Consider the following 226,437-nt stretch of genomic DNA (forward strand, 5'->3'; position numbering starts at 1 on the left):
CTAACCCGCCAGAACAAGAGACACCGTCGCCAGCAGCGCCGCCGCCCTCGTTGATGAACCGGCTTATACGAGCCACCACACAAAGCGTCAATCCGCAATCGCAAAAAATCGGAAAGAAAATCACAACACACTGATTACAAAAGAAAATTCCAAAATCACCCCAAAACCAAACGCAAGCAGTCCCAAAATACCCAAAGCGCCAAGGGGAAAACGAGCGCATGCCGAGGAGCCGAGGTGGATGCGGAAGCCGCCGCTCACCCTGCCGCGACATTTCCACATTCCCTCTCTAGACGTCGTTGTTGATTGCCATGCAATCGGCCGTTTCGGGGAGCGGCGGGGGAAAGCTTGGCCCGCCGGGTTTGACTCCCGCGCGTGAATTCGGCACATCTTCGCGCTCAAGATCATGACGGCAAGGCAACAGGGGATGATACGACAGGAATGACGACGTCTCGCAGCATCTTGCCCTCCCTGGGGAACGAGGCGCCGATCCTGGCCGATGGGCGACGGGCGCCCGACCGGCGCGAGATTTCGCTGCGCTGGCTGTCAGGCACATTCCTCACCGGCATCACGTCGTCCGTCCTGATGGGTGTCGCCCTGTTTGCTGCACTCGACGGACGCCAGCAGCTGGCCATACCGGCCGAAGCCTATGCCACGCTTCCCGTACATAGTGACAGCGACAGCGTCTCGCGCGGTCGACGGCTGCTGCCCAGCAATGTGATCGCCATGCCCACCGACCGCAAAGTGCTGGAAGTGGCCACGATGGTGAAGGAGGGCGCCAAGGAAGTGCTGCGCCGCCAGCCTTTCTCGCATGTGAAGATGACGCTTGCGGCCAATCATGTGCCGCAGGAAAGCTATCCCCCCTTCGATCCGCTAACAGTGTTTTCCAGCGGCGACAATGACGGCGCGGCAGACAAGCCCAGCACCGGCATCATCTATGGCTCCGCGATCGAATCCGAGGTCAGCCTGCAGACGGGCGCTTTCCCCACCTCCGATGCCAAGTTGCCCTTTGCGCCCGGCATGACGCAGGACGAAGTCGAGGAAAACGTGCGCACCAACGGATCGGTGCTGACAGATGGCACCACGCAGATTTCCGCCCTCACCTATGTCGATCCTCAGCGGTTCGAGGGCAATGACGACGTGATGCCGATGATCGCGCCACCCTCTGCCCGAGTGGTGGAGGAAAACATGTCGGTGACCGCACCCGAACCGGTAACACCGAATACCCGCGACTATGCAGAGGATGTCATTCCAGTCCGCCAGCCGATGGAGATGGCGGCCTCGATGGTGGCCGTCGGCTATCCGAAGACACAGGCCGACGATATTGCCGGCGTTCTCGGACGCGAAACCGGCGGGACCGCCCTGCAGGAGGGCGACGTCGTACGCATCGGCCTGATCCAGGAAGGCGAGATGGTCTCGATCTTCCGCGCCAGTCTCTACCGGCGTGGCCAGCATGTCGGGACGATTGCGCTGGATGACAAGGGCCACTTCGTGCATGGCGCCGAACCGATCCATCTCGATGCTGTCGACAGCGCCTTTTCCGAGGACACGCCGGTCATGCTGTCGGGCCGCGAACTGCCGAGCGTCTACGACGGCATCTACCGCGCGGCCCTCTCCTACGGCATGACGAACGACATGACGGCAACCATGGTGAAGCTGCTCGCAAGCACCGTGGACCTGCAGGCGCAGCTGAAGCCGTCGGATACGATCGAGGCCTTCTTCTCTGCCGCCAACGAGCAGGGGCGCGCGGGGCCGAATTCCGAACTGCTCTACGTGAATGCCCGCTTCGGCGACACGATGATCCGCTTCTACAGGTTCCAGAATCCCGAAGACAATTCGGTCGATTATTTCGACCAGGACGGCAAGAGCGTGCGGCAGTTCCTGCTGCGTAATCCGGTTCCGAATGGGCGCCTCACCTCCGGCTTCGGCATGCGCCGACACCCGATCCTCGGCTATTCGCGCATGCATACGGGCACGGACTGGGCAGCGCCCCGCGGCACGCCGATCATCGCGACGGGCAACGGTATCGTGGAACGCACCGGCTGGGCCTCCGGCTACGGCAACCAGACGATCATCCGCCACGCCAATGGCTACGAAACCTCCTACAATCACCAGAGCGCGATCGCCAAGGGCATCCGCGACGGCGCGCGCATAACGCAGGGCCAGGTGATTGGCTATGTCGGCTCGACCGGTTCCTCCACCGGCACGCACCTGCATTACGAGCTGATCGTGAACGGCACCAAGGTGGATTCGATGAAGGTGCGCCTGCCGGGTGGCAAGTCGCTGACGGGCAATGCACTGGCGCGCTTCCAGGAGGAGCGCAAGCGGATCGATACGCTGCTGACCGCCAAGGACACCGACCAGGTGGCGAGCCGCTGACCGGCATCATCCCTCAGCCTTCGACGATCAGACTTCCTGCATCAGCATCGAGACGGGCCATGGCCCCAAGCCGTACGCTTTGTGCCCGCATTCCGTGCCCGAACGGCAAACCGCCCAGCACCGGCACGCCGAGACGATACAGATGGTCGCGGACAAGATCGACGATCTTTTCCGCCTTCTCCGGCGACTTCAGCGTAAACTGCCCGACAGCAATGCCTGCGACACCGGCGAGATGGCCGCCCTTGGCAAGCAGGGTAAGCATGCGGTCGGTAAGGCCCGGCATGCAATCGACCGCCTCCAGCAGCAGGATCGCGCCGCGTAGATCCGGCAGCGCCCAGCCGGCCGTGGTGGCCAGTGTTTCGAGATTGCCGCCGATCAGCGGGCCGGATGCCGTTCCCGTCGTGGTCAGCCGGAAGGTCGGCTCCTCCGGTCTTGCGGCATAGGAAATCGCCTCGTTGCCGAACAGGATCTGGTGCAGGATGTCTGCATTGTCAGGCTCGAGAGCACCCGCACTGTCGCCATAGAGCGCACCATGAACGCCGCCCAGGCCGGTTTCACGCAGGATGGCCATGTGCAGAGCGGTGATATCGCTGAAGCCGATCAAAGGTTTTGGATCGCGGCGGATCGCCTCGAAATCCAGCCGATCGGCAATACGGTAGGAGCCGCGACCGCCACGGGTGGCAAAGACGGCGCGGATCTCGGGGTCGCGCAGCGCATCGTCGAGATCGGCCAGCCGCTGGTCATCGGTTCCGGCAAACCAGCCGTGCTCGACAAAAGCGTGCGGGCCATACTCGACGTCAAGCCCCCAGGCCTCAAGACTGGCTGCCCGCGCCAGAACCGCATCGCGATCGGGCGTGCTGGCCGGCGAGACGAACCGGACGCGATCTCCTGACCTCAATCGGGCAAAGCGCGTCCGGTAATCCGTCTCCATCATGCGGTCGCCCCCGTTGAATGAAACAGAAAGGGCCGCCGATGTGGCGGCCCCTCCGGGAAACATCAGGCAGCTTCGGCGACCGCCTTCCTGACGTAGAAGAGCAGTCGGTCCGAGCCCGCCGACACCTTGACGGTGGAAGCGTCAGGCACCTGCCCGCCCAGGATCTGTTCGGCGAGAGGATCCTGCACGAATTTCTGGATGACACGCTTCAGCGGGCGTGCCCCATAGACCGGATCGTAGCCCTTGTCGGCCAGCCATTCCCGTGCATCCGCTTCCAGTTCCAGCGTGATCTTGCGATCAGCCAGAAGCTGCAACAGGCGTACCATCTGGATATCGACAATGGCCCCCATCTCGCTGCGGGCAAGACGATGGAACAGGATGATCTCGTCGACGCGGTTCAGGAATTCCGGACGGAACGAGGCCTTCACCACATCCATCACCTGCTCGCGCACCTGGTCCACATCCTGGCCTTCACCGAGATTGGTCAGATATTCGGCCCCGAGATTCGAGGTCATGATGATGATGGTGTTCTTGAAGTCCACCGTACGACCCTGACCGTCCGTCAGGCGGCCGTCATCCAGCACCTGCAGCAGAACGTTGAACACGTCCGGATGCGCCTTCTCGATCTCGTCGAACAACACGACCTGATAGGGCTTGCGACGGATCGCCTCCGTCAGAGCACCACCTTCGTCATAACCGACATAGCCGGGAGGCGCGCCGATCAGACGCGAGACCGAGTGCTTCTCCATGTATTCCGACATGTCGAGCCGCACCATGGCCGTTTCGTCGTCAAAGAGGAAGCGGGCCAGCGACTTCGTCAGCTCCGTCTTGCCGACGCCGGTCGGACCGAGGAAGATGAACGAGCCGATCGGCCGGTTCGGATCCTGCAAGCCGGCGCGCGAACGGCGCACGGCGCGCGAGACGGCCTGCACCGCATCGCCCTGCCCGACGACCGACTTCGCCAGTTCGTCTTCCATACGCAGCAGCTTGTCGCGTTCGCCTTCCAGCATCTTGTCGACCGGAATGCCGGTCCAGCGGGAGACGACATGCGCAATCGCATCCGGCGTGACCACCTCCTGCACCATGGACGAGGCGGAATTATCCCGCTCTTCGGCTTCCTTCAGCGCCTTTTCGAGGTTCGGAATGACGCCATAGGTCAGTTCGCCGGCACGCTGATATTCCCCCTTGCGCTGGGCAATCGCCAGATCGTTTCGGGCTTCGTCCAGCTGGCGCTTGAGGTCTGCGGCAAGGCCGAGCTTCTGCTTTTCCGCCTGCCAGCGAGCCGTCAGGGCATCGGCCTGTTCTTCCAGCGAGGTCAGTTCGCCTTCAAGACGGGCCAGCCGGTCGGCGGAGGCCGTGTCGGTTTCCTTCTTCAGCGCTTCGCGCTCGATCTTCAGCTGGATGATGCGACGGTCGAGTTCGTCCAGTTCCTCGGGCTTGGAATCCACCTGCATGCGCAGCCGCGATGCCGCTTCGTCCATCAGGTCGATGGCCTTGTCCGGCAGGAAGCGGTCGGTGATGTAGCGGTTGGACAGCGTCGCGGCCGCCACCAGCGCGGAATCGGAGATCCGCACCTTGTGGTGCTGCTCGTACTTCTCCTTGAGCCCGCGCAGGATGGAGATCGTATCCTCGACGGTCGGCTCCTCCACCATCACCGGCTGGAAGCGACGGGCGAGCGCCGGATCCTTTTCCACATGCTTGCGATATTCATCAAGCGTGGTCGCCCCGACGCAGTGGAGTTCGCCGCGGGCAAGCGCCGGTTTCAGCAGGTTGGAGGCATCCATGGCGCCATCGGCCTTGCCGGCACCGACCAGCGTGTGCATCTCGTCGATGAACAGGATGATCTCGCCATTTTCCGACTGTACTTCGGAAAGAACGCTCTTCAGGCGCTCTTCGAACTCGCCGCGATATTTCGCGCCGGCAATCAGCGCGCCCATGTCGAGCGCCATCAGCCGCTTGTCCTTCAGGCTCTCCGGTACGTCACCATTGACAATGCGCAGCGCAAGGCCTTCGGCGATCGCCGTCTTGCCGACACCGGGCTCGCCGATCAGCACGGGGTTGTTCTTGGTGCGACGCGACAGAACCTGGATCGTTCGGCGGATCTCGTCGTCGCGGCCGATCACCGGGTCGAGCCTGCCCTCGCGGGCTTCCGCTGTCAGATCACGGGCGAATTTCTTCAGCGCGTCAAAGCCCTGTTCGGCATTGGCGCTGTCGGCCGTGCGACCCTTGCGGATGTCGTTGATGACCTGGTTGAGGCCCTGCGCCGAGACGCCGGCCTTCTTCAGGCTGGCGGATGTCGAGGCGGAGCTTTCGATGGCAAGCGCCAGAAGCAGCCGTTCGACGGTAACAAAACTGTCGCCGGCCTTCTTGGCAGCCTCTTCCGCCGTCGAAAACACCTTGGCCAGCGGCTGCGCCAGGTAGACCTGCCCATTGCCACCGGACACTTTCGGCAGCTTGGCAAGGGCGGCATCATTGGCAAGCCGCGCTTCCTTGGCATTGCCGCCGGCCCGCTCGATCAGCGAAGCGGCCATACCCTGGTCGTCATCCAGCAGAACCTTCAGCACATGCTCGGGCGTGAACTGCTGGTGCCCTTCGGAGAGCGCATAGGTCTGAGCCGATTGCAGGAAACCGCGAACCCGCTCCGAATATTTCTCGATGTTCATCCGTAACCTCCTTGGATCGCCCTGCCCTCATAAGGCACAGGCCGACAATTGGGATTGAGCTCCCTCAAAGGCGAGCCCCGATCTCCGGCCGAAACCGGAGATGCATTCTGACCGAGATATGGGAGGCGCATTTTTGGGTTTAAAGACCGGACAGAGAAAAACCCCGGCCGCTGGGACCGGGGCTTGATGCGTGTCAATTGGTGAGCCGGAAAGGCTTATTCCGAGGTGGCTTCGGCCATGGCAGGCGCTGCATCGGAAGCGCCGGCTTCGCCTTCGCCGGCCGTTTCGCCACGGCGCGGGCGGCGCGGGCGGGTGCCGGCATTGCGACGGCGCGGCTGCCGCTCGCGCGGGGCCGCCCCTTCCTCTTCCATGGCAACCTCGGCAGGCGTGCCTTCAATCACCGGCTGGGGGCCGGTTCCATCGATGACGGGCGCGTCTTCCGCCACCACTTCGGGCACCGGCTGCGGAGCCGGACGCTCGCGGCGCTGATGCTGCTGGGGCTGGTGTTGCGGCTGATGCTGAACCGGCTGCGGCTGTGCGGCAACGGTTTCATCGGCATCGCCCATCTCCATCTCGTCGCCATCCCGATCGTTGTAATCCTGACGATCGTCGCGCTGGAAGCGCTCCTGCATCTGTGCCTGGGCGGCGGCGATGATGCGATTGTAATGCTCGGCGTGCTGGAGATAGTTTTCCGCCATCACACGGTCACCGGCGCTTTGCGCATCACGGGCCAGGGCGGAATATTTTTCGGCAATATGCTGGGCAGTGCCGCGGATCTTCACATCGGGGCCGGAACTGTCGTAGGTCCGGGTCAGTGGGTTGGAACCCTTTCGGTTGAAATTGTTACCGCCACCATTGTTATTGTTGTTGTTATTATTGCCGCGCCCCCGACCACGCTTGTTCTGCTGTCCTGGCCTCATCGATTTTTCACCTGAATTCTCTGTGCTTTGCTGATTAAGGGCCACGCGGCCATGCGGCTACCCGCCGAAACAAGGCTTCACGTGCCGCGGACAGGTGAGATCCATCCATCCCTGCCGCATGTGAAAGTCAGTTTTCTGATGCACGCACTGGGTAAATTTCAACCCTGGAAGCCTTCCTGGAAAGGCTGCTGTCCGGTTGAGCTTAACCTGAACGAATCTCCGTTCATTCTCAGCCGCCCATTGCGTGCCCGCAACCTATCCCGCTTCATTGCCGAATCCAAGCCTTTTCTTTCGCTGTTGCAAAAAGGGCGTAAGCTTCGGGCGAGTCACGGATTTTTCCGCGTGAACACCAGCACGCGGTCCTGTCCTCCATAGTCGCGGAAGGCGTCTGTCAAAGTATAACCGGCATCGGAAAAGAGAGCGGTCACCGTCTGCTTCTGATCGAAGCCGATCTCCAGACCGATCCATCCGTCCTCTTCGAGAAAGTTGTCGATACCGCCGGCAATCGCCCTGTAGGCATCAAGACCGTCCGGTCCGCCGTCCAGGGCCAGCATCGGATCGTAGCGGCGGACATCCGGATCGAGTTCTGCAATCACGTCCCGAGTGATATAGGGCGGATTTGACACGATTATGTCGAAACGCCCCACGAGCCGATCAAACCAGCGACTTTCTACCGTGGAAAATCGCTCTGCGACATCATTGAGGTCAGCATTGCGGCGGGCCGTTTCAAGGGCACCCGACGAAAGATCGACGCCAACGGCCTGCAATTCCGGAATCTCCTTGAGCAGGGCAAGCGCAATCGCGCCAGTCCCCGTGCCAAGGTCAAGAAGGCGGGCGCTGCCCTTGCGCGCGATGAGCTGCCGCGCGGGCAAAAGCATGGCCTCCACCAGGATTTCGGTATCGGGCCTCGGTTCCAGCGTTTCCGGCGACAAGGTGAGGCGCACGCCGTAGAAATCACGCGCGCCGAGAATGCGGTGCACCGGCTCCCGCGCGATGCGCCGGGCAAGGGCGGCCTCGATGCGCACCCGGTCCGCGGCGTCGACGACACGGTCGCCGCGCAGCAAAAGCTCGGTCGGCGACAGATCGAGAAGTCCGGCGACCAGCACGCGGGCATCGGTGGCGGCATCGGCAAGCCCGGCTTCGGCCAGCCGCGCGCGGCAGAGCGCCAGAACGGCCGACAGCGTTTCGTTCACGCCTGCTCTCCCAGCTGCGCCAGCTGCCCGGCCTGGAAATCGGCGATCAACGCGTCGACCACCTCGTCGATCTCGCCCTCCATCATCCGGTCCAGCTTGTAAAGGGTGAGGTTGATGCGGTGGTCGGTCACGCGACCCTGCGGAAAATTATAGGTGCGGATGCGCTCGGAGCGGTCGCCAGAGCCGACCTGGCTCTTGCGGTCGGCGGAGCGTTCGCTGTCGGCCTTCTGTCGCTCGATGTCATAGAGGCGTGAGCGCAGCACCTGAAGGGCCTTGGCTCGGTTCTGGTGCTGCGACTTTTCCGAGCTGGTGACGATGAGACCGGTCGGCAGATGAGTGATGCGCACCGCCGAATCCGTGGTGTTGACGTGCTGTCCGCCGGCGCCGGACGAGCGCATCGTATCGATGCGGATGTCTTCCGGGCGAATCTCGATGTCGATCTCCTCGGCTTCTGGCAGCACGGCGACGGTGGCGGCAGAGGTGTGGATGCGTCCACCCGCTTCCGTTTCCGGCACGCGCTGCACGCGGTGCACGCCGGATTCGAACTTCAGCTTGGAGAATACGCCGCGGCCAGTGATCGTCGCGATGATTTCCTTGTAGCCGCCCGCCTCGCCTTCGCTGGCCGACAGCACCTCCACCTTCCAGCCCTTGGTGGAGGAATAGCGCTCGTACATGCGAAACAGGTCGCCGGCGAACAGCGCGGCCTCGTTGCCGCCTGTGCCGGCGCGAATTTCCAGGATGGCGCTCTTCTCGTCGGCCGCATCCTTCGGCAGGAGCAGGACCTGCATGTCCTTTTCCAGCGCCTCGATCCGCTCCTCCGCCTCCGGCAGCTCCAGTTCGGCGAGATCGCGCATCTCGCGGTCGGTGGTTCGATCGTCCAGCAGGGTCCGCAGGTCTGAAACCTCGGAGAGTGCCTTCTCGTAGTCCCGGATCTTGCGCACCAGCGGCTGAAGCTCGGAATATTCGGAGGCGAGCTTCACATAGACATCCGCCGACGGGCCTTCGGACATGCGCGCCTCAATCTCGCCGAAGCGGCGCTCCAGTTCACGCATCTTGTCGACAGGAAGCTTCGCCACCCTTGTTTACTCCAGTACTCGTCTTGTTAGGCCGCTGCCGGCACGAGGCCGGCGCGTGGGCGCCATCTTCTGTTTCTTGGCCCGACTTTGAGGACGCGCGGTGTACCGCGCTAGATCGGGATGTTGTGGCCTGCGGCAAACGACACCAGCATCTCACGCACCGATGCGTTGGAGCGGGTATCGTCCAGCATCGCATTCAGCTCCGCAGCGAGCTGGCCGGCATCGAGACCGAGCAACATGGCCTTGACCGGACCGATCGCCGTCGGGGTCATCGAAACCGACCGGAAGCCGAGCGCGATCAACGCCATCGCGGACAAGGGCTTACCAGCCATTTCGCCGCACAGTGTCAGCGGTGTCCTGTTGCGCTCGGCGGCCCGCACGATGTCGCGCAGGATTCGCAGGAACGGCTTGCCCAGAATGTCGAAGCGGTCGGACACGCGGGCATTGCCACGATCCACCGCCATCGAGAACTGGAACAGGTCGTTCGAGCCGACGGAGACGAAATCGACCTCCGTCATGAGTTCGTCCAGCTGCCACAGCAGGGCCGGCACTTCCAGCATCGCGCCGAACTGCAGCTTGCGCGGCAGCGAATGGCCGAACTTCGACAGATGCTGAACTTCCTTCTGCATCAGGTCGCGCACCGCATGGATTTCAGCAACCTCTGTCACCATCGGCAGCATCATCTTCAATTCGGAACCCGCGGAGGCGCGCAGCAGCGCACGCAACTGCGTGCGCAACAGGCCCGGCCGGTCGAGCGCCAGGCGGATCGCCCGCCAGCCAAGCGCCGGGTTTTCTTCTTCCTGCGCCCGGAAATAGGAGACCACCTTGTCGCCACCGATATCAAGCGTGCGGAAAGTCACCGGCCGGCCGGCAGTCTGGCGCAGCACATTGCGATAGAACGCCTCCTGCTCCTCGAGTTTCGGCATCGTGGAGGCGATCATGAACTGCAGTTCGGTGCGGAACAGGCCGATGCCATCGGCCCCCGATTCCACCAGCTGCGGCAGGTCCACCATCAGGCCGGCATTCATCATCAGGCTAATGCGCTGGCCGTCCTTCGTCACCGAATCGACATCGCGCAGGGCGCGGAACTGTTCCTGACGGCGGGCGCGCAGGCGCACCTTTTCTTCATAAGCCTTCACCATGTCGGCCACGGGCCGCAGGTGCACCTGGCCGTCGTCGCCATCGATGATGACAGGATCGCGGTTTTCGGCGAGCGCCACGATGCCCGCCGCCTGGCCGATGACCGGAATGCCCATGGCGCGCGCCACGATCACCACATGGCTGGTGACGGCACCGTCTTCCAGAACGAGACCGCGAATATTGGCACGCGGATAGTCGAGAAGCTCGGCGGCCCCCATCGCGCGGGCAAAGATCACCGCATCGGTCGGAAAACCCTCGTCGAAGGCACGGCCGGAAAAGCCGGTCAACTGACGCAGCAGCCGGTTGGCAAGATCGTCGAAATCATGCATCCGCTCGCGCAGATAGGGATCGGTCAGGCGCATCATGCGCGCCTTGGTGTCGCTCTGCACCTTCTCGACCGCCGCTTCCGCCGTCAGGCCATTGCGGATCGCCTCTTCCATGCGCCGCACCCAGCCCTGGTCGTGGGCGAACATGCGGTAGGTTTCCAGCACCTCGCGATGCTCGCCTTCCTGGGCAACCTCGCGGCGCGACAGCATGTCGTCGATCGACAGGCGCAGCGAGCCGATCGCTTCGGCAAGACGGATGATTTCCTTTTCGGCATCATCGTTCAGCAGGTTGGTGACGACGATGCGCGGCTCGTGCAGCACCACATGGCCGAGCCCGATGCCTTCATTGTAGCCGTCCGCCTCGATGGTGATCGAGCGCGTCAGGTCGAGTTCCAGTCCCGGCTGGGTGATCTTCTTGAGTTCCCCGGTCGCGATCATTTCGGCGATCACCATGGCGGTGGTTTCCATCGCCTCTACCTCGTCTTCGCGGTAGTTGCGCTGCGCCTTGTTCTGAACGACGAGAACGCCCAAAGTGCGACCGGCCCGGAGGATCGGCACACCGAGGAAGGAATGATAGATCTCCTCGCCCGTCTCCGGCAGGTAGCGGAAGGCGGGATGCGCCTGGGCATCGGAGAGATTGAGCGGCTGGGCGGAAGCGGCGATCGTGCCGACGAGACCCTGGCCCATCTTGAGCTGCGCAAGGTGCACGGCGCCCTTGTTCAGACCTTCGGTGGCATACAGTTCCAGCACGCCATCGGATCGCAGCACGTAGACCGAGCAGACCTCGGCCACCATGTTGCTGGCAATCTGGCTCACGATCCGGTCGAGCCGCTCCTGCGGCTCCAGCGGCTCGGCCATCAATTCCCGCAGTCGCTTCAGCAAGACACGCGGGCCCGCCGACAGGTCTCTCATCGGCATGTTCGCTCCCGAATTCAACTCTGCCCATCCGGAAGACGGTGCGTCGCCCCAAAACGAAGCGACGCAGCGAACCGGTTTAAACTCAACTCTTATCGAGACCGTAGGCAGAATGCAAAGTCCGAACTGCAAGTTCGGAATAAGCACCGTCAATCAGCACGGAAATCTTGATTTCCGACGTGGTGATGGCCTTGATGTTGATGCCTTTTTCGGCAAGTGCCTTGAAAGCGGTCGCAGCCACGCCCGCATGGCTGCGCATGCCGATGCCGACGACGGAGACCTTGCAGAGGCCCGTCTCGTTCTGGGCCACATCGAAACCGATCTTGTCCTTGTTGTCGGCGAGAACCTTCATGGCCTTTTCGACATCGCCAAACGGCACGGTGAAGGTCATGTCGGTCTTGGAACCATCCTCCGAGATGTTCTGGACGATCATGTCGACATTGATGTGGGATTCGGCCAGCGGTCCGAAGATGGCGGCGGAAACGCCCGGCCGGTCGGAAACGCGACGCAGCGAGATTTGCGCTTCATCCTTGGCATAGGCGATACCGGTGACGACTTCCTGTTCCACGATTTCTTCCTCGTCGCAAATCAACGTGCCGGGCGGGTTGATGAGGTCACCCATGCCCGGCGCATCGGGATCCTCGAAACTGGAGCGGACGAAGGTGCGCACCTTGTGCACCATGGCAAGTTCCACGGAACGGACCTGCAGCACCTTGGCGCCGAGGGATGCCATTTCCAGCATTTCCTCGAACGAAATCTTCTTCATGCGGCGTGCCTTGGGCACGATGCGCGGATCGGTCGTGTAGACGCCATCCACATCGGTATAGATGTCGCAGCGATCAGCCTTGACGGCGGCAGCAATCGCGACCGCCGAGGTGTCGGAGCCGCCACGGCCAAGCGTCGCGATGCGGTTGTCGGGTCCAAGCCCCTGGAAACCGGCAACGACGGCCACCTGGCCTTCGCCCATGCGGCGGATGATTTCCGTGCCGTCGATGTCGAGGATACGGGCCGCGCCATGCGCGTTGTCGGTGCGGATCGGGATCTGCCAGCCCTGCCAGGAGCGGGCATTGATGCCCATGGACTGCAGGGCGATCGCCAGGAGACCGGAGGTTACCTGTTCGCCGGAGGCGACGACGGCATCGTATTCGCGCGCATCGTAGAAGGGCGAGCTTGCGCTGGCAGCCTTCGGCGTATCCTGCACCCAGCCCACGAGTTCGTTGGTCTTGCCGGACATGGCGGAGACGACCACGGCCACTTCATGGCCGGCATCCACCTCACGTTTCACATGGCGCGCAACATTATGAATACGTTCAAGATTGGCGACCGAAGTGCCGCCGAACTTCATGACAATGCGAGCCATATCCGACCAAAACCACCCTATCGCGCGCCCGAACCCGTGGCGGGCGCCGCTCTGAAAACAGCAAGCCCCTGCCCGCCGGGCAGATCTTGCGGCGTCCTCTTATCGAAAAGGGGGGGCGGGTGCAATGGAAAAGCCGGTGACCGGAACAGACGGGCCGGGGCGATGAACCCCGGCCCTCAAGGCGTCAAGAGTGGGAGCCGATCACTGCCCCGGCAGCGGGCATGGGTTATCCTGCGTGCAGCGATAAGCAGGAACCGGACCTTCCAGGTAACGGGGCTGCGGGCGGCGATCATCATAGCGATAGCGATCGTCATAGCGGCCGCTGTCCGGCTGGCGTGGCCGCTCGTCGTAGCGATAGCGATTGTCCATGCCGTAACGGTCTTCATAGCGATAACGACCGTCGTCGCGGTAACGGTTCGGATCGTTGATCGGGTCGTCACGACGGCTGTCATAGCGCGGCGGCGGCGGCGGGGGCGGTGGAGCCGCATCGCGACGGTAATCCCAGTCCCGCCAGCGATCACGCTCGCGATAGAAGTCGCGGTGGCTGTAGTAGCGACGCCAGTAGGTGTCGACATCGAAGGTGATCGTGGGAATGCCGAGCGGGCGGTAATACTGGCGATCCACATAAACCCGGTTCTGGCGGTAGGTCGCCTGAATATACGTGCCCGAGACCCAACCGCGGCCGCGCGAAAAGGTGACGTCGCACCAGTTCACGCTGTCGAGGCAGCCATTGATGACGATCGGCGCGCCACGCGGAACGACCACGACCGCCGGATAGCGCGTGCTGGGGCCGGAGCGCATGTTCACATCGGCGGTGGCGTAACCATTGGCGGCCGCCGCCGCAATGGAGGGTGACAGAAGCAACAATCCGGTTGCCAATGCCTTCAATACTTGACGTTTCACAGGTTCCTCCTGGAAATGCTTTCCTTGACGCAATGTCCCTTCAAGAAACAGAGACCGTGCGGAATTTGGTTTTTTTAAGTCCCGCAGGCAGCCGACCACGTGATCTGCCACCGTCTTCTGCTGCGTAGCAACACAATCATGAACACAAGCTGACAAAGCGCGAGGCCGGCCGTGTTTGTGCCGCCGCGACATGATGGCAGACTTGACAAGTCGCGCCCATGAGCCGACTTCACGACAACGAAGACAGGGAGCCCGATCATGACCAACGCGTCCCCCACGACGATTGACCAGAGCGAAGTGGATCGCTTTTCCGCGATGGCTGCGGAATGGTGGAGCCCGACCGGCAAGTTCCGTCCCCTGCACAAGTTCAACCCGGTGCGCCTGTCCTATATCCGTGACCGCGTCTGCGCAAATTTCGGCCGCGATCCGAAGAGCCACCGTCCGTTCGAAGGTCTTCGCTTCCTCGATATCGGCTGCGGGGGCGGCCTGCTCTCCGAACCGATGGCCCGCATGGGGGCAGAGGTCGTTGGCGCCGACCCATCGGAGAAGAACATCGGCATCGCCCAGACACATGCCCGCGAAAGCGGCGTCAGCGTCGATTACCGGGCCGTGAGCGCCGAGCAGCTGGCAGAGGCCGGTGAAACCTTCGACGTGATCCTCAACATGGAGGTGGTCGAGCATGTGGCGGACGTGAACCTGTTCATCTCCACCTGCACGCAGATGGTGCGCCCCGGCGGCCTGATGTTCGTCGCCACCATCAACCGCACCTTCAAGGCCAATGCGCTTGCGATCTTTGCGGCGGAAAACATCCTGCGCTGGCTGCCGAAGGGCACACACAGCTATGACAAGCTGGTGCGCCCGGACGAGCTTGAGCGGCCGCTGTCAGCTGGCGGTCTCGAGATCATCGATCGCACCGGCGTCTTCTACAATGTCCTGCAGGATCGCTGGAACCTGTCGCGCGACATGGACGTGAACTACATGATGCTGGCCAAGCGGCCAGCCTGACGTTCGATCCCGGCCGGACAGGAGCTTAATTGGCATCGTCCGGCAGCACCGGCAGCGGCGCCACCTCGATGCCCTCATCGATCAGGTCGCGCACCTCGGAGAGGCTGGCCTGGCCGATGATGCCGCGCTGATCCGCTTCTCCGTAATGGATCTTGCGGGCTTCTTCCGGAAAGCGTTCGCCCACATCCTCGGCATTGGCCTTGATGCTGGCGACCATTTCCTTCAGCTTGCTCATCATCTCCTGTCGGGCGAGATCCATTGCCACCTGCTGGCGGGCTTCCTGTTTGCGCGCAGTGGAAACCGATGGAGCCATCAGCCCCTTGCTGATGGAAGCGGAATGGCAGACGGGGCAGGTGAGAAATCCCATCTCCACCTGCCGGTCGAAATCCGCGCTGCCGGAAAACCAGCCTTCGAACTCGTGCGCGTTGTCGCAGATGAGCGAATACCGGATCACGCCTCAGCCCTTCCGGTGGAGGTGACACAGTCCAGCGTGAAATCGCGGCTGTTCTTCAGATTCGGGATCTTGGCGCGGGCGGCCTGAACGTCGGCGATGTCAATATCGGCCAGCAGAACCGCCTCCCCGGCACCGCCCGCCTCGGCCAGAATGCGGCCCCAGGGATCGATGATCATCGAGTGACCGTAGGTTTCGCGCCCATCCTCATGCACGCCGCCCTGGGCGGCAGCGATCAGGAAGGCGCCGTTTTCGATGGCACGTGCCCTCAGCAGGATTTCCCAATGCGCCTCGCCCGTCTGGCGGGTGAAGGCGGCCGGCACCGTCAGGATCTCGGCCCCCGCCATGGCTTCCGTGCGAAAGATCTGCGGGAAGCGCACGTCATAGCAGATGGCAAAGCCCAGCCGACCGAAGGGCAGATCGGCCACGCGGGCGCAGGAGCCCGGCTCGTAGGCCGCGCTTTCGCGCCAGCTCTCGCCATTGTCGAGATCGACGTCGAACATGTGGATCTTGTCATAGACGCAGATGCGCTGGCCGTCTGGTCCAAACAGGAAGCCGCGATTGGCCATCTTCTCGTCGCCGCGCGCAATCGCCGTCGAACCGACATGCACGAAGATGCCAAGCTCGCGCGCAAGCGCTGCGGCCCGGGCGACGATCACATCGCTGGCCTCATCGGCCAGCACGGCCTTGAGCGCGGGGCGGTTGCGCTGCAGAGCCCCCGTCATTTCCGGCGTCTGGACATAGGTGGCGCCGGCAGCGGCGGCCTTACGCACCAGCCCCTCCATGGCATCCGCATTCTTCTGCGGATCGACGCCCGAACACATCTGGACCGCGGCAACCTTCACCATCGTCTCTGCCTCTCAGGCCGCCAGAAGCGGATCCAGCTTGCCGTCGCGATCCAGTGCGTGGATGTCGTCGCAGCCGCCGACATGCTCCCCGTTGATGAAGATCTGCGGGAAGGTGGTGCGACCATTCGCCTTGTCGATCATCTCCTGGCGCAACGGCTGCGAGAAGGTTGCATCATGCTCCGTGAACGTGACGCCCTTGGCGGTGAGAAGCGCCTTGGCGCGGGCGCAGTAACCGCACATCTGGCGGGTATAGATGACGACTTCAGCCATGAAAATCTCCGTGACGGACCGCACGAAAGGGTCTTGCAGGCGGCCCTGATACGCCTTGTCATATAGGCTCGGCAAGAGCCATTGCAAAGGTCAAAACCGTGACATCCGCGGCGCCCGCCCGCTTCAGGGCGCGGGCGGCGGCCGAGACCGTGGCGCCGGTGGTGAACACGTCATCCACGAGCACAAGACGGCGACCGAACACGCGGTCCTCCTGCCCCTTCGCCACGCGAAAGGCGGCGCGCACATTCTCCTCCCGCCCGCGCGCCGTCAGCCCCACCTGACGGCTGGTGCGCTTCCTGCGCACAAGCGTACCGGAGAGCATGGGCTTGCCGGACTGGTGCGCGAGATGCCGGCCGAGCTCGGCTGCCTGGTTGAAGCGGCGCGCCATCATGCGCGTCCAATGCAGCGGCACAGGCAGGATCGCATCACAGGCCTCGAGTTCGGCGCGCCCGGCGCGCCACATCCAGGCCGCCATCATCAACGCAAGGTCGGTGCGGTCGCGATATTTCAGGCCATGCACCAGATGGCGTGCCGGCCCCTCATGCAGGGCGACCGCCCGCAGGCGGTCGAAGACCGGCGGCTCGGCAATGGCCAGTGCAGACACCATGCCCTCACCCGGATCTTTCGCAAAGGGTATGCCAAGGATGTCGCAATAGGGCCGTTCAATGAAGCGCATGCGGCTCCAGCAGGTGCCGCACAACGCCCGATGGGCTGCCATCCTAACCCCGCAGGCAGCGCAGCAGGGCGGGTAGAGCACGTCGAGAACAGGTCGCAGCAGAACCGCCGGCGAAAACCGCGCGCGCCTCACCTCGAATTTGTCGCTTGCATCCCCCATGTCTTGACTTTAGCCGCAGGCAAGCGCCCATGCGACCCGCAAATCTGATGGAATCGACGCGATGGATCTCCTTTTCGACCTGCCTCTTGTCACCGCACGGCGGGAACGGGCCATGGCCCGGGCCGTGCCCGGCACAGACTTCCTGCTCGATGTGGCGGCCCGCGAACTTGCCGAACGGCTGGCAGTGGTCGAGCGACAGTTCGACGAGGCCGTCGAACTGCATGGTGGCGGCGGCAATGCCGCGCGCCTCGCGATGGCGACGGGCAAGATCGGGCACCTCACCCGTTACGAGACCTCTGCGGTTTTCGGAGAAGCAGTATCGCTGGCCGCGCTGGAAGACGTGCCGCTGGCCGAGCAATCGGCCAACCTGATTTTGTCGCCACTCTCGCTGCATCTCACCAATGATACGCCGGGCATGCTGATCCGCATCCGCCGGGCGCTGAAGCCGGACGGCCTGCTGCTGGCAGCCATTCCCGGCGCAGGCACGCTCGCCGAACTGCGCGATGTTCTGCTGGCGGCCGAGGCGGACATCCTCGGCGGCGCAAGCCCGCGCGTCATCCCCTTTGCGGACGTGCGCGATATCGGTGGCCTGCTGCAGCGCGCGGGCTTCGCACTGCCTGTCATCGACCAGGAAAACTATACCGTCCGCTATGACACGCTGTTTCACCTGATGCGGGATCTCAAGGCCATGGGCATGGCCAATCCGCTGATCGGGCGCAACAACAGGCCGCTCACCCGCGCCTTCTTCGTGCGTGCGGCGGAACTGTATGCGGAGCGCTATTCCGATCCCGATGGCAGGATCCGCGCTACCTTTTCGATTGTCTACGCCTCCGGCTGGGCGCCGCACGAAAGCCAGCAGAAACCCCTGAAGCCGGGCTCGGCCAGGATGCGGCTGGCGGACGCCCTCAAGCTGGACGGGACGGGCGAGGCGAAGTAGACCTCGCGCATCCCTGCCAGAGATTACTGGCCGGGCACTGCGTCCGACAGGATGGCGAATGTCGATTGCAATGCATCGGTAAACGTGCCGAGGCCGGCAATCAGCGCCACCGACACAAGAGCGACGATCAGGCCATATTCCATGGCCGTAGCGCCAGAACGGTCGCGAAGAAAGCGGATGAACTCTGACATGACGTTTCCTTCGCGCCGACAGTGGCGGGTCGCTGCCAATCTCAGCAGGGATTGCCGGACTCGAAGCCCTGGATGACACAAACGGCGCCCGGTGTCGGCTGCAGCACGCTCCGGCGGATCGTATAGTGCTTGCTGCCCTGTTCCTCGGACTTGATCGAACCGGTGGTGATCAAATCGAACTCTTCCTGGACATGCGCCATGTGCTGGCTGTCCTGTCGCTTGGCGAGCATGGGGGTGACGATCAACGAAAGGGCGATCGCGGCCGTGCCGAACAGCAGGGCGACATTCAGCGCGCCGGTCCTGCCGGTTTTGCCGAGCGTCTGCTGCTGGGTACGGACAGTCTTCCAGAATTCCTCATCCATGGGAGCCTCGTTACGCAATACATGATCGATGCCGCATATTGTCCCAATCGGTTAAAGGATCTGTTAACGTCGTTTGGAGAGGCACACCGATTTTGCAGAAGCTGTGGATAAATGGCCACGCCCGGCGGGCGCGACTAAAGAAGATCCTGCAGGAAGGGGATCAGCGGCTCGTCGGCCGGCGGCATCGGATAGTCGCGCAGGTTTGCGGGACGCACCCATTTCAGCGCCTGCCCTTCCCGCCCTGCCGGAATGCCCTCGAACCGGCGGCAGACATAAAGCGGCATCAGCAGGTGGAAGGTCTCGTAGGTGTGGCTGGCGAAGGTGAGCGGTGCAAGGCACGGCACGCGCGTGGCGATGCCAAGCTCCTCCTCCAGTTCGCGCACCAGGGTTTCCTCGGGCGTCTCGCCCGGCTCCACCTTGCCGCCCGGAAACTCCCAGAGCCCCGCAAGGCTTTTGCCTTCAGGACGCTGGGCGAGGAGGATGCGACCATCGGCATCGACCAGCGCGCAGGCTGCCACCAGAACGATCTTGCGCTCCCCCCCGCTCATGCCCGCGTCTCCTGGCGCCAGTAGTGATACCGGTAGACCTCGCGGAAGCCGAAACGGTGGTAGAGCGAAAGCGCCGATGCGTTCGATGCATCCACCTGCAGCCAGGCCGTGCGGGCGCCGCTGATGCGAGCCCAGCGCAGCGCAGCCGTCAGCATCTCGGTGCCGAGCCCCTGCCGGCGGCGATCAGGCGCCACGGCAAAGGATAGAATTCCGGCAAGATCATTGTCCTGAACGCACAGCATGGCCGCCAGCGGCCCATTGCCCGGATCTTCCGCGATGAAGAGGCCAGTCGGCGGCTTGATGGCGGAGAGAATTTCCGCAAGCGCCGGCTTGATGGCCGGATCTTCCTCGTGCACGGCAAGCGAGGCATCGATATAGCGGCCGATATCGTGGCTCGGCAGATGGCTGATCGTATCGGGCAGTTCCAGTCCGGCGAGATCCGCCGTCATGACGTTGACCGTTTCGAACGGTGCCCAGCCATCGGCGCGCAGGGCCTCCAGCAGTGGCTGCGGCGCAAGCGGTGTCTCGCGCACCAGAAGCGGACGTCCGTAATGTTCGAACCGCTTGCGCGCCTTCTCGATGCGGATCGCGGCGTCCCGGTAATCCGAGGGATCGAGCGGCACCACGCAGTTCAGCCGCTTGGAGGGATGGCCGCCGGTCAACCGCACCTGCCAGCTGCCGTCATAGACGACGGAAGCCGCCGGCCAGGCGCGGAACCCCACGGCTTCCAGGCGCCGGACAAGCGGAAGATTGCCGTGGGGAGAAATTGCCTGCATCAAACGGTCAGCTCCGATAGTCACCATTGATGGCGACATATTCCTTCGTCAGGTCGCATGTCCAGACCGTTGCCGTGCCATGGCCCAGACCAATGTCAGCACGGATGACGATATCCTGCTTTTCCATGACGGCAGTGGTCGCCTCTTCAGAGTAATCCGGATCCCGTTCGCCGTTGACGGCAACCCGCACATCCCCAAACCAGATCGCCAGGCGGTCACGGTCGGCCATTTCGCCGGACTTGCCGACAGCCATGACGACGCGACCCCAGTTGGCATCTTCGCCGGCAACGGCGGTCTTCACCAGCGGCGAATTGGCGACCGACAGCGCGATGCGCTTGGCGGCCGCGTCGCTTTCGGCGCCGGTCACGGTGACCTCCACCATCTTGCGGGCGCCTTCGCCATCGCGCACCACCTGCAGGGCGAGATCCTTCAGAAGGTCATTCAACGCAGCACGGAAGCCGGAAAGCTGCGGATCATCAGCACTTTCCACCTTCACCTGACCATCGGCGGCGGCCTTGCCGGTCGCAAACAGCAGCAGCGTGTCGGAGGTCGAGGTGTCGCTGTCGACGGTAACGGAGTTGAAGCTCGGGCCGACCCCTTCAGACAGCAGCGCCTGCAGGGCGGCCGGCGCAATGTCGGCATCGGTCGCCACGAAGGAAAGCATCGTCGCCATGTCCGGCGCGATCATGCCGGCACCCTTGGCAATGCCATTGATCGTCACCGTCACGCCGCCGATCTCGGCGGTGCGGGTCGCGACCTTCGGATAGGTATCCGTGGTCATGATCGCCTTGGCCGCCTCCAGCCAGAAATCGCCAGTGGCGGAACCGTGCATGTCGCCCAGCACGCCGGCGAATTTCGTCGCATCGAGCGGTTCGCCGATGACGCCGGTCGAGGCGAGATAAACCTCGTCCATGCCGCAGCCGACGGCGTCCGACGCGGAGCGCGCCGTCAGGTCCGTCGCGGCCTTGCCTTTCACGCCCGTGAAGGCGTTCGCATTGCCCGAATTGACGACGACCGCGCGGGCGCGGCCGGTGGGCAGGTTGGCGCGGCAGAAGTCCACCGGCGCAGACGGGCACTTCGAGCGGGTGAACACGCCGGCCACCGCGGCCGGTTCATCGAACACCATCAACAGCACGTCGGTGCGGTTCTTGTACTTGATGCCGGCGGCTGCCGTTGCCATGCGCACGCCGCGCAGCACGGGCATGTCGGGATAGGATTTCGGAGCAAGAGGAGAGACGGTGGCGGACATATGCTTCAGACCCGGATAAAGAAAGGCCCGCAGACGCGGGCCCGGTTGCCGATGTGACGAGCGGATTATTCGCCCTTGGTCAGCGCTTCGTAGCCCTTGCTGAGCGCAGGGTCGACGATCTCGACCTTCTGGTCCTTCTTCGCGTCGTCAATGATCTGAGAATACTTCTCCTGCATGACGATCTGGCGAACCTGCGGCTCGACCTGGTCGAAGGCCGGCGGCTGGGCGTCGCGCTTGTCTTCCACCTTGATCACGTGCCAGCCGAACTGCGACTTGACCGGGGTCTTGGTGTACTGGCCCTTCTGCAGGGCAAAGGCTGCTTCCTCGAATTCAGGAACCATGCGGCCCTTGGTGAAGTAACCGAGATCGCCACCATCGGACTTGCTGGTGTCTTCCGACTTTTCCTTGGCCAGCTCCACGAAGTCCTTGCCGGCGTCGAGCTGCTTGATGATGTCCTTGGCCTCTTCCTCGGTCTTCACCAGGATGTGGCGGGCATGCACTTCCTCTTCCTTCGGCATGGCTGCGACTTCCTTGTCGTAGCGAGCCTTGACTTCTTCCGGCTTCAGCTTGTCGAACTGGTCGCGCAGGTAGGCGTTGTGCAGTTCGCGCTCCTGAAGATAGGCCATGCGCTTCTTGAAATCGTCGCTGTTCTGCAGGCCGGCGGCCTCGGCCTTCTTGGAGACGAGCTTGATGTCGATGATCTGCGAGAGGGCTGCGACCTTCTTCTGTTCGTCGGGAAGCTGCTGATACTGCTGGCTGAGATTGGCCATCGCGGTATCCAGGTCGGACTGGTGGATTTCCACGCCGCCAACCTTGGCGACGACAGCGTCGTCGGCGGCAAAGGCCGGCACCTGCAGGAACACAACCGCGGCCACGGCGGCAGTCACGAGGAACTTATGACGAAACATCAGGAACTACCTTTCGAAATGGGCGCCGGCCTCGGCCTCCGAGACCGGCTGGAACACGTCCACAAACACCGGATTATGGCCATTCTGTAACGGCGGCAACCGTTGACATCATTCGACCCCCCTCTTATCTGTCACGCTACTTCGCGTCCAGAAGAGTTTCCGGGCGGGTCTTCACTTTTGCCTGTGTAAAACCGGAGCGGAAGGAACCCACCGGAAGCCGATCAAAAGTGATGCCACTTCAGTTTGGAAAGGACCATTTGCATGGTCAGCTTCGGTGGGATAGCCCGCAAGTTTTTCGGCTCGGCGAATGACCGCCGTGTCCGCTCGTATCGCAGCCGCGTTGCCGCCATTGCCGCGCTGGAAGAGAGCATCAAGGCTCTGAGCGACGAGCAGCTTGCCGCCAAGACCCAGGAATTCAAGCAGCAGCTTGCCGAAGGCAAGACACTGGACGACATTCTGGCGCCAGCCTTTGCCGTGGTGCGCGAAGCCTCGCGCCGCGTGCTCGGCATGCGCCCCTTCGACGTGCAGCTGACGGGCGGCATGATCCTGCATGACGGCGACATCGCCGAAATGAAGACGGGCGAAGGCAAGACGCTGGTCGCGACCCTTCCGGTCTATCTCAATGCGCTGTCCGGCAAGGGTGTGCATGTGGTGACCGTCAACGACTATCTGGCGAGCCGCGACGCCGGCATCATGGGCCGTCTCTACGGCTTCCTTGGCCTGACCACCGGCGTCATCGTGCACGGCCTCGATGACGAGCAGCGCCGCGCGGCCTATGCCTGCGACATCACCTACGCCACGAACAACGAGCTTGGCTTCGACTATCTGCGCGACAACATGAAATATGACCGCGGCCAGATGGTGCAGCGCGGCCACAATTTCGCGATCGTCGACGAAGTGGACTCGATCCTGATCGACGAGGCGCGCACGCCGCTGATCATCTCGGGCCCGCTGGACGACCGCTCGGATCTCTACAACACGATCGATGCCTTCATTCCGGCGCTGACGGCCGACGATTACGAAATCGACGAGAAGCAGCGCTCGGCGATCTTTTCGGAAGTCGGCACGGAGAAGTTGGAAAATCTTCTGCGGCAGGCCGGCCTGTTGAAGGGCGAAAGCCTCTACGACGTGGAAAACGTCGCGATCGTCCACCACATCAACAACGCGCTGAAGGCGCACAAGCTGTTCCAGCGCGACAAGGACTATATTGTCCGCAACGACGAAATCGTCATCATCGACGAATTTACCGGCCGCATGATGCCGGGACGCCGCTATTCCGAAGGCCAGCACCAGGCGCTCGAAGCCAAGGAAAAGGTGACGATCCAGCCGGAAAACCAGACGCTGGCCTCCATCACCTTCCAGAACTATTTCCGCATGTATGCGAAGCTGGCCGGCATGACCGGCACGGCCGCCACCGAAGCGGAAGAATTTTCCAACATCTACGGTCTCGAAGTGGTCGAGGTGCCGACCAACCTGCCGATCCAGCGTATCGACGAGGACGACGAGGTCTACCGGACCTTCGAGGAAAAGTTCAAGGCGATCATCGTCGAGATCCGCGAGGCGCACCAGCGCAACCAGCCGGTGCTCGTCGGCACGACCTCCATCGAGAAGTCCGAGCTTCTGGCCGCTATGCTGAAGAAGGAAGGCTTTACCCAGTTCAACGTGCTGAACGCCCGTTATCACGAACAGGAAGCCTATATCGTCAGCCAGGCCGGCGTACCGGGCGCCGTCACCATCGCCACCAACATGGCCGGCCGCGGCACCGACATCCAGCTCGGCGGCAATATCGACATGCGCCTCGAGCGCGATCTGGAAGGCATGGAACCCGGCCCGGAGCGTGACGCGAAGGAAGCGGCGATCCGCGCCGAGGTGAAGCAGCTCAAGGAGAAGGCGCTCGCCGCCGGCGGTCTCTACGTGATCGCCACGGAGCGCCACGAAAGCCGCCGCATCGACAACCAGCTGCGCGGCCGTTCGGGCCGTCAGGGCGACCCGGGTCGGTCGAAATTCTACCTCTCGCTTCAGGACGACCTGATGCGCATCTTCGGCTCCGACCGCATGGACGGGATGCTGCAGAAGCTGGGTCTCAAGGAAGGCGAAGCGATCGTCCATCCCTGGATCAACAAGGCGCTCGAGCGGGCCCAGAAGAAGGTCGAGGCGCGCAACTTCGACACCCGCAAGAACCTGTTGAAGTATGACGACGTCACCAACGACCAGCGCAAGGTGATCTTCGAGCAGCGCATCGAATTGATGGATGCGACCGACCTCACCGAGACGGTCGCCGACATGCGCCATGAAGTGGTCGACATGCTCGTCACCAAGCACATCCCGGAACGCGCCTATGCGGAGCAGTGGGATGCCAAGGGCCTCAAGGAAGAGGTGCAGCGCCTGCTGAACCTCGATCTGCCGGTCGAGGACTGGGTGCAGGAAGAAGGCATTGCCGAGGACGATATTCGCGAACGCCTGATGACTGCGGCGGATGCGGCGGCCCATGATCGCGCCGAGCGTTTCGGCCCCGAGATCATGACCTATGTCGAGCGGTCGATCCTGCTGCAGACGCTGGATCACCTCTGGCGCGAGCACATCGTCAACCTCGATCATCTGCGCTCCGTTGTCGGCTTCCGCGGTTATGCCCAGCGCGATCCGCTGCAGGAATACAAGGCCGAGGCCTTCGAACTCTTCCAGGCGCTGCTGGCCAATCTGCGCGAAGTCGTCACCGCCCAGTTGATGCGGGTGGAGCTGGTGCGCGAGGCACCGCAGGCGCCCGAGCCGCCGCCGGTGATGCAGGCGCATCATTTCGACCCGACAACGGGCGAGGACGAATTTGCCCAGCCGGCCATTTTTGCCGCCGACGAGGCGATCGACCGCGACCCGTCCAACCCCGCCACCTGGGGCAAGGTCGGCCGCAACGAGCTTTGCCCCTGCGGTTCCGGTAAGAAGTTCAAGCACTGCCACGGCGTGCTGACGGCCTGACGCAAAAGGCCATCGCTCATCCGTCCCATGTAAAACGGGGCCGCTCTTCGGGCGGCCCCGTTTTACATGGCGGCGCATGGGCTTCCTGCAGGGGCAAGGAAAGCGTTTCTTAACGGGGACACCGGCATAGTGCCCGCTGCCCCGGGTTCCTGGAAGTAATGCGTGCCAGCCATGACGGTGATCGAGAAAGCGGAGAGATGTCTTCCGCTCGGCCTGAAGATTCGGCTGACGCCGCTCCTCGGCCGGCTTGACCTCTGGCTGTCCGGCGACAGCGACGCGGCCGTCGCCCAGCGCATGGCGCTGACGGCTTTCGCGATCCGCATCCTCAGCGCCGCCATTGCCTTTCTCGCCCAGATCATCCAGGCCCGCCTGCTCGGCGAGTTCGATTATGGCATCTTCGCCTTCGTCTGGGTGCTGGTGGTGGTCTTCGGCAACCTCTCCTGCCTCGGCTTCCATACCGCCGTCATCCGGTTCCTGCCGATCCACACCGCCGGCGGTGAAACGGACCTGGTGCGCGGCCTCAACTGGACGGCGCGTGTGCTGGCACTGCTGTCGGCAAGCCTGCTCGCGGGGCTCGGCCTGCTCGTTCTCCACATCTTCGACCATCTGATTGCCGACTACTGGATGGTTCCGGTCTTTCTTGGCCTTTTCACCCTGCCGATGATCGCACTCGGCGACGTGCTGGACGGAACCGCAAGGGCCAATGGCTGGGCAGTCACGGCACTTGGGCCCACCTTCATCCTGCGACCGCTGCTGATCCTCGCACTGATGAGCCTTGCGGTGCTGACGGGTGCGCCGCGCACCGCGACGACTGCAATGACGGCCGCACTTGCCGGCACCTACCTCACAACCCTCTTCCAGTTCGTGCGGCTGACGCTGCGGCTGAGACGACAGCTCGGACCGGGCGGTCTCGCCTTCCGCGTCCTCCCCTGGACGCGCTTTGCCCTGCCGCTCTTCCTCGTCGACGGGATCGGCTTCCTGCTCACCAATTCCGATGTCGTGGTGGTCGGGCTCTATCTGCCACCGGACCAGGTGGCGATCTATTATGCCGCGGCCAAGACCATTGCACTCGTCCAGTTCGTCAATTTTTCGGTCAAGGCCGCAGCCGCACCGCGCATCGCCTCGATCCTGACAACGGGTGGAAGGGACGAAATCGCTGCCTTTGCGACAGATGCTGCGCGCTGGACCTTCTGGCCCTCGCTGGCGGTCGGGCTGTCGGTTCTGCTGGCTGGCCCGCTGCTTCTGTCGCTGTTCGGCCCCGCCTTCACCGCCGGCTATCCGCTGATGCTCATTCTGTTTGCCGGCATTCTTGCCAAGGCCAGCATCGGTCCGGGCGAGGTGCTGCTCAACATGGCCGGACACCAGCCACTCTGCGTGATGCTCTATGCCGGCCTGCTCGTGACCAATGTGACGCTGAACATGCTGCTCATTCCGCATTTAGGCCTGATGGGTGCCGCCGGCGCCACGGCGATGGCCATGGGCTTCGAGGCGCTGCTTCTGCATCTCGCCGCACGGCGCGTGCTTGAGATCCGTCTGTTCGCCTTTGCCCGCTCCGTCCCTCCCCTCCGCAAGGAAGAAGGCTCATGACAGAGACCTCTGCCTCACACCTCCCCGATACGGCGCGTCAGGCGGTTTCGCCGGCACATGCGCACGCTCCCTCAGATCTTCCCGAGCCCTCGCTGTCGATCGCCATCGGCCGGCCGGGACGCACACTTGCCATCTATGCGGCAAGGATGGGCTATGACCTGCAGGACGAACTGGATTTCCTCTCCAACCGGGTGCTCGAACCGAACATCTTCTTTGCCGCCCGCCTGCTGGCGCCGGCGATGCCACGCATCGAGGATCGCGCGGTGCGGCTTGCCATCCTGCGCGACCGGAAGGAAAACGGCGGGCGAATGCGCCTGCTGATGCCGTTTTCGGTTGAAAAGCCGGGCTTCGCACTGGGCGCGCCGATCCTGCGCGTCTGGGCCAACCCGTTCGGCCCGCTCGGCACGCCACTGGTGGATGCCGAGGATGCCGCCGAAACGCTGGACAATCTTCTGGAAGGGCTTGGACGACGCGATGCCGGGCTGCCCGGCGTGCTTGTGATGCCGGACCTCAGGCTCGACGGGCGCTTCGCCCGGATGATCCGGGCCGTGGCCCTGTCGCGCAACCTGCCGGTCACCGTCACTGGCCGCCACCATCGCCCGATGCTGCACAGCTATCTTGATCCGGAAACCTACCTCAGGCAGTCGGTCTCGGCCCATCATCTGCGCGAGATGCGCCGCCAGTGGCGCAAGCTGGCGGAAACAGGTGCCCTGACCCACGGGGTGGCGCGCCAGCCGCAGGAGATCCGCCAGCGCACCGAAGAGTTTCTGGCGCTCGAGGCGAAGGGCTGGAAAGGCCGCAAGCGCTCCGCGCTGATCAACGATCGCTACCGCTCCGCCTTCGCCCGCGAGGCGATCGGCAATCTGGCCGAGATCGATGCCGTGCGTATCCACACGCTGGACCTCGACGGCAAGGCGATTGCCTCCCTCATCGTCTTTCTGATGGCTGGCGAGGCCTATACGTGGAAAACCGCCTATGACGAGGCCCTTGCGGCCTTCTCGCCGGGCAAGCTGCTGATGATGAAGCTGACCGAATGGCACCTGGAAGACGCCAACATCACCCGCTCCGACAGCTGCGCCGTGCCTGATCATCCGGTCATGAGCCGCTTCTGGAGCGAACGGGAGGCCATGGGCACGCTGATCATCGGCCTTGCCGACAGCGCCGACCGCGACACGCGGCAGGTGGCGACACAACTGCATCTGTACCAGAACACCCGCAGCATGGCACGGCGCCTGCGCGAGAAGATCCTGGGCTTCCGCAACCGGGACGAGGGATGACACCGTCTCATCCGCATGGCCTGCGGTTAACCGGATTTTTGGCGACCGCTTGCTAAGAGAAGACCGCCCGGCCTTCCGCCGGGCTGTCGCCGGAGAGACATTCACCTCTCTCCGCATGCCCGCAACCCGCCACCACGGCACCGCGTGCCGTGATCCGCAAGAGCAGACCGATGGACCTCATCAGCTTCAAGAACACGCACGACCAGCAGATCTACGTCAACCCGCAGCAGGTCGCCTATGTTACCCGCTACGAGGACGCCGTCACCGTGATCGCGCTCGCCATTCCCCACAATGGCGGCCACCTGCAGCTTTACGTGCGCGGCGGGGTCGAGGAAGTGCGCCAGCGGCTGCTCGGCCATTATCACCGCAACGGGTGACGATCACTCCGGTCGCGGTTCCAGCGTTGCAAGAATATCGTTTCGGGTGACCGTGGTGCCCCGTGCCGGAATCGAACCAGCACTCCTTTCGGAACCTGATTTTGAGTCAGGCGCGTCTACCAATTCCGCCAACGGGGCATCGAAAGTGGTCGACGGGGTCTAGCACAGGAAAAAGCAGGCGCGCAAGCACCGGCTGGGCTGGAGCCCTTGTTGTTTCTCACGAAAATGTGGCGCGACATAATCGTCCCTGGCTCGCCCGATGCATTTACAGCCCTCTTCCCGTTCACTAGAGCAGGAGACACGTGACAGACGCCGCAGGAGACAGTTTGATGGCCACCGCAACCGATCCCCGCTCCACCCTGATGGGCTATTCGGGTCTGCTGGCTGTTGGCATGGTCGCCACCGTCGGATCGGCGCTCGGCTTCCAGCATATCGGCGGCTATATCCCCTGCGCGCTCTGCCTGCTGCAGCGCGAGCCCTATTACTGGGGTGTGCCGATTGCGCTCGGCGCCTTTGCAACCGCAGCCTTTCGCCTGCCGCCGGCGCTGACCCGCCTGCTGATCGGCGTGGTCGGCGTGATGATGCTGATTGCCGCCGGCATGGGCGTCTATCATTCCGGCGTCGAATGGGGCTTCTGGCCAGGTCCGACCACGTGCTCAACCTCTGCCGCCACGGCCACCACCAGCGCACAGAACCTGCTGGAAGACTTGAACACCGTGCACGGCCCCTCCTGCACGGTCGCGGCCCTGCGCATCCTCGGTCTGTCGCTTGCCGGCTGGAATGTCGTCGCGGCCCTCATCCTCGCCGCCATCGCCTTTCGCGGCGTATTCGCAAAGCGCAGATGAGCGATAAGGCCACGTCCTATCCGGCCGGTGTGTGAGAACGGCGGGGCCTTTCCGCGCGCGAGGACCGGTGCGGATGGCTCCGGGACGCGAGACAGAGGCAGCCGCACGTCACGACGACAGCTCTGCAAATTGATGGCGGCACTGGAAGGGCATCAGGGCTGAAGCTCGGTATCCCAGTAGAGATAGTCCATCCAGCTTTCATGCAGATAGTTCGGGGGGAAAAGCCGCCCGTTGTTGTGCAGGTCCTGCACCGTGGGCTGGTAGGGCGTCTGGGCGGGGTGCATGCCGGCCTGCTTGGGAAGCTTGCTGCCTTTTCTGAGATTGCAGGGGGAGCAGGCGGCCACCACGTTTTCCCAGGTCGTCTGGCCGCCATGGGCGCGGGGGATCACGTGGTCGAAGGTCAGATCCTCGTGCGAACCGCAGTACTGGCACTCGAACTTGTCGCGGAGGAAGACGTTGAAGCGGGTGAAGGCGGGGTTTCTCGTGGGCTGTACGTAGGTCTTTAAACTGACGACGCTCGGTAATCGCATCGAGAAGGTGGGAGACGATACCGACTGGTCATACTCGGCAATGATATTCACACGGTCGAGGAAGACTGCCTTGATCGCGTCCTGCCAGGACCAGAGCGACAAGGGGTAATAACTCAGCGGCCGGTAGTCAGCGTTCAACACGAGCGCCGGCAGGGCCTGCGGGGAGACTGCAATCGTCAACGGACGCTCCTCACCGATTCGGCTTCTGTCTTTCTATATTAGGACCGTTGTTACAGGAATGTGAAGCCCCCCTGACGACGCAGCGTGCGCCGCAGGCCATCACGTCATCGGGATGGCGTCGCGCCGCAACACGCGGGCATAATAGGCCCAGAACAAACGGGCCGCCACGGAGCGCCAGGGCTGCCAGGAGAGGGAAAGCTCGGAAACCTCCGTCACCGATGGCCGCACTTCCATTGAAAGCGCATGGCCGACCGCGGCCCTCAGCGCCACGTCACCGGCCGGAAACACATCCGCCGCGCCAAGGCAGAACATCAGATAGACCTCCGCCGTCCAGGGGCCGATGCCGGGCAGCGCCACGAGCCGGGCCCTCGCCTCCTCCGGCGCAAGCGAGGACAGCCCGTCGAGATCGAACCGGCGTTCAACGAGCGCCGCCGCCAGCCCCTCGATCGCCCTCGCCTTCGCCCGCGACAGCCCGAAACCCGCCACGACCTCCGGGGAATGGCCGAGGTAGACGGCAGGCGTCATCGCGCCGGCCGCCTGGATGCGGCTCCAGATCGCCGAGGCGGCCGCCTTCGACACCATCTGTGATACAATGATTTCGCAAAGACCCGCAAAGCCCGGCGGCGACAGGCGCAGCGGTATCGGCCCTGCCGCCGCAATCACCGTCGACAGACGGTCATCCAGCCGGGCGAGCGCGGCAAGCCCTTCCTCGATCTCCGCCATGCCGCGTATCTGAACCATCGCCAATCCTTCCGATTCGTGGCACAAGAGACCATGCACGCCGTCGACCGTCAAAAGCCCGTCTTCCGTTTCGCGCCAAGCCCGAACGGGTTCCTGCATCTGGGCCATGCGCTGTCCGCCCTGATCAACCAGGATATGGCCGAGCGCGCCGGGGGGCGCCTGCTGCTGCGCATCGAGGATATCGACCAGACCCGCTGCAGGCCCGAATTCGTCCACGAGATCTTTCGCGATCTCGCCTGGCTTGGTCTCGAATGGGAGGAGCCGGTGCGCCACCAGTCGAACCATATCGAGGCGTATCAGGCAGCGCTCAGCAAGCTGGAGGCGCTGGACCTGCTCTACCCGGCCTTCCTGACGCGCGGCGAGGTGAAGGCGCGCGTGGCGGCGTCCGAAGCTGCCGGCAGGCCATGGCCGCGCGATCCGGACGGTGCGCCGCTCTACCCGCCGGATGACCGCAACCGCAGCCCGGCCGAGCGCACGCAGCTTCTGGGCGGCGGCCTGCGGCATGCCATCCGCCTCGACATGGCAAAGGCGCTTGCGCTGGTCGGCCAATCGCTCGAATCGCCCCTCACATGGCAGGAGGATGGCGACGGAGAGACCGGCACCATCCCTGCCGATCCGGCGGCCTGGGGCGATGTCATTCTCTCGCGCTCGGATGCCCCCTCCAGCTATCATCTCTCGGTGGTGGTGGACGATGCCGCGCAGGGGGTGACGCATGTGGTGCGCGGGCTGGACCTGTTCCACGCCACCGCCGTCCACCGCCTGCTGCAGGTGCTGCTCGGTCTGCCGCAACCGCTCTATCACCACCACCGGCTGGTGCCGGGTCACGACGGCCGCAAACTTTCGAAAAGCGAGGGTGCGACGGGGCTGGCGACGCTGCGCGCCGCCGGTGCCTCACCGGCGGATATTCGCGCGATGCTGGGGTTCTGAAACCGTTTTCTGCTTTGCCTGCTCCGCCCGGCCATGCTTCGCCAGCGCGTGGGAGACTTTTGGCAGAACGCGGTACTTCATCAGCGCCGTGTTCACCTCGGCGCCGAGAATGAAGATCACGCCGACCATGTAGAGAAAGACCAGCACGATCATCACCGAGGCAAGCCCGGCATAGGTGGCGGCATAATTGGCGAAGGTTGCGAGGTAGGAGGCGAAGGCGAACGCAAAACCGCCCCAGCACAGCAGCGTCAGCACGATGCCCGGCAGCACATCCACCACCCGGCGGCGGCCGGCCGGCAACCATTTGTGGCAGATGATGAGGCCGAGAAACAGCACGATGATCGTACCGACCACGCCGAAATTGGCGATGCTGCTGAGTTCGTCGCTGAGCCAGGGCAGGCGGGAGCCTGCAAAGCGGATGGCAATCGGCAACGCCACCAGCACGATGCTGATCGCCGCGAAGATCGCGACCGCCGCGATCACATAGCCGAGGCTCGCCAGGCGCGTCACATACCAGGCACGGTCTTCCGCCACCCGGTAGGCGCGGTTCAGCGAAATGCGCAGTGCCTCCACCCCGTTCGAGGCGAAATAGGCCGCCGCCAGCACGGAAATCGTCAAAAGCCCACCGCGCGGAATTTCGAGCACGCGCCGCACTTCGTTGGCCAGCGGCTGGGCAATGTCGGAGGGCCAGGTGTCGAACAGCAGATGGACGGCGGTATCGGAAAAACTGTTGGCGCCGAGAAAGCCCGCCAGCGCCGTGCCGAAGATCAGGAAGGGAAACAGGGCGAGTAGCCCCGACAGCGCCACGTGGCTTGCCAGCGCCCAGCCGTCATCCTCGTTGAAATGACAATAGGCGTCGTAAAACACCTTGAAGGCCATCCGGAACGGGCGGTGCGGCGGTGTGCTCTCTGCCAAGGGGAACTCCGTTGTCACTCGGGCTCAAATATGGGAAAGGCAAAGTCATTGTACAGGAGGGGGGACATGACGGATCGCAAAACGATCATCATCACCGGCTGCTCGTCGGGCATCGGCGCCCACTGCGCACGGGCCCTCTCGCGCGATGGCTGGCGCGTCTTCGCCACCGTGCGCAAGCCGGAGGACCTGGCAAGCCTTGAGGCTGACGGCATCGAAGCCCTGCTGATGGATTATACCCGGCAGGACACGATCGACGCGCTGGTGACCGAGGTGAGTGCCCGCACCGGCGGGCGCATCGATGCGCTGTTCAACAATGGCGCCTATGGCCAGCCGGGCGCAGTCGAAGACCTGTCGACCGACGTGCTGCGCCACCAGTTCGAGACCAACGTGTTCGGCTGGCATGAACTGACACGGCAGGTGATTCCGCTGATGCGGGCAAGAGGACAAGGCCGCATCGTGCAGTGCTCGTCCATTCTGGGCCTCGTGCCCTATCGCTATCGCGGCGCCTACAACGCCTCCAAGCACGCGATCGAAGGCCTGAGCGTCACGCTGCGGATGGAACTCGACGGCTCCGGCATCTTCGTCAGCCTGATCGAGCCGGGGCCGATCGCGACGCGCTTCACCGCCAATGCACTGGCGGCGATCCGCGGCCATATCGATCTGGAAGGCTCGGCCCATGCGGAGGAATATCGCCGCCAGCTGGCCCGGCTGGAGGGCACGGGGCCGGTCAACAAGCACAAGCTCGGGCCAGAAGCGGTCTATGTGGTGCTGACGCATGCCTTGACCGCACCGCGCCCAAGGCCACATTATCTCGTCACCAAGCCTGCCAAACAGGGGGTTCTGCTGAAACGGCTGCTGCCGGCCGATCTGTTCTACCGGCTGCTGCGTAAGCTGGACTGAAAATCAGAAAAAGGCGCTTCCATGTCCAGCTTCACCACCCTTCTGGCCCTGATCGTGATGGGTCTCGTGGTCCTTGTCCTGATCCGCGGCCTGTTCAACATGCTGCAGGGCAAGGATGCCAACAAATCCAACAAGCTGATGCAACTGCGCGTGATGCTGCAGGCAATCGCCATCGCGCTCATCATGCTGACGCTCTGGCTGACGGGCGGAGGTCGCTGAGATGGTGAAGCTCAACAAGATCTATACCCGGACAGGCGATGACGGCACGACGGGTCTGGTCACCGGCCCGCGGCGCCTGAAGCACGATCTGCGCGTCGATGCCTATGGCACGGTGGACGAAACCAATTCCGCCATCGGCATTGCCCGGCTGCATACCGGCACAATGCCGGACCTCGACGCCATGCTGTTTCGCATCCAGAACGATCTCTTCGATCTCGGCGCCGACCTTGCCACGCCGGAGACAGGCGAAAAGGTCAGCTGGGAGCCGCTGCGCATCGTGCAGTCCCAAGTCGACCGGCTGGAAGGCGAGATCGACACGCTGAACGCCGGCCTCGATCCGCTGACCTCCTTCGTCCTGCCCGGTGGCTCGGCGGCCGCCGCCTATCTGCATCTCGCCCGCACCGTCTCGCGCCGGGCAGAACGCCTGATGGTGGAACTGTCGAAGATCGAGGGCGAAATCGTCGGGGCCCCGGCGCTCAAATACATCAACCGTCTCTCGGATTTCCTCTTCGTCGCCTCCCGTTACGTCAATGAGGGCGGCAAGGCCGACATTCTCTGGGTGCCGGGCAAGAACCGTTAGGCGCACGGCCCGGATCCCGTTGTTGAGGAGAGGCTGATGTTCATTCCGCTTTACGACGTCAACCGGCTGAAGCGGATCCGACTGCAATACGTGACCATCGCGCTGATGGCGATCAACATCGCCATCTGGCTCCTTCTGTCCCGCCTGCCGGCGGGGATCGGTGACGTCATCGTGATCACCGGCGGCTTCATTCCAGCAGTCCTGTTCGAGCATGCGCTGCTGCCGCCGACGCTCGATTTCCTGCCAAAGGAAGCGAGCATTGTCACCTATGCCTTCCTGCACCTGGATGTATGGCACCTCGGCAGCAATCTCCTGTTCCTGTGGGTGTTCGGCGACAATGTGGAAGATGCGCTCGGCCATGGCCGCTTCGCACTGTTCTATCTCCTGTGCGCAGCCGCCGGCGCGCTGTTCCACGGCTTCGTCCATCCGCTCTCCGAGGGGCCGCTGATCGGGGCCTCCGGCGCCATTTCGGGCGTGGTCGCCGCCTATCTTCTGCTGCATCCGCGGGTCCGGTTGTGGACGCTGGTCTTCTTCCGTATCCCGCTGCCGCTGCCCGCATTCGTGCCGCTTCTTCTGTGGATCGGCCAGCAGGTGGCGATGCTGCTCGTTGACCGGCAAGGCATGGTCTCCTGGGGTGCGCATGTCGGCGGCATCCTGGCGGGTCTCGTGCTGGTGGTCATCCTGCGCCAGCCGGGGGTGCCGCTGCTGGACCGCGAGATCGTGGCGCCGCGGGCGCTGGAGCGTCGGGACGACTGATTCGCCACCGCTCGCCTGCGGCCGTCCTGCGCTTTGTCAGGAATGGGGGCATGACCAAATGACACCGGTGCGACGCCGAAAACCTTTTGTATTCGGTTCAAAAATGCGTATCCATGTCGCCCATTGACAATCAGCGGCGCGGGAGAGGCCGCATTTTCCCAATTGGTTCGATCTGAGGAAGGAAGTCATGAAAATCCTGGTGCCTGTAAAGCGGGTGGTTGATTACAACGTGAAGATCCGCGTCAAGGCGGACGGCACGGGCGTTGAACTCGCCAACGTGAAGATGTCGATGAACCCGTTCGACGAAATCTCCGTTGAAGAGGCGCTTCGGCTGAAGGAAGCCGGCAAGGCAACGGAAATCGTCGTGGTCTCCATCGGCCCTGCCAAGGCGGAGGAAACCATCCGCACCGCGCTTGCCATGGGCGCAGACCGTGGCATCCTGATCGAGACCGACGAGACGGTCGAGCCACTGGCCGTCGCCAAGCTCCTGAAGGGCGTGGTCGAGGCGGAAAATCCGGGCCTCGTCATCCTCGGCAAGCAGGCAATCGACGACGACTCGAACCAGACCGGCCAGATGCTGGCAGCCCTGCTGAAATGGGGTCAGGCCACCTTCGCGTCCAAGCTCGAGATCGGCGAAGGCGCCGCCAAGGTAACCCGCGAAGTGGACGGTGGCCTGCAGACCATAGCGGTCAAGCTTCCGGCAATCGTCACCACGGACCTGCGCCTCAACGAGCCGCGCTATGCCTCTCTGCCCAACATCATGAAGGCCAAGAAGAAGCCCCTCGACAAAAAGTCGCCGGCCGATTTCGGCGTCGATCTTTCGCCGCGCCTCAAGGTGCTGAAGACCGAAGAGCCGGGCGGTCGCAAGGCCGGGGTGAAGGTCGGCTCCGTGGCCGAACTGGTCGAAAAGCTGAAGACCGAAGCAGGCGTCCTCTAAGGGAACGACAGGGAGAACACGACAATGGCCATTCTTCTTCTCGCAGAACATGACGGCGCAAGCGTTTCCGACCAGACCGGCAAGGCCCTGACGGCCGCGACCCAGATCGGCGGCGAGGTGCATGTGCTGGTCGCCGGTTCCGGCGCCCAGGGCGCGGCCGATGCGGCCGCAAAACTTTCGGGCGTCTCCAAGGTGCTGCTCGCCGACGACGCCGCTTATGCCAACAGTCTGGCGGAACCGCTGGCGGACCTGATCGTCTCGCTCTCCGGCGCCTATGACGTCATCATCGCGGCGGCAACCGCCACCGCCAAGAACGTGATGCCGCGCGTCGCCGCCCTGCTCGACGTGATGCAGGTCTCGGAAATCATCGAGGTCGTCTCGGCCGACACTTATCGGCGTCCGATCTATGCCGGCAACGCGATCCAGACGGTACAGTCCACCGACGCCAAGAAGGTGATCACCGTGCGCACCGCCGCCTTCCAGGGCGCCGGCGAAGGCGGTTCGGCTGCCGTCGAAACCGTTTCGGCGGCCGGCAATGCCGGTCTTTCCAGCTTCGTGGAAGATGCGCTCTCCTCGTCCGACCGTCCGGAACTGACCTCGGCGAAGATCATCGTCTCCGGCGGCCGCGCGCTCGGCTCCTCGGAAAAATTCCGCGAAGTGATTCTGCCGCTCGCCGACAAGCTCGGCGCGGCCGTCGGCGCCTCGCGCGCAGCCGTCGATGCGGGCTACGCGCCCAATGACTGGCAGGTCGGCCAGACCGGCAAGGTGGTCGCCCCCGCTCTCTACATCGCCTGCGGCATTTCCGGCGCCATCCAGCACCTCGCCGGCATGAAGGATTCCAAGGTGATCGTCGCGATCAACAAGGACGAGGAAGCGCCGATCTTCCAGGTGGCCGATTACGGCCTGGTGGGCGATCTCTTCCAGATCATCCCGGAGCTGGAAAAGGCGCTCTGAGCCTTCGTCCGACTGGCGTCACACAAACACAAAGGCCGCGCCCCTGCCGGGAACGCGGCCTTTGTCATCTTATCTGCCTTTCGCCACGGACGAGGCGATCAGAATTCTTCCCAGCTCTGGCTGGATGAGCCCGCGGATGGCGGCGCGGCGGAAGATTTCGAGAAGCCCGCGGCCACCTTGCCGAGCAGCGCACGGGCGGGAGAGGCCACCTGACGGCTGGTGTCGCTGGCGGGCTTCACCGGGGCAAAGCGACCACTGGCGGCAGGGGCACGCTGCGGCGGCACCGAAACCGGCAGCGGTTCGTCGCGTCCGAACGACGCGAAACCCTGCGATGGCGGCTGCCCTTCGGCAAAGCGGAAACGCGCCACGAGGCCGGAGAGATCCTGCGCATTGCGCGTCAGCTTCTCCATGTCGTGGTTGGTGCGCTCAGCCATCTGCGAGTTCTGCTGGGTGGTGTTCTCCATCTGGCGGATGGCGGTGGAGATTTCCCGGACGCTTTCCGACTGCTCGCCGGCAGCCTCGGCAATCAAGGCGATCTGTTCGTTGATCTGCGTGACCTGCCCGGCAATCTCGCCGAGCGCCGAACCGGTGTTCTGCACGAGATCGACACCCGTTTTCACCGCGTCGCTGGACTTGCCGATCAGTTCCTTGATCTCGCGCGCCGCCGTCGCCGAACGCTGGGCGAGTTCGCGCACTTCCTGCGCAACGACGGCAAAGCCCTTGCCGGCCTCCCCCGCACGTGCCGCCTCGACGCCGGCATTCAGCGCCAGAAGGTTGGTCTGGAATGCGATCTCGTCGATCACATTGATGATCTGGCTGATTTCCTGCGAGGCATGCTCGATGCGGCTCATCGCCTCGACCGCGGAACTGACGATCGCGCCCGACCGGTCGGTCGACGTCTTCGTCTCCGCTGCCATGGAGCGGGCATTGGTGGCGCGTTCGGTCGACACGCGAATCGCCTCCATGATCTGGCTGATGACGGCGGAGGTCTCCTCGATGGCCGCCGCCTGCTGCTCGGAGCGGCGCGACAGGTCATTGGTCGCCGCCGTCATGCCGCTGGCCGTGTCATTGATAGAGGCGGTACTGCCGGAAACCTGCTGCATGGTGCTGGCAAGGTTGCGGATCGAATCGTTGAAATCGGTGCGCAGCCGATCGAGCCCTTCCATGAAAGGCGTGTCGATGGTGGTGCCAAGATCGCCGGCCGCAAGCCGCCGCAGACCCGCGCCCAGCACCTCGACCGTATGCTGCAGCCGCTGTGTCTCTTCGGCACGCGCCGTCTCACGCGCCAGACGCTCGCTTTCGGACAGCTGCCGGTCGCGTTCCGCCTCGCTCTGCAGGCGCATCTTTTCGAGCGCCGCATCGCGGAACACCGCAACGGAGCGCACCATGTCGCCGATTTCATCCTTGCGCTGCTCGCCGGTCAGCGCGATGCCGGTATCGCCACCGGCAAGGCGCGTCATCGCCTGCACCAGATCATGGATCGGACGGGTGATGCCGCGGGAAACGAGAACGGCAGCGATGACGGCCAGCACCAGAATGCCGATGGCAAGACCGATGATCGTGTTGCGCAGGCCGACAAGGCTGGCCAGCGCCTCGTCCTCCGCCATGACGGCGGCAACGGCCCAGTTGTGACCTCCGAACGAGAGTGGTGAGGCGGCGAGATAGTTGATGGTGTTGCGATAGCCCTTCTGCACGCCGCTGGCCTCTGAACCGCCAAGCGCGCTCTTGATGGCCGGCGCCTCGATCCGCTGGAGAAGCGCATCCTTCTCGGATGTCAGCGGCGAGTCCGTGATCACCATGCCGGCGGCGTTGACCAGCAGCGTCTCGCCTGTCTGACCGAGCCCGGTACGGTTGGCGAACATCGAATTCAGCCGGCCGGCGGGCACGGCCACTACGATGACACCCACCTTCACGTCTCCCATGAAAAGCGGCTGAGCCAGGAAGATGGTGGCCTGCTTCTGCGGGCCGTAGAGCACGTAATCGGACATGGCGAAGAGATCGCGGTCCTCGCTTTCGGCCACCTTGCGGAAGACCTCTGCCAGCGCGCTATCCTTGAGGTCCGGGTCGGCGAGGTTCGCACCGAATTCGCCGTTCTTCTGGACGGTGTACAGGATCGTGCCCTTGGCCTCGATCAGGAAGATGTCGGAATAGCCGTAGCGCTTCAGCGAGGCGCGCAGCACCGGATGGTAGAGATTGTGATTGCTGTCATAGGTATCGACGCGGGCGCTGTCGTAATCGGCGCGCTGTCCCGGCGGGCTCGGATTGTTGGTGATATAGCGCTCGGTCAGCGTCGCCTTCGGATTGTCGCCCAGATAGCGCCAGTCGCGCCGGAATTTCTGCAGGGCCTCGCCCGTGGTTGCCACACCCGCCAGCGCCCGCAGATTGGTCAGCATGTTCTCGAAATAGAGCTTGGCCTCGTTACGACGACCATCGGCGGTCGCCTCCAGCTTTTCCATGGCCTGCTCACGCAACACGCGGCCGCTTTCCATCAGACCGGCAAAACTTGCGGCACCGATGGAGAGAAGGGTCACGATCGTCACGAAAACCGGCAGTTTTCTTGCAATGCGCATCGATTCCGGGCTCCAGGCAATTGGCATCCGCGGCAAATGCCAGGCACGGTTTCTCCGCGCCGCGGCTTGCCGTGAGGCAGATGCTGCCGACACACGCTTAAGATAACGCTAAAATGAAAGGGCTATATGTCCCAAACTCTTGCCTCAGCCGCGACAGAATGGATTAAGGACTGGAAAAATAGACTGGCGGGCATTATCACTCTTGAGGGAAGTGCGAGCCCTTGACGGGCGGTTTTCTTCGCACCGCACACAGAAGCACGCAACGTGCCGGTGTGGCTCCAGAGTTCCAGCGGAAACAGGGCGCTATGATCACACATCTCGGAATTGTCGGGGCAGGTCAGATGGGCTGCGGTATCGCGCATGTCAGCGCGCAGGCCGGCTATCGGGTCACCCTTTACGATCTCTCCAGCGAACGCATCGAGGCAGGGCTTGCCACCATCAACGGCAATCTCGCCCGGCAGGTCAGCAATGGCAAGCTGACGGACGAGGAGCGGCGCGAAGCGCTGTCGCGCATTTCCGGCAGCACCGACATCAACGACCTCGCCCCGGCCGACCTGGTGATCGAGGCGGCCACCGAAGACGAAAGCGTCAAGCGCAAGATCTTCAGCAAGCTGTGCCCGGTTCTGAAGCCGGAAGCGATCCTTGCCACCAACACCTCCTCGCTGTCGATCACCCGTCTTGCCGCCGCGACCGACCGGCCGGAGCAGTTCATGGGCATTCACTTCATGAATCCCGTGCCGGTGATGAAGCTGGTGGAACTGGTGCGCGGCATCGCCACCGACGACACCACCTTCCGCGCCGCCAAGGACTTCGTGGGCAAACTCGACAAGACCGTGACGGTTGCCGAGGATTTCCCGGCCTTCATCGTCAACCGCATCCTGCTGCCGATGATCAACGAAGCGATCTACACGCTCTATGAGGGCGTCGGCTCCGTCGAGGCGATCGACACCGCCATGAAGCTCGGCGCCAACCACCCGATGGGCCCGCTGCAACTCGCCGACTTCATCGGCCTCGATACCTGTCTGTCGATCATGCAGGTACTGCATGACGGTCTGGCCGACAGCAAGTATCGCCCCTGTCCGCTGCTGGTGAAGTATGTCGAGGCCGGCTGGCTGGGCCGCAAGTCGGGCCGCGGCTTCTATGATTACCGCGGCGACGTGCCGGTTCCGACCCGCTGACACCGAAGCCTGAAGGACGGTTTCGGCGCCTCAGAGTGCCGAAACCCTGTCGATCAGGCTCTTCGCCTGCTCGCTGTCCCAGGCGGCGGGACCGTTCATCGACCCGATCAGGCAGCCTTGCCGGTTGATGACCAGGGTCACCGGCAGGCCGAAGGCAAGCCCTTCCTTCTTCAGCGCATTGAAGACGCCCATCGAACTGTCGCGGTAATAGGCGAGATGGTGCACGCCGGTCTCATCAAGGAAGGCCTTCGGCTTCTCGTCGCCGCCGGTATCGATATTGATGGCCACCACCTCGAAACGGTCGCCGCCCTTCTGTTCCTGCAGGCGGTTCAGCGCCGGCATTTCCTCGCGGCAGGGGCCGCACCAGGTGGCCCAGAGGTTGAGAAGCACCGTCTTGCCCTCGAAGCTCGCAAGCTTGAGCGCGCCACCGTCCGGGCCCTTGAAGGTAAGAGCCTGCAAGCGGCGGGGCTCCGCCGTGGCCGTCAGCGCGGCAATCTCGCCCTTCGCCAGCTCCGAAACGGTCTTTGCCTGCTGCACGGCGCCTGCACACGCCGTATCGGCCGTTGCGGCGGCATTGCCAGACAGGGCCGGCATCACGTATACCGCCACGGCGCCGGCCAGAAGTCCGGCAAAGGCAGCAATCAGGATCAGGCGGACGGACGGCAGACCCAGCGGTCTCTTGTTCGGCATATCAAACTCCAGGACGGGCACTCATGGCAGACGGCACGAAGGATCAGGCTTCCTCCAACCAGATGTGGGGCGGGCGCTTTGCCTCGGGACCGGACGCCATCATGGAGGAGATAAATGCCTCCATCGGTTTCGACAAGAAGCTCTATGCCCAGGATATCCGCGGCTCGATCGCGCATGCCACAATGCTCGCCAAGCAAGGCATCATTTCGGTCGAAGATAAAGACAAGATCGTCGAAGGGCTGAACACAATCCTGTCAGAGATCCGCGACGGCAGATTCGAGTTCTCCCGCAAGCTCGAAGACATCCACATGAACATCGAGGCGAGGCTCGCAACGCTGATCGGCCCCGCTGCCGGCCGCCTGCACACCGCCCGCTCGCGCAACGACCAGGTCGCGCTCGATTTCCGCCTCTGGGTGAAGGAAGAGCTGGCCAAGACCGAAGCCATGCTGACAGACCTGATCGCCGCTTTGCTGGACAAGGCCGAACAGCATGCGGACAGCGTGATGCCGGGCTTCACTCACCTGCAGACTGCCCAGCCGGTCACTTTCGGCCATCATTGCATGGCCTATGTCGAGATGTTCGGCCGCGACCGGGCGCGCGTGCGCCACGCCATCGACCATCTGGACGAAAGCCCGATCGGCGCAGCGGCACTTGCCGGCACCGGCTTTGGCATCGACCGCCACATGACGGCGACCGCGCTCGGCTTCCGCGAACCGACCCGCAACTCGATCGACACCGTCTCCGACCGCGATTTCGCGCTGGAATTCCTTTCGGTTGCCGCGATCTGCGCCGTGCACCTGTCGCGCTTTGCCGAAGAGATCGTCATCTGGTCGACGCCGCAGTTCGGTTTCATCCGCCTGTCGGATGCGTTTTCCACCGGCTCCTCGATCATGCCGCAGAAGAAGAACCCGGATGCCGCCGAACTGGTGCGCGCCAAGACCGGCCGCATCAACGGTTCGCTGGTGGCGCTGCTGACGGTCATGAAGGGCCTGCCGCTCGCCTATTCCAAGGACATGCAGGAAGACAAGGAACAGGTCTTCGATGCAGCGGAGAACCTTGAACTGGCGCTTGCCGCCATGGCCGGCATGGTGCGCGACATGACGGTGCGCACCGACCGCATGCGGGCTGCCGCCGGTTCCGGCTATTCCACGGCCACCGACCTTGCCGACTGGCTGGTGCGCGAGGCGGGGCTTCCCTTCCGCGATGCCCATCACGTCACCGGCCGCGCCGTGGCGATGGCGGAAGGCAAGGGCTGCGAGCTTGCCGATCTCTCGCTTGCCGACCTGCAATCGATCCATGCCGCGATCACCGACAAGGTGTTCGACGTGCTGTCCGTCGATGCCTCGGTTGCCAGCCGCGTGAGCTTCGGCGGCACCGCTCCCTCGGAAGTGCGCAAACAGATCGCCTGGTGGCGCGGCCGCAACTGATCCATCACGAGAATTGACTGCACAAGCGGGCGGAACTTCGCTATGAACGGGCTCCGCCCGCCTGCGCCACAGGCCGTTGACAAAGGAACAGGAATGTCGAACCAGCGCCATCTCGCCCGTATCGCGATCGTGCTCTGCATGGCAGGCGTCGCCGTCACCGGCTGCGGCCGCAAGGGGAATCTGGACAAGCCGAGCACGCCCGTCGAGCAGCAGAACATCCGCAAGAGCGGCGAGCAGAAAAAGCAGCCGGTTGCGGAAAAGCCTTTCCTTCTCGACCCGCTTCTCTGATCGCGAGCCTTCGCCGTGAACCACTTCCATTATATCGACGGCGTGCTGCACGCCGAAAACGTTGCCATTCCTGAGATTGCAAAGGCGGTCGGCACGCCCTTCTACTGCTATTCCACCGCAACACTGGAGCGGCATTACCGCGTCTTCTCCGAGGCCTTCGGGGATGTGGACGCCATGGTCTGCTACGCGATGAAGGCGAATTCCAATCAGGCGGTGCTGAAGACGCTCGGCCGGCTGGGAGCCGGCGTGGATGTGGTGTCCGGCGGCGAACTGCGGCGGGCGCTGGCCGCCGGCATTCCCGCCAACCGCATCATGTTCTCCGGCGTCGGCAAGACACCGGCCGAAATGGATCTGGCGCTGGAAGCGGGCATCTACTGCTTCAACGTCGAGTCCGAACCGGAGCTGGAAATCCTGAACTTGCGCGCCCTCAAGCTCGGCCGCAAGGCGCATGTCTCCTTCCGCATCAATCCGGACGTGGACGCGCGCACGCATGCCAAGATCTCGACGGGCAAGAAGGAAAACAAGTTCGGCATTTCCTACGAGCGCGCCCGGGCCGTCTATGCCCATGCCGCGACGCTTGACGGCATCACGGTCAGCGGCATCGACATGCATATCGGCAGCCAGATCACCGAGCTGCAGCCCTTCGAGGATGCCTTCCGGCTGCTGCGCGAACTGGTGGAAACGCTGCGCGGCGATGGCCACCGCATCGATCACGTCGATATCGGCGGCGGCCTTGGCATTCCCTACAAGGACGACAACAATCCGCCGCCGCTGCCGGATGCCTATGCCGGCATCGTCAAGGCGCAGTTGAAGAGCCTGAACTGCAGGATCGTCACCGAACCCGGCCGCCTGATCGTCGGCAATGCGGGCATTCTGGTGACCGAAGTGCTCTACGTGAAAGATGCCGCCAACAAGACCTTCGTGATCGTCGACGGCGCGATGAACGATCTCATCCGCCCGACGCTTTACGAAGCCTATCACGGCATCCGCCCGGTCATCATGCCGTCCGACGAAACGCCCCGTATCAAGGCCGATGTGGTGGGTCCCGTCTGTGAAACCGGCGATTACCTGGCGCTTGACCGTGACCTGGCGCGCCCGAAGGCCGGCGATCTCTTCGCCGTCGGCTCGGCTGGTGCCTATGGCGCGGTGCAGGCCGGCACCTACAATTCGCGCCTGCTGGTGCCGGAAGTGCTGGTGCGCGGCAGCGAGTTCCACGTGGTGCGTCCGCGCGGCAGCTACGAGGACCTGATCGGCCTCGATTCCGTGCCGGCATGGCTCGGCTAGAACGCGCATCGCGTTCACATTTCAGCGAAACGGCAAGAAAGCGGGGGCATTTCTCCGCAGCACCCTCGTCTTCGCCACAAACGCTGGTATCCTCTCACCAGCGGGTTCGCGCTTTGCGGTGCCCGACGTCGGTTGACGCCGCCACGCACAGGAGACGGACCGCATGAGCCGCAACAGGATGAGCTTCACCCGGAAAGGCGCCTTCGAAGCGCACCCGGATCTCGCGCGCCGCGTTGCTGCCAAGCGCACGGTGGCACGTTTCGTTCTGTTCTGCGAACGGCTGGCACCGCTCCTTCTGGCTCCGCTCAGTGTGGTCGCCCTGTTTCTCGCCACCGGCTGGTTCGGGCTGTTCCGGCACATGCCGGAAATCCTGCGCTGGGTCGTCTTCGGCCTGTTCATCTTTGCCTTCCTGAGCGCGCTTCTGCCGTTCGGGCGCCTGCGCTGGCCGGCCGCCAGCGACGCCGATCGGTTGCTGGAGGCGCGCAACCACCTGCCGCACCAGCCGGTGGCCGTGCAAGAGGACGAACCCGCCTTCGAGACGCCCTTTGCCCGGGCGCTGTGGAAAGAACACCAGCTTCGAATGGCGCGGCGCATCGCGGCGCTTGATGCCGGTTTGCCGCAACCCGATATCGCCCGCCACGACCGCCACGGCCTGCGTGCCCTGCCGGCCCTGTTGCTTGTTGCGGCCTTTGCCTATTCCTTTTCCAATGGCGGCGGCAGCCCGATGGATGTGTTTGCACCGTCGCTGCCGGCCGCAAAGGTCAATCCGGACCTGCGCGTCGATGCCTGGCTGACACCGCCCGCCTATACCGGTCGCGCGCCGATTTTCCTGACCGGGCGCGAGGCGCCGGTGACCGGCAGCGTCCGCCTGCCCCAATATTCCGAGCTGACGGTGCGCGTCACCGGCGGCGAAGGTGACGAACGGGTGCAGTTTTCGCCGCTGGAAGGTGCTTCGGGCAAGCGGCTGGCACCGGAAGGTGACGCCGCAACCGCCCCGGCCTCTGCCGCTCAGCAACCTGCCGGCGCCACCGGACAGCCGCTCGGCCCGCGTACCTACAAGATGAAGGTCGCGGAAAGCGGCGACCTGACCGTCAACGGCCAGCAATGGCTGTTCGACGTGATTGCCGACCGTGCGCCGGAAATCGCCTTCGACCGGCAGCCACGCCGCGCCGTCAACGGCGCGCTGGAAATCGGCTTCACGGGCAAGGACGATTACGGCATCCAGAAGGCCTTCGCCTTGATCGAACCGGTCGAGCCGCAGGATGACGGGGCCAAGCCTCTCTACCCGCTGCCGGAGTTCAAGCTGGATCTGCCGCGGCAGAATTCGCGTGACATCAAGGGCCTGACCAGCCGCAACCTCACCGAACATCCGCTCGCCGGCAAACGGGTGCGCATCACGCTGGTGGCCGTGGACGGCGCCGGTCAGGAGGGTCGCAGCCCGTCCGTCGAAATGGTGCTGCCCGCCCGCCGCTTCAACGAACCGCTGGCGGCGGCAGTGGCCGAGCAGAGACAGGTCTTCGCGCTCGATACCCGCAAGATGCCGCGCGCCATCGCGCTCAACGAGGCGCTGGCGCTGCGCGCCGACGAAACCATTCCCAACCTCTCGCACTTCCTGCTGATCCGCTCGGCACTGGAGCGCATGAAGCTTGCCCGCAGCGATCAGCAGCTGAAGGACACCGCCGATTATCTCTGGGAAATCGCGCTCGGCATCGAGGACGGCAATCTTTCGCAGGCGGAACGGCGGCTGCGCGATGCCCAGCAGGCCCTTTCCGACGCGCTCCAGAACAATGCCTCGCAGGAAGAGATCGCCCGCCTGATGAAGGAACTGCGCGAGGCGATGCAGAATTTCATGTCGGAACTCGCCCAGCGCATGCAGAACATGCCGCAGTCTGAGCAGAACATGCAGGCGCAGAACGTCATCCGCCAGCGCGACCTGCAGAACATGATGGACCAGATCGAGAATCTCGCCCGTTCCGGCAATCGCGATGCGGCCCAGCAGATGCTCTCCGAACTGCAGCGCATGATGAACAACCTGCAGGCGGGTCGCCCGCAGCGCCCCCAGCAGGGCCAGCAGCAGCAGACGAGCCGCATGCGCCAGCAGATCGACAAGCTCGGCGAGATCATGCAGGAGCAGCAGCGCCTGATGGACCAGACGTTCCAGATGGATCAGGCCCTGCGCGACCGCATGCAGCGCGGCGATCCGGACCAGCAGCCTTACGAGCAGGGCCAGAACCCGCAAGGCCAGCAGCAGCCAGGCCAACAGCAGGGGCAGCAGGGCCAGCAGCCGCTCGACCAGATGACAGCGGAGCAGCTGCGCGAGGCACTGAAGAACCTGCGCGCCCAGCAGGAAGGGCTCGGCAAGAAGCTGCAGGAACTGCAGCAGGGCCTGAAGGATCTCGGCATGCAGCCGGGCGACGGCTTCGGCGAGGCGCAGCGGGAAATGGGCAATGCCGGCGAAGCCCTCGGCAAGGGTCGTGGCGATCAGGCCGTCGAAGGTCAGGGCAATGCGTTGAATGCGCTTCGCCAGGGCGCACAGAGCATGATGCAGCAGATGATGCAGGCCATGCAGCAGGGCCGTGGCCAGCAGGGACAGGGGCCGGGCGAAGGCCAGGCCTCGCAGGGCGGCCAGAACGGCCGCGACCCGCTGGGACGCCCGCGCGCCACTGCCGGGCCGGAATTTGGCGACCAGGTCAAGGTGCCGGACGAAATCGACGTGCAGCGCGCCCGCGAAATTCTCGACGCGATCCGCGAGCGGCTCGGCAACATGATGTCGGGCGAGGAAGAGCGGCGCTATCTCGAACGGCTGCTGGACATTCGCTGACGTCCCCTATGCGCCGTCATCCGGAGGCGGGCGGTGCAAACGGCATGTGCGGATCCCGGCCGATCGGCCGGAGGCGATGCCGGCTCACTCTTCGATGGTCATGCCGGCCCCGGGAGCGGGGCCGCGCAGGTGTCGCGGCCTGTCAGGCGGCCTTGGGGGCGACGGCCAGCGCCTGCGCCACGGCGCGGCGGATATCCGGCAAGGCAAAGGGCTTGTCGACGACATCGACCACCTTGGCCATCAGGTCGTCGGCGCGCTCGCGCTGCTCGGCATAGCCCGTCATCAGCAAAATCTTCAGCGCCGGATACTGCGCCGCAGCCCGATGCGCCAGTTCGATGCCGTCCATGACCGGCATGCGGATATCCGACAGAAGCAGGTCATAGCTGCATTCCTCCAGGCGCTGGAGGCCTTCCGCGCCATCAGCCGCCTCATGCGTCTCATGGCCATCCAGGCGCAGGGCGCGTGCCACGAAGGAACGCAGCGAATCCTCGTCTTCGGTGATCAGGATCTTGGCCATGGCAGATTTCTCCCGTGCATCATGCATCAAATCGGGATCCAGATGACCCGGATTTCCTTTGCGAGGAGTAAACGGCCAGAGGCCCTGAAACCGAATGGTTAACACGCGGTATCGGGCGTTCTGCCTCAGCCTTCGGCCGGTGCATCTCCGGTAACCACCCCGACGAAGGGCAGCTCGCGGAAGGCATAGGCGACGTCCATTCCGTAACCGACGACGAAGTGATCGGGGCAATCAAAGCCCACATATTCGGCCTCCAGCGCCTCCTTGCGCTTCATCCGCTTGTCGAGCAGAACGGCAACGGTGACGTTGCGCGCGCCGCGTTCGAAAAGCAGTTCCTTGGCGAATTTCAGGGTGCGGCCGGATTCCAGAATGTCGTCGATCAGGAGTACGTCACGGTCCTTCACGTCCGAATCGATATCCTTCACGATCCGCACGCCCTGAGACACCGTGCCCGTGCCGTAGCTGGAAAGCGTGATGAATTCCACTTCCGGCGCAAGGCCGGTCTCGTGCAGAGCCCGCAGCAGATCGGCAGCAAAGATGAAGGAACCCTTCAGGATCGCGATGACGAGAAGGTCCTTCGTCGGTCCTTCGGCGATCTCGCGGGCGAGAATCTGGTTGCGGTGAGCAATCTGCTCTGCGGTGTAAAGCGGCTCGATAACTTTGCCGCGCACGATGGGCATGGGGCGTCTCCCGGACTTGTCAAACCCCGCCGATACCACGTTTCAGGTGCGGGAGGCACCCTGCCCGTCGAAGGAAAGGCGCAGTTGAAGGTTTTTTTCACCGGGGTGCGGCATGGTCAGCGAGAAGCCGCGGCTATGACCGCCATCCATGACGGCGACCGGCGCTGCGATGACCGTGGACGAGACGACCGCAGCCCCCTCCACCAGATCGACGCGGATCGGCGACACCGCGTGCGGCCGGTTCGCGCGGTTCTCCACCACACCGTTGACCGTCAGAACCGGCTGACCGGCGGAAAAGCCGGGCGTCAGCGTCACATGGGTGATGTCGAGGCTTGCGCCTTCATGCGCGTCGGCCTTCTCGCCCGAGATCAGCGAGAAGCCGCCGCAGAGCGCAAAGACCACGATGAACACGAAAGCAACAAGCGCCGAAAAGAAATCCGCGGAGAGCTGCATCAACATGGCCTCGAACCGCTCCGTCAGCCGTGCAAGGCGCGAGGCCGGCTCGCCGATCAGCGGACCGGAGCGCCGGAGAATGCGGCGGACCGTCTCATTGTCAGCCTGCGGCACCCGCCGGGCGCCGGCGGCACGCGGTGCCGGCTCGCGCACCGTTTCAAAGACGGCATCCACCACATCCGCCCTGGGTCGCGGACGCGCCGGGCGGGATGCGGCGGAGGCATTCTGCGGCGGCAGGATGTCATAGGCGACGGTGTTGCGACGGTGCGAGCGGAAGGTCGCCATGGGTCTCTCCCCGCCTCGTCCACATGCGCGTGGACGTCAGGCATTGAAACGAATCCCGCTCAGTCGTAAATTCGAATGGTTAATGCTTCGCAAAATCGCCCCGGAAACGCCCAATTTTCCGGGAGAGATTCAGGATCCATAAACCCTTGCCATTTACCAAGGGCCCCCTCACGCAATACCCAATGGACTGGACGACGCGTTGATCCATTTCGAAAATGTCGGTCTGCGGTACGGAATGGGCCCGGAAATCCTCCGGGATCTGACCTTCGATATCCCGAGACGTTCCTTTCAATTTCTGACCGGCCCGTCCGGTGCGGGCAAAACCACGCTGCTGCGCCTGCTGTTTCTCTCACTGCAGCCGACGCGCGGCCTGATCCGCATGTTCGATCGCGATCTGTCCCAGATCCCGCGCGCGGAGCTTCCGATGCTGCGCCGGCGCGTCGGTATCGTTTTCCAGGATTTTCGCCTGCTCGATCACCTGACGACCTACGAGAACGTGGCTCTGCCTCTGAGGGTGCGCGGCAAGGAGGAAGCGAGCTATCGCAACGATGTCATCGAACTCCTGAAATGGGTCGGACTCGGCGAGCGCATCAATGTGCTGCCGCCGGTTCTGTCCGGCGGGGAAAAACAGCGCGTGGCGATTGCGCGCGCGCTGATGGACAGGCCCGAGATTCTGCTGGCCGACGAGCCGACCGGCAACGTCGATCCGCCGATGGCGCGCCGGCTGCTGAACCTTTTCCTGGAACTCAACCGGCTGGGGACGGCCGTGGTGATCGCCACCCATGATCTGGCATTGATGGACCAGCTCGATGCCCGCCGGATGATCCTTACCGAGGGGCGGCTCGATATCTATGAATGAGATCAGTCGCACCCGCACCGGCCGACAGCCGGAGCAGAAGACGAACGCTGCCGAGTCAGCCGCAGCGCCGCAGCGGCGGCCGGAAATGCGCGTGCGTCCTACTGGCCCCATCCTGCCGCCCTCCAACATCCAGGGCAATGCCCTGATGGTGGTGATTGCCATCATGTCCTTTCTGGCCTGCCTGACACTTGGCGCCGTCAGCATGGTACGTTCCACAGCCTCCAGCTGGGAAAGCCAGATTTCTCGCGAGATCACCATCCAGATCAAGCCGGATGACGGGCTCGACATGGACAAGGCACTGAAGAAAGCCAAGGATCTGGCCCTCACCTTCGTCGGCACCAAGTCCGGCACGGTGATGGACGATGCCGCAACCGCCCGCCTGCTGGAGCCGTGGCTCGGCGCCGGCCTCGATCTCAAGGAACTGCCGGTTCCGCGTCTCATCATCATCACCATCGATGAGCGTCACCCGCCGGATTTTGCCGCCATGCGCGATCTGCTGCGCTCAGAAGTGCCGCAGGCCTTTCTCGATGACCACCGGACATGGGTGGATCGGCTCGTCTCGATGGCGCATACCACGGTGCTGATCGGCACCGGCGTGCTGATCCTGGTCTTTACCGCAATGATCCTGACGGTCGTCTTCGCCACCCGTGGCGCCCTGTCCGGCAACCGGCATATCGTGGAGGTACTGCATTTCGTCGGCGCCGAAAGCGCCTTCGTGGCGACCGAATTCCAGAAGCATTTCCTCAAGATCAGCCTGAAGGGGTCCGCCGCGGGCGGGGCGCTGGCGGCACTGCTGTTTGCGACCGCCGGCTTCCTGCAGAGCCAGACGCGCGCCACGCCGCAGACCGACCAGGCGACCGCGCTTTTCGGCACCTTCACCATCGACTTCATGGGCTATCTCGGGATTCTTGCCACAATCATCGTTATTGCCTTGCTCACCACGCTGACGGCACGCATCACCGTCATGCGCACAATTGACGAAATCGACCTCATCCGCTCGGATCCGGCCCGCTCCGAGGGGCTGGCCGGCGGCTGAACCGCGGGAGGGGTCTGTTCTTGCGGCGAAACTCGGGCTAAGGACGAGGCCATGATCCTTGGCCAGACCATGTGGAAATCAGGGCTGCCCCGTCCTCCGGGCAAGGAGGGCGGACCGGGCTGGTGGAGCAGGCGCAGCCTGATCCGGCGCTGCCTGCGTTACGCCGGCATGACCGTTCTGCTGGCGGGTGCACTGCTGGTCGGCGGCTTTCTCTGGTTTGCCGATTCCGTTACCTCGCTGCAACCGCCGGAAGGCATCAAGGCCGATGCCATCGTTGTGCTGACGGGCGGGTACCAGCGAATCGACCAGGCACTCGGCCTGTTGCGGGACGGTGCGGGCAAGCGCCTGCTGATTTCCGGCGCCCATCCCTCTGCCTCTCCGGCCCAGATCCGCCGCTCCACCCAGGGCTCGGCGGATCTTTTCCGCTGCTGCGTCGATGTCGGCTACAGCGCGATCGACACCATCGGCAATGCCAACGAGATCACCCGCTGGATTCGCGACCATGACTATCGCTCGGTGCTGGTGGTGACCAACAACTACCACATGCCGCGCAGCCTGCTCGAACTCAGGGTCCTCGACCACGAGACGAAGTTCATTCCCTATCCCGTCATCAATGCGGACCTGAAGCGGAAGGCCTGGTTCACCGAGCCGGATGTGCTGCGCATCATGCTGGCGGAATATGCCAAGATGGCGGCTGCCACACTGCGCTCCTATTTCGGCATCAGCCAGGGCACGGGGTTGCGTACCCAGGAAGAGATCCGCGAGGAAAGCACGAAGCCACCACCGCATCGATAGGCTGCTTCCGTCCGGCCTCCGGATGGTGTAGGCACAGCCTGCCCATGCCTTTCCGGAAGTCCATCATGCTGGTCCTGCGTTCAGTCCTGTTCAATACCCTTTTCTATGCCAACCTGATCCTGCGCATGATCGTGCTGACGCCGATCTATTTCCTCCTGCCGCGCAAGAAGGCTTTCGCCATTCCGAAGGCCTGGGCGCGCTCCAACCACTGGCTGATGGAAAAGATCGTCGGAACGCGTTTTACCATCGAAGGGCTGGAGAATATTCCGAAGACCGGCTGCATCTTCGCGCCCAAGCACCAGTCTTTCTGGGACACCTATGCGCTGCTGCCCTGGATCGACGATCCCGTCTTCATCCTCAAGCGCGAACTGACCTGGATCCCGCTGTTCGGATGGTATCTGATGAAGCAGCGGATGATCCCCGTTGATCGCGGTGCCCGCGGCAAGGTGATGGTGGAGGTGATGCGCCGCACGAAGATCGAGATGGACAATGGCCGGCAGCTGATTATCTATCCGGAAGGCACACGCCGTCCGCCGGGCGCCGAGCCCGCCTATCGCTACGGCATTGCCCGCATCTATCGCGACACGCAGGTGCCCGTGGTGCCGATCGTGCTGCATCCCGGCCTGTTCTGGCCGCGCCGCAGCACCCTGCGCTATCCCGGCCATTTCCGCGTCCGCATCCTGCCCGCCATCGAGCCCGGACTCGACCCGGATGCCTTCTTTGCGCGGCTGGTGGAGACGCTGGAGACGGCGAGCGATCAGTTGCTGCTGGACGAGGTGGCGGCCAATCCGCACCTGCCGCTGCCGCCGACAGCCGCCAAGCGTGTGGCGGAGCTGAAGGATCAGGCAACCGCTACCGTGCGCGCCTGAAGGTCGGCAACACGCGCCGCAACCCCTTCCAGCCAGTGATCGCGAATGCCCATCTCCTTGAGATGGGCAACGGTATTGGCAACATAGGCATCGTTCGGGCCGGACTGGCCGTGGGAGACCTGCACGATCCGCGCTGCCTCCTCCACAGTGAGCGCGCCGCCATATTGCGAATGGCTGCGGTCCACCACATAGCCCACGGCCCGGACCGGACGCCCATCCTCCAGCAGCACGGACAGTTGTCGCTCGAGATAAACATGGGTAACGAGTTCGCGCGCGCGCAGGTAATCCAGCACCGCCTCGCGCTTCCCGTCGGCCACCCGGAAGGCCACGCCGCGGCAGGAGCCGCCACGGTCGAGCCCCAGCACCAGACCCGGACGTTCGGGCGTACCGCGATGGACGAAGGAACGGACACAGAGAGATCGGCGATAGCCCCTGGCCAGTGCTCCCACCCGCATTTCATAGTCAAAGCCCGGATTCCACATCAGGGAGCCGTAGCCAAACACCCAAAATTCGTCCATATCCCACGCCAAACCGCACGCACTCGAACGAGCACCATTGGAGAACATCATGGCAGCGTCAAGCCGAAGCGGCGTTTCTGCAAAAATTTTGGCCCTGGCGGCGCTGATCGTCCTGGTCATCGCGGTCTATACCGCCGGCTGGTTCTATGCGGCAGCCACTCTCAAGACCAATACGCTGACCGCACTCGGCAAGCAGCAGGACCATGGCGTGACCGCCGACTGCGCCGACGCGACCTATCGCGGCTATCCCTTCCGGATCGGCCTGTTCTGCTCCAAGGTTACGGTGGACGACAGCGCCAAGGGCATTTCCGCGAGCTTCGGGGCGCTGCGTTCGGCAGCCCAGGTCTATGTGCCAAACCATATTGTCTGGGAACTGGATGGTCCCTCGGAACTGCGCACCGGCAACGGCCTCTCCGTCACCGCGCAATGGGCCGACCTGCAGGCCAGCCTGCAAACCAAGGCTGGCGGCGTGGAGCGCAGCTCGACAGTCATCAAAGGCCTTGCCTCGGCCATCACCTCCTCGCAGACAGGCCAGGCCTTCGACCTCAAGGTCGAACAGACGGAGGTGCATGCCCGCCAGAACGGTGCGGATCTCGATGCTGCGGTGACGCTGCGCAACACGGATCTTGCCGCCCGAGGCCTGCCGCTGCAGATCCCGCGCTTCACCGCCGTGGCCGATGTGACGGTCGCCGGCAAGGCGGGACTGCTGGAAGGGCATGACGAGACCGGTACGGGCCTTTACGGCTCGAAGGGAGAGATCCGCCAGCTCGGTGTCGATCTCGGCGACGGCCAGATCCTGAGTATCAGCGGCCCGATCGCCATTGACGAGCAGGGCCGGCTGTCCGGCAAGCTGAAGCTGGAGGTGCAGAAAATCGGAGCCTGGCGCGAACGTCTCTCGGGCAATTTCCCGCAGCTTGCCAAGACCATCGACACCGCTTCGAAGATGCTGTCGGCACTGACCGGCGGCGGCGACAGCGCCCGCCTCGACGTAACGCTCAACCGCGGCAAGATCCTCGTCGGCGGCTTCATCGCGGTGGGCGAGATTCCGCCGCTCTGAGGCCTCGTCCCCGCCGGGCGGGGACGATCAGCCGGACGGTCAGCTCTTGGGGTCCAGCGCGTGGCGACCGAAGTCCGGTGCATCCACGTCCTGGCCCGCCTCGACGATCGAGCGACGGATGGTGCGGGTGCGCGAGAATAGCTCGAACAGCTTGTCGCCCTCGCCCCAGCGGATCGCCCGCTGCAGGGAGGAGAGATCCTCCGAAAAGCGCGCCAGCATTTCCAGGATGGCATCCTTGTTGTGCATGCAGATATCCCGCCACATGGTGGGATCGGAGGCCGCCAGACGGGTGAAATCGCGGAAACCGGAGGCGGAATACTTGATGACTTCCGATTCCGTCACCGTCTCCAGGTCGTCGGCCGTGCCGACGATGTTATAGGCAATGATGTGCGGCAGGTGCGAGACGATCGCCAGCACCTTGTCGTGATGCAGCGGGTCCATCTCGTCGATCCGGGAGCCTAGGGCCGCCCAGAAATCGCGAAGTCGTGAGAGCGCCTCCGGATCGGTGTCCGGCAGCGGCGTGAAGATGCACCAGCGCCCCTTGAACAGGCCGGAAAAGCCGGCATCCGGACCGGATTTTTCCGTGCCCGCCAGGGGATGGCCGGGGATGAAATGCACGCCTTCCGGCACATGCGGCTGCATCTGCGCGATGACGGAGGCTTTGGTGGAGCCGACATCGGTGAGGATGGCGCCCGGCTTCAGGTGCGGCGCGATCTGCTCGGCGACCATGCCGGACGAACCGACCGGCACCGAGACGATCACCAGATCCGCCCCCTTCACCGCCTCGGCGGCGGAGGTTAGATAGCGATCGCCAAGCCCCAGCTCCTCGGCGCGCTTCAGCGTCGTTTCGCTGCGGGTGGAGATCACCACCTCGCCAGCCAGGCCCTTGTCCCGGATGTCGCGCGCGATGGAGGATCCGATCAGGCCGATGCCGATCAGCGTGATACGGTCGAACAGAATGCCACTCATGCCTTGCTCATAAACTCGCCGAGAGCCTCGATCACGCCGCGATTGGCCTCTTCCGAGCCCACCGTCATGCGCAGCGCATTCGGGAAGCCATAGCCCTTGACGGCGCGCAGGATGAAGCCGCGGCTGGTCAGGAAATCATCGGCCTCCGGCGCCCGCTTGCCATCCACATCGGGGAAATGGATCAGCAGGAAGTTGGTGACCGACGGCGTGACCTTGAGGCCGAAGGATTCGAAGGCCTGCGTCAGCTTGGCCAGCCAAAGCTGGTTATGCGCCACGGCCTTGCCGATGAAATCCTGGTCGCGGATCGCGGCGGCACCGGCGGAAATGGCCGGCGCGTTGAGGTTGAAGGGGCCGCGCACGCGGTTCAGCGCGTCCAGAATGTCGACCGGGCCATACATCCAGCCGATGCGCAGCGCCGCAAGCCCGTAGACCTTGGAGAAGGTGCGCGTCATCACGACATTCTGCGCCGAAGACACAAGCTCGATGCCGGATTCGTAATCGTTTTCACGCACATATTCGGCATAGGCCGCGTCGAGCACGAGGATGACGTTCTTTGGCAGGCCGGCATGCAGGCGGCGCACCTCGGCGGCCGGCACATAGGTGCCGGTCGGGTTGCCGGGATTGGCGATGAACACCATCTTCGTCTTCGGCGTCACGGCCGCCAGAATGGCATCCACATCGACCCGGCACTCCTGTTCCTTCACCGTCACCGGGGTCGCACCGGCGCCCATGATCTGGATCTTGTAGACGAGGAAGCCATGCTCGGTGATGATCGCCTCGTCACCAGCGCCGAGATAGACATGGCAGAGCAGGCCGAGCAGTTCATCGGAACCGTTGCCGCAGAGAATGTTGGCGATGTTCAGCCGGTGGGTTTCGGCAATCGCGGTGCGCAGTTCGATCGCCTGACCGTCGGGATAGATTTCGAGATGGCCGGCCGCCTGGCGGAAGGCATCGAGCGCCTTCGGGCTTGCGCCGAGCGGGGTCTCGTTGGAGGAGAGCTTGAAGACGCGCGCGACACCCGGCGCATGTTCCTTGCCCGGCACATAAGCGGCGATATCCAGGATTCCGGGGCGGGGAACGGGCTTCAGCTGGGCGCTATCCATCGGGCAAGACCTTCGAAAAAGATGATCCATCGCCCTTAATCCTGTCGGCCGCTTTTGTCGAGGCCGCAAGGCCTCAACTGCGGCTTCTGGTCGTCGGAACCCCTTGCGCGCCAAGCACCGGCACGAAAACACGCCGCGAGGCGCGCGCCGCCACCGGCAGGCCCTGATAGAGCCGCTTCTGCGCCTCCAGCACCAGTACGCCGGAAAAGGCCGGCCAGAGCCTGCGGCCGATCCGCTCGAAACCATGGCGAAGCTTCAGCACCGCTCGCAGCTTGGAGGGGGGGAAGAACAGTGCCTCGGCGGCGGCAGACGGCGTGAAATTCGTCTCTCGCATCAGATTGGTCAGCTGACGGCGCGAATAGGGACGACCCGAGCCGAACGGCGTATGCTCCATGCGCGCCCACACCCCGCGACGGTTCGGCACCACGATGACAAGCCGGCCGCCGGGCGCCAGGATGCGCCACAGCTCCTTCAGCGTCTCGCGCGGGTTCTCGGCAAATTCCAGCGAATGCACCATCAGCACGCGGTCGATGCAGGCATCCGGCAGCGGCAGTTCTTCATCGAAGACAAGCGCGGTTGAGGACAATTCCCCGACCGGCCAGTTCACCGCCCCCTGCCCCGCCGGCATGAAGGCGAAGGTGCGCTCGGTATCGGCGCGAAAGCGGTCGAGATAAGGCACCGCATAGCCGAGCCCCACCAGCCGCTCCTCCGGCAGGCGCGGCCAAAGCGAGGACAGCGCCATGGTGATCGAATGCTCGGCAAAGCGGCCGAGCGGCGACTGGTAGAACTCACGGAGGTCGACGATATCGGCGTGCATGGCGAAAAGCTATCAGAGGGTGGTTGGACTTCAAGTCGGTGGCCTCTACATTGGGGCAACACGGTTCACACGCAATGGGCAGCACTGATGAAAACTCTGGCGATTGAAGTCTTTATGTGTCGCAGCGACAATTACGGCGTGCTGCTGCACGATCCGGAAAGCGGGCTGACGGCCTCCATCGATGCGCCGGAAGAAGGTCCGATCGTGGCGGCGGCGGAGGCACGCGGCTGGAAGATCACGCATATCTTCACCACGCATCACCATACCGATCATGTCGAGGCAAACCTGGCGCTGAAGGAGCGCTATGGCTGCGAGATCATCGGCCCGGTCAACGAGGCGGTGGCGATCCCGGGGTTGGACCGTTCGGTGGCCGATGGCGACGAATTCCTGTTCGGCGAACATCCGGTGCGCGTTTTCGAGACCCCGGGCCACACCGCCGGCCATGTCTGCTACAGCTTCCCCGAAGACAAGCTGCTGTTTGCCGCCGACACGCTGTTTGCGCTGGGCTGCGGCCGCCTGTTCGAGCGCAGCGCCGCCGACATGTGGCATTCCCTGCAGAAACTCTGCGTGCTGCCGGATGAGACCGCCATCTATTTCGGCCACGAATACACGCAGTCCAATGCCCGCTTTGCCATCAGCATCGACCCCGACAACGAGGTCCTGCAGCGGCGGGTGCGCCAGATCGATGCACTGCGCGCCGAGGGGCGCTTCACGATTCCCACCATGATGGGGCTGGAGAAGGAAACCAATCCCTTCCTGCGCGTGGCCGACCCCGCGATCCGCCGTCATCTGGTGATGGAAGGCGCGACCAATGAGGAGGTGTTTGCCGAAATCCGCAAGCGCAAGGACAACTTCAAGTGACGGCTGACGAGATCATCGAGAGGCTCGCCATGCAGCCGCATCCCGAAGGCGGCTGGTACACGGAAACCTTTCGCGATGCGGGCGGGGGACCCCGTGGCCATTCCACGGCGATCTATTACCTGCTCAAAGCCGGCGAGCGCTCGCACTGGCACCGGGTGAAGGACGCCGCCGAAGTCTGGCACTTCTACGCGGGCGAACCGCTGAAGCTCCGGCTGGCGAAGGACGGCGAAGCGGCGCGCGCCGAAATCCTCGGGCTCGATCTTGAAAAGGGCGAGCGGCCGCAGATCGTGGTTGTGGCCGGCGAATGGCAATGTGCCGAACCGCTCGGTGCCTTCACGCTTGTCGGATGCACGGTTGCGCCCGGATTCGAGTTTGCGACATTCGAGATGGCGCCGCCCGGCTGGGATCCCGGCGCCTGACACGCCCTATTCCGCGGGCGCCTCGGCGACCGGCCGGCGGCGGATCATGTCCTTGGCGGCCAGGGCCGCACCGCCGGTGATCAGCAGGCAGGCAAGCGCGATCCGAAGACTGGGCTCCGCAAAACCGAAGAGAACCAGGATCAGCGTGGAGAGCAGCGGCGCCGCATAGCTGGCGGCGCCGAGGATCTGGATGTCGCCGGCCTTCACCCCGAAATCCCAAGCATAGAAAGCCGCCCCCACCGGCATCAGGCCAAGACCGAGGATGGCGATCCATTCCGCTGCGCCAGCGGGCCAGACCGTCTGCTCGAGTGCCAGATGGCAGAGCAGCGACAGGATGGAGGTCGCCAGACAAAAACCCGTCACCACATCAGTGGACACGGCCTCGAACCGCCGGGTCAGCAGCGAATAGCCGGACCAGGTGAAGGCGCAGAGGAAGGCTGCGCCATAGCCGACGAGATAGGCGCCATCGAAGGAAAGACCGGTGCGGGAGACGATAGCGACCGTGCCCGCAAGACCCGCCAGCGCGCCGGCGAGATGATGCCAGCGCAACCGCTCGCCCGGCAGCAGAGCCGAGCCCACGACGATCAGCAGCGGCCAGAGGTAGGCGATCAGCCCCGCCTCCACCGCCGGTGCATTGCGCAGCGCCGTGAAATACAGAAAATGATAGCCGAACAGCCCGCCAATCCCCGTGAGCCAGACTTTTGCCGGCTGGCGCAGCAGCTTCAGACGCCCGGGACGTGCGGCAAGCAAAACAAGGCCCGGCAGGCTGCCGATCGCAAAGGTGATGGCTGACAGCTGGAAGGGCGGCATGGTGCCGGAGGCGGCGGTCATCAGGGCGAGCAGCGACCACATCAGGATCGCCGTAAAGCCGATCAACGTCCCCTTGATCTTCACATCTGCCCCCTGCAGCACCATGCGGGCCGACAGGTTCGGCCCCGATTATCCGCCGTATTTCACCGCCGTCACATAGACGTCCCCGACCTTGGTCGGGATGCGGGCGTAGACGGGAGCATATACATTGACCTTATCTGCCTTGGCAAACCAGACCTCCATGCTGACGCTCTTCAGATATTCGATATCGCTGCGGCCCTGCTTGTAACCGGACCTCGGTACATAGCGCACCTCGCAGACAATCGCGTCCCCGCTGAAGCCCTTGGTGGAGAAGGGCTTGCTGCCCTTGGGCGACAGGATGAGGTCGAGCCTGGATTCGCCGTCATAGATCGGCAGCCGGCTGGGGCAGATCTTCGCCCCCTCCGGGAAGATCAGGCCGGAGAGAGGATCGAGCACCGAACGAAGGTCGCCATTGCTGACCGGGATCCAGTTGGAAGGTCGCGCCTTCGGTTCCGGATCGACAGAGGTCGAGACGACATCGCCGTTGCGGTAGCGGATCTCGTAGCGCCGCGTTTTCCTGTCCTGCCGATAAATCAGCGAATAGGCCCGTGCCTGCAACCGCTGGCCGCGAATGGCGCCGTTGACGCTGGTATCGGCCGAGATTTCGGAAAACAGACTGACGAGCCCGGAGGACTTGAAGGATCCGTTGATCCGGTAATCGTCGCGATCGAATTCGCTGGAAAACGATGCCCGCGCGATCGGCAGCACACCCAGCGAAATGTCGTATTCGCTGAGATGACGGATGCCGGCCGTGGTCGCCGGGGTGGCGAACAGTCCGAGACAGGCGGTCAACAAAAGAAGGGAACGGCTCCGGCGGAGCATGGTCTGGCCTTGGGTGTGAAGTGACGCTTGCTCACTATAACCTGCGCAGTGTGGCAAGAAAATAGCGGGAGAAAAGACGGCGCGCGGCGGAATCTGCCCGGTTGCACCATGTTTGGCTTGACGGGCGCGGCCCCACTGACTATAGAACCGCAACTTTCCAATCAGGACCAGTTGGATCGGCAGGCCGGGCGTTGCCCGAATCCCCGTTCAATTGCTAAGAAGAACAAAGGTGTACCCATGTCCCGTGTGTGCGAATTGACCGGCAAGGGCGTCCAGTCGGGCAACAATGTCAGCCATGCCAACAATAAGACGAAGCGTCGGTTCCTGCCGAACCTCTGCCACGTCACGCTGATTTCCGATGCTCTCGGCCAGCGTTACCGTCTGCGCGTTTCCGCCCATGCCCTGCGCTCCGTCGAGCATCGCGGTGGCCTGGATGCCTTCCTGCTGAAGGCTGACGAGACCGAACTGTCGATGCGCGCTCGTCTGCTGCGCCGCCAGATCGTCAAGAAGACCGCAGAAGCTGCAGCCGCCTAAGGCTAAAGCCTCCATCACCCGCTTCGAAAAGGCTTGACGGTTCGCCGATCAGGCCTTTTCTGTTGCCGTTCGTTTCCTCTTGCTGGTGGCATCACCCAGGGTAAAAAAATGCAATATCTCCGCGCGACCATCATCTATGTGCTGCTGATGACGCTTGTCGTCGTCGCCTCGAATTTCCTTGTCCAGTTCCCGGTTCTCGGCACCCTGTTCGGCATCAAGCTGAGCGATCTGCTCACCTGGGGCGCTTTCATCTATCCCGCCGCCTTCCTGGTCACAGATCTCACCAATCGTCAGTTCGGACCGACGGTCGCCCGCCGCGTGGTGCTGGCCGGCTTCGTGGTGGGCGTGACGATCTCCTTCTACACCTCGCTGCCGCGCATCGCGATGGCCTCGGGCACCGCCTATCTGGTCGGCCAGCTGCTCGATATCTCCGTCTTCAACCGCCTGCGCCGGCAGACCTGGTGGCAGGCGCCGCTGGCCGGCTCGCTGTTCGGCTCGATGCTGGATACGGTCCTGTTCTTCTCGCTGTCCTTCGCGCCGGCCTTCGCCTTCCTGGGCGCCAATGACGATTTCGCCATCAGCCAGGCTCCGGTCCTTGGCATCCTTGCCACGGAAGCCCCGCGCTGGATTTCCTGGGCTATCGGCGATTTCACCGTCAAACTACTGGTCGGCCTCGTCATGCTGCTGCCCTATGGCGCGCTGATGAGCATTCTGAAGCCGATGCCGCCTGCAAAGGCGGCCTGATCTTCCGTCTTACGATGCCTGCCCGATGACGGGATGGCGGAGCACGACCTCCGCCAGTTCCTCTGCGGGAAGCATCGAATCGAGACGCAGCACGGGGGTCTCGCGGCCGGCAAGCCAGGCCTCGTGGGCGGCAAGGCTGCGCTGCTCCGGCCCGGCCGTATCGTAACTCGCCGCCCATTCAAGAAAGGCGCGACTCGTCTCGGCCATATCGCCGCCGGGCAGGATTCGGTCGCCATAGCGCTCGCTCTCGCGCCGACGGATGCGGGCCATCCGCACCTCCGGATCAAGTCGCAGGAAGACGATCAGATCATAAAGCGGCTCCAGCGGCGTGCCCCATTTCAGCGCGGAACCGGACAGCACCCAGCTGGGCACGCCGGCGATCGCATGCTCGATCAGCTGAAGGCGTTCCGGCACCGGACGCGGCGTCGTGAAGGGCGGCTCGGTCGGCATCCAGAAGAAGCTGTCGGTATCGAGATGCGGGATCCGCAACCGCTCGCCAAGCATGCGCCCGAGCGTCGTCGTGCCGGAGCCGGAGGCTCCCATGATGTGAATACGCGCCATGCCTTGTCTCCGATCGGCCTACTGCAGCAGACGGAATTCCAGCATCAGGCTGCGCTGGAAGACCGACTGGTTGTCATCCGATACGAGAATGACATGCGGATGACCATCCGCGCCGGCGATGACGTCGATGCCTTCCATGTTGTCGATCTCGAACCCCATGTCCGCCTCCAGCAGCACCGGACCATCGATCAGCGCGCCGGGGCGCAGGGCGTTGCCTGCAATGCGGCGAATGCGCATGCCGACGCCCCCGATCACGCTGAAGCGACGCTCGAGCAGCAGAAGATCCCCGCCCGGCAGGAACGCGCCGTCCGTCACGCTCCAGGGATCGTTGCGTACTACCCGAAACGCCCCCTTCAGCGGTCCGTCGAGAATGGCCGCATAAAGATGGCCGTCGCGATCCGTGCTGTCTTCGGCAATTGTCAGAAGCGCGCCCTTCAGAGGCCCATCCACCGGTGCCGCCACCAGCGTCTCAAGCCCACCATTGCGGCTGAGGCTTTGCTTGGGGATCGGGAGATCGAGGCTGCGCTGGGGTCTTGCCTCCTCGTAGCCCGGATCGGGATAGAGATCGACGCGATGGCGGCGCTCGAAACTGACGGCCGCTTGGCCGGCACGCAGAGCCAGCCCTTCCGCATCGATATCGGCCTTGTTGCGCGGCTCGCGGCCGCGCTGATCGCGCATGCCGGTGATCCGCACATCCGAAACCCCGGAGAGATGTCCCTTGGCGTCGCGCTCGATCCGGCCTGTCAGCCAGTAGCCTGTATCGAGCACCGAGACGAAACGCTGCCCGTCCGCCCTGAACCGGATGGCCGAGAGCGAGCCGAACAGCGGCTGGCGGGAAGTGAGTTCGAGGCCGCCAACGAATTCGAAGGCGCCGAAGCGACGCTCCTCGGACTTCGCGCGGAAATGTTCGATCCGGCGGGCTGTGACCGACACTGGCACTGTCTCCGCCGCGGTCATGGTGACGGAGACGATAATCAGGGCGAGAATGCAGACAGCACGGCGCAACATCATGCGCGGCGCGATCAGCCGGCCCGGCGCAGACGCCCACGCGGGCTGCCGCCGGTCTTCTCATCAAACAGCGACGCGAGCTGCTCGGTCATGGCACCGGCCAGTTCGTCCGCGTCCACGATGGTAACGGCGCGGCGATAGTAGCGCGTGACATCGTGACCGATGCCGATCGCCAAAAGTTCAACCGGCGAACGATTCTCGATCTGGTCGATGACGGCGCGAAGATGGCGCTCCAGGTAATTGCCCGGATTGACCGACAGAGTGGAATCATCAACCGGCGCGCCGTCCGAGATCATCATCAGGATCTTGCGCTGCTCGGGGCGACCGATCAGACGGTTATGCGCCCACATCAGCGCCTCGCCATCGATGTTTTCCTTGAGCAGGCCCTCGCGCATCATCAGGCCGAGATTGCGGCGCGAGCGGCGCCAGGGCGCATCCGCCGCCTTGTAGACGATGTGGCGCAGGTCGTTCAGGCGGCCGGGCGTCGGCGGCTTGCCGCTGGCCAGCCACTGCTCGCGGCTCTGGCCGCCCTTCCAGGCCTTGGTGGTGAAGCCGAGGATTTCCACCTTCACGCCGCAGCGTTCCAGCGTGCGGGCAAGAATGTCGGCGCAGGTGGCCGCAACCGTGATCGGCCGGCCGCGCATCGAACCGGAATTGTCGATGACGAGCGACACGACGGTGTCGCGGAACTGCGTATCGCGCTCGCGCTTGAAGGACAGCGGCTGCATGGGATCGATGACGAGGCGCACGAGGCGGGCCGGATCAAGATAGCCCTCCTCCAGGTCGAAATCCCAGGAGCGGTTCTGCTGCGCCATCAAGCGGCGCTGCAGGCGGTTCGCCAGACGCCCGACTGCGCCCTGCAGATGCGACAGCTGCTTGTCGAGGAAGGCGCGCAGACGGTCGAGTTCGGCCTCGTCGCAGAGTTCTTCCGCCGTGATCTCCTCGTCGAATTCCTGCGTGAAGATGTGGTAATCCACCTTCTCGTTGAAATCGTCGAAGGGCAGGTTCGGGCGACGGGTCTCGCCGGGCGTCTCGGACTGGTCGTCCTCGTCGTCGCTCATGTCGTCGTCGGAAATTTCCGCGCCGTCCATCTCGCCGTCGTCGAGCTGTTCCTCGGCGGCCTGGCTCTCCTCGGCGGGTGCCGCATCGGAGCCCGCATCTTCCTCGACCTCGTCATTCTCGGTCTCGTTGCTGCGCGGCTGCTCCTCGTCGTTCTCGTTCTCCATCTCCTCCGGCTGGTTGTCCTCGTCGCCATAGTCCTCGGCCATCTGCATGGAGGAGAGCATGTGGCGAACGAGCTTGCCAAAGGCCTGCTGGTCCTCGATCACGCCCTTCAGATTGTCGAGATCGGCGCCCACCTTGTCTTCGAAGAACGGCCGCCAGAGATCGAGAACCTTGCCGGCGCTGGCCGGCGGCGCGGTGCCCGTCAGTTTTTCGCGCACCAGCATGGCCATGGCCTCGCCGATCGGCGCGTCCTCCTGGCGCTCGACGCCGGAAAAATTCGCCTTGGAATATTTCTCGGCATTCATGCTGTTGAGGTTGGCGGCAACGCCCGCCATGCGCAGAGAACCGAGCGATTCGACGCGCGCCTGCTCGACCGCGTCGAACACGGCGCGCGCATCCGTGCCCTGCGGCGACATCGTCGCATGCACATCGGTATCGTGGCAGGCAAGCCGAAGCGCCATGGAATCACCGAGACCGCGGGTCACGGCCACTTCCTGCGCCGTCGGCCGCTTGGTGATTTCCGGCAGGCGAATGCGCTCGCCCGCCATGCCCGGCCGCTCGTTGGCGAAGGAAACCTCCACCTCGTTGCTGCCGGCGATCGAACGGACGCAGCCGGTGATGGCCCGGCGCAGCGGCTCGGTATCCACCGGTCCGCCGCTCTTTGCCTTCGAATTGTCACCCCGGCCTGCCATTTTCGATCTACCTTGCTTGCCTGCTCATTCGCCTCAGGCGCCGAGAACGATGTTCACGGCGCTTTCCTTCAGTTCGACGCCGAAGGCGCGCTGGTACTGTTCGGCCACCAGCGTGCGCTCCAGTTCATCGCACTTGTTGAGGAAGGTGATGCGGAAGGCAAAGGCGACATCGCCGAAGATTTCCGCATTTTCCGCCCAGGTGATGACGGTGCGCGGGCTCATCACGGTGGAGAGATCGCCGTTGATGAAGGCCGAGCGCGTCATGTCGGCAACGCGGACCATCTTGGAGACGGTTTCACGGCCCTGCGCGGTGGCGCCGAAACTCTTCACCTTGGCGGCGACGATATCGACTTCCTTCTCGTGCGGCAGGTAGTTCAGCGTGGTCACGATCGACCAGCGGTCCATCTGCGCCTGGTTGATCTGCTGGGTGCCGTGATAGAGGCCGGTCGTGTCGCCAAGACCGACCGTGTTGGCGGTCGCAAACAGGCGGAAGGCCGGGTGAGGACGGATCACGCGGCTCTGGTCGAGCAGCGTCAGGCGACCGGACGATTCCAGCACGCGCTGGATCACGAACATCACGTCCGGACGGCCGGCATCGTATTCGTCGAAGACGAGCGCGACATTGTGCTGGTAGGCCCAGGGCAGGATGCCGTCTTTGAACTCGGTGATCTGCTTGCCGTCCTTCAGAACGATCGCGTCCTTGCCGACGAGATCGATACGGCTGACATGGCTGTCGAGGTTGACGCGCACGCAGGGCCAGTTGAGGCGGGCAGCGACCTGCTCGATATGGGTGGACTTGCCGGTGCCGTGGAAGCCGGACACCATCACGCGACGGTTGTGCGCGAAGCCGGCCAGAATGGCGAGCGTCGTATCGCGGTCAAACAGGTAATCGGGGTCGAGGTCGGGAACGTAAGGGTCGCCATTGCTGTAGGCGGGCACCTTCAGGTCCGTGTCAATGCCGAAGACGTCCCGGACAGACACCGTCGTATCCGGGAGGTTGGAAATATCAAGATCGATTTTGCTCATCACCACTCCACGCCGCACCCGGGACGGTGCGGCCGCAATCCTTGCTGCCATGCATCAGAACGGCTTAACAGAAACCGGACTGCTTTAACAATTGGTAGGCCTGTACGACAGCGCGAAAACGTTCCTCCGACCCGCGATCGCCGCCATTCGCGTCCGGATGATGTTTTTTGACGAGTTCCTTGTAGCGGCCCTTGATTTCAGCCGCCGTGGCGCCTGCGGTCAAGCCCATTATGTCGAAAGCTTTCGCTTCCAGCGTCTTTAATCGCCGAACCGCCGGCTGGCTGGGACGGCTGCCTGCCTGGCTGTCACGCACGAAGCCGAACGGGTCCTTCACACGGTTGAAGCTCGCCGCCGAACCGGAACGCTGGCTGGCATGCAACGGCGCCTCGCGCGCCGACTTGTTGACGCCGACCGTCCAGGTGGGGCGATGGCCGGTGATCGCTTCCTTCTGGTAGCGGGCAATCTCGTTGTCCGACAGGCCGGAGAAATAGTTGTAGCCCTTGTTGTATTCCTTCACGTGCTCGAAGCAGAACAGGAAGAACTGACCCTCCGCATTGCGGCCCACGGGGGCGCGGTGGGCGCCCGGCTTGTCACAGCCGTCCCATTGGCAGGTCGGCGCCTGCGGCGCCGCGTCCTGCTCCCGTTTGCGGCGCGTGCGGATACGGTCGAAATATTTGGAATCCAGTCTCATGCGAGCAGATTATGGGGTGCCGCGGCAGGGACAACAAGAATTGACAAAGCGGTTTGTTGCTGCTTTCTGGGACCCCCTTTTCGCAAGTCCGGAGCCAGCCCATGAGCAAGTCGATCAGCCCGACCCCATCCGTGCGCGCCCGCATCGAAACGACGCTCTTCGAGGCGCTCAAACCGGCGCGGCTGGAGGTGATCGACGAAAGCCATCACCACGCCGGACACCAGCCGAACATCACCGGCACCGGCGAGACACACATGCGGGTCCGGGTGGTGTCCGAGCGTTTCGCGGGCGTCGGTCGCGTCGAGCGCCACCGCCTCGTGAATGCGCTTCTGAAGCCGGAACTGGATGCGGGCCTGCATGCACTGGCCATCGAAGCGGCAGCACCGGGCGAGACGACGCGCTGGTAGCGGCAGAAGGCCGCGGCCCCCAGTGTCGGCCACTCAAGCCTTCAACGGGATGTCTTCGGCCGGGCGGATGCGCAGCCGCGTGATGCGGTTCTTTTCCCGCTTCATCACCGTGAAGCGCTTGCCGTGGAAGGTGAAGCTCTGCCGCTCCTCGGGAATCAGCTTGGATTCGTGGATGACGAGACCGGCAATGGTGGTGGCCTCCTCGTCCGGCAGATTCCAGTCGAGCGCGCGGTTGAGGTCGCGGATCGGCACGGCGCCATCGACCACGATCGAACCGTCGGCCTCCTGGCGCACGCCCTGGATCTCCAGATCGTGCTCGTCGGCGATATCGCCGACGATCTCTTCCAGAATATCCTCCAGCGTCACGATGCCCTGCACCTCGCCATACTCGTCCACCACGACAGCAAAATGCATCTTGCGGCGCAGGAAAGCGTTCAGCTGATCCTTCAGACTGGTGGTATCGGGCACGAACCAGGGCTTCTGGGCAATCTTCACGATATCCAGATCGCGCGGCTCCATGTCCGGCTCGGCAAGCGCCCGCAGCAGGTCCTTGGCGTGCACAACACCGATGATGTTTTCGGTGGAGTTGCGCCACAGCGGCATGCGGGTGAAGGGGCTTTCCAGCACGGCGCGCACCACCACGTCGGGCGGGTCGTCCGCATTGATCGCCCGCATCACCGTGCGGTGCTTCATCACGTCGGAGACTTCCAGTTCTTCCAGGTCCAGGAGGCCGCCCAGCCGGTCGCGGTCCGCCTTGATGAAGGAGCCTTCCTTGTGCAGCAGGTCCAGCGCGCCGCGCAGCTCCTCATGCGCGGTCAGCATGGAAATGCCACGCGACAGGTTGACCCCGAACAGGGAGAGAATGAAGCGGACGATCGCATTCACACCACTCGAGAGCGGACCGGCAAGACCAACGAAAACGCGTACCGCAGGCGCCACGGCGATGGCGAAGCGATCCGGTGTCGAGATGGCCCAGCTCTTCGGCAGCACTTCGGAAAAGACGACGAGAAGCACCGTCATCAGTACAGTGGCGGCCGCCACGCCCGTCTGGCCGAACAGGCCGAGGAACAGGCTTGTGGTGAGCGAGGAAGCGAGGATGTTGACGAGATTGTTGCCGATCAGCAGCGCACCGATCAACCGGTCGCGCCGCTCGATCAACCGATTGACCAGCCCGGCCTGGAGATCGCCGTTGCTTTCCAGCGTGTGCATGCGCGCACGCGACACGGCCGTCAGCGCCGTTTCCGAACCCGAGAAGAAGGCCGAGGCGGCAATCAGCAGCAGAACGGATACGAGTGTCAGCCAGTACTCGGCCAGGAAGGCAAGGATCTCCTGCAGCATCACCCCTTTTGCGTCTCCTCCAGGAAGGACTGGACTTCGGATGCCGGCACATCGTCGGCGATGAAGGACTGGCCGATGCCGCGGGTCAGGATGAAGGTCAGCTGGCCGCCCTTCACCTTCTTGTCCTGGGCAATGGCGTTCATCAGCACCTCGGTCGACAGCGCCTCGCCCGGAATGTCGGCGATCTGCGTGGGTAGGCCCACCGCCTTCAGATGCGCCTCGACGCGGGCTGCATCATCAGGGCTTGCGAGATTCATGCGGGCCGAGAAGCGATGCGCCAGCACCATGCCGATCGCAACGCCTTCGCCGTGGACCAGCCGGCGGCTGTCATATTGCGTGGCAGCTTCCAGCGCATGGCCAAAGGTATGGCCGAGATTGAGAAGGGCGCGACGGCCCGTTTCGCGCTCGTCCTCGACCACGACGTCGGCCTTGGCCTGACAGCTGATCGCAATCGCCTCGGCGCGGGCAGCCCCCCCGGCAAACACGGCCCGCCAGTTCTTCTCCAGCCATGCGAAGAAATCCGGCTTGTCGATCAGGCCATATTTCGCGACCTCGGCATAGCCGGCGCGGAACTCGCGTTCGCTCAGCGTATCGAGCGCGCCGGTGTCGGAGAGCACCAGATCCGGCTGGTGGAACACGCCGAGCAGGTTCTTGCCGTGACGGGTATTGATGCCGGTCTTGCCGCCCACGGAGGAATCGACCTGCGACAGCAGCGTCGTCGGAATCTGCACGAAGCGCACGCCGCGCCTGACGATGCCGGCGGCAAAGCCGGCGAGATCGCCGATCACGCCGCCGCCGAGCGCGATGATGCAGTCGTTACGCTCGATGCGGGCCGACAATGCCATGTCGCAGACGGCGACCAGCGGCTCCACGCTCTTGGTCTTTTCACCGGCCGGCAGCGTCAGAGAGACCGCCTCGATGCCGTCGGTCTGCAGGCTGTCCATCAGCGCTTCCAGGTAGAGCGGCGCGACATTCTCGTCTGTGACGATCGCCGCCTTGCGACCCTTGAGGCGCGCGGTGATCTCGCCGCCCGCATGGGCAATCAGGTCCGGCCCGATCAGGATGTCGTAGGCGCGCTCGCCGAGCGGCACATGGACAAGACGTTCCGGACTATTGTCAGCTGCACTGTTCATCGCGCTTTGCCTTCCTCGGCCAATGCAGCAAGGACCGCCAGAACCTCGTGGGCCATGGCATCCTTGCGAATGTCGCGGGATTCGACCGTCACGTCGGCCTCCGCGTAGATGGGGTAGCGCTGGTGCATCAGGTTTTCCAGCGTCTGCTTCGGGTTCTCGGTCTTCAAAAGCGGGCGGTTGTCGCGCTTGTTGACGCGATCCCACAACACGTCGAGGTCCGCCCGCAGCCAGAGCGACAGGCCGCCGGAGCGGATCACCGCGCGAGTGCGCTCGTTGATAAAGGCACCGCCGCCGGTGGAGACCACGCGCGGTCCGCTTTTCAGCAGGCGCTCGATGACGCGGGTTTCCAGCGCCCGGAACTCTGCCTCGCCATAGGCGGCAAACAGTTCCGGGATCGTCATGCGCGATACGCGCTCGATCTCGGCATCGGTATCGACGAAGGGCATGGCGAGCTGTTGGGCAACGATCCGGCCGATGGCGGACTTGCCCGCACCCATCAGGCCGACGAAAATCAGATTGCGCCCCCGCAGGGCCGCGCGCGCCCGCTCGCTCAGCGTCAGGGGCTCTGTCGGTGGTGTGACGAGATCGGGCATCGCGGTCTTAAATGTGTCCTCTCGCGGTCCTTTGTCGGCAACCCTATCGACAAATGGATGTGCAGCGTCAAGCCACAGGCGGGCGGAAAGGTGGTCGTGGCACTTGTTCTTGCGCTCGCAGCCGGCTTTCCCCATAAGGGAAGCGCCTCGATGAACGGAGCAGCGCATGCCGACCCTCTTTCGTTTCCTGTCCATCATCGCCGTGCTGTGCGGCCTGGTCTATGGAAGCATGATGGCGCTGGCCGTGCTGGTCGAGCCGCGCGCGCGCGACGTAACGGTGCGCGTGCCTTCCGAGCGTCTCAACCCGCCCCAACCGTGAGAGCTGCCGTGGCCGATCTGTCCCGCGCCCATGCGGAAGCCTTTCTGGAAATGATGAGCGCCGAACGCGGTGCCGCCGCCAACACGCTTGCCTCCTACGAGCGCGACCTGGAGGATCTCGCGAGCTTTCTGTCGACGCGCAAGATCGGCCTTACCGCCGCCAGCAGCACCGATCTCACAGATTATCTCGCCCATCTGGCGGGCCAGGGTTTTGCCGCCTCCTCGCAGGCGCGCCGGCTCTCGGCGATGCGGCAGTTCTATCGCTTTCTCTATACCGAGGGACTGCGCGGCGACGACCCGACCGGCATTCTCGATGCGCCGAAGAAGGAGCGGGGACTGCCGAAGATCCTCAGCGAGGCCGAAGTCGGCCGGCTTCTCGCGCGTGCAGCCGAAGAAGCGGCCGCGCCGGAAGGCTCTGTCGGCGAGCGCATCGGCCGGTTGCGCATGCTGGCGCTGCTGGAACTGCTCTATGCGACGGGCATGCGCGTCAGCGAACTCGTTTCGCTGCCAGCCAAGGTGATGGATCAGGAAGGCCGCTTCCTGATGATCCGCGGCAAGGGGAACAAGGAGCGGCTGGTGCCGCTGTCGCGTTCGGCGATCGCCGCCATGACCGCCTATGGCAAGGCCCGAAACGAAGCGATCGCCGCCGGGCGCGAGACGGAAAGCTCCTGGCTCTTCCCGTCTGCCGGCAAGCAGGGCTATCTGCCACGGCAGGTCTTTGCCCGCGATCTCAAGGGTCTGGCCGCGCGCGCCGGCATCCGCACCAGCGCCATTTCCCCGCATGTGCTGCGCCATGCCTTTGCCAGCCACCTGTTGCAGAACGGGGCAGACCTGCGCGTGGTTCAGGAACTGCTCGGCCATTCGGACATTTCCACCACACAAATCTATACCCACGTGCTGGAAGAACGGCTGAGAGAAGTGGTGGAAATGCACCACCCTCTTGCAAAAGCCACCAAAAACCCTGATTAGAGCGCGGGCGGGGGGCGGCACGGCCGCCAACACGATCGGAACACGGAGCTCATGCAGACCTATCTCGACTTCGAAAAGCCCATCTCCGACCTGGAAGGCAAGATCCACGAGCTGAAGAAGCTGGCGGCGGAAGATGAGAGCATAGACACATCCGACGAGATCCAGCGTCTGGAAGTGCGCGTGCGCGAGGCGATGCAGGAGATCTACTCCAAGCTCAACGCCTGGCAGAAGACGCAGGTCGCCCGCCATCCGCAGCGCCCGCACTTCATCGATTATCAGAAGCACCTGTTCACCGAATTCACGCCGCTGGCCGGCGACCGCACCTTCGGCGAGGACGCCGCGATCCAGGCAGGCCTTGCGCGTTTCCGCGGCCAGCCCGTGGCGATCATCGGCCAGGAAAAGGGCAACGACACCAAGTCGCGCATCAAGCACAATTTCGGCAGCCCGCGTCCGGAAGGCTATCGCAAGGCGATCCGCGTGATGGAAATGGCCGACCGCTTCGGCCTGCCGGTGATTTCGCTGGTGGATACGGCAGGCGCCTATCCCGGCGTCGGCGCCGAGGAACGCGGCCAGGCCGAAGCGATTGCCCGCTCCACCGAAATGTGTCTGGCACTGAAGGTGCCGATGATCTCGATCATCATCGGCGAAGGCGGTTCGGGCGGTGCGATCGCCATTGCCACCGGCAACAAGGTGTTCATGCTGGAGCATGCGATCTATTCGGTCATTTCACCGGAAGGGGCGGCCTCCATCCTGTGGCGTGATTCGACGCGCGCCCGCGAAGCCGCCACCAACATGAAGATCACCGCAGAGGATCTGAAGGCGCTCGGTGTCATCGACGACATCATCCCGGAACCGCTTGGCGGCGCACATCGCGAACCGGAGACGGTGATCGAAACCGCCGGTGCGCTGATCGAAGCCTCCCTGAAGGAACTCGGACAGCTGTCGCCGGAGGACCTGCGCAAGCACCGACGCCAGAAATTTCTGGAAATCGGCCGCAATCTCTGATCAACTCTTAGATCGTGAGGAGCAGATTCTTCCGCTCTTCACGATTTTGTGCCAGGCCTGCGGCACGACGCGGTAAGATTATGTAAAGCTTACCGCTTTATTACGAATGGCAGAATGGGTATGTGCTTTGTCATATGCCTTGTTGATCGTCACACGTGATTTGTCCGATGCGCTTGAAACTGATCGCCTCCATTTTCCTGATGGCAACCGCGCTCGCCGGGTGCAACGACGCGCTTGATACGACGTCGATCGATCTCTCCAAGGTGAAGAACAAGGTCGAGCAGCCTCTGCCGGACCGCATCGTTGCGGAAATGCAGAAGAAGAACATGCCGCGCAATTCGCCGATCATGATTCGTGTCTTCAAGGAAGAAGGCAAGATGGAGATCTGGAAGGCGAAGGCGGACAACCGCTTCGACAAGATCGCCGAATACGACATCTGCGCCTGGTCGGGCAAGCTTGGCCCCAAGGTGAAGGAAGGCGACCGGCAGGCGCCGGAAGGCTTCTACAACCTGACGCCCGCGCATCTCAATCCCAATTCCAAATATTACCTCGCCATCAACACCGGGTTCCCGAACCGTTATGATGCGGCCAACGGCCGCAGCGGCTCCAACCTGATGATCCATGGCGCCTGCTCCTCGTCCGGCTGCTATTCGATGACGGACCAGCAGATCCTGGAAATCTACGCCTTTGCCCGGGATGCCTTCCGTGGCGGCCAGACCTCGGTTCAGCTGGAGGCTTTCCCATTCCGCATGACGGCGGAAAACATGGCCCGCCATCGCAACAGCGAAAACCTCGAATTCTGGAAGATGCTGAAGGTGGGCTACGACCACTTCGAAGTGACGAAGCGGCCGCCGGAGGTGAATGTCTGCGAGAAGAAATACGTCTTCAACCAGCAGGTCCAGGGCTCCGGAGGGTTTTCGCCCACCGCTGCCTGCCCGCCGATGTCGACGCCGCCGGCGCTGACAGCCGCCCTCTCGACCTACGAGAAGGAATACCAGCTTGCCTATACCAAGGCGATGGACAAGCTGGACGGCAAGGTGTGGTACGAACCGACCGAGGCCGAGCGCAAGGCCGTCGTCGCCGACAAGCGCAAGGGCCGCGATCTCGCCTATGCGCCGACCGGCACCTCGCTGGCCGCCGGCAAGCTGGTGGAACCCGCCGAATTCGACAAGCTGATGGCCGCCCGCCTTGCCAAGACCCAGCCGCCCGGCACCATGCTGGCTTCCGCACAGCCGTCCGGCGCCGCTGCCAAGCAGTCCCGCCTGCTGGCCACGACAGCTCCGGCCGGCGACCGCTCCACCATGTCGGTCGCGACGGCCATGAACAGTGGGAACCGCCCTGCCGCCGCTCCGCTCACCGCCAGCGTTCAGCCGGCCAGCACCGCCACAGGCGCCATTCCGGTGCCGGCACCCAATCCGCTCGCCTATGCCGCTGTTCAGCCGGTGAGCGACGATCAGAAGAAGCCCTTCTGGAAGTTCTGGTAAGCCGCCGGTGGCGGAGCCGATCCTCTATGACCTGAAGGGGCTGAGATGCCCCCTCCCCGTGCTGAAGACCCGCAGGAAGCTGGCCGGCCTGCCGATCGGCGCAGAACTCTCGGTCGAAACGACGGACGGACTGGCGGCCATCGACATTCCGCATGCGTGCCGCGAAGACGGCCAGACCCTGCTGGCAAGCGAGGCGACCGCCTTCGGCCATCGTTTCCTGATCCGCAAGGAGTGCGACCCGCCACCCCGCAGCGACGAGGATTTCTGAGCCGCAGCCAGCACAGGCCGGCGCTGCGCAGTCTGTCAGAGGCGCAGGCCGGGCACTGCAAGCGGGTTGTCCTCCAACGCGGCACGATCCGGCCGGTCGATGCGCGGCTGACCGGTAAAAGCCGCGAAAAGATCCGTCACGAACTCTTCCGACAGCCCTTGCGTGATCAGCACCATGCGTGTGCGCCGGTCGCTGCCTGCCGGCCAGCGTGGCAAACGCTCCGGCGGATGGAAGATGCTCTGCACCCCGTGCAGCACCAGCGGCCGCTCCACGTTGTCGGCGAGCTGGACGATCGCCTTCATGCGCAACAGTTTTTCGCCATGCGCCGAGCGCAGCAGGTCCACGAACATCTCCACCGCCATCGGCTCGATCGGCCGGTCGTGGACGATGGCGAAGGAGCGGATGTCATCCCCGTGACGGTTGACGTCGTGATGGTGATGATGGTGGCCACGTGGCGCATGATCGTGGCCATGATGGTCGTGATCGTGATGGCCGTGATGATGGTGATCGTGGTGATGGTGATCGTGGTGATGGTGATGGTGATCGTGGTGATGATCATCATGATCATGCTGGTGATCGTCCTCGTGGTCTTCCTGCAGCCAGCGGGAAACATCGGCGATCTTGCTGTCCGGATCGTAGAGGCCGTTGACGAGCAGGGCCGCGGTGCCCGCCTCCCCGGCATCGCCATCGCTCACCCTGGCGCGCGGGTTGAGTTCCTGGAGGCGCTCCAGAAGGGGTGAGAGCGCATCGGGTGCCAGAAGCGTCTTCTTGGTGAGAACCAGACGGTCGGCCACCGCTACCTGACGCAGGGCTTCCGGATGGCGTGCCAGCGTCGAAAGACCATGCACCGCATCCACCACGGTGATGACGCCATCCAGCGAGAAGCTCTGGGCAATGACCGGATTGCCCATCACCGCCTGCATCACCGGCGCAGGATCGGCAAGGCCGGTCGTCTCGATCACCACGCGGCGGATCGGCTTCAGGCGGCCGGTCTGGATCTGGTCGACCAGCGAGGCCAGCGTTTCCACCAGTTCGCCGCGCACGGTGCAGCACAGGCAGCCGTTGGAGAGTTCCAGCAGCGTATCGCCCGAGGTCTCGACCAGGAAATTGTCGATGCCGACCTCGCCGAATTCGTTGATGATGACGGCGGTGTCATGCGCCTGCGGGTCCTTGAGGATGCGGTTGAGCAGGGTCGATTTGCCCGCCCCGAGGAAGCCGGTCAGGATCGAGACCGGAATGCGTTCGCTTGCCAGGGCCATGTGGATCGTCCCATGCTGGAGTTGGCGCATCCGGACGAAAGCGTGACACGCGGGATCCGTGACGGATGCGGAAGAACGAGAATACGACGCCCCCAGGCGGGGACGCGCAATTTAAAGCGCGGTCGGCCGCGGGATAGGCACCGGCACGGAGGCGCCGGAGCGCACATCACCCGCCTTGGCCGGACGGCCGGGGGCGGTGCCTGCATCGGCTGCCGGTTTGGCAGGCTCGGGGGGAGAAACGATCTCGGCCATGCTGAAGGCCGGCGGCGCCTCGCGTTCGGCAATATAGGGCGAATGGATCATCATGCGCCCCTGCTCGTCGCGGCCTTCGCTGCGCACCTTCGCGGCCTTCGGATTGCAGATATCGGCGCTGATATCCACCACCTCGTCACGGTCCGGGCCGTAGGGCGCAAGGCTCGACAGCGGCACACCCTTGCCCGGATCCTCCGTCAGCGCTGCCTGCAACAGGGCCGCCGATTCCTCCGCACGCCCCGCAAGACTGTCGGAGCCGAGCACCACGGAGACAACAGTCCGGCCGTTGCGGGTAGCAGAGGATACCTGGTTGAAGCCGGAGGCACAGATGAAGCCGGTCTTCATGCCATCGGCACCGTTGAAGCGGCCAATCAGCATGTTGTAGTTCGGATAATCCTTGGCGCCGGTGGTGATGCCTTCCAGCGCGAAATAGCTGGCATATTGCGGAAAATTGCGGCGCAGCGTCAGCGCCAGCACCGCGAGGTCACGCGCGGTTGTATACTGCCCCTTGCCGGGCAGGCCGTGCGGATTGATGAAATGCGACGACGTCATGCCGAGACGCTGGGCGGCATCGTTCATCATGGCGACGAACTGGTCGGCACTGCCGCCGCCCACGGTTTCCGCAAGCCCCATGGCCACGTCATTGGCCGACTTCACCACCAGGATCTTCAGCGCGGCATCGATCGTGAGCGTGGCGCCGGGCTTCACAAACATCTTGCTCGGCGGCTGGTCGACGGCCTTGCGGCTCATCACCACCGGCGTCTCCAGCGTCACCTTGCCGGCCTTCAGCGCCTCGAAGGTAACGTAGATGGTCATCAGCTTGGTGAGCGAGGCCGGGTACCACTTGCGGAACGCTTCCTGATGCGCGATCACCCGTCCGCTCGCAACATCCACCACCATTTTCGGATTGGCGGCGGCCAGTTGCGGAAGCCCGGCGCACAGAAGTGCTGTGGAGAGGGCAAGGGCAAGCCTGCGGAACGCGGCTGACGGTCGGTTCGGGCTGTGGGGCAAGGAGCGGCCTCGTGATGGAACGCCAGATCTCGGTGGCGGGTAGACCGCCTCTATGGCCAAGGAATGGCAAAGATCATTGATTCCGTCAATTCCGCGGCGCAATATCGCGGCCAATGCGGGCACTTCGCCCGAGCACGTGCAATAAACAGGACATGCGATGCCGATCTTGAACAGAGCCGCCGACATGCAGGCCGAAATCAGCGCCTGGCGGCGCCATATCCATGAAAATCCGGGCCTGCTTTACGACGTGGAAGAGACCGCCGCCTTCGTGGAAGACAAGCTGAAGAGCTTCGGCGTGGACGAGATCGTCACCGGCCTCGGTCGCACCGGCGTCGTGGCCCTCATTCGCGGTCGCGGCGAGGGTGACCGGGTCATCGGGCTGCGCGCCGACATGGATGCCCTGCCGCTGACCGAGATCACGGGGAAACCCTGGGCCTCCCGCAAGGACGGCAAGATGCATGCCTGCGGCCATGACGGGCACACCGCCATGCTGCTGGGCGCGGCACAGTATCTGGCCGAGACCCGCAATTTCAACGGCACCGTCGCCCTCATCTTCCAGCCGGCGGAGGAAGGCGGTCGCGGCGCGCTCGCCATGGTCGAGGACGGCATGATGGACCGCTTCGGCATCCAGGAGGTTTATGGCATGCACAACATGCCGGGCATGGCGCTCGGCACCTTCGCCATCCGCAAGGGCGGCATCATGGCGGCCCCAGACAAGTTCACCATCCAGATCAAGGGCCGTGGCGGCCATGCGGCCGAACCGCACCGTACCGCCGATCCGATCGTCATCGGCGCCCAGATCGTCAACGGACTGCAACTGATCGCGGCGCGCAACGCCAATCCGCTGCGCTCGGTCGTCGTCTCCATCACCCAGTTCCATGCCGGCACCACGCACAACATCATCCCCGAAGAAGCAATGATCGCCGGTACGGTGCGCAGCCTGGACGAGGCGGTGCGCGACATGGCCGAAGCCCGCATCCGCCAGATCGCCGAAGGCATTGCCGCCGCCAATGACTGCGTGGCGGAGGTGGACTATGAGCGCGCCTGCCCGGTAACCGTCAACCATCCCGAAGAGACCATCCATGCGGCCAAGGCGGCCATGGCGATCGTGGGCGAGAAGAACGTGGATACCGAGGTCGATCCCAGCATGGCCGGCGAGGATTTCGCCTTCATGCTGCAGGCCCGCCCCGGCGCCTACATCATGATCGGCAACGGCGACACGGCGGCGCTGCACAACCCGGCCTATGATTTCAACGACGAGGCGATCGCCTACGGCGTCTCCTACTGGGTGAAACTCGTCGAGCAGCGCCTCGCCGACTGAGGCACCAACAAAGCCAACCACTGCCGGCCTGCCGACTTGTCGGCAGCGCCGGCCTGCGGTATGTAGCCAGTCATCTGCTATCGGTCCACGTAGCTCAGCAGGATAGAGCACAGGATTCCTAATCCTGGGGTCGGAGGTTCGAATCCTCTCGTGGACACCACTTCCCCCTCACCTGCTTGACCTTGCTGGCTAATCCCTAGCCGGCTCCAGTTCCGCCAAGCCCCAGCCAATCGCTGATCAGCCACCAGCCCCCGAGCAGGATGAAGGCGGTGAAGGCGAGTGAGGCAAGCGCGAACACCAGTCCACCCACCACAGCGGCGCCATCTCTCTGGGCAAGTCCCAAGGCCACGAAAAAGATCGAAAGCCCCGGCAGCACATTGCCGAACGGGATGGGCAAAGCAATCAGGACGGCCATCACGAAAACGACAAGTCCCAATGGACGCAGGGCGGCGCGACCGGCCAGCCCCGTCAGCCGCGGCCTCAGCCAGGTTTCCAGCCAGGCAAGCTTGGGCCCAAGCCGCACCGCCATGGCCTTCAGCAGCGCCTGCGGCACCTCGACGCGCGCCAGCCGCTGCGGCAGGATAAACCGGTCCGCACCGATCACCAGTTGCGCGGCCAGCAACGCGAGTGCGGTGCCAAACACCATTCCGGCCGGGATGCCAGGCGTTGGAATGATCGCCGGAATGGAAAAGACCAGCAGCACCAGCGCGGTCGCATGTTCACCGAGGATCGCCAGCAGGCGGCCAAGCGTCGCACGACCAGGCCCAAGCCGCTCCGGCAGAGCCTCCAGCAGACGCGCCAGACCGTCTCGGCTCGTTTCGGATGCCATGTCAGCCATGACCGCATCCTTCCGCCATCATCCCTCGAGATATTTCGCGGGGGACAGCATTCCTCCGCCCGGTGCAGATCCCTGTTCGTCTCACGCCACTCCTTGTCCGGCCGGTCTCGTTGCATCAGGCCGGCACCGGCAGGATATGGGAAGGGAGATGCCGGATGCGAAGAGGAGGTCGCGCAAAAAGCCGGTAACGCACGTCACGGAGGCATCCGAAAACGCCGTGCTCCGCCACGTTAGCGCTATCATCGCCGCACTAGCGATGGGCGGCGGCAGAGATTGTATCCATGAACACGACGCTTTGCTGGCAGAGCCTGGCCTCGTCGATGAAGGTATCCAGGCATTCGAGCAGCCGGTTGCGACGACTGGTGACTTCCGGTTCCGGCAAGGGGGACAGGTTGAAGGCACCGATGGCGGTGAGGAAGGCCTGCATGGCTGTACTTAGCGACGGCAGCAGATCAACGAGGTAGACACTCGGCTGACGCGCATCCAGCATATCGGTCACGTAGGCGGACAGGCTTTTCGGGATGGAGAGCGCATCCTGGCGGTCGCAGGTCGCCACCAGATTCCGCAGCCCGATTGCATCCATACTGTCGATCGTCATGGTCGTTTCCTGGCAGGACGTTGGAGGTCTTCGGTTTCCGGCCGGGGCGACGGTTGGTAAGCGGCGAGCCGCTTGCGCCATGCTTGAACACCGCTGCCGGAACTCAAAAACAAAAGTTAAAATTGTCGGAAATGATGAGTAGCCTCAGAAATGATCGTGTCAACGCTAGCGCACAAAGATTGAGCGAGGCTGTGGATGACGGTCCCGCCAAGGCACAGGACCCGACCGGTCAAGGGCCGGCATGAACGGTTCCGGCACAGGTGACGCTGATCCTGTGTCGGGCCGAAGGACTGGCGGGCGGCGTGCAGGATCAACGCAGGCGCACATGTTCCATGCGAAAGCCGAGCCCCATCAGCCGGCCGGCGAGATGGGCAAGCAGCGGAAAGCGCGCGATGCCGCGGATGAAGGCGGGCGGCCCCTTGCGGCGCTCGTCGTCCGCCTGATCCTTGCGCCGGCTGGAGCGCATCATCAGTTGCAGCCTCTGCGTCGCCCTGGTCGGAAACAGCCGGCGTTTTTCGACGGCAGCAAGATGCTGATCCGTCAGCCTTCCCTCCTTCAACGGCCGGGCGAGAAGATTGCCGGCCGCCACCGCATCCTGAATGGCGAGATTGACGCCGACGCCACCGATCGGCGACATGGCATGCGCCGCATCCCCGATCGCCAGCAGGCCGGGCTTCCACCACTGCTTCAGCCGGTCGATACGCACCTGCAACAGGCTGACATCCTCCCAGCCAGCGATTTCCGCCATGCGCGAGGCGGGAAGCGGCGAGACGGCGCGCACCATGTCGCGAAAAGCCTCCAGGTCGCCGGCACGAATCTCGGCAAAGGTGCCGCGGCGCACGATGAAACCGCACTGCCAGTAATCGCCGCGATCAATCAGCACGAAACCCTGGCGTGGCCCGGCATGGCCCATGGTCTCAGCAGGATCGCCCGTCTGCTTGGAGAGCTTCATCCAGACGACTTCGCTGGGCGTGCCGAAGCTTTCGACCGCAAGCCCCGCCTTTTCGCGCACCACCGAATGGCGGCCATCGGCAGCCACCACCAGCGTTGCGGCAAGATCGAAACGAACACCGTCCCGCTCCAGCCGAAGTCCTGAAACACGGCCGTTCCGAAAGATCACGTCCACCACCTTCGTTGCCATCATCAGATGGAAATTCGGATAGCGTGCCGCCTCCTTCGACAGGAAGTCGAGAAAATCCCATTGCGGCATGAAGGCGATGAAGCGATTGCGCACCGGCAGGCGGGAGAAATCCGCCATGGTGATCGTCTGTCCGCCGATCTCCGCCGACAGCTTTGGCGCCCGCGTGTGCGGAAGTTTCAGGAAGGCCTCTTCCAGGCCGAGTTCGTGAATGACCTCCAGCGTGGAGGGATGGATGGTGTCGCCGCGAAAATCGCGCAGGAAATCGCCATGCTTCTCGATGACGGTGACATCGACGCCGGCCCGCGCCAGAAGCAGGCCCAGCATCAGGCCCGCCGGGCCGCCGCCGGCAATGGCGCAGGTCGTTGTCCGTGCTTCGTCACCCATGATCCTGTCTCCACCCATCCGTCATCATTGCCGCGTCCCGCAGTCTATCGCATCTGGCATCGGCGGGGACGAAATTCAATGCGGCGCATCCGCCCTTGTGAGGGACCTTCGCCAGCTGTAAACGAACCGGGACCAACGCGGATCTCATGCATGACAGCCTCCACGCGCAGCATTTCCATTCTCGGCTCCACCGGCTCGATCGGCACCAATACACTGGATGTTCTGACGCATCTCGGCGGGCGCGAGACCTTCGAGGTGGTGGCGCTGACGGGGGCGAGCAATATTGCGCTTCTGGCCGAGCAGGCGATTACCCATGGTGCGCGCCTGGCGGTGACCGCAGACGAAAGCCAGTATGTGGCGCTGCGTGACCTCTTGTCCGGCACCGGCATCGAGGTGGCAGCCGGTCAGAGCGGCCTGATGGAAGCCGCCAATGCCGGGGCCGACATGGTGATGGCAGCAATCGTCGGCACGGCCGGACTTGCGCCAACACTGGCGGCCGCGCGCCGGGGCGCAGACATTGCGCTTGCCAACAAGGAATGTCTTGTCTCCGCCGGCGATCTGTTCGTTGCCGCGGTGCGCCAGGGCGGCGGACGGCTGCTGCCGGTCGACAGCGAGCACAATGCAATCTTCCAGGTGCTAGAGGAAAGCCAGCGCCATGCCGTCGAACGGGTGATACTCACCGCCTCTGGCGGCCCCTTCCGCACCTTCACCCGCGAACAGATGGCAAATGTGACGGTGGAAACGGCGCGCGCCCATCCCAACTGGTCGATGGGCCTCAAAATTTCCATCGACAGCGCCTCGATGTTCAACAAGGCGCTGGAGATGATCGAGGCCAAGCACCTGTTCGGCCTCGCTCCGGAGCAGGTGGAGGTGATCGTCCATCCGCAATCGATCATCCATTCGATGGTCGGCTATTCCGATGGGTCGGTGCTGGCGCAGCTCGGATCTCCAGACATGCGCCACGCCATCGGCTATGCGCTGGAATTTCCGCGCCGCGCAAAGCTGCCGGTGGAGCGGCTGGATTTCGCCCGACTGGCACGGCTGGATTTCGAGGCGCCAGACGAAGCGCGCTTCCCCGCCCTCCGCCTCGCACGCCTTGCCATGACGCGCGGCGGCGTGCAGGGCGCGGTACTGAACGGCGCCAAGGAAGTGGCGCTCGACGCCTTCATCGCCGGCGATACCGGCTTTCTTTCCATGGCCCAGATCACCGAAGCGGTGATGGAAGAGCTTGCGCATCTGCCGCCCGCCGCCAGCATGGACGACGTGTTTACGGCCGATCTGGAGGCGCGGCAACGGGCGAAGGCGCGGCTGGGGTGAGGTCAGGCGGCCCGAACTTCGCTCAACAGTTCGGGATGCTGGTCCAGCAGACGCAGCAGCTTGACGAGGGCCACAGGCGGACGTGTCTTCCCGTTTTCGTAGCGGGAGAACGCATTGACGCCACCGCCAAAAATCTCACCGGCCTGCTTCTGGTCCAGCTTCAGCTTGCGGCGAACAGCGGCGATATAGGCGGGATCGACCAGCACGGCGTTCACCTTGCGCTGGAATTCACCCACCAGCCGGCTAAACCGATCGCCCTCGGCAGCATCGAGGATTACTTCGTGACAGGCCGGGCAGAAATCACCCGTCACACCGGGGATCAGGGTTTTCTCGCCCCTGTAGGCATAAGCCACATCCCGAGTGTCATGAACGAGGTCGGCCGCCCCGCAGCACGGACATTTCATCTCACAGCTCCTTGAAGGACACGATCAGCACGTCATCGATCACGGTAAGCTTCAGATAGACAGCATCACCCAGTCCTGTAAGCGTTCGGTAGACATCCTGCCAGATGGCATTGTCCGCATGGGTCGTCATGGACTTGTAAAAGTTGCTTAAGGTCAGCGCCATCACCACCTCGCACATGCCCCCAAGGTCAACAATGCCCAGAGCACGGGCCCCGAGAAATGCAGAACCCGTTGCCCGCACACGCCCCGTCTCGACGAGAAGCTTGACACGTTCCAGAGAACAATGCGGCTTGCGTTTCTCCATAAATAACCTTTGAGGTTAATTCAGGCAAGGCACGGATCACACATTCCTGCGCCGGCCCTCCATCAGGTCGAGGATGGCGCGCGCCGCGTCCAGCACATTCGTGCCGGGGCCGAAGACGGCGGCAACGCCGGCATCTAGGAGGAACTGGTAATCCTGGCGCGGAATGACGCCGCCGACCACGACGATGACATCCTCGGCCCCGCGTTCCTTCAGCGCTGCGATCAGCTGCGGCGCGAGCGTCTTGTGGCCGGCGGCGAGCGACGACATGCCGACCACCTGCACCTTTTGCGAAACGGCGAGATCGGCCGCCTCCTCGGGCGTCTGGAACAGCGGGCCCGCCACCACCTGAAAACCGATATCGCCGAAGGCGGAGGCAATCACCTTGGCACCGCGATCATGCCCATCCTGCCCGAGCTTGGCGACCAGCATCTTTGGACGAAGGCCGGTGGCTTCGGCATAGGCGGAAAGGCGGGTAGTCAGCGTCTGATATTCCGGATCCCCCGCATAGGCCGCGCCGTAAATGTCCGTCACCACCTCCGGCACGGCGGAATGATCGCCGAAGACCGAGCGCATCGCGTCGGAGATCTCGCCGACGCTGGCGCGGGCACGGGCGGCCTCCACCGCCTTTTCCAGAAGATTGCCCTCGCCCGTTTCGGCCACCATCTTCAGCGCAGCAAGGGCCGCCTCCACCCGGGCCGGATCGCGCTGGCGGCGGATCTGTTCCAGCCGCCTGATCTGCGCATTGCGCACGGCGGTGTTGTCGATATCGAGAATATCGATCGGCTCCTCGTTTTCGAGCCGGTACTTGTTGACGCCGACGATGATCTCCTCGCCGCGATCCACGCGTGCCTGGCGCCGCGTGGCGGCTTCTTCGATCAGGCGCTTGGGCAGGCCATCGGCCACAGCCTTTGTCATGCCGCCGAGCGCTTCCACCTCTTCGATCAGCGCCCAGGCCTTGTCCGCCAGCTCCTTCGTCAGGCTTTCGACATAGTAGGAGCCGGCCAGCGGATCGACCACCTTGGTGACGCCCGTCTCGTGCTGTAGGATCAGCTGCGTGTTGCGGGCAATGCGGGCCGAAAATTCCGTCGGCAACGCGATCGCCTCGTCGAGCGCATTGGTGTGCAGCGACTGCGTGCCGCCGAGCACGGCGGAGAGCGCCTCATAGGCCGTGCGGATCACGTTGTTGTAGGGGTCCTGTTCCTGCAGCGAGACACCGGATGTCTGGCAGTGGGTGCGCAGCATCAGCGAGCCCGGCTTCTTCGGCTCAAACTCCTCCATGATCTTCGACCAGAGCAGGCGCGCGGCGCGCAACTTGGCGGCTTCCATGAAGAAATTCATACCGATGGCGAAGAAGAACGAGAGACGGCCGGCGAACTCATCGACATTGAGACCCCGCGCCAGAGCGGCACGCACATATTCGCGGCCATCGGCCAGCGTGAAGGCCAGTTCCTGCACCAGGGTCGCGCCAGCTTCCTGCATGTGATAGCCGGAAATCGAGATGGAGTTGAAGCGCGGCATTTCCTTGGCCGTATAGGCAATGATGTCCGCAATGATCCGCATGGAAGGCTCCGGCGGATAGATATAGGTGTTGCGGACCATGAACTCCTTCAGAATATCGTTCTGAATGGTGCCGGACAGCTGGTCGCGTGAGACGCCCTGCTCCTCGCCGGTGACGATGAAATTGGCAAGGATCGGGATCACCGCGCCGTTCATGGTCATCGACACAGAAATATCCTGCAGCGGAATGCCGCTGAACAGGATCTTCATATCCTCCACGCTGTCGATCGCGACCCCGGCCTTGCCGACATCGCCGACGACGCGTGGGTGATCGGAATCGTAGCCGCGATGGGTGGCGAGGTCGAAGGCAACGGACACGCCCTGCTGGCCGGCGGCCAGCGCCTTGCGATAGAAGGCATTGCTTTCTTCTGCCGTGGAGAAGCCGGCATATTGGCGGATCGTCCAGGGGCGGCCGGCATACATGGTGGCACGCGGGCCGCGCACGAAGGGCTTGAAGCCCGGCAGGCTTTCCAGATGCGCGACACCTTCAAGATCTTCCGCCGTGTAGAGCGGCTTGACGGGAATGCCCTCGGGCGTGTTCCAGACCAGCGCATCGGGGGATGTCTTCAGCTCCTTTTCCGCCAGGGCCTGCCAGTCTGCGACGGTTTTCTTGCTCATCGGGCTGATCCTCCAGAGGCCGACATCATGATCGGCGCGGCATTGAGATTGACGGGATTGCTACTCAGTAGCATATGGGATCTAGTCTTCTCGGGAGCCTTGAGCCATGACCGTAAAAGCATCCGTCTCGATCTCCGACCAGCAGGACGCGTTTGCCCGCCGGCTGGTTGAGGAAGGTCGCTATTCCAGCGTGAGCGCCGTGGTGCAGCAGGGGCTGGAACTGCTGCGTGAGCAGACCGAGATGAAAGAGGCGGAGCTTGCGGCGTTGCGGGCTCTGGTCGATGAACGACGCAAGGGGGCCTTCCTGACGATGGAAGAAAGCCATGCACAAATCGAGGCTTTGATTGCTCGAAAGAAGGCCGAATACGGTGTATGACTGATGGCTTGGTACTGCACCTATGTCCCATAGCTTGGGAGTATCGGCGAGGTGCCTTTCGATAAGACCGGCATAGCCGGATACCCCCCTCTGCGCTGCCGGGTATCTCCCCCTCAAGGGCGGAGATCGGCATGAAGCAAGGCCTTAGCAGACAGTGATCGTAGAAATCCGGGTAGCCCTTAAAGCGTGTGAGGGTATGCGAGAGGGTTCCACACCCGATCTCCCCCCTTGAGGGGGAGATGTCCGGCAGGACAGAGGGGGGTGAAGCCGCACACTCCATTTTCACTCGAACTCCATAATGAGTTCATCGACAGCAAGGCTCTGACCGGCACTCGCGGCGACGCGCTTCACCACGCCGCGGCGTTCGGCCTTCAGCACATTTTCCATCTTCATGGCTTCGACGGTCGCCAGCGTCTGGCCGGCCTCCACCGTATCACCCGGCTTGACCGCCACGCTGGTGATGACGCCCGGCATGGGGCAGAGCAGCATTTTCGAGGTGTCCGGCGGCAGCTTCACAGGCATGAGTTTGGCGAGGTCCGCAACACGCGGTGAGCGGACGCGGGCCGCGACATCCATGCCGTTGAGGCGAAGGCGGATGACGGAGCCGATCAGATCCACCTTCACGCCCAGCCTTTCGCCATTCAGCACGAAATGCGCATGCGTCTGTCCGGGATGCCAAGAGCCGGCCACCGTGACGCTCTCGCCGCCCTCGGCGAAGGTCACGATCTCCGCCTCCGCCGTGCCCGAAAGGCTGACGGCATGGGCATCGTCGCCGAGCTTCACCACCCAGTCCCGTCCCACCACGCGGGCATGGTTGCCGATGGTGCCTGAGATCTGTGTCGCGCGGACTTGAACCCTCGCATTGACGACAGCGGCAATCGCCGCCAGCTTGCGCGAGGATGCCGCATCCGGCGCCACGCCGGCAAAGCCCTCCGGAAACTCTTCCGCGATATAGGCCGTCGTCAGCCGGCCGGAGCGGAAGCGCTCCTGCCCCATCACGGCCGAGAGGAAGGGCAGATTGTGGCCGATGCCTTCCACCTGAAAATCATTCAGCGCCGCCGCCATGGCATCGATCGCAACGGCGCGCGTCTCGCCCCAGGTGCAGAGCTTGGCGATCATCGGATCGTAATACATGGAGATCTCGCCGCCTTCGTAGACACCGGTATCGTTGCGCACCACGGTGCCATCGGCCTGAACGCCTTCGACGGGCGGGCGGTAGCGGCTGAGCCTGCCGATGGAGGGCAGGAAGTTGCGGAAGGGATCTTCCGCATAGAGCCGGCTTTCGATCGCCCAGCCGTTCAGCTTCACATCGGCTTGCGTCAACGAAAGCTTCTCGCCCGAGGCGACGCGGATCATCTGCTCGACAAGGTCGATGCCGGTCACGAGTTCGGTGACCGGATGCTCGACCTGCAGGCGGGTGTTCATTTCGAGGAAATAGAACCTGTTGGCCTTGCCATCGACGATGAATTCCACCGTGCCGGCCGAGTGATAACCGACCGCTTTTGCCAGCGCCACCGCCTGTTCGCCCATGGCACGGCGGGTCGCCTCATCGAGGAAGGGCGACGGCGCCTCCTCGATGACCTTCTGGTTCCGGCGCTGAATGGAGCATTCGCGCTCTCCGAGATAGAGGCAGTTGCCAAATTTGTCGCCCAGCACCTGGATTTCGATGTGGCGCGGCTCGGTCACGAATTTCTCGATGAAGATGCGGTCATCACCAAAAGAACTTTTCGCCTCGTTCTTCGAGGACTGGAAGCCTTCGCGGGCTTCCGCATCGTTCCAGGCAATGCGCATGCCCTTGCCGCCACCACCGGCAGAGGCCTTGATCATGACGGGATAGCCGATGGATGCGGAGATTCTCACCGCCTCGTCGGCGTCCTCGATGAGGCCCATATGGCCGGGTACGGTGGAGACACCGGCTTCCGCGGCAATCTTCTTCGAGGTTATCTTGTCGCCCATGGCCTGGATCGCGCCGACCGGCGGGCCGATGAAGGTGACGCCTTCCTTTTCCAGCGCCGCGGCAAACAGCGGGTTTTCCGAGAGAAACCCGTAACCCGGATGCACGGCATCCGCGCCGGTCTGGCGGATGGCGCCCAGAATCTTGTCGATGACGATATAGGACTGCGACGAGGGGGCCGGACCGATATGCACCGCCTCGTCGGCTTCGCGCACATGCAGCGCATTGGCATCCGCATCGGAATAGACGGCGACCGTCTTGATGCCCATCTTCTTTGCCGTGCGGATGACGCGGCAGGCGATTTCGCCCCGGTTCGCTATGAGAATTTTCTGGATCGGCATTCCGTCACCCCTCCGCAACGTCTTCGAAGGCCTGCGGAAAATTCTTCCGCGCCACGGCCTCATTCAGCTTTAGCTTGGCGGTGTAGGAGGCCGGATCGAAGCCGCGTTCGGCAGCGATCACCTCGCGCCCGAACAGGCGGCTGAGCCGCTCGCCATCCAGATTGCCGCGTTCGAACGGCTCGGTGCCAAAAAAGTGCCAGAGCGCCTGCACGAAACCGATATCGGCCAGCGCCACCGTCTGGTCCAGCGTGCGGTAACGCGGCATGGCGTAGAGCTTGGTGACCTTCGAATTGGCGCGGCGCAGGGTGTACTGCCATTGTGTGCCCGGCAGACCGAGAGGAAAACCGCGATGCTTCGGCATTTCGGGGATCTTGGCCATCATCCGCGCTCCGGCACAAAAACGAATGTGGGCATCATCAGACCTCAAACACGTCGTCGAAGGATTCGGGAAAATTCTGGCGGGCGACGCGTTCGTCGATGCGCAGCAGCGCCTCGTAGGACATTGGGTCAAAGTCCTTCTCCACCGGAACCACCTCACGGCCGAACAGCAGGTTGAGGCGGGCGGCATCCAGATTGCCGCGCTCGAAGGGCTCAGACCCGAAATGATGCCAGAGCGCATGCAGGAAGGCCGCATCGATGCGGTGTTCCTTGCTGCCGGGGCGCGCCTTGCGCGGCAGCGCCTTGATGGGCGTCACACCCTTCGGATTGGCACGGCGGATGGTGAACTGGACGCCGGTTCCGGGCATGCCGCCTGGAAAACCGCGATGTTTCGTCATGTCGGGCAGGGCCACGGTGTTCTTCTCCAGTCCTTCAGTCTGTCTCTTGGCAGGGGAAAGGCCCCCGCCGGCTGGCCTCCCCTCCGGCCAATGGCGCAAGGGGAAGCCGGTTTTTGATCACGTCAGAGCGTCAGCGCATCGAAATCGGATGCCGCATGGCGTTCGGGCAGGAAGGTGCCGGGATCACCCGAGGCCTTGTTGACGATGGAGCCGCGCTTGACGCCGGTGCGCGCGGCAAGCTGCCGTGCCCAGCGCCCCAGATGCTCGTAGTCCCCGGTCGAGAGGAATTCGCCGGCATTCGGATAGGAGCTGTCGAGAGCCAGCCGGCCATACCAGGGCCAGATCGCCATGTCGGCGATCGAATACTCGCTGCCGCCGACGAATTCGCTTTCCGCCAGGCGGCGGTTCAGCACGTCGAGCTGGCGCTTGGTCTCCATGGCATAGCGATCGATCGCATACTGGATCTTGACCGGAGCATAGGAGAAGAAGTGGCCAAAGCCGCCGCCGACGAAGGGCGCCGAGCCCATCTGCCAGAACAGCCAGTTCATCACTTCCGCCTTGGCGCGCGGATCGGAAGGCAGGAAGACGCCGAACTTTTCGGCGAGATAGACGAGGATGGAACCGGATTCGAACAGGCGCACCGGCTCGCCGCCATCCTTCGGCTGATGATCCATCAGCGCCGGGATCTTGGAGTTCGGGTTGACCGCGACGAAGCCGGAGCCGAACTGCTCACCCTTGCCGATGGTGATCAGCCAGGCATCATACTCGGCACCGGTGTGGCCGGCGGCCAGCAGTTCTTCCAGCAGGATGGTGACCTTCTGGCCGTTCGGCGTGCCGAGCGAATAAAGCTGCAGCGGATGGGTGCCGACCGGCAGTTCCTTCTCATGGGTCGGGCCGGCAATCGGCCGGTTGATGGAGGCGAACTGGCCACCATTGCCAGGCTCCCAGGTCCAGACCTTGGGCGGCTCGTAGCCGGCAGGCAGGTTGTTTTCCGGCGGAAATTTGGTGTCGGTCATGGATTGCCTCTGTTCCTTGGTTCACGAAGGGTCGAAGACGACTTCCGCTTACTCTTTCGCGCGCTGTTCGTGGTACTCGGCTCGCTCGGAATCTTTGAGAAGTCGATATGTCTTCGCCAGCATCAGGTGAGCCCCTTGATCCTTGGCGTCAAGCTCCAGCACCGAGTTAAAGAACTCCACAGCCTTCCAGTAATCACCATCGATCCCGAGGTGGGCTCCTATCATGATCAGCGCCGCCTTTTGTCTTTCACTGCGGTCGATGGCGGCTTGTAGGCAAAATTCCTTCTTTTCCAACTGGTACATCAAACGATAGATGCCTACAAAACCGATGTATGGGTAAGGGCTCTTAGGGTCGAGCACGGCCGCTTCGCTAAAAGCTTTCGAGGCAGAGGCGAAATCCAGCTCATCCAGAGCTTGGAACCCTTTGTTCGCAGCAGCACCCGCTGCCTTCCTAAAATCCCCACCAAACTCATCAGTGACCGACGCTCGAACGCTATTTTCCCATGCTCTCGTTTCGTCATTCGTCGGTCTTTCCCAAGGGGGCACGACCAGAGTTTGGATTTGACTAGGATCGATGTGGACGATCTCCACTTCATTCGGTTGTGCCAGCGACAGGTCTGCCACGAGGGTGCCTAGTACCAAAAACGATGCAAATGCTCTCACGGCATAGCTGGAGGTCACTGCCTGCCTCCTCACAGCGGAATGGTGTCGTGCTTTTTCCAGTGCGTCGTCACCTGCTTGTTGCGCAGGCTCGCAAAGGCGCGGGCAATGCGGCGGCGGGAGGAATGCGGCATGATCACCTCGTCGATGAAGCCCCGTTCGGCCGCCACGAAGGGGTTGGCGAAACGCTCCTCGTACTCTTTCGTCCGCGCCGCGATCTTCTCCGCGTCACCCAGTTCCGAGCGGTAGAGGATCTCGGTGGCGCCCTTGGCACCCATCACCGCGATTTCCGCCGTCGGCCAGGCATAGTTGACGTCCGCGCCGATATGCTTGGAGGCCATCACGTCATAGGCTCCGCCATAGGCTTTGCGCGTGATCAGCGTCACCATCGGCACGGTCGCTTCGGAATATGCGAACAGGAGTTTCGCGCCGTGCTTGATGACGCCGCCATATTCCTGCGCGACACCCGGCAGGAAACCCGGCACATCGACCAGCGTCAGGATCGGGATCGAGAAGGCATCGCAGAAGCGCACGAAGCGGGCCGCCTTGCGGGAGGCATCGATATCGAGGCAGCCGGCCAGCACCATCGGCTGGTTGGCGACGACACCAACCGTCTGGCCTTCCAGCCGGATGAAGCCGGTGACGATGTTTTTCGCAAAGGCTTCCTGGATCTCGAAGAAATCGCCCTCATCGGCAATCGCGTAGATCAGTTCCTTCATGTCGTAGGGCTTGGTGGCCGAATCCGGGATCAGGCTGTCGAGCCGCATTTCCACCCGGGCCGGATCGTCGAAGAAGGGCCGCAGCGGCGGCTTCTCGCGGTTGTTGAGCGGCAGGAAATCGAAGAGCTGGCGCACGGCTTCCAGCGTTTCGATATCGTTCTCATAGGCCGCATCGGCGACGGAAGACTTCTTTGTGTGGGTGGAAGCGCCGCCCAGTTCTTCGGCCGTGACGATCTCGTTCGTCACGGTCTTCACCACGTCAGGGCCGGTGACGAACATGTAGGATGAGTCGCGCACCATGAAGATGAAATCGGTCATGGCCGGCGAATAGACGGCGCCGCCCGCGCAGGGACCCATGATGACGGAGATCTGCGGAATGACGCCGGAGGCCTCCGCGTTGCGGCGGAAGACCTCCGCATAACCGGCGAGCGACGCGACACCCTCCTGGATGCGCGCGCCGCCGGAATCGTTGAGGCCGATCACCGGTGCGCCGACCCGAACCGCCATATCCATGATCTTGCAGATTTTTTGCGCATGGGTTTCAGAGAGGGAGCCGCCCAGAACCGTGAAATCCTGCGAAAAGACATAGACCTGCCGGCCGTTGATGGTGCCCCAGCCGGTGACGACGCCATCGCCCGCCACCTTCTGCGCGTCCATGCCGAAATCGACGCAGCGATGGGTGACATACATGTCGTATTCTTCGAAGGAGCCCTCGTCGAGCAGCACCTCGATGCGCTCGCGCGCGGTCAGCTTGCCCTTGGCATGCTGCGCATCGATGCGCTTCTGCCCGCCCCCCAGCCGCGCTTCGGCGCGGCGGGCTTCCACTTCGTTCAAGACTGCACGCATGCTGCCTCCCAGATTCTGCTTTTCCCCGTGTTGTATCCTGCTGGACCTGCACGCGAAACATGGATTTTCGTTGAATGGGTGGCGGTGTGTAATCTATGAATATGCAAACTGCATTTTGCGAAGTTGCAAATCATGGCAATCGGAAAACTCTATATCGGGCGCAAGGTGCGCGAACTCAGGGATGCGGCACGCGCCACGCAGGCGCAGTTCGCCGACCGGCTCGGCATCTCCACCAGCTATCTGAACCAGATCGAGAACAACCAGCGGCCCGTCTCCGCCGCCGTGCTGCTGGCATTGGCGGAAAAATTCGGCATCAGCCTTGCCGAACTTTCCTCCGGCGAAGGGGACCGGCTGCTATCCGCCCTGTCGGAGGCGCTCTCCGACCCGCTGTTTGACGGTTACCATGCGAGTCTTGCCGACCTGAAGCTGGTGACGCAGAACGCGCCGGGGCTGGCGCATGCACTGATCACCGCCCATCAGGCCTATCGCCGCTCCAGCGAGCAGCTGGCCAGCATGGATGACCGGCTGGGACGCGCGGCGCTGACAGAGGCCACGCCCTATGACGAGGTGCGCGACTATTTTCACTTCGTCGACAACTACCTGCACGATTTGGATGTGGCCGCCGAAACGCTGGCCGGCGAACTGGGGCTCGGCGGCGGCGAGAACCATGCGGCGCTGCAGCACCATCTCGGCACCCGCTTCGGCATCGTCGTGGAGCGCGCCGTACTTGCCGACGACCTGATCCGCAGCTTCAACCCGGCGACCCGCCGCCTGCTTCTGAATGCCTATGCGACGCCCGCGACGCGCGATTTCCAGATGGCGCTGCAGATCGCCCAGTTGCATGCCGCCGACATGATCGACCGCATGGTGCGCGAGGCAGGCTTCCGCACGGCGGAGGCGGCCGATATCTGCCGTATCGGCCTGCAGAACTATTTTGCCGGCGCGCTTCTCCTGCCCTATGAGAACTTCCTGAAACGGGCGCGCGCGCTGCGCCACGATCTCGACCTGTTGGCCGCCCATTTCGGCGCGAGCCTGGAACAGGTCTGCCATCGCCTCAGCACGCTGCAAAGACCGGGGCAGAAGGGGGTTCCGATCTTCTTCGCCCGCGTCGACCGGGCCGGCAACATCACCAAGCGCCATAGCGCGGCAAAGCTGCAATTCGCCCGTTTCGGCGCCGCCTGTCCGCTCTGGAATGTGCATCAGGCCTTCGAAATGCCGGGCCGCATCATCCGCCAGCTGGCGGAAACGCCGGATGGCGTGCGCTATCTCTGCCTTGCCACGCAGATCACCAAGGGCAGCGGCGGCTTTCGCGCCGTTCAGCCGCGCTATGCGCTGGCGCTCGGCTGCGAGATTTCCGACGCCGGAAGCTTCGTCTATGCCGACGACCTCGATCTCGACAATCGCGCTGCCTTCGAGCCGATCGGCATATCCTGTCGCATCTGCGAGCGGCACACCTGCCCGCAGCGCGCCATGCCGCCCCTGAAAAGCCGGCTTGCGGTCGATCACGACAACCGCTCGATCATTCCCTACCGGATCGTCTGAGGGGTCAGGACGTCAGAGGCTTTCGCAGACGGCGGCGCGCAGTTCTTCCGGATAGGCGCCGTTGCAGCCTTCCAGCGCATTGTTGGTGAGGCTGACCACCGTCACGCCCTGATCCGGCAGCATGAACCAGGTATTGCCGTAAACGCCGCCCCACTGCACGGCACCAGCCGGCAGTGCCGTCATGGCCGCTGCCGGATCGGTGATGATCGCGCCGAAATAGCCGAAACGCTGGCCGGGATTGCCGGGCACATCGCCGATCTGGTTGGAGAGGCCGGCCTCGGCCATCTCGCGGGAAAACAGCGGCTCGCCGCCGGTGCGGATCGCCTCCAGCAGCCGCATCACATCGCGCGCCGTGCCGACCATGCCGGCACCGCCGGACTGGAAGGCGCGGCTGTTGAAGATGCGCGACGGCGAGAAGAAGGCCTCGAAGGTTTCGGTCTTTGCGTGCCAGGGATCCGGCATGCGCACCGGCCCCTCGGACGAATCGGCATAGGCGACGGCAAGCCGCGACAGGTCCGTGACGTGGAAACGCGCATCCTTCATCTGCAGCGGGCCGGCGACATGCACGATCACCGCATCCTCCAGCGAGGCGCCATGCACCTGCTCGATCACCGCGCCCAGCACGTCGATGGCGGTGGAATAGAGCCACTGTGCGCCGGGGCGGAAGGCCAGCGGCGTGCCGCTCAACCGCGAAAAATTCTCCTCCAGCGACAGGCTGGTATCGCTGAGGCCCTGGTTGACGGCGCGCTCGGCCGAACGCTGTTCAAGGCCCGCATCATAAGAGAGGCCCGCGGTGTGAGTGATGAGATGGCGCACGCGAATATCGGCCGGCGCGCCATCGGGATCGAGCGGGCGGAACCAGGGCAGATGATCGGCCACCGCATCATCCAGCGAAAAAAGCCCGCGCTCGACCATGGCCAGCGCAGTGGCCGCCACGATCGGCTTGGTAACGGAGGCATAGCGAAAGATGGTATCGAGGCTGACCGGCACGCCGGCTTCGCGATCCTGATAGCCGACTGCGCGCTCCAGCACCGGCACGCCGTCGCGGTAGACCAGCACCACGGCACCGGTGATGCGACCGCTCGCCGTCACCTGATCGAGAAGGCCATTCACACGATCCAAGGACACGGCCGACACTCCCCACAAAAACCAAAGGACGTATCATGTCTCCATGATACGTCCCTCGAATGCAAGCCAGGAATGTAAGCGTCAGGCGACAGCCCGCGCGAGCGCGCACCGCGACCACAACTGATGCAGCGCACCGACCAGATGCTCTATATCACCATCCGAATGCAGCGGCGTCGGCGTGATACGCAGGCGTTCGGTCTTGCGCGGCACCGTCGGGTAGTTGATCGGCTGGACATAGATGCCGGAGTGATCCAGCAGCAGGTCCGAGATCCACTTGCACTTGGCGGCATCGCCGACCATGACCGGCACGATGTGGCTGGGGTTCGGCATGTGCGGAATGCCACGGGCATCGAGCGAGGCGCGCAGCTTGCGCACGCGATCCTGATGGCGGGCGCGCTCGAACGGGCTTGCCTTCAGGTGGCGGATCGAGGCGAGCGCGCCTGCGGCGAGCGCCGGCGGCAGGGCCGTCGTGAAGATGAAACCGGAGGCAAACGAGCGAATGAAATCACAGACGGCATGCGACCCGGTGATGTAACCGCCCATCACGCCGAAGGCCTTGCCGAGCGTGCCTTCGATGATGGTGATGCGGTCCATCAGACCCTCGCGCTCGGCAATGCCGCCGCCGCGCGGACCATACATGCCGACCGCATGCACTTCATCGAGATAGGTCATGGCGCCGAACTCGTCGGCCAGATCGCAGATCTCCTTGATCGGTGCGATATCGCCATCCATCGAATAGACGCTTTCGAAGGCAATCAGCTTCGGAGCCTTCGGATCGGCGACCGCAAGCTTGGCGCGCAGGTCGTCCAGATCGTTATGCTTCCAGATCACACGCTCGCACTTGCCATAGCGGATGCCCTCGATCATCGAGGCATGGTTCAGCGCGTCGGAATAGATGATGAGGCCGGGAATCTTGGCACCCAGCGTGCCAAGCGTCGCCCAGTTGGACATGTAGCCGGAATTGAAGATGAGGGCGGAATCCTTGCCGTGCAGATCGGCCAGCTCCTGCTCCAGAAGGACGTGGTAGTGGTTGGTGCCAGAAATATTCCGGGTGCCTCCCGCACCCGCGCCACAGTGATCGATCGCCTCATGCATGGCGGCGATCACGGCCGGATGCTGGCCCATGCCGAGATAGTCATTCGAGCACCAGACGGTGACGTCACGCTTGCCTTCCGCAGTGTGGCGAGTGGCACGGGGAAAATTGCCGCGATGCCGCTCGAGATCGGCGAACACGCGGTAACGACCTTCCTGGTGAAGGCTGTCCAGCTCGCCCTTGAAAAATGCCTCGAAATCCATTCTCACACTCCAGAACCTGCGCCTTTTGTCGGTCGCAGCTGCTTTGGCGTCAACCCCGACGGGTACAAATCACAGTCGCCTGCGGCATTTGGCCCATTTTTTTGAACAATTCCAATTTGAATTTATGACGGTATCGATAAGAGAAAGTTGATTCACATCAAGACCAGGGCAAAAAGCGCAAAAAAGGGGCGGCCGAAACCGCCCCAGTTGCTCGCCTTGGAACCTTTAGAGCGATGCCTGCACGGCGCGCTTGGCCATGACCCGCACCAGATTGGCGCGATACTCGGCCGTGGCATGCAGATCCGACATCAGCTGGGCCGGATCGACGGAGACATTAGCGACTGATTCGGGTGCCCAGGAGGACAACAGCGCCGCCTCCATCTCCGGCACCCGGAAGACGCCGGCGGAACCGGCACCGGTGACGGCAACACGCGCGCCGCCCGCCGTCTTCGCCACGAAGACGCCAGTGATCGCATAGCGTGAGGCAGGATTCGGGAACTTGGCATAACCTGCCTTTTCCGGCGCCTCGAAGCGGAAGGCGGTGATCATCTCCGCCTCTTCCAGCGCGGTATCGAACATGCCGAGGAAGAAATCATCGGCCGCGATCTCGCGTCGGTCGGTCACCACGGTGGCATTCAGCGCCAGGACGGCGGAGGGATAATCCGCCGCCGGATCGTTGTTGGCGACCGAACCGCCGATCGTTCCCATGTTGCGCACATGCGGATCGCCGATCAGGCCAGCGAGATGGCAGAGCGCCGGACAGACGGCCCGCAGAGCCGCAGAGCCGGCCACATCCGCGTGCGGGGTGGCGGCACCAATCCGCACGGAGCGCCCCTCGACGGAGATGCCCCTGAGATCCGCAATGTGGCGCAGGTCGATGAGGTCCGACGGGGCCGCCAGACGCTGCTTCATGGTGGCGATCAGCGTCATGCCGCCGGAGACATAGCGCCCCTCGTCATGCGAGGCGCGCAGATTGACGGCTTCGCCGACGGAGGATGCACGGTGGTAGCTGGTAGCATACATGATGGTCTCCCCCTTTTCTCTATTCGGCGGCCATCGGCATGGCGGCACCCTGCAGGGCGGTCCACACCTTCAAGGGCGTTGCCGGCATGGTCAGGTATTTTATGCCGATCGCATCGGTGATCGCGTTGATCAGTGCCGGCGGCGAGCCGATGGCACCCGCCTCGCCGCAGCCCTTGATGCCGAGCGGATTGCCCGGGCACGGCGTGTTCTGGTGCGAGAGCGTGAACGACGGCAGGTCGTCGGCGCGCGGCATGGCATAATCCATGTAGCTTGCCGTCAGGATCTGGCCGGTGGCCTCGTCATAGCGCACCTCTTCCAGGAGCGCCTGGCCAATGCCCTGGGCAAGCCCGCCATGCACCTGGCCTTCAACGATCAGCGGATTGATGATGTTGCCGAAATCATCCGCCGCCACGAACTGGACAATCTCCGTCTTGCCGGTTTCCGGATCGATCTCGACCTCCGCAATATAGCAGCCGGCCGGGAAGGTGAAGTTGGACGGATCGTAGAAGGCGCTTTCCTTGAGGCCCGGCTCCATGCCGGCCGGCAGGTTGTGCGCGGTATAGGCGGCAAGCGCCACCTGGAACCAGGGCAGCACCTTGTCCGTGCCGGCCACCTTCAGCTCGCCGTTCTCGATGACGATATCGCTCTCGTCGGCCTCCATCAGGTGAGCGGCGATCTTCTTCGCCTTCATCTCCACCTTGTCGAGCGCCTTGACGATGGCCGACATGCCGACCGCGCCGGAGCGCGAACCATAGGTGCCCATGCCCATCTGCACCTTGTCGGTATCGCCATGCACGATGTTGACGCTCGAAATCGGCACGCCGAGGCGGTCGGCCACCAGCTGCGCGAAGGTGGTTTCATGGCCCTGGCCGTGGCTGTGCGATCCGGTCAGCACCTCGATGGTGCCGACGGCGTTGACCCGCACTTCCGCCGATTCCCACAGGCCGACACCGGCACCAAGGGAACCAACGGCTTGCGAGGGCGCGATGCCGCAGGCCTCGATATAACAGCTCATGCCGATGCCGCGCTTCTTGCCACGCCGTTCGGCCTCTGCCCGGCGGGCCGCAAAACCGTCCCAGTCGGCGGCCTGCATGGCCGCATTCAGCGAGGCCTCATAATCGCCCGCGTCATAGGTCATGATGACGGGCGTCTGGTAGGGGAAGGATCGGATGAAGTTCTTGCGGCGAAGCTCCGCCGGCGACAGGCCGAGTTCGCGCGCCGCCGTCTCCATCGTACGCTCCAGGAGATAGGTGGCTTCCGGACGGCCAGCGCCGCGATAGGCATCGACCGGCACCGTATTGGTGTAGACGGTGCGCACATTGGCGTGGATCGCCGGGATAGCATACTGGCCGGAGAGCAGCGTCGCATAGAGATAGGTCGGCACTGCCGAGGAGAAGAGCGACATATATGCGCCGAGATTGGCGATGGTATCGACCTTCAGCGCGGTGATGCGATGATCCTTGTCGAAGGCCATCTTCACCTTCGACACATGGTCGCGGCCATGCGCATCGGTGAGGAAGGCCTCGGTGCGATCCGACGTCCACTTCACCGGCACGCCGGTCTTCTTGGAGGCCCAGAGACAGACGATCTCTTCCGGATAGATGTAGATCTTCGAGCCGAAGCCGCCACCGACATCCGGTGCAATCACCCGCAGCTTGTTTTCCGGCGCCACATTGTAGAACGCACTCATCACGAGGCGCGCCACATGCGGGTTCTGGCTGGTGGTGTAGCAGGTGAAGTGGTCCTCGGCGCTGTCATAGATGCCGAGCGTGGCGCGCGGCTCCATCGGGTTCGGCGAGAGGCGGTTGTTGAGGATCTCGATCTCGGTGACGTGCGCGGCCTCGGCAATCGCCTTGTCGGCAGCCAAGGCATCGCCGATCTGCCAGTCGAAGATCAGGTTGCCGGGGGCTTCCGGATGGATCTGCGGCGCGCCATCGCCAAGGGCTGCGAGCGAGGTGGTGACCGCCGGCAGCTCGTCATAGTCGACGATGACGGCTTCGGCCGCATCGCGGGCCTCGGCGGCGGAATCCGCCACGACGATCGCCACGGCATCGCCGACATAGCGAACGGTGTCCACGGCGAGCGGACGCCAGGCGCCCATCTTCATCGGCGAGCCGTCCTTCGAGTGGATCATCCAGCCGCAGATGAGATTGCCGATGCCATCGGCCTGCAGCTGGCGGCCGTCCAGCACGTCGATCACGCCCGGCATGGCCTTCGCCGCCGCGGCATCAATGCCGGTGATTTTTGCATGCGCATGGGGGCTGCGGACGAAATACGCGAACTTCATGCCCGCAACGACCATGTCGTCGGTGTAGCGGCCCTTGCCGGTGAGGAAGCGCTTGTCTTCCTTGCGGGCCACGCGTGCACCAATACCTTCCATTCCCATTATCGTCTCCTCCAGAAACGAGCGAATAGTGAGTGGCGAATAGCGAATAGGGGAGAGGGAACGCGACGGGCCGCGCAGCGGCCAACTCTTCGCTATTCGCTACATCCTATTCGCTTCTGTCTACTCGGCGGCCTGCCGCGCGGCGCCGTGCATCTCTTCATTGGCGGCAAGAACCGCCTTGACGATGTTGTGATAGCCGGTGCACCGACAGATATTGCCTTCCAGCTCGTGGCGAACCGTCGCCTCGTCGAGCGCGCCGCCGTGGCGGCCGATCATGTCCACCGCGGTCATCACCATGCCGGGCGTGCAGAAGCCGCATTGCAGGCCGTGATGCTGATTGAAGGCCGCCTGCACCGGATGCAGTTCGCCCTGCGCGGCGATGCCCTCAATGGTCGTGACGGTGGAGCCGGAGGCCTGCACCGCCAGGATGGAACAGCTTTTGACAGACCTGCCATCCATGTGCACCACACAGGCGCCGCATTGGGTGGTATCGCACCCCACATGCGTGCCGGTGAGCCCCAGCTTCTCGCGGATGAAGTGCACGAGCAGGGTGCGGTCGTCGCACTCGCCCGACATCGTCCGGCCGTTCACCGTCAACGTCACTTTCGCCATATTGTCCTCCTCCTGCCCCATGGAAGGGGCGCGTGTCTCCTCAAACACGGTGCCCATCATTTGCCTTTTTTGGCGGGGGATCAACAGTTACTTTCCGGGCATTTCCTATTTGTCAGGGCACGAGATTGCCATTTTGTTAAGCGAAAGCCGAAAGATGCGTCTGGACTTACGGTTTTCGAATCTTATCCTCCTCTCCATCGGGGTTGCCTCGGGTGGCCGCAGATCGGGAACGACCGGCTTCGAAACGGCCGACGCTGACAAGAAAACGGAGAGAGTCATGATGAAAAAGGCTTTGGTACTTCTGGTGATGGGCCTCACCGTCGCCGGTTGCTCGCAGACGGAAAAAGGCGCCGGCATCGGCGCCGGCACGGGCGCCATCATCGGCGGTCTGGCAACCGGCAATGTGCGCGGTGCTGCCGTTGGCGCCGCGATCGGTGGCGTTTCGGGCGCGCTGATCGGCTCGGTCTCGGAACAGCCGGGACAGTGCTACTACCGCGACCGCTACGGCAACCGCTACGTGGACCGTTGCCCGCGTTGAGGCGGGGTTTCGTCCAGGCATGAACGCTGGCCCCGGGGGCAACTCCGGGGTCTTTTCATCGGACAACGACAGGAATCCGATATTCAATCGCTGAATTCACTGATAAATTAGCAGGATATCAATCGGGCCATGACGGTCCGCAGGGTGGGAACGCCGAAACTGAGTGTGCGTAACGACATGCCGGGGCCAGGACGCGCGCGTGCGCTGCAGAGGGCCGCAGTCGCAGCTTTCCTTGCAGCGAGCGCCCTGTCATGGCCGGGATTCGTTCAATCGGCCCACGCCTTCAAGATCTTCGGCATCACGCTGTTCGGCAGCGACGAGGAGAAGGAAGAGGTGATCGATCCGGTCGCCTATACTGCGTCCCTTTCAGCGCCCGGCGCCGACAAGGCGCTGACGGAACGGCTGGAGACGACCGCCACCCTGGTGCAGGACGCTAAAGCGCCGGTCTCGGGCGATCTCGGCCTCGTGGTCAAGGCGCGCGAGGACCGGGAGCGGCTGGTGGCCGTGCTTTACGAGGAGGCCCGCTATGGCGGCGTGGTGCGCATCACGATTGCCGGCACGGATCTCGACAGGCTTCCCCCCACGCCGAGCTTTGACCGCAGCCGGCCGGTTCCGGTCTCGATCACCATCGATCCCGGCCCGGTGTTTACCCTCGGCGCCGTGCACCTCAAGGGCGATGCCGCCAAGCTTGACCCAAAAACCTACGGACTCGTGCCGGGCGGACAGGCGGGATCCGTGCGCCTGATCCAGGCGGGCGAGCGCATCGTGCGGGACCTCAAGGCCGAAGGGAGACCGCTGGCCCGGCTGGCGACGCGCGACGTGGTGGCCGATCACGCCACCCGCACCGTCGACGTGACGCTGAAAGCCGAAAGCGGACCAGTCGCCGACCTCGGCAGCGTCAGTGTCAAGGGCGCGCGCGCCGTCTCTTCCGATTTCATCCGCCGCTATTCGCGCCTGGACGACAACCAGACCTATTCGCCGGACCAGTTGAAGAAAGCCGCCGAGCGCCTGCGGGCGCTGAGCGCGCTCTCCAGCGTCACCATCCGCGAGGCCGATCATCTCGCACCGGATGGCTCCCTGCCGCTGACGATCGAGGTGTCCGAAGGCAAGTTCCGCTATTTCGGGGTCGGCGCCAGCTATTCCTCGCTGGATGGCGCGGGCCTGAACGGCTACTGGGGCCATCGCAACCTGTTCGGCGAGGCGGAAACCCTGCGCATCGAAGGCAGTGTGTCGGGCCTCGGCGCCACCACGGATTACACGTCCTTCGACTACAAGGCGGGCATCTATTTCACCAAGCCCGGCGCGTTCCTGCCGCGCATCACCTGGGACGCGAGCCTGGTGGCCAAGCGCGAAACGCCGGATACCTACACCGCCAACTCGCTGACAGCGCTTTCGAAACTCTCCTACGAACTGAACGACCGAGACACCGTGGGCGCAGGTTTCGAGGTGGCGCTCAGCGAAAGCGAGGATGCCTTCGGCAGCAATACCTACCTCACCCTCTCGCTTCCAATGACCTTCGAGCGCGACGCGCGCAACAACAAGCTCGATCCGACCGACGGCTTTCGCCTGACGGCCGGAGTGACACCAAGCTACGAGGCGCTCGGCGGCGCCGTGTTCTCCTCCTTCGAGGGCTCGGCCTCCGGCTATCTCGGCATCGGCAACAGCGACCGGCTGGTGCTGGCCGGCCATCTGGCCGCCGGCTCCGTGGTGGGTGCAAACAGCCTGAAGGACATTCCGACCACCCGCCGCTTCTTTGCCGGCGGCGGCGGCTCGGTGCGTGGTTACGCCTACCAGGAGATCTCACCCTACAACGATGCCAACGAGGCGACCGGCGGTCGCTCCTACACCGTGGCCTCTCTTGAAGCCCGCTTCAAAGTGAACGAAAAGATCGGGATTGTTCCGTTTTTCGACATCGGAACCGTCTCGACCGAAATCGTGCCCGATTTCTCTGATATCCGTATGGGCGCCGGCCTTGGCCTGCGCTATGCAACGCCGTTCGGCCCTTTGAGGCTGGATGTTGCGCTGCCGCTGAATCGCTTTGATGGCGGCAGCCGATACGGTATCTATGCGGGCATCGGACAGGCATTCTGATGTCGCGCGCGAACGAAGATCAGGATAAGCACAGCCAAGAGGCAGCCAAGAGTGACCCCGCGTTCATGACGTCATCATCCCGCACCAGGGCAGGGATCTTCCGCATCGCGCTTGGCGCGGTGGCGGCCTTGTTCGTCCTGCTGGCGGGTCTAGTGCTGTTTCTCGGCTTCGCGCCGGCCGGCAACCGGCTGGTCGGCGAGCTGGTGTCCTCGCTGATTTCATCGCCGGGCCAATCCATCGAACTTTCCGCGCCTCAGGGCCTGCTGACCGGAAGGCTCCGGATCGACAGCGTGCGGCTGTCGGATAGCGAGGGCATGTTTGCCTCGGCGGATGGAATCGAGGTGGACTGGTCTCCGCTTGCGCTTTTCTCCGGCACCTTCCATGCCAACCGTATCGCCATCGACCGGCTGGCGCTGGAGCGGCCGCCGGTGCCGCCACCGGCACGGGCACAGCAGACGACGCAGACCAAAAACAACAGCTTCTCGCTGCCCATCGCCATCGATATCGACAGTCTGGCGCTGCCCGACATCACGATCGAACCGGCGGTCACCGGCCGGCAGTTCGAACTCGCCGCGACCGGCGCCCTTGACGCGACCGACCAGCGCGTGGCGCTGGCACTGACCGCCCATCGCAAGGATGCGCCGAACGCCATCGCCAAGGCCGACATCCTGTTTGCCCCGGCCCAGAACGAGCTGAAGCTGCAGGCGCTGGTATCCGAGCCGCAGGGCGGGCTTCTGGCGCGACTGTTGCTGCTGCCGGGTGCGCCGTCCGTAGCACTGGCGCTCGATGGCTACGGCCCGCTCTCCAACTGGAACGGCCAGTTGCGCGGTACCGTCGACGGCAAGCCCGTGATCAGCATGGACGGCCAGCACATACTGACGCCGGAAGGGGCACACCGCGTGCAGATCGAGGGCGGCGGGCAGCTGGCGGAACTGATGCCGCCGACGCTCCGGCCATTGTTTGCAGGCCGCACCGATATCAATCTCGGCGCCGTGATCGGTCGCAGCGGTCGTATCGAGATCCGCAAGGGCGAATTCGTGACCGGCGCGATGAAGGTGGCGGCTGCCGGTACCTTCGATCCCTCCGGCGACAACAGCCTGACGGCCAGTGTGGCGGCCACCAATGGCGCGGTCGCGCTGGAATGGCCGCTGCAGGGCGAGCCGCTACGCGTCGGGCTCGACAATCTCAACTTCACGCTGACCGGACCGACCACCGCCTCGCGCTTCAACGCCACGGCGGCGCTGCGCTCCGTCTCCGTCTCCGGCGCCAGCTTCGGCCAGGTGCGGCTGCAGGCGGAAAGCGAGGACCTGAACCTCTCCGCCTGGACGGGCAGCGTGCGGACCCGCTCGAGCGCCGCCCAGGCCAACTTCGCCGACCCGGACCTGGACCGGCTGATCGACGGGCCGATCCGTCTCGATGCGCCGGTCAGGCTGGCGCCGCCTGCCATCGGGCTCGACGCCGCAACGTTCGAAAGCGCCAATATTTCCGGCACGATCAGCGGCGCCTACAATCTCTCGCAGAAAACGGTCACCGGAAATGTGCGCATGTCGCTCAACCCGGATGGCCTGCCGGAGGCGATCGGCGACTATATCAACGGCATGATCGGCTTCGAGGGCTATGTCGACGCCACCATCGGCGGGCGCATGAGCCTCGAAAACCTCGTGGTGAAGTCGAACATCATCGAAGGCCATGGCAATGTGCTGCTGAAGGACGGAAAGCTGGAGGCGGGCCTTGCCGGCCGCCTGCCGGACCTTTCGCGCCTGAGGCCGGACGCCAAGGGCGCGATCGGCTACGATATCCGTGTCGCCGGCCCGCTCGACACGCTCCAGGCCACCGCACAGGTCAATTCCGCGGAAGCGCGCCTGAGCGGCCACCTGTTCGAGGCAATCAGCCTCAAGCTGCAGGGCAAGATGGCCAATGGCCAGCAAGGCGGCAATGTTACCGGCACCGGCCGCGTTGACGGCAAGCCGATCCGTATCGAGACCGATCTCACCGAGACCGGCGGCCTGATCGCTCTGCCAAAGCTTCTGCTGGAGGCGGGCGGCAACCGGGTGACGGGGACCCTTGCCTTCTCGAAGGACTATCTGCCGGCCGGCGACCTGCAGTTCCAGCTGCCGGATATCGGCCTTCTCTCGGCCCTTGCCAACCAGCAGGTACGCGGCGACCTTTCCGGCACGGCAAAACTCTCGAACACGGACGGCGTTCTGTCCGCCAGCATCAATGCCGCCGGGCAGACGCTCACTGCCGCGGGCTTTACGGTCGCCGCTCCAAAGGTTGCGCTGAACAGCAGCAACCTGCTGCAGGCGAAGGTGGATGGCAGCGTGGCGGCCGATCGGGTCGAGACCGGCGGGCAGCTGATCGAAGCCCCGCGCCTCACCCTCCTGGACAAGGGGTCTGCGACCGGCTTCGGCCTTGATGCACGCTATGCCGGTGCACCGGTAACGCTGGACGGCGCGGTGACGCGCGACGCGGCCGGCATGAGCCTTGTCCTTGACCGCTTCACCGCCGCGCCCGCCGGCATTGCCCTTGCCCTTACCGAACCGGCGACGATCCGCGTGGTCGACGGGCGCGCAGAAATCGCGAGCCTAACCCTGAAGACCGGCAACGGACGGCTGGTTCTCGACGGCAGCGCTGGCCCGCAACTGAACATGGCACTCCGCGCCAGCGACGTACCGGCAGCGCTTGCCAACAGCGTGGTGCCGGATCTCGGCGCCGCAGGCGATCTGGGCGGCGCCGTGACGATCGGCGGCACGGCGGCGGCCCCGGTGATCCGCTACAGCCTGACCCTCTCCGATGCCAGCGTCGCGGCCATCCGCGAGCGCGCAATCGCACCCATTTCTGTGCTGGCGCGTGGCCGTTTCGAGGATGGCACGGTTACACTCGACCAGGCGGAACTGGATGGCGAAAACGGCCTTGCCGCCACCGCAAGCGGCACGATCAGCGTCAGATCCAGCCAGCAGGTCGTGCTCGGCGTCACCCTCTCTGCACTGCCGGCAGCACTCGCCAACAGCCTGAAGCCCGGCCTTGAGGCGCGCGGCATGCTGAGCGGCCGCGCGACCGTGACCGGCACGCTGAGTGCCCCGATCGCCGATCTTGCGCTTGTACTCAAGGGCGGCTCCACAGCCGAGACCCGCGCTGCAGGGCTAGAGAGCATCGGCGCCACTGCCAACGGCCATTTCGAAAACCAGACGCTGCGGCTCGACCGGCTGGCGGTAACGGGACCGCAGGATCTTTCGCTGAATGCCAATGGCACCGTGAACCTTGGCGGCGAACGCTCGCTGCTGATCGAGGCCCGCTTCGGCGCGGTGCCAGCAAGCCTGATCAACATGGTGAGGCCGGATCTGGCCGCGGAGGGCCGCCTGTCCGGCACCGCCCGGATCGGTGGCACATTGCCGGCACCGGATGTCACCTTCGAGCTGAACCTTAATGGACTGAGCCTCGCTCAGACACGTGCCGCCGGCATTGCCCCCATGGCACTGTCCGCCAGTGGACGCTTTGCCGGCGAGACGCTGACACTGACACAAGCGAAACTGACGGGCGCAGACGGCTTGTCACTGAACGCCGGCGGGACAGTGGCACTCGGCTCTGCACCGACGCTTGATGTCACAGCCGATTTCCAGTCACTTCCCGCAGCCCTTGCCAACATTGCCCGCCCCGGGCTTGCAGCGAGCGGCACCGCGAGCGGCTCCATCGCCGCCAAGGGGGCGCTGACGGCACCGGTTGCCCAGTACGACGTGACAGTGAACGACATCGCAACCAGCCAGAGCCGCGAGGCGGGCCTGCGTGCCCTCAGCCTTCGCGCCCGCGGCTCCTTCGAGAACGGTGTACTGACACTTGGCGAAACACGTCTGAGCGACCCTTCCGGCCTCTCCGCAACGGCGGCCGGCCGTGTGATCCTGACTGGCCCGAACGCTCCGGCACTCGATCTCAATGCTGAGATCGCAGCGCTGCCAGCCACGCTCGCCAATGCCGTTCTGCCGGACCTGAAGGCCGGCGGCATCATTTCCGGCACGATTGCATCAACCGGCCCGGCGGAGGCCCCGGTGGCCCGCTTCGACCTGCGCTGGCGCAACGCCCAGCTGCAGCAGACACTCAGCGCAGGTCTTGCAGGCCTCACGGTCACGGCGCGCGGAACGCTGGAAGCGGCCACCGTAAAGCTGGAGGAAATGCAGCTGACCGGTCCCTCCGGACTGTCGGCCTCGGCGCGTGGCAGCGTGGCACTATCCGGCGACCGGACGCTCGCCCTTTCGGCAGACCTTGCCAGCATCCCGGCCAGCCTGATGTCCGGATTTGTGCCGAGTCTGCAGGCTGGCGGAACCGTGTCCGGCTCGACCACCATTGGCGGCACGCTGTCAGCGCCTCAACTGCGCTATGACCTGCAATGGGCCAATGGCGAGATCCGCCGTCAGGGCGATGCCGGGCTTTCGGGCCTGTCGCTGAAGGCGAGCGGCGGCTTCGCGGATGGGCGGCTGACGCTCGACGAGACCGTGCTGAGCGGTCCGCAGGGCCTGTCGCTGACAGCGCAGGGATCGGTAGTGCCGAGCGACCCGCAGGGGCCGGTCCTCAATCTTTCTGCCGATATCCGCTCGCTGCCGGCCACGCTTGCCAATGCCTTCGTGCCGGGTCTCGGCGCCACCGGCCGCATTTCCGGCAAGGTCAAGGCACTGCCCGGTCCTGGCGCCGGTGGCGCTGAGTTCGACCTTTCCTGGGAGGATGCTTCGCTGTCGCAGACGCGCGAAGCAGGCCTGGCGTCCATGCGCATCAGCGCTGCCGGTCGCTATGAAGGCAATCGCCTCACCCTGCAGAAGGCCGAGCTTGGCGGTGCAAGCGGTCTTGCACTGACGGCAAGCGGTGCGGTTGGCCTCGCGGGCGAGCGGCCGCTCGACATGAAGATTGCCGGCGACGTGCCGTTTGCGCTGCTCGGCCCCCTGCTTGCCGATCAGGGTTTCGTGCTGGAAGGTGGCGCGAAGGCCAATGTGACCATCGCCGGCACGGCCACAGCCCCCGCCATCGATGGGAGCGTTACGACCTCCGGCGCGCGGCTGATCGACGTGAAACGCAATCTGGCAATCAACGATGTGGCCGGCACCGTGAGCTTCAACCGCGACAGGGCGGTGATCTCCAGCCTTGGCGGCACACTCTCGCCCGGCGGCCGCATCGCCGTGGATGGCTCCATCGGCATCACCGGTGACCTGCCCGCTGATCTGCGCATCACGCTGAACGAGGCGACGTATGTGGACGGCAATCTGCTGACCGCAACCGTCAACGGCGCGCTGACGCTGACGGGGCCCGTGCGCGCGACACCCATGCTCGGCGGACGGCTGACGGTACGGCGGGCCAACATCACGGTTCCCGCGAGCCTGCCCGCTTCGCTTGCGCAGTTGAAGGTGGCGCATGTCAATGCACCGCCGAGTGTCAGGGCGCTCCTGGAAAGCATTGGTCCCGACGGCAAGAAGGACGGCAACGGCACCAATGCCGGCATCGGCCTCGACCTTACGCTGGCGGCCCAGAACAACATCTTCGTGCGCGGCCGCGGCATTGATGCCGAACTCGGTGGTTCGCTGACCATCCGCGGCACGGCCGCCGAGCCAAACGTGACGGGCGCTTTCGAGATGCGGCGCGGCCGTATCGTGATCCTCACCCGGCGGCTGGATTTTTCGACCGGCAAGATCACTTTTGGCGGCAGTCTGATCCCGGTGCTGGATCTTGCAGCCTCCAACACCGCCGACCAGACGACAGTGACCGTTTCTGTCACGGGCCTCGCCAATGACCCGACCATTGGCTTCTCCTCCTCCCCGGCCCTGCCGGAGGACGAAGTGCTGGCGCGGCTGATCTTCGGCCAGTCGATCTCGAAGCTCTCGCCGGTGCAGATCGCCCAGCTGGCCGATGCGGTGACGCAGCTTGCCGGCGGCGGATCCACCTCCCTCCTGCAGACGCTGCGCAGCAGCCTGGGCGTCGACGATCTCGACATCAACACGGATTCGAGCGGACAGACGACCGTTTCCGTCGGGCGCTACATCAACAACCGGACCTATTTCCAGCTGGAGCAGGGCGGTAGCAGCGGCGGTGCGCGCGCCTCGATCAATCTGGATGTCGGGCGCGGCGTGAAGCTGAAGGGGTCCGCCGGCAGCGACGGCGGCTCGGCAGGCGTCTTCTACGAACGCGAGTACTGAGCCCGGGGGCACATTCACGGCGACACGTACCTCTCTGCAGGCGTCCCAGAAATCGCTGCAAGAAGTGAGAGTGCCGATTCAGCTTTGAGAAACATTCTTTCATTAGACTTTTCTTCGCGCGATCCCGATGCACGCCCTTGCATGCCCGGTTCGCTCACTCACGGCTAAGGTCGCAGGTGCCATCGGGTGCAGCCGCCGCGGTCAAGGCATCGAAGAACTGGGAAGAAATCTGATGGCTACGACGATCACCACGACAAGCTTCAGCGGCGAGACCCTCGAGATCATCGCATTCCGGCTGCATGACCAGGAATTCTGCGTGAAGACGACCACGATCCGCGAAATCCGCGGCTGGGCCCCGTCCACGCCGATCCCGCATGCGCCGTCCGACGTGATCGGCGTGATGAACCTGCGCGGCTCCGTCATCCCGATCATCGATCTCGCCTACAAGCTCGGCATGAAGAGCACGGTGGCCAACGAGCGTTCCGCCATCGTGGTGGCCGAAGTGCACAACATGGTCATCGGCATGTTGGTCGACCGGGTCTCGGACATCCTGACCATCTCGTCGAGCCAGATCCAGCCGGTACCGGAAGTTTCCGCCTCGTTCGACAAGTCCTTCTCCGAAGGCATCATCGCCAGCGAGAACGGCATGATCTGCTTCCTGAACCTCTCCAAGATGTTCAAGGGCAGCGATCTGGACGATCTCGCCGCCTGAGCCCATCCGACGACACTATCGAGACCGACAGGCAGCGGCGACCACCGCTGCCTTTTGCGTTCCAGCCGACGCAACCGCGTAAACCAGGGACCGGGAGGATGGATTCCGTTTGCAGCGGAAATGGTCTAGGAAGCAGCTCCCTGCATGTCACGGAGAGGTCCCATGCGTCTGCTTCTGATCCATACCGGCGGCACCATCGGCATGGCACCGGGGCCGGAGGGCCTTCGGCCGGTCGAGGGACTGGTGGAAGGTGCGCTCGCCGCCTTGCTGCCGCCGGATGCCCTGCTTGAAACCCATGTATTTTCGCCGCTGCTCGACAGCGCCAATGTCGGCCCGCGCCACTGGAACGACATGCTGTCGGCGATCCGTGCGCATCCCGACCTGCCGGTCATCATCACTCACGGGACCGACACCATGGCCTTCACGGGTGCTGCGCTGACGCAGGCGCTGGCCGGCGAGACGCGGCGCATCATCCTGTGCGGATCCATGGTGCCGCTCGGCGAAGGCGGCGACGCGGAGGGCAATCTTCAGCTGGCGCTGGACGCAGCACTCGCCCCCGGAGCCGGCGTCCATCTTGCCTTTGCCGGACACCTGCTGCCGGCCGCCGGCCTTGTGAAGCATGACAGCCATGCCGCCGACAGTTTTCGCGCCCAGCCGCAGGCGGAAGCCGCACCGCCCCGCCGGCGCGACTTCGATGCGGCCCGCCGGCTGGCGATCCTGACACTCTCGCCCGGCATGACGGCAGAACTTCTCTCCGCCGCTTTGTCGGTGCTGGACGGCGCGGTGCTGCGGGTGTTCGGCTCCGGCACGGCGATGGAGGATCCGGCAATCCTTGGCGCGCTTGCCGAGGCTGTCGCGGCGGGAAAACGCCTGCGCGCCGTCAGCCAGTGCGAGGCGGGCGGCCTGACACCCGGCACCTATGCGGCGGGTGCGGGATTGTGGAGCACGGGGATCGAGAACGGCGGGCTGGAAACACCGGAGGCGGCGCTCATCCATCTCTGGCTGACCTGACGGGCGAAACGGCAAGAGCCGGCACTCGGCCGGCTCCCGCAGGATTCTGACATAAGGTCCAGGCCTCAGCCGAACAGCGCGAAACTGCTCTTCAGCGTAACCCAGACGCCCCAGAGAAGCGGCAGGCCGACCACGGCCCAGGCCAGAGCTGCCTTGGCATCGAGCCCACCTTTGCCGATGCCGAAGGAACCCGTCGGGCCGGCATTGGCGGCGGCGGTCTTCGCCTGCAGGGCCGCAACCTCCGCATCCGACATGAACCACTTATCCGACAGCGGCTTGACGAAGGCATTGGCGATGAGACCGACCGCCAGCATGCCGGCAAGGATATACATCGTGCTGGTGTACAGAGCCGGTCCGGGCGCCACGCCTGCGGCGATCTGTGCCTCGCGGATATAGTTCACCACGAAGGGACCGGCGATGCCGGCCGTCGCCCAGGCGGTCAGCAGCCGGCCGTGGATCGCACCGACGAACTGCGTGCCAAAAATATCCGCGAGATAGGCCGGGATGGTGGCGAAGCCGCCGCCATACATCGAGAGAATGATGCCGAAAGCGAGCACGAAGAGCGCCTTGGAGCCCATCAGCGCAAGCGTGGGTGCCAGCGCATAGAGCACGATGCCGAGGATGAAGAAGCAGAAATAGGTGTTCTTGCGGCCGAGCTTGTCGGACATCGAGGCCCAGAAGAAGCGGCCGCCGATGTTGAACAGCGAGAGTAGGCCGGTGAAGCCGGCGGCAATCGCGGCGATCTGCGCCTTCTGTCCGGCATCGAGCTGCGCAAACGCGACACCCGGCTGGCCGATCAGCGAGCCCGCGAAGATTTCCTGCAACATGGGCGAGGCCATGCCGATGACGCCGATGCCGGCGGACACGTTAAGGCAGAGCACGGCCCAGATCAGCCAGAACTGCGGCGTCTTGTGCGCATCGCGCAGATGCACGTGGCGGTGCGTGATCATGTTGCTTTTCGCGACCGGCGGCGTCCAGCCATCCGGACGCCAGCCGGCCGGCGGGATGCGATAGCCGAAGGCGCCGCCCATCATGAAGACGAAATAGACGAGCGCCATCACCACGAAGGTTTGCCAGACGCCCGGCGAGACATCCGTCTTGAACGAGGTCATCAGCAGGTTGGCGAGCGGTGCGCCGATCATCGCGCCGCCGCCAAAGCCCATGATCGCCATGCCGGTTGCCATGCCGCGCCGGTCGGGGAACCATTTGACCAGCGTGGACACCGGCGAGATATAGCCGAGACCGAGGCCGATGCCGCCGATCACACCGGCGCCGAGCCACATCAGCCACAGCTGATGCGTCATGACGCCGACCGAGGCCACGAGAATGCCGCCGCACCAGCAGCAGGCGGAGACGAAGCCCGCCTTGCGCGGACCGACCCGTTCCAGCCAGCCGCCCCAGATGGCCGCCGAGCAGCCGAGCAGCACGAAGAAGAGTGTGTAAATCCAGCCCAAATCCGCCACGCGCCAGTTGCAGGCGGTCGTGAACAAGGCGCCGGCAAGGGTCAGGCTCGAGCAGCTCGGATCCGTGGTCGGCAGCGCCTTGGAAAGCGGCAACCAGAACACGCTGAAGCCATAGGCCATGCCGATGCACAGATGGATGGCGAGTGCGGCCGGCGGGACCAGCCAACGATTGAAGCCGGGTCTCGCGATGATGCGCTCCCGGTCGAGGAGGCCGATGCCGGCAAGATCCCCTCCACTTACACCTGCAACTGCCATGGACGAACTCCTCCTCTTGGGCTGTCAGGATATTGAATTTTGTTGCCCGCGCACCGGACGCGCTCGGGTTTTCACACTCCAGAAGACCGACGATCTCCCCGTCGACGGCTTTCTGGTCATGCAAGGCAGAGACTGACCGGTCCGGCTTGTTCCGGACTGGCGTCGTTTACGTCACGCCGGCCGGAACGCTGGGTTCCGACAGGGATTCGCCGGCGACCGGGCCCTTGCCGCCCGGCGCACCCTTTGCTGCATCCGCGCCGAGGCCGACGGCTTCCGTCGTCGGGTTTTCCGGGCGCCTGATCTTTGCCGCAGCCGAAATCACCAGCGGCAAGAAGCCACCAATGCCGGCATCGATCATCTCGAAGAATCGGCGGCGCATGCGCGGCTCCCAGAACTTGTTGATGTGGGTCGCAACGCCATCCACCCGAACTGCCTCCGGCTGCGAGGCAAAGAAGGTGGCAATCTGGTTTGCCATGCGGACAAGCTTTTCATCGGTGTGGCTAAGCGACATGGCTGCTTTCTCCCGTCATCAGACGATCAGGCCTGGTAAACACTTCGAATTCATCGCCGCGGGCAATGCCGATCAGCGTGATGCCCGCCTCCTCTGCCGTCTCGATGGCAAGCGCGGTCGGGGCGGAGACCGCCACGAGACAGGAGCAGCCGAGCAGCGCCGTCTTCTGCACCATTTCCACCGAAAGGCGGCTGGTGACGACCACCACGCCGTCCGCGGGCTTGAGACCGGCGCGGATCACGGCACCGCAGAGCTTGTCCAGCGCATTGTGGCGGCCGACATCCTCGCGGATTGCGGCGATGCCCCGACCGGGACGATAGAAGCCGGCGGCATGCACGGCGCGCGTCTCGCGGTTGAGGTTTTGACCGTCGCCGAGCTCACGCACCGCATCCGCCACCATGGCTGGCGTCAGATGAAGGCGCCCCTCCGGCACGCGGGCCACGGCCCGCGCCGCCTGCTCGATCGATTCGATGCCGCAGAGGCCACAGCCGACAGGACCGGCCATGCGGCGACGCCGCGCTGTGAGCGCGTCTGCGCTTTGATCCTTCAGCGTCACCTGCACATCGATGCCGGCATCGGCTTCGACCGGTTCAACATCGAGAATATCCGCGGCCGACGCAATGATCTCCTCCGCCAGCGAAAAGCCGTAGGCGAAATCGACGAGATCGGCCGGTGTCGCCATCATCACCGCATGGGTGGAACCGCCATAGGAAAAGGCGATCGGCACCTCTTCCGGCACGATCCGATGGCCATCCGCCATCTGCCCCTGCCGGAAGCGCCATTCCTGAACCGTGCGGCTGGTGTTGTCTGCCATCGGCCAGCCCTACTCCGCCGCTTCCAGCTTGCCGGCAATGCGGCGTGAGCGACGGCTGAGTTCCTCGTAATCCTCCTGCCATTCGGTCGGACCGTTGGAGGGCGAGATCTGCACCGCCGTCACCTTGTATTCCGGGCAGTTCGTCGCCCAGTCGGAGAAGTCGGTGGTGATGACGTTGGCCTGGGTGTTTGGATGGTGGAAGGTGGTATAGACCACGCCCGGCGCCACACGATCGGTGATCAGCGCGCGCAGTGTCGTCTCGCCGGCACGGCTTGCGAGCTTCACCCAGTCGCCATCCTTGATGCCCCGCTGTTCGGCATCGTGCGGATGGATTTCCAGCCGGTCCTCCTCGTGCCAGACGACATTCTCCGTACGCCGCGTCTGGGCGCCGACATTGTACTGGCTGAGAATGCGGCCGGTGGTGAGCAGCAGCGGGAAGCGCGGACCAGTGCGTTCGTCGGTCGCGACATATTCCGTGCGGATGAACTTACCCTTGCCGCGCACAAAGCCGTCGATATGCATGATCGGCGAGCCATCCGGGAACTTTTCGTTGCAGGGCCACTGCACCGAACCCTTCTTCTCCAGATAGTCGTAGGACACGCCGGCAAAGCTTGGTGTCGTCGCGGCGATCTCATCCATGATTTCGGACGGATGGCTATAGGTCCAGGAAAGGCCCATGGCCTGCGCCAGCTTCTGGGTGACTTCCCAATCCGCATAGCCATTCTTCGGCGTCATGACCTTGCGCACGCGGTTGATGCGGCGCTCGGCATTGGTAAACGTGCCGTCCTTTTCGAGGAAGGTGGACCCCGGCAGGAAGACATGCGCGTAATTGGCGGTCTCGTTCAGGAAGAGATCGTGGACCACGACGCATTCCATGGCTTCCAGACCGGCGGAGACGTGTTTGGTGTCCGGGTCGGACTGGAGAATGTCCTCGCCCTGGATGTAAATGCCCTTGAAAGATCCTTCGACGGCGGCATCCAGCATGTTGGGAATGCGAAGCCCCGGCTCGTTGTTGAGCGTGACACCCCAGAGCTTTTCGAAGGTTTCGCGCGTCGCATCGTCGGAGATGTGGCGATAGCCCGGCAGTTCGTGCGGGAAGGATCCCATGTCGCAGGAGCCCTGCACATTGTTCTGGCCACGCAGCGGGTTCACCCCGACGCCCGGACGGCCGATATTGCCGGTCGCCATCGCCAGGTTGGCAATCGCCATGACCGTGGTCGAGCCCTGGCTGTGTTCGGTGACGCCGAGGCCGTAATAGATCGCGCCATTGCCGCCCCTGGCATAGAGACGCGCCGCGCCGCGCAGGTCTTCCGCCGGAACACCGGTGAACTTTTCCGTTTCTTCCGGGCTGTGCTGCGGCTCGGCGACGAAAGCCGCCCAGTCTTCGAATTCGGACCAGTCGCAGCGGGTGCGAATGAAGGCCTCGTCGAACAGGCCTTCGGTGACGATGACATGGGCAATCGCCGTCAGCACCGCGACATTGGTGCCGGGCTTCAGCGGCAGGTGGAAGGCAGCCTCCACATGCGGCGTCTTGACCAGATCGATGCGGCGCGGATCGATGACGATCAGCTTTGCGCCCTGGCGCAGGCGCTTCTTCAACCGCGAACCGAACACCGGATGACCGTCGGTCGGGTTTGCGCCGATGACCAGCACCACATCCGAATGCTCGACGCTATCAAAATTCTGCGTGCCGGCCGAGGTGCCGAAGGCCTGGCCGAGACCATAACCGGTCGGCGAATGGCAGACGCGGGCGCAGGTATCGACATTGTTGTTGCCGAAGCCGGCGCGGATCAGCTTCTGGACGAGATAGGTTTCCTCGTTGGTGCAACGCGACGAGGTGATGCCGCCGATGGCTTCACGGCCATACTGATACTGGATGCGGCGGAATTCCGAGGCGACATGCGCAAAAGCCTCTTCCCACGTCACTTCGCGCCAGGGGTCGGTGATCTTCTCGCGGATCATCGGGTTCAGGATGCGGTCCTTGTGGCTTGCGTAACCATAGGCGAACCGACCCTTGACGCAGGAATGGCCGCGATTGGCCTGACCATCCTTCCAGGGCACCATGCGCACCAGCTCCTCGCCGCGCATTTCCGCCTTGAACGAACAGCCGACGCCGCAATAGGCGCAGGTGGTCACCAGCGAATGCTCCGGCTGACCGATGGCGATCACCGACTTTTCCGTCAGCGTCGCCGTCGGGCAGGCCTGCACGCAGGCGCCGCAGGAAACGCATTCGGAAGAGAGAAAGGCCTCATGCGCGCCGGGCGAGACGCGGCTGTCGAAACCGCGGCCTTCGATGGTCAGCGCAAACGTGCCCTGCACCTCCTCGCAGGCGCGCACGCAGCGCGAACAGACGATGCATTTCGACGGGTCATAGGTGAAATAGGGATTGCTCTCGTCCTTCGGCATCCAATGCGCATTGATCCCGCCCTCGGCAGACCGCGCCTTCACATGGTTCTCGCCTTCGTAACCATAGCGCACATCGCGCAGGCCGACGGCACCGGCCATATCCTGCAGCTCGCAATCGCCATTGGCGGCGCAGGTGAGGCAGTCCAGCGGATGGTCGGAGATGTAAAGCTCCATCACGCCCTTGCGGATCGCCTTCAGCCGCTCCGTCTGGGTGTGGACGACGATGCCGGGCGCAACGGGCGTGGTGCAGGAGGCGGGGGTGCCGTTGCGGCCCTCCACCTCGATCAGACAGAGACGGCAGGAACCGAAGGCATCGACCATGTCGGTCGCGCAAAGTTTTGGCACCTGAATGCCGGCCTCCATCGAGGCGCGCATGATCGAAGTCCCGGCCGGCACCGTGATTTCGCGACCGTCGATTGTGAGCGTCACCAGGTCTGCGGATTTCGAGGCGGGGGTGCCGTAATCGATTTCAGGAACGAGGGGCATGAAGGGCCTCCTGTGCGGAATGGGCGAGGACGCGGGGCGAATGGGAGACAAGACCCCCTCTGGCCTGCCGGCCATCTCCCCCACAAGGGGGGAGACAACCTGTGGCAGCCGTCTGCTCCCGGTAACGAAACGAGCGGGTTAACAACGGTGCAGCTGCCTTATGCGCTTGCGTTGGGCGAGACGGTGCCGCGCACTGAGCCCTCCCCCTTGTGGGGAGGGCGGCGAGCAAAGCGAGCGGGAGGGGTCTTTCTACGACACTCATTCCGCAGCCTCCATCACCGGGGCCGGCGCAAAATCCTGCGGGAAATGCGTCATGGCGCTCATCACCGGATAGGGCGTGAAGCCGCCGAGCGCACAGAGAGAACCGAACTTCATGGTGTTGCAGAGGTCTTCCAGCAGCACCTTGTTCTTCTCCGGCTCGATGCCGCGGGCGATCTTGTCCACGGTCTCGACGCCGCGCGTCGAGCCGATGCGGCAGGGCGTGCACTTGCCGCAGCTTTCCACGGCGCAGAATTCCATGGCAAAGCGCGCCTGCTTCAGCATGTCGACGCTGTCGTCGAACACCACGATGCCCGCATGTCCAATGAGACCGCCGGCGGCGGTGAAGGCCTCGTAATCGAACACCGTGTCGAACAGCGACGGCGGAAAATAGGCGCCGAGCGGGCCACCGACCTGCACCGCCTTGACCGGACGGCCGCTGATGGTGCCGCCGCCGATCTCGTTGACCAGTTCTCCGAGCGTCAGGCCGAAGGCGGTTTCATAAAGCCCGCCATGCTTCAGATTGCCGGCGAGCTGGATCGGGATCGTGCCATGCGAGCGGCCGACGCCGTAATCGCGGTAGAATTGGGCGCCGCGGTCCATGATGACGGGGATGGAGGCGAGCGACATGACGTTGTTGACGACCGTCGGCTTGCCGAACAGGCCCTGCAGCGCCGGCAGCGGCGGCTTGGCGCGCACGATACCCCGCTTGCCTTCAAGGCTGTTCAGCAGCGAGGTTTCCTCGCCGCAGACATAGGCGCCGGCGCCCATGCGCACTTCCATATCGAATGCGTAAGCCGACCCCAACACGGACGGACCGAGAATGCCTTCCCGGCGGGCGATGGCGATCGCCTCTTCCATCATCGCAATGGCATGCGGATATTCGGAGCGGGTGTAGACATAGCCCCTGGTGGCGCCGACTGCGATGCCGGCAATCGCCATGCCTTCGATCAGGACGAAGGGATCGCCTTCCATGATCATCCGGTCGGCGAAGGTGCCGCTGTCGCCCTCGTCAGCATTGCAAACGATGTATTTCTGGTCAGCCGTCGCGTCCGCGACCGTCTTCCATTTGATGCCGGTCGGGAAGCCGGCGCCGCCGCGACCGCGCAACCCGCTGTCGGTGACTTGGCTGACGATGTCGGCCGGCGGCATGGCCACGGCCTTTTGAAGACCCGTGAGGCCCTTGTAGTGCCGGTAATCCTCCAGCGACAGAGGATCGGTGATGCCGCAGCGGGAGAAGGTGAGCCGCGTCTGGTTCTTGAGGAAAGGGATCTCGCTGGTCAGCCCATGACAGAGCGGGTGATCGCCGCCGGCGAGGAAGCCGGCTTCGAACAGCGACGGCACGTCGGCAGCCCTGACGGGGCCATAGGCGACGCGACCGTGATCAGTGCGCACCTCGACCAGCACTTCCAGCCACAGCATGCCGCGCGAGCCGTTGCGGACGATGTGCACATCGCGATTGCGGGCCTTTGCCTCGCGCTCGATCGCGGCGGCGACCTTGTCGGCACCGACGGCAAGGGCTGCCGCATCGCGGGGAACGAAAACAGTGATGGTTTCGGGCACGCTCATGCACGCACCTCCGCAACAATGTCGTTCAGACAGTCTTCGTCGAGGCGCGCATAAAGCTCACCGTCCAGCATGGCGGCCGGCGCCTGCGCACAGAGCCCGAGACAGAAGACCGGCTCCAGCGTCACCGAGCCATCGGCCGCCGTTTCATGCCAGCCGAGGCCGAGCTTCGCCTTCACCCGCTCGGCCAGCGCATCGCCGCCCATCGACTGGCAGGCTTCGGCGCGACAGAGTTTGAGCGTGTGGCGGCCGGCCGGATGATCCTTGAAATCATGGTAGAAGGTGACAACGCCGTGCACCTCGGCGCGCGACAGGTTCAGCGCCTGTGCAATGATCTGCTTGGCGCCATCAGGGATATAGCCGAATTCCGCCTGCACCTTGTGCAGGATCGGCAGCATCGGACCTTCCAGATGCCGACAGTCCTCGATGATGGCCGCAATACGGGTTGCCTCATCCACGGCAACCACCCGAACATTCATGGTCAGTCCTCCCAAACCGACGCCCGGCACGCTTCCCGGCAAAACCACCGGTTGATGTCATGGATCGCAGAGGATCCGGGCGCCGTCATCCGAAACGGCAACACTGCCTGTTCGTGAAGGATGACGAAGATGCATACATCAGGTCAATATCGCCGTCTCGTTGTGCGATAGAAAAAATCTATCGAATGCGGATGCTGCAGCGCGGGATCTCGCCTCGTGCAGCAGGGCAGAGACGAGCGGCGTGTGTGGTTCGCGATGCGTGGCAACGAGACCCACCAGATGCTCGGCCTCCGGCTCGCTGATCGGGATCATCCGGATCTCCTCAGAAAAACCGAAGGATTCCGCAACGTTACGCGGCATGATCGAGGCCCACTGGCCGGTGCGGATATGTGAAAACAGCACGATCATGGAATTGGACTCAAGCGTCGGCTTGGCCCAGACGCCGGCTTCCGCCATGTGCTTGTTGATAATCCGGCGGTTCTGCATGTCCGGGGTCAATAGGCAAAGCCGAAGATCTGATACATCCTTCCAGGTCACGCTTTGACGATCCGCAAGCGGCGTGCCGGCTGCGGCGATCAGGTGATAGCGCTCTGAATACAGGGGAACCGTGGTGACGCGGCCAAGCGGTTCGTTGTCGAGATAGGTGATGCCGGCGTCGATCTCGAGGTTTTCCAGCTGGCTCAGAACCTGCAGCGAGGTGCGCGACGTGACGGAAAAGGTGACGTTCGGATGGCGAGCCTGAAAGGGTTCGGTAAGCCGCGGCACCATGGCAAGCGCGGTGGGGATGACCGCCAGCCGGATATGGCCGGCAAGGCCCTTGCGGGCGGCGCGCATTTCCTCGCGCATGGTGCGGGTATCGCCAACGATGCGGCGCGCCCATTCCAGCACGCGCTGCCCTTCCGGCGTCAGCCCCTGGAACCGCGAGCCGCGCACCACCAGCACCACGCCGAGCTGATCCTCCAGCTGGCGGATCGCGGCCGAGAGTGTTGGCTGCGAAATGCCGCATTCCTCCGCCGCACGGCCGAAATGACCTGCCCCGGCAAGCGCAATGAAGAATTCCAGCTTGTCGATCATGGCACCGCTCCGGGGTTTTGTGAGCCTTCTGTTGTGAGGGCAGCGGGCGCCGTGCGTCAAGCTGCCGCCGGCTCGTCGTTGGGCATCCGCGACTGGAACCTGGCGGGAACCAAAGCCCGCCAGTCGCCATTTATCGACCGGAGGCTCGGTCATGATGGACAAGGTAACAACGGATGACACATTTTCATTTCTGGACGGCGGTGGCCGTTCGGCGGAGATGATCCGCGACCTCGACTGGTCGAACACGCCGCTTGGTCCCATCCGGCAATGGCCGGTGGCGCTGAAAACGGCAGCGGGGATGGTCCTGACCTCAGGCTTTCCGGCCATGATCGCCTGGGGCCCTGAACTGACCATGATCTACAATGACGCCTTCCATCCGATTCTCGGCCGCAAGCCGGAGGCTATGGGACAACCGCTGAGCCGTGTCTGGGCGGAGATCTGGGAGGATATCGCCCCCATTGCTCACAAGGCACTGGCAGGCCAGGCAACCTTCATCGAGGATTTTCCCTTGACCGTGCAACGCAACGGCTATGCGGAAGAGGCCTTCTTTACCTTTTCATACAGCCCGTTGCGCGACGATGCTGGGCGGATCGTCGGGCTGCTGGATACGGTCATCGAGACGACGGCGCGGATGGAAAGCCAGCGCCAGGTGCGGCTGATGAATTCCGAACTGCAGCACCGCATGAAGAACATGTTCGCCATGGTCACCTCCATCGTCAGCCAGACGCTGCGGGTGGCCCATTCGGTGGAGGAGAGCCGTCCGCTGCTGCTGCAGCGGCTGGCCGCCGTCGCCAACGCCCATGCGCTGGTGACCGACGCGCCGAAGGGCGATGTGTCCCTGGCGCAGGTGGTGGAAACGGCGCTTTCGGTGCATCGCACCGTCTCCAGCCAGGTGCATGCCGATGGTCCGGAGGTGATGCTGAGCGACAAGCAGGCGCTGTCGCTCTCGCTGGCCATCAACGAGTTGACGACCAATGCCATGAAATATGGCGCCCTCTCCGTCGAGGACGGGCGGGTCCATCTGTGCTGGCAGGGCGACGGGGCAGGCTCCTTTATCCTCCAGTGGAGAGAACAGGGCGGCCCCTCGGTGACGAAACCCTCCCGCCGCGGCTTCGGCACCACGCTGATGGAGCGGGTGGTGCCGCATGATTTCGGCGGCAGCGCCACGCTCACTTATGCACCGGAGGGCCTGTCCTACCGGATCGATACGCCGGCCTTGAAGCGCTGAGCGTCTTTACAGCTGAAGCGAGGCCGTCTTCTCCTTGAGAAGGGCAGCGCTGCGGGTGAGCGCCGCATGTTCCGCCGCATCGAGTTCCGGAAAAAGATCGACGATCACGCCGGACGCGCCAACGACACGGGGCACGGACAGCGCCACATCCCGCACGCCTTCCACTTCCGGCGTCAGGATCGAGACGGAGAAGACCGCCCGCTGGTCGAGCGCGATGGCCTTGACCAGCCGCGCCAGCCCGGCGCCGATGCCGTAATAGGTCGAGCCCTTGCCCTCGATGATGCGATAGGCGGCATTGCGGACATTGTCGTCGATCTCGGCCCGCAGCTCGGGCGTCAGCGGCCGCCCCACCTGTTCGGCGAAAGAGGCGACGGAGACGGAACCCGCCAGCGCATTCGACCAGGTGAGGACCTCGCTGTCACCGTGTTCGCCGAGCACATAGGCATGCACGGATTGCGGCGAGATGCCGAGATGACGGCCGAGCAGGCTGCGGAAGCGGGCCGTATCGAGAATGGTGCCGGAACCGATGACACGGGTGGCTGGAAGACCGGAAAGCCGCGTGGTGATTTCCGTCATGATGTCGACCGGGTTGGAGGCGATCAGCAGGATTGCATCCGGCGCCACCGCCAGTACGGCGCCCACCACCTGGCGGAACACCTCTGCATTGCGCTCCAGAAGCGCCAGCCGGCTTTCGCCCGGCTTCTGGTTCACGCCGCAGGCGAGGATGACGATGCCGGCACCGGCCAGCGCCTGATAATCCCCGGCGCGGACCTTGGTCGCCGAGTGAAAGGGCGTGGCATGCGCGATGTCTTCCGCCTGGGCAATCGCCAGTTTCTCGCTGACATCGACAAGCACCACTTCGCTCGCCGTGCCGGTGAGCGCCAGCGCATAACCTGCCGAGCTGCCGACCATGCCAGCACCTACGATTCCGACCTTCATCCGTGTCCTCCGTGGCTGGGATTTGCAGAGAGGTTAAGGCCGGATCCACGCTGTGTCATGACATGCCTCAACCCGGCGCCCCAATCGATAGACGTAGCGCGGAAAAACAGGATGACGATGCAGCATTCCGTCTGTTTATATGCCGGCAGACGGAGGGTCCTGCATGCGACGGTTGCCGGCACTGACAGCGATGAAGGTGTTCGAGGTGGTGGGCCAGACCCGCAGCTTCACCCGCGCGGCCGAGCGGCTGAACCTGACCCAGAGCGCGGTAAGCCGGCAGGTGCGCAATCTGGAGGACCAGCTGGGCGAGAAGCTGGTGATCCGCCACCATCACCATCTGGAGCTGACGCCCTCCGGCGCCGAGCTTTACGCCAGCCTGCAGCACGCCTTCCATTCGGTGGAGCTGACGGTGCGCGGCATCATGGAAAAGAGCAACCGCCACCGGCTGCGCATCAATGTGCCGCCCACCTTTGCCAAGCGCTGGCTGCTGCCCCGCCTTTCCCGCCTGCATGCCGCGCTGCCGGACATCGACATCAGCATCACCACCGATCCTGCCGACAGCCTCGCCGAGCGCAGCCTGCTGGATTGCGCGATCCGTTTCGGCGATGGCGAATGGCCGATTCTCGCCTCCGAGCGGCTGATGACGGAACGGCATATCGCCGTCTGCGCACCGCATCTGTTACCGGTGGATGGCGCGATCGACCTGTCCCGGTTCACACTGCTGCATGTGCTGGCCTCCGCCGACCAGCGCTATCTCACCTGGCAGCGCTGGCTGGACGCGGCAGGCCTCAGCCAGACAGATACCCGGGGTGGTCTGGAATTCGATCTGCTGGATCTCGTCATCGAAGCCGCCTGCAACGGGCTCGGCGTTGCCGTTGCCGACAAGGCGATGGTGGCGCCGCTGATGGCGACCGGCCAGCTGGCGCAGGTGCTGGACGTGGAGGTGGAAGGGCACGAGGCCTACTGGCTGGTGACCCGCACCGACCAGCTGCCGCCGCGACGGGTGGCGGCGTTTCGCGACTGGCTGCGCAACGAACTCCAGAGTGAACTCGAAAGCGACCGCGCCACGGCGCCTGGGGCGCGACGCGCCTGAAACATTCCTTTTTGGAATGGTCGGGCCGAGAATTCCTCGCTTGCGGCACGGCCTGCGCCTGACATCTCCTTGCAGGGAAAAGCAGGGAGGATACCCATGCGCGTCTATCGCAATGTCATCGCCGGACAGTCTGTCGAGCCCGCAAGCGCGGAGAGGATCGCGGTCCACAACCCCGCCACCGGCGCGGTGTTTGCCGAGGTGCCGGCCGCCACCGATGCCGAAGTCATCGAGGCGGTGCAGCGCGCCGCCGCGGCGCAGAAGATCTGGGGCAAAAGGCCTTCGATCGAGCGCGGCGATGCCCTGCGCCGGCTGGCTGACAGTCTGCAGAAGCGGGCCGTGATCATCGGCGCGGCACTGGCGGAAGAATCGGGCAAGAGCCTTGCCGATGCGACGGCGGAAGTCGGCTACGGCGTGGAACTGATGCGCTACCATGCCGAATGGGCGCGGCGCATCGACGGCGAGGTGATCGACAGCGACACGCCGAACGAAACGCTGATGCTGCAGCGGGTGCCGATCGGCGTGGTGGCCTGCCTGATCCCCTTCAACTTTCCGATCTACACGCTGGTGCGCAAGATCGCGCCGGCGCTGATGGCCGGCAATGCGGTGGTGGTGCGGCCCAGCAACACGACGCCGACCTCCGCCTTCGCTTTTGCCGAAGCGTTGGCGGAGGCCGGGCTGCCGGAGGGTCTCGTCAGTATCCTGACCATGACGCATGACGTGGCGGCGACACTCTGCACGCGGCCGGAAGTCGGCATGATCACGCTGACGGGGAGCGTGACCGCCGGTCGCGCGGTGCTGGATTTCTGCAAGCAGAACATCGCCAAGCCCTCCCTGGAGCTTGGCGGCAAGACACCGGTGATCGTCGAGCCGGATGCCGATCTCGATGCGGTGGCGCGCATGGTGCTTGCCGCCAAGACCGCCCATTGCGGCCAGGTGTGTACCTCGGTCGAGCGACTCTACGTGCATGCCTCCATTCATGATGCGCTGCTTGAACGGCTGAAGGCCGGCTTTGCCGCACGCAGCTTCGGCGACCGCGCGACGGATGCGGGCCTGATGGGGCCGCTTGCCTCCGAAGCCGCACGAAAGCGCGTGCATGCCATGGTGGAGCGCGCGGTGGCCGAGGGCGCGGTGCTGGAGGCCGGCGGCGTTCTGCCGGACACACCGGGCTATTTCTATCCCCCCACCCTTCTCTCCGGCTGCCGGCAGGAAATGGAGATCGTGCGGGACGAGGTGTTCGGCCCCGTACTGCCGGTGATCGTCTACCGCGATTTCGACGAGGCGCTGCGGCTGGCAAGCGACAGCCAGTACGGCCTCGCCTCCGTGGTGTTTTCCAACGATTACCGCAAGGTGATGCAGGCAACGACGGCGATGGAGGCAGGCGAACTCTACATCAACCGCTTCCCGGCAGATCCCTATCAGGGCTACCACGCCGGCTGGAAACGCTCCGGCCTTGGCGGCGACGACGGGAAGCACGGCATGCTGGAATTCACCCAGACACGGCTCGTGATCCTGAATTACTGAGGAGCAGACCGATGAAGCTGACATCGCTTGCAACCCATGTCGTCGCCGTGCCGCCGCCGCATATCGGCGGCATGTACTGGATCTTCGTGGAACTGGAGACGGCCTGCGGCATTCGCGGACTGGGCGAGATCTATTCCACCGCCTTCGATCCCAACGCGCTGGTGCCGCTGATCGAGGATGTGTTCCAGCGCCATCTGGAAGGCCACGACCCGCACCGGATCGAACGCTTCTGGCGCGCCGCCTATTCCAGCGGCTTCACCCAGCGCCCCGACCCGACGATGATGGGCATTGTTTCAGGCCTTGAAATCGCCTGCTGGGACATCATCGGCAAGGCGGCGGGGCGGCCGGTTGCCGATCTCCTGGGCGGCACGGTGCATGAGAGGCTGCGCGCCTATACCTATCTCTATCCGAAGAACGCGGCCGGCGACTACGACTACAATGATCCGGACCTCGCCGCCGAGGAAGCGGTGCGCATGGTGGAAATGGGGTTTACCGCGCTCAAATTCGATCCGGCCGGCCCCTACACGCAATATAGCGGCCATCACCTGTCGCTTGGCGTGATGGACCGCTGCGAAACCTTCTGCCGCAAGATCCGCGAGGCGATCGGCGCGCGGGCCGACATCCTGTTCGGCACGCATGGGCAGATGGTGCCGGCCTCCGCCATCCGGCTGGCCAAACGGCTCGAAAAATACGATCCGCTATGGTTCGAGGAGCCGGTGCCGCCGGGACAGGAGGCAGCGATGGCGACAGTGGCGCGCGCGACCTCCATTCCCGTCTCGACCGGCGAGCGGCTGACCACCAAATACGAATTCCAGCGCGTGCTGCAGGAGGGTGCCGCCTCGATCCTGCAGATGAATGTCGCCCGCGTCGGCGGGCTGCTGGAGGCGAAGAAGATCGCCGGCATGGCCGAAAGCTTCTATGCCGAGATCGCCCCGCATCTCTACAACGGCCCCGTCGGTGCCGCCGCCAGCATCCAGCTGGCCGCCGCCACGCCGAATTTCCTGATCCACGAAGCGATCATGGATTTCTCCGGCTTCCATGCCGAGGTGCTGAAGACCAAGCTTGTGGTCGAGGACGGCTACCTCATCCCCTCGCGCGAGCCGGGGATCGGGGTGGAGCTGAACCATGCGGTGGTTGCCGCGCACTCGCCCTATCGCGGCGAGCGGCTACACCTGCAGATGGCAGCCGAGCCCGCCGATGTGAAACAGTTCGCGCCGGCCAAGGGGTGATCCGTCGATGCTGTTCGACTTCATCATCGTCGGCGCCGGATCGGCCGGCTGCATCCTGGCGCATCGCCTCAGCGAGGACGGGCGCTACAGCGTTCTGCTGCTGGAGGCAGGCGGCGGCGATCGTTCGCCGTGGCTGAAGATTCCGGTCGGCTATGCCAGGAGCTATTACGACCCCGCCGTCAACTGGATGCACTGGAGCGAGCCGGAGCCGGGGCTGAACAATCGCCGGGTCTATGTGCCGCGCGGCAAGGTGCTGGGCGGTTCCGGTGCGATCAATGCCATGGTTTTCGTGCGCGGTGCTGCAGCCGATTTCGACGACTGGAAGGCTGCCGGCAATCCCGGCTGGGGGGCGGACGACGTGCTGCCCTGGTTCAAGCGGCTGGAAACCCATGCCGATGGCGCCTCCCGCTGGCACGGCGGCGAGGGCCCGATCCATGTGACGCCGATGCGCGACGGCATCCATCCGGTCAGCCGCGCCTTCCTCTCGGCCTGCGACGAACTGGGATATCCGGCCAATCCGGACTTTAACGGCGCCTCGATCGAGGGGGCCGGCATCTATGACATCAACACGAGACGGGGCCTGCGCTCGCATTCCGGCGCCGAATATCTCCGCCCGGCACTGAAACACCCCAATCTGCGCGTGGAACGGCAGGCCTTTGCCGAGCATCTGCTGTTCGACGGGGACGGACGGGTGAGCGGTGTCGCCGTGCGCCAGAACGGGCAACGGCGACTGTTTACGGCCCGCCGCGAGGTCGTTCTTGCCGCCGGTGCCGTGCAAAGCCCGGCTCTGCTCCAGCGCTCGGGCATCGGCGATGGCGCGCAACTGCAGGCGCTCAACATAACCCCTCGCCACCATCTGCCGGCGGTGGGGCAGAACCTGCAGGACCATCTCTGCGCCAGCTTCTATTATCGCTCCCGCCGGCCGACGCTGAACGCGCTGTTCGGCAGCCTGACGGGCCAGGCGCTGTTAAGCCTGCGGTATCTGCTGACGCGCAAGGGACCTTTTGCCATGAGCGTAAACCAGGCGGGCGGCTTCTTTCGCGGCAGCGAAACAGCAGACCGCGCCAATCTGCAGCTTTATTTCAACCCCCTCTCCTATCGCATCCCCCCCAATCCGAAGGCGGGACTGAAGCCGGAGCCCTATCACGGTTTCCTGATGGCGATCAGCGCTTGCCGGCCTGCAAGCCGCGGCGAAATCCGGCTGGCCTCGCCCGATCCCGCAGCAGCGCCATTGATTGCCCCCCGCTATCTTTCGGCGGAGCGCGATGTGGCGGAAGCGTTGCAAGGCATGCGGCTGATGCGCCGGATCGCTGCGGCGCCGGCGCTGGCGGACTGGCTGGAGGCGGAAGTCTCCCCCTCCCCGGCCATTGCCGAGGATGGCGGCCTGATCGACTATTTCCGCGACAACAGCGGCTCGATCTATCACCTGTGCGGCACCTGCGCGATGGGGCCCGATCCGCGAAACAGCGTCGTCACTCCGGATCTGAGGGTGCATGGCGTCGAAGGGCTCCGGATCGCGGATGCCTCGATCTTCCCCAACATTACTGCCGGCAACATCAACGCCCCGACCATGATGGTGGCGGAAAAGGCCTCGGCGCTCATTCTCTCAGACGCAAGGGAGCAGCCATCGCGGCAGGTCCGCGATCGGGCACAAGTGTCCTGATCCAGCCCCTGGCAACGACTATCGGCAGGCCGCGCACCGACCCGCAGACATGAAAAAAGCCGGGCACAAGACCCGGCTTCGATCCCTCATCAAGACCGCGCGATCACTCGTGCGGCATCGAATGGTTGAGATGGGTGAGGTCGCCGAGCATGTGCTCGAGACGGGTGCGATGCTCGTCGGTCGGAGCATCGGAGATGTCCTGACGCAACGCATCGATCCGGCGCTGGAACAGGTCGCGATTGGCCTCTTCCTGCGGAACAGCGGATTCGGCCAGCAGCGTGCAGCCGGTCGGCAGGATATCGGCGAAGCCGCCGAAAACCACATACTTCTTCACGCCACCGGAGGCCAGCTTCACAGTGACCACGCCGGGCTTGATGGTCGTCATCGTCGGCGCGTGCTTCGCCATCACGGTCATTTCACCGAGCGTCGCCGGGATCACGACTTCCGTCACCTTTTCCGACAGGAGAAGGCGTTCGGGCGAAACCAGTTCAAATTCGAAAGAGTCGGCCATGACGGTCCACTTCTTTGGGCGTTATGCGGAAAGGAAGAGCGCCCGGTTTCCCGGGCGCCGGTCCGTCTGATATCAGGCGCCAGCGGCCAGCTTCTTGGCCTTCTCGATGGCTTCCTCGATGGAGCCAACCATGTAGAAGGCGGCTTCCGGCAGGTGGTCGTATTCGCCGTTGACCAGGCCCTTGAAGCCCTTGATCGTGTCTTCCAGCGAAACGAGCTTGCCCGGCGAGCCGGTGAAGACTTCGGCGACGTGGAACGGCTGCGACAGGAAGCGCTCGATCTTGCGGGCGCGGGCAACCGTCTGCTTGTCTTCTTCCGACAGTTCGTCCATGCCGAGGATGGCGATGATGTCCTGCAGGGCCTTGTAGCGCTGCAGCGTCGACTGAACCTTACGGGCCACTTCGTAATGCTCTTCGCCGATGATCATCGGGTCGAGCATGCGGGACGTGGAGTCGAGCGGGTCAACGGCCGGGTAGATACCCTTTTCGGCGATCGAGCGCGACAGAACGGTCGTTGCGTCCAGGTGGGCGAACGAGGTTGCCGGTGCCGGGTCGGTCAAGTCGTCGGCCGGAACATAGATGGCCTGAACCGAGGTGATCGAACCCTTGTTGGTGGTCGTGATGCGCTCCTGCAGGGCGCCCATGTCCGTTGCGAGCGTCGGCTGGTAACCAACGGCAGACGGGATGCGGCCGAGCAGAGCCGACACTTCCGAGCCAGCCTGCGTGAAGCGGAAGATGTTGTCGACGAAGAACAGAACGTCCTGGCCCTTGTCGCGGAAGTCTTCAGCGATCGTCAGACCGGTCAGAGCGACGCGAGCGCGCGCACCCGGCGGTTCGTTCATCTGGCCGTAAACCAGGGCGCACTTGGAGCCGGCAGCAGAACCATTGTTCTCATGCGGGTCCACGTTGACCTTGGATTCGATCATTTCGTGGTAGAGGTCGTTGCCTTCGCGGGTCCGCTCGCCGACGCCTGCGAAGACGGAGTAACCGCCGTGTGCCTTCGCGACGTTGTTGATCAGTTCCATGATCAGAACGGTCTTGCCGACGCCGGCGCCGCCGAACAGCCCGATCTTGCCGCCCTTGGCGTAAGGCGCCAGGAGGTCGACGACCTTGATGCCGGTCACCAGGATCTGGGCTTCCGTCGACTGCTCGACATATTCCGGAGCGGGCTGGTGGATGGCGCGGCGTGCCTGGGTCGGAACCGGGCCGAGTTCGTCAACCGGCTCGCCGATGACGTTGATGATGCGGCCGAGCGTTTCGTCGCCGACCGGAACCGAGATCGGGGCGCCGGTGTTGGCGACCGGCTGACCACGGACGAGACCTTCGGTCGAGTCCATGGCGATCGTGCGGACCTGGTTTTCGCCGAGGTGCTGGGCAACTTCCAGAACGAGGCGGTTGCCGTTGTTGTCGGTTTCCAGCGCGTTCAGGATCGCCGGCAGGTCACCCGTGAAGGCAACGTCGACGACGGCGCCGATAACCTGCGTCACGCGACCGACGGACTCGCTCGTGCTGCTCGAATTGGTATTCAGGGTCGCTGCTCTAGCCATGTGTTCTTACCCTTCTTCTCTGGGCCTTCAGAGCGCTTCAGCGCCCGAAATGATTTCGATGAGTTCCTTGGTGATCTGCGCCTGACGCTGGCGGTTGTAGGACAGCGTCAGCTTGTTGATCATCTCGCCGGCGTTGCGGGTCGCGTTGTCCATTGCGGACATCTGCGCGCCGTAGAAGGAAGCGTTGTTTTCAAGGAGCGCACGGAAGATCTGCACCGCGATGTTGCGCGGCAAGAGGTCTTCGAGGATTTCCTGTTCGCTCGGCTCGTATTCGTAGAGCGCATCGGCGGAACCGGCCTGCGCACCCTGCTCGAACTTGGCCGGGATGATCTGCTGCGCCGTGGCGATCTGCGAGATCACCGACTGGAAGCGGGCGAAGAACAGCGTGGCCACATCGAATTCGCCGGCGTTGAACAGCGCCAGAACCTTCTGCGCCACGTCGTTGGCATTGACGAAGCCAAGCTGCTTCACTTCGCGGAACGTCACGTAATCCACGATGTTTTCGCGGAACGTGCGGCGCAGGATGTCGTTACCCTTGCGGCCGACGGTCAGGATCTTGACGGTCTTGCCTTCCGCGATGAGCTTCAGCGCGTGGTCACGAGCGAGGCGGATGATCGAGGAGTTGAAGCCCCCCGCCAGTCCGCGCTCGCCGGTGGCAACGATCAGCAGATGGGTCTGGTTCCGGCCGGTGCCCTTGAGGAGCAGCGGTGCCTCTGCGTTTTCGGCATTGGCAGCGCTGAGGCTGGCGAGAACACGGTTCATCCGTTCCGCATAAGGACGAGCCGCTTCGGCCGCCTCCTGCGCACGGCGCAGCTTCGCCGCGGCGACCATTTTCATCGCCTTGGTGATCTTCTGCGTCGCCTTGACGGAGGCGATCCGGTTTTTCAGATCCTTAAGTGAAGGCATCCGTTATCGGTCCTTGAGCTTATCCGTTCAGGCGAAGGTCTTGGAGAATGCGTCCAGAGCCGACTTCAGCTTTGCACGGGTATCGTCCGACAGCTGCTTTTCGGTGCGGATCGCGTCCAGGATGGCCTTGCCTTCGGTACGCAGGTAGTTCAGCAGACCCTGTTCGAACTTGCCGACCTGAGCGACCGGAAGCTTGTCGAGGTAGCCGTTGACGCCGGCGAAGATCACCGAAACCTGCTCTTCCGTCTTCAGCGGCGAGAACTGCGGCTGCTTCAGGAGTTCGGTCAGGCGGGCACCGCGGTTCAGGAGGCGCTGCGTGGAGGCGTCGAGGTCCGAACCGAACTGGGCGAAGGCCGCCATTTCGCGGTACTGCGCGAGTTCGCCCTTGATGGAGCCGGCAACCTGCTTCATGGCCTTGATCTGGGCGGCGGAACCGACGCGCGAAACCGAGAGACCCACGTTCACGGCCGGGCGGATGCCCTGGTAGAACAGGTCGGTTTCAAGGAAGATCTGGCCGTCGGTGATCGAGATCACGTTGGTCGGGATGAAGGCCGACACGTCGTTGCCCTGGGTTTCGATGACCGGCAGAGCCGTCAGCGAACCGGCGCCGCGCTCGTCGGAGAGCTTGGCAGCGCGCTCGAGGAGACGCGAGTGCAGATAGAAAACGTCGCCCGGATAGGCTTCGCGGCCCGGCGGGCGGCGCAGCAGCAGCGACATCTGACGGTAGGCGACAGCCTGCTTCGACAGGTCGTCATAGGCGATCAGGGCGTGCTGGCCGTTGTCCCGGAAGAATTCGCCCATGGCGCAACCGGCGAACGGTGCGAGATACTGCATCGGAGCCGGGTCGGAGGCGGTCGCGGCAACAACGATCGAGTACGGCAGGGCGCCGCGCTCTTCGAGCACCTTCACGAACTGCGCAACCGTCGAACGCTTCTGGCCGATAGCCACGTAGACGCAGAACAGCTTGTCGTTTTCCGGACCATTGTCGTGAATGGCCTTCTGGTTGAGGAAGGCATCGAGAATGATGGCGGTCTTGCCCGTCTGGCGGTCGCCGATGACGAGTTCGCGCTGGCCACGACCAACGGGGATGAGGGCGTCGATAGCCTTGAGGCCGGTCGACATCGGCTCGTGAACCGACTTGCGCGGAATGATGCCGGGAGCCTTGACGTCGACGCGCGAACGGCGGCTCGCGTTGATCGGGCCCTTGCCGTCGATCGGATTGCCGAGCGCGTCAACAACGCGGCCGAGCAGTTCCGGACCAACCGGAACGTCGACGATGGCGCCGGTCCGCTTGACGGTGTCGCCTTCCTTGATGTCACGGTCGGAACCGAAGATAACCACACCGACATTGTCGGCTTCGAGGTTCAGCGCCATGCCGCGGATGCCGCCCGGGAACTCGACCATTTCGCCGGCCTGAACATTGTCCAGACCATAGACGCGGGCGATACCGTCACCAACGGAGAGCACCTGGCCGACTTCGGAAACCTCAGCCTCCTGGCCAAAGTTCTTGATTTGATCTTTGAGAATTGCGGAAATTTCCGCGGCGCGGATATCCATCAGCCAACCTCTTTCAGTGCAAGCTTAAGGGTGGAAAGTTTGGTGCGGAGAGACGTATCGATCTGACGGGAGCCGACCTTGACGATCAGGCCACCGAGGATCGACGGGTCGACAGTCACGTCAACCGCGACCTCCTTGCCCGTTACGCCCTTCAGCGCCGACTTCAGTTCTTCTTCCTGCGCCGCGGAGAGCGCATGGGCCGAGACGACCTCGGCGGTGACTTCGCCACGATGGCGAGCAACAGCATCGCGATAGGCACGGATCATGCCCGGCAGAGCAAAGAGGCGACGGTTTGCCGCAACAACCTTGAGGAAGTTGGCCACGAGCCCCTGAATGCCCGCCTTTTCGCAGAGCGCGACGATGGCGCGCGCCTGATCACCGGACGAAAAGACCGGGCTTGCGATCAGCCGCTTCAGGTCGTCGCTTTCGTCGATCATTGCCTGAAAACGGTCAAGATCTGCGCGCACCTGATCGATCGCACCAGCTTCGAGCGACAGCTCGAAGAGGGATGAGGCGTAACGGTCGGCAACGCCGGAAGTCCGCTGGGATGTGTCTGCCACGGGCACAATTTCCCTGATTTTCATCCAAGCATTCGGCCTGTTTTCGGAGCCCAGACAAATGCTTGAATTTGCTTCTTTTTCTCAACAGTACCGAAGAAGGGCTTCGGTCTTTTTCCGAAATTCGCGGTTCGTCTAGCATAGGATGTTGGGACTCGCAACACGCGTGACGGCGGAAAGAGCCTTCTCTGCAAGGGCTTGAACCGATTTTATGTCATTTTGCGAAGAAATCCCCCAGGACGCCTCCCTCCTGCGTCCTACAGCCCGGAGAGGTATCCCAGGACATAGCCGAGAGGCAATGCCGCAAGCGCAACCTGAAGCAGCAAAAGCGCAAGATTCTGGAGCGTGAAACCCCGGTCAGCGAGGATCGAAACGAGGCGGCCGAAGGCGGCCGTCAGCAGCGAGGCACCGAGAGCGAGATAGGTCCAATCCTGGGCAACCAGCACGGCGGTGAGGCCAAGGCCGAGATAGAGCCCGCCCGTGGCGCGTGTGGCGCCGTAGCCGCTGGCCGTCACCTCGCCGACGGAAAAGCCGGCGAGCTTCAGCGCCGCCTGCGGCAGCGCCAGAATGAAGAGGCCGATCAAGGCCACCAGCGCGGAGGCGAGAAAAGCCAGCTGTTCGGGACGTTCGGCAGGGAAGTAAAAATCCATGGGCGACTCCTGATCGGAAATAGAGACAAGTCGAAAGACACAAGCCGGCAAGTGCAGCGAAATGGTCAGAGAAAGCTTTGCGGATCGACATCGAGCTGCACATGCACCGTGCCGCGCACCTTCGGCCCGTTGGCAAGCATGCTGCGCAGGTAGCCCTGCATGTCGCTGTTGCGGCGCCCGTGCACGAGAAGCCGGAAACGGTGGCGACCGCGCACCAGCGCAAGAGGCGCTTCGGCGGGTCCGAGCACCGTGATTCCCGAAACCTTTGGCGCTGCGGCCCGCAGGGCCCGCGCATGGGTTTCCGCATCAAGTCGCGTATCGGCCGAGACGATGATCGACGCGAGCCGGCCGAAGGGCGGCAAAAGCGCTTTTTCCCGCTCGCCAATCTCGCGCTCGTAGAAGGCCGAGGCATCTCCGGAGACGATCGCCTGCATCACCGGATGCTGCGGCTGGTAGGTCTGCAGCAGGCCATGGCTCTTCAGGCCCGTGCGGCCGGCGCGTCCCGTCACCTGGCTCAGCAGCTGGAAGGTGCGCTCGGCGGCGCGCGGATCGCCATTTGCCAGCCCGAGATCGGCATCGATAATGCCGACAAGCGTCATCAGCGGAAAGTTATGGCCCTTGGCGACCAGCTGCGTGCCGATGACGATGTCCGCCTCGCCCTTGGCGATCGCCTCCAGCTCGAGGCGCATGCGCTTGACGCCGCCAAGCAGGTCGGAGGACATGACGATGGTGCGCGCCTCGGGAAAATGCTTCTCCACTTCTTCGGCAATGCGTTCCACGCCCGGGCCGCAGGCGACCAGATGGTCGAAGGTGCCGCATTCCGGGCAGGCTTCCGGGGTCTTTTCCGCGTAGCCGCACTGATGGCACTGGATCTGGCCCTTGAAGCGGTGCTCCACCAGCCAGCTGGAACATTGCGGACACTGGAAGCGATGGCCGCAGACGCGGCAAAGCGTCAGCGGCGCATAGCCGCGCCGGTTGAGGAAGAGCAGCGCCTGCTGGCCCTTCTCGATGGTCTTCTTCACCGCCCGCAGCATCACCGGCGAGAGGAAGCCGCCGCGCTCCGGCGGATGCCGGCGCATGTCGATGAGGTGGAGATCGGGCATGGCCGCCTCGCCGAAGCGTGTCGGCAGATGCACCAGATGATACCGGCCGCTTTGACCGTTGACCTGGCTTTCGACCGAGGGCGTGGCGGAGACCAGCACGACCGGAAACTGGCCGATGCGCGCGCGCACCACCGCCATGTCGCGGGCATTGTAGAAGACGCGGTCTTCCTGCTTGTAGGCCGGATCGTGCTCTTCGTCGACGATGATGAGGCCAAGCTCCTCGAAGGGCAGGAAGAGCGCCGAGCGCGCGCCGGCCACCACCCGGACCTCGCCGGTGACGACGCCGCGCCAGACTTTTTCGCGCATGCGGGGAGCGAGATCGGAATGCCATTCGGCGGGCTTGGCGCCGAAACGATCCTGAAAACGCTCGAGAAAGCTCGCCGTCAGCGCGATTTCCGGCAACAGGATCAGCACCTGCCGGCCCTGGCGCAAGGCTTGCGCGATCGCCTCGAAATAGACCTCGGTCTTGCCGGAACCCGTGACGCCATCGATGAGGCAAGCGGAAAAGCCGCCGCCCTGCATGGCCTCCACGATTTCGGAAGCCGCCTGCTTCTGCGGCCCCTCGATGCGCGGCGCGGTGTAATCGGGATCGGGACGGGCGACGACCGGCGGCGGCGGCAGGAAGACCGTCTCGAACAGGCCCTGCTTCACCAGGCCGTCGATGACGCTGATGGAAACGCCCGCCGCATGCGACAGGCCGCTGCGGGTGAACGGCACCTCGTCACGCACCAGATCCATCACGCGGGCACGCGCCGGCGTCATCCGCTCCGGCTCGCCGCCGCGATAGCGCAGCGCCTCCACCATCGGCTCCGGCTCAAGTGCTGCCGGCGCGCGCACGGCCATGCGCGCGACAAGCCCCGGCGGCGACAGCGTGTAGCCGGCCACCCAGTCGATGAAGCTGCGCATCTCGTCCGTCAGCGGCGGGCAATCGAAGACCTGGGTGATCGGCCGCAGCTTCTTCGGATCGAGACGCGGATCGGGTTCGCCGTCCCAGACGACGCCGATCACCTGGCGGGGCCCGAGCGGTACCTGCACGACGGAACCCGGCATCACCGCCATGCCGTCCGGCACGGCATAGCTATAGGCCTCCGGCACCGGCAGCGGCACCAGAACCGAGACCACGCTGACAAGCGGCGGGCGGGCAAGCGGAGGCGCATCGAACAGGGCGCCGAACAGATCGGACGAATCTTTTCCCATGGAGCGGGACCATGCCCCGACCGGGAACAAAAGGGAACCGGAAATCAGGCCGCGGCGGCGCGGATATGCAACGGCTGAAAGCGCGCATCGGGGTTTTCGGCCAGTTCGAACACCGTATGCTTCTCGAGCGCCCGCGTGATCTCTGTCGGATCGCCGTCCAGAGCATCGGGGGAAATCATCTGGCCGATGGAGAAATCGAAGAGATCGCGTTTCTTGTTGAGCAGCTCGTGGAACACCGTCATGTCGCGCAGCTCGGTCGACCATTTGGCGAACCAGTAGAACAGGCCGGAATTGCGGGCCCGCATATGCATGGGCAGGATCGGCAGATTGTATTTGCGGGCCAGGCTGACGGCCGAGGTCTTCCACGGCCGTTCGTTCAGCCGGCCGTTCTCCCAGTAGGCGATGCGCCCAGAGGGAAAAAGCACGGTGACCTTGCCGGTTTCGACCGCATGATTGGTGAGCCTGAGCGTCTCGCGCGCCTTGTCCTTGGTCTTGAACTGCTCGCGCCACTCGACGGGAATGATCATCTCGGCAAACCGCGGATTGACGCGCACCGCATCGCGGTTGGCGAAAAACATCATGTCCGGCCGGCGATCCTTCAGCAGATCGAACACAGCCACCCCGTCGGCAATGCCGGTCGGATGATTGCTGACCAGGATGAAGCCGCCCTTGGCCGGAATGCGCTCGGCATTGCGCACCCGCACATCGAGCTTCAACAGCTGGCTGAGATAGGAAAAGGACTCGAACCCCGAAAGGCCCTCGATGCGGTTGCTAAAGCGGATCGCGCTGCTGTAGCGTAGGAGCGAATACAGAAAGGGCCGCATGACCGGCCAGAGCGGATGCCGGACAATGCGGGTGCCACGCTCGGCAATCAGCGTATCGACGATATGGCCGGGTGTACCGTGGGAAACGAGGGCAATGGCCTCGGCAAACTGGCCGATGGAAGACGTCAACTCACGGCGTTGCATGAAAACTCCCGCCTGCCTATCCCGGCTTTATCGCAGCCGTGTATGATCGAACGATGACGATCGAACCGCGACAGGGCTGCCGCCGGTACGGTTAGCAATTTGGTAACGCAACACGGCCAATGTGGGGCGATCACCGGCAAAAACAACGGGCATTCCGTGAGCGAAATCCTGATTCCCGCCTCCCCCGAGCTGATGGAAAAGCGCCGCCAGTGGCTGGAAAGCCTCCGCAGCGAGCGCCGGCTGGCGGCCAATACGCTGGACGCCTATGAGCGGGATACGCGGCAGTTCCTGACCTTCCTCACGGGGCATCTCGGCGGGCCGGCGACGCTTGCCGATATCCACACGCTGCGCACGGCGGATCTGCGCGCCTTTCTGGCCCAGCGACGGCGCGACGGCGCGGGTGCCCGCTCGCTCGGGCGGCATCTGGCGGGCCTGCGCTCCTTCCTGCGCTACCTCGAACGCAAGGGCCTGGTGAATGCTGCTGCCGCCGGTGCGATCCGCGCGCCGAAACAGCCGAAATCGCTGCCCAAGCCTTTAAGCGACGTCCAGGCGCTGGAGGTGGTGACTCAGCAGGCGCAGCTGCACGAGGAGCCATGGATCGCCGCGCGCGATGCCGCCGTGCTGACCCTGCTCTATGGCTGCGGGCTTCGCATTTCCGAGGCGCTGGACCTCAAGGCCGGCGATGTCTCCGCCGACACCACAACACTGCGGATAACCGGCAAGGGCGGCAAGACGCGGCTGGTGCCGCTTCTCACCGTGGTGCCGCAGGCGGTGGAGACCTACCGCACGCTCTGCCCCTATCATCTCGCAGCGGAGGAACCGCTGTTTCGCGGCGCGCGCGGCGGCAAGCTGAATCCGTCGATCATCCAGCGCGAGATGCAGAAGCTGCGCGGCGCGCTGGGCCTGCCCGACAGCGCCACGCCGCATGCGCTGCGCCACTCCTTCGCCACCCATCTTCTGGCCGGCGGCGGCGATCTGCGCACCATCCAGGAACTGCTCGGCCATGCCAGCCTCTCCACCACGCAGGTCTATACCGGCGTCGATCAGGCCCGGCTGCTGGAGGTCTATGACCGGGCGCATCCGCGTGCCTGAAAACGGGACAGTCAACCGCCGGACACCGCCACAATCCTGCCGGGCGCCTGACATTAACCATGTTCTTTAAGGCTTCGTGCAGGCCGTTTCGCTAGGCATGACGGCAAGGGTGCCACCATGCCCCATGCGCGCCTTGCCGTCCTTCGCAAAGCCCGGTCTGGCGCGATGGCCAGGTCACCGATGCCCGTTTCTCTATGATCCCGGAGCCCGATGCCGATGACCCGCCTCGCCGTCCGCCCCCTGTCCGTGCTGCGCCAGTCCGCCGATGTGGCGCTTGCCACAATCGCCGCCCTGCATGTGCTCGCCCTGCTCTCCTTCCTGCTGGTGCTGGGCGCGCTTCAGCCGGCGGCCGCGGCTGAGGATGCCTGTGCCGGCCGTAATCTGGCGGCGGAGATGCAGGCGAAGGATCCGGCCGGCTATGCGCGGATTGTTGCGGCGGCCGATGGCATCGCCAATGGCAAGGCGATCTTCTGGAAGATCGAGAAGCCGGGTCTTGCCCCCTCCTGGCTGCTCGGCACCATGCACCTGACCGACCCGCGCGTGCTTGCCATGCCGAAGGGCGCGGCCGAGGCACAGGCCGCTTCACGCGTCACCGTGCTGGAATCGGACGAGATCCTCGACCAGCAGAAGGCCATGGGCAAGCTTCTGACCAAGCCGCAGCTGACCATGATGACCGATGGCAAGACGCTGCAGAGCTATCTGACGGCCGATCAGGCGCGGCTGCTGGAGGCGGCGCTGAAGAAGCGCGGCATTCCGCTTGCCGCCGTCTCGCGCATGCAGCCGTGGATGCTCTACAGCTTCTTTGCCCTTTCCCCTTGCGAGATGAACCGCAAGGCTACCGGCGAAGCCTTTCTGGACCAGAAGATCGCCGAGGATGCCGTGCGCGCCGGAAAGCCCGTGAAGGGGCTGGAAACGCTGCAGGAACAGCTGGAATCCATGGCCGCCGTGCCGACCGATCTGCACATGAAATCGCTGATGGAGGGCATCGAACAGGACGACCGGATGGGCGATATCACAGCGACCACCGTCGACCTCTATCTCGCCGGTAACGTTGGCCTGCTGATGCCGCTTCTGAAAGCGCTGGCGCCCGATGGATCCGACGGCGAAGGCTATGCTGCCTTCGAGCAGCGGATCATTACCGAGCGCAACCACCGCATGGCGGAACGCGCCCTGCCGATCCTGAAGGACGGCGGCGCCTTCATCGCGGTCGGCGCCATGCATCTGGTCGGCGACGAGGGTCTGGTGACCCTCTTCCGCAAGGCCGGCTATACGGTCACGCCCGCTTCCTGACACCATGCGTCATGCGGGCCAGCACATCCGTCTTCCAGTAGAACTGGTGGACAAGCGCGCCCGCGATATACGCGACCAGCAGCGCCCAGAGCACAACCTTCAGAATGTCGGCATGGACATCGCCCGCCGTCCCGTTGCCGAAGTAATAGGCCCCGATACCGCTGAGGGGCATCAGGATCAGCAGCAGATAGAGAAGCCCGTGCGTGACCTTCGCCACCAGCGAGAGCAGCGGCGGCTCTTCCGCCGGCGCAACCGGCACGCCCTGAATGCGGCGAAGTGCGAGGCGCAGCACAGCCAGCAGCAGAATCGCGATGCCGACATAGGCATGAATATTGGCGGCTGCGACATCATCCGGCGTTATGGTCTGGCCACGCCTGACAAGGTGATGCCAGTGCTCGATACCATCGGAAAAGATGAGATTGAAAAAAATCAGAAGAGCCATGCCCCAGTGCAGGATGCGCTGCGGGACGGAATAGGAAAGCGGAGCCATGTCATCACCTTTGTGTGATCGGTTCGTTGCTGGCCCGGAGAATGACAGGCCCGCCGGGCGGTGCCAAGCGGTAGTTTGGAATGTTTCTAGATTTTCATCCGCCAGTTGATGGATCGCAGGTCCGGCTGCCGCGACAGGTTGGCGCGCCGAGGCGTCATGCAGCCGCTGCGGCCAGCCTGCGTGCAGCAGCCGACAGCGCGGCCCTGACGATCAGCCGGTGAAACGGCGTGATCACGGCAATGTAAAGCCGACCCAGCAGGATCTTTCGATGGACCAGCGTGGTGACGGAAACGGTCGTCCCTGCCGGCCCCTGATCAACGACATCGATGACCAGCCGAAAGTCGAGATGGGTGTCATCGAGCCCCACCACCACCTGTCGCTCCGTCGCCGAGACAACCGGAAAGAAGCCGATCGATTCCGCCCCCTTCGCGGCGAGATCGTCGGTTGTCTGCACCCCGAAGGGCCGGACCAGCGCGTCGCGCAGCCTGAGCAACAGCCGCGCCCAGGGCGGGAAACGGCCGAGCGCCAGCCGCGCGAAGGCCATTGCCGACAGATCGGGATGAGTGGCAACGCAGACACGATAACAATCGGCCCAGTCGGCCAGCGGCAGTGCCGCATGTGGCAGGGGCGACGGATAGAGCGTGGGCCGGACAAGCTTTTGCGCGGAGGAGGTCATCGGCAAACCCTATAATCCGCGCGTCCTGGCCGCGAGAACAATCATCGGAACGGCGTGTGGCACGCGGTCACGGGCGCCATGAAAAAGCCGCCGCCTGATGGACAGACGACGGCCTCGTAACGTTCGGAAACGCTTGCGATCACATGTGGATCGGCTTGAAGAAGGTGGCGAGCGCAGCCTCCTTCACGGCTTCCGACATGGTCGGATGCGCATGGCAGGTGCGACCGAGGTCTTCCGAAGAGCCGCCGAATTCCATCAGCACGGCCGCTTCGTGGATCATTTCGCCGGCGCCGAAGCCGATGATGTGCACGCCGAGAACGCGGTCAGTGTCCTTGTCGGCGAGAACCTTGACGAAGCCATCGGTCGCCTGCATGGCGCGGGCGCGGCCGTTGGCCGTGAAGGGGAACTTGCCGGCCTTGTAGGCAACGCCAGCAGCCTTCAGTTCTTCTTCGGTCTTGCCGACGGAAGCCACTTCCGGCTGGGTGTAGACGACGCCCGGAATGACATCGTAGTTCACATGGCCATGCTGGCCGGCGAGGATTTCGGCCAATGCCACGCCCTCGTCTTCCGCCTTGTGGGCGAGCATCGGGCCCTTCACCACGTCGCCGATGGCATAGATGCCGGGGACGTTGGTGGCATAATGGCCATTGATTTCGACACGGCCGCGGTTGTCGAGGGCAACACCCACCTCTTCCAGGCCGAGACCGGCGGTGTAGGGCTTGCGACCGGTGGCAACCAGCACGACATCGGCATCGATCGTCTGGGCTTCACCACCCTTGACCGGCTCGAACGTCACCTTGGCGCCGGCTTCGGTCTTTTCAACGCCGGTCACCTTGGCGCCGAGGTTGAAGACCATGCCCTGCTTGCCGAGGATGCGCTGGAACTGCTTGGAGACTTCGCCATCCATGCCGCCGAGGATCGTGTCGAGATATTCGACCACGGTGACCTTGGCGCCGAGGCGCAGCCAGACCGACCCGAGTTCGAGGCCGATCACGCCGCCGCCGACGACGACCATATGGCCGGGCACCTTGTCGAGCGCGATGCCGCCGGTGGAGGAGACGATGACCTTCTCGTCGATTTCGACCGGAACACCCGGAATGCCGGCGACGTCGGAGCCGGTGGCGATCACAATGTTCTTCGTTTCCAGTTCCTGCACCGAACCGTCTTCGGCAGTGACGGACACCTTGCCGGCGGCGACGATCTTGCCGGTGCCGATGAAGGTTTCGACCTTGTTCTTCTTGAACAGGAAGGCGACGCCATCGACGTTCGACTTCACGGTCGCATCCTTGTGGCCCATCATCTTCTCGAGGTTCAGCGTGGTGCCGGACACCTCGACGCCGAGATCTGCCATGCCGTGGCTGGCGTGAGCAAACACTTCGGAAGCATGCAGCAGCGCCTTCGAGGGGATGCAGCCGACATTGAGGCAGGTGCCGCCGAAGGTGGCACGCTTTTCGACGACGGCCACCTTCAGGCCGAGCTGGGCCGCCTTGATGGCGCAGACATAACCGCCGGGGCCGCTTCCGATTACGATGAGATCATAAGCCATGGATGACGTTCCTTCCTGTCGGCGCTATCTGCCGCCGCTCACATTCAAGATTGCGCCCGTGACATAGGAGGCCTGCGGCGAGAGGAGGTAGAGCACCGCCTCCGCCACTTCGTCCGCCGTCCCGGCGCGTTGCATGGGCACCGTGGGTGCCAGATCCCGTGCGCGATCCGGCAGGCCGCCGGAGGCATGGATGTCGGTATCGATAATGCCGGGGCGGATCGCATTCACCCGCACGCCTTCGCCGGCGACCTCGCGCGCCAGACCGACCGTGAAGGTGTCGATCGACGCCTTGGCCGCGGCATAATCCACATATTGGCCGGGACTGCCGAGAACGGCCGCCATGGACGAGATGTTGACGATGACGCCGCCCTTGCCACCGTGGCGGGTGGACATGCGCTTCACCGCTTCGGAGGCGCAGCGGATCTTGCCGATCACGTTGATGGCGAACATCCGCTCGAGCCGCTCGCGCGACATTTCATCGACGCGGGCCGTCTGGTCCACCACGCCGGCATTGTTGACGAGCCCGTCGAGGCGACCGAAATCGCGGTCGATGGCAGCAAAGATCGCGGCCATGCCGTCTTCCGTGCCGGTATCGCCCTGGACGAGGCGGGCGGTGCCGCCGTTTTCGGTGATCGCCTTGGCGACGGCTTCGGCGGCCACGGCATTGGAGAGATAGTTGATCGCAACCGCCCATCCGGCCGCAGCCGCCTTCACGGCGACGGCGGCGCCAATGCCGCGGCTGGCGCCGGTGACGAGCAGGACAGGCTGGTGTTGCATCGACATCTCCGTTCTTTCCTCAGGTCGCCTTCTGCGCAGCAAGCTTCAGGCCGAGCGCGATGAAGACCAGCCCGCTCGCCCGGTCGATCCACTGGCTGGCACGCGAAAAGGCAGCGCGCATGCGCGGCGTCGTCATGAAGATGCTGACGCCGACGAACCAGACGATCAGGCAGCTTGCCATCACGAGGCCGTAGCCGAACTTCACCGGCATCGGCGTGTGCGCGCTGACGGCGGTCGAGAAGATCGACAGGAAAAAGAAAACCGGCTTCGGGTTCAAGGCATTCGCGGCAAAGCCGAGGCCATAGGCGCGCAGGCCCGACTGACGCGGCCCGTCCGCATCGGCGCCGTCGAGCTTGACGGAAAGATCCGCCTTGCCGGCCCGCAGCGCCTTCACCCCGATATAGATCAGGTAGGCGACGCCGCACCATTTGACGATGTTGAAGAGATAGATCGACTGGGAAATGATCAGCCCGAGCCCGAGGATCGTGTAGGTGACGTGGAACATCAGCGAGGTGCCGATGCCGAAGCTGGTGATGATGGCCTGCCGCCGCCCGTGCACCAGCGACTGGCGCATGACCATGGCGAGATCGGCGCCCGGCGACACGATGGCGAAGGAAAAGATCGCCATCAGCGAGGCGAGTTCGACCAGATAGGGATGCATCACACGAACAATCCGAGCATCATGAGGCCGATGCCGCCGAGCGACCCCAGCCAGACCAGCGAGCGAAGATAGGGAATGCCGGCCAGATAGAGCGGCAGATAGACGATGCGGCAGGTAAGCCACAGCCAGCCACCGATCAGCCCCCAGCCGGCGAGATCGCCATAGAAGGCAAGCGCCAGCAGAAGGCCGGCGACGGCCGGATAGGTTTCACGATAGTTCGACGAGGCCCGTTCCGCACGGCCGGCGAGCGGCGATTTTGGCTTCAGGCCCTCGTCGCGGGGGCCTGCATTCCATTGCGAGCCCAGCTCGCGGGTGGCGAGAAAGCCCTGCAGCATGATGTGGAGGACGAGCAGCACGACCGAGACAGCCAACAGCGCGACATACGGCGTGGCATGTGAAGCGATCGTGTCCATCCCGTCCTCCCTTGGCGTTGATCAGAGATCGAGAACGAGGCGTTCCGGATCTTCCAGGCTTTCCTTGACGCGCACCAGGAAGGTGACGGCTTCCTTGCCGTCGACGATGCGGTGATCGTAGGAGAGTGCAAGATACATCATCGGGCGGATGACGATCTGGCCGCCGACGACGACCGGACGATCCTGGATCTTGTGCATGCCGAGAATGCCCGACTGCGGGGCGTTCAGGATCGGCGAGGACATCAGCGAACCATAGACACCGCCATTGGTGATGGTGAAGGTGCCACCCTGCATGTCGGCCATGCCGAGCGAGCCGTCACGGGCTGCCTTGGCAAGACGGCCGAGTTCCTTCTCGACGCCGGCGATCGACAGCTGGTCGGCATCGCGGATGACCGGAACGACCAGGCCCTTGTCGGTGCCGACGGCCATGCCGACATGGCAATAGTTCTTGTAGATGATGTCGGTGCCGTCGATTTCGGCGTTGACCGCCGGCAGTTCCTTCAGGGCATGCGTGACAGCCTTCGTGAAGAAGCCCATGAAGCCGAGCTTCACGCCGTGCTTCTTCTCGAATACGTCCTTGTAGCGGTTGCGCAGGTCCATCACGGCCTTCATGTCAACCTCATTGTAGGTGGTCAGCATGGCAGCGGTGTTCTGGGCATCCTTCAGGCGCTTGGCAATCGTCTGACGCAGGCGCGTCATCTTCACGCGCTCTTCGCGCACGGCATCTTCCGTGGTGGACGGGGCGCGCGGAGCGGCCGGAACGGCAGGCGCCGCAGCAGCAACCGGACCCTTGGCGATGGCGGCGAGAACGTCGCCCTTCAGCACCTGGCCACGCTTGCCCGAACCGTCGACATCAGCCGTCGAGATGTTGTTGTCGGCGGCCAGCTTTGCGGCAGCCGGAGCGGCAGGCATGGCGGAAGCGGCAGCGGGTGCCGGGGCGGCGGCCGGAGCCGGAGCGGCAGGCGCCGGCGCTGCGGCCGGAGCAGGTGCCGCTGCCGGAGCGGAGGCGCCAGCGGAACCGGCAGCGCCTTCGGCGATCTGGCCGAGCAGCGCGCCGAGACCGACGGTCTCGCCCGCCTGGGCGACGATTTCCGTGAGAACACCGGCGGCAGGCGCCGGCACTTCGACGGTGACCTTGTCGGTTTCCAGTTCGACGATCGGCTCGTCAGCCTTGACCGTGTCGCCGACCTTCTTGAACCAGGTGCCGACGGTTGCCTCGCTGACGGATTCGCCGAGGGTGGGGACGCGAATTTCGGTGGCCATGATCTGTTTCCGTTTTCAATCCGATATCATGTTGCGCAGGGGAAGACGGGGCGGCTGAAATCAGCCGCCGAGCGCGTCTTCGAGGAAGGCTTCGAGCTGGGCGAGATGCTTCGACATCAGGCCGGTCGCCGGCGAGGCGGCAGCCGGGCGGCCCGTATAACGGACGCGCTGATATTTTGCATCGATATGGGCCAGCACCCATTCCAGGTACGGGTCGATGAAGGCCCAGGCCCCCATGTTCTTCGGCTCTTCCTGGCACCAGACCATTTCCGCATGACGGAAGCGGGAGAGTTCGTTGATCAGCGCCTTGGCCGGGAAGGGGTAGAGCTGTTCGATACGCAGCAGGTAGATGTCGTCGATGCCGCGCTTTTCGCGCTCTTCGAGGAGATCGTAGTAGACCTTGCCCGTGCACATCACGACGCGGCGGATCTTGGCGTCCTTCTGCAGCTTGATCGGACCGTCCTTGATCACTTCCGCATCGTCCCACAGCAGGCGGTGGAACGAGCTTTCGCCCGCCATTTCCGCCAGCGTCGAGGTTGCGCGCTTGTGGCGCAGCAGCGACTTCGGCGTCATCAGCACCAACGGCTTGCGGAAGTCGCGCTTCATCTGACGGCGCAGGATGTGGAAGTAGTTGGCCGGCGTCGTGCAGTTGGCAACCTGCATGTTGTCTTCGGCGCAGAGCTGGAGGAAGCGCTCCAGACGTGCCGAAGAGTGTTCCGGACCCTGACCTTCATAGCCATGCGGCAGAAGGCAGACGAGACCGGACATGCGCAGCCACTTGCGTTCGCCCGACGAGATGAACTGGTCGAACACCACCTGCGCACCGTTGGCGAAGTCGCCGAACTGGGCTTCCCACAGCGTCAGCGCATTCGGACGGGCCAGCGAATAGCCGTATTCAAAGCCGAGAACCGCCTCTTCCGACAGCATCGAGTTGATGACTTCGTAGCGGGCCTGGTTGGGGGCGAGGTTGGCGAGCGGAATGTAGCGCTCTTCGGTCTCCTGATCGTAAAGAACAGAATGACGCTGCGAGAAGGTGCCGCGCTCGCAATCCTGACCGGAGAGACGGATCTTGTGGCCTTCGGTGACCAGCGAACCGAAGGCAAGCGCCTCGGCCATGGCCCAGTCGATACCTTCGCCCGTCTCGATCATCTGCGCGCGGTTTTCCATGAAGCGCTTGATCGTGCGGTGCGCGTTGAAGCTGTCCGGAACGGTCGCGAGCTTGCGGCCGATCTCCTTCAGGTTCTTCATCGGCACAGCTGTCTTGCCGCGGCGCTGCTCGTCGGCATTGTCGGCCGAGCGCAGACCGGACCACTGGCCATCGAGCCAGTCGGCCTTGTTCGGCTTGTAGCTCTGGCCGGCTTCGAATTCCTGTTCCAGATGGGCGCGCCAGTCGGCCTTCATCTTCTGGAACTCGCCGTCGGTGATCAGCCCTTCCGAGATCAGGCGGTCGGCATAGAGTTCCGTCACCGTCTTGTGGGCGCGGATGACCTTGTACATCTTCGGCTGGGTGAACGCCGGCTCATCGCCTTCGTTATGGCCGAAGCGGCGGTAGCAGAACATGTCCACCACGACCGGCTTGTGGAACTTCATGCGGAATTCGGTGGCAATCTTGGCGGCATAGGTGACCGCTTCCGGATCGTCGCCGTTGACGTGGAAGATCGGCGCCTCGATCATCTTCGCGACATCCGACGGATAGGGCGAGGAGCGCGAATAGGCCGGATTGGTGGTGAAGCCGATCTGGTTGTTGATGATGACGTGCATCGTGCCGGCAACGCGGTGGCCGCGAAGACCGGAGAGACCGAGGATTTCAGCCACGACGCCCTGGCCGGCGAAGGCCGCATCGCCGTGGATCAGAAGCGGCAGAACCTTGGCGCGTTCCTTGAGCGGGATGACGTCGCCATCCCAGACCTTGGCCAGCATGTCCTGCTTGGCGCGGGCCTTGCCCATGACGACCGGGTTGACGATTTCCAGATGCGAGGGGTTGGCCGTCAGCGACAGGTGGACCTTGTTGCCGTCGAACTCGCGATCCGAGGAGGCGCCAAGGTGATACTTCACGTCACCGGAACCCTCGACTTCGTCGGGCTTGAAGGAGCCACCCTTGAACTCGTGGAAGACGGCGCGGTGCGGCTTGTGCATGACGTTGGTCAGAACGTTCAGGCGGCCGCGATGGGCCATGCCGAGAACGATCTCTTCCATGCCGTCCTGACCGCCGCGCTTGATGATCTGTTCCAGCGCCGGGATCAGCGATTCGCCGCCATCAAGGCCGAAACGCTTGGTGCCCTTGTACTTGACGTCGATGAACTGCTCGAAGCCCTCGGCCTCGACCAGCTTCTGCAGAATGGCCTTCTTGCCTTCGGCGGTGAAGGCAACGCCCTTGTCCGGCCCCTCGATGCGTTCCTGGATCCAGGCCTTTTCCTCGGGGTTGGAAATGTGCATGAACTCGACGCCGAGCGTGGAGCAATAGGTGCGCTCCAGGATCGCCAGCATTTCGCGAATGGTCGCGTATTCCAGGCCAAGCACGTTGTCGATGAAGATCTTGCGGTCGTAATCGGCCTCCGTGAAGCCGTAGGCCGTCGGCGACAGTTCGTTATAATCGTCCACCGGCGCAGCCAGACCCAGCGGGTCGAGCTTGGCATGCAGGTGGCCGCGCATGCGATAGGCACGGATCATCATGATGGCGCGCACGCTGTCGCGTGTCGCCTGCAGCACGGCGGCCGGATCAACCGGCTTGCCGGCAGCGGCAGCGGTTGCCTCGGCCTTGGCCTGGACCTTCTTCTCGATGGCCTTCTCGACCACCGGCCAATTGCCGTCGAGCGCCGAGACCAGCTCGCCATTGGCCGGGATCGGCCAGTTCTTGCGCTGCCAGGAGGCACCGGTCGCCGCCTTCTTCACGTCGTCCGGATTGTCGCCCAGCGCCTTGAAGAAGGACTGCCATTCGGGACCGACCGACGTCGGATCTTCCTCGTACCGAGCGTAGAGCTGCTCGATATAGGCCGCATTCGCGCCGTCGAGGAACGAGGTGATGAGAAACTGCTCGTTGGCTTCTTGCCGTGCCATGATCTTTATGCGGACCTGAACGCCCGCCTCCTGACGTAATTGGGGGCCGGATCTTGGAAAGCGCCGACCGTCGCTTGCATTCGTCGCCTGTCACGCCGGAAGGACGAGCCATTCCCAGTTGCGACAGAGGCAGGCGAACCTTTCCTGATTCGCCTGCCCGGAGCTTATCAGCTCGGTCTTATGTGGCGTCAGCCCTTGAGGACTTCAACCAGAGTCTTGCCAAGGCGCGCCGGGGACGGCGAAACCTTGATGCCAGCCGCTTCCATCGCCGCGATCTTGGATTCTGCGTCACCCTTGCCGCCGGAAACGACAGCACCGGCGTGGCCCATGGTGCGGCCCTTCGGAGCCGTACGACCTGCGATGAAACCGGCCATCGGCTTCTTGCGGCCCTTCTTGGCTTCATCGATCAGGAACTGTGCCGCATCTTCTTCCGCCGAGCCGCCGATTTCGCCGATCATGATGATCGAGGTCGTGGCTTCGTCGGCCAGGAACATTTCCAGCACGTCGATGAATTCGGTGCCCTTGACCGGGTCGCCGCCGATGCCGACAGCCGTCGTCTGGCCGAGACCTTCGTTGGAGGTCTGGAAGACAGCTTCGTAGGTCAGCGTGCCGGAGCGCGAAACGATACCGACGGAGCCCTTGCGGAAGATCGAGCCCGGCATGATGCCGATCTTGCATTCTTCCGGCGTCAGGATGCCCGGGCAGTTCGGGCCGAGCAGACGGGACTTCGACTTGTCGAGCTTTGCCTTCACGCGCACCATGTCCATGACCGGGATACCCTCGGTGATGCAGGTGATGAAGGGGATTTCAGCATCGATCGCTTCGATGATCGCGTCTGCAGCACCTGCCGGCGGAACGTAGATCACGGAGGCGTCAGCGCCCGTCTTTTCCTTGGCTTCAGCAACCGAAGTGAAGATCGGCAGGGTTTCGCCCTTGGAGCCGGTCCAGGTTTCGCCGCCCTTCTTCGGGTGGATGCCGCCGACCATCTGCGTGCCGTAATAGGCGAGCGCCTGCTCGGTGTGGAAGGTGCCGGTCTTGCCGGTCAGGCCCTGAACGAGGACCTTGGTGTTCTTGTTAACAAGAATGGACATTGTCGTTCCGGTCCTTCAATTAGCCGTTGATCGCGGCGACGATCTTCTTGGCCGCGTCGTCGAGGTCGTCGGCAGCCGTGATGGCAAGGCCCGATTCGTTCAGGATCTTCTTGCCAAGCTCGACATTGGTGCCTTCCAGACGCACGACCAGCGGAACCTTGAGGCCGACTTCCTTCACGGCGGCGATCACGCCTTCCGCGATGACGTCGCACTTCATGATGCCGCCGAAGATGTTGACGAGGATGCCCTCGACCTTCGGGTCAGCCGTGATGATCTTGAAGGCAGCCGCCACCTTCTCCTTGCCGGCGCCGCCGCCGACGTCGCAGAAGTTTGCCGGCTCCTTGCCGTAGAGCTTGATGATGTCCATCGTCGCCATGGCAAGGCCTGCGCCGTTGACCATGCAGCCGATATTGCCGTCGAGCGCCACGTAGGCGAGATCCCACTTGGAGGCCTCGATTTCCTTGGTGTCTTCCTCGGTCTCGTCGCGCAGCGCCCTGACATCGTCGTGGCGGAACAGCGCGTTGCCGTCGAAGGATACCTTCGCATCGAGAACACGCAGGTGACCGTTGGTCATGACGATCAGCGGATTGATCTCGAGAAGCGACATGTCCTTCTCATTGAAGGCAGCGTAGAGCGCCGGGAAGAGCGACTTGGCGTCTTCGGCAGCAGCACCGTCGAGGGCGAGCGCCGCAACGATCTTGGCCACGTCATCGGCGGTCACGCCGGCTTCCGGGTCGATGGCGATGGTGTGGATCTTTTCCGGCGTGTCATGGGCAACGGCTTCGATGTCCATGCCGCCTTCGGTGGACACAACGAAGGCCACGCGACCAACCGAACGATCCACCAGCAGCGAGCAGTAGAGTTCGCGGGCAATGTCGGCGCCGTCTTCGATGTAGAGGCGGTTGACCTGCTTGCCGGCTTCACCGGTCTGGGCCGTCACCAGCGTGTTGCCGAGCATGTCCTTGGCGTGCGCCACGACTTCCTCGATCGACTTCGCCAGGCGAACGCCACCCTTGGCGTCCGGGCCGAGTTCCTTGAACTTGCCCTTGCCGCGACCGCCGGCATGGATCTGGCTCTTGACCACGTAGAGCGGGCCCGGAAGCTGCTTGGCAGCAGCTTCGGCCTCATCGACGGAAAGGATCGCCACGCCTTCAGCGACCGGCGCGCCATAGCCCTTCAGGAGAGCCTTGGCCTGGTATTCATGAATGTTCATCGTCTGGTCCTTGGGTTCTGGGCCGCTTGGCGATTACTTGAGAACCGGCGCGATTGTGACGCAGGCTTCGCAGAGGCCGGCAACGGCGCCGACGGACTTCTGGAAGGCAGCCTTCTCATCGCCGTTGAGATCGATCTCGATGACGCGCTCGACGCCACCCGCACCAATGATGGTGGGCACGCCGACATACATGTCGTTGACGCCGTACTGGCCGGTCAGATGGGCGGCGCAGGGCAGCACGCGCTTCTTGTCCTTGAGGTAAGATTCAGCCATCTCGATGGCGGAAGCAGCCGGCGCGTAGTAAGCCGAGCCGGTCTTCAGCAGGCCGACGATTTCGGCGCCGCCGTCACGGGTGCGCTGGATGATCTGCTCCAGACGCTCTTCCGTGATCCAGCCCATCTTGACCAGATCGGTCAGCGGAATGCCGCCGATCGTGGAGTAGCGGGCGAGCGGTACCATGGTGTCGCCGTGACCGCCGAGAACGAAGGCCGTGACATCCTGAACCGAAACATTGAATTCTTCCGAGAGGAACAGGCGGAAGCGTGCGGAGTCGAGAACGCCGGCCATGCCGACGACCATGTTCTTCGGCAGGCCGGAGAACTTTTGCAGCGCCCAGACCATGGCATCGAGCGGGTTGGTGATGCAGATCACAAAGGCGTTCGGCGCATACTTGGCGATGCCGGCACCGACCTGTTCCATGACCTTGAGGTTGATGCCCAGCAGGTCATCGCGGCTCATGCCCGGCTTGCGGGCAACGCCAGCGGTGACGATGCAGACATCCGCACCTTCGATGGCTGCGTAATCGCTGGCACCGGAAAGCTTGGCGTTGAAGCCTTCCACCGGACCGGACTGCGCAATATCGAGGCCCTTGCCCTGCGGAATGCCGTCGGCGATGTCGAACAGGACGATGTCGCCCAGTTCCTTCAGGCTGGCCAGATGAGCCAGCGTGCCGCCGATCATGCCGGAACCAATAAGTGCAATCTTCTTGCGAGCCATCGAAATGCTTCCTCTGTTTGGAATGCACGGCCGGCATGCGATCTGTCGACCGGTTTCGGCCACTCGCATAGCCCTTGCGCCGGAAAATGGCAACCGATTATTTTGAGACCAGCATTTTCAAACGGTTAGATATAAAAACTCTTACGTAAACGTAAGATTTTTTATCAAGAAAACGTTAAATCCCGCGTCGTTTTTCGTGATGCAGGCTCAGGTAGTCGGGGCTGCGCATCTCGAACAGACGCGAGATCGTCCGGTCGAATTCGAAGCCTTCGGTACCACGCCTTTCTGTCAGCAGTGCGTCAGGCGTGGCGGCCGCGGTGACGAACAGGCGCACCGTCTTGTCGTAGAGTGCATCGACGAGGTTGATGAAGCGTTTCGTCTGATTCCGTTTTTCGGGACCGAGCAGTGGCACGCCCTCCACGAAGACAACATCGTAGCGAGCGGCGATTTCGAGATAGTCGGCAGCCGAAAGCGGGGCTTCGCACAGATCGGCGAAGCTGAAACGCGCAGCACGGCCGGCGGCCCGTGGCACCCGGATCACCCGACCCTTTCGCGGAATTTCTGCCGGCGCCGCCTTGGCCCCATCCGTCACCTGATGCCAGGCGGCCTCCATGGCAACCGATGTCTCACCGGAAAGCGGCGTCAGATAGACCGGCAGGCTTGCCAGCTTCTCCATGCGATAATCCGTCGGAGAATCGAGCGTGGTCACCTCGACATAGCGTTTCAGAAGATCGAGGAAGGGCAGGAACAGGCTGCGGTTCAAACCTTCACGATAGAGATCGTCCGGCGCCACGTTGGAGGTGGCGACCAGCACGCAGCCGAGCGAAAACAGCTCGGTGAACAGCCGGCCGAGGATCATCGCATCGGCAATGTCGGTGACGGAAAACTCGTCGAAGCAGAGCAGCTCTGCCTCGGCAAACAGGTCGGCTGCAACCGGCGGCACGGGATCCGCCTGCTTCGTCTCTCCAGCCTTTAGCTTCTGGCGGTGAGCGTGGATGCGGGCATGCACATCGGCCATGAATTCGTGAAAATGGCAACGGCGCTTCTTCGCAACCGGCGCCTTGGCAAAGAACATGTCCATCAGCATGGTCTTGCCGCGACCGACGGAGCCATAGACGTAGAGGCCGCGAATGCCGGCCTCGCGACGCTTGCTCTGCTTGGCAAACAGCCAGCCAAGAACGCTGCTCTTCTTCGCGGGCCGCTGTTCGCGCAGCGCTGATAGCACCCGGTCGAGGCGGGTCGCCACATCGAGCTGCGCCTTGTCGAGCGTGAGCGTGCCGGCGGCGACCATGGCTTTCAGCTCGTCGCCGACGCTGTGGTTGAAATCGGGAAGGGATTGCATGGAAGGCGCCTCTTGCGGCGGAAAGGCAGCGCCCTTCCGCCCGATGGCTTAGCGGGAGAGGCTGACCGGCTGTCCCGACTGGGTCGTGCCGTCGTAACGGGTGTCGGCGCTCTTGTAGACACGGGCGATCACGTCGCCGGCACGGCTCTTGAAGAGAACGGTCTTTCCGCTGACTTCCCAGGAGCCCATGGTCGTCAGTTCGCCAACGCAGCCGCGCGTGCCGCCACGCGAGCCGCTGCCGAGATTGGTGAGCGTCAGGAACATGTCGCAGGTGGCACCGGCACTGGACACGCGCCAATTGCCCACCATGGTTTCCTTGGTCACATCGAGCGCGGTGGCCGGCGGTGCGGCGCCGGCAGCAGCACCGCCCGGCGGCAGAGAGGCAACCGCTGTGTTGCCGGTGGGAGCAGCCGGGAACTGCGAGGGATCTCCGGCGCCTGCCGGCGCATCAAGCGAGCCGGACTGGACAGAGGGAACGGGCTGCGCCTGCAGCGGCGCCGGCCCGGGCAGGTTGCTGTAGGGACTGTAAGACGTACGCTGGCAGCCGGCCAAGGCAAGAGCAACCGCTACGCCGGTCACCACATATCTGAACTGCATCACAAAGCTCCCATGCAACACGCGCCGAACCCAGGCGCGACGGACGGCTGAATTATCGCCAAGAGGTATGTCAAATCAAGCCGCGAAAGCCTCGCAATGCTGCCGATGCGCCCGATGCCCCCGCAGATGGAACACATCTGCGCGAGGTCAAGGGCGGACAAGGCCTGCGTCAGACGCGGCGCTCGACCATCATCTTCTTGATTTCGGCAATCGCCTTGGCGGGGTTGAGGCCCTTCGGACAGGTCTGGGCGCAGTTCATGATCGTGTGGCAGCGATAGAGGCGGAAGGGATCTTCCAGATTGTCCAGACGCTCGCCCTTGGCCTCGTCACGGCTGTCGATCAGCCAGCGATAGGCCTGCAGCAGAACGGCAGGACCGAGGTAACGATCACCGTTCCACCAGTAGGACGGACAGGAGGTCGAGCAGCAGGCGCACAGGATGCACTCATAGAGGCCGTCGAGCTTCAGGCGGTCCTCATGGCTCTGCTTCCATTCCTTGGCCGGCGTCGGCGATACCGTCTTCAGCCAGGGCTCGATCGAGCGATGCTGGGCGTAGAAATTGGTCAGATCCGGCACGAGGTCCTTCACCACCGGCATGTGCGGCAGCGGATAGATCTTCACCGTGCCCGTCACATCGTCCATGCCCTTGGTGCAGGCGAGCGTGTTGGCGCCGTCGATGTTCATGGCACACGAGCCGCAGATGCCTTCGCGGCAGGAACGGCGCAGCGTCAGCGTCGGGTCGATCTTGTTCTTGATGTAGAGCAGACCGTCCAGCACCATCGGACCGCAATCATCGACGTCGATGAAATAGGTGTCGATGCGCGGGTTCTGGCCATCGTCCGGATTCCAGCGATAAACGCGGAATTCACGCACGTTCTTGGCGCCTGCCGGCTTCGGCCAGGTCTTGCCTTCGGACATCTGGGAGTTTTTCGGGAGAGCAAGTTCAACCATTGCTGGACCTTCGATCCTCGGCGATCACCGCCGTTCTGTTTCCTAGGTTATAGTCATCCGGCACCCACGGCGCCATGGTTGCAGTCAAAAGTCGTACCGGCCGTCCCTCGCAGGCCCTCCAGTAGAGGGAGAGCCGCTCCGAAAGCCGCGTCAGCGCCGTCGTCAGACCGCGCAGCACGGGTTTGCGGGCGCCGGCCTTCTTGGCCTTCACGCTGGTCGCAATCACGCTCGTCGCGCCCGACTGCATGGCGACGAAGGGCGCCACATCCGCGACCTTCAACCCATGCCACGACGGCGCCCAGAGGAAGTCGTCGGTCGGAATGAGCGCCTTGCCGATCCGCTCGAGCAGCCGCTCGGCCGCCGCGCGGGTGATCAGATAGGCCGCAGCACCCGAGACCGGCCGCAGCGAGCGCACCAGGCGATGATCGCCGAGCCGCGCCAGATCGATGACCTTGCGGCCGCCCGGACGGTAAATGCCTTCCAGCTTCACCACATCGGCATCGAAGCCGTCGCTCAGAAGCCGGCTGACGACCGGCACGAAGCCGGCGAGCGGAACCGCATCATCCTCCAGCACGATCGCGTGACGGAAATCCGAGGCGAGGAACTGCCGCCAGGCCATCACATGGCCGCAGAGGCACGCCTCTTCCGTCAACATGAACTGCCGGTTGCGGTGTGCGTTCCATCCGACTGCGTCTGGCGGATAGGACAGCACAGTTCCGCGCACCGACAGGACCCGATCCGCATCGCTGCGGGCATCCAGCGCCCGCACCCGCTGAACCGGCCAGGGCATACCGCCAAAGCCGCGCTCGATCTCGGCCCACCGGTCCGGCGAGCGGTCGAGATTGATTGCAAACAGCCCGAGAGGCCTCCCGCCGGGAGCGATCGTCTTCGCATCGATCGGAGAGGCCGCCAGGTTCATCGTCAGTACACGCGCGCCTTCGGTTCGATCTTGACCGGGTCGATACCGTCAGCGATCAGATCAGTGTGGACGGGACGATAGTCCAGCTTCACTTCGCCGTTCTCGCCAACCCAGGCCAGCGAGTGCTTTCGCCAGTTGACATCGTCACGGCCGCCGAACGGACCTTCCGTGTAATCCTCGCGCGCATGGCTGCCGCGGCTCTCCTTGCGAGCCTCGGCGCTGTAGACCGTGGTGATGGCGTTGGCCATCAGGTTCTGCAGTTCCAGCGTTTCGACCAGATCGGAATTCCAGATCATCGAGCGGTCGGTGACCTTGATGTCCTTCATCTCGCCCCAGATCGCCGAGAGACGCTGGCAGCCGCTTTCCAGCGATTCCTGCGTGCGGAATACGGCGGCGTCTTCCTGCATGGCGCGCTGCATCTTGTCGCGCAGCACCGCCGTCGGCGTACCGCCGGAGGCATGGCGCAGACCGTCGAAGCGATCCATGATCTTGTCGCAGGCGGCCGTATTGAGCGCCGGAACCGGCGAGGCGCGGTCGATGACCTGGCCGGCGCGGATGGCAGCGGCGCGGCCGAAGACCACGAGGTCGATCAGCGAATTGGAGCCGAGTCGGTTGGCGCCGTGCACCGAAGCGCAGCCCGCTTCCCCGACGGCCATCAGGCCGGGGATCAGACGTTCGGGATTGGCGCTGTCGGCGTTCAGCACTTCGCCCCAGTAATTGGTCGGAATGCCGCCCATGTTGTAGTGCACGGTCGGCAGGACCGGGATCGGCTCGCGGGTCACATCCACGCCCGCAAAGATCTTGGCGCTTTCGGAAATGCCCGGCAGGCGCTCATGCAGCACGGCCGGATCGAGATGGTCGAGATGCAGGAAGATGTGATCCTTGTTCTTGCCGACGCCGCGACCTTCGCGGATTTCCAGCGTCATGCAGCGCGAGACGACGTCACGCGATGCAAGGTCCTTCGCCGACGGCGCATAGCGCTCCATGAAGCGCTCGCCTTCGGAATTGACGAGGTAGCCGCCTTCGCCGCGCGCACCTTCGGTGATCAGGCAGCCCGAACCGTAGATGCCGGTCGGATGGAACTGCACGAATTCCATGTCCTGCAGCGGAAGGCCGGCGCGCGCCACCATGCCGCCGCCGTCGCCGGTGCAGGTATGGGCGGAGGTTGCCGAGAAATAGGCGCGGCCGTAACCGCCCGTCGCCAGCACCACCATCTTGGCGGCAAAGCGATGGATGGTGCCGTCATCAAGGTTCCAGGCGACGACACCGGTGCAGCGGCCGTCATCGGACATGATGAGGTCGATCGCGAAATACTCGATGAAGAATTCCGCATTGTTCTTCAGCGACTGGCCATAAAGCGTGTGCAGGATGGCATGGCCGGTGCGGTCGGCGGCGGCGCAGGTGCGCTGCACCGGCGGGCCGGCGCCAAAATTCTGCATGTGGCCGCCGAACGGACGCTGGTAGATCTTGCCTTCCTCGTTGCGCGAGAAAGGCACGCCGTAATGTTCCAGCTCATAGACCGCCTTCGGCGCTTCCATGACCATGTACTGCATGGCGTCCACGTCGCCCAGCCAGTCGGAGCCCTTCACGGTATCGTAAAGGTGCCACTGCCAGCTGTCCGGCGTCATGTTCTGCAGCGAGGCCGCGATGCCGCCCTGGGCCGCGACCGTGTGGGAACGGGTGGGGAAAACCTTGGTGATGCAGGCCGTCTTGAAGCCCTGCTCGGCCATGCCGAGCGTCGCGCGAAGGCCCGCGCCGCCGGCCCCTACGACGATGACGTCATAGGAATGGTCGACATAGGTGTAGGCCTTGCCGGTCTGCGCAATGGGGGTGATCGATGCCATGGAGGGTTATCCTGCGAATGCGATCTTCAGGGCGGCGAACAGACAGAGGCCGCCGATGAGAAGCGAAAAGAAGGAATTGAGCATGAGAAGCACGAGCTTCGTCACTTCGGTATGGATGTAATCCTGGATGATCTCTTCCATGCCGAGCTTCATGTGCACGATGCTGGCGATGATCGTGAGCGCATTGATGGTGGCGACGAAAGGATTGGAAAGCGCCGAGACGACCTCGGCATAGGGCTTGCCCGCATGCACGATGAGGAAGACCACGTAGAACAGCAGCAGCGGCACAAGCGCGATCGAGGTCGTACGGACCTTCCAGAAATGCTCCGTGCCACTCTTGGCCGAACCGAGACCCCGAACCTTGCCGAGGGGAGTACGCATGTCCATGGTTCTTCTCCTTAGCGAACGATCAGCACCACCGCCCAGACAAGGACGGTCAGCGCTACGGATGCGACCACGCTGGCCTTGGCAAGCTTCGTGGAGAAATGCTTCTCGAAGCCGTAGCCGAGGTCCCACATGATGTGGCGCAGACCGCCCAGCATGTGGTGCAGGATCGCCCAGGTGTACCCAAACAGGATGACCTGTCCTACGAAGGAGCCGAAGAACCAGTTCACTGCATTGAAGGCCTGCTCACCCGAGGCAGCGGCAATCAGCCACGCAGCCACCAGCACGGTGCCGAAATAAAGTGCGCCACCGGTGATGCGGTGCACGATCGACATGGCCATGGTGGGGGTGAAACGGTAGATTTGAAGGTGCGGCGACAGCGGCCGATTTTTTGTCATATTCGCCATCATATCCTCGCGGCGTTCGGTGCGCATTCACGCGGGAGCGCGTCCGGCAATGCACCATGCCGTAAAGATGTGCATTGCATCATCGGGTGGTTTAATCGCCGGACGACAAGACCACAAGCCGATTCCAGAAGGATTTTAAATTTAATCGATTGGGGTCGGCCGGGCCCGGGACGTCCGTATGCGTCATGCATCGGATCTACGTTAGCATATGAAAATAGATCAGTTTTTCACGATCTTAGGCGCCATTGGACACAGTTTGTGTTAAGGCTTGCTTAAATGAACAGGACAGGACGAGGCCATGATGGCGCTCCGCATCATTCCCGTCAGGATGACGGCTCTTCTTCTTGCAATCGGTATAACGGCCACGGGCACGGCTGCCAGAAGTGATCAGGCGGCATGGTCGCCGTCGGATCATCCGACGGGACTGCATGCGAAAACGGCAAAAAGCCGGCAGATCGCGGGCAGCAGACTGCCATCGGTCGTTCCGGGCCTTGGCACCTTTGCCGGCAGCCTGTTGGCCATGCGCATCCGTGGCAACGGTCTCTATCTGCTGCGGGAGGCAGGCGCGGTCTCCGCGCGCCCGGCGCCTGCAAACCCGCCATCTGCCCGCATCATTGAGATCTCGAGCGACACCGGCCGCGACGCGTTCCTGCCAAAGGCGGCATGCACCATCGAAGCCGGCGTGTGCGTGATTCGCGGCGGTCGCTGAGCGTTCGACGGATCGAGACTGCCCGTGGTTCCAAGGCCCCGTGGTTCTCAGGCAAAGCGCCAGACCGTGGTTTTCTTGATTTCGCTGTCTTCCAGCGCACGGGTGACAGGCACCTGATAGGTGGCGAGCGCGACAAGCCTGTCCTTCGGCAGATAGGCACGGCCGGGATCGCCGACGATGACGGTGCGGCCCGCCTCGGCAAGGCCGGCAAACCACGGCACGAGCCGGTCGGCAAAGGCGCGGTCGTAGAAGACGTCGCCGGCCAGCACGACATCCGCCTCGACGGCGTGGTCGACCAGATCCGCGCCGAAGAAGGTGATGTCGACACCGTTGGCCGCGGCATTCAAGGCAACGGCGCTTTGCGTCCACGGATCGATGTCGGCGGCAGTAGCGCAGGCAGCGCCGGCCCGCATCGCAGCAATCGCCACGAGGCCCGAGCCGGTGGCGAAATCCAGGACATGGCGCCCGCGCACCACATCCGGGTGATCGAGGAGATAGCGGGCCAGCCCCTGCCCGCCCGCCCAGGCAAAGGCCCAGAACGGCGGCGGAAGACCGATCGCCTCCAGATCCTCTTCCGTCTTCAGCCAGAGATCATGTGCCTCGTCGGCCAGATAGAGGCTGATTTCCGGCACATGCGGCGGCGCCATGAGGTACGTGTTGGCGAGGATGAAGGCGCGGGGTTCGGTTTTCAGCGCGGCCCCCGTCAATCCGGCGAGCGCGGCGGGTTCTCAAGCCCGCCCATGCGGCAGATCTCGAAATACTCTTCCTCCGTCACCGGCTGTACGGAGAGCCGCATGGAGGTGACGAGCGACATCTTTTCGAGCTTCGGGTTCGCCTTCACATCCTTCAGCGAAACGGGCTTCGGCATGTCACAGACAGCGCGGATATCCACGCAGTCCCAGCGCAGGTCACCTTCTGCCGTCGAATCCGGATGCGAAAGCGCGCAGACCTCGGTGATGCCGACGATCTCCAGCCCCTCGTTGGAGTGGTAGAAGAAGCCCTTGTCGCCGATCTTCATGGCCCGCATGTTATTGCGCGCCAGATAGTTGCGGACACCCGTCCATTCCTCCCCGGTCTCGCCCTTGGCCTTCTGCATTGCCCAGGACCACTTGAAGGGTTCCGACTTGTAGAGCCAGTAGGATGCCATTTCAGCCTCACGCGCCCGGCTTGTTGAAGACCCAGTTGAAGGGCTTGACCTCGACGGAGGCAAACAGGCCGGCCTTGGCGTAAGGGTCGGCCTCGGCCAGCGCGCGGGCTTCCTCGATCGTGTCGGTCTCGACGATCACGAGGCTGCCATTCGGCTTGCCTTCGCTATCGAGAAAGGGGCCGGCCATTTTCAGGATGCCCTTGTCGTTCAGCGCATTCAGGTGGTCGAGATGGGCCGGGCGGGTTTCCATGCGCACATGCAGGTGATCCGGCTTGTCGGCGCAGACGAAGGCAAAGATGGCCATGGGTCGTGTCTCCTTGGACTATTCCGTGGTGATGGGGCGGGTCATCAGCTGTTCCATCGCGGTCGCGACGTCAAGCCGGCCCTCGATGATGGCGGCGACGGCCGCCGTGATCGGCAGGTCCACCTGATGGCTCTGGCCAAGGCTTGCGGCAATGGCCGCCGTGAAGGCGCCTTCGACCAGCAGCCCACCCAGCGCATCGGCAGGCTCCCCCTGTCCGAGCCCGATACCGAAGCGCAGGTTGCGCGACTGATGGCTGGTTGCCGTCAACACCAGGTCGCCGAGGCCGGAGAGGCCGCGCACGGTTTCCGCCTGGCCGCCCATCGCAGACACCAGCCGCGACATTTCGGCCAGTCCACGCGAAATCAGCGCGGCGCGGGCGGAATCGCCAAGGCCGGCGCCTTCCACAATGCCGCAGGCAATCGCCAGCACGTTCTTCAAGGCGCCGCCGAGCTGGACGCCGATGCGATCCGTTGCGGCATAAAGCCGGAAGGTTCGACCGGACACCGCATGCGCGAGGCGCTCGGCCACCGCCGGATCGCCGGCAGCAATCGCCATCGCGGTCGGCAGGCCACGGGCGATATCGGCCGCAAAGCCGGGGCCGGACAGCACCGAAACCGGATGGCGCGGGAGCGCCTGCTCCAGAACGTCGGTCAGCAGACGGCCGGTGGAACGCTCGATGCCCTTGGCGCAGGTCACCACCAGTGCATCAGCATGCAGATAGGGGCCGTAATGGCGGGCCGCATCGCCCTGCGCCTGCGAGGGCATGGCAAACAGCACGATGCTTGCATCGTCAAGCGCATCCGGCTCGGTGGAAAAATCCAGAGCATCGGGCAGCGGAACGCCGGGCAGCGCCGCTTCATGCATCCGGTCATTGCGCAGATCCGACATCAGGGCCGGATCGCGGCCGAGCAGCGTGACGCCAGCCTTGCCCTCCAGCGCAATCACGGTGGCGAGCGCCGCGCCGAAGGCGCCGGCGCCGATCACCACGATCTTTTCGCGTTGGCCGTCCTGTGGTGCGCTCATGCCTTGGCTCCCCGTTTGCCGGATCCGATCCGCGCGGCCGCCTCTGCATCGAGCGGCCAGCGCGAGCGCGGCGCAACCGCCATCGGATCGTCTGGCAGGCCGGCGGCCATGCGCTCCAGCCCCGCCCAGGCGATCATCGCCGCATTGTCGGTGCAGAGCCGGATCGGCGGCGCGATGAAGGAAAAGCCGTGCGAGACGCAAAGCTCCTGCAGCGTGGCGCGCAGAACCAGGTTGGCGGCGACACCGCCGGCAACGACCAGCGCAGGCTTGTTTTCCTCGGGATAGCGCTCACGGAACCGGGCAAGACCGCGGCCGATGCGATCCTTCAGCGTGCGCGAAATGGCGCGCTGGAAGGAGGCGCAGATATCGGCAATATCCTGCTCCGTCAGCGGCTGGATGGCGGTTGCCGCCTGCCGCACGGCCGTCTTCAGGCCGGAGAAGGAGAAATCGAGGCGCGCCTCGCCGACCAGCGGACGCGGCAGATCAAAACGTTCGGGATCACCGGAGCGCGCCGCCTTCTCCACCGCCGGACCGCCGGGATAGGGCAGACCGAGCAGCTTGGCGGTCTTGTCGAAGGCCTCGCCGAGTGCATCATCGATGGTGGTGCCCCAGCGCTCGTAATCGCCCACGCCCTTGATCAGGACCAGTTGCGTGTGGCCGCCGGAGACGAGCAGCATCAGATAGGGAAAGGCAAGGCCATCGGTCAGCCGCGCCGTCAGCGCATGGCCTTCCAGATGGTTGACGGCATAGAGCGGCTTGCCAGCCGCCATGGCGATCGCCTTGCCGGTCATCAGGCCGACCAGCAGGCCGCCGATCAGGCCGGGACCGGCGGTCGCCGCCACGGCATCGATCTCCTGCAGGGAAACGCCGGCGCGGGTGAGCGCCTCGGTGACGAGGCCGTCCAGCGCCTCCACATGGGCGCGCGCGGCGATTTCCGGCACCACGCCGCCAAAGGCGCTGTGTTCCTCGAGCTGCGACAAAACGACGTCGGAGACGATTTCGCCACGGCCGTCCGCATGCCGCAAAACCACGGCCGCCGCGGTTTCGTCGCAGCTGGTTTCAATGCCAAGGATGCGCAGGGAAGAGGTCATGAAGCGTCAGGTTGAATTGCGATGCCCGCCAAAGCCGGTTACGAAGCTGACGGGTAACAATGGATGACGACAGATGCAAACAAAACCTTTCCGGATCGGCACGCGCGGCAGCCCGCTGGCACTGGCCCAGGCTTCTGAAACACGCGCCCGTCTGATGGCGGCGCATCAGCTTCAGGAAGAGATGTTCGAGATCGTGGTGCTCTCCACCAAGGGCGACCGCATCACAGACCGCGCGCTTTCGGAAGTGGGTGGCAAGGGTTTGTTCACGGAGGAACTGGAAGCCAAGCTTCTGACCGGCGAACTGGATTTTGCCGTGCATTCCTCCAAGGACATGCCGACCATGTTACCGGACGGGCTGGAGCTTTCGGCCTTCCTGCCGCGCGAGGATTTTCGCGATGCCTTCATCGGCCGCACCGCGCCGACGCTGTCCGCACTGCCGGATGGCGCGGTGGTGGGCTCCTCCTCGCTGCGTCGCCAGGCGCTGATCCGCCGCCGCCGGCCGGACATTTCCGTCATCACCTTTCGCGGGCTGGTGGAAACGCGGTTGCGCAAGCTGGAAGAAGGCCAGGTGGATGCGACGCTTCTGGCACTTGCCGGGCTGAACCGTCTCTCCATGACCGATGTCGTGACCGAACTGATGGATCCGGAAGAGTTTCCGCCGGCACCGGCGCAAGGGGCGATCTGCGTCGAAAGCCGGATCGGCGACCGCAGGGTGCTCGACCTGCTGGAAGCGATCAACGACCGGCCGACATTCGACGCGGTCAGCTGCGAGCGCGCCTTTCTGTCGGCGCTGGACGGAAGCTGTCGCACGCCGATCGCGGGCTATGCGGTCTGCGACGGCGATCACCTGACATTCTCCGGCCTGATCCTGACCCCGGACGGGCGCCAGGAACATGCAGTGCAGCTGGACGGCAGGCGCCGCGATGCGGTGGCTCTCGGCCACAAGGCCGGCACCACCGTGCGCATGGCCGCCGGCCCCGCCTTCTTCTCCGACTGGAGCTGACGGACCATGCGGGTGATCGTGACCCGGCCTTCGGCAAGTGCCGGACGCACGGCGGAAAAGCTCCGCCGTCTCGGGCACGAGCCAATCCTGCTGCCGGTCACGGAGCCGGTACATCACTCGCAGGCGATTGCCGCAGCGCTCACCACCCCGCATAGCAGCCTTGCGATCACCAGCGCCGAGGCGGTGCGGGCACTGATCGGCCTCGACCTGACCGCACATTACGACACACCGGTGTTTGCGGTCGGCGCGGCGACCGCCGAGGCGGCGCGGCAGGCCGGCTTCCACCATGTCGAGGCCGGAACCGGCACGGGCGAGGCGCTGGCAAGGCTGATCATTGACCGACAGGTGGGGAACCTTCTCTATCTGGCGGGCGATCCGCGCTCTCCCGCCTTCGAGGCCGGGCTTGCCCGGGCCGGCATCAAGGTGTCCACCGTCGTCGCCTATGCGATGCGGGAGGTGGCATGGGGTGCCGAGACTGTGGCGGCGCTCTCGCCGCTGCCCGAGGCCCTGCTTCTCTATTCGAAGGAAGCGGCCCGGCATGTCTTTCGCCGGCTAACACCCTGGCTGAACGAAAAGCGGGATCATGCTTTCCATGTTCTGTGCCTCAGCCCGCAGGTGGCCGAGGCCGTCCCGCAAAAAGACATGATCGAACTGCATGTCGCGGACCAGCCGGACGAGGACCAGCTTCTCCTTCTTCTTTCGTCGTGCGGGGGAACCAAAATCCGCTGAGCCTCTTTCCATCCGCCGTCCGGCTGACTAGGTTCGAACAAGACAGTCCAGAATGAGGTTGCCATGGTTTCCGACAAGCCGCCCCGCCGCTCCCGTTCGGGAAAGACACCGGTCACGATCGATCTGGCGGCCGAGGAGACAAAAGCTGCGGAACCGCCTGCTGTCGCCGAACCGGTGCGCAGCACCGATACGGATGCGGTGATCGAGACTGCGACCCCGGAAGACGCGCCAGCCCAGAGCACGCCCGCCGATGGACCTGCGGCCGCTCCTGATACCGCAGTCCTCCCCCCCTCCACAGATCATGGCGAGACGGCGACGAACGCCCCGGAGAACGACGATCGCGCCGCAGCGCCGGTGTCGCCGGCCGCAACGAGCAGTTCCGCACTCTGGACCACGTCCGCAAAGTCTGCGGAACCGCCGAACGAGACGGCCGCCGAGACGGCCGCACGTCCCTTCCCTGATCCTGCCGACGAACCACAGGCGCCGGACAGTACCCGGCCAGCCCCGAAGACCGTCGATCCGCTGACATCGCCCGCAAAGCCGGAAGCGGTCGCCGGCAACACGGTGGACGCCGATGCGCGACGGGAGATCCCGGCCGCCGCCGCCCCCGTTGTCACGCCGCCGGCCGCAGGGCCGAAAACCTCCGCCATGATCGCCTCGGGCATTCTCGGCGGCATCGTCGCGCTCGCGCTGGCCGGCAGCATGCAATATGCCGGTTATCTGCCAGGGCTCGATCCGCAGCAGCGCGGCGGCGCAAGTTCGGCGGCGCTGGAGGATCTGCGCCGCGAGGTCGCTTCCTTGCGCAGCGGCGGCTCCGGCGGACAGGACCTGACCGCCCGTGTCGCGGCGTTGGAAAAATCCTCCGGCAATACCGGGGCATCCGGCCAGATGACGGCTGCCTTGCAGCAGATGAAGAGCGATATCGACGGCCTGAAATCCGCGCTGCAGGCGCAGGGTGCCAGCGACGCGGAGCTGAACCGGCAGATGGATACCCTGGCGGCCAAGGTGAACCAGCCGGGTCGCGAACAGGCGGTCGCCCGCGCCCTCGCGGCCGCGGCGCTGAAGGCCGCCACGGAGCGCGGCGGCTCCTTCGAGGCGGAACTGGCGACCTATGCCGGCGTTGCCAAGGGCGACCCGGCGATCGAAGGCCTGCGTCCCTATGCCAGCAATGGCGTGCCGACCCGAACGGAGCTTTCTCGGCGCCTGCCGGCCGCCGCCAACGCCATTCTGGACGCCGCGCATCAGCCGGTGGAAGGCCAGTCGATCACCGAGCGGCTTCTCGCAAGCGCCATGCGCGTGGTGCGCGTGCGCCCCGTCGGCGAGGTGGAGGGCGAGACGGCGGAAGCGATCGTCGCCCGCATGGAGGAGCGCGTGAAGAACGGCGATCTGAAGGCCGCGTCTGCCGAATGGAGCAAGCTGCCGGAGACATCCCGCCAGGCATCCGCTCCCTTCAAGCAGGCGCTCGACGCGCGCATTGCCGTCGATGACCTGATGAACGGCACGCTGACGCGCGCCATGGCCAGCGCCGGCGCCAACGGCTGAGGAGAGCCCCGATGATCCGTCTTTTCCTGTTTGCCGTCGCAACGCTCGCTCTCGGCTGGGGCTTTTCCTGGCTTGCCGACCGGCCGGGCCTGATCACCATCACCTGGCAGAGCATGGAGATCGAAACCAGCCTGATGGTAGCGGCCACCGTTATCGTCGCGCTGGTGTTTGCCGTGATGTTCGTCTGGTGGCTGATCCAGACGATCTGGACCTCTCCGCATTCGGTGCGCCGCTTCTTTCGCGCCCGCAAGCGCGACCGCGGCTATCAGGCACTTTCGACCGGGCTGATCGCAGCGGGCGCCGGCAATGCGCTGCTGGCCCGCAAGATGAGCGCCCGGGCCCGTGGCCTGCTGCGGGCCGACCAGGAACCGCTGATCCAGCTGCTGGAGGCGCAGACGGCGCTGATCGAAGGCCGCCATGACGAGGCGCGCGAAAAATTCGAGAAGATGGCCGAGGATCCGGAAACGCGGGAACTGGGACTTCGCGGGCTCTACATGGAAGCGCGCCGCCTCGGCGCCAACGAAGCGGCCCGCCAATATGCCGAAACGGCGGTGGAGAACGCGCCCTACCTGCCCTGGGCCGCCGAAGCGACGCTGGAATATCGCTGTCAGGCGGGCCGCTGGGAAGATGCGATCCGCCTGCTCGACCAGCAGAAGATCGCCAATGTCATCGAACGCCGGCAGGCCGACCGCTGGAAGGCCGTACTTCTGACCGCACGCGCCACCGAGCGGCTGGAAGGCGACCCGAAGGGCGCCCGCGACGATGCGAAAGCTGCCCTGAAGCTCGCCAAGGATCTGGTGCCGGCCGGTATCATCGCGGCAAAAGCCTATCTGCGGGAAGACAATCTGCGCAAGGCGGCCGCCATCCTGGAAAACCTCTGGAAGATTGCCCCGCATCCGGAACTGTCGGAGGCCTATCTGCGGGCCCGCAGCGGCGACAGCGCCGCAGACCGCCTGAAGCGCGCCGAAAAGCTGGAGGCACTGAAGCCGAACAATCCGGATTCCCTGCTGGCGGTCGCCCAGGCGGCGCTCGATACCAAGGATTTCAGGCGCGCCCGCGAAAAGGCCGAGGCTGCATTGCGCATGGACCCGCGCGAAGCCACCTATCTTCTGCTCGCCGACATCGAGGAAAACGAGACCGGCGACCAGGGCCGCATCCGCCACTGGCTGAACCAGGCGCTGCGTGCGCCGCGCGATCCGGCCTGGGTGGCCGACGGCGTCGTGTCGGAACGCTGGCTGCCGCTGTCCCCCGTCACCGGGCGTCTCGATGCCTTCGAGTGGAAGCGTCCCTTCGGCCAGCTGGAGGGTCCGGTGGAGGAAGGCTCGCTCGCCGCCGACACCGCCATTGCCAGCCTGCCGCCGCTCTCGACATCGGACCTGCCGGCCGAGCCGCGCCTGTCGCCGGTGATCGATGCGGCTGCCACGGCAGAAACAGCGGCCGCCAGATCACCGACACTCTCCGTGGTCGCGCCGCGGGAGGCAACACCGGCCAAACCGGCAGCCGCGCCCGCCCCCGCGTCAACGACAAGGGAGGAGCCTTCCGCCCCCTTCAACGGTCGCCTGCCCGATGACCCCGGGGTCAAGGACAGGGACACCGTGAGCGAACCCGCGACGCGCCTGAAGCTGTTCTGAGACAAGAGATGTTCGACCGTATCCTCGACTTCATCCAGGAGATCACCGGCGACAGGCCGCATGGCGAGTTCGCGCCGGATGATCCGCGCGTCGCGTTCGTCGCCCTGTGCTTTCAGGTCATGGAAGCCGACGGCATGATCTCCGACCAGGAAAAGAGCCGCCTGCACGACCTGCTGCGCGAGCGTTACAATCTCGACAGCGTGCATCTGGAGCAACTGATCGAGGCCGGTCGCGAGGCCGGCTCCGAAGCGGTTGACTATTATCGCTTTACCTCCGATCTTAAACGACACCTCACGCCGGACGATGCCGTGGCGCTGGTGGGCGCCCTCTGGGATCTCGTCTATGCCGACGGCGAACGCAGCGAAATGGAAGATCACGTGATTTGGAGGATCGCCGATCTTCTGGGCGTTTCGGCCCGCGACCGGGTGATGGAGCGGCAAAAGGTGGCCGCGCGCACTGTGGGAGGCGATACGGGAGGAGACTGAGGATAGCCGGATGCTGATGAACCCGTCGCAACGCATGCAGAAAGACCCCGTTCTCGTCGTCCTCCACCAGGAACGTTCCTCGCCCGGCCGCGTGGGACAGATGCTTCTCGAGAAGGGGTTTCCCCTTGACGTCCGCCGCCCGGCGCTGGGCGATCCGCTTCCCAGGTCACTTGCCTGCCATTCCGGTGCGGTCATCTTCGGCGGCCCGATGAGCGCCAATGACCCGGAGCCCTTCGTCAAGACGGAGATCGACTGGATCTCCGTGCCACTCAAGGAAAACAAGCCCTATCTCGGCATCTGCCTCGGGGCACAGATGATGGTGAAGAACCTCGGCGGTCGCGTCGGCCCTGACAAGGAGGGAATGACCGAAATCGGCTGGTACCCTTTGCGGGCCACCGAACATGGTCGCCTCATCATGTCCTGGCCGCGGATGGTCTATCATTTTCACCGCGAAGGCTTCGACGTGCCGCGCGGCGTGGAACTGCTGGCGCAAGGCGATGCTTATCCGCATCAGGCGATCCGCTGTGGCGACAATGCCTGGGGCGTGCAGTTTCACGCGGAACTGACGCGCGCGATGATGCACAGCTGGGTGGTGCGGGGCGCGTCGCGCTTCGTGCTGCCTAATGCGCAGCAGGGACGCGAGCATCTGGAAGGCCGGATGATCTTCGATGCGCCGCTGAAGGCCTGGCTCTGGACCTTCCTCGACCTCGTCTTCCAGCGTCCGGTCTTCGAGGCTGAACGCGCCCGCAGCCGTCCGAAGCTGGAAGCGACGGCGCTATAAGCGTTGCAGGGCGTCTCCTGCCGGTGCCGGCGGGCGAAACAGCCGCACCGGTCGCTGCCCGGCACGGATCAGGGATTGGACGGCGCGTCGAGATTATCGATCTTGCGCAGCTTCGGGAAACCGAGCGCCCAGATGATGGCGACCGCCAGCGTGCCGAAGCCGCCGACGACGACGGCGGGCACCGCGCCGATCACATGCGCCATGGTGCCGGCGCGGAATTCGCCGAGCTCGTTGGAGGCGCCGACGAAAACCATGTTGACGGCGTTCACGCGACCGCGCACCTCGTCCGGCGTCCACAGCATGATCAGGCTTTCGCGGACATAGACCGAGATCATGTCGGAGGCGCCCATCAGCATCAGGGCTGCGATAGAGAGCCAGGCCGTCTGCGACAGGCCGAAGATCACCGTGCCGAGGCCGAACAGGGCGACACCGACGAACATGGCAACACCCGCATGCTTGCGGATCGGATAGGCCGCGAGCAACAGCGCCACCACGATTGCTCCGATGCCGGGTGCGGAGCGCAGCAGGCCGAGGCCCCAGGGACCGAGATCGAGCACATCGCGGGCAAAGACCGGCATCAGCGCGACCGCGCCGCCCAGCAGCACGGCAAACAGGTCGAGCGAGATGGCGCCCAGCACCACCTTCTCGCCCCAGATGAAGCGGAAGCCGGCAAGGATGGTGGACCAGCTCACGGCCTTGGAGGCAGCCCGCTGCGCCGGCTTCGGAATGCTGATGATGAGAAGTGCAGCCGCAAGCATGAAGAGGAGCGCGGTGGAATAGGCCGCGACCGCGCTTGCGCCATAAAGCAGGCCGCCCGCAACGGGGCCGAGAATGGAGGCCGTCTGCCAGGAGGAGGAGTTCCAGGCAATCGCGTTCGGCAGATCCTGTTCCGGCACCAGGTTCGGCGCCAGCGACTGGACCGCCGGCCCCATGAAGGCCCGCTCCACACCGAAGACAAGAAGGATACCGAACACCGGCCAGGGCGAGAAGCTGTGGGTCAGCGTCAGCGCCAGAAGGGCGCCCGTGCACAGGCTGCCGAGCAGAAGGCAGGCGGCCACGATGGCGCGGCGATTGTAGCGATCCGCAACAGAACCAGTGACAAGGATCAGGAGCAGCGAGGGCAAGAACTGGAACAGGCCGATCAGGCCGAGATACAGCGCATTTCCCGTCACGTCATACATCTGCCAGCCGACCGACACACTGACGATCTGGATGGCGAAGGCGGCGAGAAAGCGGCTGAAGAAGAAGCGCGCATAGGAACTGTGGCGGAAGGCGGCGAACCGGTCGCCGGAGGCGGGAATGGACATCAGGAGTCGCTTTCGACGCACCGCCTCAGCCGCGGTCGCCTGTTAAACATGATTTGCCATGGGCACTGCCAGGGCACTTGCCGCTTAGTTCGCCAATGTCTACATGTCTGTCAACTACAGATATGGAGTTCTGGATGATCGCGCTGTTTCAGACCATCGACCTGGCCTTGAACCTCTATACATGGGTGCTCATCGTCAGTGCCATCTTCTCCTGGCTGTATGCGTTCAACGTGATCAATTCGCACAACCAGGTGGTCAACTCCATCGGCACGATGCTGTATAATCTGACCGAGCCGGCGCTGCGGCCGATCCGCCGCGTCATGCCGGACCTCGGCGGCATCGACATTTCGCCGGTCATCCTGCTGCTGATCATCTTCTTCGTCCGCTCCCTGATGTGGACGACGATTGCGCCGCTCTTCATCCGGTGAGCCCGGCCAAGGCCTTTGCCGACCATCTGAGACTGGCCGTCCGCCTGACGCCGAACGCATCCCGCGACGGGATCGATGGGCTGGACACGACGGCGGATGGTGAGTGCTGGCTGAAGGCACGCGTTACCGCCGTGCCGGAAGACGGCAAGGCCAACAGGGCGCTGATCCAGCTGATGGCGAAGGCGCTGCGGCTTCCCAAATCCTCCATCGCCTTCATCTCCGGCGAAACGGCGCGCAAAAAAATCCTCCGGATCGAGGGCGACCCGGAGGATCTGATAAAAAAGCTCGATCAGCTGCTCGCGCGCTGATTACTTCTGGGCCTTGTAGCGCTCGATGGCTTCGACGATCAGCTTCTTGGCCACCGTCACATCCTGCCAGCCGCCGATCTTCACCCACTTGCCGGGCTCCAGATCCTTGTAGTGCTCGAAGAAGTGCTCGATCTGCTTCAGCGTGATTTCCGGCAGATCGGTGTAGTTGTGGATCTTGTCGTAACGCTGGGTCAGCTTCGGAACCGGCACGGCGAGAATCTTCTCGTCCTTGCCGCCATCGTCTTCCATGATCATGACGCCGATCGGGCGAACGGCGATGACGCAGCCCGGAACGAGCGGGCGGGTATTGCAGATGAGAACGTCGACGGGGTCGCCATCTTCCGAGAGCGTGTGCGGCACGAAGCCGTAATTGCCCGGATAGGTCATCGGCGTGTACAGGAAACGGTCAACGATCAGCGCGCCGGCTTCCTTGTCCATCTCGTACTTGATCGGATGGCCGCCGACCGGCACTTCCACGATGACGTTGACGTCGTCCGGCGGGTTCTTGCCGATCTTGATTGCATCAATACGCATGTTTTTCCCCGAAAGCGTTGGATGGTGACGCCTCGATACTGGGAAATTCCCTGCATTGCAACATGATGATCAAGAGGAAAGCCCGGGCGGGAAGCTGCCCGTGATCACTCTGCCAGAGGCGGTGTCGCACGCCGTGATCAGGGCCAGACGAAACCGATCTTGCGCAGACGCACGTCGGCGAAATCCTCCATGCCCTCGGCAAGATCCAGCCCGCCATGCCGGCGGAAGAAGCGGATGGCATGCTCGCTGTCTTCCAGACACCAGACCACAAGGCCATTGCAGCCGAGCGATTTCAGCAGACGCCGCGCCTCGCCGAACAGGCGTCGGCCAAGCCCGATGCCCTGGAATTCCGGGCGCAGATAGATCTCGTAGATCTCGCCATCCTGCGGCAGAGCGCGGGCGCGATTGAGGCCGATGGTGGCATAGCCGGCAATCGTGCCGGCGACATCGAGAACAAGCAGGGTGGCCGGGCCTCGGGCTGCCCGCCGCCACCAGGTCTCGCCGCGTCGCTCCAGCATCTCGGTCAGCGGGCGGTGCGGGATCAGGCCCGCATAGGCCTGGCGCCAGGCTTCGCGGTGAACCTCAGACACCGCGGCTGCATCCAGCGGTTCTGCCCGCCGCACCTCGATGGACAATGTCTTCATGACAACACTCTGAACCTGTCGCCGCCCCTTCCATCATTCCGCAAAGGAACGACGGTACGGCTCACGAACGTCATGCGTGGAACCGCAACTCGAAGTTAACGCTTTTTTAATCTGGCGAACAAGCCCGCCCGCAACGCGGCGCACACAAAAAAGCCCCGGATTTCCCCGGGGCTTTTTCAGTATCGATGGGCCGGATCAGGCGACGCGCGACTTTTCGAAGCGCTTGCGATCGTTCGGATCGAGATACATCTTGCGCAGGCGGATGGACTTCGGCGTGACTTCCATCAGTTCGTCGTCCTGGATCCAGGAAAGCGCGCGGTCGAGCGTCATGCGGATCGGCGGGGTCAGCTTCACGGCTTCATCCTTGCCGGCGGCGCGGATGTTGGTGAGCTGCTTGCCCTTGAGAACGTTGACTTCGAGATCGTTGTCGCGGGAGTGGATGCCGATGATCATGCCCTGATAGACCTTTTCACCCGGCTCGATGATCATCGGACCGCGATCTTCCAGGTTGAACATGGCATAGGCCACAGCCTCGCCCGAACCGTTGGACAGGAGAACACCGTTGTTGCGGCCGGCAATTGCGCCCTTGAACGGCTGGTAGCTGTGGAAGAGGCGGTTCATGATGGCGGTGCCGCGCGTGTCGGTCAAAAGTTCCGACTGGTAACCGATCAGGCCACGGGTCGGCGCCAGGAACTTCAGGCGCACGCGGTTGCCACCGGAGGGGCGCAGTTCCGTCATCTCGGCCTTGCGCTCGGACATCTTCTGCACGACGACGCCGGAATGTTCTTCATCGACGTCGATGACGACTTCCTCGATCGGCTCCATGGTCTCGCCGGTCGTCTCGTCCTTGTGCATGACGACGCGCGGACGTGACACGGCAAGCTCAAAGCCTTCGCGGCGCATGGTTTCGATGAGAACGGCAAGCTGCAGTTCGCCACGGCCGGAGACGAAGAACGAATCCTTGCCTTCGGCTTCCTCGATCTTCAGCGCGACGTTGCCTTCGGCTTCCTTGAACAGACGGTCGCGGATGACGCGGCTCGTCACCTTGTCGCCTTCGGTGCCAGCGAGCGGGCTGTCGTTGACGATGAAGGACATGGTGACCGTCGGCGGATCGATCGGCTGGGCAGTCATGGCTTCGGTGACAGAGGGGTCGCAGAAGGTATCGGCAACGGTGCCCTTGGAGAGGCCGGCGATCGCAACGATGTCACCTGCATGCGCTTCATCGATCGCCGTGCGCTCGATGCCGCGGAAGGCGAGGATCTTGGAAATACGGCCGGTTTCGATGGTCTTGCCGTCCTGGCCGAGAACCTTGACCGACTGGTTCGGCTTGATCGAACCGGAGGCGATGCGGCCGGTGATGATGCGACCGAGGAAGTTGTTGGCTTCCAGGATCGTGCCGATCATGCGGAACGGGCCTTCTTCGACCGTCGGCTCCGGCACGTGCTTGAGCACGAGATCGAGAAGCGGGGCGAGACCCTCTTCCTTCGGACCTTCCGGGCTGACATTCATCCAGCCATCGCGACCCGAACCGTAGAGGATCGGGAAATCAAGCTGCTCGTCGGTGGCATCGAGGTTGGCGAACAGGTCGAAGACCTCGTTGATCACTTCCTCATGACGGCCGTCCGGACGGTCGATCTTGTTGATCGCGACAATCGGGCGAAGGCCGACCTTCAGCGCCTTCGAAACCACGAACTTGGTCTGCGGCATCGGGCCTTCGGAGCTGTCGACCAGAACGATCGCGCCATCCACCATCGAGAGGATACGCTCGACTTCGCCGCCGAAATCGGCGTGGCCGGGGGTGTCGACGATGTTGATGCGGACACCCTTCCATTCCACCGAGGTCGCCTTGGCGAGAATGGTGATGCCGCGTTCCTTTTCGAGGTCGTTACTGTCCATCACGCGTTCTGCCACGCGCTGGTTTTCGCGGAACGAGCCGGACTGCTTCAGAAGCTCATCGACGAGGGTCGTTTTTCCATGGTCAACGTGCGCGATAATCGCGATGTTGCGAAGTGCCATCTTGGTTTCTCTGGGGCTGTGGCGCACACTGGGAGCATAACGCGCCAAATTTCGTTGGCGCGCTCATACCCTGTTTTTCGCATTTGCGAAAGGGGGAGGCTGAACGCACGGTTAAGGGCAGGGTTGCGGGCGCGATCATCCGCCCCCGCCCTGGTAGCGATCGAGGCAGAACCGCCAGAAGGCGGCAGCCACCACGACGGAAAGCGGGCCAGCCGCAAGCGCCGCCAGTTCCGCGGCGGAGGCGAGATAGGGCACGGGCCGGCCGAGCAGCACCGAAACCGGCACATAGGCCATGTAGCCGAGCGGAATGACGGAGAGCAGCGCGATCTGGAACGGGACCGCAAAGATGCTGGCCGGATAGCGCGACAGTTCCCAGAAATCGAAATAGATGCCGAACAGGTAGCGCGCCCGGCCAAGCACCATGGCGCAGGCGCCGATGATGGTGATCATCGAGGCGGTAATGAGCGCCGCGCTGATCAGCCCGCCCACGAAGAGCGCGAGCGTCGCGGGCGTCCAGACGATGGAGAGCTGCGGCAATGCCCAGACGATCAGCCCGGCGCCCAGCGCTATGTGACCGCCATATTCGATGTTGAAGCCGGAAAAGACGAGATAGGCCCAGGGGTTCAGTGGCCGGACCAGCAGCGTGTCGAACTCGCCGCCCAGCACGATCTCTTCCATGCGCCTCAGCTGCACCAGCGTGAAGCAGGCGCCCAGCGCATAGCCCAGCGTGTGGAAGCCGAGAAGCAGCGCCATCTGCGGCCAGGTCCAGCCGCCGATGTTCTCGAAGCGGGTGAGGATCAGCCAGATCTGCGTGAAAACGCCGGCATAGCCGAAGGCCTGCGCCACCCAGGCAATGACCAGGCTGGCGCGGAATTCCAGCCGGGTGCGCACCCTGAGCCGGACGAGATAGAGGAGCAGCGACAGCGTTTCGCGCATCCCTCAGCCTCCCTGCACCACGACCTGACCGCAGGCCCGCGACCAGACGAAGGCGACGCAGGCGCCGAGCGCCACCGTCCAGCCGCAGCCGGCGGCGAGCGAGAGTGCCGAGGCGGCCAGATCGCGCTCGCCGAGATAGACCGCCATCGGCTGATAGGTGATCCAGGAAAAGGGCAGCGCATGCGCGACCTCGGCCAACCCTTTCGGGAAGAACCAGATCGGCACCAGCCCGCCGGAGAGCACGGCCAGCAGGCCGCGCATGAACCATTCGAGCGAATGGGCATCGAAGACCCAGAAGGAAAACAGGCCAATCAGGATACCGGTCAGCATCAGGATCGCGAGCGACACCACCACATGGCCGAGAAAGAACATTGCATGGCCAAGGCTTGCCGGCGGCTCGATGCCGTAGATGAGGCCCATGATGACGATGACCGGCAGGGAGACCAGCAGCCAGTCGAAGAGGCGCACGCCGAGTTGGTCGGCCAGCAGCATCAGCGGGTAACCGACCGGCCTCAGCAGCGAACTGCCGATCGCACCGGTGCGGATCGTCGCACCAACATCGCGCACGATCATCGTGGCATCCCAGCTCGACAGGATGGTGCCGCCGATCAGCGAATAGGTGATCATCTGCGATAGCGTGATGCCGTAGAGGGCCGGATGCGCGCCGAAGGCTGCCTGCCAGATGGAAATCCGGGCAAGAATTTCGACAAGGCTGCCGAGAATACGGAAGACATTGCGCGAGCGATACTCGGCCTGACGGCGGAAGGCGGCGCGGATCAGGGCAAGGAAGGCGCTCATGCCGCCCTCCCCGTCTCGATCCTTCTCTGGTAATGGGTGCGGATGATCTCCTCGATGCCGGGCTCGTGCAGGCGCACGTCGCGCAGATCGGCATCGGCCTGAAGAGCCGCCAGCAGTTCCACCAGCGAGCGACCGTCATCGTTCAGCAGGAAGCTGCGGAGGTGCCCCTCGCCGCCATCCGGCTCGGCGCCCGCCAGATGCACGAAGCCGGGTTCGCGGGAAAATTCCAGCACCAGCCGCCGGCGCGCGCCAAAGCGGGCGCGCAGATCAGCAACGGCTCCATCGAACAGCAGCTTGCCCTCGTCCACCATGATCAGGCGCGGGCAGATCTCCTCGATATCCTGCAGATCATGCGTGGTGAGGATGATGGTGGTGCCGCGCTCGCGGTTGATGCGGGAGAGAAACTTGCGCACCACATCCTTCGCCACCACGTCGAGGCCGATGGTCGGCTCGTCGAGAAAGAGGATCTTGGGATCGTGCATGAGCGCCATGGCGATCTCGGCGCGCATGCGCTGACCAAGGCTCAAGTGCCGCACGGGCCGCTCCAGGAAGGAGGCAAGCCCCATCATCTCGGTGAGATCGCCACGATTGCGGGCGAAGACCTCGGACGGCACGCGGTACATGCGCCGGTGCAGCTCGAAACTTTCCGAGAGCGGCAGCTCCCACCACAGCTGGGTGCGCTGACCGAACACCACGCCGATCTGGCGGGCATTCTCCACGCGGTTTGCCTGCGGATGACGGCCGAGCACCATCACTTTACCGGAAGACGGTGCGAGGATGCCGGTCAGCATCTTGATCATCGTCGATTTGCCGGCGCCGTTCGGGCCGAGATAGCCGACCGCCTCGCCCACCGCGATGGCAAAGGAGATGTCGTCGACCGCATTGACCGGCCGCGTGACCGGCGCAGCGAGATCGCGCAAGCTGCCCAGCAGGCCGGGCCGGCGCACCCGCTGGCGGAAGACCTTTGTGACATGCTCGGCGCTGATGATGGGGGCCATGGCGGGGTGTCCTTGAAAAGGAACTCCCCACTAGGAGAGTCGCATGAAGACTATGCGACACCCGCTCGTTTTGCCCGCGACTTCTTGTGATGGATCACATTCCGACCGGGAATGGCCCGTCACACCCTCAGCCGTCGCTGCCGGCCAGTTCCGCCATCACGGCAAGGCCCCGCTTCTTCAGCATGGCCTCCGGATCCGGCAGCTTGCCGCGGAAGGCAAGATAGGCCTCTTCGGGATCGATGGCGCCGCCGACCGAATAGATATTGTTCTTCAGCTTGCGCGCCATGACCGGATCGAAGGGATTGCCGCTCTCCTCGAAGGCTGCGAAGGCATCGGCATCCAGCACTTCCGACCACATGTAGGAATAGTAGCCGGCCGAGTAGCCGTCGCCGGAGAAGACGTGCTGGAAATGCGGTGTGGCGTGGCGCATGACGATGGAGGACGGCATGCCGATTTCCTCCAGCACCTCGGCCTGCACCGCCATCGGATCCTCCACCGGGCCACGGGTGTGGAAAGCCATGTCGACCAGCGCCGAGGAGGTGAACTCCACCGTGTTGAAGCCGGCATTGAAGGTGTGTGCCGCGAGAACCTTGTCGAGCAGCGCCTTCGGCATCGGCTCGCCGGTCTTTTCATGCACGGCATAGCGGGTCAGGATATCCGGCACCGTCAGCCAGTGTTCGTAAAGCTGCGAGGGCAGCTCGACGAAATCGCGCGACACGCCCGTGCCGGAGACCGAAGGATAGGTCACATCCGACAGCATGCCGTGCAGGCCGTGGCCGAATTCGTGGAACAGCGTGCGGGCATCATCCAGTGACAGCAGCGCCGGCTTGCCTTCGGCGGGCTTTGCGAAGTTGCAGACATTGTAGATGATCGGCAGTTCGCCTTCGGCGCCGTTCTTCAGCGTCAGGCGATGCTGGCTCTGGAAGGAACTCATCCAAGCGCCGGAGCGCTTGGAGGAGCGGGCAAAATAGTCGCCGAGGAACATGGCCTTCAGCGTACCATCCTGATCGCGCACCTCGAAGACCCTGACGTCAGGATGATAGGCAGGCACGCCCTTCACTTCCGTCAGCGTGACACCGAACAGGCGGTTTGCCACGTCGAAGCAGGCCTCGATGATCTTCTCCAGCTGCAGATAGGGCTTCAGCTCGGATTCGGAGAAATCGAACATCCGCTCACGCAGCTTTTCGGCATAGTGACGCCAGTCCCAGGGCTGTACGGGACCGTTGATCCCCTCCTCCGCCATCAGGCCGGCGAGCGACGCTTCCTCTTCGAGCGCCCGAGTGCGCGCCTTCGCCCAGACCTTCATCAGGAGGCCGTTCACATTGGCCGGCGTCTTGGCCATGGTGTCGTCCAGCTTGTAGGCGGCGAAATTGTCATAGCCGAGCAGTTGCGCCTTTTCGAAACGCAGGGTGAGCGTTTCCCGGACAATGCCGATATTGTCGGTCTCGCCGCCATTGGCGCCGCGCTTCACCCAGGCCGCAAAAGCCTGTTCGCGCAGGTCGCGGCGGCTGGAGAAGGTAAGGAAAGGCTCGATGATCGAGCGCGACAGGGTGACGGCATAGCTGCCCGCCGCCGCGCCGCGATCACGGGCGGCAGAGGCCATCGCATCGCGCAGGAAGCTCGGCAGGCCGGCAAGCTCCTCCTCGGCCGTCAGGATCAGCGACCAGTTCTTCTCGTCCGCCAGCACGTTCTGGCCGAAGCGTGCGCCAAGACCGGCCAGCGTCTCGTTGATCGTCGCCAGCCGCTCCTGCTGATCGCGGCTCAGTTTGGCGCCCGCGCGCACGAAACCCTTCCAGTGGCGTTCCAGCACCCGCGTCTGCTCCAGCGTGAGATCGAGCGCGTCGCGCTGTTCCCACAATGCGTCGACGCGGGCAAACAGCGCCTCGTTCATGGCGATCTGCGAATAATGGCGCGACATCTTCGGCGCGATCTCGCGCTCCAGCGCCTGGACCACCTCGTTGGTATGGGCGCCGGCGCGGTTCCAGAACAGGGCGGAAATGCGCGACAGCTCATCGCCGGCAATCTCCAGCGCGGTGATTGTGTTGTCGAAGGACGGCGCCTCGGGATTGCCGGAGATTGCAAGGATTTCAGCATCATGCAGCGAAAGCGCGGCATCGAAGGCGGCTGCGAAATCCTCATCCCGCACCAGATCGAATTGCGGAAGGCCGTTCCTGCCGCTCCAGTCCACGAGCGCCGGATTGATCTTCGAATGCACTGTCATGTCACTGTCCTCTAGAGCTGTTCTTTTCGTGTCCGCGCGATGCCGGATGATGGCACCGGCGCAAGGGTTCAACCATGGGCATACAAGAAATATTAGCTGATTATTGATAATTGACCGGTTGTACGCCTCGGTTATGTTCTGCAACCATATCCCATGAAGGTGGATACTGGCCGTGGAAATGAGTTCCCTGCACTGGTCCGGCAGCTTGCTTCATCGAGAGCATGCCCGCAATACCAGGATCGAAAAAGCCCTGTTCTCGCCAAGAGCGGAAACGCGACCCGTTTTCGAGCTGCAGGACATGCAGCGCCAGACACCGGACTTTTCCGCCATCTCTCCACGCCTTCTGCGCGAACTTGCCCTTCAGAAATATATCGCCGGCGACATCCCGCAAGACGTCTATATCGCACTCGCGCAGGAATTGCCGATGCAGGCGGTCAGTGCGTCCGGTGCGGTCGAGGATCTGTCCGACGTGACCGACGATACCGAGTTCGATTTCCGCCGCTACTTCCAGAACCAGAAGGTGCTGGCGACGACGCTGGGTGACGAGGACAAGGCCCAGACCTTCGAATCCGTCCTGGGCTTCCTGCGCACCTGAAGGACCACCTGTTTTCCACGGCAGCAAGACCGTGCAATGCGCATTGCCGCTTGCCTTGGGGACGAATAATCGTAAGGGTGCCTTATCAATCGGCACGGTAACATGCACCCCCAGACCCATCACGACAGTCTCGGCTTTCTCCTGACGGATGCCGCACGCCTGCTGCGCGGCGCCTTCGAGCGACGCATCGCCCAGGCGGGCCTCGGCGTCACGCCCGCAGAAGCCCGCACGCTTCTCAACATCCGGGCGCTTGGCGACTGCCGCCAGCTGGAGCTGGCCGCCCGCATGGGCATCGAGCCGATGACCGTTTGCACCTTTCTCGACAAGCTGCAGGGTTTGGGTCTGATCGACCGCCAGCCGGACCCCAACGATCGCAGGGCCAAACGTGTGACGCTGACGGCGGCCTGCGAACCTCTGATCGAAAGCCTGAGAGAAGAGCTGGATGCCCTTCTGCTGATGGCAACGGCAGGGATGACGCGCGCTGAAGCCGATGCGCTGAGCAGCGCGCTGGGGCAGATCAGCGCCAATCTGCAGGCCGATGCCCTGGCTCAGCCGGACCCCGCCACATGCTCCTGAGATCCGACATGTCAGGCGGACAGCCACCCCGCATGAGCGAGGCCCGCGTGACCTTCCTCGGCGCGCTGCTGACGACGCTCGGCCCGATCTCGATGGCGATCTACACCCCTGCCATGCCGCAGCTGGTGCATGCCTTCGGCACCACCGAAGCGGCGATCAAGATGAGCCTGTCGATGTTCTTCGGCGGCTTCGCGCTGGCGCAACTGGTTGCCGGCCCGCTTTCGGATGCGCTGGGCCGCAAGGTGGCAACGCTGATCTTCATCGCCATCTACCTTGTCGGCTCCGCCATGGCGGCGCTCGCGCCGACGGTTGAGGTCATCCTCGCGGCCCGCCTGATCCAGGGTATCGGCGCCTCGGTCGGTGTCGTCGTGGGACGCGCCATCGTGCGTGATCTCTATGTGGGCGCCGAGGCCTCGCGGATTCTCAACACGATCGGCATCTTCCTGGCGGTCGGCCCCGCCATGGGACCGACGCTCGGCGGGCTGACATTGGCCGCGTTCGGCTGGCATGCCGTCTTCCTGCTGATGGTCGGTTTCGGCCTGCTGGCGGCAGCGAGTACGGTCTTTCTGATGCGGGAAACCATCATCCCTGATGTGCGCCGTCTGGAGCCGGCCCGGCTGATCCGCGCCTATGGCGAGGTGGCGCGAAACCGCCAGTTCCTGGCCGCTGCGATCGTACTGTCCGGCTCGATCGGGGCGCTCTACACGCAATCGACCATGCTGCCCTTCGTGCTGATCAACCGCGTCGGGCTGACGCCGACGCAATTCGGCATCGGCATGCTGATGCAGTCCGGCTTCTACCTCATGGGCTCGCTGACGCTGAAGATGGTGGCAGCCCGCATTGGCGGACAGCGTGCCGCCGAGATCGGCATCGCGCTCTGCGGCACGGGCGGCGTGATCATGGCGCTGTCGGTGGCCCTGGTGCCGCCCTTCTTCCTGTCGATCATGGGGCCGGTCGCGATCTGCACCTTCGGCCTGGCCTTCCTGACACCGCATGTGGTGACGCAGAGCCTGGCGCCCTTTGCGCATGTGGCCGGCTCCGCCTCGGCGCTGACTGGGTTCCTGCAGATGAGTTCCGGCTTTCTGGGCGGCATCGCAGCCGCCGCCATCGGCGATCCGCTGACCGCCTTCGGCACCATCATCCCCTTCATGGAACTCTCGGCCGTCGCAGGCTTCCTCTGGCTGCAACACCTCTCCCGACGGGCATGAAAAAGCCCGCTCTCCCGAAAGAGAGCGGGCCAATCACGTGGGTGGCGATCCGGCTTACTTGCCGAGATTGCGCTTGGCGAGCGTACGCAGACGCAGAGCGTTCAGCTTGATGAAGCCGGCTGCATCCTTCTGGTCATAGGCGCCCTGGTCGTCCTCGAAGGTGACCAGCTGGTCGGAATAGAGCGACTTTGCCGATTCGCGGCCGATGACCATGACATTGCCCTTGTAGAGCTTCAGCGTCACTTCGCCCTCGACATGCTCCTGGCTCTTGTCGATCAGCGCCTGCAGCATCTCGCGCTCCGGCGAGAACCAGAATCCGTAATAGATGAGTTCCGCATAACGCGGCATCAGCTCATCCTTGAGGTGGGCAGCACCCCGATCGAGCGTGATCGATTCGATCGCACGATGGGCGGCGAGCAGGATGGTGCCGCCGGGTGTCTCGTAGACGCCGCGGCTCTTCATGCCGACGAAGCGGTTTTCCACGAGATCGAGGCGGCCGATGCCATTGTCACGGCCATAATTATTCAGTTCGGCAAGCAGCGTGGCCGGGCTCATGCGCACGCCGTTGATCGACACGGCATCGCCCTTTTCGAAGCCGACCTTGATGATCGTGGCCTTGTCGGGAGCAGCTTCCGGCGAAATGGTGCGCATATGCACGTATTCGGGAGCTTCCTTGCTCGGATCTTCCAGAACCTTGCCCTCGGAGGAGGAGTGCAGCAGGTTGGCGTCGACGGAGAACGGCGCTTCGCCCTTCTTGTCCTTGGCGACCGGGATCTGGTGCTGTTCGGCGAATGCCAGGAGGTCCGTGCGGCTCTTGAACGACCAGTCGCGCCAGGGGGCGATGATCTTGATGTCGGGGTTCAGCGCATAGGCCGAAAGCTCGAAGCGGACCTGGTCGTTGCCCTTGCCAGTCGCGCCGTGCGCGATGGCATCTGCGCCGGTCTTCTTCGCGATCTCGATCAGGTGCTTGGAGATCAGCGGACGGGCGATCGAGGTGCCGAGCAGATAGACGCCTTCATAGACGGCATTGGCACGGAACATCGGGAAGACGAAATCGCGCACGAATTCCTCGCGCACATCCTCGATGAAGATCTCCTTGATGCCGAGCATCTCGGCCTTCTTGCGCGCCGGCTCGAGTTCCTCGCCCTGGCCGAGATCGGCGGTGAAGGTGACGACTTCCGCGCCAAGCTCCGTCTGGAGCCACTTCAGGATGATGGAGGTGTCGAGGCCGCCGGAATAGGCCAGCACGACTTTCTTCACGTCTTTGGGGAGTGCCATGTCGATTGCGTTCCGTCTGGAGGGCAGGTCGCAGAACCTGCCGCTTTAAGTCTGGGATCGCGGCACTTTTAGCGAGTTTGCGGCGGGGTGCAAGGGCATGCGCAAGCCCAAACCGTCACAGATGCCGGCCGATGGTCTTGCGCTGGTGAAGGATGCGGATGACCCCATGGCACCAGACTTGACTTGATCGGCGAGCGCCGATGTCTCTCTCCGATGAAAGCATCGACGTCAAACGGGTGCGACGCTCCGGAGGCTTCGCCCGCCTTCGATGGCGGCACGAATGGCAGCAAGGCCGTCATCATGCCCGCGCAGGAGGGGCAGCGCGGCAGCGATCGCCTCAGCCTCGCAAGCCTCATCGCCGGCCACGACCTTGCCGTCGACAAACGCGGCAAGGTCTGCGGAAATCATCACCGTCACCATCCTGCCCATGGCGAACGCTTCCCGACCGCACCCCGCCATGTTGACGATGTGCGGGCAGCGTCCCATATGCGCCACGACGTGTGAACATGACGCCACCGAAGGAGACATTCCAATGAGTGACCAGATGACAACCCCGCATCCGGCCCTGCAACAGGGACATGTCGCCGTGGTAACCGGCGCCGCATCCGGCATCGGGCTCGCCGCTGCCAAGGCGTTTGCCAGGATGGGGCTCTGCGTCGTGCTCGTCGATCTCGACGGCGACCAGTTGGCCGAGGCAGGCCGCGCCGTGGCCGCCCTCTCTGCCGGCGGAGAGGCCGATGTGGTGGCCATCGGCACCGACGTGTCGCGGCTCGACGAGCTGGAGGCGCTGGAGCGCGCCGTGATCCAGCGCTTCGGCCGCGTACATGTGCTGATGAACAATGCCGGCATCCAGCCGGGCAGCGCACTATTTGGCCCACAGGTGGCCTGGGACAGCGTTCTCGCCGTCAACCTGATGGGCGTGATCCACGGCACCCGCGCCTTCGGTCCCGGCATGATCGCCCATAAGGACCCGGCGCTGATCATCAATACCGGCTCCAAGCAGGGCATCACCACGCCACCCGGCGACCCAGCCTACAATGTCGCCAAGGCGGGCGTGAAAGTGTTTACGGAAGCGCTGCAACACGAACTGCGCAACACCGAAGGCTGCAACGTGTCGGCGCATCTGCTGATCCCCGGCTTCGTCTTCACGGGGCTCACCGCCCATGGGCGCACCGAAAAGCCGGCCGGCGCCTGGACGCCCGAGGAAACGGTGGACTTCATGCTGCGGAGCCTGACGCACGGCGATTTCTACATTCTCTGCCCCGACAACGAGGTGGACCGCAAGACCGACGAGCGGCGCATCGCATGGGCAGCCGGCGACATCATCGAAAACCGCCCGCCGCTGTCGCGCTGGGAACCGGCACACGCGGAAACGGCAAAAGCCTTCATCAGCCAGCGAGACTGATTGGCAAGCCCGGCAAGGCAGGGTAAGTCTCGGCGACCATCATTCGCCGAGGCCTTCCATGGATTTTCTGCCGAGCCTGCCCACCCTCGTGACCTTTACCGGCATGTGCCTGCTGCTGGCCATCACGCCGGGGCCCGACATGACGCTGTCAATCAGCCGGGCTCTGTCGCAGGGGAGCCGCCGGGCGCTTTATGTGGTGGTGGGCACCACGATCGGCGTGATGATCCACACCATGCTGGTGGCCTTTGGCGTGTCCGCGCTGATCACCGCCTCGCCGACCGCCTTCTTCCTGCTGAAGACCGGCGGCGCCGGCTATCTGCTGTTTCTTGCCATCCAGGCGGTGCGGCAGGGTTCGAGCCTGAAGGTGGAAGCGGTCGCGGAACCCTCCGGCTCGGTCTGGGGCAATATCTCGACGGGGCTCTGGGTGAACCTCCTGAACCCCAAGGTCATCATCTTCTTCATGACCTTCCTGCCGCAATTCGTCACCGCCGGCGATCCGGCCGTCACCCACAAGCTGCTCTTCCTCGGCTTCTTTTTCATCATCGTCGGCATGCCGATCAACATCATCGTGATCTTCGCCGCCGACCGGCTGGCCCGCTGGCTGCAGGCCAATCCGAAGGTGCTGCGCGGCATCGACTATACCTTTGCCGGCGTCTTTTCCGTGTTTGCCGTGAAGATCTTCATGACGCAGGCGCGCTGAGGGCAACCAACCCTCAGCATTCGCTCAGGCGAGATCGAGCCCCATCTGCCAGAAATCGGCTTCGAGCCGCGTCGCATCGCGAAAGACGGTGGATAGTGCCGCCATTCGTGCTGCATCGAGCGCCGAAAGCCGTTCATCAAGCCACTGCAGCTCGGAGGCGACGAGCGCCTGATATTCGTCGCCGGCATACATGGCGATCCAGTCGGCGTAAGGATTGCCCTCCAGCACCGTGAAGGGCTGCTGCAGAATCCAACGTGCGATCTCGCCATAGCCGATGATGCAGGGCGCGAGCGCCACATGCAGGTCGACCAGGTCACCGCTCATGCCGGCGTCCAGCACATAGCGGGTATAGGCGAGCGTGGCGCGGGATTCCGACAGGTCTTCAAGCGCCGCCTCGTCGATGCCCCACTGCGCGCAATAGCCCACATGCAGGCCAAGCTCCACCTCGACGATCGCCTTCAGGCTGTCGAGCCCCTGCCGGATCTCGGCAAGCGTGCGGCTCTTGTAGACGGCAAGACCCCAGGCGCGGGCGAACTGGATGAGAAACAGGTAATCCTGCCTGAGATAGTGCCGGAAGGCTGCCTCCGGCAGCGTGCCTTCAGCCAGTTCCCGCACGAAGCGGTGCTGCGTATAGGACTGCCAGTCCGTCGCATTGGCCTCGATCAGACGCGCGAAGGCACCGGACATCGGCTCAGTCGTCCTCACCATGGCCGGCGATCATCATGGCTTCGAAGGCCAGACGCTCGGTCTTACGCATGCGCTCGGATTCCGATTTCAGCTGGCCGCAGGCGGCGAGAATGTCGCGGCCACGCGGCGTGCGGATTGGCGAGGCATAGCCGGCCTGATTGATGAAATCGGCGAACTTCTCGATCGTCGCCCAGTCCGAGCACTGGTAATTGGTGCCCGGCCAGGGGTTGAAGGGAATGAGGTTGATCTTGGCCGGCACGCCCTTCAGGAGCTTCACCAGTTCCTTGGCGTCTTCCAGGCTGTCGTTGACATCCTTCAGCATCACATATTCGAAGGTGATGCGGCGGGCATTCGACAGGCCCGGATAGTTGCGGCAGGCCTCGATCAGCTCCTTCAGCGGATATTTCTTGTTGATCGGCACCAGCATGTCGCGCAGCTCGTCGCGCACCGCATGCAGCGAGATCGCCAGCATCACGCCGATCTCGTCGCCGGTGCGATAGATCTCCGGCACCACGCCGGAGGTGGAGAGCGTGACGCGACGCTTGGAGAGCGACAGGCCGTCGCCATCGGTGGCGATCAGCAGGGCATCCTTGACATGGTCGAAATTGTAGAGCGGCTCGCCCATGCCCATCATCACGATGTTGGTCACCTTGCGCTCGCCGGTCGGCACGAAGGCGCCGGGCGGCGTATCGGTGCCCGGAAAATCGCCGAGGCGATCCCGGGCCAGAAGCAGCTGCGAGAGGATTTCTTCCGCCGTCAGGTTGCGCACCAGCCGCTGGGTGCCGGTATGGCAGAAGGAACAGGTGAGCGAACAGCCGACCTGGCTGGAAATGCACAGCGTTCCGCGGCCTTCTTCGGGAATGTAGACGGTTTCCACCTCGACAGGACGGCCGGCACCGCGCGGCGGAAAGCGCAACAGCCACTTGCGGGTGCCATCGTTGGAGACCTGCTCTTCCACCACTTCCGGGCGGGAAATGGTGAAATGCTGCTTCAGCATCTCGCGCATGTCCTTGGCCACATTGGTCATGGCGTCGAAATCGGACACGCCGCGGATGTAGAGCCAGTGCCAGAGCTGGCTGACACGCATGCGCACCTGCTTTTCCGGCACGCCCTTCTCGACCAGCGCCTTGCCCATCTGCTCGCGGGTGAGACCGATCAGGGAGGGCTTGCCGGACATCAGGTCCGGGCGGGGCACCAGCGGCTGCTTGACGGCAAGACCGGGTACGATGGCATCGGTAACGGACATGTTCGTTTTCCACTCGACGGCTGCGCGTCACGGCGCGTCGCGCCGAAGGCAGTCCGGACTGTCTGGTGTGAAATGCATCGGGCGGCCTGTTGCCCATGGCATGCCATGGCGGAGTTCGACCGCAGTTGCGGCGCCCTTTAGCATCAAATGGCGCGCCCGTCATCAGCAAACGGAAAAAGGCCGGTCATGCCGCCGGCCTTCCTTCGATTCTGGCAGGGGGAGGCCGCGTTGGCGGCCTTACTTGCAGGTTTCGATCTGCTTCAGCGCCTGCGAGAGGCCCGAGAGCGAATAGGAATAGCTGGTGCCGGTGCCACGCACCGACGTCGCCTTCACGGTCATGGTCGAGCCGCCCTTCATAGCGGAGACCAGAGCCGGTTCCTCGGCGGCGTTTTCCACCCAGGCTGCCTTGTCCTTGACGAACATGACGAAGTTCTTCTTGTCGATGGTGACGTTGACCTTCGAATCCGGCTTGAGCGGATAGCCCATCATGGCCTGCGGCTCATAGGAAATGTTCTGGCCCGGACGCTGGGAGACGATGAAGAAGATATCTCCATGGTCCACGCTGGCCGGCTCCTTGGTGGTCGGCATGGACAGCACATAGCAGACAGTGCTGTTGCCGGACTTGTAGGAATAGGCGCCCCAGTTCTTGAACTGGCCGATGAGGTTGGGCGCCTGGGCCGAGGCGAATGCCGTGCTGGCGAGCAAAAGGGTCGACGCGATGGCGATCTGTCTTACAAACATTGTGTCCTGCCAGTTTCTCATTGAACGGCCGACCGGACGGCGCAAGCCGGGCTTGGTCGAAATCCGTTCAATTTTGACTTAATTCTGGTTACCAAATCGTCAACAGAGAGGAATCGTCGGCTGTTTGGCATGCGGACTGGGAAAGGTGCAGGCGAAAAGACCTTTTGACAGGACATGGATCGCAACAGCCCCGGATCGTCGTCCGGAGCTTCAATGATGGGATGAATCGGGCAAGAGTTTGGCCGCCATACGCTCTGAAGCGGCATGCCTTCGCGCACTGCGACCGGAAGAGGGAAAAGATACTGCCACCTCAGCCTGTGGCTGCAGTCCTCGTCGGATCGAGATCGGGATCGTTGGCGAGCGCCCGGTCGGCCGCCTGATAATGCTCGTCCTTGATATGCGCCTGGATCATCCGGAAGGCGGCCGCCAGAACGGCCACGTCATCGGTGAAGCCCACCATCACGAACATGTCCGGGATAAGGTCAAAGGGCAGCACGAAATAGCCGAGTGCCGCAAGAAGCACGCCGCGTACGCGGGTCGGCGTCTGCGGATCGATCGCGCAATAATAGGCGGCCGCGACATCGCGGCTGAAGGGGATGACGCGCAGCGCCTTTTTCAGCGTAGGCCAGAACGAGCGCCGTACCCGGGCCTCCTGACGGGCCTGGGTTTCTTCGTCTCCCGGCATCAGAATTTCCCCGATCTTGACCTCGTCCACGGTCTTCATCCCTTCCACGTTCGGCATGGTGCTGGAACGCATATGGGAAGGCAGCGTTCCCGCGTCAATTGCGGGCGCGGGCGGCCTTGTCCATCAGCCGGGCAAGGCGAAGGTCGCGCTCGGTCAGCCCGCCGCTGTCATGGGTGGTGAGCGTCACGGAAACACGGGAATAGACATTCGACCATTCCGGATGATGGTCCAACTTTTCCGCCGACAGCGCGCATTCGGTCATGAAGGCAAAGGCGGCGCGGAAATCGGCAAACTTGAAGTTTCGCGATATCGAACGTCCGTCCGGCGTCAGTTCCCAGCCCTCAATTTCCGCAAGCGCCGCCTCGATGGCGGCGGGTTCGAGAAGGGGATCACGCACGGTCGCAACTCCCTCAGTAAAGCTGGCTTTCGGCGTGCCGGCTAGCGTCCCGCCAGGCAGAGCGGCTTTCCTGCAGCGGAAACACCTCTTCCGTCAGGTAGGGACCGCCGCCCACCGATTCCTTCGACGACATCAGCACGAAACGCCCGACGGTGAAGGGCGTGGTGTGGAAGTTGCCGCGGCCTGAAAGATAATGCACGACATCGTCCAGACGGGAGGATTTCAGCCGGGCCAGCGTGACATGCGGGGTGAACTTGCGCGGATCCGGCGGCAGGCCGACACGCTGGCAGATCCGCTCGATTTCCGCCTGCAGCGCATTCATCTCCGGCGAGGGAGACACGCCCGCCCAAAGGGAATGAGGCTTCTTCGATCCGAAGGAACCGATGCCGCTGAGGCTGATCTGGAATTCCTCCCGATCGATCCTGTCCAGCCGATTGACGATCTCGTCGGCAGTACGGTTGTCGATATCACCGATGAAGCGCAAGGTAATGTGGTAATTCTCGACGTCGATCCAGCGCGCACCTGGAAGTCCGCCACGCAGCAGGGAGAGGCTCATGGCGGCATTGCGCGGGATTTCGAGGGCGGTGAAAAGTCTCGGCATAGCGAACCTCCTCGAATCTCTTGCGATAGCCGTAGCGGAACACGCATCGGCCTTGCGCGCAAGCACCAATTTTTGCCCTGCACAATCAACCGTCTTTGGGCAGAGCCTTGATGAAGGCCTCCACGGCCGGCAGCGAACGGTCGACCATCACTCCGACACCCTTCTCGTTCGGGTGCATGCCATCCGAGAGTTGCAGCTCCTTGTGCGTCACCACGCCGTCGAGGAAGAAGGGGTAGAGCGGCACGCCATATTTCTGTGCAAGCCGCGGATAGATGCCGTTGAACTTCTCCGCGTAATCGCTGCCCATGTTCGGCGGCGCCATCATGCCGACCAGAAGAACGGGGATCTTGCGTTCCCTGAGGCGCGCCAGCATGGCGTCCAGATTGCTTTCGGTCTGCTCGGGCGGAATGCCGCGCAGCGCGTCATTGGCGCCGAGTTCAAGGATGACGCCATCCGTCCCATCCTCCACGGACCAGTCCAGCCGGGAAAGGCCGCCAGACGTGGTGTCGCCGGATACGCCGGCATTCAGCACAGCCACGTCATGACCGCGCAACTCAAGTGCGCCTTCCAGCTGCGCCGTGTAGGATTGCGAGGGCGACAGCTGGTAGCCCGCCATCAGGCTGTCCCCCATTCCGACGATCTGCAGGGTCTTCGCCTCTGCCGGTACAAGGCCCGCCATCGCAAGCAGGGCAATGACAATCACGTGAAGCCGGGCTGCTTTGAATTTCATGAAATCCATCCCTAGATTGAACAGGTCCGCCGTATTGCGGCAAACGTAGCTTCGAAACAGTTCAGTCGCCAATATAGGATCGTTTGCCGTGGCAAGAACCATCATCACCCTGAAGAAGGCTGATCTGACGCTCGGCAGCGCGGCCGCCGCCGTGCATGTGCTGAAGGGCATCGACCTGATAATTGGCGAAGGTGAGGCCGTTGGCATCGTCGGGCCGTCAGGCTCCGGCAAGTCGACGCTGCTGATGGTGCTTGCCGGTCTCGAGCGGCTGGACAGCGGGGAGATCCACATGCTGGACACGCCGCTGCACACGCTCTCCGAGGATGCGCTGGCGGATTTTCGCGGCCGTAACATCGGCATCGTCTTCCAGTCCTTCCACCTGATCGCCAACATGACGGCGATCGAGAATGTTGCCGTGCCGCTGGAACTGGCAAACGTGCGCAATGCCTTCGATATCGCAAAGCGTGAACTGACGGCGGTGGGCCTTGGCGAGCGTCTGACCCATTATCCGGGCCAGCTCTCCGGCGGCGAGCAGCAGCGGGTGGCGATTGCCCGCGCGCTCGCGCCCTCGCCTGCCGTGCTGATTGCCGACGAGCCGACCGGCAATCTCGACACGGAAACCGGCCGCCAGATCGCCGACCTTCTGTTTGCCAAGCAGAAGGAGCGCGGCATGACGCTGATGCTGGTGACGCATGACACAGCGCTCGCCGCCCGCTGCACCCGGCAGATCCGCGTGCGCTCCGGCGAGATCGCCGCCGACAGCCTGAACAGCGTCAGCCCCGCGGCGGCCTTCGCATGAACGGTGCCGGTTTTCCCCGTATCTCCATCGCCTGGAGGCTCGCGCTGCGCGAGCTGCGCGGCGGGCTGTCCGGTTTCTATATCTTTCTGGCCTGCATCGCGCTCGGCACGGCGGCCATTGCCGCGGTCAATTCCGTCTCGCGCGCCATTACCGGGGCGATCGCAACGCAGGGCCAGTCGCTGCTTGCCGCCGACGCGCGCTTCGAGCTGAACAACCGGGAAGCAACCGCGCAAGAGCGCACCTTCCTCGACACGCTGGGCCAGGTCTCCGTCTCCACGGGGCTTCGCTCCATGGTGCGCCTGCCAAACGGGTCGCAGCAGGCACTGGTCGAGGTGAAGGCCGTCGACGGGGCGTATCCGCTTTATGGCAGCGTGGTGACAGATCCGCAGCGCCCGCTCTCCGACCTGCTTGGCAGAGAGGGTGATGCCTTCGGGGCGGTGGCGGCGCCGCTGCTGCTGGAGCGGCTCGGCATCGAAGCCGGGCAGGAGCTTCTCATCGGCAATGCCCGCATCCGCATCACCGCCGCCTTGGTCACCGAGCCAGATGCGCTGTCTGAAGGGTTCGGCTTTGCACCACGCCTGATGCTGAGCCGCGAGGCACTGATTGCCTCGGGCCTGATCCAGACCGGAAGCCTTGTCGAGCACTCCTACAAGGTGAAGATGCCGGCGCCCCTGTCCCGCGCTGCCCTGACGGAGAAAGCCAACGCTGCCTTTCCGGCCGCGGGCTGGTCGATTCGCACGGCCGACCGTGCCGCGCCGTCGCTGACGGAGAATGTGGAACGCTTCTCGCAATTCCTCACCCTCGTCGGGCTGACAGCGCTGATCGTCGGCGGCGTCGGCGTCGCCAATGCGGTCAGGGCCTTCCTTGACGCCAAGCGAACCACGATCGCGACCTTCAAATGCCTGGGCGCGCCGGCCTTTGTCGTCACGCTGATCTATCTCTTCCAGATCCTGATGATCGGTGCGATCGGCATTGCCATCGGCCTCGTGGTCGGTGCGGCGGCTCCCTTTGCTGCCCTGGGTTTCCTGAAGGATATTCTCCCGCTGCCAAAGGAGACGGCCTTCTACCCGTCCGCGCTCGGCCTTGCCGCGCTGTTTGGCCTGCTCACCACCTTCGCCTTCGCCGTTCTGCCGCTTGGCCATGCACGCGAAGTGCCGGCAACCGCCCTGTTTCGAGAACAGAGCTTCGACCAGAGCCGCCTGCCCTCCTGGCCCTATCTGCTCGCCGCCGGTACGGCACTTGTAGCGCTTGCGGGCCTTGCGATCCTCGCCGCCGAGGACCGCTTCATCGCGGTCGTCTTCCTCGGCGCGGTGGCGGGTGCCTTCGTGCTGCTGCGGTTGGTCGCGGCCGGGATTGCCGCGCTCGCGCGCCGCGCGCCGCGCGTCTCCTCCCCGGCGCTGCGGCTGGCGATCGGCAATATCCACCGGCCGGGCGCGCTCACGCCATCGGTGGTGCTGTCGCTTGGGCTCGGCCTTGCGCTGCTCGTGACACTGTCGCTGATCGACGGCAATCTGCGCCGCCAGCTGACAGGCACGATGATGCAGGAGGCGCCGAACTTCTTCTTCGTCGACATCCAGAGCAGCGAGCGCGAGGGCTTCCTCGACGTGCTGGAGCAGCAGGCCCCGAAAAGCGCGATCACGCAGGTGCCGATGCTGCGCGGTCGCATCATGGCCTTCAACGGCCAGGATGTGGCAAAGATGAACGTGCCGCCCGGCGGGCGCTGGGTGTTGCGGGGCGATCGCGGCATCACCTATGAGACGACGCTGCCCACCAATTCGCGGCTGACGGAAGGGAACTGGTGGCCGGAGAACTACGAGGGCGAGCCGCTCGTCTCGTTTTCGGCGCGCGAAGCGACGGAACTCGGCCTGAAGATCGGCGACACGGTGACGGTCAATGTACTCGGCCGCAACATCACCGCCCGCATCGCCAATTTCCGCGCCATCCAGTGGGAATCGCTGTCGATCAACTTCGTGATGGTGTTCTCGCCGAACACCTTCCGCGGCGCGCCGCATGCCTGGCTTGCAACGCTGAGCGATGCCTCGCTGACCCCGCAGCAGGAAGGCGCGATCCTGCGGGCCGTCACCAATGCCTATCCGACGATTACCAGCGTGCGGGTAAAGGACGCGCTCGACATGGCCGAAGGCCTGCTCGGGCAGCTGGCGACGGCGATGCGGGCGGCGGCGGCCGTCGCGCTGATCGCCTCCGTCCTCGTGCTGTCGGGGGCGCTCGCGTCGGGCAACCGGGCCCGCACCCATGATGCGGTGATCCTCAAGACGCTGGGCGGCACCCGCGCCATGCTGATGCGCGCCTTCAGCTACGAATACATGATCCTTGGCGCCGCCACCGCCATCTTCGCGCTTCTGGCGGGCGGCCTCTCCGCCTGGTTCGTCGTCAGCCGCATCATGCGCCTGCAATCGACCTTCCTGCCGGACGTGGCGGCGGCGACGCTGATCGGCGCGCTGGTACTGACGGTCGGCATCGGGCTTGCCGGCACATGGCGGGTGCTGGGCCAGAAGGCCGCACCGGTGCTGCGGGAACTCTAGGAGCAATCGAGGGTTGTCGAAGGCGGCGCCGGATTAAATCTTCGTCACTTTCGCGAATCGGAGCTGATTCGGGTTCCCGCCACTTGAACGCACGGGCGGGACAGCGCATATTTCAGGCATGCTTGCTGAGGCTCCGCAGCGGCGCCAGGGTTTCAAAGGCCCGACACCGTAGCAACACCGGAGCTTTGAGAGGACGATATGTCTGAACGTTACAACTTCCAGAGCCGTGCCCAATCGGCCGCAATGATTGACGAAGGCCTTCGCAGCTACATGCTGAAGGTCTACAACCTGATGGCGCTTGGTCTGGTCATCACCGGCCTGGCAGCCTTCGGCACCTGGCAGCTTGCCGTCGCAGACGGCCATCTGACGCCGTTCGGCGTGGCGCTCTACACGAGCCCGCTGAAGTGGCTTGTGATGTTCGCTCCGCTGGGAATGGTCTTCTTCCTCAGCTACCGCATCAACAGGATGAGCGTGTCAGCGGCGCAGACCACCTTCTGGATCTATGCCGCGCTGATGGGCCTGTCGCTGTCCTCGGTCTTCCTCGTCTTCACCGGCCAGAGCATCGTGCAGACTTTCTTCGTGACGGCCGCCTCGTTCGGCGCCCTGTCGCTCTACGGCTACACGACGAAGCGTGACCTGACGGCCATGGGCTCGTTCATGATCATGGGTCTGTTCGGCCTGATCATCGCCTCGATCGTCAACATCTTCCTGGCCTCCTCGGCCGTCGCCTTCGCCATCTCGGTGCTGGGCGTGCTGATCTTCGCCGGCCTCACCGCCTATGACACGCAGAAGATCAAGGAAATGTATTTCGATGGCGACGATGCCGCCGTGATGGGCCGCAAGGCGATCATGGGTGCGCTGACGCTCTATCTCGACTTCGTCAACCTGTTCATGTTCCTGCTGCAGTTCCTGGGCAACCGCAACAATTAAGCGGCCCGAACGGAAATCGGTTCGACACCAGACGGAAAGGCGGTCCTTCGGGGCCGCCTTTTTTCATGGCGCGTGAGGTCCGGCTGGGAGCGTTCAGCCGATCACCGTGACCATGGTGCCCGACCGCAGATGCGGCAGCAGACGGCGCATGTCGCGGAGACTGACGGCAATGCAGCCGGCCGTCGGCTCATAGCCGGGGCGGATCAGGTGAAAGAAGATCGCCGAACCGCGGTTGCGGCGGCGCTCCGTCACGTTCCAGTCCAGCACCAGGCAGATGTCGTAGAGGCCGTCGGTGCGGGAAAGCACCTCATGGCTCGGCACGAAAGGGATTCGGACGGGCCGGTTGTAGGACGGATGGCCGGGATCGTCGCACCACAGCATGTCCTTGCGGATGCGTCTGAAGGGCAGCGCCGTCGGCGGCAAGCGCAGGCGATCGCCCCGGACAAAGCCGTAAAGCAGCCGCATGGTGGCGATCGGCGTGGCACCATCGCCCTCCCGTTTGCGAGCGGTTGTTCCAGAACGGCCGAGCGCTGCTGGCACCGTCAATGGGCCGATGCTCACGAAACCGCGAGCGCGATTTGATGGCGCGGTGCGAACAACCAGCGCATTTCCCTTGCGAAGGGGGTTTATCCCACCCATTTCTCACACACATTGTTGCTTTCGACAGGAATTCGTTTGAAGTGATAGCACAATGTCACGTGCAACGAAGCGCCTCTCCGCCATTGGCGGACGGGCCAACGGAAAGGCAAAGACGGCATGGCAGCCCGCACCATTCTGCTGGTGGATGACGATGACGACCTGCGCGAGACGCTGGTGGAACAGCTTTCCCTCTATGAGGAATTTGCGCTGGTGCAGGAAGCGAATGCCACGCGTGCCATGGCAACCGCGAAATCCCGCCAGATCGACCTGCTGATCATGGATGTCGGCCTGCCGGACATGGACGGCCGCGAGGCCGTGAAGCTGCTGCGCAAGGCGGGCTTCAAGGCGCCCATCATCATGCTGACCGGCCACGATACGGATTCCGACACGATCCTCGGTCTGGAAGCCGGCGCCAACGACTATATCACAAAGCCCTTCCGCTTCGCCGTGCTTCTGGCGCGCATCCGCGCCCAGTTGCGCCAGTACGAGCAGAGCGAGGACGCCACCTTCACGGTCGGCCCCTACCTGTTCAAGCCGAGCCAGAAGCTCTTGACCACCGAGGACGGCAAGAAGATCCGGCTGACGGAAAAGGAAGCGGCGATCATCCGCTATCTCTACCGCGCCGGCCAGAAGGTGGTGACGCGCGACGTGCTGCTGGAAGAGGTCTGGGGCTACAATTCCGGTGTGACGACCCATACGCTGGAAACCCATGTCTATCGCCTGCGGCAGAAGATCGAGCGCGATCCGTCCAATGCGGAGATCCTCGTCACTGAAAACGGTGGCTACAAGATCGTTCCCTGACCGGAAGGACAGCCCATGGCGCTCAGCGACGACATTCGCCTTCTCTCCGAAGTGCCCCTCTTCCAGGGGCTCGATGAAGACCAGTTGCGGCTGGTCGCCTTCGGGGCGGAGCGGCGCAATGTCAGCAAGGGTCAGGAACTGTTTCGCGAACGCTCGCCCGCCGAATGCGCCTTCGTGGTGGCGCGCGGGCGTATCGATCTCTACACCGAGGGCCGCGACGGCATTGCGGACCTCAGCCGCTCGGTCGGTCCGGGTACTCTCCTCTCCGAGCTTGCGCTGGTGACCATGGTGGAGCGAAAATTCACCGCGATCGCTGCAGAGGATGGCGAGGTTCTGCGTATCGCCCGCACGCTGTTCCACCGGCTGCTGGAGGAATATCCGTCGGTGGCCGCCGTCTTGCAGGAGCGGATCCGGCAGAACCTTGCGCGGCTTGCGGCAGAGGCGCTGGCGCAGCAGCATCGCTTTGCCTGAAGGGCCGAACCGGCCCCTTTGTACGAGGTTGCCCGGCATGCGCCGAGCGCACTGGAAATGCCGGCATTTTTCCGCCATATAGCCCGAAACGACGGACATCGGTCCGAAAGGTGGCTTTCCATGGTACAGACGGTCGAATTCGCGAAGATGAACGGGCTTGGCAACAAGATCCTCGTCGTGGATATGCGCGGCCGTTCCGACCGGGTGACGCCCGAGGCCGCGATTGCGCTGGCAGCCGATCCCGAGACCGCCTTCGACCAGATCATGGCGATCCACGATCCGAAGATCGCCGGTACCGACGCCTATATCGACATCGTCAATTGCGACGGCACGCGCGCCCAGGCCTGCGGCAACGGCACGCGCTGCGTGGTGCAGGCGCTTGCCGCCGAGACCGGACGGAGAACCTTCACCTTCCAGACGCTGGCCGGTATCCTGACGGCAGAAGATCATGCCGACGGCACGATCTCCGTCGACATGGGCAAGCCCGTGTTCCAGTGGGACAAGATCCCGCTGTCGGAGGAGTTTGCCGATACCAGCCGCATCGAGCTGCAGATCGGCCCGATCGACGCCCCCGTGCTGCATTCGCCCGCGGTAATGTCCATGGGCAATCCGCATGCGGTCTTCTGGGTGGATCGCGACCCGATGAGCTTCGATCTCGGCCGCTTCGGCCCGCTTCTCGAAAACCACCCGATGTTTCCGGAAAAGGCCAATATCACGCTGGCCCAGGTGATCTCGCCGACCGAAATGGTGACGCGCACCTGGGAGCGCGGCGCGGGTCTGACGCTCGCCTGCGGTTCCGCCGCCTGCTCCGCCGGCGTCTCCGGCGCACGGACAGGGCGCACCGGCCGCACGGTCACCATCACCGTCGCCTCCAGCCCCAATCGCGGCAAGCTGACGATCGAGTGGCGCGCCGACGACCATGTGATCATGACCGGCCCGGCCGAATGGGAATGGTCCGGCCGTCTCGACCCCACGACCGGCCGCTTCGCGCGCGACCCGGAGGCCGCCGAGGCCATGGTCCCGTGAGCGGCGTCGAGGTCATCACCTTCGGCTGCCGGCTCAACACCTATGAATCCGAGGTCATGCGGGCGGAGGCCGAAAAGGCGGGGCTGAACAATGCCATCCTCGTCAACACCTGCGCGGTGACCGGCGAAGCCGTGCGCCAGGCGCGGCAGGCGATCCGCCGGGCGCGGCGGGAAAACCCGCATGCCCGCATCATCGTGACCGGCTGCGCGGCCCAGACCGAAGCCGGCACGTTCGGCGCGATGCCGGAGGTGGATGCGGTTCTCGGCAATGAGGAAAAGCTGAAAAGCGCCGCCTATCGCGCCCTGCCGGATTTCGGTGTCTCGGCGGAAGAGAAGCTGCGCGTCAACGACATCATGAGCGTGAAGGCTACGGCGCCGCAGATGGTGCGCCACATCGATGGCCATGTGCGCGCCTTCATCCAGGTGCAGAACGGCTGCGATCACCGCTGCACCTTCTGCATCATTCCCTATGGTCGCGGCAATTCCCGCTCCGTGCCGATGGGCGCTGTGGTGGAGCAGGCCCGCAGGCTTGTCGCCGAAGGCTACCGCGAAATCGTGCTGACGGGCGTCGATGCCACAAGCTACGGCGCGGACCTGCCGGGCCAGCCGACGCTCGGACTGCTGGCAAAGACGCTTCTGAAGCAGGTGCCGGACATCGAACGCCTGCGCCTCTCCTCCATCGACAGCATCGAGGCGGACCGTCATCTGCTCGACCTCATCGCCGAGGAGGCGCGCTTCATGCCGCATCTGCACCTGTCGCTGCAGCATGGCGACGACATGATCCTGAAGCGCATGAAACGGCGGCATGCGAGCGCCGACGCGCTGGCCTTCGTGGAGCAGGTGCGCCGGCTGCGGCCGGAAACGAGTTTCGGCGCCGACATGATCGCCGGTTTCCCGACCGAGACCGAGGAAATGTTTTCCAATGCCGTGCGGCATGCGCAAGACTGCGGTCTCTCCTTCCTGCACGTCTTTCCCTACAGCCCGCGACCCGGCACGCCGGCGGCGCGCATGCCGCAGCTCGACCGCGCGCTCGTCAAGGAACGGGCAGCACGGCTGCGCGCCACGGGCGAGCAGTTGACCGCGGCCCATCTCGACCGGATGGTCGGCACGCGCCAGACCCTTCTGGTGGAAATGAGCGGCTTCGGCCATACCGAGAATTTTTCGCTGGTCGCGGCACCCGGTTTGACGCCGCGCGATCTGGTGCCGGTCACCATTACCGGCCACAATGGCAAACATCTGACAATGCAGGTTGCCGCTGCCTGTGCAGCGTGACGGAACGGATCATTCATGGCGCTGGGTTTCATCAAAAAAGTCTTCTCGTTCGGCAAGGACAAGCCGGCCACGGAAGACGACAAGGCACCGGAAGGTCTGACGGTCGAGGAACAGGCAGCAATCGCCGCCGAGGCCGAACCGCATGCCCGCAGCGAGGATCTGCCGGTCTCGCCGGTCGATCCGGTCTCGCTTGCCGAAATGGAAACGGCCGGCGGCCCGGCGGATGACGATGCGGATGACGCCGCCGATCTGCTGACGGCAGCCGCAGCCCCCGGCGATCTAAGCATGGTGCCGCTGGCGCTGCTGGAGGCGGAGTCCGGGGTTTCCTCCCCTGCCCTGCCGGGCATCCCCCCCACAGATGGGGGGACCGACACGCCTTTGACGGATCAATCCCCATCGGACGCTTTCTCCGAGGACACGGCACTTCATTCCGTCCCGGCGCCAGACACTGAGAACACGACAGACCCGTCGAGGCAGGAGGATGCCGCAGCAGTCCCCCCCCTTGTGGGGGGGATGCCCGGCAGGGCAAGGGGGGACTTCACCAATCCCGCCGACCCTGCCCTTCCCAAGGGTTTTGTCACGCGCAAAGTGGAAGAGCCGGTGGTGGAGGCAGCGCCGCAGCCAAAACTCTCCTGGTTCCAGAAGCTGCGGCAGGGCCTGTCGCGGACGTCAGCGCAGCTGACCGGACAGATCGCCGCCCTCTTCACCAAGCGCAAGCTGGACGAGGCCACGCTGGAGGAGCTGGAAGACCTGCTGATCCAGGCCGATCTCGGTGTCGAGACCGCGATGCGGATCACCGACACGCTCTCGTCCGAGCGCTACGGCAAGGACGTGACGGGCGAGGACGTCTCGCGCATCATGGCGACGGAGATCACCAAGGTGCTGACACCGGTGGCGAAACCGCTGGAACTCGATCTCTCGCACAAGCCGCATGTCATCCTCGTCGTCGGCGTGAACGGCACCGGCAAGACGACGACGATCGGCAAGCTGGCGGCAAAGCTTTCCGGCTCCGGCCTCAAGGTGATGCTGGCAGCGGGCGACACCTTCCGTGCCGCGGCCATCGAGCAGCTGAAGATCTGGGCCGACCGCACGAACTCGGAATTCATCGGCACCAGGCTCGGCGCCGATGCCGCTGGCCTTGCCTATGACGCCTTCGAACAGGCGCGGGCGAAGAAATGCGACGTGCTGATCATCGATACCGCCGGCCGCCTTCAGAACAAGGCGGAACTGATGGCGGAGCTGGAAAAGATCGTCCGCGTGCTCGACAAGCTCGATCCGGATGCGCCGCACACGGTGCTGCAGACGCTGGACGCCACGACCGGCCAGAACGCCATGAACCAGGTGGAGATCTTCCGCAACGTGGCGGGCGTCGGCGGCCTGATCATGACCAAGCTCGACGGCACGGCGCGCGGCGGCATTCTGGTGGCGATTGCTGCCAAGCACAAGCTGCCGGTCTATTTCATCGGCGTCGGCGAAGGGATCGACGATCTCGAACCCTTCGAAGCCGGTGATTTTGCCCGCGCCATTGCCGGCCTGACGCATTGATGCCACAGATGGCGGGTTTGCATCGCAAACAGCCCAACGGAAGATGAAGACGATCCATGCAGAGCCTTGAAAGCGACACGACGCCGACCCGCCAGGAGAAGCAGCACCCGGGCCTTAAGCTTGCGCTGGAGATCGGGCCGCTGCTCGTCTTCTTCTTCGGCAATCTGCGCGGCGAGTGGCTGGTCCAGAAATTCCCCGCGCTCTCGGCGCTCGGCGGCCCGCTTCTGGTAGCGACCGGCCTGTTCATGGCGGCGACCGTGCTGTCGCTGGTCGTCTCCAAGATCGTGTTCCGCCACCTGCCGGTGATGCCCTTCGTCTCCGGCATCGTGGTGCTGATCTTCGGCGGCCTGTCGATCTGGCTGCAGGACGAGGTCTTCATCAAGATGAAGCCCACCATCGTCAACACGCTGTTCGGCGTGACGCTGCTCGTCGGCCTGGCGCTTGGCAAATCGCTGCTCGGCTATGTCTTCAACGCTGCCTTCCAGCTGACCGACGAGGGCTGGAAGAAGCTGACGCTACGCTGGGGCCTCTTCTTCCTGTTTCTCGCCGTGCTGAACGAAGTCGTCTGGCGCAATTTCTCCGATGCGGCCTGGGTGAACTTCAAGGTCTGGGGCACGATGCCGATCACGATTGCCTTCACGCTGGCGCAGATGCCGCTGATCATGAAGCACTCGCTGGAGCAACCGTCCGAGGACGGCAAGTGACGCTGGCGAAGGCTTCGCCTTCCCGCTCCCACGCCTTCTGGCTTTCGGTCGCCCTGATCCTTCTCACCGTCCAGATTGTCTCCGAACATCTGATGGGTCGGGTATGGATCTGCACCTGCGGTACCATCAAACTGTTCGAGCCGGGCGTGAACACGCCGGGCAATTCACAGCACATGGCCGACTGGTACACGCCCTCGCACATCATCCATGGCTTCCTGTTCTATGGCCTCGGCTGGCTGGTGCTGCGCAAGGCAGACCTTCCCAAACGGCTGGCGCTCGCCACCCTGATCGAGGCGGGCTGGGAGCTTCTGGAAAACTCGCCGATCATCATCAACCGCTACCGCTCCGCCACCATGGCGATCGGCTACGAGGGCGACAGCATCCTCAACTCGGCGATGGACACCCTCTTCATGGCGCTCGGCTTCCTGTTTGCGGCGCGCGCCCCGATCTGGCTGACGGTCGCCATCGCGCTTGCCTTCGAACTGCTGACCGGTCTTCTCATTCGCGACAACCTGACGCTTAACGTGCTGATGCTGATCTGGCCGGTGGAGGCGATCAAGGCCTGGCAGGCAGGCGTGTAACGCCCTTTACGCGGCTTCGCCGAGCTCTGGAATGTTCGCCAGTTCGCTACCGAGTTCGGCGCTCTGCTTCTTGAGATCGTAGTTTGACTGAAGGTTAAGCCAGAGTTCGGGCGTCGTCCGGAAGAATTTGGCAAGCCGCAGCGCCGTATCCGCGCTGATGCCGATCTTCTCCGCCACAATAATGCGCTCGATGCGCGTCCGCGGAACCCTCAACGTCTTGGCCAGCGCATAAGCGGACATGCCCAGGGGTTCGAGATACAGATCTCTCAGAATCTCGCCCGAATGAATGGCTGGCGCCTTACTGAGCGTCATCTCGTATCTCCCGCCTGTCTCCACCGTCTTCAGTGGTCATCGACGATCTCGACCTCTTCCGCATCGCCGTCTTTCCAAATGAAACAGATCCGCCATTGAGCGTTGACGCGCACCGAATGCTGGCCTTAGCGGTCACCCGATAGCTTTTCGAGGCGATTGCCAGGCGGGGACCGAAGATCCTCCAGAGATCATGCCGCATCGATGAGGGTCAACAACTGCTGTGCACGACGAACAAGCTCGGCTGGAAAACCCTTTCCAATGGTTCCTGCATCGACGGCTTCGGCTCTTTTATCCCGGAACGACCGGATCATTCGCCGCCTCCATTGTTCGTATCCCACAGTGATACGCAGAGGAAGACAAGGGAAAGCAGGCCGCGTCTCAGCTTGACGGTTTGGCCAGGGCCTTCGCGATCGCCGGCAGCAGATCCTGCGTCACGCTGCGCTCGTCGAACGGGCCGACACGCTTGTAGAGAATGGTACCGTCGGTGCCGACCAGATAGCTTTCCGGAATACCGTAGACGCCCCAGTCGATCGCCGCCTTGCCGTTCGGATCGACGCCGATCGCCCGATAGGGATTGCCGAGTTCGCCGAGGAAACGCAGGGCGTTGTCGTTGCGGTCCTTGTAGTTGATGCCGACGATGGTGAGGCGCGGATCGGTGGCCAGTTGCTTCAGCAGCGGATGCTCCTGCCGGCAGGGCACGCACCAGGAGGCAAACACGTTGACGAGCGTGAGCTTGCCGCGAATGGCGGCATCGGTCAGCGCCGGTGTAGCGGACCCTTCCAGCGGCGGCAGTGCAAGGGAGGGGGCGGGCTTGCCGATCAGCGCGGAGGGAATGGCCGCGACATCCAGCCCGTTGACATCCTGGTCATAGAGCATCTTGCCGGCAATCGCGGCAAAGCCCGCAAACACCAGAAGCGGGATCAGCACCAGCACCCGGATCGCGCGACGGCGGGGAACGGCGTCCGGTCCGACCTCGCCGCTCACGACGCCGTCTTTCCGGTCGATGCAGAGGCCGGAGCGGCAGAGCGGCGGCGCAGGCCGGCCGCCTCCAGTTCCGCCAGTTCCCGGCGACGGGCGCGGCCATCGGCGACGGTCCAGATCACCAGAGCAAGGATCACGACGGCCGCAACGCCATAGGAGGCCAGAACATAGAAGGCATGGGTCATGGTCAGTCTCCGCGGCCGGCGAGGCGTGCCGCCATGCGCCGCTGCGTTGCCACCCGGCGACGCCAGATCTCGTTGCGGATCGCCATGATGTGCAAGGTGAAGAAGAGCAGCGTGAAAGCCAGCGCCATCACGATCAGCGGGCGGAGAAATTCAGCATCGATGGTCGGGCCGCCCATACGGATCACGCTTGCCGGCTGGTGCAGCGTGTTCCACCAGTCGACCGAGAACTTGATGATGGGAATATTGACGAAGCCGACGAGGATCAGCACCGCCGAGACGCGGGCGGCGCGCGACGGATCGTCCATGGCGCGGTTGAGCGCGATCAGGCCGAGATACATCAGGAACAGGATGAAGACGGAGGTCAACCGCGCATCCCATACCCACCAGGTGCCCCACATCGGCTTGCCCCACAGCGAGCCGGTCACCAGTGCCACCAGCGTGAAGGCAGCCCCCAGCGGCGCGGCAGCCTTGTGGCTGACATCGGCCAGCGGATGGCGCCAGACCAGCGTGCCGAGCGCCGAGAGCGCCATCACCGAATAGCACATCATCGACAGCCAGGCGGCCGGCACATGGATATACATGATGCGCACCGTATCGCCCTGCTGGTAGTCTCCCTCCGTGGTGAAGGCGAGTGTGAGGCCAAGCGCGAACAGCAGGCAACAGAGGCCGGCAAGCCAGGGCAGCACGCGTTCGGCGATCGCCAGGAAGCGCGTCGGGTTGGCGAGGTCGCTGAATTTGCGGATGGCAAGGCTTTCGGTCATGGCGTCCTTCTAAATCACGGCCGGTGGCCTGCACTTGATCCTAGTCAATCCCCGGCATTGCGCAACGCCAGGGCGGCACCTGCCGGCCCCAGCACGGCAAAAAACATCGTGATGGCCGTCAGGATCAGGAATGGCGGTAAAAAGGGCGCCGGATCCTCCACGGCCGCATAGGCCGCGCTGACCCCGAAGATCAGCACCGGAATGCAGAGCGGCAGCACGAGGATGGAGACGAGCAGCCCGCCGCGCGGCAGCGTGACGGAGACCGCTGCCCCCACCGCGCCGATGAAGGTGAGCGCCGGCGAACCGACCAGCAGCGTCAGCATCACCGCACCGATCGCCACCTCGCTCATGTTCATGAACAGGCCGAGCAGCGGCGAGGCGATCACCAGCGGCAGCACGTTGGCGAGCCAGTGGGCAAGGCACTTGACCAGCACCGTCAGCACCAGCGGATGCTCCTGCATCAGCAGAAGATCGAGCGAGCCGTCGTCGCGGTCGGCCTGGAACATCCGGTCGAGGCCGAGCAGGGCAGCCAGCAAGGCGCCGATCCAGACGATCGCCGGGCCGATGCGCGACAAGAGATTGAGATCCGGCCCGACACCAAAGGGAATGACGGCCACCACGGTCATGAAGAACAGGATGCCGATCAACGCGCCGCCGCCGGCCCGGATCGACAGCTTCAGATCGCGAAGCAGAAGGGCGGTCATGCGAAGTCCTCCCCCGTTTCCGCATATTGAAACCCCTTCATCTCCAGCCGGTGGGCAGCGACGAGATCCAGCGGCTGGTGGGTGGCCGCGACGACCAGTCCGCCCCGACCCAGATGATCGCGAATCAGGCGGGCAAACAGCGCCTCCGCCGCGACATCCAGCGCAGCCGTCGGCTCGTCGAGCAGCCAGACCGGACGATGGGCGACCAGCAGCTTGGCAAAAGCCATGCGCCGTTGCTGGCCGGCCGAGAGATAGCCGAAGGGCAGATGCAGGATGGCTTCCAGTTCCACCGCCGCCGCCGCCTCGCCGATGGAAAGGCCGGCGCCGCCCGGCCGGTCGCAGAGGAAGGCGCGCCAGAAGCCGAGATTTTCCGCAACCGAAAGCTCCGGTTTCATGGCATTGCGATGCCCGAGATAGTGGCAGACTTCCCGCACCGGAAGCCCGGTTTCAGCCGGTTCTGCCTGCCAGAAAACACGGCCAGACGCGGGGCGCATCAGGCCCGCGACCACCTTCAGAAGCGTCGATTTTCCAGAGCCGTTGCGGCCGGTCAGAAGGAGCGCCTCTCCCGCCGTTAAGTTGAAGGAAATATTCGAGAAAATCAGGTCCTCGCCGCGATGCGCCGAGAGGTTTTCGGCGTTGAGCCGCATGATTTGAGCCTCTGGTATCCCGGCGGAACGCACTGCAAAAAAATCTCGCAATCTGCCCCTTCACCGTCTGGAACACTTCTTAGAAATTATCTATAAGCTTCGCAACCACGCCAGCGGCCGGCGTGATTTTCACTTTGCGCCGGACCTGAAGAAATTTCTTCTCGTGCGGACAGCGGAAATGGTCGCACCCGCATCCTGATGTGCATGTAGTGCATAGGCGTCCGCACGCGCGTGTTGGCTCTTGATATCAGCGGGGTTGTTTCCGTGACCAAATCTCTCGACAGCTTTCATTGCCGGTCGGTCCTGACCGTCGGCGGCAAGGACTACGTTTATTACAGCCTGCCGAAGGCGGAGGCCAATGGCCTTCCCGGCGTCTCCAAGCTGCCCTTCTCCATGAAGGTCCTGCTGGAAAACCTGCTGCGTTTCGAAGACGGCAAGTCCGTCACCAAGGAGCAGATCCTTTCGGTCGCCGAATGGCTGAACAACAAGGGCAAGGTCGAGAACGAAATCGCCTATCGTCCGGCGCGCGTTCTGATGCAGGACTTCACCGGCGTTCCGGCGGTGGTCGATCTCGCTGCCATGCGTGACGGCATCAAGTCGCTCGGTGGCGACCCGGAAAAGATCAACCCGCTGGTGCCCGTCGATCTCGTGATCGACCACTCGGTCATCGTCGACGAATTCGGCAACCCGAACGCCTTTGCCCGCAACGTGGAGCTGGAATACCAGCGCAACGGCGAGCGCTACCGCTTCCTGAAGTGGGGCCAGCAGGCCTTCAAGAACTTCCGCGTCGTCCCGCCCGGCACCGGCATCTGTCACCAGGTGAACTTCGAATATCTCGGCCAGACCGTCTGGACGAAGGACGAAGACGGCGAAACCATCGCCTATCCCGATACCTGCGTCGGCACCGATTCCCATACCACGATGATCAACGGTCTCGGCGTTCTCGGCTGGGGCGTGGGTGGTATCGAAGCGGAAGCCGCCATGCTTGGCCAGCCGGTCTCCATGCTGCTGCCGGAAGTCGTCGGCTTCAAGCTGACCGGCACGCTGAAGGAAGGCGTCACCGCGACCGACCTCGTGCTCACCGTTGTGCAGATGCTGCGCAAGAAGGGTGTGGTTTCCAAGTTTGTCGAATTCTTCGGCACGGGTCTCGACACCCTGCCGGTTGCCGACCGTGCCACCATCGGCAACATGGGTCCGGAATATGGCGCGACCTGCGGCTTCTTCCCGGTCGATTCCGCCACCGTCGGCTACCTCGACATGTCCGGCCGCACCAAGGACCGTATCGCCCTCGTCGAAGCCTATTCCAAGGCGCAGGGCATGTGGCGCGAAGGTGACGGTTCCGACCTCGTCTTCACCGATACGCTGGAACTCGATCTCGGCGACGTCGTGCCGTCCATGGCCGGCCCGAAGCGTCCGGAAGGCCGCCTGGCCCTCGAAACCATTGCCCCGAACTTCGCAACCGCCCTCGAAGGCGATTACAAGAAGCCGGGCCAGCTCGATCAGCGCTGGGCTGTCGAAGGCACGGATTTCGATCTCGGCCATGGCGACGTAGCGATTGCCGCCATCACGTCGTGCACCAACACGTCCAACCCGAGCGTTCTGATCGCGGCCGGCCTTCTCGCCCGCAATGCCGTCGCCAAGGGTCTGAAGTCGAAGCCCTGGGTCAAGACCTCGCTGGCACCGGGATCGCAGGTCGTCGGCGAATACCTCGAAAAGTCCGGCCTGCAGAAGGAGCTCGACGCGCTCGGCTTCAACCTGGTCGGCTTCGGCTGCACCACCTGCATCGGCAATTCCGGTCCGCTGCCGGCGCCGATTTCGAAGACGATCAACGACAAGGGCATCATTGCCGCCGGCGTTCTCTCCGGTAACCGCAACTTCGAAGGCCGCATCTCGCCGGACGTTCAGGCGAACTATCTGGCGTCCCCGCCGCTCGTCGTCGCCTACGCTCTCGCCGGCACGGTCCAGAAGGACCTGACCAGCGAACCGCTCGGCGAAGACCAGGACGGCAACCCCGTCTACCTGAAGGACATCTGGCCGACCTCTGCCGAAGTGCAGGAGTTCATCCAGAAGTACGTCACCCGCGAACTGTTCGAAACCAAGTATGCCGACGTCTTCAAGGGCGACGCCAACTGGCAGGCCGTGCAGGTTCCGGAAGGCCAGACCTATGCCTGGGACGACAAGTCGACCTACGTGCAGAACCCGCCCTACTTCGTCGGCATGCCGAAGAAGGCCGGCGTCGGCACCGACAACATCGTCAACGCCCGCGTGCTCGGCCTGTTCGGCGACAAGATCACCACCGACCACATTTCTCCGGCCGGTTCGATCAAGGCACAGTCTCCGGCCGGTGCATACCTGATCGGCAATGGCGTGTCCGTTGCGGACTTCAACCAGTACGGCACGCGCCGCGGCAACCATGAAGTGATGATGCGCGGCACCTTTGCCAACATCCGCATCCGCAACTTCATGCTCGGCCCGAACGGCAAGGAAGGCGGCTACACCGTCCACTATCCGTCCAAGGAAGAGATGTCGATCTACGACGCGGCCATGAAGTACAAGGCCGAGGGCGTTCCGCTCGTCATCTTCGCCGGCGTCGAATATGGCAACGGCTCCTCGCGTGACTGGGCTGCCAAGGGCACCAACCTGCTCGGCGTGCGCGCCGTGATCGCCCAGTCCTTCGAGCGCATTCACCGCTCGAACCTGGTCGGCATGGGCGTCATCCCCTTCGTCTTCGAAGAGGGCACCAACTGGCAGAGCCTGGACCTGAAGGGCGACGAGACCGTCACCATCGAAGGCCTCGATGGCGAGATCAAGCCGCGCGAATGGAAGATCGCCAAGATCACCTATGCCGACGGCACGGTGAAGGAGATCAAGATCCTGTGCCGCATCGACACGCTGGATGAGGTCATCTACGTCAACAATGGCGGTATTCTTCAGACGGTTCTGCGCGACCTCGCTGCCTGATCGCACGCAGAACGCATCGATTGCCGCCGGACACCTTGTCCGGCGGCATTTTTATGAGCAAGTTTCTCTGTCCTTCGTGTCTCACCCCCTTGTGACTTCCGCTTGATGGAGGTCACAGGTTAGGTTTCCCGCCACACAAAGATGATCCGCAGCAACAAAGACAAGACATGCTCCTCCAGAAGGCGAGACCGATGATGCTCACACGCTCTGCCGCGCTGCTGCTGGCAGTCGGGCTCTATGCCGCGTCGGCACTGGCCGGCGAGATGCAGACGCCACCGAAGGGCGTGGTGGAACTGTTCACCTCGCAGGGCTGCGCCTCGTGTCCGCCAGCCGATGCCGCGCTGAAGACGCTGGTGGAGCAGGGCGATGTGGTGGCGCTGTCCTATCACGTCGATTACTGGAACTATCTCGGCTGGACGGACACGCTGAGTTCGAAGGACAATACCGAACGTCAGTATGGCTATGCCCATTCCATGGGTCGCAGCGGGGTCTATACGCCGCAGGCGATCATCAACGGGCGCGACCACCTGAAGGGCACCGATGTGTCCGCGATCAACGGCAAGATCGACAGCCTGACGGCCGCCGGCCAGGGGCTGACGGTGCCGGTGAAGGCCCGGATGAACAATGACGAGATGGAGATCAGCATCGGCGAAGGCCAGGGCCGCGCCGATATCGTCGTCGCCTATTTCACCAAGCAGCAGCAGGTCGATGTGGCGCGTGGTGACAATGGCGGTCGCCAGATCGAATACTGGCACAGCGTCTACGATGTGCAGACCGTCGGCATGTGGGAAGGCAAGGCAATGACCATCACGCTGCCCGCAAAGACCATGGGCCGCTCCAAGAAGGATGGCTGCGCCATTCTGCTGCAGTCGTCGACCGCCAAGGGCGAACCCTCGGCAATCTATGGCGCGACGCTGGTGATGGCAGGCCGCAAACGCAGCAACTGACGGCAGAGAAAGTCCGGCCGGAAGGGTTGGGGGCTGGGGGTAAGGTCAACGCTCCCGACCGGACCAATGGCGCCTCGCGCCAACCGTCGCTGCGAAATCTGCCGGTCGATTCCGGCACTCTTTTGACCAAAATCAGGCGGAAAGCGGTTCATGTCCCGGCATGGTCGGCTGCCGGATCAGCCCTCGCGGGCGGTGGTCCGTGCGGGAACCGCCGATCTGCCGACGGGTTTCAGCCCGCGTCCGGCTTGCATTTTCCGCAGGCTGAGGCACACTGTCATTCATCTGTTACATGGCGTTGGGAGCCTTGATGACCGATCAGTCCGATTTGCCGGGTGGTTTTGCCGAGGGCGCTTCCGTCGTCGATCTCAACCAGTACCGCAAGGCAGCCGATCCTGCCCCCGTTACCTTTCACCGCCGCGAGCTCGACCAGATCCTGTGGATCTATGGCCGCATGGTGGGCGAAGGCGAGTGGAAGGACTATGCCATCGACCATCTGCGTGACAAGGCGGTGTTTTCCGTCTTCAAGCGCTCCGGCGAAATGCCGCTCTACCGCATCGAGAAGAACCCGAAGCTCGCCGCCAAGCAGGGCGCCTACAGCGTGGTCAACACGCATGGCATGATCCTGAAGCGCGGCCACGAGCTTGCCCAGGTGCTGAAGGTGTTCGACAAGGTTCTGAAACTGGTCGAGTGATCGCCTGGGCGACAGATCCGGCACCGCCACGGTGAGGGCCGTGACATCGACCACCAACGTCGGTTGCGGCAAAATTAGCCGGCGAAGAGATTACCCGGATAGGCATCGGGGTCGGGATGGGTGCCTGTGCCCTCCCCCAGTTCCCGCTGCATGAAGACCGTATCCAGCCATTGGCCATGCTTGTAGCCGGTGCCCTTCATGCGGCCGACCATCTCGAAGCCAAGCGCGGCATGCAGCGCGACGGACGCGGGACTTGCGCCGCCGATCACCGCCGCCATCTGCCGGAAACCGAGCGCCGTCGTGCGATCAATGAGGCCCGCCAGCAGCATCTTGCCGATGCCGCGACCGCGCGCATCGGCTGCCAGATAGATCGAATCCTCCACCAGCCAGCGATAGGCCGGCCGCGTGCGGAAGGCGGACGCATAGGCATAGCCGAGAAGCGTCCCCTCTTCAGCCTCCGCCACGATATAAGGATAGCCCTTCCCTGTGATCGCCTCGAAGCGGGCGGCCATTTCCGCCGCGTCCGGCGGCAGGATTTCGTAGCTTGCCGTGCCGTTCAGCACGCTGTCGCGGTAGATCTCGGTGATGGCAGGAAGGTCGGCAGGCAGGGCGTCGCGCAGGCGAAGGGTCATGGAAGCGGTCTGTCATGGTGTCAATGTGGGCGCCACAGTAATCAGGTCACCTAGGACCGTGAAGTGGCTTTGCGGTGTCAGGGGCGCAAAAAGGAAAAGCCGCCGGGCTTTCGCGAAACCGGCGGCCTTCCCGTGTCAGGCTCTCACAAGATCGAGAGGCTTACTTCCACGTGCGAATGTCGACGAAGTGACCGGCAATCGCCGCAGCGGCAGCCATAGCCGGGGAAACGAGATGCGTGCGGCCCTTGTAGCCCTGGCGTCCCTCGAAGTTGCGGTTCGAGGTGGACGCGCACCGCTCACCCGGCTTCAGGCGGTCGTCGTTCATGGCAAGGCACATCGAGCAACCCGGCTCGCGCCATTCGAAACCGGCTTCCTTGAAGATCTTGTCGAGACCTTCGGCTTCCGCCTGTTCCTTCACGATGCCGGAGCCCGGAACGATCATCGCAGACACGCTGGCGGCCACCTTGCGGCCCTCGACGACCTTGGCTGCGGCACGCAGGTCTTCGATACGGCCATTGGTGCAGGAGCCGATGAAGACGCGGTCGATCGCGATGTCGGTGATCTTGGTGCCCGGCTTCAGGCCCATATAGTCCAGCGCGCGCCACTTGGAGGTGCGCTTGTTCTCATCCTGGATGTCATCCGGGTTCGGAACCACGCCTTCGACGGAAATGACGTCTTCCGGCGAAGAACCCCAGGAGACGATCGGCGGCAGGTTGGCAGCGTCCAGCACCACGACGCGGTCGTAATGGGCGCCCTCATCCGAATGCAGCGTCTTCCAGTAGTCGAGCGCCATGTCCCAGGCCTTGCCCTTCGGAGCGCGCGGCTTGTCCTTGATGTAGTCGAACGTGGTTTCATCCGGCGCGATGAGACCGGCGCGGGCACCGCCTTCGATCGTCATGTTGCAGACGGTCATGCGGCCTTCCATCGAGAGCGAGCGGATCGCTTCGCCGGCAAACTCGATGACATGGCCGGTGCCGCCGGCGGTGCCGATCTCGCCGATGATGGCGAGGATGATGTCCTTGGCGGTGACGCCTTCCGGCAGCTGGCCATCGACGCGCACCAGCATGTTCTTGGCCTTTTTCTGCACCAGCGTCTGGGTGGCGAGAACATGCTCGACTTCCGAGGTGCCGATACCGTGCGCCAGCGCGCCAAAGGCGCCGTGCGTGGAGGTGTGGCTGTCACCGCAGACGATGGTCATGCCCGGCAGGGTAAAACCCTGTTCGGGGCCGACGATATGGACGATGCCCTGGCGCTTGTCCTTTTCCGAGTAATACTCGACGCCGAAATCCTTGGCGTTCTGGGCGAGCGCCTCCACCTGAACGCGGCTTTCCTCGTTCTTGATGCCGATGTGGCGATCCGGCGTGGTGGGCACGTTGTGGTCGACCACGGCGAGCGTCTTTTCCGGCGCGCGAACCTTGCGGCCGGCCATGCGCAGGCCTTCGAAAGCCTGCGGCGACGTCACTTCGTGAACGAGGTGACGATCGATGTAGAGAAGACAGGTGCCGGTGTCATCGGTGGAAACGACGTGATCGTCCCAGATCTTGTCATAGAGAGTACGCGGTGCGCTCATGGCTGCCATCCATTTGGTGTCGGAAAACAAGGGATTTGAATTCGGCAGCATCGGCTGCCGCAGGTCACGCGATCAGGCGTGACGAAGTCGGCTGTTCAGAGCACCGGAAATGCGCGCGAAAAACCGTGCCGGCAGACGCTTGTGGTCCTGCAGCACGATGTAACGGTTCGCGAGGCATCCGAATTTTGATCCCATGTCCGAACCTGTAACAGTTTTCCCGCTTCTCGGCAATCCGGCGCAACCACGCTCGACGACCGCATTCGACCATCCTGGCACGGCCAATCCAACCTGTCGCGCGATTGTCATACGCGCTTTGCCATTTCATGCTTCTTCTGCGGCAGGAACAGGAGTGATCGCGATGACCCCACCCATGCAGGATGAAGTGAGCCGTCTCAAGGCAGAGATCGTTGACAGTTTCGATGAGGAACTGGAGCTTCAGCTGGAGGAAGAACGGCTGGAGGATCTGGTCGAGGAAGGCCTGTCGGAGCCGACACTGGAACGCCGCACCTATTTCCGCGAGCTGTTCAAGCTGCAGCACGAGCTGGTGCGTCTGCAGGACTGGGTGCAGTACAAGCAGCTGAAGGTCGTCGTGCTGTTCGAAGGCCGCGATTCCGCCGGCAAGGGCGGCGCCATCAAGCGCGTCACCCAGCGGCTCAATCCGCGCGTCTGCCGGGTGGTCGCCCTTCCCGCCCCGACCGAGCGCGAGCGCAGCCAGTGGTATTTCCAGCGCTACGTCCCGCACCTGCCCTCTGCCGGCGAAATGGTGCTGTTCGACCGCTCCTGGTACAACCGCGCCGGGGTGGAGCGCGTGATGGGCTTCTGCACGCCGGACCAGGTCGAGGAATTCTTCCGCGACGTGCCGGATTTCGAGCGCATGCTGGTGCGCTCCGGCATCATCCTGCTCAAATACTGGTTCTCGATTACCGACGAGGAACAGGAATTCCGCTTCCGCATGCGCATCAACGACCCGCTGAAGCAGTGGAAGCTCTCGCCGATGGACCTTGAAAGCCGTGTCCACTGGGAAGACTACACCCGTGCCAAGGAAGAGATGCTGGAGCGCACCCACATTTCCGAGGCGCCGTGGTGGGTGGTGCAGGCGGTCGACAAGAAGAAGGCGCGCCTCAACATGATCGCCCATCTTCTCGAGCAGATCCCCTATGAGCATGTGCCGAAGGAAGCAATCGAGCTTCCAGCCCGCGTCCGCCATTCGGATTACATCCGCCACCCGGTGCCGGCGAACATGTATGTGCCGGAAAAATACTGATTTCCGAACCTTTTAGCCTCTGGAGCCGGCGCCAAGGCGCCGCTCCACCCGTCTCAGCAGCATCGAGAGCCCGATGGTGAGGATGAGGTAGACATAGGCGAGAATCGAATAGGTCTCGAAGAAGCGAAAGGACCCGGAGGCATAGACCTTGGCCATCTGCGTGATGTCGGAGACGCCGAGCACCGAGACGAGCGAACTATCCTTCACCATCGAGACGAAATCGTTGGAAAGCGGCGGAAAAATCACCTTCAGCGCCTGCGGAAACACCACCAGCCGGAACCGCTGGAACCGCGAAAGACCCAGCGCCTTGGCGGCATCGATCTGGCCCTGGTCGATCGACTGGATGCCGGCACGGAAGATTTCTGCGATGAAGGCGCTGTAGCCGATCATCAGCGCGATGATGGCCCGCCACATCAGCGAGAAATCCCGCACCAGCAGCGCGGGCAGCAGCCCCTTCTCGATCAGCGGCGCGGCGAGAAAGGCATAGACGCCCATGATCGCCGGCGCGCCGACGAAGGCGACGTAGAACAACAGCACCAGGATCGGGATGCCGCGGATCGTCTCAATGTAGAAGCGAGCGGCCTGCCTGAGCGCAAGGCTGCCGGAAAGGCCTGCCAGCGCCACCCCAAGTCCAAGCGCGGTTGCCAGCACAAAGGCCGTCAGCGCCACCCCGATGGTGATGCCGATCCCCTTCGTCACCACGAGGAAGACCTGGCCATAGAGATCGTTGACGGCAATCACGATGGCAAGGCAGGCCATCATCAACCCTAGGGCCACGGCCCACCAGGGGAAATCCCGGTGGGCTTCACCGCGCGGCGCGGTCGCCATCCGCCTTCATTCCCCCATCTTGTAATCGAGGAACCATTTCCTGTTCAGCCGATCAAACGTGCCGTCCGCCTTCAAGGCGGCGATGGCGGCATTGACAGGGCCGACCAGATCGGAGCCCTTCTTGAAGATGAAGCCGAAATCCTCCGAGCCGAGCGGGCCGCCCACCAGTTTCAGGCCACCCTTGGAGGTATCGACATAGCCCTGGCCGGCCGTGCCGTCCGTCAGCACCATGTCGACATCGCCCGCCTTCAGCGCCTGCACCGTGGCGCCGAAGGTTTCGAACAGCTTGATGCGCGGATTCTGCTCGTTGCCGTCAAGCACTTCATAGACGGCCGTGTAGAAGGGTGTGGTACCAGGCTGGGCGCCGATCAGAGCATCCTTGAGCGCGGCAAAGCCCTTGGCGTCGGAAAAGCGCTTCTCATCGCCGCGCACCAGCATGAACTGCTGCGAACGCATGTAAGGATCGGAAAAGTCCACCTTCTCCTTGCGGTCTTCCTTGATGGTGATGCCGGTCATGCCGATATCGTACTGGCCGTCGGACACGGCCTGGATCATCGCATCCCAGGAGGTGTTCTGGTAGGTGATCTTCGCGTTCAGGCGCTTGCCGATCTCCTCCATCGCATCATACTCCCAGCCGATCTGCTTGCCGCTCTTGGGATCGACGAACTGCAGCGGCGGATAGGCATTTTCCGTCACCACCACGATGGTGCGGCCCTTCAGATCCGGCAGGCCGGCGGCGGTTGCAAGACCGGCAGCAAGCGGTGAAAGGGCAAGGGCGGAAAACCCGGCAAGAAGCGAGCGGCGGCGGATCATGGGTCACTCCCGAATGTGTGGCACGGCCGAAATCGACGTCTGAGCGATTGTCATGGAAATGCCGTGGAAGGCAAGAGGCCGAACACACGGACGGCAGCTTGCAGGAGCGCTCGCGCAGCGCGCCCCTTGCCGCCATCGCAACCGAACCTAGTTTCCGCAGTTCAAGCCGGGTGGGGGCGCCTGACTGCTGCGGAGGAACCGTCTTGGTTTCGGAAAAACACCTGATCGCCAAAATCACCTGGCGTCTCATGCCGTTTCTCGGCTTTCTCTATCTGATCGCCTATATCGACCGGCAGAATGTCAGCTTCGCCAAGCTCGACATGGTCGATGCGCTGGGCCTCAGCGAATATGCCTATGGGCTTGGCGCCTCGCTGTTCTTCATTGGCTATTTCCTGTTCGAGGTGCCGAGCAATCTCTTCCTCAACCGGTTCGGCGCCTCCAAATGGTTTGCCCGCATCATGGTGAGCTGGGGCATCGTCACCATCGCACTTGCCTACACCTCCAGCGCCACAATGTTCTACATCCTGCGCTTCCTGCTCGGGGTGGCGGAAGCCGGCTTCTTCCCTGGCGTTCTCTACCTGCTGACCCTCTGGTTCCCCAAGGATTATCGCGGCCGCATGGTGGGCCTGTTCATGATCTTCAGCGCCTTTGCCAATGCGGTCGGCGCGCCGCTTGGCGGCATGCTGCTCGATCTTGATGGTCTCCTCGGCTATGCCGGCTGGGAATGGGTGTTCCTCGCCACGGGCGTTCCCGCCGTCCTCGCCGGCATTGTGACCCTGTTCTATCTCGATGACACACCGGAGAAGGCGCGCTTCCTGACGGGGGCGGAGAAGGACTGGCTGCGCGAGCGGCTGGCAGCGGAAAATGCCGGCATGGAGGAGCATGCCGAAAGCGGCTTCCGGGCGCTGATCAATCCGCGCGTGCTGCTGATGTCCGTCTGCTATATCGGCTTTCCGCTGGCAGCCTATGGCCTCAGCTACTGGCTGCCGACCATCGTGCAGGGCTTTGGCGTGTCCAACACGGTGAACGGGCTCATCAACATCATCCCCTGGCTGATCGTGGCGCTGGCGCTGTGGATCGTGCCGAGCATGGCCGACCGGACGAGCGACAAGACGCCCTATATCGTCGGCCCGGCCTTCGTCGGCGCGATCTGCCTGACGCTGTCGGCGGTCGTGACGGCGCCGATCCTGCAGTTCGCGCTTTTGTGCGTGGCGGCTGCCGGCATCTTTGCCGGACAGCCGGTGTTCTGGAGCCTGCCGGGTCGCTTCCTGAAGGGGGCGGGGGCAGCAGCCGGCATCGCGGCGATCAACTCGGTCGGCAATCTCGGCGGCTTCATCGCGCAGAACGTGGTGCCCTGGATCCGCGACGAGACGGGCAGCACTATCGCGCCGATGTTCTTCCTGGCCGCCTGCCTGGCAATGGCGGGTGTTCTGGTGATTCTCGTCGGACGCCTCCTTGCACGCAAGGCGTCGGCCTGACGAGACGGCACGCCGCTGACTCACGAGAGACAGCGGCGGACACGCATCCTGCCACCCCGGCCGGTTCCCTTTTCCATACTATCGGCAGCGAAAATGCCTTCTTTTCCGGGGCCGGATGCATGCCTATCTCGGCAGGGCATCCATCCCGGGAGACATCCGCATGAAATACATCGCCTTCGTCGCTGCGCTGGCACTCGGCACAGCCGCTCTTCCCCATCTCGCTGCAACGCAGGAAGCGGTTGTCGCCGCAGCCGACAAGGAAGCACAGTTCACAAGCCCCGATCCCGCGCTCAACGCCAACAAGCAGCTCATCTACAAGATCTATCGCGATCTGCTGGAGGCTCACCACTGGGACAGGGCGGCCGATTACCTCAGCGAGCGCTATATTCAGCACAATCCGAATGCGCCTTCCGGACGCCAGAGCGTGGTGGATTTCTTCACGAAGGGACTGGGCGTCAAGCCAATCCCCATTGAGGACAGGCTGAAGAGCCCGATCGTTTTCGTACAGGCGGAAGGTGACCTCGTGACCGTTGCCACGGTGCGCACCGAAAAGGACCCAAAGGATCCGGCGAAAACCTATACCACGACCTGGTTCGATACCTGGCGGATCATCGACGGCAAGGCGGACGAGCACTGGGATTCCGCCGTGAAGAGATGAGCGGTGCCGCCTTCTCGACATCTTGGCAGTTCACAAGCAGCACACGATGTCGAGGAGGACTGACATGATGCGACCTGCACTTTTTCTTGCCCTTGCCTTTTCGGGCGCGCTTACCGCTCTCGCGCCCGCGCAGGCCAGAACCATCTGCACGATGGTCGCTGATGCCGAAACCGGAACGGTGCTGGCGGAAGAGGGTGATTGCGCCGGTCGCGTCACCCCCGCCTCCACCTTCAAGGTGCCGCTCGCCGTGATGGGCTTCGATTCCGCTGTTCTGAAGAGCCCGCACGAGCCGGTGCTCGAATTCAAAAAAGGCGATCCGGATTGGGGCGGCGCGGAATGGAAGAAGCCTACCGATGCCGAGCGCTGGCTGAAATATTCCGTCGTCTGGTTTTCCCAGCGCATCACCCACCGACTTGGCGCCGAAAGGCTGGCGGCCTATGCCAAGGCCTTCAACTACGGCAATGCGGATTTTTCCGGCGATCCCGGCAAGAACAACGGCCTCGATCGCGCGTGGATCGCGTCCTCGCTCAAAATCTCCCCGAAGGAACAGATCGCCTTCCTGCGCAAGCTTTCCAGCCGGTCGCTGCCGGTTGCACCGCAGGCGATGGACAAGGCCGTGGCGGCCATGGAAAGCTTCCCCGTGGCCGGAACCGGCTGGACGGTAAAGGGAAAGACGGGCATGGCCTATCCGCGCGCGGGCGATGGCCGCTTCGACTATGAACACCCCTGGGGATGGTTCGTGGGCCTTGGTCAGGCCGACACGCGCGCAATCGTGTTCGTGCGCCTCGTGCAGGATGAGAAGAAACTGCCCGGCTCCGCCAGCGCCAGGGCCCGCGATTCCATTCTGAAAGACCTGCCGGCGATCATCGAGAAAGCCGAGGCCCAATGAAAAAGGCGGGCCTGAGCCCGCCTTCCAAGACAATATCCCGAATGGGACATCTTATTCCGATGCTGCTGCCGCTGCGGCTTCTGCTGCTGCCTTTTCGGCGGCGAGAGCCTGTGCTGCTGCAACCTTTTCCGCTTCGACGCGTGCGCGCTCTTCAGCGGCTGCACTGCGCTCGGCTTCGTTGAGCTTGCGGGCGCGAATGTTGGTAGCTTCAACGATACGGGCCGACTTGCCGCGACGATCGCGCAGGTAGTAGAGCTTGGCGCGACGGACCTTGCCGCGACGAACGACTTCGACGCTTTCGACCATCGGGGAGTAGACCGGGAAGACGCGCTCGACGCCTTCGCCATAGGAGATCTTGCGAACGGTGAAGCTTTCGTTGATGCCGCCGCCGGAGCGGGCGATGCAAACGCCTTCATAGGCCTGAACGCGGGTACGGTTGCCTTCCGTTACCTTCACGTTGACGCGCAGCGTGTCACCCGGGGAAAATTCCGGAAGCTTGCGAATGGCTTCGATCTTGGCAACCTGTTCGGCTTCCAACTGAGCGATGATATTGGTCATGTTAACCTCTGAGTTCTTCTGAAACAGCCAGAGCGCCCAAACCGCGACATCCTCGGACAATGCCTTGGAGCCGTGCCCTTGCGGGCAGGGGCGAATTCGCCATCCTTTGTTTCGGTCAACGGGAGAATATCCCTTGTCCGTGCGGGGGCCATTACACGAAACTGTCACGCTTGTCACCCCGCCCCGCGCTGAATCTGCCGAAAGATCCGGCGAAACCCGGCTTGTGGCAACGGCCCATGCCGTTTATCTGCAAAGGCAACGGGGTTTGGGAGGACACCGCATGACATTGTCGATGATCGGGCTGCTGTTCGTGGCCGGCTTTCTGTCGGGCGCGGTGAACGCGATTGCCGGCGGCGGCACCTTCCTCACCTTCGGCGCCCTGACGCTGGCCGGCATTCCGCCGATTTCCGCCAATGCCACCTCCTCGATCGTCCAGTTTCCGGGTTATGTCACCTCCACGCTCGCCTATAAGGACGAGCTTCTGAAGCGCTGGCGCAGCGCCGTGGCGCTGACGCTTGTCTCGGCCCTCGGTGGGCTTGCCGGCGCGCTGATCCTGCTGGCGCTCTCCAACCCCTCCTTCCGGGCGCTGGTGCCCTGGCTGCTGGCCGCGGCAACGGCCATCTTCGCAGCCGGCCCGCTTCTGAAGCCGAAGGCCACGGCCGAGCGCTCCGCAAGCTCGCTCTCCAGCCTCGCCGGGCAGGGAGTGACTGCGATCTATGGCGGCTTCTTCGGCGCCGGCATGGGCATCATGATGCTCGCCGTGCTGGGACTGACGACCGGCGGCAGCTATCATCATCTGAATGCGCTGAAGAACCTGCTCGCAACGGTCATCGCGGCAGTTGCCATCATCGTCTTCGTCAGCGGCGGCGTGGTCGCCTGGCCGCAGGCAATCGTGATGATCCCGGCCGTGGCAGCCGGCGGCTATGCCGGTGTGTGGGCGGCACGGCGCGTGCCACAAACCATCATGCGGATGATCGTGGTGGCTGTCGGTGCCGCCCTGACCGTCTATTACTTCGTCACCGGCTGAGAGGGTTTTGCAAGCAGATCCGGGCGGCGCTCCTTCGTCAGCGCGAGCGCCTGCTCGTGCCGCCAGCGGTCGATGGCCGCATGGTTGCCGGAGGTGAGCACGGCGGGAATGCCCTGCCCTTCGAACTCTTGCGGCCGGGTATAGTGGGGATGCTCCAGAAGCCCGGTCTCGAAGCTTTCATGCGTGCCGGAGGCGGCATTGCCCATGACGCCCGGCAGGATGCGCACCACGGCGTCGAGCAGCGTCAGCGCCGCCGGTTCACCACCCGACAGAATATAGTCGCCGATCGAGACTTCCTCGAGCGCCCGTGCCTCGATGACCCGCTGGTCGACCCCTTCGAAGCGGCCGCAGACGATCACCACCCCCTCGCCCTCCGCCAGTTGACGCACCCGCTCCTGCGTCAGCGGGCGACCGCGCGGGCTCATCAGCAGGCGCGGACGCGGGTCGGTGGCCACCGAATCGATGGCGCGCGCCAAGACGTCCGGCTTCAGCACCATGCCGGCACCGCCGCCAGCCGGCGTATCGTCCACCGTCCGGTGCCGGTCGGTCGCAAAATCGCGGATCTGCACCGTCTCCAGCGACCAGTCGCCCCGTTCCAGGGCCTTGCCGGCCAGAGAATGGCCGAGATGGCCCGGAAACATGTCGGGATAGAGCGTCAGGATGGTGGCGCGATAGGGCATGGCGGCCGTCACTCCGCCTCGCCCTTCGGCTTGCGGCCGGATTTGCCGCCCGTCTTGCCATTCGGCTCGGGCGGCGCATCCTCGTCCGGCGTCTCGACCAGACCGGCAGCGACCGGATCGACCAGGATGCGGCCGGCGTCCAGGTCGATTTCCAGCACGGCCGCCTCGGAGAAGGGAATGAGCGTCGGGCGACGACCCGGTCCCTTGAGCTCCAGAAGATCGCCTGCTCCGAAATCGAAGACGCCACTCACCTGGCCGTAGCTGTTTCCCTCGGCATCGACGGCTTCGAGCCCTTCCAGGTCGGCGTAGAAGAATTCGTCTTCGTCCAGTTCCTCGTCCGGCAGGTTGTCGCGGTCGATGAACAATTCGAGCCCGTTCAGCGCCTCGGCGGCATTGCGGTCGTTGACGCCGCGGAACCTCACGATCACGACATTTTTCGCCTCGCGGATCTCGAGGATCTCGAAGACGCGGCCGTCGGCGCTGTGCAAATTGCCGTAATCGCCGAGCGCCAGCGGATCGGCGGTGAAGGCGCGCACGCGAACCTCGCCGCGCAGGCCCTGCGCCGCGCCGATCGTTGCCATCAGGACGGGGTTTTCCAGCTTGGCCATGGTGGCTCCCTCTTTCATCGACGGATGCTCTACAGCCAATCGCACGACTTGAAAACAGCCTGTTGAAAACGCAAAGCAGGCGGCACGTCGCCATGCCACCCGCCCGTCAAGCAGGCCCGTCATGCGGGAATGCGTGCAGCCTTATTCGGCAGCAGCAGCTTCAGCGGCTTCGGCAGCCTTGGCAGCCTTTTCCTTGGCGCGCTCGACAGCCTTCTTGCCGGGCTGAGCCTTGGTCGGGTTGCTGCGGGCGTCGCGCTCGGCAATGCCGGCTTCCGCCATGAAACGCAGAACGCGGTCGGTCGGCTGTGCGCCCTTGGCAACCCAGGCCTTGATGGCTTCGGCATCGAGAACGACGCGCTGCTCGTTGTCCTTGGCCAGCATCGGGTTCCAGGAACCGACGGTCGCGATGAAGCGGCCATCGCGCGGCGAGCGGGCATCGGCAACAACAACGTGATAATACGGGCGCTTCTTGGAACCACCACGGGCGAGACGGATCTTCAGGGACATTTCTAACTCCTTCAGTTTCGGTTCAGGCCGTCCTCTTCGACGGGCTGTCTGGTGTCGAGTCCGCCGTCAGGCGGTCTTTTCGGTTGCACCGCCATGTTCGGCGGCAATGGCTTCATGGTGACGGATGACTTCCTTGATGATGAAATTCAGGAATTTTTCCGCAAAGTCCGGATCGAGCTGCGCATCCTTGGCCAGGCGGCGCAGCCGTTCGATCTGGTATTCCTCGCGCGCCGGATCGGCCGGCGGCAAATCGTAAAGGGCCTTCAGGATGCCCACTTCCTTGGTGCAGCGGAAACGCTCGGCCAGCATGTGCACCAGCGCCGCGTCGATGTTGTCGATCGACTGGCGGTATTTGCCGAGCTGTTCCTTCACCTTCGGATCAACCATCGAAAAACCCTCACTTCTTCTTGGGCATACCGGGCAGGCCCGGAAGACCGCCCAGGCCCGGGAGCTTGGCACCGCCGAGACCCGGCAGGCCGCCACCCGGCATTCCACCCGGCAGGCCCGGCATCGAACCCGGCTTGAAGCCCGCGGCTTCCGCCTGCCGGGCCAGCGCTTCGAGCTGCTTCGGATCCATGTTCGACAGATCCGGCATGCCGCCGCCGAGACCACCGAGGCCCATCTTGCCGGCCAGGCCGCCCATCATCTGCTTCATGATGCCGCCCTTGCCCTTGCCGCCCATGGCCTTCATCATATCGGCCATCTGGCGATGCATCTTGAGCAGCTTGTTGATTTCGGCGGCATCCGTGCCGGAGCCCGCCGCGATGCGCTTCTTGCGCGAATGCTTGAGAATGTCCGGATTGGCACGCTCGGCCTTGGTCATCGAGGAGATGATGGCGATCTGCCTGTCGAACATCTTGTCGTTCATGCCGGACGCGGCCAGCTTGTCCTTCATGCCTGCCATGCCGGGCATCAGGCCCATGATGCCGCCCATGCCGCCCATCGCCTTCATCTGGCGCAGCTGGTCGGCGAGGTCGTTCAGGTCGAACTTGCCCTTGGCCATCTTCTCGGCCATGGCACGCGCCTTTTCGGCGTCGATATTTTCGGCCGCCTTTTCGACGAGCGAGACGATGTCGCCCATGCCGAGAATACGGTCGGCGATGCGGCGGGGATGGAACTCCTCCAGCTCCGACATCTTTTCGCCGACACCGATCAGCTTGATCGGCTTGCCGGTCACGGCGCGCATGGAGAGCGCCGCCCCCCCACGGCCATCGCCGTCCATGCGGGTCAGCACGAGGCCGGTGATGCCGACGCGCTCATCGAAATTACGAGCGAGATTGACGGCGTCCTGACCGGTCAGCGAGTCGGCGACCAGCAGAATCTCATGCGGTTTCGAGCGGGCCTTGATCTCGGCCATCTCGGCCATCAGCGGCTCGTCGATATGCGTGCGGCCGGCAGTATCGAGGATGACGACATCATGGCCGCCGAGTCTCGCGGCCTGCACGGCGCGCGCAGCGATATCCGTCGGCGACTGGCCGGCGATGACCGGCAGCGTATCGATGCCGGTCTGCTGTCCAAGCTGGCGCAACTGTTCCTGGGCGGCCGGACGACGCGTGTCGAGCGAGGCCATCAGGACCTTCTTCTTGTCGCGCTCCGTCAGACGCTTGGCGATCTTGCCTGATGTCGTGGTCTTGCCCGAACCCTGAAGACCGACCATCATGATGACGACCGGGGCTGCCGCATGCAGGTCGATCGCGACACCCTCGGCGCCCAGCATCTCGACCAGTTCGTCATGGACGATCTTGACGACCATCTGGCCGGGCTTGATCGACTTCAGGACTTCGGCGCCAACGGCCTTCTCGCGCACACGATCGGTGAAGGCGCGCACGACTTCCAGCGCCACGTCTGCCTCGAGCAGCGCACGGCGAACCTCGCGCAGGGCTGCCGAGACATCCGCCTCGGAGAGCGCGCCACGGCCGGTCAGTCCACTCAAGATGGAACCAAGACGGTCCTGGAGGTTTTCGAACATCGTGTCATCCTTCTAGACATTTGCCGGTCGAACCGGAAACGTCGGGTCTTCACCGCCCGAAAACAAGACGCAAAGCCAAAAAGCACCCGAGGGCGCAACGCGCTGTCGGGTGTTGACCTCCGGGATCTCTTTATACCTTTGCGGGTCCCGGTCGGTGGCTAAAGTCTTGTCAACTTTGAGCAGATCGGCGTGCTTAAACCCGATGATGCCGCAGAAGTCAAGGCTTTCAGGGATTTTTGCGGGAACGCCCGATTTTGCGATGGGTCGCGCCTTATGGTAGGGTGAGCTTGGTTCATGGATCGGAGGCCGATGATGTCCCTTGACATTCGCGATGCGGAAATCGATGCCCTGGCCGGCGAGGTCATGCGACGACTGGGCGCGAAGAGCAAATCCGAGGCGGTCCGCCGGGCGCTCCAGAACGAATTGACGCGGGGCGACGGCCGGCAGGCTCCAAAAGACAGTGTTACCAGGATTCAGGACAGAATTGCGTCTCGCATGGGAAGCCATCCTGCCCGTTACGATGACAAAGCCTACATGGACGAGATGTGGGAAGTCTGATGTTCCTGGATGCATCCGCCGTGGTCGCCATCCTCGCCCGGGAAGTTTTGGCCGACGATCTGCTGAAACGCATTCGAGAGGCAGCCGATCCCATCCACTACACCTCCATCACCATGTATGAGGCGGTCGTCAGCCTTGCCCGGAAGACCGCAGTCTCGATCTACGAAGATCAGGTGCCGACACCGGCAGCGCTTCTGGCAGAAGTGCAGGCCGATGTAGAGGACTTCATGAACGCCATAGGCGCCATCGAAATCCCGCTCGAAACCGGCACACATCGGCTGGCGCTCGATGCGGCCCGCCGGTTCGGCCGCGCCACGGGCCATCCGGCAAGGCTGAACTTCGGCGATTGCTTTGCCTATGCGACGGCGAAGGCGCTCAATGCGCCGCTGCTGTTCGTGGGCGAGGATTTTGCCCGGACCGACATCGCGCCAAGCCTGAGGCTCTGATCCAGCAGCGCCTTATGTGACGTAGCATCGCTTGAAGCGTCACCCCTCACTTCCTATAGATTCATGATGAAACGACGCCAATTCTTGAAATGGACAGGCATCGGCAGCCTCGCGCTTCTCGGCGGCGGGCTGGCGGCAGGGAGAGCCATGGCAGCCAATCGCTATTACAAGGGGCCGGTTTCGGACCATTTCGACGGAACCCGCTTCTTCAATCCCGGCGGCGAGGAGCCGAAGGGCTTCATGAACCTGCTGCGCTGGCGCTTCAACGGCAAGAGCATCGCATGGCCTGAGGCCTATCCCAGCCCCTTTGCGCCCGCCGTACCGGAGAAGCGGGTGACGGGCAACCGGCTCGTCGTCACCATGGTCGGGCATGCCTCGATGCTGATCCAAGTGGCCGGTCTCAATATCCTGACCGATCCGGTCTGGGCGGAGCGGACGAGCCCCGTCTCGTTTGCCGGGCCGAAGCGGGTCAATGCGCCGGGTATCCGGCTGCAGGACCTGCCGCCGATCGACATCGTCATCGTCACCCACAATCACTACGACCATCTCGATCTCGACACCCTGAAGCGCCTGCATGCGGCGCATCGGCCGCATTTCGTCACGCCGCTCGGCAATGATGCGATCTTCGGACCGGACCTCAACGATCCGCGCATCACCGTGATGGACTGGGGCTCGCAGGCCTATGTCGGCAAGAATGTCACCCTCCATTGCGAGCCCTGCCACCACTGGTCGGCACGCGGCGTGAACGACCGGCGCATGGCGCTCTGGGGTGCCTTCGTGATCGAGACCCAGGCCGGCAAGATCTACCACATCGGCGATACCGGCTTTCACCAGGGCATCAATTACCGTGCCGCCGCGGAGAAGCATGGCAGCTTCCGTCTCGCCATCCTGCCGATCGGCGCCTATGAGCCGCGCTGGTTCATGCAGGCGCAGCACCAGAACCCGGCGGAGGCGGTAGCCGGCATGCAACTGGCCCGCGCCGCGCATGCCGTCGGCCATCACTGGGGCACGGTGAAGCTGACGGACGAAGGCATCGAGGAGCCTCTGGCAGCCCTTCGCAATGCCCTCACCGCCGCGGCAATCGCGCCTCAGCGCTTCCGCGCGCTCCGCCCCGGCGAGGCCTTCGAGGTGCCGGACGCCTGACGGTGATCTTTTCGCGTGGCGGCATTTACAGCGTCGACCGGTTCTGCTGCACTGCAGCGGCATTGTTGTTGCCTGCCGATCCTGACCGGAGAATTTCATGACATCAGCCTTCCACCAGCCCGTCGATGCAGCCGAAGTGCCGCGCTTTGCCGGCCATTCCACCTTCATGCGCCTGCCGGCCGTTGCCTCGCCCGAGGGTCTCGACATCGCGCTGGTCGGCATTCCCTGGGATGGCGGCACGACGAACCGGGCCGGCGCGCGCCACGGGCCGCGCGAGGTGCGCAACCAGTCCAGCCTGATCCGCCGCGTGCATCATGTGTCGGGTGTCGAACCCTTCTCCATCGCCAATGTTGCCGATGTGGGCGATGTCTCGGTCAACCCCATAGACCTGATGGACGGGCTGAAGCGGATCGAGGAGGGCATTGCCGCCATCGTCGCGGCCGGCGCGCTGCCGCTCTCCGTCGGCGGCGACCATCTGACGACCCTGCCGGTGCTGCGGGCCGTGGCCAAATCCCGACCGGTCGGCATGGTGCATTTCGATGCCCATACCGACACCAATGACAGCTATTTCGGCGGCAACAAATACACGCACGGCACGCCCTTCCGCCGGGCAATCGAGGAAGGCCTGCTCGATCCGAAGCGGATGGTGCAGATCGGCATTCGCGGCTCGATCTACGACACCACCGACCATGACTGGGCGAAATCGCAGGGCATCCGGATCATCTACATGGAGGAATTCGTCGCGCGCGGCGTCGAGGATGTGATGGCGGAGGCGCGCGCCATCGTCGGCGACGGCGCGACCTATGTCACCTTCGACATCGACAGCATCGACCCCTCGATGGCACCGGGCACCGGCACGCCGGAAATCGGCGGCTTCACCACGCGCGAGGCACAGCAACTGGTGCGCCTGCTGGCCGGCATCGATATCGTCGGGGCCGATGTGGTGGAGGTCGCGCCGCCCTTCGACGTTGCGGGCCTGACGGCGCTGGCCGGCGCCAATATCCTGTTCGAACTGCTCTGCGTCATGGCGCCCTGCGTCGCACGCCGTCGCGCCGGCTGAACGCCCCCGGCGGAAGCAAAACCCTCCCGTTCGAGGCGGGAGGGCACGATTTCAGAAGCGGAAGGTGGCCGTCACCGGCACATGGTCGGAGGGACGTTCCCAGCCGCGCGCCTCCTTCAGAACCTCGATGTTCTCCAGAAGGGGACCGAGATCGGAAGAAGACCAGACATGGTCCAGCCGGCGGCCACGATCGGCCGCTTCCCAGTCCTTGGCGCGGTAGCTCCACCAGGTGTAGAGCTTTTCGGAGGCCGGCACGTGCTGGCGCATCAGGTCCAGCCAGCCGCCCTGCCGCATCACCTCCAGCAGACCCTCGGTCTCGACCGGCGTATGGCTGACGATCTTCAGCATCTGCCTGTGCGACCAGACGTCATGCTCCAGCGGCGCGATGTTGAGGTCTCCGACGAGAATGGAGGAGGTGCCCGGGAGATCAGCCCTCAGCGCCTTCATTTCCTCCACGAAATCCAGCTTGTGGCCGAATTTCGGGTTGATGCCGCGATCCGGCTCGTCGCCACCGGCGGGCACATAGAAATTGTGCAGGCGGATGCGCCGGCCGCCGCGCTCGAAGATCGCAGAAATGTGGCGTGCATCGCCGACGCCGCAATAATCCTGCCGGTGATCTTCAAGGAGCGGCACCTTCGAGAGGATCGCCACCCCGTGATAGCCCTTCTGGCCATGCAGGATGATGTGGGAATAGCCCATCTCCTTCAGCGGTTCGAACGGGAATTCCGGTTCCCGGCACTTGATTTCCTGCAGGCAGAGAATGTCCGGCCGGGCCCGGGCGATGAACTGCTGGACGATCGGCAGGCGCAGGCGCACCGAATTGATGTTCCAGGTGGTGATGGAAAAGGACATGCGAAAAACCTCGACGTGATCCGTCGAGGTTTAGAACCTTTCGCTTGCCAAGAGCAAGGCCGCCCGGCCGATCATCGCGGGCATGCCAGAGCGGCAGCGGATGAGGCCGTTACAGCTTGTGGACGTCGTCATAGGGAATGGTGAAGACCTTGCTGTCGAAGCGGACGCCGGTCTGCACATTGTAGATCATCACCGTGGTGTCCTTGCCCTGCAGGTCGGTGATCGTCCACTGACGCAGGTCATAGGTCTTCGGATCGAACATCATGGTGATCGTGGAATCGCCGAACACGGTCTTGTTGCCGAGCACGATGGTGGTGAGGTCGCTTTCCTCCTTCACCGACCGCACCATCTGGTTGGAGAGATCGATGCGATCGGCCAGAAGCAGGCTGAGAGGCGTCTTGGAGAGCGGATAGAGATCCCAGGTCTTCAGCTTGAGATTGCCGACGACCACGTTACTGCCATCGGCGATGACACGGATCGGCGACGGATCCTCGAAATTGAAGCGCAGCTTGCCGGGACGTTCGATGAAGAATTTTCCGCCCGTCTGTTCGCCCCTCGGGCCGAACTGTACGAACTCGCCGGTCATGGTCTTTACCGAGGAAAAATGGTCGGCGATCTTCTGCGCTGCATCGGATGGTC

Annotated in this window: 221 protein-coding genes, 2 tRNA genes and 1 pseudogene (1 of these 224 only partly in view); 89 read left to right on the forward strand and 135 right to left on the reverse strand. The window is 63.8% G+C overall.

What is annotated here, in order from left to right:
• Window positions 1-438: 438 nt before the first annotated feature.
• Complete coding sequence (locus F3H95_RS14215) at window positions 439-2,376, forward strand: M23 family metallopeptidase (protein ID WP_149746508.1); 1,938 nt, start codon at window positions 439-441, stop codon at window positions 2,374-2,376.
• A 13-nt stretch (window positions 2,377-2,389) separates the two neighbouring features.
• On the opposite strand, the gene F3H95_RS14220 is transcribed toward F3H95_RS14215, so the two are convergent.
• The 8 genes from F3H95_RS14220 to F3H95_RS14255 form a co-directional block, all read right to left on the reverse strand.
• The gene (locus F3H95_RS14220; RefSeq protein WP_149746509.1) at window positions 2,390-3,310 is read right to left on the reverse strand and encodes an LD-carboxypeptidase; all 921 of its coding nucleotides are present in this window, start codon (window positions 3,308-3,310) and stop codon (window positions 2,390-2,392) included.
• A gap of 62 nt (window positions 3,311-3,372) precedes the next feature.
• On the reverse strand, window positions 3,373-5,973 hold the full coding sequence (clpB, locus tag F3H95_RS14225) for an ATP-dependent chaperone ClpB (protein WP_143126851.1): 2,601 nt from the start codon (window positions 5,971-5,973) through the stop codon (window positions 3,373-3,375).
• Window positions 5,974-6,188: 215 nt separating this feature from the next.
• Window positions 6,189-6,893, reverse strand: coding sequence for a DUF4167 domain-containing protein (locus F3H95_RS14230; protein WP_143126850.1), 705 nt, complete (start codon window positions 6,891-6,893; stop codon window positions 6,189-6,191).
• A gap of 326 nt (window positions 6,894-7,219) precedes the next feature.
• The gene (prmC, locus tag F3H95_RS14235; protein ID WP_149746510.1) at window positions 7,220-8,086 is read right to left on the reverse strand and encodes a peptide chain release factor N(5)-glutamine methyltransferase; all 867 of its coding nucleotides are present in this window, start codon (window positions 8,084-8,086) and stop codon (window positions 7,220-7,222) included.
• A complete protein-coding gene (prfA, locus tag F3H95_RS14240) occupies window positions 8,083-9,162 on the reverse strand; it encodes a peptide chain release factor 1 (RefSeq protein WP_149746511.1) in 1,080 nt (359 codons plus the stop codon). Before prfA ends, prmC begins: the two co-directional genes overlap by 4 nt.
• Before the next feature lie 110 nt (window positions 9,163-9,272).
• Window positions 9,273-11,540: a phosphoenolpyruvate--protein phosphotransferase gene (gene ptsP, locus F3H95_RS14245; RefSeq protein WP_143126854.1), complete on the reverse strand. Its 2,268-nt coding sequence runs from the start codon at window positions 11,538-11,540 to the stop codon at window positions 9,273-9,275.
• A gap of 88 nt (window positions 11,541-11,628) precedes the next feature.
• Window positions 11,629-12,903 (reverse strand): aspartate kinase, encoded by a 1,275-nt coding sequence (locus tag F3H95_RS14250; protein WP_143126847.1) that lies wholly within the window; start codon window positions 12,901-12,903, stop codon window positions 11,629-11,631.
• 201 nt (window positions 12,904-13,104) lie between these two features.
• Window positions 13,105-13,806, reverse strand: a complete 702-nt coding sequence (locus tag F3H95_RS14255) for an SH3 domain-containing protein (RefSeq protein WP_143126846.1) — start codon at window positions 13,804-13,806, stop codon at window positions 13,105-13,107.
• 258 nt (window positions 13,807-14,064) lie between these two features.
• On the opposite strand from F3H95_RS14255, the gene ubiG reads away from it, so the two are divergent.
• Complete coding sequence (ubiG, locus tag F3H95_RS14260) at window positions 14,065-14,811, forward strand: bifunctional 2-polyprenyl-6-hydroxyphenol methylase/3-demethylubiquinol 3-O-methyltransferase UbiG (protein WP_143126845.1); 747 nt, start codon at window positions 14,065-14,067, stop codon at window positions 14,809-14,811.
• 25 nt (window positions 14,812-14,836) lie between these two features.
• Here the strand turns inward: ubiG and F3H95_RS14265 are convergent, their stop codons facing one another.
• From F3H95_RS14265 to F3H95_RS14280, 4 genes are read right to left on the reverse strand one after another with little or no spacing between them, the layout of a single operon-like run.
• On the reverse strand, window positions 14,837-15,265 hold the full coding sequence (locus F3H95_RS14265; protein WP_149746512.1) for a DUF1178 family protein: 429 nt from the start codon (window positions 15,263-15,265) through the stop codon (window positions 14,837-14,839).
• On the reverse strand, window positions 15,262-16,110 hold the full coding sequence (locus F3H95_RS14270; protein ID WP_149746513.1) for a carbon-nitrogen hydrolase family protein: 849 nt from the start codon (window positions 16,108-16,110) through the stop codon (window positions 15,262-15,264). Before F3H95_RS14270 ends, F3H95_RS14265 begins: the two co-directional genes overlap by 4 nt.
• Window positions 16,111-16,122: 12 nt before the next feature.
• Complete coding sequence (gene grxC, locus F3H95_RS14275) at window positions 16,123-16,380, reverse strand: glutaredoxin 3 (RefSeq protein ID WP_149746514.1); 258 nt, start codon at window positions 16,378-16,380, stop codon at window positions 16,123-16,125.
• 58 nt (window positions 16,381-16,438) lie between these two features.
• A complete protein-coding gene (locus F3H95_RS14280; protein ID WP_149746515.1) occupies window positions 16,439-17,215 on the reverse strand; it encodes a ComF family protein in 777 nt (258 codons plus the stop codon).
• 61 nt (window positions 17,216-17,276) lie between these two features.
• Here F3H95_RS14280 and F3H95_RS14285 point away from each other — a divergent pair, with 61 nt between their 5' ends.
• Window positions 17,277-18,152, forward strand: coding sequence for a methyltransferase domain-containing protein (locus tag F3H95_RS14285; RefSeq protein WP_143126840.1), 876 nt, complete (start codon window positions 17,277-17,279; stop codon window positions 18,150-18,152).
• A gap of 23 nt (window positions 18,153-18,175) precedes the next feature.
• Here the strand turns inward: F3H95_RS14285 and F3H95_RS14290 are convergent, their stop codons facing one another.
• The 6 genes from F3H95_RS14290 to F3H95_RS14315 form a co-directional block, all read right to left on the reverse strand.
• Window positions 18,176-18,343, reverse strand: a complete 168-nt coding sequence (locus F3H95_RS14290; protein ID WP_149746516.1) for a Flp family type IVb pilin — start codon at window positions 18,341-18,343, stop codon at window positions 18,176-18,178.
• A gap of 41 nt (window positions 18,344-18,384) precedes the next feature.
• On the reverse strand, window positions 18,385-18,705 hold the full coding sequence (locus F3H95_RS14295) for a hypothetical protein (RefSeq protein WP_143126838.1): 321 nt from the start codon (window positions 18,703-18,705) through the stop codon (window positions 18,385-18,387).
• Between the two features lie 134 nt (window positions 18,706-18,839).
• Window positions 18,840-19,253, reverse strand: coding sequence for an 8-oxo-dGTP diphosphatase MutT (gene mutT / locus F3H95_RS14300; RefSeq protein WP_149746517.1), 414 nt, complete (start codon window positions 19,251-19,253; stop codon window positions 18,840-18,842).
• Window positions 19,250-20,056, reverse strand: coding sequence for a GNAT family N-acetyltransferase (locus tag F3H95_RS14305; RefSeq protein WP_149746518.1), 807 nt, complete (start codon window positions 20,054-20,056; stop codon window positions 19,250-19,252). Before F3H95_RS14305 ends, mutT begins: the two co-directional genes overlap by 4 nt.
• Window positions 20,037-21,278 (reverse strand): bifunctional glutamate N-acetyltransferase/amino-acid acetyltransferase ArgJ, encoded by a 1,242-nt coding sequence (gene argJ, locus F3H95_RS14310; protein WP_149746519.1) that lies wholly within the window; start codon window positions 21,276-21,278, stop codon window positions 20,037-20,039. Before argJ ends, F3H95_RS14305 begins: the two co-directional genes overlap by 20 nt.
• 65 nt (window positions 21,279-21,343) lie before the next feature.
• On the reverse strand, window positions 21,344-22,186 hold the full coding sequence (locus tag F3H95_RS14315; protein ID WP_149746520.1) for a peptidylprolyl isomerase: 843 nt from the start codon (window positions 22,184-22,186) through the stop codon (window positions 21,344-21,346).
• Between the two features lie 261 nt (window positions 22,187-22,447).
• Between F3H95_RS14315 and secA the strand changes: the two genes are divergently transcribed.
• The 4 genes from secA (at window position 22,448) to F3H95_RS14335 (ending at window position 28,397) form a co-directional block, all read left to right on the forward strand.
• Window positions 22,448-25,156 carry a preprotein translocase subunit SecA gene (gene secA / locus F3H95_RS14320; RefSeq protein WP_143126833.1) on the forward strand — a complete coding sequence of 903 codons (2,709 nt, stop codon included), beginning with the start codon at window positions 22,448-22,450 and terminating at the stop codon, window positions 25,154-25,156.
• A 171-nt stretch (window positions 25,157-25,327) separates the two neighbouring features.
• The gene (locus tag F3H95_RS14325) at window positions 25,328-26,743 is read left to right on the forward strand and encodes a lipopolysaccharide biosynthesis protein (protein ID WP_149746711.1); all 1,416 of its coding nucleotides are present in this window, start codon (window positions 25,328-25,330) and stop codon (window positions 26,741-26,743) included.
• Window positions 26,740-28,020 (forward strand): GNAT family N-acetyltransferase, encoded by a 1,281-nt coding sequence (locus tag F3H95_RS14330; RefSeq protein WP_149746521.1) that lies wholly within the window; start codon window positions 26,740-26,742, stop codon window positions 28,018-28,020. The genes F3H95_RS14325 and F3H95_RS14330 overlap by 4 nt, the downstream gene beginning before the upstream one ends.
• 170 nt (window positions 28,021-28,190) lie before the next feature.
• Entirely contained in the window at window positions 28,191-28,397 is a 207-nt protein-coding gene (locus F3H95_RS14335) for a hypothetical protein (RefSeq protein WP_143126831.1), read from the forward strand.
• Window positions 28,398-28,450: 53 nt separating this feature from the next.
• Here the strand turns inward: F3H95_RS14335 and F3H95_RS14340 are convergent.
• Window positions 28,451-28,535: transfer RNA gene (locus F3H95_RS14340), tRNA-Leu, on the reverse strand.
• A gap of 191 nt (window positions 28,536-28,726) precedes the next feature.
• Here F3H95_RS14340 and F3H95_RS14345 point away from each other — a divergent pair.
• Window positions 28,727-29,242 (forward strand): disulfide bond formation protein B, encoded by a 516-nt coding sequence (locus F3H95_RS14345; protein WP_149746522.1) that lies wholly within the window; start codon window positions 28,727-28,729, stop codon window positions 29,240-29,242.
• 152 nt (window positions 29,243-29,394) lie between these two features.
• Here the strand turns inward: F3H95_RS14345 and F3H95_RS14350 are convergent, their stop codons facing one another.
• Both F3H95_RS14350 and F3H95_RS14355 read right to left on the reverse strand, forming a co-directional pair.
• Window positions 29,395-29,952 carry an HNH endonuclease gene (locus F3H95_RS14350; RefSeq protein ID WP_149746523.1) on the reverse strand — a complete coding sequence of 186 codons (558 nt, stop codon included), beginning with the start codon at window positions 29,950-29,952 and terminating at the stop codon, window positions 29,395-29,397.
• A 99-nt stretch (window positions 29,953-30,051) separates the two neighbouring features.
• A complete protein-coding gene (locus tag F3H95_RS14355; protein ID WP_149746524.1) occupies window positions 30,052-30,693 on the reverse strand; it encodes a DNA-3-methyladenine glycosylase in 642 nt (213 codons plus the stop codon).
• Between the two features lie 33 nt (window positions 30,694-30,726).
• On the opposite strand from F3H95_RS14355, the gene gluQRS reads away from it, so the two are divergent.
• Window positions 30,727-31,620, forward strand: coding sequence for a tRNA glutamyl-Q(34) synthetase GluQRS (gene gluQRS / locus F3H95_RS14360; RefSeq protein ID WP_149746525.1), 894 nt, complete (start codon window positions 30,727-30,729; stop codon window positions 31,618-31,620).
• Here gluQRS and F3H95_RS14365 read toward each other — a convergent pair.
• Window positions 31,585-32,499 carry a YihY/virulence factor BrkB family protein gene (locus F3H95_RS14365; protein WP_143127179.1) on the reverse strand — a complete coding sequence of 305 codons (915 nt, stop codon included), beginning with the start codon at window positions 32,497-32,499 and terminating at the stop codon, window positions 31,585-31,587. The genes gluQRS and F3H95_RS14365 overlap by 36 nt on opposite strands.
• 102 nt (window positions 32,500-32,601) lie before the next feature.
• On the opposite strand from F3H95_RS14365, the gene F3H95_RS14370 reads away from it, so the two are divergent.
• The 6 genes from F3H95_RS14370 to F3H95_RS14395 all read left to right on the forward strand — a co-directional run bounded on the left by F3H95_RS14370 (window position 32,602) and on the right by F3H95_RS14395 (window position 36,881).
• Window positions 32,602-33,435, forward strand: a complete 834-nt coding sequence (locus F3H95_RS14370; RefSeq protein ID WP_149746526.1) for an SDR family oxidoreductase — start codon at window positions 32,602-32,604, stop codon at window positions 33,433-33,435.
• 21 nt (window positions 33,436-33,456) lie between these two features.
• Complete coding sequence (locus tag F3H95_RS14375; RefSeq protein WP_143127170.1) at window positions 33,457-33,654, forward strand: twin transmembrane helix small protein; 198 nt, start codon at window positions 33,457-33,459, stop codon at window positions 33,652-33,654.
• 1 nt (window position 33,655) lies between these two features.
• A complete protein-coding gene (locus F3H95_RS14380) occupies window positions 33,656-34,234 on the forward strand; it encodes a cob(I)yrinic acid a,c-diamide adenosyltransferase (protein ID WP_149746527.1) in 579 nt (192 codons plus the stop codon).
• Between the two features lie 36 nt (window positions 34,235-34,270).
• The gene (locus F3H95_RS14385; protein WP_143127168.1) at window positions 34,271-34,990 is read left to right on the forward strand and encodes a rhomboid family intramembrane serine protease; all 720 of its coding nucleotides are present in this window, start codon (window positions 34,271-34,273) and stop codon (window positions 34,988-34,990) included.
• A gap of 187 nt (window positions 34,991-35,177) precedes the next feature.
• A complete protein-coding gene (locus F3H95_RS14390) occupies window positions 35,178-35,927 on the forward strand; it encodes an electron transfer flavoprotein subunit beta/FixA family protein (RefSeq protein WP_149746528.1) in 750 nt (249 codons plus the stop codon).
• A 24-nt stretch (window positions 35,928-35,951) separates the two neighbouring features.
• Window positions 35,952-36,881: an electron transfer flavoprotein subunit alpha/FixB family protein gene (locus F3H95_RS14395; protein WP_143127166.1), complete on the forward strand. Its 930-nt coding sequence runs from the start codon at window positions 35,952-35,954 to the stop codon at window positions 36,879-36,881.
• A gap of 98 nt (window positions 36,882-36,979) precedes the next feature.
• On the opposite strand, the gene F3H95_RS14400 is transcribed toward F3H95_RS14395, so the two are convergent.
• Window positions 36,980-39,451, reverse strand: a complete 2,472-nt coding sequence (locus tag F3H95_RS14400) for a methyl-accepting chemotaxis protein (protein WP_188134389.1) — start codon at window positions 39,449-39,451, stop codon at window positions 36,980-36,982.
• Between the two features lie 305 nt (window positions 39,452-39,756).
• On the opposite strand from F3H95_RS14400, the gene F3H95_RS14405 reads away from it, so the two are divergent.
• Entirely contained in the window at window positions 39,757-40,629 is an 873-nt protein-coding gene (locus tag F3H95_RS14405; RefSeq protein WP_143127164.1) for a 3-hydroxybutyryl-CoA dehydrogenase, read from the forward strand.
• A gap of 30 nt (window positions 40,630-40,659) precedes the next feature.
• Here F3H95_RS14405 and F3H95_RS14410 read toward each other — a convergent pair whose 3' ends face one another.
• Window positions 40,660-41,319 carry a TlpA disulfide reductase family protein gene (locus tag F3H95_RS14410; RefSeq protein ID WP_143127163.1) on the reverse strand — a complete coding sequence of 220 codons (660 nt, stop codon included), beginning with the start codon at window positions 41,317-41,319 and terminating at the stop codon, window positions 40,660-40,662.
• Between the two features lie 23 nt (window positions 41,320-41,342).
• On the opposite strand from F3H95_RS14410, the gene argH reads away from it, so the two are divergent.
• From argH to F3H95_RS14430, 4 genes are all read left to right on the forward strand, one after another.
• Window positions 41,343-42,746 (forward strand): argininosuccinate lyase, encoded by a 1,404-nt coding sequence (gene argH / locus F3H95_RS14415; RefSeq protein WP_149746530.1) that lies wholly within the window; start codon window positions 41,343-41,345, stop codon window positions 42,744-42,746.
• Between the two features lie 93 nt (window positions 42,747-42,839).
• Window positions 42,840-43,034 (forward strand): lipoprotein, encoded by a 195-nt coding sequence (locus tag F3H95_RS14420; protein ID WP_143127161.1) that lies wholly within the window; start codon window positions 42,840-42,842, stop codon window positions 43,032-43,034.
• A 15-nt stretch (window positions 43,035-43,049) separates the two neighbouring features.
• Window positions 43,050-44,318: a diaminopimelate decarboxylase gene (gene lysA / locus F3H95_RS14425; RefSeq protein WP_149746531.1), complete on the forward strand. Its 1,269-nt coding sequence runs from the start codon at window positions 43,050-43,052 to the stop codon at window positions 44,316-44,318.
• 163 nt (window positions 44,319-44,481) lie between these two features.
• A complete protein-coding gene (locus F3H95_RS14430; RefSeq protein WP_149746532.1) occupies window positions 44,482-47,139 on the forward strand; it encodes a TIGR02302 family protein in 2,658 nt (885 codons plus the stop codon).
• Window positions 47,140-47,281: 142 nt separating this feature from the next.
• Here F3H95_RS14430 and F3H95_RS14435 read toward each other — a convergent pair whose 3' ends face one another.
• The 3 genes from F3H95_RS14435 to F3H95_RS14445 form a co-directional block, all read right to left on the reverse strand.
• Window positions 47,282-47,656 carry a response regulator gene (locus F3H95_RS14435; RefSeq protein ID WP_143127158.1) on the reverse strand — a complete coding sequence of 125 codons (375 nt, stop codon included), beginning with the start codon at window positions 47,654-47,656 and terminating at the stop codon, window positions 47,282-47,284.
• 125 nt (window positions 47,657-47,781) lie between these two features.
• The gene (hpt, locus tag F3H95_RS14440) at window positions 47,782-48,336 is read right to left on the reverse strand and encodes a hypoxanthine phosphoribosyltransferase (protein ID WP_143127157.1); all 555 of its coding nucleotides are present in this window, start codon (window positions 48,334-48,336) and stop codon (window positions 47,782-47,784) included.
• Between the two features lie 42 nt (window positions 48,337-48,378).
• On the reverse strand, window positions 48,379-49,074 hold the full coding sequence (locus F3H95_RS14445; protein ID WP_149746533.1) for a hypothetical protein: 696 nt from the start codon (window positions 49,072-49,074) through the stop codon (window positions 48,379-48,381).
• A 199-nt stretch (window positions 49,075-49,273) separates the two neighbouring features.
• Here F3H95_RS14445 and ftsE point away from each other — a divergent pair, with 199 nt between their 5' ends.
• From ftsE to F3H95_RS14465, 4 genes are all read left to right on the forward strand, one after another.
• A complete protein-coding gene (gene ftsE / locus F3H95_RS14450) occupies window positions 49,274-49,933 on the forward strand; it encodes a cell division ATP-binding protein FtsE (RefSeq protein WP_188134390.1) in 660 nt (219 codons plus the stop codon).
• Complete coding sequence (locus tag F3H95_RS14455; protein ID WP_143127154.1) at window positions 49,926-50,969, forward strand: ABC transporter permease; 1,044 nt, start codon at window positions 49,926-49,928, stop codon at window positions 50,967-50,969. The genes ftsE and F3H95_RS14455 overlap by 8 nt, the downstream gene beginning before the upstream one ends.
• Before the next feature lie 69 nt (window positions 50,970-51,038).
• Window positions 51,039-51,764: a YdcF family protein gene (locus F3H95_RS14460; protein WP_244618034.1), complete on the forward strand. Its 726-nt coding sequence runs from the start codon at window positions 51,039-51,041 to the stop codon at window positions 51,762-51,764.
• A gap of 65 nt (window positions 51,765-51,829) precedes the next feature.
• Complete coding sequence (locus tag F3H95_RS14465; protein WP_143127152.1) at window positions 51,830-52,633, forward strand: 1-acyl-sn-glycerol-3-phosphate acyltransferase; 804 nt, start codon at window positions 51,830-51,832, stop codon at window positions 52,631-52,633.
• On the opposite strand, the gene F3H95_RS14470 is transcribed toward F3H95_RS14465, so the two are convergent.
• Window positions 52,606-53,151, reverse strand: a complete 546-nt coding sequence (locus F3H95_RS14470; protein ID WP_143127151.1) for a gamma-glutamylcyclotransferase — start codon at window positions 53,149-53,151, stop codon at window positions 52,606-52,608. The genes F3H95_RS14465 and F3H95_RS14470 overlap by 28 nt on opposite strands.
• A gap of 49 nt (window positions 53,152-53,200) precedes the next feature.
• Between F3H95_RS14470 and F3H95_RS14475 the strand changes: the two genes are divergently transcribed.
• Entirely contained in the window at window positions 53,201-54,208 is a 1,008-nt protein-coding gene (locus F3H95_RS14475) for a DUF2125 domain-containing protein (RefSeq protein ID WP_149746535.1), read from the forward strand.
• Between the two features lie 39 nt (window positions 54,209-54,247).
• Here the strand turns inward: F3H95_RS14475 and F3H95_RS14480 are convergent, their stop codons facing one another.
• The 3 genes from F3H95_RS14480 to F3H95_RS14490 all read right to left on the reverse strand — a co-directional run bounded on the left by F3H95_RS14480 (window position 54,248) and on the right by F3H95_RS14490 (window position 57,097).
• Window positions 54,248-55,177 carry a prephenate/arogenate dehydrogenase family protein gene (locus tag F3H95_RS14480; protein ID WP_149746536.1) on the reverse strand — a complete coding sequence of 310 codons (930 nt, stop codon included), beginning with the start codon at window positions 55,175-55,177 and terminating at the stop codon, window positions 54,248-54,250.
• Window positions 55,174-56,280, reverse strand: coding sequence for a histidinol-phosphate transaminase (gene hisC, locus F3H95_RS14485; RefSeq protein ID WP_149746537.1), 1,107 nt, complete (start codon window positions 56,278-56,280; stop codon window positions 55,174-55,176). The genes F3H95_RS14480 and hisC overlap by 4 nt, the downstream gene beginning before the upstream one ends.
• Window positions 56,281-56,353: 73 nt before the next feature.
• Window positions 56,354-57,097, reverse strand: coding sequence for a class I SAM-dependent methyltransferase (locus F3H95_RS14490; RefSeq protein WP_149746538.1), 744 nt, complete (start codon window positions 57,095-57,097; stop codon window positions 56,354-56,356).
• Between the two features lie 87 nt (window positions 57,098-57,184).
• Between F3H95_RS14490 and gloB the strand changes: the two genes are divergently transcribed.
• Window positions 57,185-57,958, forward strand: coding sequence for a hydroxyacylglutathione hydrolase (gene gloB / locus F3H95_RS14495; protein ID WP_149746539.1), 774 nt, complete (start codon window positions 57,185-57,187; stop codon window positions 57,956-57,958).
• Window positions 57,955-58,377: a cupin domain-containing protein gene (locus tag F3H95_RS14500; RefSeq protein ID WP_149746540.1), complete on the forward strand. Its 423-nt coding sequence runs from the start codon at window positions 57,955-57,957 to the stop codon at window positions 58,375-58,377. The genes gloB and F3H95_RS14500 overlap by 4 nt, the downstream gene beginning before the upstream one ends.
• 6 nt (window positions 58,378-58,383) lie before the next feature.
• On the opposite strand, the gene F3H95_RS14505 is transcribed toward F3H95_RS14500, so the two are convergent.
• Together F3H95_RS14505 and F3H95_RS14510 are read right to left on the reverse strand one after the other, a co-directional pair.
• Window positions 58,384-59,271, reverse strand: coding sequence for an EamA family transporter (locus F3H95_RS14505; RefSeq protein WP_149746541.1), 888 nt, complete (start codon window positions 59,269-59,271; stop codon window positions 58,384-58,386).
• Between the two features lie 45 nt (window positions 59,272-59,316).
• Window positions 59,317-60,090, reverse strand: coding sequence for a DUF3108 domain-containing protein (locus tag F3H95_RS14510; RefSeq protein ID WP_149746542.1), 774 nt, complete (start codon window positions 60,088-60,090; stop codon window positions 59,317-59,319).
• Between the two features lie 237 nt (window positions 60,091-60,327).
• Here F3H95_RS14510 and rpmB point away from each other — a divergent pair, with 237 nt between their 5' ends.
• Window positions 60,328-60,624 carry a 50S ribosomal protein L28 gene (gene rpmB, locus F3H95_RS14515; RefSeq protein WP_143127142.1) on the forward strand — a complete coding sequence of 99 codons (297 nt, stop codon included), beginning with the start codon at window positions 60,328-60,330 and terminating at the stop codon, window positions 60,622-60,624.
• A gap of 108 nt (window positions 60,625-60,732) precedes the next feature.
• The gene (locus F3H95_RS14520; protein ID WP_143127141.1) at window positions 60,733-61,368 is read left to right on the forward strand and encodes a queuosine precursor transporter; all 636 of its coding nucleotides are present in this window, start codon (window positions 60,733-60,735) and stop codon (window positions 61,366-61,368) included.
• A 9-nt stretch (window positions 61,369-61,377) separates the two neighbouring features.
• Here the strand turns inward: F3H95_RS14520 and F3H95_RS14525 are convergent, their stop codons facing one another.
• The 5 genes from F3H95_RS14525 to F3H95_RS14545 form a co-directional block, all read right to left on the reverse strand.
• Window positions 61,378-61,929, reverse strand: coding sequence for an AAA family ATPase (locus F3H95_RS14525; protein ID WP_149746543.1), 552 nt, complete (start codon window positions 61,927-61,929; stop codon window positions 61,378-61,380).
• An 18-nt stretch (window positions 61,930-61,947) separates the two neighbouring features.
• Window positions 61,948-62,940, reverse strand: a complete 993-nt coding sequence (locus tag F3H95_RS14530) for an esterase-like activity of phytase family protein (RefSeq protein ID WP_244618021.1) — start codon at window positions 62,938-62,940, stop codon at window positions 61,948-61,950.
• An 11-nt stretch (window positions 62,941-62,951) separates the two neighbouring features.
• The gene (cobT, locus tag F3H95_RS14535) at window positions 62,952-64,853 is read right to left on the reverse strand and encodes a cobaltochelatase subunit CobT (RefSeq protein WP_143127139.1); all 1,902 of its coding nucleotides are present in this window, start codon (window positions 64,851-64,853) and stop codon (window positions 62,952-62,954) included.
• Window positions 64,854-64,886: 33 nt separating this feature from the next.
• A complete protein-coding gene (gene cobS / locus F3H95_RS14540) occupies window positions 64,887-65,879 on the reverse strand; it encodes a cobaltochelatase subunit CobS (protein WP_143127138.1) in 993 nt (330 codons plus the stop codon).
• 64 nt (window positions 65,880-65,943) lie between these two features.
• Window positions 65,944-66,570 carry a J domain-containing protein gene (locus F3H95_RS14545; protein WP_149746544.1) on the reverse strand — a complete coding sequence of 209 codons (627 nt, stop codon included), beginning with the start codon at window positions 66,568-66,570 and terminating at the stop codon, window positions 65,944-65,946.
• Window positions 66,571-66,671: 101 nt separating this feature from the next.
• Between F3H95_RS14545 and F3H95_RS14550 the strand changes: the two genes are divergently transcribed.
• Window positions 66,672-66,977, forward strand: a complete 306-nt coding sequence (locus tag F3H95_RS14550; protein WP_149746545.1) for a BolA family protein — start codon at window positions 66,672-66,674, stop codon at window positions 66,975-66,977.
• Window positions 66,978-67,010: 33 nt separating this feature from the next.
• Here F3H95_RS14550 and F3H95_RS14555 read toward each other — a convergent pair whose 3' ends face one another.
• Genes F3H95_RS14555 through F3H95_RS14565 form a run of 3 tightly spaced genes read right to left on the reverse strand, consistent with a single transcriptional unit; the run spans window position 67,011 to window position 70,041 of the window.
• The gene (locus F3H95_RS14555) at window positions 67,011-68,315 is read right to left on the reverse strand and encodes an HlyC/CorC family transporter (RefSeq protein WP_143127135.1); all 1,305 of its coding nucleotides are present in this window, start codon (window positions 68,313-68,315) and stop codon (window positions 67,011-67,013) included.
• Window positions 68,315-69,448, reverse strand: coding sequence for a 3-dehydroquinate synthase (aroB, locus tag F3H95_RS14560; protein ID WP_149746546.1), 1,134 nt, complete (start codon window positions 69,446-69,448; stop codon window positions 68,315-68,317). Before aroB ends, F3H95_RS14555 begins: the two co-directional genes overlap by 1 nt.
• On the reverse strand, window positions 69,445-70,041 hold the full coding sequence (locus F3H95_RS14565) for a shikimate kinase (RefSeq protein WP_149746547.1): 597 nt from the start codon (window positions 70,039-70,041) through the stop codon (window positions 69,445-69,447). The genes aroB and F3H95_RS14565 overlap by 4 nt, the downstream gene beginning before the upstream one ends.
• A 166-nt stretch (window positions 70,042-70,207) precedes the next feature.
• On the opposite strand from F3H95_RS14565, the gene F3H95_RS27160 reads away from it, so the two are divergent.
• The 5 genes from F3H95_RS27160 (at window position 70,208) to F3H95_RS14585 (ending at window position 74,085) form a co-directional block, all read left to right on the forward strand.
• Window positions 70,208-70,360: a hypothetical protein gene (locus F3H95_RS27160; protein ID WP_185969940.1), complete on the forward strand. Its 153-nt coding sequence runs from the start codon at window positions 70,208-70,210 to the stop codon at window positions 70,358-70,360.
• An 8-nt stretch (window positions 70,361-70,368) separates the two neighbouring features.
• Complete coding sequence (gene xerD / locus F3H95_RS14570) at window positions 70,369-71,328, forward strand: site-specific tyrosine recombinase XerD (RefSeq protein WP_149746548.1); 960 nt, start codon at window positions 70,369-70,371, stop codon at window positions 71,326-71,328.
• Between the two features lie 51 nt (window positions 71,329-71,379).
• Window positions 71,380-72,333, forward strand: a complete 954-nt coding sequence (locus tag F3H95_RS14575; protein WP_143127131.1) for an acetyl-CoA carboxylase carboxyltransferase subunit alpha — start codon at window positions 71,380-71,382, stop codon at window positions 72,331-72,333.
• A gap of 167 nt (window positions 72,334-72,500) precedes the next feature.
• Window positions 72,501-73,817, forward strand: coding sequence for a murein L,D-transpeptidase family protein (locus F3H95_RS14580; RefSeq protein WP_149746549.1), 1,317 nt, complete (start codon window positions 72,501-72,503; stop codon window positions 73,815-73,817).
• A 7-nt stretch (window positions 73,818-73,824) separates the two neighbouring features.
• Window positions 73,825-74,085, forward strand: a complete 261-nt coding sequence (locus F3H95_RS14585; protein WP_149746550.1) for a sulfurtransferase TusA family protein — start codon at window positions 73,825-73,827, stop codon at window positions 74,083-74,085.
• Window positions 74,086-74,120: 35 nt separating this feature from the next.
• On the opposite strand, the gene F3H95_RS14590 is transcribed toward F3H95_RS14585, so the two are convergent.
• Window positions 74,121-75,344 carry a GTP-binding protein gene (locus F3H95_RS14590; protein ID WP_149746551.1) on the reverse strand — a complete coding sequence of 408 codons (1,224 nt, stop codon included), beginning with the start codon at window positions 75,342-75,344 and terminating at the stop codon, window positions 74,121-74,123.
• Between the two features lie 111 nt (window positions 75,345-75,455).
• Window positions 75,456-76,607 (reverse strand): D-alanyl-D-alanine carboxypeptidase family protein, encoded by a 1,152-nt coding sequence (locus F3H95_RS14595; RefSeq protein ID WP_244618022.1) that lies wholly within the window; start codon window positions 76,605-76,607, stop codon window positions 75,456-75,458.
• A 157-nt stretch (window positions 76,608-76,764) separates the two neighbouring features.
• Between F3H95_RS14595 and F3H95_RS14600 the strand changes: the two genes are divergently transcribed.
• Together F3H95_RS14600 and F3H95_RS14605 are read left to right on the forward strand one after the other, a co-directional pair.
• Window positions 76,765-77,928, forward strand: coding sequence for a M20 aminoacylase family protein (locus F3H95_RS14600; protein WP_143127126.1), 1,164 nt, complete (start codon window positions 76,765-76,767; stop codon window positions 77,926-77,928).
• A gap of 83 nt (window positions 77,929-78,011) precedes the next feature.
• Window positions 78,012-78,088, forward strand: a tRNA-Arg gene (locus F3H95_RS14605).
• A gap of 36 nt (window positions 78,089-78,124) precedes the next feature.
• On the opposite strand, the gene F3H95_RS14610 is transcribed toward F3H95_RS14605, so the two are convergent.
• From F3H95_RS14610 to F3H95_RS14620, 3 genes are all read right to left on the reverse strand, one after another.
• The gene (locus tag F3H95_RS14610; protein ID WP_143127125.1) at window positions 78,125-78,766 is read right to left on the reverse strand and encodes an exopolysaccharide biosynthesis protein; all 642 of its coding nucleotides are present in this window, start codon (window positions 78,764-78,766) and stop codon (window positions 78,125-78,127) included.
• Between the two features lie 250 nt (window positions 78,767-79,016).
• A complete protein-coding gene (locus tag F3H95_RS14615; RefSeq protein WP_143127124.1) occupies window positions 79,017-79,364 on the reverse strand; it encodes a hypothetical protein in 348 nt (115 codons plus the stop codon).
• A 310-nt stretch (window positions 79,365-79,674) separates the two neighbouring features.
• Window positions 79,675-80,889 (reverse strand): FAD-dependent oxidoreductase, encoded by a 1,215-nt coding sequence (locus F3H95_RS14620; RefSeq protein WP_188134391.1) that lies wholly within the window; start codon window positions 80,887-80,889, stop codon window positions 79,675-79,677.
• 150 nt (window positions 80,890-81,039) lie between these two features.
• Between F3H95_RS14620 and dxr the strand changes: the two genes are divergently transcribed.
• Window positions 81,040-82,206, forward strand: a complete 1,167-nt coding sequence (gene dxr / locus F3H95_RS14625; protein WP_149746553.1) for a 1-deoxy-D-xylulose-5-phosphate reductoisomerase — start codon at window positions 81,040-81,042, stop codon at window positions 82,204-82,206.
• Between the two features lie 2 nt (window positions 82,207-82,208).
• Here dxr and F3H95_RS14630 read toward each other — a convergent pair whose 3' ends face one another.
• The 3 genes from F3H95_RS14630 to scpA are packed head-to-tail and all read right to left on the reverse strand — an operon-like array spanning window position 82,209 to window position 85,089.
• Entirely contained in the window at window positions 82,209-82,610 is a 402-nt protein-coding gene (locus F3H95_RS14630; RefSeq protein WP_143127121.1) for a type II toxin-antitoxin system MqsA family antitoxin, read from the reverse strand.
• 1 nt (window position 82,611) lies between these two features.
• Window positions 82,612-82,914, reverse strand: a complete 303-nt coding sequence (locus F3H95_RS14635; RefSeq protein WP_149746554.1) for a type II toxin-antitoxin system MqsR family toxin — start codon at window positions 82,912-82,914, stop codon at window positions 82,612-82,614.
• Between the two features lie 36 nt (window positions 82,915-82,950).
• Window positions 82,951-85,089, reverse strand: a complete 2,139-nt coding sequence (scpA, locus tag F3H95_RS14640) for a methylmalonyl-CoA mutase (RefSeq protein WP_149746555.1) — start codon at window positions 85,087-85,089, stop codon at window positions 82,951-82,953.
• Between the two features lie 106 nt (window positions 85,090-85,195).
• Here scpA and F3H95_RS14645 point away from each other — a divergent pair, with 106 nt between their 5' ends.
• Window positions 85,196-85,465, forward strand: coding sequence for a type II toxin-antitoxin system ParD family antitoxin (locus F3H95_RS14645; RefSeq protein ID WP_149746556.1), 270 nt, complete (start codon window positions 85,196-85,198; stop codon window positions 85,463-85,465).
• Between the two features lie 282 nt (window positions 85,466-85,747).
• Here the strand turns inward: F3H95_RS14645 and F3H95_RS14655 are convergent, their stop codons facing one another.
• The 6 genes from F3H95_RS14655 to F3H95_RS14680 form a co-directional block, all read right to left on the reverse strand.
• On the reverse strand, window positions 85,748-87,760 hold the full coding sequence (locus F3H95_RS14655; protein ID WP_149746557.1) for an acetyl/propionyl/methylcrotonyl-CoA carboxylase subunit alpha: 2,013 nt from the start codon (window positions 87,758-87,760) through the stop codon (window positions 85,748-85,750).
• A 4-nt stretch (window positions 87,761-87,764) separates the two neighbouring features.
• Window positions 87,765-88,139, reverse strand: coding sequence for a hypothetical protein (locus tag F3H95_RS14660; protein WP_143127116.1), 375 nt, complete (start codon window positions 88,137-88,139; stop codon window positions 87,765-87,767).
• 37 nt (window positions 88,140-88,176) lie between these two features.
• Complete coding sequence (locus F3H95_RS14665; protein WP_143127177.1) at window positions 88,177-88,536, reverse strand: hypothetical protein; 360 nt, start codon at window positions 88,534-88,536, stop codon at window positions 88,177-88,179.
• A 122-nt stretch (window positions 88,537-88,658) separates the two neighbouring features.
• On the reverse strand, window positions 88,659-89,552 hold the full coding sequence (gene yghU, locus F3H95_RS14670) for a glutathione-dependent disulfide-bond oxidoreductase (protein ID WP_149746558.1): 894 nt from the start codon (window positions 89,550-89,552) through the stop codon (window positions 88,659-88,661).
• Between the two features lie 48 nt (window positions 89,553-89,600).
• Window positions 89,601-90,233 (reverse strand): hypothetical protein, encoded by a 633-nt coding sequence (locus F3H95_RS14675; protein ID WP_149746559.1) that lies wholly within the window; start codon window positions 90,231-90,233, stop codon window positions 89,601-89,603.
• 11 nt (window positions 90,234-90,244) lie between these two features.
• The gene (locus F3H95_RS14680; RefSeq protein ID WP_143127112.1) at window positions 90,245-91,777 is read right to left on the reverse strand and encodes an acyl-CoA carboxylase subunit beta; all 1,533 of its coding nucleotides are present in this window, start codon (window positions 91,775-91,777) and stop codon (window positions 90,245-90,247) included.
• Window positions 91,778-91,909: 132 nt separating this feature from the next.
• Between F3H95_RS14680 and F3H95_RS14685 the strand changes: the two genes are divergently transcribed.
• Window positions 91,910-93,319 carry a helix-turn-helix transcriptional regulator gene (locus tag F3H95_RS14685; RefSeq protein ID WP_149746560.1) on the forward strand — a complete coding sequence of 470 codons (1,410 nt, stop codon included), beginning with the start codon at window positions 91,910-91,912 and terminating at the stop codon, window positions 93,317-93,319.
• A gap of 12 nt (window positions 93,320-93,331) precedes the next feature.
• On the opposite strand, the gene F3H95_RS14690 is transcribed toward F3H95_RS14685, so the two are convergent.
• The 5 genes from F3H95_RS14690 to F3H95_RS14710 form a co-directional block, all read right to left on the reverse strand.
• Window positions 93,332-94,447 (reverse strand): serine hydrolase domain-containing protein, encoded by a 1,116-nt coding sequence (locus F3H95_RS14690; RefSeq protein WP_244618024.1) that lies wholly within the window; start codon window positions 94,445-94,447, stop codon window positions 93,332-93,334.
• Between the two features lie 81 nt (window positions 94,448-94,528).
• Window positions 94,529-95,743 (reverse strand): 5-aminolevulinate synthase, encoded by a 1,215-nt coding sequence (hemA, locus tag F3H95_RS14695; RefSeq protein ID WP_143127109.1) that lies wholly within the window; start codon window positions 95,741-95,743, stop codon window positions 94,529-94,531.
• A gap of 225 nt (window positions 95,744-95,968) precedes the next feature.
• A complete protein-coding gene (locus F3H95_RS14700; protein WP_149746562.1) occupies window positions 95,969-96,766 on the reverse strand; it encodes a xanthine dehydrogenase family protein subunit M in 798 nt (265 codons plus the stop codon).
• Between the two features lie 19 nt (window positions 96,767-96,785).
• Window positions 96,786-99,152, reverse strand: coding sequence for a xanthine dehydrogenase family protein molybdopterin-binding subunit (locus tag F3H95_RS14705; RefSeq protein ID WP_143127107.1), 2,367 nt, complete (start codon window positions 99,150-99,152; stop codon window positions 96,786-96,788).
• A gap of 120 nt (window positions 99,153-99,272) precedes the next feature.
• Window positions 99,273-99,764 (reverse strand): (2Fe-2S)-binding protein, encoded by a 492-nt coding sequence (locus F3H95_RS14710; RefSeq protein WP_143127106.1) that lies wholly within the window; start codon window positions 99,762-99,764, stop codon window positions 99,273-99,275.
• Window positions 99,765-100,044: 280 nt separating this feature from the next.
• On the opposite strand from F3H95_RS14710, the gene F3H95_RS14715 reads away from it, so the two are divergent.
• From F3H95_RS14715 to F3H95_RS14735, 5 genes are all read left to right on the forward strand, one after another.
• Window positions 100,045-100,302, forward strand: a complete 258-nt coding sequence (locus tag F3H95_RS14715) for a YMGG-like glycine zipper-containing protein (protein ID WP_143127176.1) — start codon at window positions 100,045-100,047, stop codon at window positions 100,300-100,302.
• Between the two features lie 177 nt (window positions 100,303-100,479).
• On the forward strand, window positions 100,480-102,393 hold the full coding sequence (locus tag F3H95_RS14720; RefSeq protein WP_149746713.1) for an autotransporter assembly complex family protein: 1,914 nt from the start codon (window positions 100,480-100,482) through the stop codon (window positions 102,391-102,393).
• A gap of 65 nt (window positions 102,394-102,458) precedes the next feature.
• Entirely contained in the window at window positions 102,459-108,566 is a 6,108-nt protein-coding gene (locus F3H95_RS14725; protein WP_149746563.1) for a translocation/assembly module TamB domain-containing protein, read from the forward strand.
• A gap of 232 nt (window positions 108,567-108,798) precedes the next feature.
• Complete coding sequence (locus F3H95_RS14730) at window positions 108,799-109,278, forward strand: chemotaxis protein CheW (protein ID WP_143127104.1); 480 nt, start codon at window positions 108,799-108,801, stop codon at window positions 109,276-109,278.
• A 162-nt stretch (window positions 109,279-109,440) separates the two neighbouring features.
• Complete coding sequence (locus F3H95_RS14735) at window positions 109,441-110,289, forward strand: asparaginase domain-containing protein (protein ID WP_149746564.1); 849 nt, start codon at window positions 109,441-109,443, stop codon at window positions 110,287-110,289.
• Between the two features lie 65 nt (window positions 110,290-110,354).
• Here F3H95_RS14735 and F3H95_RS14740 read toward each other — a convergent pair whose 3' ends face one another.
• The 7 genes from F3H95_RS14740 to F3H95_RS14770 form a co-directional block, all read right to left on the reverse strand.
• Window positions 110,355-112,007, reverse strand: a complete 1,653-nt coding sequence (locus F3H95_RS14740; RefSeq protein WP_149746565.1) for an OFA family MFS transporter — start codon at window positions 112,005-112,007, stop codon at window positions 110,355-110,357.
• A 166-nt stretch (window positions 112,008-112,173) separates the two neighbouring features.
• Complete coding sequence (locus F3H95_RS14745) at window positions 112,174-112,518, reverse strand: formate dehydrogenase subunit delta (protein WP_149746566.1); 345 nt, start codon at window positions 112,516-112,518, stop codon at window positions 112,174-112,176.
• Window positions 112,508-113,332 carry a formate dehydrogenase accessory sulfurtransferase FdhD gene (fdhD, locus tag F3H95_RS14750; RefSeq protein ID WP_149746567.1) on the reverse strand — a complete coding sequence of 275 codons (825 nt, stop codon included), beginning with the start codon at window positions 113,330-113,332 and terminating at the stop codon, window positions 112,508-112,510. Before fdhD ends, F3H95_RS14745 begins: the two co-directional genes overlap by 11 nt.
• A 9-nt stretch (window positions 113,333-113,341) precedes the next feature.
• Window positions 113,342-116,224, reverse strand: coding sequence for a formate dehydrogenase subunit alpha (gene fdhF, locus F3H95_RS14755; RefSeq protein WP_149746568.1), 2,883 nt, complete (start codon window positions 116,222-116,224; stop codon window positions 113,342-113,344).
• A 258-nt stretch (window positions 116,225-116,482) separates the two neighbouring features.
• A complete protein-coding gene (locus tag F3H95_RS14760; protein WP_149746569.1) occupies window positions 116,483-118,051 on the reverse strand; it encodes an NADH-quinone oxidoreductase subunit NuoF in 1,569 nt (522 codons plus the stop codon).
• The gene (locus tag F3H95_RS14765; protein ID WP_143127611.1) at window positions 118,048-118,527 is read right to left on the reverse strand and encodes a formate dehydrogenase subunit gamma; all 480 of its coding nucleotides are present in this window, start codon (window positions 118,525-118,527) and stop codon (window positions 118,048-118,050) included. The genes F3H95_RS14760 and F3H95_RS14765 overlap by 4 nt, the downstream gene beginning before the upstream one ends.
• A gap of 138 nt (window positions 118,528-118,665) precedes the next feature.
• Window positions 118,666-119,601 carry a LysR family transcriptional regulator gene (locus F3H95_RS14770; protein ID WP_149746570.1) on the reverse strand — a complete coding sequence of 312 codons (936 nt, stop codon included), beginning with the start codon at window positions 119,599-119,601 and terminating at the stop codon, window positions 118,666-118,668.
• Window positions 119,602-119,752: 151 nt separating this feature from the next.
• Between F3H95_RS14770 and F3H95_RS14775 the strand changes: the two genes are divergently transcribed.
• On the forward strand, window positions 119,753-120,829 hold the full coding sequence (locus F3H95_RS14775) for a PAS domain-containing sensor histidine kinase (protein ID WP_244618025.1): 1,077 nt from the start codon (window positions 119,753-119,755) through the stop codon (window positions 120,827-120,829).
• Between the two features lie 6 nt (window positions 120,830-120,835).
• Here F3H95_RS14775 and F3H95_RS14780 read toward each other — a convergent pair whose 3' ends face one another.
• A complete protein-coding gene (locus F3H95_RS14780) occupies window positions 120,836-121,768 on the reverse strand; it encodes an L-lactate dehydrogenase (RefSeq protein WP_149746571.1) in 933 nt (310 codons plus the stop codon).
• A gap of 163 nt (window positions 121,769-121,931) precedes the next feature.
• Between F3H95_RS14780 and F3H95_RS14785 the strand changes: the two genes are divergently transcribed.
• From F3H95_RS14785 to F3H95_RS14800, 4 genes are all read left to right on the forward strand, one after another.
• Window positions 121,932-122,861, forward strand: a complete 930-nt coding sequence (locus F3H95_RS14785) for a LysR substrate-binding domain-containing protein (protein WP_244618026.1) — start codon at window positions 121,932-121,934, stop codon at window positions 122,859-122,861.
• 96 nt (window positions 122,862-122,957) lie between these two features.
• Entirely contained in the window at window positions 122,958-124,382 is a 1,425-nt protein-coding gene (locus F3H95_RS14790) for an aldehyde dehydrogenase family protein (RefSeq protein WP_149746572.1), read from the forward strand.
• Window positions 124,383-124,393: 11 nt separating this feature from the next.
• Window positions 124,394-125,611 carry a mandelate racemase/muconate lactonizing enzyme family protein gene (locus F3H95_RS14795; RefSeq protein WP_143127607.1) on the forward strand — a complete coding sequence of 406 codons (1,218 nt, stop codon included), beginning with the start codon at window positions 124,394-124,396 and terminating at the stop codon, window positions 125,609-125,611.
• Between the two features lie 7 nt (window positions 125,612-125,618).
• Window positions 125,619-127,274, forward strand: a complete 1,656-nt coding sequence (locus tag F3H95_RS14800; protein WP_149746573.1) for a GMC family oxidoreductase N-terminal domain-containing protein — start codon at window positions 125,619-125,621, stop codon at window positions 127,272-127,274.
• 103 nt (window positions 127,275-127,377) lie between these two features.
• Here the strand turns inward: F3H95_RS14800 and F3H95_RS14805 are convergent, their stop codons facing one another.
• The 8 genes from F3H95_RS14805 to F3H95_RS14840 form a co-directional block, all read right to left on the reverse strand.
• Window positions 127,378-127,785: a F0F1 ATP synthase subunit epsilon gene (locus tag F3H95_RS14805; protein WP_149746574.1), complete on the reverse strand. Its 408-nt coding sequence runs from the start codon at window positions 127,783-127,785 to the stop codon at window positions 127,378-127,380.
• 72 nt (window positions 127,786-127,857) lie between these two features.
• Window positions 127,858-129,330, reverse strand: coding sequence for a F0F1 ATP synthase subunit beta (atpD, locus tag F3H95_RS14810; protein ID WP_143127604.1), 1,473 nt, complete (start codon window positions 129,328-129,330; stop codon window positions 127,858-127,860).
• Between the two features lie 27 nt (window positions 129,331-129,357).
• Entirely contained in the window at window positions 129,358-130,236 is an 879-nt protein-coding gene (locus F3H95_RS14815; RefSeq protein ID WP_143127603.1) for a F0F1 ATP synthase subunit gamma, read from the reverse strand.
• 27 nt (window positions 130,237-130,263) lie between these two features.
• Window positions 130,264-131,793, reverse strand: a complete 1,530-nt coding sequence (atpA, locus tag F3H95_RS14820) for a F0F1 ATP synthase subunit alpha (RefSeq protein WP_149746575.1) — start codon at window positions 131,791-131,793, stop codon at window positions 130,264-130,266.
• The gene (locus F3H95_RS14825) at window positions 131,793-132,359 is read right to left on the reverse strand and encodes a F0F1 ATP synthase subunit delta (protein WP_188134399.1); all 567 of its coding nucleotides are present in this window, start codon (window positions 132,357-132,359) and stop codon (window positions 131,793-131,795) included. The genes atpA and F3H95_RS14825 overlap by 1 nt, the downstream gene beginning before the upstream one ends.
• Before the next feature lie 248 nt (window positions 132,360-132,607).
• Entirely contained in the window at window positions 132,608-133,000 is a 393-nt protein-coding gene (locus tag F3H95_RS14830; protein ID WP_143127600.1) for a DUF4345 domain-containing protein, read from the reverse strand.
• A gap of 65 nt (window positions 133,001-133,065) precedes the next feature.
• Window positions 133,066-135,300: a primosomal protein N' gene (locus F3H95_RS14835; protein ID WP_149746577.1), complete on the reverse strand. Its 2,235-nt coding sequence runs from the start codon at window positions 135,298-135,300 to the stop codon at window positions 133,066-133,068.
• 44 nt (window positions 135,301-135,344) lie between these two features.
• Entirely contained in the window at window positions 135,345-136,268 is a 924-nt protein-coding gene (locus F3H95_RS14840; protein WP_149746578.1) for a 1-acyl-sn-glycerol-3-phosphate acyltransferase, read from the reverse strand.
• A gap of 156 nt (window positions 136,269-136,424) precedes the next feature.
• On the opposite strand from F3H95_RS14840, the gene F3H95_RS14845 reads away from it, so the two are divergent.
• Window positions 136,425-137,360 (forward strand): tyrosine recombinase XerC, encoded by a 936-nt coding sequence (locus tag F3H95_RS14845; RefSeq protein WP_188134392.1) that lies wholly within the window; start codon window positions 136,425-136,427, stop codon window positions 137,358-137,360.
• 216 nt (window positions 137,361-137,576) lie between these two features.
• A complete protein-coding gene (locus F3H95_RS14850) occupies window positions 137,577-138,650 on the forward strand; it encodes a TraB/GumN family protein (RefSeq protein WP_149746579.1) in 1,074 nt (357 codons plus the stop codon).
• Here the strand turns inward: F3H95_RS14850 and F3H95_RS14855 are convergent.
• The 18 genes from F3H95_RS14855 to sdhC form a co-directional block, all read right to left on the reverse strand.
• Window positions 138,634-139,140 carry a cytochrome b/b6 domain-containing protein gene (locus tag F3H95_RS14855; RefSeq protein WP_149746580.1) on the reverse strand — a complete coding sequence of 169 codons (507 nt, stop codon included), beginning with the start codon at window positions 139,138-139,140 and terminating at the stop codon, window positions 138,634-138,636. The two genes, F3H95_RS14850 and F3H95_RS14855, sit on opposite strands and share 17 nt — an antisense overlap.
• Window positions 139,141-139,294: 154 nt before the next feature.
• Complete coding sequence (locus tag F3H95_RS14860) at window positions 139,295-139,816, reverse strand: DUF2867 domain-containing protein (protein WP_149746581.1); 522 nt, start codon at window positions 139,814-139,816, stop codon at window positions 139,295-139,297.
• Window positions 139,817-139,955: 139 nt separating this feature from the next.
• A complete protein-coding gene (gene lpdA / locus F3H95_RS14865; protein ID WP_143127594.1) occupies window positions 139,956-141,362 on the reverse strand; it encodes a dihydrolipoyl dehydrogenase in 1,407 nt (468 codons plus the stop codon).
• 24 nt (window positions 141,363-141,386) lie between these two features.
• A complete protein-coding gene (locus F3H95_RS14870) occupies window positions 141,387-142,139 on the reverse strand; it encodes an SDR family oxidoreductase (protein ID WP_149746717.1) in 753 nt (250 codons plus the stop codon).
• Between the two features lie 19 nt (window positions 142,140-142,158).
• Window positions 142,159-142,800: a LysE family translocator gene (locus F3H95_RS14875; protein WP_143127593.1), complete on the reverse strand. Its 642-nt coding sequence runs from the start codon at window positions 142,798-142,800 to the stop codon at window positions 142,159-142,161.
• Entirely contained in the window at window positions 142,800-143,213 is a 414-nt protein-coding gene (locus tag F3H95_RS14880) for an MAPEG family protein (protein WP_149746582.1), read from the reverse strand. Before F3H95_RS14880 ends, F3H95_RS14875 begins: the two co-directional genes overlap by 1 nt.
• Window positions 143,214-143,234: 21 nt before the next feature.
• Complete coding sequence (odhB, locus tag F3H95_RS14885; protein ID WP_143127591.1) at window positions 143,235-144,476, reverse strand: 2-oxoglutarate dehydrogenase complex dihydrolipoyllysine-residue succinyltransferase; 1,242 nt, start codon at window positions 144,474-144,476, stop codon at window positions 143,235-143,237.
• Between the two features lie 60 nt (window positions 144,477-144,536).
• Window positions 144,537-147,533, reverse strand: coding sequence for a 2-oxoglutarate dehydrogenase E1 component (locus tag F3H95_RS14890; protein ID WP_143127590.1), 2,997 nt, complete (start codon window positions 147,531-147,533; stop codon window positions 144,537-144,539).
• A gap of 188 nt (window positions 147,534-147,721) precedes the next feature.
• On the reverse strand, window positions 147,722-148,624 hold the full coding sequence (gene sucD / locus F3H95_RS14895; RefSeq protein ID WP_143127589.1) for a succinate--CoA ligase subunit alpha: 903 nt from the start codon (window positions 148,622-148,624) through the stop codon (window positions 147,722-147,724).
• Between the two features lie 19 nt (window positions 148,625-148,643).
• Window positions 148,644-149,837, reverse strand: a complete 1,194-nt coding sequence (gene sucC / locus F3H95_RS14900) for an ADP-forming succinate--CoA ligase subunit beta (RefSeq protein ID WP_149746583.1) — start codon at window positions 149,835-149,837, stop codon at window positions 148,644-148,646.
• Between the two features lie 33 nt (window positions 149,838-149,870).
• Window positions 149,871-150,833, reverse strand: coding sequence for a malate dehydrogenase (gene mdh, locus F3H95_RS14905; RefSeq protein ID WP_143127587.1), 963 nt, complete (start codon window positions 150,831-150,833; stop codon window positions 149,871-149,873).
• A 175-nt stretch (window positions 150,834-151,008) separates the two neighbouring features.
• A complete protein-coding gene (zapE, locus tag F3H95_RS14910) occupies window positions 151,009-152,175 on the reverse strand; it encodes a cell division protein ZapE (RefSeq protein ID WP_149746584.1) in 1,167 nt (388 codons plus the stop codon).
• Between the two features lie 48 nt (window positions 152,176-152,223).
• Window positions 152,224-152,772, reverse strand: coding sequence for a protease inhibitor Inh/omp19 family protein (locus F3H95_RS14915; RefSeq protein ID WP_149746585.1), 549 nt, complete (start codon window positions 152,770-152,772; stop codon window positions 152,224-152,226).
• A gap of 169 nt (window positions 152,773-152,941) precedes the next feature.
• Window positions 152,942-153,721, reverse strand: a complete 780-nt coding sequence (locus F3H95_RS14920; RefSeq protein WP_143127584.1) for a succinate dehydrogenase iron-sulfur subunit — start codon at window positions 153,719-153,721, stop codon at window positions 152,942-152,944.
• A complete protein-coding gene (locus F3H95_RS14925) occupies window positions 153,714-154,640 on the reverse strand; it encodes a glycosyltransferase family 25 protein (protein ID WP_149746586.1) in 927 nt (308 codons plus the stop codon). The genes F3H95_RS14920 and F3H95_RS14925 overlap by 8 nt, the downstream gene beginning before the upstream one ends.
• A 2-nt stretch (window positions 154,641-154,642) precedes the next feature.
• Window positions 154,643-156,484 carry a succinate dehydrogenase flavoprotein subunit gene (gene sdhA, locus F3H95_RS14930; protein WP_143127582.1) on the reverse strand — a complete coding sequence of 614 codons (1,842 nt, stop codon included), beginning with the start codon at window positions 156,482-156,484 and terminating at the stop codon, window positions 154,643-154,645.
• A 6-nt stretch (window positions 156,485-156,490) separates the two neighbouring features.
• On the reverse strand, window positions 156,491-156,871 hold the full coding sequence (gene sdhD, locus F3H95_RS14935; RefSeq protein ID WP_143127581.1) for a succinate dehydrogenase, hydrophobic membrane anchor protein: 381 nt from the start codon (window positions 156,869-156,871) through the stop codon (window positions 156,491-156,493).
• 11 nt (window positions 156,872-156,882) lie between these two features.
• Window positions 156,883-157,275: a succinate dehydrogenase, cytochrome b556 subunit gene (gene sdhC / locus F3H95_RS14940; RefSeq protein WP_149746587.1), complete on the reverse strand. Its 393-nt coding sequence runs from the start codon at window positions 157,273-157,275 to the stop codon at window positions 156,883-156,885.
• Between the two features lie 298 nt (window positions 157,276-157,573).
• On the opposite strand from sdhC, the gene F3H95_RS14945 reads away from it, so the two are divergent.
• On the forward strand, window positions 157,574-157,984 hold the full coding sequence (locus F3H95_RS14945) for a hypothetical protein (protein ID WP_149746588.1): 411 nt from the start codon (window positions 157,574-157,576) through the stop codon (window positions 157,982-157,984).
• 47 nt (window positions 157,985-158,031) lie between these two features.
• Here the strand turns inward: F3H95_RS14945 and F3H95_RS14950 are convergent, their stop codons facing one another.
• The 5 genes from F3H95_RS14950 to tsaD are packed head-to-tail and all read right to left on the reverse strand — an operon-like array spanning window position 158,032 to window position 161,549.
• Window positions 158,032-158,676, reverse strand: coding sequence for a methyltransferase (locus F3H95_RS14950; protein ID WP_149746718.1), 645 nt, complete (start codon window positions 158,674-158,676; stop codon window positions 158,032-158,034).
• Between the two features lie 11 nt (window positions 158,677-158,687).
• The gene (locus F3H95_RS14955; protein WP_149746589.1) at window positions 158,688-159,131 is read right to left on the reverse strand and encodes an EVE domain-containing protein; all 444 of its coding nucleotides are present in this window, start codon (window positions 159,129-159,131) and stop codon (window positions 158,688-158,690) included.
• Between the two features lie 7 nt (window positions 159,132-159,138).
• Window positions 159,139-159,435, reverse strand: coding sequence for a YciI-like protein (locus F3H95_RS14960; RefSeq protein ID WP_149746590.1), 297 nt, complete (start codon window positions 159,433-159,435; stop codon window positions 159,139-159,141).
• A gap of 18 nt (window positions 159,436-159,453) precedes the next feature.
• Window positions 159,454-160,458: an NAD(P)H-dependent glycerol-3-phosphate dehydrogenase gene (locus F3H95_RS14965; RefSeq protein ID WP_149746591.1), complete on the reverse strand. Its 1,005-nt coding sequence runs from the start codon at window positions 160,456-160,458 to the stop codon at window positions 159,454-159,456.
• Window positions 160,455-161,549 (reverse strand): tRNA (adenosine(37)-N6)-threonylcarbamoyltransferase complex transferase subunit TsaD, encoded by a 1,095-nt coding sequence (gene tsaD, locus F3H95_RS14970; protein ID WP_149746592.1) that lies wholly within the window; start codon window positions 161,547-161,549, stop codon window positions 160,455-160,457. Before tsaD ends, F3H95_RS14965 begins: the two co-directional genes overlap by 4 nt.
• A gap of 73 nt (window positions 161,550-161,622) precedes the next feature.
• Between tsaD and hemC the strand changes: the two genes are divergently transcribed.
• The 6 genes from hemC (at window position 161,623) to F3H95_RS15000 (ending at window position 167,720) form a co-directional block, all read left to right on the forward strand.
• A complete protein-coding gene (gene hemC / locus F3H95_RS14975; protein WP_149746593.1) occupies window positions 161,623-162,552 on the forward strand; it encodes a hydroxymethylbilane synthase in 930 nt (309 codons plus the stop codon).
• Between the two features lie 6 nt (window positions 162,553-162,558).
• Complete coding sequence (locus tag F3H95_RS14980; RefSeq protein WP_149746594.1) at window positions 162,559-163,281, forward strand: uroporphyrinogen-III synthase; 723 nt, start codon at window positions 162,559-162,561, stop codon at window positions 163,279-163,281.
• 63 nt (window positions 163,282-163,344) lie between these two features.
• Window positions 163,345-164,823 (forward strand): hypothetical protein, encoded by a 1,479-nt coding sequence (locus tag F3H95_RS14985; RefSeq protein ID WP_149746595.1) that lies wholly within the window; start codon window positions 163,345-163,347, stop codon window positions 164,821-164,823.
• A gap of 11 nt (window positions 164,824-164,834) precedes the next feature.
• Window positions 164,835-166,454, forward strand: a complete 1,620-nt coding sequence (locus tag F3H95_RS14990) for a heme biosynthesis protein HemY (protein WP_149746596.1) — start codon at window positions 164,835-164,837, stop codon at window positions 166,452-166,454.
• Window positions 166,455-166,462: 8 nt separating this feature from the next.
• On the forward strand, window positions 166,463-166,939 hold the full coding sequence (locus F3H95_RS14995) for a TerB family tellurite resistance protein (RefSeq protein ID WP_149746597.1): 477 nt from the start codon (window positions 166,463-166,465) through the stop codon (window positions 166,937-166,939).
• A 10-nt stretch (window positions 166,940-166,949) separates the two neighbouring features.
• Window positions 166,950-167,720, forward strand: a complete 771-nt coding sequence (locus tag F3H95_RS15000; protein ID WP_149746598.1) for a glutamine amidotransferase — start codon at window positions 166,950-166,952, stop codon at window positions 167,718-167,720.
• Between the two features lie 68 nt (window positions 167,721-167,788).
• Here the strand turns inward: F3H95_RS15000 and F3H95_RS15005 are convergent, their stop codons facing one another.
• Window positions 167,789-169,027: an MFS transporter gene (locus F3H95_RS15005; RefSeq protein ID WP_185969968.1), complete on the reverse strand. Its 1,239-nt coding sequence runs from the start codon at window positions 169,025-169,027 to the stop codon at window positions 167,789-167,791.
• Between the two features lie 134 nt (window positions 169,028-169,161).
• On the opposite strand from F3H95_RS15005, the gene F3H95_RS15010 reads away from it, so the two are divergent.
• Both F3H95_RS15010 and F3H95_RS15015 read left to right on the forward strand, forming a co-directional pair.
• Window positions 169,162-169,455, forward strand: a complete 294-nt coding sequence (locus tag F3H95_RS15010; RefSeq protein ID WP_143127567.1) for a YggT family protein — start codon at window positions 169,162-169,164, stop codon at window positions 169,453-169,455.
• Window positions 169,452-169,763 (forward strand): DUF167 domain-containing protein, encoded by a 312-nt coding sequence (locus tag F3H95_RS15015; RefSeq protein ID WP_149746719.1) that lies wholly within the window; start codon window positions 169,452-169,454, stop codon window positions 169,761-169,763. The genes F3H95_RS15010 and F3H95_RS15015 overlap by 4 nt, the downstream gene beginning before the upstream one ends.
• Here F3H95_RS15015 and ppa read toward each other — a convergent pair whose 3' ends face one another.
• From ppa to F3H95_RS15050, 7 genes are all read right to left on the reverse strand, one after another.
• Window positions 169,764-170,297, reverse strand: a complete 534-nt coding sequence (gene ppa / locus F3H95_RS15020) for an inorganic diphosphatase (protein ID WP_143127565.1) — start codon at window positions 170,295-170,297, stop codon at window positions 169,764-169,766.
• 137 nt (window positions 170,298-170,434) lie between these two features.
• Window positions 170,435-170,941, reverse strand: a complete 507-nt coding sequence (locus F3H95_RS15025; RefSeq protein WP_143127564.1) for a GNAT family N-acetyltransferase — start codon at window positions 170,939-170,941, stop codon at window positions 170,435-170,437.
• A gap of 195 nt (window positions 170,942-171,136) precedes the next feature.
• The gene (gene typA, locus F3H95_RS15030) at window positions 171,137-172,957 is read right to left on the reverse strand and encodes a translational GTPase TypA (RefSeq protein WP_143126198.1); all 1,821 of its coding nucleotides are present in this window, start codon (window positions 172,955-172,957) and stop codon (window positions 171,137-171,139) included.
• 135 nt (window positions 172,958-173,092) lie between these two features.
• Window positions 173,093-173,893 carry an ABC-2 family transporter protein gene (locus F3H95_RS15035; protein WP_149746599.1) on the reverse strand — a complete coding sequence of 267 codons (801 nt, stop codon included), beginning with the start codon at window positions 173,891-173,893 and terminating at the stop codon, window positions 173,093-173,095.
• Between the two features lie 3 nt (window positions 173,894-173,896).
• Entirely contained in the window at window positions 173,897-174,691 is a 795-nt protein-coding gene (locus F3H95_RS15040; protein WP_149746600.1) for an ABC-2 family transporter protein, read from the reverse strand.
• Window positions 174,688-175,689: an ATP-binding cassette domain-containing protein gene (locus F3H95_RS15045; RefSeq protein WP_149746601.1), complete on the reverse strand. Its 1,002-nt coding sequence runs from the start codon at window positions 175,687-175,689 to the stop codon at window positions 174,688-174,690. The genes F3H95_RS15040 and F3H95_RS15045 overlap by 4 nt, the downstream gene beginning before the upstream one ends.
• Before the next feature lie 127 nt (window positions 175,690-175,816).
• Window positions 175,817-177,910 carry a M3 family metallopeptidase gene (locus F3H95_RS15050; RefSeq protein ID WP_149746602.1) on the reverse strand — a complete coding sequence of 698 codons (2,094 nt, stop codon included), beginning with the start codon at window positions 177,908-177,910 and terminating at the stop codon, window positions 175,817-175,819.
• 172 nt (window positions 177,911-178,082) lie between these two features.
• Between F3H95_RS15050 and F3H95_RS15055 the strand changes: the two genes are divergently transcribed.
• The 3 genes from F3H95_RS15055 (at window position 178,083) to F3H95_RS15065 (ending at window position 180,289) form a co-directional block, all read left to right on the forward strand.
• Window positions 178,083-178,505, forward strand: a complete 423-nt coding sequence (locus tag F3H95_RS15055; protein WP_143126203.1) for a hypothetical protein — start codon at window positions 178,083-178,085, stop codon at window positions 178,503-178,505.
• Window positions 178,506-178,607: 102 nt separating this feature from the next.
• Window positions 178,608-179,081 (forward strand): MarR family transcriptional regulator, encoded by a 474-nt coding sequence (locus F3H95_RS15060; RefSeq protein WP_149746603.1) that lies wholly within the window; start codon window positions 178,608-178,610, stop codon window positions 179,079-179,081.
• A gap of 32 nt (window positions 179,082-179,113) precedes the next feature.
• The gene (locus F3H95_RS15065) at window positions 179,114-180,289 is read left to right on the forward strand and encodes a multidrug effflux MFS transporter (protein WP_185969879.1); all 1,176 of its coding nucleotides are present in this window, start codon (window positions 179,114-179,116) and stop codon (window positions 180,287-180,289) included.
• 54 nt (window positions 180,290-180,343) lie between these two features.
• Here F3H95_RS15065 and F3H95_RS15070 read toward each other — a convergent pair whose 3' ends face one another.
• The gene (locus F3H95_RS15070; RefSeq protein ID WP_143126205.1) at window positions 180,344-181,567 is read right to left on the reverse strand and encodes an argininosuccinate synthase; all 1,224 of its coding nucleotides are present in this window, start codon (window positions 181,565-181,567) and stop codon (window positions 180,344-180,346) included.
• A gap of 213 nt (window positions 181,568-181,780) precedes the next feature.
• On the opposite strand from F3H95_RS15070, the gene F3H95_RS15075 reads away from it, so the two are divergent.
• The 3 genes from F3H95_RS15075 to F3H95_RS15085 are packed head-to-tail and all read left to right on the forward strand — an operon-like array spanning window position 181,781 to window position 183,672.
• Window positions 181,781-182,071 carry a hypothetical protein gene (locus tag F3H95_RS15075; RefSeq protein WP_149746604.1) on the forward strand — a complete coding sequence of 97 codons (291 nt, stop codon included), beginning with the start codon at window positions 181,781-181,783 and terminating at the stop codon, window positions 182,069-182,071.
• A 40-nt stretch (window positions 182,072-182,111) separates the two neighbouring features.
• On the forward strand, window positions 182,112-182,972 hold the full coding sequence (locus F3H95_RS15080; protein WP_149746720.1) for an SDR family NAD(P)-dependent oxidoreductase: 861 nt from the start codon (window positions 182,112-182,114) through the stop codon (window positions 182,970-182,972).
• A 58-nt stretch (window positions 182,973-183,030) separates the two neighbouring features.
• Window positions 183,031-183,672: a LysE family translocator gene (locus tag F3H95_RS15085; protein WP_143126206.1), complete on the forward strand. Its 642-nt coding sequence runs from the start codon at window positions 183,031-183,033 to the stop codon at window positions 183,670-183,672.
• A gap of 24 nt (window positions 183,673-183,696) precedes the next feature.
• On the opposite strand, the gene tenA is transcribed toward F3H95_RS15085, so the two are convergent.
• From tenA to F3H95_RS15120, 7 genes are all read right to left on the reverse strand, one after another.
• Window positions 183,697-184,380 carry a thiaminase II gene (gene tenA, locus F3H95_RS15090; protein ID WP_149746605.1) on the reverse strand — a complete coding sequence of 228 codons (684 nt, stop codon included), beginning with the start codon at window positions 184,378-184,380 and terminating at the stop codon, window positions 183,697-183,699.
• Window positions 184,364-185,605 (reverse strand): 23S rRNA (adenine(2503)-C(2))-methyltransferase RlmN, encoded by a 1,242-nt coding sequence (rlmN, locus tag F3H95_RS15095; protein WP_185969880.1) that lies wholly within the window; start codon window positions 185,603-185,605, stop codon window positions 184,364-184,366. The genes tenA and rlmN overlap by 17 nt, the downstream gene beginning before the upstream one ends.
• A gap of 237 nt (window positions 185,606-185,842) precedes the next feature.
• Complete coding sequence (locus F3H95_RS15100; RefSeq protein ID WP_143126208.1) at window positions 185,843-186,346, reverse strand: invasion associated locus B family protein; 504 nt, start codon at window positions 186,344-186,346, stop codon at window positions 185,843-185,845.
• A gap of 310 nt (window positions 186,347-186,656) precedes the next feature.
• Window positions 186,657-187,061, reverse strand: a complete 405-nt coding sequence (locus tag F3H95_RS15105; RefSeq protein ID WP_143126371.1) for a YkvA family protein — start codon at window positions 187,059-187,061, stop codon at window positions 186,657-186,659.
• Between the two features lie 64 nt (window positions 187,062-187,125).
• Entirely contained in the window at window positions 187,126-187,428 is a 303-nt protein-coding gene (locus F3H95_RS15110) for a 4a-hydroxytetrahydrobiopterin dehydratase (protein WP_149746606.1), read from the reverse strand.
• Window positions 187,429-187,441: 13 nt separating this feature from the next.
• Window positions 187,442-188,029 carry an RNA 2',3'-cyclic phosphodiesterase gene (gene thpR / locus F3H95_RS15115; RefSeq protein WP_149746607.1) on the reverse strand — a complete coding sequence of 196 codons (588 nt, stop codon included), beginning with the start codon at window positions 188,027-188,029 and terminating at the stop codon, window positions 187,442-187,444.
• An 85-nt stretch (window positions 188,030-188,114) separates the two neighbouring features.
• The gene (locus tag F3H95_RS15120; RefSeq protein WP_149746608.1) at window positions 188,115-188,759 is read right to left on the reverse strand and encodes an arylesterase; all 645 of its coding nucleotides are present in this window, start codon (window positions 188,757-188,759) and stop codon (window positions 188,115-188,117) included.
• Between the two features lie 88 nt (window positions 188,760-188,847).
• Between F3H95_RS15120 and F3H95_RS15125 the strand changes: the two genes are divergently transcribed.
• From F3H95_RS15125 to F3H95_RS15135, 3 genes are all read left to right on the forward strand, one after another.
• Window positions 188,848-189,558 (forward strand): ABC transporter ATP-binding protein, encoded by a 711-nt coding sequence (locus tag F3H95_RS15125; protein ID WP_149746609.1) that lies wholly within the window; start codon window positions 188,848-188,850, stop codon window positions 189,556-189,558.
• Window positions 189,555-192,101 (forward strand): ABC transporter permease, encoded by a 2,547-nt coding sequence (locus F3H95_RS15130; RefSeq protein WP_149746610.1) that lies wholly within the window; start codon window positions 189,555-189,557, stop codon window positions 192,099-192,101. The genes F3H95_RS15125 and F3H95_RS15130 overlap by 4 nt, the downstream gene beginning before the upstream one ends.
• A gap of 198 nt (window positions 192,102-192,299) precedes the next feature.
• Window positions 192,300-193,031: a Bax inhibitor-1/YccA family protein gene (locus F3H95_RS15135; protein ID WP_149746611.1), complete on the forward strand. Its 732-nt coding sequence runs from the start codon at window positions 192,300-192,302 to the stop codon at window positions 193,029-193,031.
• A gap of 93 nt (window positions 193,032-193,124) precedes the next feature.
• On the opposite strand, the gene F3H95_RS15140 is transcribed toward F3H95_RS15135, so the two are convergent.
• On the reverse strand, window positions 193,125-193,670 hold the full coding sequence (locus F3H95_RS15140; protein ID WP_149746612.1) for a L,D-transpeptidase family protein: 546 nt from the start codon (window positions 193,668-193,670) through the stop codon (window positions 193,125-193,127).
• 117 nt (window positions 193,671-193,787) lie between these two features.
• Between F3H95_RS15140 and F3H95_RS15145 the strand changes: the two genes are divergently transcribed.
• The 7 genes from F3H95_RS15145 (at window position 193,788) to F3H95_RS15175 (ending at window position 200,069) form a co-directional block, all read left to right on the forward strand.
• The gene (locus F3H95_RS15145) at window positions 193,788-194,471 is read left to right on the forward strand and encodes a response regulator transcription factor (protein WP_143126216.1); all 684 of its coding nucleotides are present in this window, start codon (window positions 193,788-193,790) and stop codon (window positions 194,469-194,471) included.
• 15 nt (window positions 194,472-194,486) lie between these two features.
• Entirely contained in the window at window positions 194,487-194,942 is a 456-nt protein-coding gene (locus F3H95_RS15150; RefSeq protein WP_143126217.1) for a cyclic nucleotide-binding domain-containing protein, read from the forward strand.
• Window positions 194,943-195,062: 120 nt separating this feature from the next.
• Complete coding sequence (gene dapF / locus F3H95_RS15155) at window positions 195,063-195,968, forward strand: diaminopimelate epimerase (protein WP_149746613.1); 906 nt, start codon at window positions 195,063-195,065, stop codon at window positions 195,966-195,968.
• Complete coding sequence (gene mtaB, locus F3H95_RS15160; RefSeq protein WP_149746614.1) at window positions 195,965-197,239, forward strand: tRNA (N(6)-L-threonylcarbamoyladenosine(37)-C(2))-methylthiotransferase MtaB; 1,275 nt, start codon at window positions 195,965-195,967, stop codon at window positions 197,237-197,239. Before dapF ends, mtaB begins: the two co-directional genes overlap by 4 nt.
• 15 nt (window positions 197,240-197,254) lie before the next feature.
• Window positions 197,255-198,784: a signal recognition particle-docking protein FtsY gene (gene ftsY / locus F3H95_RS15165; protein ID WP_149746615.1), complete on the forward strand. Its 1,530-nt coding sequence runs from the start codon at window positions 197,255-197,257 to the stop codon at window positions 198,782-198,784.
• Between the two features lie 56 nt (window positions 198,785-198,840).
• Window positions 198,841-199,488, forward strand: coding sequence for a septation protein A (locus F3H95_RS15170; RefSeq protein WP_143126221.1), 648 nt, complete (start codon window positions 198,841-198,843; stop codon window positions 199,486-199,488).
• On the forward strand, window positions 199,485-200,069 hold the full coding sequence (locus F3H95_RS15175) for a DUF2585 domain-containing protein (RefSeq protein ID WP_149746616.1): 585 nt from the start codon (window positions 199,485-199,487) through the stop codon (window positions 200,067-200,069). Before F3H95_RS15170 ends, F3H95_RS15175 begins: the two co-directional genes overlap by 4 nt.
• A gap of 6 nt (window positions 200,070-200,075) precedes the next feature.
• Here F3H95_RS15175 and F3H95_RS15180 read toward each other — a convergent pair whose 3' ends face one another.
• The 7 genes and pseudogenes from F3H95_RS15180 to ccmA form a co-directional block, all read right to left on the reverse strand.
• On the reverse strand, window positions 200,076-200,381 hold the full coding sequence (locus F3H95_RS15180) for a HigA family addiction module antitoxin (protein ID WP_149746617.1): 306 nt from the start codon (window positions 200,379-200,381) through the stop codon (window positions 200,076-200,078).
• A gap of 29 nt (window positions 200,382-200,410) precedes the next feature.
• Window positions 200,411-200,692, reverse strand: a pseudogene (locus F3H95_RS15185) (type II toxin-antitoxin system RelE/ParE family toxin).
• A gap of 67 nt (window positions 200,693-200,759) precedes the next feature.
• Window positions 200,760-201,365 (reverse strand): DsbE family thiol:disulfide interchange protein, encoded by a 606-nt coding sequence (locus F3H95_RS15190; protein ID WP_149746618.1) that lies wholly within the window; start codon window positions 201,363-201,365, stop codon window positions 200,760-200,762.
• On the reverse strand, window positions 201,362-201,547 hold the full coding sequence (gene ccmD, locus F3H95_RS15195) for a heme exporter protein CcmD (protein WP_143126225.1): 186 nt from the start codon (window positions 201,545-201,547) through the stop codon (window positions 201,362-201,364). Before ccmD ends, F3H95_RS15190 begins: the two co-directional genes overlap by 4 nt.
• A 2-nt stretch (window positions 201,548-201,549) precedes the next feature.
• Window positions 201,550-202,308, reverse strand: coding sequence for a heme ABC transporter permease (locus F3H95_RS15200; protein WP_143126226.1), 759 nt, complete (start codon window positions 202,306-202,308; stop codon window positions 201,550-201,552).
• Between the two features lie 44 nt (window positions 202,309-202,352).
• On the reverse strand, window positions 202,353-203,012 hold the full coding sequence (ccmB, locus tag F3H95_RS15205; RefSeq protein WP_143126227.1) for a heme exporter protein CcmB: 660 nt from the start codon (window positions 203,010-203,012) through the stop codon (window positions 202,353-202,355).
• On the reverse strand, window positions 203,009-203,659 hold the full coding sequence (gene ccmA, locus F3H95_RS15210) for a heme ABC exporter ATP-binding protein CcmA (protein WP_149746619.1): 651 nt from the start codon (window positions 203,657-203,659) through the stop codon (window positions 203,009-203,011). The genes ccmB and ccmA overlap by 4 nt, the downstream gene beginning before the upstream one ends.
• A 264-nt stretch (window positions 203,660-203,923) precedes the next feature.
• Here ccmA and acnA point away from each other — a divergent pair, with 264 nt between their 5' ends.
• The 3 genes from acnA to F3H95_RS15225 all read left to right on the forward strand — a co-directional run bounded on the left by acnA (window position 203,924) and on the right by F3H95_RS15225 (window position 208,258).
• Entirely contained in the window at window positions 203,924-206,620 is a 2,697-nt protein-coding gene (acnA, locus tag F3H95_RS15215) for an aconitate hydratase AcnA (protein WP_149746620.1), read from the forward strand.
• 263 nt (window positions 206,621-206,883) lie between these two features.
• Complete coding sequence (locus F3H95_RS15220; RefSeq protein ID WP_143126372.1) at window positions 206,884-207,567, forward strand: thioredoxin family protein; 684 nt, start codon at window positions 206,884-206,886, stop codon at window positions 207,565-207,567.
• Window positions 207,568-207,874: 307 nt separating this feature from the next.
• Complete coding sequence (locus F3H95_RS15225; RefSeq protein WP_143126230.1) at window positions 207,875-208,258, forward strand: DUF2794 domain-containing protein; 384 nt, start codon at window positions 207,875-207,877, stop codon at window positions 208,256-208,258.
• A gap of 74 nt (window positions 208,259-208,332) precedes the next feature.
• On the opposite strand, the gene F3H95_RS15230 is transcribed toward F3H95_RS15225, so the two are convergent.
• Together F3H95_RS15230 and leuC are read right to left on the reverse strand one after the other, a co-directional pair.
• Window positions 208,333-208,890, reverse strand: a complete 558-nt coding sequence (locus F3H95_RS15230; RefSeq protein WP_149746622.1) for a GNAT family N-acetyltransferase — start codon at window positions 208,888-208,890, stop codon at window positions 208,333-208,335.
• 160 nt (window positions 208,891-209,050) lie between these two features.
• Entirely contained in the window at window positions 209,051-210,460 is a 1,410-nt protein-coding gene (leuC, locus tag F3H95_RS15235) for a 3-isopropylmalate dehydratase large subunit (protein ID WP_143126232.1), read from the reverse strand.
• Between the two features lie 358 nt (window positions 210,461-210,818).
• On the opposite strand from leuC, the gene ppk2 reads away from it, so the two are divergent.
• On the forward strand, window positions 210,819-211,724 hold the full coding sequence (gene ppk2, locus F3H95_RS15245) for a polyphosphate kinase 2 (protein ID WP_143126233.1): 906 nt from the start codon (window positions 210,819-210,821) through the stop codon (window positions 211,722-211,724).
• Between the two features lie 12 nt (window positions 211,725-211,736).
• Here the strand turns inward: ppk2 and F3H95_RS15250 are convergent, their stop codons facing one another.
• Together F3H95_RS15250 and F3H95_RS15255 are read right to left on the reverse strand one after the other, a co-directional pair.
• Window positions 211,737-212,552, reverse strand: a complete 816-nt coding sequence (locus F3H95_RS15250) for an amino acid ABC transporter permease (protein WP_149746623.1) — start codon at window positions 212,550-212,552, stop codon at window positions 211,737-211,739.
• A gap of 6 nt (window positions 212,553-212,558) precedes the next feature.
• Window positions 212,559-213,365 carry a basic amino acid ABC transporter substrate-binding protein gene (locus tag F3H95_RS15255; protein ID WP_149746624.1) on the reverse strand — a complete coding sequence of 269 codons (807 nt, stop codon included), beginning with the start codon at window positions 213,363-213,365 and terminating at the stop codon, window positions 212,559-212,561.
• Window positions 213,366-213,568: 203 nt separating this feature from the next.
• Between F3H95_RS15255 and F3H95_RS15260 the strand changes: the two genes are divergently transcribed.
• From F3H95_RS15260 to blaOXA, 3 genes are all read left to right on the forward strand, one after another.
• Complete coding sequence (locus F3H95_RS15260) at window positions 213,569-214,843, forward strand: MFS transporter (protein WP_149746625.1); 1,275 nt, start codon at window positions 213,569-213,571, stop codon at window positions 214,841-214,843.
• 160 nt (window positions 214,844-215,003) lie between these two features.
• On the forward strand, window positions 215,004-215,501 hold the full coding sequence (locus F3H95_RS15265) for a nuclear transport factor 2 family protein (RefSeq protein ID WP_149746626.1): 498 nt from the start codon (window positions 215,004-215,006) through the stop codon (window positions 215,499-215,501).
• Window positions 215,502-215,565: 64 nt separating this feature from the next.
• On the forward strand, window positions 215,566-216,390 hold the full coding sequence (blaOXA, locus tag F3H95_RS15270) for a class D beta-lactamase (RefSeq protein WP_149746627.1): 825 nt from the start codon (window positions 215,566-215,568) through the stop codon (window positions 216,388-216,390).
• Window positions 216,391-216,441: 51 nt separating this feature from the next.
• On the opposite strand, the gene rplS is transcribed toward blaOXA, so the two are convergent.
• Window positions 216,442-216,948, reverse strand: a complete 507-nt coding sequence (gene rplS, locus F3H95_RS15275; RefSeq protein WP_143126239.1) for a 50S ribosomal protein L19 — start codon at window positions 216,946-216,948, stop codon at window positions 216,442-216,444.
• Window positions 216,949-217,228: 280 nt separating this feature from the next.
• Between rplS and F3H95_RS15280 the strand changes: the two genes are divergently transcribed.
• Complete coding sequence (locus F3H95_RS15280; RefSeq protein ID WP_149746628.1) at window positions 217,229-217,975, forward strand: sulfite exporter TauE/SafE family protein; 747 nt, start codon at window positions 217,229-217,231, stop codon at window positions 217,973-217,975.
• Here F3H95_RS15280 and trmD read toward each other — a convergent pair.
• The 5 genes from trmD to ffh form a co-directional block, all read right to left on the reverse strand.
• A complete protein-coding gene (trmD, locus tag F3H95_RS15285) occupies window positions 217,957-218,655 on the reverse strand; it encodes a tRNA (guanosine(37)-N1)-methyltransferase TrmD (RefSeq protein ID WP_149746721.1) in 699 nt (232 codons plus the stop codon). The two genes, F3H95_RS15280 and trmD, sit on opposite strands and share 19 nt — an antisense overlap.
• An 8-nt stretch (window positions 218,656-218,663) precedes the next feature.
• The gene (gene rimM / locus F3H95_RS15290; RefSeq protein WP_149746629.1) at window positions 218,664-219,263 is read right to left on the reverse strand and encodes a ribosome maturation factor RimM; all 600 of its coding nucleotides are present in this window, start codon (window positions 219,261-219,263) and stop codon (window positions 218,664-218,666) included.
• A gap of 141 nt (window positions 219,264-219,404) precedes the next feature.
• Complete coding sequence (gene rpsP, locus F3H95_RS15295) at window positions 219,405-219,770, reverse strand: 30S ribosomal protein S16 (protein ID WP_143126242.1); 366 nt, start codon at window positions 219,768-219,770, stop codon at window positions 219,405-219,407.
• Window positions 219,771-219,836: 66 nt separating this feature from the next.
• A complete protein-coding gene (locus tag F3H95_RS15300; RefSeq protein WP_143126243.1) occupies window positions 219,837-220,157 on the reverse strand; it encodes a chorismate mutase in 321 nt (106 codons plus the stop codon).
• Window positions 220,158-220,167: 10 nt separating this feature from the next.
• Window positions 220,168-221,739 carry a signal recognition particle protein gene (gene ffh, locus F3H95_RS15305; protein WP_143126244.1) on the reverse strand — a complete coding sequence of 524 codons (1,572 nt, stop codon included), beginning with the start codon at window positions 221,737-221,739 and terminating at the stop codon, window positions 220,168-220,170.
• A 312-nt stretch (window positions 221,740-222,051) separates the two neighbouring features.
• Between ffh and F3H95_RS15310 the strand changes: the two genes are divergently transcribed.
• The 4 genes from F3H95_RS15310 to speB all read left to right on the forward strand — a co-directional run bounded on the left by F3H95_RS15310 (window position 222,052) and on the right by speB (window position 224,946).
• Complete coding sequence (locus F3H95_RS15310; RefSeq protein WP_143126245.1) at window positions 222,052-222,297, forward strand: type II toxin-antitoxin system VapB family antitoxin; 246 nt, start codon at window positions 222,052-222,054, stop codon at window positions 222,295-222,297.
• The gene (locus tag F3H95_RS15315; RefSeq protein WP_149746630.1) at window positions 222,297-222,743 is read left to right on the forward strand and encodes a type II toxin-antitoxin system VapC family toxin; all 447 of its coding nucleotides are present in this window, start codon (window positions 222,297-222,299) and stop codon (window positions 222,741-222,743) included. Before F3H95_RS15310 ends, F3H95_RS15315 begins: the two co-directional genes overlap by 1 nt.
• Before the next feature lie 66 nt (window positions 222,744-222,809).
• Entirely contained in the window at window positions 222,810-223,886 is a 1,077-nt protein-coding gene (locus F3H95_RS15320) for an MBL fold metallo-hydrolase (protein ID WP_149746631.1), read from the forward strand.
• 97 nt (window positions 223,887-223,983) lie between these two features.
• Window positions 223,984-224,946, forward strand: a complete 963-nt coding sequence (gene speB, locus F3H95_RS15325) for an agmatinase (protein ID WP_143126248.1) — start codon at window positions 223,984-223,986, stop codon at window positions 224,944-224,946.
• 51 nt (window positions 224,947-224,997) lie between these two features.
• On the opposite strand, the gene F3H95_RS15330 is transcribed toward speB, so the two are convergent.
• Entirely contained in the window at window positions 224,998-225,798 is an 801-nt protein-coding gene (locus F3H95_RS15330; RefSeq protein WP_149746632.1) for an exodeoxyribonuclease III, read from the reverse strand.
• 109 nt (window positions 225,799-225,907) lie between these two features.
• Window positions 225,908-226,437 carry the 3' portion of an outer membrane lipoprotein carrier protein LolA gene (locus tag F3H95_RS15335; protein WP_149746633.1) on the reverse strand. Its footprint extends 118 nt past the window's final position, so the window shows 530 of its 648 coding nt (coding positions 119-648); its start codon lies off the right edge, out of view; it ends in the stop codon at window positions 225,908-225,910.

It is taken from the genome of Rhizobium sp. RU35A (genome assembly GCF_900156005.1).
Lineage (GTDB): Bacteria > Pseudomonadota > Alphaproteobacteria > Rhizobiales > Rhizobiaceae > Neorhizobium > Neorhizobium straminoryzae.

Coding starts and splice junctions, on each gene's coding strand:
- F3H95_RS14215 (WP_149746508.1), top strand. CDS start 439: ATGACGACGTCTCGCAGCATCTTGCCCTCCCTGGGGAACGAGGCGCCG.
- F3H95_RS14220 (WP_149746509.1), bottom strand. CDS start 3,310: ATGATGGAGACGGATTACCGGACGCGCTTTGCCCGATTGAGGTCAGGA.
- clpB (WP_143126851.1), bottom strand. CDS start 5,973: ATGAACATCGAGAAATATTCGGAGCGGGTTCGCGGTTTCCTGCAATCG.
- F3H95_RS14230 (WP_143126850.1), bottom strand. CDS start 6,893: ATGAGGCCAGGACAGCAGAACAAGCGTGGTCGGGGGCGCGGCAATAAT.
- ptsP (WP_143126854.1), bottom strand. CDS start 11,540: ATGAGAGACCTGTCGGCGGGCCCGCGTGTCTTGCTGAAGCGACTGCGG.
- F3H95_RS14250 (WP_143126847.1), bottom strand. CDS start 12,903: ATGGCTCGCATTGTCATGAAGTTCGGCGGCACTTCGGTCGCCAATCTT.
- ubiG (WP_143126845.1), top strand. CDS start 14,065: ATGACCAACGCGTCCCCCACGACGATTGACCAGAGCGAAGTGGATCGC.
- F3H95_RS14270 (WP_149746513.1), bottom strand. CDS start 16,110: ATGGTGAAGGTTGCCGCGGTCCAGATGTGTTCGGGCGTCGATCCGCAG.
- grxC (WP_149746514.1), bottom strand. CDS start 16,380: ATGGCTGAAGTCGTCATCTATACCCGCCAGATGTGCGGTTACTGCGCC.
- F3H95_RS14280 (WP_149746515.1), bottom strand. CDS start 17,215: ATGGGGGATGCAAGCGACAAATTCGAGGTGAGGCGCGCGCGGTTTTCG.
- F3H95_RS14285 (WP_143126840.1), top strand. CDS start 17,277: ATGGATCTCCTTTTCGACCTGCCTCTTGTCACCGCACGGCGGGAACGG.
- F3H95_RS14290 (WP_149746516.1), bottom strand. CDS start 18,343: ATGTCAGAGTTCATCCGCTTTCTTCGCGACCGTTCTGGCGCTACGGCC.
- F3H95_RS14295 (WP_143126838.1), bottom strand. CDS start 18,705: ATGGATGAGGAATTCTGGAAGACTGTCCGTACCCAGCAGCAGACGCTC.
- mutT (WP_149746517.1), bottom strand. CDS start 19,253: ATGAGCGGGGGGGAGCGCAAGATCGTTCTGGTGGCAGCCTGCGCGCTG.
- F3H95_RS14305 (WP_149746518.1), bottom strand. CDS start 20,056: ATGGTGACTATCGGAGCTGACCGTTTGATGCAGGCAATTTCTCCCCAC.
- argJ (WP_149746519.1), bottom strand. CDS start 21,278: ATGTCCGCCACCGTCTCTCCTCTTGCTCCGAAATCCTATCCCGACATG.
- F3H95_RS14315 (WP_149746520.1), bottom strand. CDS start 22,186: ATGTTTCGTCATAAGTTCCTCGTGACTGCCGCCGTGGCCGCGGTTGTG.
- secA (WP_143126833.1), top strand. CDS start 22,448: ATGGTCAGCTTCGGTGGGATAGCCCGCAAGTTTTTCGGCTCGGCGAAT.
- F3H95_RS14325 (WP_149746711.1), top strand. CDS start 25,328: ATGACGGTGATCGAGAAAGCGGAGAGATGTCTTCCGCTCGGCCTGAAG.
- F3H95_RS14330 (WP_149746521.1), top strand. CDS start 26,740: ATGACAGAGACCTCTGCCTCACACCTCCCCGATACGGCGCGTCAGGCG.
- F3H95_RS14335 (WP_143126831.1), top strand. CDS start 28,191: ATGGACCTCATCAGCTTCAAGAACACGCACGACCAGCAGATCTACGTC.
- F3H95_RS14345 (WP_149746522.1), top strand. CDS start 28,727: ATGGCCACCGCAACCGATCCCCGCTCCACCCTGATGGGCTATTCGGGT.
- F3H95_RS14355 (WP_149746524.1), bottom strand. CDS start 30,693: ATGGTTCAGATACGCGGCATGGCGGAGATCGAGGAAGGGCTTGCCGCG.
- gluQRS (WP_149746525.1), top strand. CDS start 30,727: ATGCACGCCGTCGACCGTCAAAAGCCCGTCTTCCGTTTCGCGCCAAGC.
- F3H95_RS14365 (WP_143127179.1), bottom strand. CDS start 32,499: ATGGCCTTCAAGGTGTTTTACGACGCCTATTGTCATTTCAACGAGGAT.
- F3H95_RS14370 (WP_149746526.1), top strand. CDS start 32,602: ATGACGGATCGCAAAACGATCATCATCACCGGCTGCTCGTCGGGCATC.
- F3H95_RS14375 (WP_143127170.1), top strand. CDS start 33,457: ATGTCCAGCTTCACCACCCTTCTGGCCCTGATCGTGATGGGTCTCGTG.
- F3H95_RS14380 (WP_149746527.1), top strand. CDS start 33,656: ATGGTGAAGCTCAACAAGATCTATACCCGGACAGGCGATGACGGCACG.
- F3H95_RS14385 (WP_143127168.1), top strand. CDS start 34,271: ATGTTCATTCCGCTTTACGACGTCAACCGGCTGAAGCGGATCCGACTG.
- F3H95_RS14390 (WP_149746528.1), top strand. CDS start 35,178: ATGAAAATCCTGGTGCCTGTAAAGCGGGTGGTTGATTACAACGTGAAG.
- F3H95_RS14395 (WP_143127166.1), top strand. CDS start 35,952: ATGGCCATTCTTCTTCTCGCAGAACATGACGGCGCAAGCGTTTCCGAC.
- F3H95_RS14400 (WP_188134389.1), bottom strand. CDS start 39,451: ATGCGCATTGCAAGAAAACTGCCGGTTTTCGTGACGATCGTGACCCTT.
- F3H95_RS14405 (WP_143127164.1), top strand. CDS start 39,757: ATGATCACACATCTCGGAATTGTCGGGGCAGGTCAGATGGGCTGCGGT.
- F3H95_RS14410 (WP_143127163.1), bottom strand. CDS start 41,319: ATGCCGAACAAGAGACCGCTGGGTCTGCCGTCCGTCCGCCTGATCCTG.
- argH (WP_149746530.1), top strand. CDS start 41,343: ATGGCAGACGGCACGAAGGATCAGGCTTCCTCCAACCAGATGTGGGGC.
- F3H95_RS14420 (WP_143127161.1), top strand. CDS start 42,840: ATGTCGAACCAGCGCCATCTCGCCCGTATCGCGATCGTGCTCTGCATG.
- F3H95_RS14430 (WP_149746532.1), top strand. CDS start 44,482: ATGAGCCGCAACAGGATGAGCTTCACCCGGAAAGGCGCCTTCGAAGCG.
- F3H95_RS14435 (WP_143127158.1), bottom strand. CDS start 47,656: ATGGCCAAGATCCTGATCACCGAAGACGAGGATTCGCTGCGTTCCTTC.
- hpt (WP_143127157.1), bottom strand. CDS start 48,336: ATGCCCATCGTGCGCGGCAAAGTTATCGAGCCGCTTTACACCGCAGAG.
- F3H95_RS14445 (WP_149746533.1), bottom strand. CDS start 49,074: ATGGCGACCTTCCGCTCGCACCGTCGCAACACCGTCGCCTATGACATC.
- F3H95_RS14455 (WP_143127154.1), top strand. CDS start 49,926: ATGAATGAGATCAGTCGCACCCGCACCGGCCGACAGCCGGAGCAGAAG.
- F3H95_RS14460 (WP_244618034.1), top strand. CDS start 51,039: ATGTGGAAATCAGGGCTGCCCCGTCCTCCGGGCAAGGAGGGCGGACCG.
- F3H95_RS14465 (WP_143127152.1), top strand. CDS start 51,830: ATGCTGGTCCTGCGTTCAGTCCTGTTCAATACCCTTTTCTATGCCAAC.
- F3H95_RS14470 (WP_143127151.1), bottom strand. CDS start 53,151: ATGGACGAATTTTGGGTGTTTGGCTACGGCTCCCTGATGTGGAATCCG.
- F3H95_RS14475 (WP_149746535.1), top strand. CDS start 53,201: ATGGCAGCGTCAAGCCGAAGCGGCGTTTCTGCAAAAATTTTGGCCCTG.
- F3H95_RS14480 (WP_149746536.1), bottom strand. CDS start 55,177: ATGAGTGGCATTCTGTTCGACCGTATCACGCTGATCGGCATCGGCCTG.
- hisC (WP_149746537.1), bottom strand. CDS start 56,280: ATGGATAGCGCCCAGCTGAAGCCCGTTCCCCGCCCCGGAATCCTGGAT.
- F3H95_RS14490 (WP_149746538.1), bottom strand. CDS start 57,097: ATGCACGCCGATATCGTCGACCTCCGTGAGTTCTACCAGTCGCCGCTC.
- gloB (WP_149746539.1), top strand. CDS start 57,185: ATGAAAACTCTGGCGATTGAAGTCTTTATGTGTCGCAGCGACAATTAC.
- F3H95_RS14510 (WP_149746542.1), bottom strand. CDS start 60,090: ATGCTCCGCCGGAGCCGTTCCCTTCTTTTGTTGACCGCCTGTCTCGGA.
- rpmB (WP_143127142.1), top strand. CDS start 60,328: ATGTCCCGTGTGTGCGAATTGACCGGCAAGGGCGTCCAGTCGGGCAAC.
- F3H95_RS14520 (WP_143127141.1), top strand. CDS start 60,733: ATGCAATATCTCCGCGCGACCATCATCTATGTGCTGCTGATGACGCTT.
- F3H95_RS14525 (WP_149746543.1), bottom strand. CDS start 61,929: ATGGCGCGTATTCACATCATGGGAGCCTCCGGCTCCGGCACGACGACG.
- F3H95_RS14530 (WP_244618021.1), bottom strand. CDS start 62,940: ATGATGTTGCGCCGTGCTGTCTGCATTCTCGCCCTGATTATCGTCTCC.
- cobT (WP_143127139.1), bottom strand. CDS start 64,853: ATGGCAGGCCGGGGTGACAATTCGAAGGCAAAGAGCGGCGGACCGGTG.
- cobS (WP_143127138.1), bottom strand. CDS start 65,879: ATGAGCAAAATCGATCTTGATATTTCCAACCTCCCGGATACGACGGTG.
- F3H95_RS14545 (WP_149746544.1), bottom strand. CDS start 66,570: ATGAGACTGGATTCCAAATATTTCGACCGTATCCGCACGCGCCGCAAA.
- F3H95_RS14550 (WP_149746545.1), top strand. CDS start 66,672: ATGAGCAAGTCGATCAGCCCGACCCCATCCGTGCGCGCCCGCATCGAA.
- F3H95_RS14555 (WP_143127135.1), bottom strand. CDS start 68,315: ATGCTGCAGGAGATCCTTGCCTTCCTGGCCGAGTACTGGCTGACACTC.
- aroB (WP_149746546.1), bottom strand. CDS start 69,448: ATGAACAGTGCAGCTGACAATAGTCCGGAACGTCTTGTCCATGTGCCG.
- F3H95_RS14565 (WP_149746547.1), bottom strand. CDS start 70,041: ATGCCCGATCTCGTCACACCACCGACAGAGCCCCTGACGCTGAGCGAG.
- F3H95_RS27160 (WP_185969940.1), top strand. CDS start 70,208: ATGCCGACCCTCTTTCGTTTCCTGTCCATCATCGCCGTGCTGTGCGGC.
- F3H95_RS14575 (WP_143127131.1), top strand. CDS start 71,380: ATGCAGACCTATCTCGACTTCGAAAAGCCCATCTCCGACCTGGAAGGC.
- F3H95_RS14580 (WP_149746549.1), top strand. CDS start 72,501: ATGCGCTTGAAACTGATCGCCTCCATTTTCCTGATGGCAACCGCGCTC.
- F3H95_RS14590 (WP_149746551.1), bottom strand. CDS start 75,344: ATGGCCCTGGCAAGCGAACGCATTCCGGTCTCGATCCTGACCGGCTTC.
- F3H95_RS14600 (WP_143127126.1), top strand. CDS start 76,765: ATGCCGATCTTGAACAGAGCCGCCGACATGCAGGCCGAAATCAGCGCC.
- F3H95_RS14610 (WP_143127125.1), bottom strand. CDS start 78,766: ATGGCTGACATGGCATCCGAAACGAGCCGAGACGGTCTGGCGCGTCTG.
- F3H95_RS14615 (WP_143127124.1), bottom strand. CDS start 79,364: ATGACGATCGACAGTATGGATGCAATCGGGCTGCGGAATCTGGTGGCG.
- F3H95_RS14620 (WP_188134391.1), bottom strand. CDS start 80,889: ATGGGTGACGAAGCACGGACAACGACCTGCGCCATTGCCGGCGGCGGC.
- dxr (WP_149746553.1), top strand. CDS start 81,040: ATGACAGCCTCCACGCGCAGCATTTCCATTCTCGGCTCCACCGGCTCG.
- F3H95_RS14630 (WP_143127121.1), bottom strand. CDS start 82,610: ATGAAATGTCCGTGCTGCGGGGCGGCCGACCTCGTTCATGACACTCGG.
- F3H95_RS14635 (WP_149746554.1), bottom strand. CDS start 82,914: ATGGAGAAACGCAAGCCGCATTGTTCTCTGGAACGTGTCAAGCTTCTC.
- scpA (WP_149746555.1), bottom strand. CDS start 85,089: ATGAGCAAGAAAACCGTCGCAGACTGGCAGGCCCTGGCGGAAAAGGAG.
- F3H95_RS14645 (WP_149746556.1), top strand. CDS start 85,196: ATGACCGTAAAAGCATCCGTCTCGATCTCCGACCAGCAGGACGCGTTT.
- F3H95_RS14655 (WP_149746557.1), bottom strand. CDS start 87,760: ATGCCGATCCAGAAAATTCTCATAGCGAACCGGGGCGAAATCGCCTGC.
- F3H95_RS14660 (WP_143127116.1), bottom strand. CDS start 88,139: ATGGCCAAGATCCCCGAAATGCCGAAGCATCGCGGTTTTCCTCTCGGT.
- F3H95_RS14665 (WP_143127177.1), bottom strand. CDS start 88,536: ATGACGAAACATCGCGGTTTTCCAGGCGGCATGCCCGGAACCGGCGTC.
- yghU (WP_149746558.1), bottom strand. CDS start 89,552: ATGACCGACACCAAATTTCCGCCGGAAAACAACCTGCCTGCCGGCTAC.
- F3H95_RS14680 (WP_143127112.1), bottom strand. CDS start 91,777: ATGCGTGCAGTCTTGAACGAAGTGGAAGCCCGCCGCGCCGAAGCGCGG.
- F3H95_RS14685 (WP_149746560.1), top strand. CDS start 91,910: ATGGCAATCGGAAAACTCTATATCGGGCGCAAGGTGCGCGAACTCAGG.
- hemA (WP_143127109.1), bottom strand. CDS start 95,743: ATGGATTTCGAGGCATTTTTCAAGGGCGAGCTGGACAGCCTTCACCAG.
- F3H95_RS14700 (WP_149746562.1), bottom strand. CDS start 96,766: ATGTATGCTACCAGCTACCACCGTGCATCCTCCGTCGGCGAAGCCGTC.
- F3H95_RS14705 (WP_143127107.1), bottom strand. CDS start 99,152: ATGGGAATGGAAGGTATTGGTGCACGCGTGGCCCGCAAGGAAGACAAG.
- F3H95_RS14710 (WP_143127106.1), bottom strand. CDS start 99,764: ATGGCGAAAGTGACGTTGACGGTGAACGGCCGGACGATGTCGGGCGAG.
- F3H95_RS14715 (WP_143127176.1), top strand. CDS start 100,045: ATGAAAAAGGCTTTGGTACTTCTGGTGATGGGCCTCACCGTCGCCGGT.
- F3H95_RS14720 (WP_149746713.1), top strand. CDS start 100,480: ATGCCGGGGCCAGGACGCGCGCGTGCGCTGCAGAGGGCCGCAGTCGCA.
- F3H95_RS14725 (WP_149746563.1), top strand. CDS start 102,459: ATGACGTCATCATCCCGCACCAGGGCAGGGATCTTCCGCATCGCGCTT.
- F3H95_RS14730 (WP_143127104.1), top strand. CDS start 108,799: ATGGCTACGACGATCACCACGACAAGCTTCAGCGGCGAGACCCTCGAG.
- F3H95_RS14735 (WP_149746564.1), top strand. CDS start 109,441: ATGCGTCTGCTTCTGATCCATACCGGCGGCACCATCGGCATGGCACCG.
- F3H95_RS14740 (WP_149746565.1), bottom strand. CDS start 112,007: ATGGCAGTTGCAGGTGTAAGTGGAGGGGATCTTGCCGGCATCGGCCTC.
- F3H95_RS14745 (WP_149746566.1), bottom strand. CDS start 112,518: ATGTCGCTTAGCCACACCGATGAAAAGCTTGTCCGCATGGCAAACCAG.
- fdhD (WP_149746567.1), bottom strand. CDS start 113,332: ATGGCAGACAACACCAGCCGCACGGTTCAGGAATGGCGCTTCCGGCAG.
- fdhF (WP_149746568.1), bottom strand. CDS start 116,224: ATGCCCCTCGTTCCTGAAATCGATTACGGCACCCCCGCCTCGAAATCC.
- F3H95_RS14760 (WP_149746569.1), bottom strand. CDS start 118,051: ATGAGCGTGCCCGAAACCATCACTGTTTTCGTTCCCCGCGATGCGGCA.
- F3H95_RS14765 (WP_143127611.1), bottom strand. CDS start 118,527: ATGAATGTTCGGGTGGTTGCCGTGGATGAGGCAACCCGTATTGCGGCC.
- F3H95_RS14770 (WP_149746570.1), bottom strand. CDS start 119,601: ATGATCGACAAGCTGGAATTCTTCATTGCGCTTGCCGGGGCAGGTCAT.
- F3H95_RS14775 (WP_244618025.1), top strand. CDS start 119,753: ATGATGGACAAGGTAACAACGGATGACACATTTTCATTTCTGGACGGC.
- F3H95_RS14780 (WP_149746571.1), bottom strand. CDS start 121,768: ATGAAGGTCGGAATCGTAGGTGCTGGCATGGTCGGCAGCTCGGCAGGT.
- F3H95_RS14785 (WP_244618026.1), top strand. CDS start 121,932: ATGCGACGGTTGCCGGCACTGACAGCGATGAAGGTGTTCGAGGTGGTG.
- F3H95_RS14790 (WP_149746572.1), top strand. CDS start 122,958: ATGCGCGTCTATCGCAATGTCATCGCCGGACAGTCTGTCGAGCCCGCA.
- F3H95_RS14795 (WP_143127607.1), top strand. CDS start 124,394: ATGAAGCTGACATCGCTTGCAACCCATGTCGTCGCCGTGCCGCCGCCG.
- F3H95_RS14800 (WP_149746573.1), top strand. CDS start 125,619: ATGCTGTTCGACTTCATCATCGTCGGCGCCGGATCGGCCGGCTGCATC.
- F3H95_RS14805 (WP_149746574.1), bottom strand. CDS start 127,785: ATGGCCGACTCTTTCGAATTTGAACTGGTTTCGCCCGAACGCCTTCTC.
- atpD (WP_143127604.1), bottom strand. CDS start 129,330: ATGGCTAGAGCAGCGACCCTGAATACCAATTCGAGCAGCACGAGCGAG.
- F3H95_RS14815 (WP_143127603.1), bottom strand. CDS start 130,236: ATGCCTTCACTTAAGGATCTGAAAAACCGGATCGCCTCCGTCAAGGCG.
- atpA (WP_149746575.1), bottom strand. CDS start 131,793: ATGGATATCCGCGCCGCGGAAATTTCCGCAATTCTCAAAGATCAAATC.
- F3H95_RS14830 (WP_143127600.1), bottom strand. CDS start 133,000: ATGGATTTTTACTTCCCTGCCGAACGTCCCGAACAGCTGGCTTTTCTC.
- F3H95_RS14835 (WP_149746577.1), bottom strand. CDS start 135,300: ATGGGAAAAGATTCGTCCGATCTGTTCGGCGCCCTGTTCGATGCGCCT.
- F3H95_RS14840 (WP_149746578.1), bottom strand. CDS start 136,268: ATGCAACGCCGTGAGTTGACGTCTTCCATCGGCCAGTTTGCCGAGGCC.
- F3H95_RS14850 (WP_149746579.1), top strand. CDS start 137,577: ATGACCCGCCTCGCCGTCCGCCCCCTGTCCGTGCTGCGCCAGTCCGCC.
- F3H95_RS14855 (WP_149746580.1), bottom strand. CDS start 139,140: ATGGCTCCGCTTTCCTATTCCGTCCCGCAGCGCATCCTGCACTGGGGC.
- F3H95_RS14860 (WP_149746581.1), bottom strand. CDS start 139,816: ATGACCTCCTCCGCGCAAAAGCTTGTCCGGCCCACGCTCTATCCGTCG.
- lpdA (WP_143127594.1), bottom strand. CDS start 141,362: ATGGCTTATGATCTCATCGTAATCGGAAGCGGCCCCGGCGGTTATGTC.
- F3H95_RS14870 (WP_149746717.1), bottom strand. CDS start 142,139: ATGCAACACCAGCCTGTCCTGCTCGTCACCGGCGCCAGCCGCGGCATT.
- F3H95_RS14875 (WP_143127593.1), bottom strand. CDS start 142,800: ATGCATCCCTATCTGGTCGAACTCGCCTCGCTGATGGCGATCTTTTCC.
- F3H95_RS14880 (WP_149746582.1), bottom strand. CDS start 143,213: ATGGACACGATCGCTTCACATGCCACGCCGTATGTCGCGCTGTTGGCT.
- odhB (WP_143127591.1), bottom strand. CDS start 144,476: ATGGCCACCGAAATTCGCGTCCCCACCCTCGGCGAATCCGTCAGCGAG.
- F3H95_RS14890 (WP_143127590.1), bottom strand. CDS start 147,533: ATGGCACGGCAAGAAGCCAACGAGCAGTTTCTCATCACCTCGTTCCTC.
- sucD (WP_143127589.1), bottom strand. CDS start 148,624: ATGTCCATTCTTGTTAACAAGAACACCAAGGTCCTCGTTCAGGGCCTG.
- sucC (WP_149746583.1), bottom strand. CDS start 149,837: ATGAACATTCATGAATACCAGGCCAAGGCTCTCCTGAAGGGCTATGGC.
- mdh (WP_143127587.1), bottom strand. CDS start 150,833: ATGGCTCGCAAGAAGATTGCACTTATTGGTTCCGGCATGATCGGCGGC.
- zapE (WP_149746584.1), bottom strand. CDS start 152,175: ATGCAATCCCTTCCCGATTTCAACCACAGCGTCGGCGACGAGCTGAAA.
- F3H95_RS14915 (WP_149746585.1), bottom strand. CDS start 152,772: ATGCAGTTCAGATATGTGGTGACCGGCGTAGCGGTTGCTCTTGCCTTG.
- F3H95_RS14920 (WP_143127584.1), bottom strand. CDS start 153,721: ATGGTTGAACTTGCTCTCCCGAAAAACTCCCAGATGTCCGAAGGCAAG.
- F3H95_RS14925 (WP_149746586.1), bottom strand. CDS start 154,640: ATGAACCTGGCGGCCTCTCCGATCGATGCGAAGACGATCGCTCCCGGC.
- sdhA (WP_143127582.1), bottom strand. CDS start 156,484: ATGGCATCGATCACCCCCATTGCGCAGACCGGCAAGGCCTACACCTAT.
- sdhD (WP_143127581.1), bottom strand. CDS start 156,871: ATGGACATGCGTACTCCCCTCGGCAAGGTTCGGGGTCTCGGTTCGGCC.
- sdhC (WP_149746587.1), bottom strand. CDS start 157,275: ATGGCGAATATGACAAAAAATCGGCCGCTGTCGCCGCACCTTCAAATC.
- F3H95_RS14945 (WP_149746588.1), top strand. CDS start 157,574: ATGATGGCGCTCCGCATCATTCCCGTCAGGATGACGGCTCTTCTTCTT.
- F3H95_RS14955 (WP_149746589.1), bottom strand. CDS start 159,131: ATGGCATCCTACTGGCTCTACAAGTCGGAACCCTTCAAGTGGTCCTGG.
- F3H95_RS14960 (WP_149746590.1), bottom strand. CDS start 159,435: ATGGCCATCTTTGCCTTCGTCTGCGCCGACAAGCCGGATCACCTGCAT.
- F3H95_RS14965 (WP_149746591.1), bottom strand. CDS start 160,458: ATGAGCGCACCACAGGACGGCCAACGCGAAAAGATCGTGGTGATCGGC.
- tsaD (WP_149746592.1), bottom strand. CDS start 161,549: ATGACCTCTTCCCTGCGCATCCTTGGCATTGAAACCAGCTGCGACGAA.
- hemC (WP_149746593.1), top strand. CDS start 161,623: ATGCAAACAAAACCTTTCCGGATCGGCACGCGCGGCAGCCCGCTGGCA.
- F3H95_RS14980 (WP_149746594.1), top strand. CDS start 162,559: ATGCGGGTGATCGTGACCCGGCCTTCGGCAAGTGCCGGACGCACGGCG.
- F3H95_RS14985 (WP_149746595.1), top strand. CDS start 163,345: ATGGTTTCCGACAAGCCGCCCCGCCGCTCCCGTTCGGGAAAGACACCG.
- F3H95_RS14990 (WP_149746596.1), top strand. CDS start 164,835: ATGATCCGTCTTTTCCTGTTTGCCGTCGCAACGCTCGCTCTCGGCTGG.
- F3H95_RS14995 (WP_149746597.1), top strand. CDS start 166,463: ATGTTCGACCGTATCCTCGACTTCATCCAGGAGATCACCGGCGACAGG.
- F3H95_RS15000 (WP_149746598.1), top strand. CDS start 166,950: ATGCTGATGAACCCGTCGCAACGCATGCAGAAAGACCCCGTTCTCGTC.
- F3H95_RS15005 (WP_185969968.1), bottom strand. CDS start 169,027: ATGTCCATTCCCGCCTCCGGCGACCGGTTCGCCGCCTTCCGCCACAGT.
- F3H95_RS15010 (WP_143127567.1), top strand. CDS start 169,162: ATGATCGCGCTGTTTCAGACCATCGACCTGGCCTTGAACCTCTATACA.
- ppa (WP_143127565.1), bottom strand. CDS start 170,297: ATGCGTATTGATGCAATCAAGATCGGCAAGAACCCGCCGGACGACGTC.
- F3H95_RS15025 (WP_143127564.1), bottom strand. CDS start 170,941: ATGAAGACATTGTCCATCGAGGTGCGGCGGGCAGAACCGCTGGATGCA.
- typA (WP_143126198.1), bottom strand. CDS start 172,957: ATGGCACTTCGCAACATCGCGATTATCGCGCACGTTGACCATGGAAAA.
- F3H95_RS15035 (WP_149746599.1), bottom strand. CDS start 173,893: ATGCGCGAAACGCTGTCGCTGCTCCTCTATCTCGTCCGGCTCAGGGTG.
- F3H95_RS15040 (WP_149746600.1), bottom strand. CDS start 174,691: ATGAGCGCCTTCCTTGCCCTGATCCGCGCCGCCTTCCGCCGTCAGGCC.
- F3H95_RS15045 (WP_149746601.1), bottom strand. CDS start 175,689: ATGGCCCCCATCATCAGCGCCGAGCATGTCACAAAGGTCTTCCGCCAG.
- F3H95_RS15050 (WP_149746602.1), bottom strand. CDS start 177,910: ATGACAGTGCATTCGAAGATCAATCCGGCGCTCGTGGACTGGAGCGGC.
- F3H95_RS15060 (WP_149746603.1), top strand. CDS start 178,608: ATGCACCCCCAGACCCATCACGACAGTCTCGGCTTTCTCCTGACGGAT.
- F3H95_RS15065 (WP_185969879.1), top strand. CDS start 179,114: ATGAGCGAGGCCCGCGTGACCTTCCTCGGCGCGCTGCTGACGACGCTC.
- F3H95_RS15070 (WP_143126205.1), bottom strand. CDS start 181,567: ATGGCACTCCCCAAAGACGTGAAGAAAGTCGTGCTGGCCTATTCCGGC.
- F3H95_RS15075 (WP_149746604.1), top strand. CDS start 181,781: ATGAAAGCATCGACGTCAAACGGGTGCGACGCTCCGGAGGCTTCGCCC.
- F3H95_RS15080 (WP_149746720.1), top strand. CDS start 182,112: ATGACAACCCCGCATCCGGCCCTGCAACAGGGACATGTCGCCGTGGTA.
- F3H95_RS15085 (WP_143126206.1), top strand. CDS start 183,031: ATGGATTTTCTGCCGAGCCTGCCCACCCTCGTGACCTTTACCGGCATG.
- tenA (WP_149746605.1), bottom strand. CDS start 184,380: ATGGTGAGGACGACTGAGCCGATGTCCGGTGCCTTCGCGCGTCTGATC.
- rlmN (WP_185969880.1), bottom strand. CDS start 185,605: ATGTCCGTTACCGATGCCATCGTACCCGGTCTTGCCGTCAAGCAGCCG.
- F3H95_RS15100 (WP_143126208.1), bottom strand. CDS start 186,346: ATGTTTGTAAGACAGATCGCCATCGCGTCGACCCTTTTGCTCGCCAGC.
- thpR (WP_149746607.1), bottom strand. CDS start 188,029: ATGCCGAGACTTTTCACCGCCCTCGAAATCCCGCGCAATGCCGCCATG.
- F3H95_RS15120 (WP_149746608.1), bottom strand. CDS start 188,759: ATGAAATTCAAAGCAGCCCGGCTTCACGTGATTGTCATTGCCCTGCTT.
- F3H95_RS15130 (WP_149746610.1), top strand. CDS start 189,555: ATGAACGGTGCCGGTTTTCCCCGTATCTCCATCGCCTGGAGGCTCGCG.
- F3H95_RS15135 (WP_149746611.1), top strand. CDS start 192,300: ATGTCTGAACGTTACAACTTCCAGAGCCGTGCCCAATCGGCCGCAATG.
- F3H95_RS15140 (WP_149746612.1), bottom strand. CDS start 193,670: ATGGGTGGGATAAACCCCCTTCGCAAGGGAAATGCGCTGGTTGTTCGC.
- F3H95_RS15145 (WP_143126216.1), top strand. CDS start 193,788: ATGGCAGCCCGCACCATTCTGCTGGTGGATGACGATGACGACCTGCGC.
- F3H95_RS15150 (WP_143126217.1), top strand. CDS start 194,487: ATGGCGCTCAGCGACGACATTCGCCTTCTCTCCGAAGTGCCCCTCTTC.
- dapF (WP_149746613.1), top strand. CDS start 195,063: ATGGTACAGACGGTCGAATTCGCGAAGATGAACGGGCTTGGCAACAAG.
- ftsY (WP_149746615.1), top strand. CDS start 197,255: ATGGCGCTGGGTTTCATCAAAAAAGTCTTCTCGTTCGGCAAGGACAAG.
- F3H95_RS15170 (WP_143126221.1), top strand. CDS start 198,841: ATGCAGAGCCTTGAAAGCGACACGACGCCGACCCGCCAGGAGAAGCAG.
- F3H95_RS15180 (WP_149746617.1), bottom strand. CDS start 200,381: ATGACGCTCAGTAAGGCGCCAGCCATTCATTCGGGCGAGATTCTGAGA.
- ccmD (WP_143126225.1), bottom strand. CDS start 201,547: ATGACCCATGCCTTCTATGTTCTGGCCTCCTATGGCGTTGCGGCCGTC.
- F3H95_RS15200 (WP_143126226.1), bottom strand. CDS start 202,308: ATGACCGAAAGCCTTGCCATCCGCAAATTCAGCGACCTCGCCAACCCG.
- ccmB (WP_143126227.1), bottom strand. CDS start 203,012: ATGACCGCCCTTCTGCTTCGCGATCTGAAGCTGTCGATCCGGGCCGGC.
- ccmA (WP_149746619.1), bottom strand. CDS start 203,659: ATGCGGCTCAACGCCGAAAACCTCTCGGCGCATCGCGGCGAGGACCTG.
- F3H95_RS15220 (WP_143126372.1), top strand. CDS start 206,884: ATGCAGACGCCACCGAAGGGCGTGGTGGAACTGTTCACCTCGCAGGGC.
- F3H95_RS15225 (WP_143126230.1), top strand. CDS start 207,875: ATGACCGATCAGTCCGATTTGCCGGGTGGTTTTGCCGAGGGCGCTTCC.
- F3H95_RS15230 (WP_149746622.1), bottom strand. CDS start 208,890: ATGACCCTTCGCCTGCGCGACGCCCTGCCTGCCGACCTTCCTGCCATC.
- leuC (WP_143126232.1), bottom strand. CDS start 210,460: ATGAGCGCACCGCGTACTCTCTATGACAAGATCTGGGACGATCACGTC.
- ppk2 (WP_143126233.1), top strand. CDS start 210,819: ATGACCCCACCCATGCAGGATGAAGTGAGCCGTCTCAAGGCAGAGATC.
- F3H95_RS15250 (WP_149746623.1), bottom strand. CDS start 212,552: ATGGCGACCGCGCCGCGCGGTGAAGCCCACCGGGATTTCCCCTGGTGG.
- F3H95_RS15255 (WP_149746624.1), bottom strand. CDS start 213,365: ATGATCCGCCGCCGCTCGCTTCTTGCCGGGTTTTCCGCCCTTGCCCTT.
- F3H95_RS15265 (WP_149746626.1), top strand. CDS start 215,004: ATGAAATACATCGCCTTCGTCGCTGCGCTGGCACTCGGCACAGCCGCT.
- blaOXA (WP_149746627.1), top strand. CDS start 215,566: ATGATGCGACCTGCACTTTTTCTTGCCCTTGCCTTTTCGGGCGCGCTT.
- rplS (WP_143126239.1), bottom strand. CDS start 216,948: ATGACCAATATCATCGCTCAGTTGGAAGCCGAACAGGTTGCCAAGATC.
- F3H95_RS15280 (WP_149746628.1), top strand. CDS start 217,229: ATGACATTGTCGATGATCGGGCTGCTGTTCGTGGCCGGCTTTCTGTCG.
- trmD (WP_149746721.1), bottom strand. CDS start 218,655: ATGCCCTATCGCGCCACCATCCTGACGCTCTATCCCGACATGTTTCCG.
- rimM (WP_149746629.1), bottom strand. CDS start 219,263: ATGGCCAAGCTGGAAAACCCCGTCCTGATGGCAACGATCGGCGCGGCG.
- rpsP (WP_143126242.1), bottom strand. CDS start 219,770: ATGTCCCTGAAGATCCGTCTCGCCCGTGGTGGTTCCAAGAAGCGCCCG.
- F3H95_RS15300 (WP_143126243.1), bottom strand. CDS start 220,157: ATGGTTGATCCGAAGGTGAAGGAACAGCTCGGCAAATACCGCCAGTCG.
- ffh (WP_143126244.1), bottom strand. CDS start 221,739: ATGTTCGAAAACCTCCAGGACCGTCTTGGTTCCATCTTGAGTGGACTG.
- F3H95_RS15310 (WP_143126245.1), top strand. CDS start 222,052: ATGTCCCTTGACATTCGCGATGCGGAAATCGATGCCCTGGCCGGCGAG.
- F3H95_RS15315 (WP_149746630.1), top strand. CDS start 222,297: ATGTTCCTGGATGCATCCGCCGTGGTCGCCATCCTCGCCCGGGAAGTT.
- F3H95_RS15320 (WP_149746631.1), top strand. CDS start 222,810: ATGAAACGACGCCAATTCTTGAAATGGACAGGCATCGGCAGCCTCGCG.
- speB (WP_143126248.1), top strand. CDS start 223,984: ATGACATCAGCCTTCCACCAGCCCGTCGATGCAGCCGAAGTGCCGCGC.
- F3H95_RS15330 (WP_149746632.1), bottom strand. CDS start 225,798: ATGTCCTTTTCCATCACCACCTGGAACATCAATTCGGTGCGCCTGCGC.